The 230,686-nt window shown below is 30.7% G+C and carries 213 protein-coding genes, 3 pseudogenes and 3 other annotated features (2 of these 219 only partly in view); of the genes and pseudogenes, 141 read left to right on the top strand and 75 right to left on the bottom strand.

Features of this window, described 5'->3' with window-relative positions; translation table 11 throughout:
* The 6 genes in view from G9F72_RS07595 to G9F72_RS07620 are tightly spaced (at most 38 nt apart) and all read left to right on the top strand, a layout consistent with a single transcriptional unit that may run on beyond the window.
* Window positions 1–653, top strand: the 3' portion of a protein-coding gene (locus tag G9F72_RS07595; protein WP_164956711.1) for an endospore germination permease. The gene continues 442 nt to the left of window position 1, outside the view; only the last 653 of its 1,095 coding nucleotides appear in the window; its start codon lies off the left edge, out of view; its stop codon occupies window positions 651–653.
* Window positions 650–1,762: a Ger(x)C family spore germination protein gene (locus G9F72_RS07600; protein ID WP_164956712.1), complete on the top strand. Its 1,113-nt coding sequence runs from the start codon at window positions 650–652 to the stop codon at window positions 1,760–1,762. Before G9F72_RS07595 ends, G9F72_RS07600 begins: the two co-directional genes overlap by 4 nt.
* 2 nt (window positions 1,763–1,764) lie before the next feature.
* On the top strand, window positions 1,765–2,853 hold the full coding sequence (locus tag G9F72_RS07605) for an endospore germination permease (RefSeq protein ID WP_164956713.1): 1,089 nt from the start codon (window positions 1,765–1,767) through the stop codon (window positions 2,851–2,853).
* On the top strand, window positions 2,850–3,971 hold the full coding sequence (locus G9F72_RS07610) for a Ger(x)C family spore germination protein (RefSeq protein ID WP_164956714.1): 1,122 nt from the start codon (window positions 2,850–2,852) through the stop codon (window positions 3,969–3,971). Before G9F72_RS07605 ends, G9F72_RS07610 begins: the two co-directional genes overlap by 4 nt.
* 38 nt (window positions 3,972–4,009) lie before the next feature.
* Complete coding sequence (locus G9F72_RS07615; RefSeq protein ID WP_164956715.1) at window positions 4,010–5,158, top strand: Ger(x)C family spore germination protein; 1,149 nt, start codon at window positions 4,010–4,012, stop codon at window positions 5,156–5,158.
* A gap of 22 nt (window positions 5,159–5,180) precedes the next feature.
* Complete coding sequence (locus G9F72_RS07620) at window positions 5,181–6,278, top strand: endospore germination permease (RefSeq protein WP_164956716.1); 1,098 nt, start codon at window positions 5,181–5,183, stop codon at window positions 6,276–6,278.
* A 41-nt stretch (window positions 6,279–6,319) separates the two neighbouring features.
* On the opposite strand, the gene G9F72_RS07625 is transcribed toward G9F72_RS07620, so the two are convergent.
* Complete coding sequence (locus G9F72_RS07625) at window positions 6,320–6,484, bottom strand: hypothetical protein (protein ID WP_164956717.1); 165 nt, start codon at window positions 6,482–6,484, stop codon at window positions 6,320–6,322.
* A 287-nt stretch (window positions 6,485–6,771) separates the two neighbouring features.
* On the opposite strand from G9F72_RS07625, the gene G9F72_RS07630 reads away from it, so the two are divergent.
* From G9F72_RS07630 to G9F72_RS07640, 3 genes are all read left to right on the top strand, one after another.
* Window positions 6,772–7,497 (top strand): hypothetical protein, encoded by a 726-nt coding sequence (locus G9F72_RS07630; RefSeq protein WP_164956718.1) that lies wholly within the window; start codon window positions 6,772–6,774, stop codon window positions 7,495–7,497.
* 161 nt (window positions 7,498–7,658) lie between these two features.
* Window positions 7,659–8,084: an acyl-CoA thioesterase gene (locus G9F72_RS07635; protein WP_164956719.1), complete on the top strand. Its 426-nt coding sequence runs from the start codon at window positions 7,659–7,661 to the stop codon at window positions 8,082–8,084.
* Window positions 8,085–8,489: 405 nt separating this feature from the next.
* On the top strand, window positions 8,490–9,041 hold the full coding sequence (locus tag G9F72_RS07640; protein ID WP_164956720.1) for a nucleotidyltransferase family protein: 552 nt from the start codon (window positions 8,490–8,492) through the stop codon (window positions 9,039–9,041).
* 235 nt (window positions 9,042–9,276) lie between these two features.
* Here G9F72_RS07640 and G9F72_RS07645 read toward each other — a convergent pair whose 3' ends face one another.
* Together G9F72_RS07645 and G9F72_RS07650 are read right to left on the bottom strand one after the other, a co-directional pair.
* Window positions 9,277–9,885 carry a 3'-5' exonuclease gene (locus tag G9F72_RS07645; RefSeq protein WP_164956721.1) on the bottom strand — a complete coding sequence of 203 codons (609 nt, stop codon included), beginning with the start codon at window positions 9,883–9,885 and terminating at the stop codon, window positions 9,277–9,279.
* A gap of 99 nt (window positions 9,886–9,984) precedes the next feature.
* Window positions 9,985–10,338, bottom strand: a complete 354-nt coding sequence (locus G9F72_RS07650; protein WP_164956722.1) for an MmcQ/YjbR family DNA-binding protein — start codon at window positions 10,336–10,338, stop codon at window positions 9,985–9,987.
* Between the two features lie 190 nt (window positions 10,339–10,528).
* On the opposite strand from G9F72_RS07650, the gene G9F72_RS07655 reads away from it, so the two are divergent.
* From G9F72_RS07655 to G9F72_RS07665, 3 genes are all read left to right on the top strand, one after another.
* On the top strand, window positions 10,529–12,202 hold the full coding sequence (locus G9F72_RS07655; protein ID WP_164956723.1) for a LytS/YhcK type 5TM receptor domain-containing protein: 1,674 nt from the start codon (window positions 10,529–10,531) through the stop codon (window positions 12,200–12,202).
* A gap of 4 nt (window positions 12,203–12,206) precedes the next feature.
* Window positions 12,207–12,908: a LytR/AlgR family response regulator transcription factor gene (locus tag G9F72_RS07660; RefSeq protein ID WP_164956724.1), complete on the top strand. Its 702-nt coding sequence runs from the start codon at window positions 12,207–12,209 to the stop codon at window positions 12,906–12,908.
* A gap of 244 nt (window positions 12,909–13,152) precedes the next feature.
* On the top strand, window positions 13,153–14,604 hold the full coding sequence (locus G9F72_RS07665; RefSeq protein ID WP_164956725.1) for a carbon starvation protein A: 1,452 nt from the start codon (window positions 13,153–13,155) through the stop codon (window positions 14,602–14,604).
* Window positions 14,605–14,670: 66 nt separating this feature from the next.
* Here the strand turns inward: G9F72_RS07665 and G9F72_RS07670 are convergent, their stop codons facing one another.
* Window positions 14,671–15,831 carry an amidohydrolase gene (locus tag G9F72_RS07670; protein ID WP_164956726.1) on the bottom strand — a complete coding sequence of 387 codons (1,161 nt, stop codon included), beginning with the start codon at window positions 15,829–15,831 and terminating at the stop codon, window positions 14,671–14,673.
* Between the two features lie 221 nt (window positions 15,832–16,052).
* Here G9F72_RS07670 and G9F72_RS07675 point away from each other — a divergent pair.
* Window positions 16,053–16,187: pseudogene (locus tag G9F72_RS07675) on the top strand (dicarboxylate/amino acid:cation symporter); the annotation flags it as partial.
* 81 nt (window positions 16,188–16,268) lie between these two features.
* Here G9F72_RS07675 and G9F72_RS07680 read toward each other — a convergent pair.
* The 3 genes from G9F72_RS07680 to G9F72_RS07690 all read right to left on the bottom strand — a co-directional run bounded on the left by G9F72_RS07680 (window position 16,269) and on the right by G9F72_RS07690 (window position 18,210).
* On the bottom strand, window positions 16,269–16,448 hold the full coding sequence (locus tag G9F72_RS07680; RefSeq protein WP_164956727.1) for an asparagine synthase: 180 nt from the start codon (window positions 16,446–16,448) through the stop codon (window positions 16,269–16,271).
* A gap of 102 nt (window positions 16,449–16,550) precedes the next feature.
* Window positions 16,551–17,468 carry a hypothetical protein gene (locus G9F72_RS07685; RefSeq protein WP_164956728.1) on the bottom strand — a complete coding sequence of 306 codons (918 nt, stop codon included), beginning with the start codon at window positions 17,466–17,468 and terminating at the stop codon, window positions 16,551–16,553.
* A complete protein-coding gene (locus tag G9F72_RS07690) occupies window positions 17,461–18,210 on the bottom strand; it encodes a sigma factor (protein WP_164956729.1) in 750 nt (249 codons plus the stop codon). Before G9F72_RS07690 ends, G9F72_RS07685 begins: the two co-directional genes overlap by 8 nt.
* A 198-nt stretch (window positions 18,211–18,408) precedes the next feature.
* On the opposite strand from G9F72_RS07690, the gene G9F72_RS07695 reads away from it, so the two are divergent.
* Complete coding sequence (locus G9F72_RS07695) at window positions 18,409–19,368, top strand: DUF5667 domain-containing protein (RefSeq protein ID WP_164956730.1); 960 nt, start codon at window positions 18,409–18,411, stop codon at window positions 19,366–19,368.
* Between the two features lie 116 nt (window positions 19,369–19,484).
* Entirely contained in the window at window positions 19,485–19,643 is a 159-nt protein-coding gene (locus tag G9F72_RS07700) for a hypothetical protein (protein WP_164956731.1), read from the top strand.
* Between the two features lie 34 nt (window positions 19,644–19,677).
* Here the strand turns inward: G9F72_RS07700 and G9F72_RS07705 are convergent, their stop codons facing one another.
* A complete protein-coding gene (locus G9F72_RS07705; RefSeq protein WP_164956732.1) occupies window positions 19,678–19,923 on the bottom strand; it encodes a hypothetical protein in 246 nt (81 codons plus the stop codon).
* A 488-nt stretch (window positions 19,924–20,411) separates the two neighbouring features.
* Here G9F72_RS07705 and G9F72_RS07710 point away from each other — a divergent pair, with 488 nt between their 5' ends.
* Window positions 20,412–21,683, top strand: a complete 1,272-nt coding sequence (locus G9F72_RS07710) for a L,D-transpeptidase family protein (RefSeq protein WP_164956733.1) — start codon at window positions 20,412–20,414, stop codon at window positions 21,681–21,683.
* 137 nt (window positions 21,684–21,820) lie between these two features.
* Here the strand turns inward: G9F72_RS07710 and G9F72_RS07715 are convergent, their stop codons facing one another.
* From G9F72_RS07715 to sufC, 10 genes are all read right to left on the bottom strand, one after another.
* On the bottom strand, window positions 21,821–22,234 hold the full coding sequence (locus G9F72_RS07715; protein WP_164956734.1) for a hypothetical protein: 414 nt from the start codon (window positions 22,232–22,234) through the stop codon (window positions 21,821–21,823).
* 164 nt (window positions 22,235–22,398) lie between these two features.
* Window positions 22,399–22,953, bottom strand: coding sequence for a hemerythrin domain-containing protein (locus G9F72_RS07720; RefSeq protein WP_164956735.1), 555 nt, complete (start codon window positions 22,951–22,953; stop codon window positions 22,399–22,401).
* A gap of 44 nt (window positions 22,954–22,997) precedes the next feature.
* The gene (locus G9F72_RS07725) at window positions 22,998–23,159 is read right to left on the bottom strand and encodes a hypothetical protein (protein WP_224676024.1); all 162 of its coding nucleotides are present in this window, start codon (window positions 23,157–23,159) and stop codon (window positions 22,998–23,000) included.
* Window positions 23,156–23,377, bottom strand: coding sequence for an HNH endonuclease (locus tag G9F72_RS07730; RefSeq protein ID WP_164956737.1), 222 nt, complete (start codon window positions 23,375–23,377; stop codon window positions 23,156–23,158). The genes G9F72_RS07725 and G9F72_RS07730 overlap by 4 nt, the downstream gene beginning before the upstream one ends.
* A 31-nt stretch (window positions 23,378–23,408) precedes the next feature.
* A complete protein-coding gene (locus G9F72_RS07735; protein ID WP_318010974.1) occupies window positions 23,409–23,534 on the bottom strand; it encodes an Rrf2 family transcriptional regulator in 126 nt (41 codons plus the stop codon).
* A gap of 93 nt (window positions 23,535–23,627) precedes the next feature.
* Window positions 23,628–24,050 carry a Fe-S cluster assembly sulfur transfer protein SufU gene (gene sufU / locus G9F72_RS07740; RefSeq protein ID WP_164956739.1) on the bottom strand — a complete coding sequence of 141 codons (423 nt, stop codon included), beginning with the start codon at window positions 24,048–24,050 and terminating at the stop codon, window positions 23,628–23,630.
* Window positions 24,040–25,278: a cysteine desulfurase gene (locus G9F72_RS07745; protein ID WP_164956740.1), complete on the bottom strand. Its 1,239-nt coding sequence runs from the start codon at window positions 25,276–25,278 to the stop codon at window positions 24,040–24,042. The genes sufU and G9F72_RS07745 overlap by 11 nt, the downstream gene beginning before the upstream one ends.
* On the bottom strand, window positions 25,271–26,377 hold the full coding sequence (sufD, locus tag G9F72_RS07750; RefSeq protein ID WP_164956741.1) for a Fe-S cluster assembly protein SufD: 1,107 nt from the start codon (window positions 26,375–26,377) through the stop codon (window positions 25,271–25,273). The genes G9F72_RS07745 and sufD overlap by 8 nt, the downstream gene beginning before the upstream one ends.
* A 13-nt stretch (window positions 26,378–26,390) precedes the next feature.
* Window positions 26,391–27,800: a Fe-S cluster assembly protein SufB gene (sufB, locus tag G9F72_RS07755; protein WP_164956742.1), complete on the bottom strand. Its 1,410-nt coding sequence runs from the start codon at window positions 27,798–27,800 to the stop codon at window positions 26,391–26,393.
* 17 nt (window positions 27,801–27,817) lie between these two features.
* Window positions 27,818–28,567 (bottom strand): Fe-S cluster assembly ATPase SufC, encoded by a 750-nt coding sequence (gene sufC, locus G9F72_RS07760; RefSeq protein WP_164956743.1) that lies wholly within the window; start codon window positions 28,565–28,567, stop codon window positions 27,818–27,820.
* A 662-nt stretch (window positions 28,568–29,229) separates the two neighbouring features.
* On the opposite strand from sufC, the gene G9F72_RS07765 reads away from it, so the two are divergent.
* The 8 genes from G9F72_RS07765 to G9F72_RS07800 all read left to right on the top strand — a co-directional run bounded on the left by G9F72_RS07765 (window position 29,230) and on the right by G9F72_RS07800 (window position 38,528).
* Window positions 29,230–29,958: a glycerophosphodiester phosphodiesterase gene (locus G9F72_RS07765; protein ID WP_164956744.1), complete on the top strand. Its 729-nt coding sequence runs from the start codon at window positions 29,230–29,232 to the stop codon at window positions 29,956–29,958.
* A gap of 82 nt (window positions 29,959–30,040) precedes the next feature.
* Window positions 30,041–31,234, top strand: coding sequence for an SLC45 family MFS transporter (locus tag G9F72_RS07770; RefSeq protein WP_164956745.1), 1,194 nt, complete (start codon window positions 30,041–30,043; stop codon window positions 31,232–31,234).
* Between the two features lie 207 nt (window positions 31,235–31,441).
* Window positions 31,442–32,203, top strand: a complete 762-nt coding sequence (locus G9F72_RS07775; RefSeq protein WP_164956746.1) for a YdcF family protein — start codon at window positions 31,442–31,444, stop codon at window positions 32,201–32,203.
* 916 nt (window positions 32,204–33,119) lie between these two features.
* Window positions 33,120–34,262, top strand: a complete 1,143-nt coding sequence (gene hgcA, locus G9F72_RS07780) for a mercury methylation corrinoid protein HgcA (protein WP_318010944.1) — start codon at window positions 33,120–33,122, stop codon at window positions 34,260–34,262.
* 16 nt (window positions 34,263–34,278) lie between these two features.
* Window positions 34,279–34,494 carry a 4Fe-4S binding protein gene (locus G9F72_RS07785; RefSeq protein ID WP_187356049.1) on the top strand — a complete coding sequence of 72 codons (216 nt, stop codon included), beginning with the start codon at window positions 34,279–34,281 and terminating at the stop codon, window positions 34,492–34,494.
* 352 nt (window positions 34,495–34,846) lie between these two features.
* Window positions 34,847–35,656: a CsxC family protein gene (locus tag G9F72_RS07790; RefSeq protein WP_224676026.1), complete on the top strand. Its 810-nt coding sequence runs from the start codon at window positions 34,847–34,849 to the stop codon at window positions 35,654–35,656.
* 167 nt (window positions 35,657–35,823) lie between these two features.
* On the top strand, window positions 35,824–37,584 hold the full coding sequence (locus G9F72_RS07795) for a CsxC family protein (protein WP_164956748.1): 1,761 nt from the start codon (window positions 35,824–35,826) through the stop codon (window positions 37,582–37,584).
* A gap of 125 nt (window positions 37,585–37,709) precedes the next feature.
* Complete coding sequence (locus G9F72_RS07800) at window positions 37,710–38,528, top strand: CsxC family protein (protein WP_164956749.1); 819 nt, start codon at window positions 37,710–37,712, stop codon at window positions 38,526–38,528.
* 158 nt (window positions 38,529–38,686) lie between these two features.
* Here the strand turns inward: G9F72_RS07800 and G9F72_RS07805 are convergent, their stop codons facing one another.
* Entirely contained in the window at window positions 38,687–39,253 is a 567-nt protein-coding gene (locus tag G9F72_RS07805) for a hypothetical protein (RefSeq protein ID WP_164956750.1), read from the bottom strand.
* A gap of 384 nt (window positions 39,254–39,637) precedes the next feature.
* Between G9F72_RS07805 and G9F72_RS07810 the strand changes: the two genes are divergently transcribed.
* Together G9F72_RS07810 and clpA are read left to right on the top strand one after the other, a co-directional pair.
* Window positions 39,638–39,955, top strand: coding sequence for an ATP-dependent Clp protease adaptor ClpS (locus tag G9F72_RS07810; protein ID WP_164956751.1), 318 nt, complete (start codon window positions 39,638–39,640; stop codon window positions 39,953–39,955).
* Between the two features lie 2 nt (window positions 39,956–39,957).
* Complete coding sequence (gene clpA / locus G9F72_RS07815) at window positions 39,958–42,255, top strand: ATP-dependent Clp protease ATP-binding subunit ClpA (protein WP_164956752.1); 2,298 nt, start codon at window positions 39,958–39,960, stop codon at window positions 42,253–42,255.
* 32 nt (window positions 42,256–42,287) lie between these two features.
* Here the strand turns inward: clpA and G9F72_RS07820 are convergent, their stop codons facing one another.
* From G9F72_RS07820 to G9F72_RS07830, 3 genes are all read right to left on the bottom strand, one after another.
* Entirely contained in the window at window positions 42,288–43,037 is a 750-nt protein-coding gene (locus tag G9F72_RS07820) for a flagellar motor protein MotB (protein ID WP_263486804.1), read from the bottom strand.
* 2 nt (window positions 43,038–43,039) lie between these two features.
* Window positions 43,040–43,825 carry a flagellar motor protein gene (locus G9F72_RS07825; RefSeq protein WP_164956753.1) on the bottom strand — a complete coding sequence of 262 codons (786 nt, stop codon included), beginning with the start codon at window positions 43,823–43,825 and terminating at the stop codon, window positions 43,040–43,042.
* Window positions 43,826–44,005: 180 nt separating this feature from the next.
* The gene (locus G9F72_RS07830; protein WP_164956754.1) at window positions 44,006–44,374 is read right to left on the bottom strand and encodes a VOC family protein; all 369 of its coding nucleotides are present in this window, start codon (window positions 44,372–44,374) and stop codon (window positions 44,006–44,008) included.
* A 130-nt stretch (window positions 44,375–44,504) separates the two neighbouring features.
* On the opposite strand from G9F72_RS07830, the gene G9F72_RS07835 reads away from it, so the two are divergent.
* The 6 genes from G9F72_RS07835 (at window position 44,505) to G9F72_RS07860 (ending at window position 50,522) form a co-directional block, all read left to right on the top strand.
* Window positions 44,505–45,242 (top strand): MBL fold metallo-hydrolase, encoded by a 738-nt coding sequence (locus G9F72_RS07835; RefSeq protein WP_164956755.1) that lies wholly within the window; start codon window positions 44,505–44,507, stop codon window positions 45,240–45,242.
* 274 nt (window positions 45,243–45,516) lie between these two features.
* Complete coding sequence (locus G9F72_RS07840) at window positions 45,517–46,380, top strand: YitT family protein (protein WP_164956756.1); 864 nt, start codon at window positions 45,517–45,519, stop codon at window positions 46,378–46,380.
* A 94-nt stretch (window positions 46,381–46,474) separates the two neighbouring features.
* Window positions 46,475–46,714 (top strand): hypothetical protein, encoded by a 240-nt coding sequence (locus G9F72_RS07845; protein WP_164956757.1) that lies wholly within the window; start codon window positions 46,475–46,477, stop codon window positions 46,712–46,714.
* A 234-nt stretch (window positions 46,715–46,948) separates the two neighbouring features.
* Window positions 46,949–47,704 carry an acyl-CoA dehydratase activase gene (locus tag G9F72_RS07850; RefSeq protein WP_164956758.1) on the top strand — a complete coding sequence of 252 codons (756 nt, stop codon included), beginning with the start codon at window positions 46,949–46,951 and terminating at the stop codon, window positions 47,702–47,704.
* A 92-nt stretch (window positions 47,705–47,796) separates the two neighbouring features.
* Window positions 47,797–48,049, top strand: a binding site (T-box leader).
* 66 nt (window positions 48,050–48,115) lie between these two features.
* A complete protein-coding gene (gene asnS / locus G9F72_RS07855) occupies window positions 48,116–49,507 on the top strand; it encodes an asparagine--tRNA ligase (protein WP_164956759.1) in 1,392 nt (463 codons plus the stop codon).
* 163 nt (window positions 49,508–49,670) lie between these two features.
* Window positions 49,671–50,522 carry a YitT family protein gene (locus G9F72_RS07860; RefSeq protein WP_164956760.1) on the top strand — a complete coding sequence of 284 codons (852 nt, stop codon included), beginning with the start codon at window positions 49,671–49,673 and terminating at the stop codon, window positions 50,520–50,522.
* Window positions 50,523–50,602: 80 nt separating this feature from the next.
* On the opposite strand, the gene G9F72_RS07865 is transcribed toward G9F72_RS07860, so the two are convergent.
* Window positions 50,603–50,773: a 4Fe-4S binding protein gene (locus G9F72_RS07865; protein ID WP_164956761.1), complete on the bottom strand. Its 171-nt coding sequence runs from the start codon at window positions 50,771–50,773 to the stop codon at window positions 50,603–50,605.
* A 588-nt stretch (window positions 50,774–51,361) separates the two neighbouring features.
* Between G9F72_RS07865 and G9F72_RS07870 the strand changes: the two genes are divergently transcribed.
* Window positions 51,362–51,865, top strand: a complete 504-nt coding sequence (locus G9F72_RS07870; protein ID WP_164956762.1) for a hypothetical protein — start codon at window positions 51,362–51,364, stop codon at window positions 51,863–51,865.
* A 21-nt stretch (window positions 51,866–51,886) separates the two neighbouring features.
* On the top strand, window positions 51,887–53,518 hold the full coding sequence (locus G9F72_RS07875; protein WP_164956763.1) for a carbon starvation protein A: 1,632 nt from the start codon (window positions 51,887–51,889) through the stop codon (window positions 53,516–53,518).
* 85 nt (window positions 53,519–53,603) lie between these two features.
* Here G9F72_RS07875 and tkt read toward each other — a convergent pair whose 3' ends face one another.
* Window positions 53,604–55,595, bottom strand: a complete 1,992-nt coding sequence (gene tkt, locus G9F72_RS07880; protein WP_164956764.1) for a transketolase — start codon at window positions 55,593–55,595, stop codon at window positions 53,604–53,606.
* A gap of 394 nt (window positions 55,596–55,989) precedes the next feature.
* A complete protein-coding gene (locus G9F72_RS07885; RefSeq protein WP_164956765.1) occupies window positions 55,990–56,706 on the bottom strand; it encodes a YesL family protein in 717 nt (238 codons plus the stop codon).
* Window positions 56,707–57,035: 329 nt separating this feature from the next.
* On the opposite strand from G9F72_RS07885, the gene ymfI reads away from it, so the two are divergent.
* The 15 genes from ymfI to G9F72_RS07955 all read left to right on the top strand — a co-directional run bounded on the left by ymfI (window position 57,036) and on the right by G9F72_RS07955 (window position 70,298).
* Complete coding sequence (ymfI, locus tag G9F72_RS07890; protein WP_164956766.1) at window positions 57,036–57,776, top strand: elongation factor P 5-aminopentanone reductase; 741 nt, start codon at window positions 57,036–57,038, stop codon at window positions 57,774–57,776.
* Between the two features lie 75 nt (window positions 57,777–57,851).
* Window positions 57,852–59,336, top strand: a complete 1,485-nt coding sequence (locus G9F72_RS07895) for a methyl-accepting chemotaxis protein (protein ID WP_164956767.1) — start codon at window positions 57,852–57,854, stop codon at window positions 59,334–59,336.
* A gap of 124 nt (window positions 59,337–59,460) precedes the next feature.
* Window positions 59,461–59,790, top strand: a complete 330-nt coding sequence (locus G9F72_RS07900) for a hypothetical protein (RefSeq protein ID WP_164956768.1) — start codon at window positions 59,461–59,463, stop codon at window positions 59,788–59,790.
* A gap of 174 nt (window positions 59,791–59,964) precedes the next feature.
* A complete protein-coding gene (locus tag G9F72_RS07905) occupies window positions 59,965–60,651 on the top strand; it encodes a response regulator transcription factor (protein WP_164956769.1) in 687 nt (228 codons plus the stop codon).
* A 1-nt stretch (window position 60,652) separates the two neighbouring features.
* Entirely contained in the window at window positions 60,653–62,035 is a 1,383-nt protein-coding gene (locus tag G9F72_RS07910; protein ID WP_224676027.1) for a sensor histidine kinase, read from the top strand.
* Window positions 62,036–62,073: 38 nt separating this feature from the next.
* A complete protein-coding gene (locus G9F72_RS07915; protein WP_164956770.1) occupies window positions 62,074–63,594 on the top strand; it encodes a hypothetical protein in 1,521 nt (506 codons plus the stop codon).
* 82 nt (window positions 63,595–63,676) lie between these two features.
* On the top strand, window positions 63,677–64,537 hold the full coding sequence (locus G9F72_RS07920) for a phosphatase PAP2 family protein (RefSeq protein WP_164956771.1): 861 nt from the start codon (window positions 63,677–63,679) through the stop codon (window positions 64,535–64,537).
* Window positions 64,538–64,668: 131 nt separating this feature from the next.
* Window positions 64,669–65,865 (top strand): transglutaminase domain-containing protein, encoded by a 1,197-nt coding sequence (locus G9F72_RS07925; protein ID WP_164956772.1) that lies wholly within the window; start codon window positions 64,669–64,671, stop codon window positions 65,863–65,865.
* Window positions 65,866–65,939: 74 nt separating this feature from the next.
* Window positions 65,940–66,266 (top strand): DUF1904 family protein, encoded by a 327-nt coding sequence (locus G9F72_RS07930; RefSeq protein ID WP_164956773.1) that lies wholly within the window; start codon window positions 65,940–65,942, stop codon window positions 66,264–66,266.
* Window positions 66,267–66,480: 214 nt separating this feature from the next.
* Window positions 66,481–66,612, top strand: coding sequence for a hypothetical protein (locus G9F72_RS26955; RefSeq protein ID WP_263486805.1), 132 nt, complete (start codon window positions 66,481–66,483; stop codon window positions 66,610–66,612).
* 363 nt (window positions 66,613–66,975) lie between these two features.
* Window positions 66,976–68,382 (top strand): cysteine--tRNA ligase, encoded by a 1,407-nt coding sequence (gene cysS, locus G9F72_RS07935; protein ID WP_164956774.1) that lies wholly within the window; start codon window positions 66,976–66,978, stop codon window positions 68,380–68,382.
* A gap of 337 nt (window positions 68,383–68,719) precedes the next feature.
* A complete protein-coding gene (locus G9F72_RS27565) occupies window positions 68,720–68,920 on the top strand; it encodes a methyl-accepting chemotaxis protein (protein ID WP_411955951.1) in 201 nt (66 codons plus the stop codon).
* Window positions 68,880–69,209, top strand: a complete 330-nt coding sequence (locus tag G9F72_RS07945; RefSeq protein WP_224676028.1) for a hypothetical protein — start codon at window positions 68,880–68,882, stop codon at window positions 69,207–69,209. Before G9F72_RS27565 ends, G9F72_RS07945 begins: the two co-directional genes overlap by 41 nt.
* A 43-nt stretch (window positions 69,210–69,252) precedes the next feature.
* On the top strand, window positions 69,253–69,903 hold the full coding sequence (locus G9F72_RS07950; RefSeq protein ID WP_224676276.1) for a lysoplasmalogenase: 651 nt from the start codon (window positions 69,253–69,255) through the stop codon (window positions 69,901–69,903).
* A 104-nt stretch (window positions 69,904–70,007) separates the two neighbouring features.
* On the top strand, window positions 70,008–70,298 hold the full coding sequence (locus G9F72_RS07955; RefSeq protein ID WP_164956777.1) for a hypothetical protein: 291 nt from the start codon (window positions 70,008–70,010) through the stop codon (window positions 70,296–70,298).
* A gap of 132 nt (window positions 70,299–70,430) precedes the next feature.
* Here the strand turns inward: G9F72_RS07955 and aspS are convergent, their stop codons facing one another.
* Window positions 70,431–71,720, bottom strand: a complete 1,290-nt coding sequence (aspS, locus tag G9F72_RS07960; protein ID WP_164956778.1) for an aspartate--tRNA(Asn) ligase — start codon at window positions 71,718–71,720, stop codon at window positions 70,431–70,433.
* Between the two features lie 86 nt (window positions 71,721–71,806).
* Window positions 71,807–73,042, bottom strand: a complete 1,236-nt coding sequence (iscB, locus tag G9F72_RS07965) for an RNA-guided endonuclease IscB (protein ID WP_164956779.1) — start codon at window positions 73,040–73,042, stop codon at window positions 71,807–71,809.
* Between the two features lie 486 nt (window positions 73,043–73,528).
* Window positions 73,529–73,758, bottom strand: a binding site (T-box leader).
* A gap of 211 nt (window positions 73,759–73,969) precedes the next feature.
* Between iscB and G9F72_RS07970 the strand changes: the two genes are divergently transcribed.
* The gene (locus G9F72_RS07970) at window positions 73,970–75,343 is read left to right on the top strand and encodes an ISNCY family transposase (protein ID WP_224676029.1); all 1,374 of its coding nucleotides are present in this window, start codon (window positions 73,970–73,972) and stop codon (window positions 75,341–75,343) included.
* A gap of 184 nt (window positions 75,344–75,527) precedes the next feature.
* Here G9F72_RS07970 and G9F72_RS07975 read toward each other — a convergent pair whose 3' ends face one another.
* Complete coding sequence (locus tag G9F72_RS07975; protein WP_164957806.1) at window positions 75,528–75,671, bottom strand: hypothetical protein; 144 nt, start codon at window positions 75,669–75,671, stop codon at window positions 75,528–75,530.
* Between the two features lie 243 nt (window positions 75,672–75,914).
* Between G9F72_RS07975 and G9F72_RS07980 the strand changes: the two genes are divergently transcribed.
* From G9F72_RS07980 to G9F72_RS07990, 3 genes are all read left to right on the top strand, one after another.
* On the top strand, window positions 75,915–76,409 hold the full coding sequence (locus G9F72_RS07980; protein ID WP_164957807.1) for a hypothetical protein: 495 nt from the start codon (window positions 75,915–75,917) through the stop codon (window positions 76,407–76,409).
* 20 nt (window positions 76,410–76,429) lie between these two features.
* Complete coding sequence (locus G9F72_RS07985; RefSeq protein WP_164957808.1) at window positions 76,430–77,260, top strand: type I phosphomannose isomerase catalytic subunit; 831 nt, start codon at window positions 76,430–76,432, stop codon at window positions 77,258–77,260.
* Between the two features lie 248 nt (window positions 77,261–77,508).
* Window positions 77,509–78,036, top strand: coding sequence for a peptidylprolyl isomerase (locus G9F72_RS07990; RefSeq protein WP_411955952.1), 528 nt, complete (start codon window positions 77,509–77,511; stop codon window positions 78,034–78,036).
* A 295-nt stretch (window positions 78,037–78,331) separates the two neighbouring features.
* On the opposite strand, the gene G9F72_RS07995 is transcribed toward G9F72_RS07990, so the two are convergent.
* On the bottom strand, window positions 78,332–78,751 hold the full coding sequence (locus tag G9F72_RS07995; RefSeq protein WP_224676030.1) for a hypothetical protein: 420 nt from the start codon (window positions 78,749–78,751) through the stop codon (window positions 78,332–78,334).
* 66 nt (window positions 78,752–78,817) lie between these two features.
* On the bottom strand, window positions 78,818–79,261 hold the full coding sequence (locus G9F72_RS08000) for a cell wall hydrolase (protein WP_164957976.1): 444 nt from the start codon (window positions 79,259–79,261) through the stop codon (window positions 78,818–78,820).
* A gap of 397 nt (window positions 79,262–79,658) precedes the next feature.
* On the opposite strand from G9F72_RS08000, the gene G9F72_RS08005 reads away from it, so the two are divergent.
* Together G9F72_RS08005 and G9F72_RS08010 are read left to right on the top strand one after the other, a co-directional pair.
* Window positions 79,659–80,564 (top strand): serine/threonine-protein kinase, encoded by a 906-nt coding sequence (locus G9F72_RS08005; protein WP_224676031.1) that lies wholly within the window; start codon window positions 79,659–79,661, stop codon window positions 80,562–80,564.
* A 476-nt stretch (window positions 80,565–81,040) separates the two neighbouring features.
* Complete coding sequence (locus tag G9F72_RS08010; RefSeq protein WP_164957811.1) at window positions 81,041–83,125, top strand: methyl-accepting chemotaxis protein; 2,085 nt, start codon at window positions 81,041–81,043, stop codon at window positions 83,123–83,125.
* Window positions 83,126–83,217: 92 nt separating this feature from the next.
* On the opposite strand, the gene G9F72_RS08015 is transcribed toward G9F72_RS08010, so the two are convergent.
* The gene (locus tag G9F72_RS08015; RefSeq protein WP_164957812.1) at window positions 83,218–83,433 is read right to left on the bottom strand and encodes a hypothetical protein; all 216 of its coding nucleotides are present in this window, start codon (window positions 83,431–83,433) and stop codon (window positions 83,218–83,220) included.
* Between the two features lie 180 nt (window positions 83,434–83,613).
* On the opposite strand from G9F72_RS08015, the gene G9F72_RS08020 reads away from it, so the two are divergent.
* A complete protein-coding gene (locus tag G9F72_RS08020; protein ID WP_164957813.1) occupies window positions 83,614–84,861 on the top strand; it encodes a C40 family peptidase in 1,248 nt (415 codons plus the stop codon).
* A gap of 132 nt (window positions 84,862–84,993) precedes the next feature.
* Here the strand turns inward: G9F72_RS08020 and G9F72_RS08025 are convergent, their stop codons facing one another.
* Complete coding sequence (locus G9F72_RS08025; RefSeq protein ID WP_164957814.1) at window positions 84,994–86,088, bottom strand: DUF3810 domain-containing protein; 1,095 nt, start codon at window positions 86,086–86,088, stop codon at window positions 84,994–84,996.
* A 71-nt stretch (window positions 86,089–86,159) separates the two neighbouring features.
* Complete coding sequence (gene mscL / locus G9F72_RS08030; RefSeq protein ID WP_164957815.1) at window positions 86,160–86,549, bottom strand: large-conductance mechanosensitive channel protein MscL; 390 nt, start codon at window positions 86,547–86,549, stop codon at window positions 86,160–86,162.
* Window positions 86,550–86,802: 253 nt separating this feature from the next.
* On the opposite strand from mscL, the gene G9F72_RS08035 reads away from it, so the two are divergent.
* On the top strand, window positions 86,803–87,195 hold the full coding sequence (locus tag G9F72_RS08035) for a rhodanese-like domain-containing protein (RefSeq protein WP_164957816.1): 393 nt from the start codon (window positions 86,803–86,805) through the stop codon (window positions 87,193–87,195).
* A 59-nt stretch (window positions 87,196–87,254) separates the two neighbouring features.
* Here the strand turns inward: G9F72_RS08035 and G9F72_RS08040 are convergent, their stop codons facing one another.
* From G9F72_RS08040 to G9F72_RS08060, 5 genes are all read right to left on the bottom strand, one after another.
* Window positions 87,255–87,611, bottom strand: coding sequence for a NifB/NifX family molybdenum-iron cluster-binding protein (locus G9F72_RS08040; protein WP_164957817.1), 357 nt, complete (start codon window positions 87,609–87,611; stop codon window positions 87,255–87,257).
* Between the two features lie 39 nt (window positions 87,612–87,650).
* Entirely contained in the window at window positions 87,651–88,478 is an 828-nt protein-coding gene (locus G9F72_RS08045; protein WP_164957818.1) for an Mrp/NBP35 family ATP-binding protein, read from the bottom strand.
* Window positions 88,479–88,591: 113 nt separating this feature from the next.
* Window positions 88,592–89,044, bottom strand: coding sequence for a DUF134 domain-containing protein (locus G9F72_RS08050; RefSeq protein ID WP_164957819.1), 453 nt, complete (start codon window positions 89,042–89,044; stop codon window positions 88,592–88,594).
* A 219-nt stretch (window positions 89,045–89,263) separates the two neighbouring features.
* A complete protein-coding gene (locus tag G9F72_RS08055) occupies window positions 89,264–91,741 on the bottom strand; it encodes a CoA-disulfide reductase (RefSeq protein ID WP_164957820.1) in 2,478 nt (825 codons plus the stop codon).
* Between the two features lie 34 nt (window positions 91,742–91,775).
* Window positions 91,776–92,060 (bottom strand): ArsR/SmtB family transcription factor, encoded by a 285-nt coding sequence (locus tag G9F72_RS08060; RefSeq protein ID WP_164957821.1) that lies wholly within the window; start codon window positions 92,058–92,060, stop codon window positions 91,776–91,778.
* A gap of 576 nt (window positions 92,061–92,636) precedes the next feature.
* On the opposite strand from G9F72_RS08060, the gene G9F72_RS08065 reads away from it, so the two are divergent.
* Complete coding sequence (locus G9F72_RS08065) at window positions 92,637–92,801, top strand: zinc-ribbon domain-containing protein (RefSeq protein WP_125002068.1); 165 nt, start codon at window positions 92,637–92,639, stop codon at window positions 92,799–92,801.
* 115 nt (window positions 92,802–92,916) lie between these two features.
* On the opposite strand, the gene G9F72_RS08070 is transcribed toward G9F72_RS08065, so the two are convergent.
* Window positions 92,917–95,448 (bottom strand): cation-translocating P-type ATPase, encoded by a 2,532-nt coding sequence (locus tag G9F72_RS08070; protein ID WP_164957822.1) that lies wholly within the window; start codon window positions 95,446–95,448, stop codon window positions 92,917–92,919.
* Between the two features lie 283 nt (window positions 95,449–95,731).
* On the opposite strand from G9F72_RS08070, the gene G9F72_RS08075 reads away from it, so the two are divergent.
* The 4 genes from G9F72_RS08075 to G9F72_RS08090 are packed head-to-tail and all read left to right on the top strand — an operon-like array spanning window position 95,732 to window position 99,049.
* Complete coding sequence (locus tag G9F72_RS08075) at window positions 95,732–96,343, top strand: TetR/AcrR family transcriptional regulator (RefSeq protein WP_164957823.1); 612 nt, start codon at window positions 95,732–95,734, stop codon at window positions 96,341–96,343.
* A gap of 32 nt (window positions 96,344–96,375) precedes the next feature.
* On the top strand, window positions 96,376–97,128 hold the full coding sequence (locus G9F72_RS08080) for an HlyD family secretion protein (RefSeq protein ID WP_164957824.1): 753 nt from the start codon (window positions 96,376–96,378) through the stop codon (window positions 97,126–97,128).
* A 1-nt stretch (window position 97,129) separates the two neighbouring features.
* Window positions 97,130–97,912, top strand: a complete 783-nt coding sequence (locus G9F72_RS08085) for an ABC transporter ATP-binding protein (RefSeq protein ID WP_164957825.1) — start codon at window positions 97,130–97,132, stop codon at window positions 97,910–97,912.
* A gap of 6 nt (window positions 97,913–97,918) precedes the next feature.
* Window positions 97,919–99,049: an ABC transporter permease gene (locus G9F72_RS08090; RefSeq protein WP_164957826.1), complete on the top strand. Its 1,131-nt coding sequence runs from the start codon at window positions 97,919–97,921 to the stop codon at window positions 99,047–99,049.
* Window positions 99,050–99,123: 74 nt separating this feature from the next.
* Here G9F72_RS08090 and G9F72_RS08095 read toward each other — a convergent pair whose 3' ends face one another.
* Window positions 99,124–100,002 carry a DMT family transporter gene (locus G9F72_RS08095; RefSeq protein ID WP_164957827.1) on the bottom strand — a complete coding sequence of 293 codons (879 nt, stop codon included), beginning with the start codon at window positions 100,000–100,002 and terminating at the stop codon, window positions 99,124–99,126.
* A gap of 290 nt (window positions 100,003–100,292) precedes the next feature.
* Between G9F72_RS08095 and nagZ the strand changes: the two genes are divergently transcribed.
* A complete protein-coding gene (gene nagZ / locus G9F72_RS08100; RefSeq protein ID WP_224676032.1) occupies window positions 100,293–101,564 on the top strand; it encodes a beta-N-acetylhexosaminidase in 1,272 nt (423 codons plus the stop codon).
* 46 nt (window positions 101,565–101,610) lie between these two features.
* Here the strand turns inward: nagZ and G9F72_RS08105 are convergent, their stop codons facing one another.
* On the bottom strand, window positions 101,611–102,834 hold the full coding sequence (locus G9F72_RS08105) for an amidase domain-containing protein (RefSeq protein ID WP_224676033.1): 1,224 nt from the start codon (window positions 102,832–102,834) through the stop codon (window positions 101,611–101,613).
* Window positions 102,835–103,017: 183 nt separating this feature from the next.
* Here G9F72_RS08105 and G9F72_RS08110 point away from each other — a divergent pair, with 183 nt between their 5' ends.
* Complete coding sequence (locus G9F72_RS08110) at window positions 103,018–104,376, top strand: MATE family efflux transporter (RefSeq protein WP_164957828.1); 1,359 nt, start codon at window positions 103,018–103,020, stop codon at window positions 104,374–104,376.
* Here G9F72_RS08110 and G9F72_RS08115 read toward each other — a convergent pair.
* Entirely contained in the window at window positions 104,373–105,236 is an 864-nt protein-coding gene (locus tag G9F72_RS08115) for a polysaccharide deacetylase family protein (protein WP_164957829.1), read from the bottom strand. The genes G9F72_RS08110 and G9F72_RS08115 overlap by 4 nt on opposite strands.
* Window positions 105,237–105,499: 263 nt before the next feature.
* On the opposite strand from G9F72_RS08115, the gene G9F72_RS08120 reads away from it, so the two are divergent.
* The gene (locus G9F72_RS08120; protein WP_164957830.1) at window positions 105,500–106,234 is read left to right on the top strand and encodes a polysaccharide deacetylase family protein; all 735 of its coding nucleotides are present in this window, start codon (window positions 105,500–105,502) and stop codon (window positions 106,232–106,234) included.
* Window positions 106,235–106,306: 72 nt separating this feature from the next.
* Here G9F72_RS08120 and G9F72_RS08125 read toward each other — a convergent pair whose 3' ends face one another.
* The gene (locus G9F72_RS08125) at window positions 106,307–106,771 is read right to left on the bottom strand and encodes a YdbL family protein (RefSeq protein WP_164957831.1); all 465 of its coding nucleotides are present in this window, start codon (window positions 106,769–106,771) and stop codon (window positions 106,307–106,309) included.
* A 98-nt stretch (window positions 106,772–106,869) separates the two neighbouring features.
* Window positions 106,870–107,904: a homoserine dehydrogenase gene (locus tag G9F72_RS08130; RefSeq protein ID WP_164957832.1), complete on the bottom strand. Its 1,035-nt coding sequence runs from the start codon at window positions 107,902–107,904 to the stop codon at window positions 106,870–106,872.
* 398 nt (window positions 107,905–108,302) lie between these two features.
* On the opposite strand from G9F72_RS08130, the gene G9F72_RS08135 reads away from it, so the two are divergent.
* The 6 genes from G9F72_RS08135 (at window position 108,303) to G9F72_RS08160 (ending at window position 115,119) form a co-directional block, all read left to right on the top strand.
* Window positions 108,303–109,067 carry an ABC transporter ATP-binding protein gene (locus G9F72_RS08135; protein WP_164957833.1) on the top strand — a complete coding sequence of 255 codons (765 nt, stop codon included), beginning with the start codon at window positions 108,303–108,305 and terminating at the stop codon, window positions 109,065–109,067.
* On the top strand, window positions 109,057–110,994 hold the full coding sequence (locus G9F72_RS08140; RefSeq protein WP_164957834.1) for an FtsX-like permease family protein: 1,938 nt from the start codon (window positions 109,057–109,059) through the stop codon (window positions 110,992–110,994). Before G9F72_RS08135 ends, G9F72_RS08140 begins: the two co-directional genes overlap by 11 nt.
* A gap of 209 nt (window positions 110,995–111,203) precedes the next feature.
* Window positions 111,204–112,208, top strand: a complete 1,005-nt coding sequence (locus G9F72_RS08145) for an ATP-binding cassette domain-containing protein (protein ID WP_164957835.1) — start codon at window positions 111,204–111,206, stop codon at window positions 112,206–112,208.
* Window positions 112,192–112,989, top strand: coding sequence for an ABC transporter permease (locus tag G9F72_RS08150; protein WP_164957836.1), 798 nt, complete (start codon window positions 112,192–112,194; stop codon window positions 112,987–112,989). Before G9F72_RS08145 ends, G9F72_RS08150 begins: the two co-directional genes overlap by 17 nt.
* Window positions 112,979–113,770 carry an ABC transporter permease gene (locus G9F72_RS08155; protein WP_224676034.1) on the top strand — a complete coding sequence of 264 codons (792 nt, stop codon included), beginning with the start codon at window positions 112,979–112,981 and terminating at the stop codon, window positions 113,768–113,770. Before G9F72_RS08150 ends, G9F72_RS08155 begins: the two co-directional genes overlap by 11 nt.
* 86 nt (window positions 113,771–113,856) lie before the next feature.
* Entirely contained in the window at window positions 113,857–115,119 is a 1,263-nt protein-coding gene (locus G9F72_RS08160; RefSeq protein ID WP_164957838.1) for an alkaline phosphatase family protein, read from the top strand.
* 218 nt (window positions 115,120–115,337) lie between these two features.
* Here G9F72_RS08160 and G9F72_RS08165 read toward each other — a convergent pair whose 3' ends face one another.
* Both G9F72_RS08165 and G9F72_RS08170 read right to left on the bottom strand, forming a co-directional pair.
* Window positions 115,338–115,724, bottom strand: a complete 387-nt coding sequence (locus G9F72_RS08165; RefSeq protein WP_164957839.1) for a hypothetical protein — start codon at window positions 115,722–115,724, stop codon at window positions 115,338–115,340.
* Window positions 115,725–116,163: 439 nt separating this feature from the next.
* Window positions 116,164–117,084, bottom strand: coding sequence for an AraC family transcriptional regulator (locus G9F72_RS08170; protein WP_164957840.1), 921 nt, complete (start codon window positions 117,082–117,084; stop codon window positions 116,164–116,166).
* A 196-nt stretch (window positions 117,085–117,280) separates the two neighbouring features.
* On the opposite strand from G9F72_RS08170, the gene G9F72_RS08175 reads away from it, so the two are divergent.
* On the top strand, window positions 117,281–118,504 hold the full coding sequence (locus tag G9F72_RS08175) for a MerR family transcriptional regulator (RefSeq protein ID WP_164957841.1): 1,224 nt from the start codon (window positions 117,281–117,283) through the stop codon (window positions 118,502–118,504).
* 127 nt (window positions 118,505–118,631) lie between these two features.
* Window positions 118,632–119,861: an MFS transporter gene (locus G9F72_RS08180; RefSeq protein WP_164957842.1), complete on the top strand. Its 1,230-nt coding sequence runs from the start codon at window positions 118,632–118,634 to the stop codon at window positions 119,859–119,861.
* A gap of 514 nt (window positions 119,862–120,375) precedes the next feature.
* On the opposite strand, the gene G9F72_RS08185 is transcribed toward G9F72_RS08180, so the two are convergent.
* From G9F72_RS08185 to tyrP, 4 genes are all read right to left on the bottom strand, one after another.
* Window positions 120,376–120,885, bottom strand: a complete 510-nt coding sequence (locus tag G9F72_RS08185) for a hypothetical protein (protein WP_164957843.1) — start codon at window positions 120,883–120,885, stop codon at window positions 120,376–120,378.
* A 152-nt stretch (window positions 120,886–121,037) separates the two neighbouring features.
* Window positions 121,038–122,993, bottom strand: coding sequence for an insertion element protein (locus G9F72_RS08190; protein WP_224676035.1), 1,956 nt, complete (start codon window positions 122,991–122,993; stop codon window positions 121,038–121,040).
* 142 nt (window positions 122,994–123,135) lie between these two features.
* On the bottom strand, window positions 123,136–124,989 hold the full coding sequence (tdc, locus tag G9F72_RS08195) for a tyrosine decarboxylase (protein ID WP_164957845.1): 1,854 nt from the start codon (window positions 124,987–124,989) through the stop codon (window positions 123,136–123,138).
* 59 nt (window positions 124,990–125,048) lie between these two features.
* Window positions 125,049–126,449 (bottom strand): tyrosine-tyramine antiporter, encoded by a 1,401-nt coding sequence (gene tyrP, locus G9F72_RS08200; protein WP_164957846.1) that lies wholly within the window; start codon window positions 126,447–126,449, stop codon window positions 125,049–125,051.
* A 536-nt stretch (window positions 126,450–126,985) separates the two neighbouring features.
* Here tyrP and G9F72_RS08205 point away from each other — a divergent pair.
* Together G9F72_RS08205 and G9F72_RS08210 are read left to right on the top strand one after the other, a co-directional pair.
* Window positions 126,986–127,987, top strand: a complete 1,002-nt coding sequence (locus G9F72_RS08205) for a LacI family DNA-binding transcriptional regulator (RefSeq protein WP_164957847.1) — start codon at window positions 126,986–126,988, stop codon at window positions 127,985–127,987.
* A gap of 81 nt (window positions 127,988–128,068) precedes the next feature.
* Complete coding sequence (locus tag G9F72_RS08210) at window positions 128,069–128,884, top strand: purine-nucleoside phosphorylase (RefSeq protein ID WP_164957979.1); 816 nt, start codon at window positions 128,069–128,071, stop codon at window positions 128,882–128,884.
* A gap of 130 nt (window positions 128,885–129,014) precedes the next feature.
* Here the strand turns inward: G9F72_RS08210 and G9F72_RS08215 are convergent, their stop codons facing one another.
* Entirely contained in the window at window positions 129,015–129,551 is a 537-nt protein-coding gene (locus G9F72_RS08215) for a peroxiredoxin (RefSeq protein WP_164957848.1), read from the bottom strand.
* 312 nt (window positions 129,552–129,863) lie between these two features.
* On the opposite strand from G9F72_RS08215, the pseudogene G9F72_RS08220 reads away from it, so the two are divergent.
* From G9F72_RS08220 to G9F72_RS08235, 4 genes and pseudogenes are all read left to right on the top strand, one after another.
* A pseudogene (locus G9F72_RS08220) lies at window positions 129,864–130,193 on the top strand (EcsC family protein); the annotation flags it as partial.
* A gap of 419 nt (window positions 130,194–130,612) precedes the next feature.
* Window positions 130,613–131,461, top strand: a complete 849-nt coding sequence (locus tag G9F72_RS08225) for a class I SAM-dependent methyltransferase (protein ID WP_224676036.1) — start codon at window positions 130,613–130,615, stop codon at window positions 131,459–131,461.
* 94 nt (window positions 131,462–131,555) lie between these two features.
* On the top strand, window positions 131,556–132,107 hold the full coding sequence (locus G9F72_RS08230; RefSeq protein ID WP_164957851.1) for a GNAT family N-acetyltransferase: 552 nt from the start codon (window positions 131,556–131,558) through the stop codon (window positions 132,105–132,107).
* A gap of 46 nt (window positions 132,108–132,153) precedes the next feature.
* Window positions 132,154–132,378: a hypothetical protein gene (locus tag G9F72_RS08235; protein WP_164957852.1), complete on the top strand. Its 225-nt coding sequence runs from the start codon at window positions 132,154–132,156 to the stop codon at window positions 132,376–132,378.
* Here the strand turns inward: G9F72_RS08235 and eis are convergent.
* Window positions 132,340–133,578: an enhanced intracellular survival protein Eis gene (gene eis, locus G9F72_RS08240; RefSeq protein ID WP_164957853.1), complete on the bottom strand. Its 1,239-nt coding sequence runs from the start codon at window positions 133,576–133,578 to the stop codon at window positions 132,340–132,342. The genes G9F72_RS08235 and eis overlap by 39 nt on opposite strands.
* A gap of 176 nt (window positions 133,579–133,754) precedes the next feature.
* Here eis and G9F72_RS08245 point away from each other — a divergent pair, with 176 nt between their 5' ends.
* From G9F72_RS08245 to G9F72_RS08270, 7 genes are all read left to right on the top strand, one after another.
* A complete protein-coding gene (locus tag G9F72_RS08245) occupies window positions 133,755–134,954 on the top strand; it encodes a MerR family transcriptional regulator (RefSeq protein WP_164957854.1) in 1,200 nt (399 codons plus the stop codon).
* A gap of 26 nt (window positions 134,955–134,980) precedes the next feature.
* Entirely contained in the window at window positions 134,981–135,784 is an 804-nt protein-coding gene (locus G9F72_RS08250) for a class I SAM-dependent methyltransferase (protein WP_164957855.1), read from the top strand.
* A gap of 65 nt (window positions 135,785–135,849) precedes the next feature.
* Window positions 135,850–136,611 carry a class I SAM-dependent methyltransferase gene (locus G9F72_RS08255; RefSeq protein ID WP_164957856.1) on the top strand — a complete coding sequence of 254 codons (762 nt, stop codon included), beginning with the start codon at window positions 135,850–135,852 and terminating at the stop codon, window positions 136,609–136,611.
* Between the two features lie 26 nt (window positions 136,612–136,637).
* The gene (locus G9F72_RS08260) at window positions 136,638–137,138 is read left to right on the top strand and encodes an NAD(+) diphosphatase (RefSeq protein WP_164957857.1); all 501 of its coding nucleotides are present in this window, start codon (window positions 136,638–136,640) and stop codon (window positions 137,136–137,138) included.
* A 115-nt stretch (window positions 137,139–137,253) separates the two neighbouring features.
* Complete coding sequence (locus G9F72_RS26965) at window positions 137,254–137,562, top strand: class I SAM-dependent methyltransferase (RefSeq protein ID WP_263486813.1); 309 nt, start codon at window positions 137,254–137,256, stop codon at window positions 137,560–137,562.
* The gene (locus G9F72_RS26970; RefSeq protein WP_263486814.1) at window positions 137,559–137,879 is read left to right on the top strand and encodes a class I SAM-dependent methyltransferase; all 321 of its coding nucleotides are present in this window, start codon (window positions 137,559–137,561) and stop codon (window positions 137,877–137,879) included. The genes G9F72_RS26965 and G9F72_RS26970 overlap by 4 nt, the downstream gene beginning before the upstream one ends.
* A 35-nt stretch (window positions 137,880–137,914) precedes the next feature.
* The gene (locus G9F72_RS08270; RefSeq protein WP_164957858.1) at window positions 137,915–138,451 is read left to right on the top strand and encodes a GNAT family N-acetyltransferase; all 537 of its coding nucleotides are present in this window, start codon (window positions 137,915–137,917) and stop codon (window positions 138,449–138,451) included.
* Between the two features lie 47 nt (window positions 138,452–138,498).
* Here the strand turns inward: G9F72_RS08270 and G9F72_RS08275 are convergent, their stop codons facing one another.
* Window positions 138,499–139,398: a chemotaxis protein gene (locus G9F72_RS08275; RefSeq protein ID WP_164957859.1), complete on the bottom strand. Its 900-nt coding sequence runs from the start codon at window positions 139,396–139,398 to the stop codon at window positions 138,499–138,501.
* A 273-nt stretch (window positions 139,399–139,671) separates the two neighbouring features.
* Here G9F72_RS08275 and G9F72_RS08280 point away from each other — a divergent pair, with 273 nt between their 5' ends.
* From G9F72_RS08280 to G9F72_RS08295, 4 genes are all read left to right on the top strand, one after another.
* Window positions 139,672–142,701: a DEAD/DEAH box helicase gene (locus G9F72_RS08280; protein WP_164957860.1), complete on the top strand. Its 3,030-nt coding sequence runs from the start codon at window positions 139,672–139,674 to the stop codon at window positions 142,699–142,701.
* An 84-nt stretch (window positions 142,702–142,785) separates the two neighbouring features.
* Window positions 142,786–143,598 (top strand): SWIM zinc finger family protein, encoded by an 813-nt coding sequence (locus G9F72_RS27370; RefSeq protein ID WP_164957861.1) that lies wholly within the window; start codon window positions 142,786–142,788, stop codon window positions 143,596–143,598.
* 584 nt (window positions 143,599–144,182) lie between these two features.
* The gene (locus G9F72_RS08290) at window positions 144,183–145,985 is read left to right on the top strand and encodes an ABC transporter ATP-binding protein (protein WP_164957862.1); all 1,803 of its coding nucleotides are present in this window, start codon (window positions 144,183–144,185) and stop codon (window positions 145,983–145,985) included.
* Window positions 145,986–146,030: 45 nt separating this feature from the next.
* On the top strand, window positions 146,031–147,863 hold the full coding sequence (locus G9F72_RS08295) for an ABC transporter ATP-binding protein (protein ID WP_187356071.1): 1,833 nt from the start codon (window positions 146,031–146,033) through the stop codon (window positions 147,861–147,863).
* Window positions 147,864–148,080: 217 nt separating this feature from the next.
* Here G9F72_RS08295 and G9F72_RS08300 read toward each other — a convergent pair whose 3' ends face one another.
* Window positions 148,081–149,754, bottom strand: a complete 1,674-nt coding sequence (locus G9F72_RS08300; RefSeq protein WP_164957863.1) for an MFS transporter — start codon at window positions 149,752–149,754, stop codon at window positions 148,081–148,083.
* Window positions 149,755–150,209: 455 nt separating this feature from the next.
* On the opposite strand from G9F72_RS08300, the gene G9F72_RS08305 reads away from it, so the two are divergent.
* A complete protein-coding gene (locus G9F72_RS08305) occupies window positions 150,210–151,943 on the top strand; it encodes a methyl-accepting chemotaxis protein (RefSeq protein WP_164957864.1) in 1,734 nt (577 codons plus the stop codon).
* Window positions 151,944–151,950: 7 nt separating this feature from the next.
* Here G9F72_RS08305 and G9F72_RS27570 read toward each other — a convergent pair whose 3' ends face one another.
* Window positions 151,951–152,172 (bottom strand): leucine-rich repeat domain-containing protein, encoded by a 222-nt coding sequence (locus G9F72_RS27570; RefSeq protein WP_224676037.1) that lies wholly within the window; start codon window positions 152,170–152,172, stop codon window positions 151,951–151,953.
* Between the two features lie 330 nt (window positions 152,173–152,502).
* Between G9F72_RS27570 and G9F72_RS08315 the strand changes: the two genes are divergently transcribed.
* A complete protein-coding gene (locus G9F72_RS08315; protein ID WP_164957866.1) occupies window positions 152,503–154,263 on the top strand; it encodes a methyl-accepting chemotaxis protein in 1,761 nt (586 codons plus the stop codon).
* A gap of 192 nt (window positions 154,264–154,455) precedes the next feature.
* Here the strand turns inward: G9F72_RS08315 and G9F72_RS08320 are convergent, their stop codons facing one another.
* On the bottom strand, window positions 154,456–157,065 hold the full coding sequence (locus G9F72_RS08320; protein ID WP_164957867.1) for a cation-translocating P-type ATPase: 2,610 nt from the start codon (window positions 157,063–157,065) through the stop codon (window positions 154,456–154,458).
* Window positions 157,066–157,326: 261 nt separating this feature from the next.
* The gene (gene gltX, locus G9F72_RS08325; RefSeq protein WP_164957868.1) at window positions 157,327–158,982 is read right to left on the bottom strand and encodes a glutamate--tRNA ligase; all 1,656 of its coding nucleotides are present in this window, start codon (window positions 158,980–158,982) and stop codon (window positions 157,327–157,329) included.
* Between the two features lie 59 nt (window positions 158,983–159,041).
* Window positions 159,042–159,292, bottom strand: a binding site (T-box leader).
* Between the two features lie 400 nt (window positions 159,293–159,692).
* Here gltX and G9F72_RS08330 point away from each other — a divergent pair.
* From G9F72_RS08330 to G9F72_RS08350, 5 genes are all read left to right on the top strand, one after another.
* Entirely contained in the window at window positions 159,693–160,196 is a 504-nt protein-coding gene (locus G9F72_RS08330) for a GNAT family N-acetyltransferase (protein WP_164957869.1), read from the top strand.
* A gap of 18 nt (window positions 160,197–160,214) precedes the next feature.
* Window positions 160,215–160,400, top strand: coding sequence for a hypothetical protein (locus G9F72_RS08335; protein WP_164957870.1), 186 nt, complete (start codon window positions 160,215–160,217; stop codon window positions 160,398–160,400).
* Window positions 160,401–160,449: 49 nt separating this feature from the next.
* Complete coding sequence (locus G9F72_RS08340; RefSeq protein WP_164957871.1) at window positions 160,450–160,641, top strand: hypothetical protein; 192 nt, start codon at window positions 160,450–160,452, stop codon at window positions 160,639–160,641.
* A gap of 63 nt (window positions 160,642–160,704) precedes the next feature.
* Window positions 160,705–161,235, top strand: coding sequence for a GNAT family N-acetyltransferase (locus tag G9F72_RS08345; protein ID WP_164957872.1), 531 nt, complete (start codon window positions 160,705–160,707; stop codon window positions 161,233–161,235).
* A gap of 84 nt (window positions 161,236–161,319) precedes the next feature.
* Window positions 161,320–161,994: a Type 1 glutamine amidotransferase-like domain-containing protein gene (locus G9F72_RS08350; RefSeq protein ID WP_164957873.1), complete on the top strand. Its 675-nt coding sequence runs from the start codon at window positions 161,320–161,322 to the stop codon at window positions 161,992–161,994.
* Between the two features lie 114 nt (window positions 161,995–162,108).
* Here the strand turns inward: G9F72_RS08350 and G9F72_RS08355 are convergent, their stop codons facing one another.
* The 3 genes from G9F72_RS08355 to G9F72_RS08365 form a co-directional block, all read right to left on the bottom strand.
* Window positions 162,109–163,536 carry an MATE family efflux transporter gene (locus G9F72_RS08355; protein ID WP_224676038.1) on the bottom strand — a complete coding sequence of 476 codons (1,428 nt, stop codon included), beginning with the start codon at window positions 163,534–163,536 and terminating at the stop codon, window positions 162,109–162,111.
* Window positions 163,537–163,683: 147 nt separating this feature from the next.
* Window positions 163,684–165,771 (bottom strand): helix-turn-helix domain-containing protein, encoded by a 2,088-nt coding sequence (locus G9F72_RS08360; protein WP_164957874.1) that lies wholly within the window; start codon window positions 165,769–165,771, stop codon window positions 163,684–163,686.
* 99 nt (window positions 165,772–165,870) lie between these two features.
* Complete coding sequence (locus tag G9F72_RS08365) at window positions 165,871–166,578, bottom strand: HAD family hydrolase (protein ID WP_164957875.1); 708 nt, start codon at window positions 166,576–166,578, stop codon at window positions 165,871–165,873.
* Window positions 166,579–166,880: 302 nt separating this feature from the next.
* Here G9F72_RS08365 and G9F72_RS08370 point away from each other — a divergent pair, with 302 nt between their 5' ends.
* The 8 genes from G9F72_RS08370 (at window position 166,881) to G9F72_RS08405 (ending at window position 175,024) form a co-directional block, all read left to right on the top strand.
* Complete coding sequence (locus tag G9F72_RS08370) at window positions 166,881–168,044, top strand: iron-containing alcohol dehydrogenase (RefSeq protein WP_164957876.1); 1,164 nt, start codon at window positions 166,881–166,883, stop codon at window positions 168,042–168,044.
* A gap of 292 nt (window positions 168,045–168,336) precedes the next feature.
* On the top strand, window positions 168,337–169,602 hold the full coding sequence (locus G9F72_RS08375; RefSeq protein WP_164957877.1) for an MFS transporter: 1,266 nt from the start codon (window positions 168,337–168,339) through the stop codon (window positions 169,600–169,602).
* Window positions 169,603–169,752: 150 nt separating this feature from the next.
* Entirely contained in the window at window positions 169,753–170,349 is a 597-nt protein-coding gene (locus tag G9F72_RS08380; RefSeq protein ID WP_164957878.1) for a winged helix-turn-helix domain-containing protein, read from the top strand.
* 291 nt (window positions 170,350–170,640) lie between these two features.
* Window positions 170,641–171,174 carry a histidine phosphatase family protein gene (locus tag G9F72_RS08385; protein ID WP_164957879.1) on the top strand — a complete coding sequence of 178 codons (534 nt, stop codon included), beginning with the start codon at window positions 170,641–170,643 and terminating at the stop codon, window positions 171,172–171,174.
* A gap of 40 nt (window positions 171,175–171,214) precedes the next feature.
* Window positions 171,215–171,868: a hypothetical protein gene (locus G9F72_RS08390; RefSeq protein WP_164957880.1), complete on the top strand. Its 654-nt coding sequence runs from the start codon at window positions 171,215–171,217 to the stop codon at window positions 171,866–171,868.
* A gap of 101 nt (window positions 171,869–171,969) precedes the next feature.
* Window positions 171,970–173,157: a glucosaminidase domain-containing protein gene (locus G9F72_RS08395; protein WP_164957881.1), complete on the top strand. Its 1,188-nt coding sequence runs from the start codon at window positions 171,970–171,972 to the stop codon at window positions 173,155–173,157.
* 83 nt (window positions 173,158–173,240) lie between these two features.
* Window positions 173,241–174,143, top strand: coding sequence for a GNAT family N-acetyltransferase (locus G9F72_RS08400; RefSeq protein WP_164957882.1), 903 nt, complete (start codon window positions 173,241–173,243; stop codon window positions 174,141–174,143).
* A gap of 206 nt (window positions 174,144–174,349) precedes the next feature.
* The gene (locus G9F72_RS08405) at window positions 174,350–175,024 is read left to right on the top strand and encodes a hypothetical protein (protein WP_164957883.1); all 675 of its coding nucleotides are present in this window, start codon (window positions 174,350–174,352) and stop codon (window positions 175,022–175,024) included.
* Window positions 175,025–175,090: 66 nt separating this feature from the next.
* Here the strand turns inward: G9F72_RS08405 and G9F72_RS08410 are convergent, their stop codons facing one another.
* The gene (locus G9F72_RS08410) at window positions 175,091–175,282 is read right to left on the bottom strand and encodes a hypothetical protein (protein WP_164957884.1); all 192 of its coding nucleotides are present in this window, start codon (window positions 175,280–175,282) and stop codon (window positions 175,091–175,093) included.
* A 171-nt stretch (window positions 175,283–175,453) separates the two neighbouring features.
* Between G9F72_RS08410 and G9F72_RS08415 the strand changes: the two genes are divergently transcribed.
* From G9F72_RS08415 to G9F72_RS08440, 6 genes are all read left to right on the top strand, one after another.
* Window positions 175,454–176,032: a 5' nucleotidase, NT5C type gene (locus tag G9F72_RS08415; RefSeq protein WP_164957885.1), complete on the top strand. Its 579-nt coding sequence runs from the start codon at window positions 175,454–175,456 to the stop codon at window positions 176,030–176,032.
* A 130-nt stretch (window positions 176,033–176,162) separates the two neighbouring features.
* Window positions 176,163–176,867, top strand: coding sequence for a hypothetical protein (locus G9F72_RS08420; RefSeq protein WP_164957886.1), 705 nt, complete (start codon window positions 176,163–176,165; stop codon window positions 176,865–176,867).
* Window positions 176,868–176,952: 85 nt separating this feature from the next.
* Window positions 176,953–177,573 carry a histidine phosphatase family protein gene (locus tag G9F72_RS08425; protein ID WP_164957887.1) on the top strand — a complete coding sequence of 207 codons (621 nt, stop codon included), beginning with the start codon at window positions 176,953–176,955 and terminating at the stop codon, window positions 177,571–177,573.
* A gap of 79 nt (window positions 177,574–177,652) precedes the next feature.
* Entirely contained in the window at window positions 177,653–178,114 is a 462-nt protein-coding gene (locus tag G9F72_RS08430) for a SpoIIIAH-like family protein (protein ID WP_164957888.1), read from the top strand.
* Window positions 178,111–178,821, top strand: coding sequence for an HAD-IA family hydrolase (locus tag G9F72_RS08435; protein WP_164957889.1), 711 nt, complete (start codon window positions 178,111–178,113; stop codon window positions 178,819–178,821). The genes G9F72_RS08430 and G9F72_RS08435 overlap by 4 nt, the downstream gene beginning before the upstream one ends.
* Window positions 178,822–178,990: 169 nt before the next feature.
* The gene (locus G9F72_RS08440; protein ID WP_164957890.1) at window positions 178,991–179,314 is read left to right on the top strand and encodes a thioredoxin family protein; all 324 of its coding nucleotides are present in this window, start codon (window positions 178,991–178,993) and stop codon (window positions 179,312–179,314) included.
* A gap of 58 nt (window positions 179,315–179,372) precedes the next feature.
* Here the strand turns inward: G9F72_RS08440 and queC are convergent, their stop codons facing one another.
* Genes queC through queD form a run of 4 tightly spaced genes read right to left on the bottom strand, consistent with a single transcriptional unit; the run spans window position 179,373 to window position 181,755 of the window.
* Window positions 179,373–180,029: a 7-cyano-7-deazaguanine synthase QueC gene (gene queC / locus G9F72_RS08445; protein WP_164957891.1), complete on the bottom strand. Its 657-nt coding sequence runs from the start codon at window positions 180,027–180,029 to the stop codon at window positions 179,373–179,375.
* A 17-nt stretch (window positions 180,030–180,046) separates the two neighbouring features.
* A complete protein-coding gene (gene folE, locus G9F72_RS08450) occupies window positions 180,047–180,652 on the bottom strand; it encodes a GTP cyclohydrolase I (RefSeq protein WP_164957892.1) in 606 nt (201 codons plus the stop codon).
* A gap of 4 nt (window positions 180,653–180,656) precedes the next feature.
* The gene (queE, locus tag G9F72_RS08455; protein WP_164957893.1) at window positions 180,657–181,322 is read right to left on the bottom strand and encodes a putative 7-carboxy-7-deazaguanine synthase QueE; all 666 of its coding nucleotides are present in this window, start codon (window positions 181,320–181,322) and stop codon (window positions 180,657–180,659) included.
* Window position 181,323: 1 nt separating this feature from the next.
* The gene (gene queD / locus G9F72_RS08460; protein ID WP_164957894.1) at window positions 181,324–181,755 is read right to left on the bottom strand and encodes a 6-carboxytetrahydropterin synthase QueD; all 432 of its coding nucleotides are present in this window, start codon (window positions 181,753–181,755) and stop codon (window positions 181,324–181,326) included.
* Between the two features lie 395 nt (window positions 181,756–182,150).
* Between queD and G9F72_RS08465 the strand changes: the two genes are divergently transcribed.
* The 4 genes from G9F72_RS08465 to G9F72_RS08480 all read left to right on the top strand — a co-directional run bounded on the left by G9F72_RS08465 (window position 182,151) and on the right by G9F72_RS08480 (window position 187,555).
* The gene (locus G9F72_RS08465; RefSeq protein WP_164957895.1) at window positions 182,151–183,656 is read left to right on the top strand and encodes a DUF1846 domain-containing protein; all 1,506 of its coding nucleotides are present in this window, start codon (window positions 182,151–182,153) and stop codon (window positions 183,654–183,656) included.
* Between the two features lie 323 nt (window positions 183,657–183,979).
* A complete protein-coding gene (locus tag G9F72_RS08470) occupies window positions 183,980–185,266 on the top strand; it encodes an ATP-binding protein (protein WP_164957896.1) in 1,287 nt (428 codons plus the stop codon).
* A gap of 122 nt (window positions 185,267–185,388) precedes the next feature.
* The gene (locus G9F72_RS27375) at window positions 185,389–186,108 is read left to right on the top strand and encodes a response regulator (protein WP_224676277.1); all 720 of its coding nucleotides are present in this window, start codon (window positions 185,389–185,391) and stop codon (window positions 186,106–186,108) included.
* A 415-nt stretch (window positions 186,109–186,523) separates the two neighbouring features.
* Window positions 186,524–187,555: a PTS sugar transporter subunit IIC gene (locus G9F72_RS08480; protein WP_164957897.1), complete on the top strand. Its 1,032-nt coding sequence runs from the start codon at window positions 186,524–186,526 to the stop codon at window positions 187,553–187,555.
* 96 nt (window positions 187,556–187,651) lie between these two features.
* On the opposite strand, the gene G9F72_RS08485 is transcribed toward G9F72_RS08480, so the two are convergent.
* Window positions 187,652–188,410, bottom strand: a complete 759-nt coding sequence (locus G9F72_RS08485) for an acyl-CoA dehydratase activase (RefSeq protein ID WP_164957898.1) — start codon at window positions 188,408–188,410, stop codon at window positions 187,652–187,654.
* Window positions 188,398–189,408 (bottom strand): 2-hydroxyacyl-CoA dehydratase family protein, encoded by a 1,011-nt coding sequence (locus G9F72_RS08490; protein WP_164957899.1) that lies wholly within the window; start codon window positions 189,406–189,408, stop codon window positions 188,398–188,400. Before G9F72_RS08490 ends, G9F72_RS08485 begins: the two co-directional genes overlap by 13 nt.
* A gap of 407 nt (window positions 189,409–189,815) precedes the next feature.
* On the opposite strand from G9F72_RS08490, the gene G9F72_RS08495 reads away from it, so the two are divergent.
* The 4 genes from G9F72_RS08495 to G9F72_RS08505 all read left to right on the top strand — a co-directional run bounded on the left by G9F72_RS08495 (window position 189,816) and on the right by G9F72_RS08505 (window position 194,687).
* The gene (locus tag G9F72_RS08495) at window positions 189,816–192,299 is read left to right on the top strand and encodes an ABC transporter substrate-binding protein (protein WP_164957900.1); all 2,484 of its coding nucleotides are present in this window, start codon (window positions 189,816–189,818) and stop codon (window positions 192,297–192,299) included.
* Window positions 192,286–193,062 carry a Na-translocating system protein MpsC family protein gene (locus G9F72_RS08500; protein ID WP_224676278.1) on the top strand — a complete coding sequence of 259 codons (777 nt, stop codon included), beginning with the start codon at window positions 192,286–192,288 and terminating at the stop codon, window positions 193,060–193,062. Before G9F72_RS08495 ends, G9F72_RS08500 begins: the two co-directional genes overlap by 14 nt.
* Window position 193,063: 1 nt before the next feature.
* On the top strand, window positions 193,064–193,189 hold the full coding sequence (locus tag G9F72_RS26990; protein ID WP_263486822.1) for a hypothetical protein: 126 nt from the start codon (window positions 193,064–193,066) through the stop codon (window positions 193,187–193,189).
* A gap of 148 nt (window positions 193,190–193,337) precedes the next feature.
* Entirely contained in the window at window positions 193,338–194,687 is a 1,350-nt protein-coding gene (locus G9F72_RS08505) for a nucleobase:cation symporter-2 family protein (protein WP_164957901.1), read from the top strand.
* A gap of 67 nt (window positions 194,688–194,754) precedes the next feature.
* Here the strand turns inward: G9F72_RS08505 and G9F72_RS08510 are convergent, their stop codons facing one another.
* Both G9F72_RS08510 and G9F72_RS08515 read right to left on the bottom strand, forming a co-directional pair.
* Window positions 194,755–196,023, bottom strand: coding sequence for an ABC transporter permease (locus G9F72_RS08510; protein ID WP_164957902.1), 1,269 nt, complete (start codon window positions 196,021–196,023; stop codon window positions 194,755–194,757).
* Window positions 196,023–196,916 carry an ABC transporter ATP-binding protein gene (locus tag G9F72_RS08515; protein ID WP_164957903.1) on the bottom strand — a complete coding sequence of 298 codons (894 nt, stop codon included), beginning with the start codon at window positions 196,914–196,916 and terminating at the stop codon, window positions 196,023–196,025. Before G9F72_RS08515 ends, G9F72_RS08510 begins: the two co-directional genes overlap by 1 nt.
* A gap of 250 nt (window positions 196,917–197,166) precedes the next feature.
* On the opposite strand from G9F72_RS08515, the gene G9F72_RS08520 reads away from it, so the two are divergent.
* Window positions 197,167–198,654 (top strand): MBOAT family O-acyltransferase, encoded by a 1,488-nt coding sequence (locus G9F72_RS08520; RefSeq protein ID WP_164957904.1) that lies wholly within the window; start codon window positions 197,167–197,169, stop codon window positions 198,652–198,654.
* Window positions 198,655–198,712: 58 nt separating this feature from the next.
* Window positions 198,713–199,744, top strand: coding sequence for a hypothetical protein (locus G9F72_RS08525; protein WP_164957905.1), 1,032 nt, complete (start codon window positions 198,713–198,715; stop codon window positions 199,742–199,744).
* Window positions 199,745–199,882: 138 nt separating this feature from the next.
* On the opposite strand, the gene G9F72_RS08530 is transcribed toward G9F72_RS08525, so the two are convergent.
* Complete coding sequence (locus G9F72_RS08530) at window positions 199,883–200,806, bottom strand: G5 domain-containing protein (protein ID WP_164957906.1); 924 nt, start codon at window positions 200,804–200,806, stop codon at window positions 199,883–199,885.
* A 543-nt stretch (window positions 200,807–201,349) separates the two neighbouring features.
* Between G9F72_RS08530 and G9F72_RS08535 the strand changes: the two genes are divergently transcribed.
* From G9F72_RS08535 to larA, 6 genes are all read left to right on the top strand, one after another.
* Window positions 201,350–202,048, top strand: coding sequence for a FadR/GntR family transcriptional regulator (locus tag G9F72_RS08535; protein ID WP_164957907.1), 699 nt, complete (start codon window positions 201,350–201,352; stop codon window positions 202,046–202,048).
* Between the two features lie 218 nt (window positions 202,049–202,266).
* The gene (locus G9F72_RS08540; RefSeq protein WP_164957908.1) at window positions 202,267–203,055 is read left to right on the top strand and encodes an electron transfer flavoprotein subunit beta/FixA family protein; all 789 of its coding nucleotides are present in this window, start codon (window positions 202,267–202,269) and stop codon (window positions 203,053–203,055) included.
* A 17-nt stretch (window positions 203,056–203,072) separates the two neighbouring features.
* The gene (locus G9F72_RS08545; protein WP_164957909.1) at window positions 203,073–204,281 is read left to right on the top strand and encodes an electron transfer flavoprotein subunit alpha; all 1,209 of its coding nucleotides are present in this window, start codon (window positions 203,073–203,075) and stop codon (window positions 204,279–204,281) included.
* A gap of 83 nt (window positions 204,282–204,364) precedes the next feature.
* Window positions 204,365–205,762 (top strand): FAD-binding oxidoreductase, encoded by a 1,398-nt coding sequence (locus tag G9F72_RS08550; protein WP_164957910.1) that lies wholly within the window; start codon window positions 204,365–204,367, stop codon window positions 205,760–205,762.
* A gap of 113 nt (window positions 205,763–205,875) precedes the next feature.
* Complete coding sequence (locus tag G9F72_RS08555) at window positions 205,876–207,399, top strand: L-lactate permease (protein WP_164957911.1); 1,524 nt, start codon at window positions 205,876–205,878, stop codon at window positions 207,397–207,399.
* Between the two features lie 15 nt (window positions 207,400–207,414).
* A complete protein-coding gene (larA, locus tag G9F72_RS08560; protein WP_164957912.1) occupies window positions 207,415–208,689 on the top strand; it encodes a nickel-dependent lactate racemase in 1,275 nt (424 codons plus the stop codon).
* 107 nt (window positions 208,690–208,796) lie between these two features.
* On the opposite strand, the gene G9F72_RS08565 is transcribed toward larA, so the two are convergent.
* A complete protein-coding gene (locus G9F72_RS08565; protein WP_224676039.1) occupies window positions 208,797–209,828 on the bottom strand; it encodes a 3D domain-containing protein in 1,032 nt (343 codons plus the stop codon).
* A gap of 373 nt (window positions 209,829–210,201) precedes the next feature.
* On the opposite strand from G9F72_RS08565, the gene G9F72_RS08570 reads away from it, so the two are divergent.
* From G9F72_RS08570 to G9F72_RS08590, 5 genes are all read left to right on the top strand, one after another.
* Window positions 210,202–213,192: a DEAD/DEAH box helicase gene (locus G9F72_RS08570; RefSeq protein WP_164957914.1), complete on the top strand. Its 2,991-nt coding sequence runs from the start codon at window positions 210,202–210,204 to the stop codon at window positions 213,190–213,192.
* A gap of 135 nt (window positions 213,193–213,327) precedes the next feature.
* Window positions 213,328–214,188 (top strand): transposase, encoded by an 861-nt coding sequence (locus G9F72_RS08575; RefSeq protein ID WP_164957983.1) that lies wholly within the window; start codon window positions 213,328–213,330, stop codon window positions 214,186–214,188.
* Window positions 214,189–214,246: 58 nt separating this feature from the next.
* Window positions 214,247–214,660 carry a hypothetical protein gene (locus G9F72_RS08580; protein ID WP_164957915.1) on the top strand — a complete coding sequence of 138 codons (414 nt, stop codon included), beginning with the start codon at window positions 214,247–214,249 and terminating at the stop codon, window positions 214,658–214,660.
* A gap of 127 nt (window positions 214,661–214,787) precedes the next feature.
* Window positions 214,788–215,411 (top strand): non-canonical purine NTP pyrophosphatase, encoded by a 624-nt coding sequence (locus tag G9F72_RS08585; RefSeq protein WP_164957916.1) that lies wholly within the window; start codon window positions 214,788–214,790, stop codon window positions 215,409–215,411.
* Window positions 215,412–215,609: 198 nt separating this feature from the next.
* Complete coding sequence (locus G9F72_RS08590) at window positions 215,610–216,317, top strand: glycosyltransferase family 2 protein (protein WP_164957917.1); 708 nt, start codon at window positions 215,610–215,612, stop codon at window positions 216,315–216,317.
* A gap of 213 nt (window positions 216,318–216,530) precedes the next feature.
* Here G9F72_RS08590 and G9F72_RS08595 read toward each other — a convergent pair whose 3' ends face one another.
* Complete coding sequence (locus tag G9F72_RS08595; RefSeq protein WP_164957918.1) at window positions 216,531–217,538, bottom strand: glycosyltransferase; 1,008 nt, start codon at window positions 217,536–217,538, stop codon at window positions 216,531–216,533.
* 1,022 nt (window positions 217,539–218,560) lie between these two features.
* Here G9F72_RS08595 and G9F72_RS08600 point away from each other — a divergent pair.
* Window positions 218,561–219,706 carry an aminotransferase class V-fold PLP-dependent enzyme gene (locus G9F72_RS08600; RefSeq protein ID WP_164957919.1) on the top strand — a complete coding sequence of 382 codons (1,146 nt, stop codon included), beginning with the start codon at window positions 218,561–218,563 and terminating at the stop codon, window positions 219,704–219,706.
* 124 nt (window positions 219,707–219,830) lie between these two features.
* Window positions 219,831–220,069 (top strand): annotated as a pseudogene (gene tnpA / locus G9F72_RS08605) (IS200/IS605 family transposase).
* A 5-nt stretch (window positions 220,070–220,074) separates the two neighbouring features.
* Here the strand turns inward: tnpA and G9F72_RS08610 are convergent.
* The gene (locus G9F72_RS08610) at window positions 220,075–220,884 is read right to left on the bottom strand and encodes a beta-1,6-N-acetylglucosaminyltransferase (RefSeq protein ID WP_164957921.1); all 810 of its coding nucleotides are present in this window, start codon (window positions 220,882–220,884) and stop codon (window positions 220,075–220,077) included.
* A 281-nt stretch (window positions 220,885–221,165) separates the two neighbouring features.
* On the opposite strand from G9F72_RS08610, the gene G9F72_RS08615 reads away from it, so the two are divergent.
* Window positions 221,166–221,426: a DUF3343 domain-containing protein gene (locus tag G9F72_RS08615; RefSeq protein WP_164957922.1), complete on the top strand. Its 261-nt coding sequence runs from the start codon at window positions 221,166–221,168 to the stop codon at window positions 221,424–221,426.
* A gap of 85 nt (window positions 221,427–221,511) precedes the next feature.
* On the opposite strand, the gene G9F72_RS08620 is transcribed toward G9F72_RS08615, so the two are convergent.
* Window positions 221,512–222,270 (bottom strand): glycosyltransferase, encoded by a 759-nt coding sequence (locus G9F72_RS08620; protein ID WP_164957923.1) that lies wholly within the window; start codon window positions 222,268–222,270, stop codon window positions 221,512–221,514.
* Window positions 222,271–222,514: 244 nt separating this feature from the next.
* On the opposite strand from G9F72_RS08620, the gene G9F72_RS08625 reads away from it, so the two are divergent.
* Window positions 222,515–223,384 (top strand): glycosyltransferase, encoded by an 870-nt coding sequence (locus G9F72_RS08625; protein WP_224676279.1) that lies wholly within the window; start codon window positions 222,515–222,517, stop codon window positions 223,382–223,384.
* A gap of 57 nt (window positions 223,385–223,441) precedes the next feature.
* Here the strand turns inward: G9F72_RS08625 and G9F72_RS08630 are convergent, their stop codons facing one another.
* A complete protein-coding gene (locus G9F72_RS08630; RefSeq protein WP_164957924.1) occupies window positions 223,442–224,221 on the bottom strand; it encodes a hypothetical protein in 780 nt (259 codons plus the stop codon).
* 172 nt (window positions 224,222–224,393) lie between these two features.
* On the opposite strand from G9F72_RS08630, the gene G9F72_RS08635 reads away from it, so the two are divergent.
* From G9F72_RS08635 to rfbG, 5 genes are all read left to right on the top strand, one after another.
* A complete protein-coding gene (locus G9F72_RS08635) occupies window positions 224,394–225,989 on the top strand; it encodes a hypothetical protein (protein ID WP_164957925.1) in 1,596 nt (531 codons plus the stop codon).
* Between the two features lie 214 nt (window positions 225,990–226,203).
* Entirely contained in the window at window positions 226,204–227,700 is a 1,497-nt protein-coding gene (locus tag G9F72_RS08640) for a glycosyltransferase family 2 protein (RefSeq protein WP_164957926.1), read from the top strand.
* 96 nt (window positions 227,701–227,796) lie between these two features.
* Entirely contained in the window at window positions 227,797–228,897 is a 1,101-nt protein-coding gene (locus G9F72_RS08645; protein ID WP_164957927.1) for a glycosyltransferase, read from the top strand.
* A 298-nt stretch (window positions 228,898–229,195) separates the two neighbouring features.
* A complete protein-coding gene (gene rfbF, locus G9F72_RS08650; protein WP_164957928.1) occupies window positions 229,196–229,972 on the top strand; it encodes a glucose-1-phosphate cytidylyltransferase in 777 nt (258 codons plus the stop codon).
* Window positions 229,973–230,686 carry the 5' portion of a CDP-glucose 4,6-dehydratase gene (rfbG, locus tag G9F72_RS08655; RefSeq protein WP_164957929.1) on the top strand. It continues 354 nt past the right edge of the window, so the window shows 714 of its 1,068 coding nt (coding positions 1–714); its start codon is at window positions 229,973–229,975; its stop codon lies beyond the right edge, outside the window.

A 230,686-nucleotide genomic window follows, 5' to 3' on the forward strand; every position in this document is an offset into this window, starting at 1 on the left:
GAATTAGTGAAATTTCCTTTTATGTTAAAATAATTCTCCTTTTATCACCTATATTAGCTTTGCGAGAGCCTAATATTAGAAATATTTATCCTGTATTTGGTTCTGGGTTTAGTTCAATAGCAAAGGGAACTGTGAAATCAATTTTTTCTTATACAGGAGCAGAAATAATTTTACTCATTTACCCTTTTCTGAAAGAGAAAAATAAGATGCTGGTCTCTTCACTTATAAGTATAACACTGGTTATAGTTGTGTATGTTTGGTGTGTCTTTATAACCACCTATTATTTAGGTCCGGATATTGTGAGCAAACACGATTGGTCCTTTTTGTTAGTGCTAGGAAGTGTAACCATAACAGTAATCAATAATTATAGATATATTTTTATGACCTTGTGGAGTTTTATTGCATTTAAAAGCATGAGCATCAACGGTTATGCAAGTTTATATATTTTCAAAGATTTTGCACATAAAATAGAGATGAAAAAGATTTGCTTTTTTATGTATCCACTGCTTGTATATTTAGCTGTTAAGTATGGCAATGAAATAAGTAGACAAAGCATTAGCAATAATGTTCTGCCGTACTATGTAATATTTAATTTATTATATATGACGATTATTGCTATATTTGTATTTTTTAAGGAAGGAGTTAAATCTTGAACAACAAAAAATACTTGATCATAATCATTGGTGTCTTTATTTATGTATTTATATCGCTTGGACAAGAACGGGTTCCGGTTGAAGAGTTAGAGACTATTAATAGCATTGGATATGATATAGAGAGAAAAGGTGAAGATACCATTGAATATAGTATACCAATTAGTACAAACATTTACAAACCCAGTGGCGTGCAAGTTAACTTGTTATTTAAAGAGCAAGGGCAAAATGTAGGAGAAGTAATTCAGAAAAGGCAAGAAAAGATGAGTAAAAAGTTTATACAAGGGCAAGAAAGGGTAGTTTTGATTAGCGAGGATTATGCAAGGTATGGTTTAAAAACTTTAATAGAGGATAGATTCAGAAATTCAGAAACAAACGATATGGCTTATATGGCAGTATGTAAAGGGAAAACAGAGGATTACTTGAAATATACGGTAAAGGGGTATAGTAACTCTTCAGAGTATATAGGGGGGCTCGTAGAAGGGTCTGTTAATTACAGTTTCTTTTCTGACAACTACAAGGCAATAGATGTATATGTGAGGATTGGAGCAGAGGGTAGAAGTCTAGTGCTTCCATATATAGAAATAACAGAAGAAGGAATAGAAATCACTGGTATGGCTATTTTTAAAGAGGATAAAATGGTAGAGTTAGCAGATGCCAAAAATAGTAAAATACTTAATTTGTTAAAAAACAATAATGTGAAAGGGGTAATATCTTTACAAAAGAGTCCTAAAGTGTATATTGATTTTGAAGGAAAAACAGGTAGAAGAAAAGTCAGATGCTATAAACAAGGAGATAAATATAGTTTCAATATTGATTTAACCTTAACAGGTACAATTATTAACAATGAAATGTATGCTGATATTATGAATGAAATAAATATAAAAAAAGAATTTGAAAAAGATATGGCAAAAAGTATGGAGCGTGAATGTTATGATTTTATAAAGATAATGCAAAATGTCTATAAGGTAGATTGTATTGGACTAGGCAAAGAAGCCGCTGCAGTGTATGGAAGGCAGAAAGGTATTGATTGGAATCAAGTAGTTTCCAATGCAGATATTAAAGTAAATGTAGTGGTTAATGTGGATTTACAGGGTAGAGGAGATTATTAGGAATGCAGATAGAAAAGAAAAATCTACTAACTCCAAATGAAGTTACTTTTATACTAATAGGAATTATGTTTGATGTAACAGCGTCCAATTTACCTAACGTGGTAATTGCTAATGCAAAACAGGATGGATGGATTTCTGTTATTATAGGAGCCATATATCCACTATATGTAGCTCTCTTAGCTATATATGTTAGCGGGAGATTTCCTAAGGAAAATATTTTAGTGCTTAGTAGAAGGTACCTTGGAAAGACCTTTGGAACCATATCAAATTTTCTTTTTTTACTAAGCTTTTTTAGTTATTTTCCACCCTTAATTTCAACACTTGGGATAATTATAAGAACAGATGCAGTACCTATATTAACTCCTTTAAAAATTTATGTAGTTTTATTTTTTGCAGGCGTATACGCTACCAGTAAAGGGATTAAAGTGCTGGGAAGGATAGGTTCTATCACCTTTTGGATGGGGATAGCAATCATTATCCCTACCATTTCTATTTTAAAACAAGGAAGCTTTTTAAATATAAGTCCTATATTTGGAACAGGGATTGTAAATATTTTAAAAGGAAGTCTGGATTGTGTTTATGATTATTCATTAATGGAACTTATATTTTTAATTTATCCCTTTATAAATGATAGTAGCAAGATAAAGGCATCCACTTTAAAGGCAGTAGGATTTACTGCTATTATATATACCTGGATTACTTTTATAAGCATATATTATATGGGAAAAGATATCATTCCTAAAACAATATGGAGTTTTTTTAATGTGGCAGAAGCAGTAAAGGTTGAAATAATAAATAATTTCAGATATGTTTTTGTATTTTTCTGGATAATTATAGCGATTAAATCTTTAACCATTTTTAATTATGTGTGTATTTTTATTTTAGATGATATTAAAAAGATAAAAAGTAAAAAAATAGTATATGTAGTTATGGCTACGGTGGTTATTATGCTTGCAAAGACCTATTATGGAGATTTGTTAGCAATGAATGAAATCACAAAATATACTTCCCCAATAAGCACTATATATAATTTATTATATTTAACCCTCATCACGAGCTTAATATGGATAAAAAAAGGAGAGGCAAAATGAAAAAATATATGAACATAATATTTGTTGTTTTTTTATGCATTACTTTCTTACTCGTGATTTTTGGCGGTGAAAAAATAAAATTAAGCAGTGTGGAGGATATTGATATTTATGTGGGAGTAGGACTAGGGATAAATAGAAATGGTGAAGGGGGTTTAAACTATAGGGTTTCCACCACTGCTAATGAATATAAACAAGATGAGACAACTGAAAATGTATTAAGTATTGGAGTAAGCGAAACTATTGGAAAAACAAGAGAAAATAGACAAAAAAAAACAGGTAAAAAATTTTTTTTAGGGCTTTCGAAAATTTATATAATAGATGAAGAATATGCTAGATATGGAATAAGAAGTTTCATTGACATTAATTTTAAGAATCCTGTGATTAATACTAATTCAATTTTGGTGGTATGCAAAAATAGGAATGAAGATTATTTCAATTATACGACCCCAGGCTATGATAATTCAGCAGAGTATATAAGCGATATGATTAAAAATTCAGTAAACTACAATTTTTTTAGCGAAGACTACTTGTTTAAAGATGCAGTATTATCAATAGATGCAGAGGGCAAAAATATGGTTAGTCCCTATATTGAAATAATGGAAGATGGAATTAAAACAACAGGAATAGTAGTTTTTAAAAAGGATAAGCTAGCTGTTATTTTGGATATAAAGGATACAAGAATAATGAATATGCTAAGAGAGAACAAGGTAAACGGAATATTAACCATACAGAAAGATTCGAAAAAATATATAAATTATCAAGCGGAATCTAAAAGAAAAATCACATGTAGAAAAATAGGGGATAAATATACTTTTATTATTGACTTAAATTTGAAAGGAGAAATTATTAACAATGAATTATATGAAAATATGTCAGAAAAGATAGAGGTAACCAAAAAGTTTGAAGATGACATGGCAAAACAAGTGAAAAAAATGTGTACTGGACTTTTGGATAAGATGAAGAATGAATATAAAGTAGACTTACTGCAGCTAGGATGGTTGGCTGCAGCAAAATATGGAAGAGACACAGGTGTAGATTGGGATAAGGTTGTTTCTAACTCTGACATTGTAGTAAATGTAAAGGTACATGTTGATAAAATAGGAAGAGGACAGTATTAAATATAGGATAAGTAAGGAAAAATAGAAGGTGGCGCCTTGTGAAAAAGAAAAAAAAAATAATTGTGTTTTTAGTGGCCCTTATAGTTTCCGTTTATGCAGAAAAATTGAAAGTAACTCCTATGGAGGAGTTTAATATACCTATAGCCCTTGGGAATGATATTAATAAAGAGTTAAATGGTAATGTGCAATATAGCATTCCATTAAGTATATATGATTTTAAAAAGAAGGGAAAAGGTGGTGTAGGGATCACTACTAAAAAGGAAACTATTATCGAAGAAGTTAGAAGTAATATTTTAAAAGGAAAATCAAGCAGTATTGGGGAAACAAGAGAAGAAAGACAATTAAAGTCCAGTAAACCTTTTCTACTTGGAGTTGAAAAAATAGTTTTAATAAGCGAAGAACATGCAACCTATGGGATATTAAATATAATAAATTTATTTTTTGCCAATGCAAAAATTAATGATAGAGGTATTTTTGCAGTATGTAAAGGGAAGGCAGAAGATATATTAACGTTTAAGGTAGAAGGGTATCCTAGTTCTGCAGATTATATTGAAGGCATGATTAAGCATGCCACAAGCTATAATTTTATATCTGATCGGTATACTTTATTGGATATATATGTAACACTAGATTCAGAAGGAAAAAATTTAGTCCTTCCTTACCTAGAAATAAAGGATAAAAATATTACTTTTGCAGGTATGGCCTTATTTAAAGGAAATAAAATGGCTTATGTATTACCTATGGAGGAAAGCAAAATTATGAATATGCTTAGGGAGAAAAAAGGGGAAGGAACATTAAGTTTGCAGGAAGGCCCAGATAAGTATATAAATTATGAGGCAATGGTTAAAAGGAAGGTAAAATGTACTAAGAGAGAAGGAAAATATGAATTCAACATTGAGTTAGATTTTCAGGGAGACATCATAGAGAACACATTATATAAAGAGTTGGGAAAAGAAAAAGAAAGTGAATTTGAAGAACTCATGGGGAAAAAAATAGAGAAAATGTGCAATGATTTTTTGGATAAAATGAAAAATGTTTATAAAATAGATTGCTTAAATCTGGGAATGTATGCTGCGGCCAAATATGGCAGAGAAACCGGGGTTGATTGGAACAAAGAGGTAAGTAATGCAGATATCAAAGTAAGTATAAAAGTAAAAATAGATAAGAGTGGAAGAGGGCAGTACTAAAATACGCATGGAGAATAAAAATATGGAGAAAATAAAAAATAACTTGTTAGAAGATAGCGAATGCATAGCAATGGTAGTGGGGTTTGTAACCAGCATAGGTCTTTTAGCATTACCCAATGCAGTAGTACAGGATGCTAAACAGGATGGATGGATATCGGTGGTTGTAGGTGGAGTATATCCTCTATTTCTGGCTTTCTTATCTATTTATTATGTGAAAAAACATCCAAATGAGGATATATTGGTTTTAAGTAAAAAATATTTAGGGGTCATTCTTGGCACCATATGTAACATTTTATTTATGGCTCAGTTTGGTATATATTTGATAGGGGTTGCATCTGGAATGAGTAATGTTTATATATGCCATGCAACAACTTTTTTAACACCAATAAAGATTTTTATTCCTGCTATATTAGTAGCTACTTATTTAGCTCTTAAAGAGATAAAAGTATTGGCAAGAATAAATATGATTGGTCTTTATGCTGTGGTGATATTGATATTAACCTTACTACCAGCCTTGCAACGTGGTAATTACCTAAATTTATTTCCGGTTTTTGGATCTGGGTATAAAAATATTTTAAAGGCAAGCCTTGAATCCGCTTATGCTTATGGTGGACTAGAGGGAATATTTTTAATTTATCCTTTTATGAGAAACAAAGATAAAATTAAAGCAGTAGTGTTCAAATCTTGTTTTTTAATTATGTCACTTTATATTTGGACAACTTTTATATGTATCTATTTTTTTGGATATAAGGTTACTTCTAAAGCATTATGGCCAGTTTTACTAGTAACAGAAGGAGTAAATTTACCGGTGCTAAATAGCTTTCGTTTCATATTTTTATTTTTATGGAGCTTGGCTATATTTAGGACGTTAGCAAATTTTCAGTATTTGATTACATATATTGTAAGTTATATACTAAAAGTGAAAGATAAAAAGAAGATTTATTGGTTTACGGTTCCTATTGCAATCTACTTGTGCTTAAAGGTTGGAAATGAAGTGCAAAGAAGGGCAATTCTTGGCTATATTATTCCGACGGTAACATTGTTTAATATCGCATATGTATCTGTTATTGCTATATTGATATTTATAAAAGACAAAGGTCAAAAGCAAACTACAACCTAAAAAACTCCAGAAACTTTCTGGAGTTTTTTAACATAAAGATATTATTTATTATGAGATAATTTAGAACGCTTAGTGAATTTGTCATTATTTGCATCTATTCTCTCACCATTTTCAATTCCTATATCACCACCACTTTGAGGGAACATTTTTCTCAGTTCAGCATTAGTTTTTTTATCAGTTTTCATGTGACTTTTATTATTGTCCATAAATACTCCTCCTTATATGTTGCTAAATAAGGCTTCTTCAAAAACAAGCAGTCACTATCATAGTTTATTTTTTCAGAAGTCTAATATTAATATAACCCTAACAGCATAAAAATATTTGTGTAAAATAAATTACTATAATGATAAAAATATTTTTTTCTTTTTAAATAATCAAATAAAATAATAATTCATAAAATTTGTATTTATGAATTTTAAATAGATGTGTATAATACTAATATGGAGTATTTTATTTATGGAATTAAAAATAGCTTATGAGGAAGTGACTTAACATGCCATTTAATGTATATAATAGAAATAAAAAATATTTAGGATTTATTCAGTCTGCATATCCCCAATATACAAATGTATTTATGGTTGCTAGTACAGATGTAAAGCTTACAGATGAGGATTTTGATATAAATAAGATGAAATCTGAATTAGCCGGGTATTTGGGTTGTAAAAATATTTTAGGTAAAGTTAATGAACCAAGATTAAGTAAAAGCATTGATAATATAATAGTTAAAGAATTTGGTAAATTTAAAGATAATACTTATGATGAATTATTGAAATTAGTATATCTTAGAATATTACGGTATGAAGAAAATTTTAATTATAAAAGTATTGAAAATGAAAAAATCAATGCATATTTTTTGATTGATATTAATAATGTTGTAATTGAAAATAATTCAATAATTATAGATGAGGAAATAGATTATATTAACAATGAAAAACTAGAAAATCATATTCCTATGATTGCAAAAATTATTGACTATCCAAGAATTCAAATTGATAGCATGTCCTCAGGGCAGGGATTGTTATTAGGTGCGGACCTTGCTGATTTATCGGGAAGAAATCATATTCACAAGACAAAACTAAAAATAAAATCAGGTAATTTTGCTTATGAACTTAATTTGCCTGTAGAATTATACTTGAAAAAAGGTGACACAATTCAAATTTATGTAGATAATAGGGTCATTAAAAGAGTATTTTGCAATGGTATAATATATGATTTCTAATACTTTTATGTATTAAGCGTTTTTTTTAGATTATAATTTTGTTAGCATAATCTAAGAAAAAAATCTAAGTTCCACAAGGATTATTATATTGAGGCAAACATGATTTAATCTATTTAGGAGAGTTGTCCTAATATTTATGAAGATAGATAGGAGAAATAAACATGTATACTAATGAAACAAAATTAAAAGTAAGGTATGTAGAGACAGATCAAATGGGAATAGTGCATCATTCAAATTATTATGCTTGGTTTGAGGTAGGTAGAACAGAATATATAACAGAAATAGGGATGACATATAAAGAAATGGAAGAAAATAATATTATGTTACCAGTGGTAGAAAGTTCTTGTAAGTACATAGAAGGGGCAAAATATGAGGACATAATTACAATTCAAACATATATGCATGAGCTAAATGGGGCTAAGGTAATATTTAATTATAATGTTCTTAGAAAAAAAGATAGAAAAATTTTAGCTAAGGGCAGTACAACTCATGCTTTTGTCAATGAAAAATTTAGAGTCGTAAATCTTAAGAAAGCTAATGGAGAGATGTGGAATAGGTTTCAAAAACTCTTTGAAAAGATAGAATAACGTCTTATTATAAGTTAAGCGTCTTTTCTTAGAGAATGCTATAACGAAAAGTATATATTGCTAGAAATGCGTTCACTTAGCCAAGTAATTCTAAAATTTATTTTATTTACAGTTGCTAAAAAATACAAACTCGCTGACGCTCAAACATGTATTTTTTTTCACGCAACTGCAAATAAAATAAATTGTGAATTACTAAGGCACGCTCAACGCATTTTACGCAATATATACTTTTGTTAGCATTCTCTAAGAAAAAATATCTAATTTTAAAAGAGGCTACTATTTTTATATCATTCACTGAAAAAGGATATTTGTCCTTTTTTTAATATTGTAATTAATTTATACTAACAATACATTTCTATTAAGTATAATGAAAGAATATTTCAATTAACGAGGTGGGGGTGAAAAATGATTTTTGAAGTTTTAAGTTATATTGGTGAAAAACTAAATGATAATGGAGTTACATGGGCTGTTGGGGCATCTATCTTATTGAGTCATTATGGGCTTATAGAAAATCCTAATGATATTGATATTTTAGTAGATTTAAATGATATAGAAAAAGTAGATAAGATTCTAAAAAGTATTGGAGAAAAGAAAGTTAGAGATAAATCAGATACATATTCAACAAAATACTTTTATGAATATGTTGTCCATGGATTTGATATCGATGTTATGGCGGGTCTTAGCATTAATTATAACAGTGGAACATTTGAGTACATTTTTGATCATATTTCCATTTCAGAATTTAAAAAAATTAACGGAGTAAATATACCATTGAGTTCTTTAGAAGACTGGTATGTACTATATCAATTAATTCCTAGTAGGGAGATAAAAGTAAAGATGATAGAAAATTATTTATTATCAAATGTGATAAAGAGGCCTGATTTATTAGAAAGAGCATTAAGTGGTGACTTAGCAGAGGAAGTTAGAGATAAAATACAAGAAATGTTAAAGTTCTGATTCCTATATTTTCATAATGTTTCAACGCTTAGAAGTAAAATTTGTTTTTTTCTAATATTCCGCTAACAAAAGGATATATTGCGTAAAATGCATTTGAACAAGGTAAGTAATTCTAAAATAAATTTTAGAATTACTTACCGACATAAATGCATTTTTAGCGATATATCCTTTTCGGTATAGCAGAATATTAGAAAAAACTCTTAATTTAAAATAGCACATTATACAACCTTATAAATTACTTAGCAAGCTGTGAAAAATAATGTTTGGGGATAAAGCCTTTCTTTATCCCTTCCGTAACTAGCAAATATGTTGCAGTAGTGTCAAACCTAGCATCATGAAAATTTGCAGTATCTCCAAAATATTCATTACTCTTCAAATTTATTTCATTTTCATTTAACTTTAAGAACTTTATGGCTTCTGATAATTTTGGATTTTTATAGCCTCCACGTACAGAGTAAAGTTTGCATATATCCTTATAATATTTCATTGTGCAAAATATATGGTTAGGGATTAGAGCATGTCCACAATTATTGAGTTCATGAGTTAAAAATTTAATATCAAAATTAACATTGTGTCCTATAAGAATATCTGCATTTATAAAATCATCGATAAAATCTTCATAAGAATCCTCAAAAGTTTTGCCATCGCTTAGATCAAATAGTGCATCCACACTAAACCCATGCACATCTTCAGCGGATGGTTCTACGTAGTCTACAGTAAAGAATGTATTTTTACCTATTGTTTTTATAGGCTTATAACTAGTATCAACAAGTATGTAACTTAACTGACATATGTTTCCTGGTCTTATACCAGTAGTTTCTGTATCAAAAAAAATCATTTTCATTAAAGGACCCTCCTGTCGTTCTTTGGTGCACAAAATAATTATTAATTGTTTTGCCTCCTGTCATTCTCTGGGACACAGAACAATTCTCAATTGCTCTGCCTACACTATTTCTTCTTTTTCACTTTTCTTTAATCCATTATATACAAGCTCGAAAGATAAATCCACTAGAAAGAGGATTTTATCATCAGAAATGGAACCATCAAAAATTATGGTGTTCCAATGTTTTTTATTCATATGGTACCCTGGTTTAATTGCATCAAAGTCTCTACGTAAATCCTGCGACATAAAAGGTTCACATTTTAAGTTAACTTCCAGTGTTGGTTTATTGATATTTGTTAAGGCAAACATTTTTGAGCCTACCTTGAAAACTAATGTCTCATCATCAAAGGGGAAACACTCTGTAACACCCTTTTTACTTAGGCAATAATTTTTGAAAGTTTCTAAAGATAACATAATAAATCACCCTTTATCTTTTTTATTCACTAAAAATAATGATACATTAATTATAACATAGATTTTATATCTTTATATATTAGAGAATATTGTATATAATATTTATAAAACCTTCTTTATGGGCATGCAAATAAATCAGAATGCTGAATTGGTATTTCTTTGTGCTTTTAGGTGAAATGGAGTTACATCAATGATTGAACTTTTAAGGAGTCTTACTAATAATTTAGGGTATGTAATTCTTATTGCTTTTTTTGTTTCTAGGATAGGAAGCTTTAAGAATATTGTTCAAAAAGATAAATTTAAAAATATAGATTTAATTATGCTTTCAATAATTTTTGGATCATTTGGAATTTTAGGAACTTACACTGGAACAGAAGTTAATGGAGCTATTGCCAACACTAGAATTATTGGTGTTATGGCAGGCGGAATACTTTGTGGTCCTTTTGTAGGAGTCATGGCAGGAGTAATTGCTGGAATGCACAGGTTACTAGTAGATTTAGGTGGAATTACATCAATACCCTGTACAATAACCACTATAATTTCAGGAATAATCGCAGGTAGAATATATAAGATATCAAATGAAAATAAGAAGTGGGTATATGGCTTAATTGGCGGACTCCTAATGGAAATTTTAGAAATGCTTTTAATACTTACAATGGCACACCCTTTTAGCAAGGCCTTAACTATTGTAAAAAGTATATATTTTCCTATGAGTTTTACTAATGCTATAGGTATTGCAATCTTAATAGTAATAATTCAAAAAATCAATGAAGAAAAGGAAGAGATTGCAGCAAAGCAAGCGCAAATAGCCCTAGAGATAGCTAATAAAACCTTGCCATATTTTAGAGAAATGGATGAAAATTCACTAGAAAAGATATGCGGTATAATAAGAGAGTCAATTGATGCAGATGCAGTATCTATAACAAATACAGAGTATATATTAGCTCATGTAGGTGTAGGTGCTGATCATCATATAAAAGGCCATAGGATTGTAACTCAAGTTACAAAAAAAGTGATTAAGGAGGGGAATTTGCTTTCCTTAACTAATGCAAATCAGATAGATTGTCCTGATTCGAATTGCAAACTAAAATCCGCAATTATTGCTCCATTAAAGGAAGGAGACAAAATGATAGGTACCTTAAAAATATATTATTGCGTCGATGATGTGATTTCATTTACAAATATAAATTTAGCCTTAGGATTATCTCAAATTATTTCTACTCAACTAGAAATAAGTAAACTTGCAGAGTTAAAGCATATGGCAAATAAAGCTGAAATAAAGGCACTACAAGCTCAAATAAATCCTCATTTTTTATTTAATGCACTAAATACTATAATTTCCTTTATTAGACTTAATCCAAATCGCGCAAGAGAATTAATTATAAATTTGTCCACATACTTAAGGTATAATTTAGAAGCAGGAGAAAAACCTGTGGACATTTATAGAGAACTAGAGCAGGTGAAGGCTTACATAGAGATAGAAAAAGCAAGGTTTGGGGAAAAGCTTAATATAATTTATAATATTGAAGATAACCTAGATGTTAAAATTCCAAGCCTTATAATTCAACCAATAGTAGAAAATGCAATAAAGCACGGTATTTTAGAGGGGAGTGGATATGGAACAGTGACAATTGAAATAAAAAAAACTGTGGACGACAACATAATGATAACAATTGAAGATGATGGAGTGGGTATTTCAAATGATATTATAGAAAAAGTCTATGAAAGTAAAATGGAAGAAAATAGAATAGGAATGTCAAATGTTCATAATAGGTTAAAATATATTTATGGTGAGGGATTAAAAATAGAAAGACTTGTGAATGGTACTAGAATCCATTTCAATGTTAGAAAAATAAGGGAGTGACGATATGAACTGCATTATTGTTGATGATGAATTTCCTTCAAGAGAAGAACTAAAGTATTTCATAAACAATTTTAGTAATATTAAAATAATGGAGGAATTTGATGATTCGATTAAAGCACTAGAATACATTGAACTAAATAAGCCGGATATTATTTTTTTGGATATAAATATGCCCAAACTAGATGGGATGTCACTCGGTAAAATTATTAGCCACTTCCCAAAACAATCCCTTATTATTTTTATTACGGCTCATAAAGATTTTGCTGTAGATGCTTTTGAAATTCAAGCTTATGACTATATATTAAAGCCCTATTCAGAAGAGCGAATAGTTAGTACATTAAAAAAAATCGAGAAAAGTTCAGATAAAAAAATTACAAATAATAAAATAACCATTTGGAAAGATAATAAAATGATAGTAAAGAGCATAACTCAAATTTCTTACTGTGAAGCAAAAGAACGAGAAACATTAATTTATATTAAAGGGGAGCAATACAATGTAAGTTGTAGTATATCAGAATTTTATAAAAAGCTTCCAAAAGAATTCTTTTTTAGAAGCCATAGATCATATATAATAAATATTGATAAAATAATAGAAATAGTTCCTTGGTTTAACAATACTTATATGTTAAAGATACAAGGTGAGAACGTAGATATACCAGTAAGTAGAAATAATATAATTGAGTTTAAAGAGATAATGGGCATTTGAAAGATAAGCTAGTAACGTTAAAATGTAAAATTTGTTTTATGGCGTATAATATAAAAGGGTTGTTAACATAAGATTATGTTAACAACCCTTTTTTGAAAATCATAAATCATATATTACAAATTTTGATATAATAATCATCAATAAAGTTAATCCATGTGCTTTTTTTGTCGTTTCATGCATGAAATCGTATTCCATGTTTAATATACCTTATAATTTAGTTATTAAATATTTAGGAGGAGTTCAAATGATTTCATTTATTATATCGATTATTGCACTTATTGTAGGTTATTTTATTTATGGTACAATTGTAGAAAAAGCTTTTGGAGCAGATGAGAAAATCCAAACTCCAGCCGTGAGACTCGCGGATGGTGTAGATTTTGTAGAGATGCCTCAATGGAAGATTTTTTTAATTCAATTTCTTAACATAGCAGGACTCGGTCCTATATTTGGAGCAATTTCAGGTGCAATGTGGGGTCCAGTAGCATTTTTATGGATTGTCTTTGGATGTATCTTTGCAGGCGGAGTTCACGATTATTTTTCAGGTATGTTATCAGTTAGGCATGATGGAGCAAGTATACCTGAAGTTGTGGGGAAATATCTTGGTAAGGGCTTTAAAAACTTTATGAGAGTGTTTTCAGTTATAGTTTTAATACTTGTAGGAGTAGTTTTCGTAACAGGACCTGCAGGTATCTTAAGAGATCTAACAGGAATGAATTTACAATTATTAATTTATATAATATTTGCATATTATATACTGGCAACAATGCTTCCAATAGATAAGCTTATAGGAAAGATATATCCTATTTTTGGAATTTGTTTATTAATTATGGCAGTTGGTATTGCTGGTGCCTTGATTTTTGGAGGATTCCCTATTCCAGAAGTAACAATATCTAATTTAGTTAATATGCATTCAGCACCAGGTAAGAACCCAGTATTCCCTATGTTATTCATCACTATTGCTTGTGGAGCGATTTCAGGGTTCCATTCCACTCAATCACCTTTAATGGCAAGGTGTATATCTAGTGAAAAACAAGGTAGAAAAATATTTTATGGTTCAATGATAGTAGAAGGAATAGTTGCATTAATTTGGGCAGCTGCAGCAATGAGTTTCTTTGGAGGAGTTGAACAGTTAAATGCTACTATGGCTTTGCCAGGTCATACAGCAGCTTGGGTAGTAAATCAATCTTCAATAAGTTTACTTGGAAAAGTTGGCGGAGTATTAGCTATACTTGGAGTTGTAGCTTGTCCTATAACTTCTGGAGATACAGCATTTAGAAGTGCAAGATTAACTATAGCTGATGCATTAAAATTTAATCAAGGTCCTATTAAAAATAGATTTATGATTAGTATTCCACTATTTGTAGTAGGTTTCATATTAACTAAGATGAATTTTGAAATAATATGGAGATACTTTGGATGGTCTAACCAGGCACTAGCTACTATAGTATTATGGACAGCAGGTATGTACATGGTTCATATAGGTAAAAAACATTGGATGGCAACGGTGCCAGCTGCATTTATGACAACAGTATGTACTTCCTACATTTTAATTGCACCAGAGGGCTTTCAGCTTTCTAAAGGCATTTCATACACAGTAGGGATTGTAGCAGGAATTGCAGCTATGGCAATTTTCTTAACTGCAGCAAAAAAGGTAGAAGAAAAAAAAGTAGAAGAAAAAAAAGCCGTTAATATGTAAAATTCTTTTCAAGTCACTGAAAAATATAAAGGCTGTTAACATAAATATTATGTTAACAGCCTTTATTTATATATTTTTTATAATTTCACCATTCACCATTACAAATTCTACTTTACTTCTTAAATCAAAAGGATGTCCACTATATATAACAATATCTGCATCTTTTCCAATTTCTAAGCTTCCAACTTTGCCTTCGATACCAAGTATTTCAGCAGCATTTATAGTAATTGCTTTAAGAGCCTCTTCTTCATCCATGCCTTCTCTCGCAGCAATGCCTGCGCATACTGGAAGGTATTGAAGGGGAATAACGGGATGATCTGTCATTATAGCTACCTTTATACCAGCTTTAGAAAGAATGACCGGGGTTTCAAAGGTTAGATTTTGAAGTTCTACTTTTGATCTATTAGATAATGTTGGTCCTAAGATTATACCCTTTTGAATTCCTTCTTTCAAATAATTTACAATTAAGTGGCCTTCTGTGCAATGATCAAGGGTTATATCTATGTCAAATTCCTTTGCAATTCGAAGCGCTGTAAGGATATCATCAGCTCTATGAGCATGAGCTTTTAGAGGGATTTGTTTTTTTATAACCTTTGCTAGTGCTTCCATTTTCATGTCGAATTCAGGTATTTTATCGGGATTTTCTGTGGCTTTATTTTGTTTTTCTATATACATCTTCGCTTTAAAAAGATTTTCTCGAAGTATAGCAGCAGTAGCCATTCTTGTGCTTGGAGACTTTTTTAGGGCATGGTATACTCTTTTAGGATTTTCACCAAAAGCTACCTTCATAGCAATGCACTCATTTACAATCATATCATCAATTCTATCTCCATAGGTTTTAATAACTGCAAACTGACCACCAATTACATTAGCACTACCTGGACCAGTTGCAACAGTTGTTATACCAGCTTCTACTGCATCTTTAAAGCATATATCTCTAGGGTTAATAGCATCAATTGCTCTTAAATGAGGGGTGACAGGGTCAACAGCCTCATTACCATCAGCACCTTCAAAGCCCATTCCATCTTCCCACATTCCAAGGTGGCAGTGAGCATCAATCATCCCTGGCATAACAAATTTACCTTTAGCATCAATTATTTCTGCATTGCCCGGTGGCCTTACGTCATTTCCAATAGCAATAATTTTATCATGATCAACTAAGATCATTCCATTTTCAAAATTTTCCACAGCCATTGTATGTATATTGGCATTTTTAATTAAAATCATATAAAAACCTCCTCAATTATTAAAACTTAAATGTTACTTAAGCAAAACAAGGTGAAACTATTTATTTCGCTTTCCTAATAGTTTTATATTCAAAACATTATATTATCAATATTATAACATATTTTTCTAAATAATATTAAAGATTAATTGTTGAATAGACATAACCATTTTTCAAAAAAACATCATGGTGAAATAAGGAAAAAACGAATCATAGCGTCAAGCTAATGTTTACGCCAGCTCAACAAGGCCTTATGATAGCCATTCACTTTGCTCAAGACAGCTTTGGAATAGCAACGAATATAACATGTTATTGTGCTATTGCAATAGTAGTAGACAAAATTTCAAAAGATAAGTAAGAAAAACTGATTAGAAAGTAGACTTTCTAATCAGTTTTTCTTACTTAATTTAAGCCTAAACAAATTCTATTAAAACTTTAGTTATCTTCTGTGCTCTACAAGGTCAATGGCTCCTAACACTATATGAGCCAGGCCAAATCCAATAACACCTGCTTCAATCATAGGAAGCACATTTTTCTTTCTCATATTATTTCTTGAAAGTGTTGCACCCGCAGCAGTTACAACAGTACCTAACATAGTTGGAATTAAGCCTTCGCGCATATTAAAAACCTCCCTTTTTTATTTTATGTTATTATCTTTTACAAATGTGAGATTTTTAATACTGCAAAATATATAGAATATATGCTTTATATTTCTAACGAATTAATCATTATCAGTCATTTTAACATATTTTACACTCTTATTTTTAGCATCCTTCATGTTGTTTTTGATTTCATTTGAAGAAACAAATTTTTTAATGGCAGATGAACTACTATTAGGATTTTTGTTTTCAGATTTATCATTTTTGTTAATTTTATTTTCTTTATTTTTAATTGTTTTATTTTTAATTTCGGAGGATTTCTCTTTTATTTTATTAGTATTATTCTCTACTGAAGGTTTTTTAAGGGAATCTTTTACAGCATCTTCATTTTTAATAGTGGAACCTTTTTTTATACTATTATTATTTAAATTAGCAGTATCTATTTTTTTATTATTAATTGTAATATCAATTCGTTTATTATTGCTTGAAGAAGCATTAATTATAATTTTTAGATTATTATTATCTATAATATTTTTAAAGTTAGAAATATCTATAGAGTTATCACTATTAACTTTAATATCAACACTAATAATTTTTTTATAATTTACATATTCAGTGTTTATAAAATTTTCAGCTTTAGATTCTTTAATTAAAAGCTCAAGGCCCGTATCTATAGATTTATTTTTTAGTTTAACATTACGAAGTATTAGGGAACCATCTGAATTTAATGCTTTGAAACTAATAATTTTATTCCATCTGTTAGCTTTAAGAGAAACAGATGGGTTAATACTGAGAACTATAGTTGTAACTGGAGCATAGTAAGCATATGCAAAAGAGCTAGAAATAAGTATAAACATTAGTGAAGCGGCAATTATGGCATACTTGTAGTTAAATAAGTTTTTCTTATATAATTCTCCTCTATGGATTGAGCCTATCTTAGGCAATACTTTGCCAATCCTTATATATACGAATTCTCCACGGTCGGTCATAATGCCAGCCTTCTTATTAATAATAGATATTACAATACCTGTTTTAATCATTTAATTCACCCTCTTTAATATTTAGATAAGATTTTAAATACACATATTCTGGATTTATAAGTATCAATATTAAAGAAATTATATATATTCGCCATTTTTCAATTAATTTTCTATTTGAGGCAGTTAATATCATTATTTCCTTAGTTGGAAGCCTTCTTTTGGTCTTTAAATGATTAAGTATTGATTCTTCTCTAGCGCATAAAAAGGCAATATTCAATAAATTGTCTCTAGTATCCTTGTGAGAAGGAGATAAATTAATAAGAGAATCAAAATTGATTTTATATTTTAATAACTCTTCTGAAAATAAATTTATTTCATCAGCTCTAAATTCATTCTCAATTTTAATTTCAAAATCGTTAATAGAATTTTTCCCATCTATATAATCCACATTGCCCATACTGTTATCAAAGATTAAAATTGGAGAAGTTTTATTTTTTCTGAAAAAATCTATAAGTGCGTTTTTAATAATAACTTTACCAAAACCATAAAAATTACCTTTAGTTTTATCATATTTATCACAGGCCATGTTAAAAGCCATAAGAGAGATACTAAGCTCTTCATCATTTTCCCAAATTAAATGCCTTTTGCAGATTTTACTTGTAGTTGAGTAAATAAAACCTTTGTTCGCCTCAATAAAATTGTCGCGATTTTCGGAAATTAAAGCATCTATATTAAAACTTTGTTCTTCATCTAAAACCACGACTGTTTTTTTATTTTTATGAAAAAGAAGTTTTAAGTTCATTTGTCCACCCCTTATATTCTGTATACGTAAATACTATCAATTTTAAGAGGGAAAAGAAACATAAATATATTTTTAAAGGAAATATAAAATACCCCCTAATAAATATTAAGATGTTTCGTATATATAAGCGAAAAGAAAAATATGGGATAATAATTAATAATTGCTGTCTACATAAGAACAATACGAGGAGGAATTAAAATGAAAAAAGTAGCTATTTTAGTTGCAGCCATAGCATTTACAGTAAGCATAAATACAAAGGTGTTTGCAACAGGTGTTCAAAATCCAGTTACTACAAGTACTAATACAAACATAAGCGAGGGTGTTAATAAGGATACAGGAATTATGCCAGATAGTATGTTTTATTTCATTGATAAGGCATTTGATAATCTTAAAGTATTTTTAACCTTTGATGATGCAAAGAAGGCAGAAATAATTTCACAAATAGCAAATGAAAGAATAGCTGAGTATGACAGTATGACAGAAAAACAGAAATATGATTTGGCACAAAATATAATTAAAGAATTAGATAAGTTAAGTGGAAAATTAGATGTGTTACAAGAAGATAATAATAATAATAATAATGAAGTTAATATAGAACATAAGGCAGCAGTAGCTAATATGGTAGAAAAAAGACATCTATTAAATACAGCAAGACAAGAATATCAATCAGTAATGGTTGATTTAAAACAAGCTAAAAAATCTGGTGATGAAGTGGCTATAAAAGATGCGCAGGAACTACTAAAAGTAAAAGAAGATTTGTATAAAAAGGCTAAAGAAGCATCCACTACAGCTTTTGAGGAAATGAAAGCAGTTAAAAATGATACTGTGAAAAGTGATGAAAAGATAGAAAATAAGAAAGAACAAGTAAAGAAAGTAACAAAAGATAAGATTGAAGTTGAAAAAGTACAAGTAGCCAAAGAAGCCAAAGAAGCCAAAGAAGCTAAAGAAGTAGAAGAAGCTAAAGATGTAAAAGAAGTAAAAGAAGTAAAAGAAGTTAAAAGTGATGTTAAAGAGAAATTAGCAAATATAGAAATTAGAAATGAGAATAAAAGAGAAGAAATAAAAGAAAAATTAGCAAATATACAAATTAAAAATGAAAATAAAAAAGAAGAAATAAAAGAGAAAACAAATGAAATTAAAGAAAATAAAAAGAACTAAATAGAAGATTAGTTATTAGTTATTTAGAATAAAAGTTATCATCTAGGTAAAAATAAGATATTGTAATAGATTATTACAATATCTTATTTTAAGTTAGAGGAGGAAAATAAAAGTTTATGAGAAAAACAAAATTACCAAAAGGACAGCATGAAGAACAAGTTGAAAATGTAAAAAATATGTTACAAAGAGGCATGGGGCTTATTGAAGTTTTAGGCTTAACAAGTTTAAATGAAGAGGAAGTAATAGGAATTAATGATGAACTTAGAGGTGAATAGTACAAATTAAAATGACGGGGAGTTCCCCCGTCATTTATTTATTATTAATCCCTGCAACAAAATTTAATTCCCGAGCAGCGGCTAAAACTTGTTCCTTATCCACAGTACAAGCAGCAGTGGAAAGACCATGTTTTTCAAGAATTCTAGTTATCTCCTCATGAGTAATGGCAGTAGAAGGAGATTCGCCTTGTATTCGTAAATCTAAGTCATTATTATCACGTTTAAAAGATACAAAATATTCACCTGCATCATTTTTGTCTATTATAAAACCTTTAGCCATAATTATGCCCCCTTTTTTTACACAAATAGTACAATTATAGTATAATGCACAGCTAACTAATTTTCAAAGCATTTTATTTGCTAAATAAAATGTATTAAACAAAATATTATGTAAAAGATAATAAAGGTAATAAGTAAGTAAAGAAAATTCAGGAGGGAAAATTATGCCGAAAAAAGGAATGAGTAGACCACAAGTTCAGCCTAAAGGGGATAATAATAAGAAAATGAAAGATCAGGACGCAAAAAGAGTTCCTGAAGTAGGGAAATAAAAAACATGAAAAAACTGCTTATTTTATAGGCAGTTTTTTTATTATGTTTTAGAATACTTGCTATTTATGAAACCTTTGTTTTCATAGGACGGGCTTTCATACATAGAGTTTAAAACCTTAGACTATTTTAGTTTTTATTTAACAAAAATACATTCATTTAGCATTATTACATTGATTTTACATTAAAAAGTAAGTATAATGCGTGGTGGAGGTGTACAACATGAAAACACATAAAATTACAAAAGAACTTCTATTTTTTGTCATGATTTTAATATTCTTAATACCTATTAAAGCTTTTGGTGCTGAAGAAAAAAAAATGCAAGAAGTTAACAAGGACAAGATATGGAGTATAAACTTTAATGACTCTGTTTTATTAGATGAAATATCCAAAGAAAGTATATACATATTAGATGATATGGAGAAAAAGGTTGATATTACTTTAGAATTAAGTAATGATGGAAAAACTATTTTAGTAAAACCACCCAAGCAAGGTTATGAACCAGGGAAAAACTATGTATTACAAATAAACAATCAAATACATAATGCTGCTGGTGAAACTATAATAGGACCAATTAGTTTTAAATTTACAATAGAAAGGCCCGTGTACATAGTAAAAGTAAACAATATAAATTTATCTGTAAAACAAGGACAAGCATTTACTCTTCAGGAAAAAGTAACAGTAGATCTAAGCAATGGTGGAAGAGTGGATAAAGGTGTTTTATGGAATACTACAAATGTAGATACAACTAAAGCTGGCACATATACATTTGAGGGAAATGTAGAAGGATATGATGATAAGGTAAGCTTAACTTTAAATATAATAATAGACTATAACTATCTTGTAAAACCATCAATTGTGGTTGCAGAATTAACATGGGATTCGTATTTTTATAATGATATGTCTTTATATTCTCAAAGATTAGGTATAGCTAAAAAAGGAAGTAAAGTTGAAATTATAGTGGATAAATCCTTTGAATGGTATTATATAAGAACTAAAGAGGGCAAATATGGATGGCTCAAGAGAAATACATTAATAATACCTAAAGATCCAGAAACGAATACAAAAAAACTAACTAAAATGGAGTTAGAGGGATATGTGAATTTAATGAAATTTAATAGCTCTACTGTATATTTTATTTGGGTAGACATTAGTCATCAAAATGTTAATGTATTTCAAGGAACCAAGGGCAACTATAAACTCCTAAAAACTATGAGTTGCGCAACAGGAAAAAATATATCACCTACAATTAGAGGTTCTTTTACTATTCAAGATAGGGGGCCATGGTTCTATACAGGTAAGAGTGGAGCTAGGTATTGGGTACGTTTTAGTGGAGCTTATCTATTTCATTCCATAGCTATGGATGCAAATAAAAATGTTAAAGATTATACATTAGGAAAAAGAGCATCTGAAGGATGTGTTAGACTTTCGATTATTGATAGTAAGTGGGTGTATGATAATATGCCTTATGGTACAAATGTATGGGTTAATTAACCCATTGTAAGGTAAATAAGTGTAAACTAATATTTTTTTAAATTGGCTTAAAGCAAATTAAACACCAGGCTCTAAAATTATCTGAACCTGGTGTTTAACTATCATTAAGGCTTTAATTGCAGCTTTAAAATTAAATGTTATTCATATAACCCAAATCCAGTAATAACAAGTGTATCCCAATCAGTTTCTTCATTTTTAATCCAATTGTATTCAATGCAAAGTTGCTTTAACCATGCATTAAGGCCACTACTTTTTTTACTGGCATTTGGAGCTTGTCTACCGAAACTTTCTTTTATGGTTTCAAGTAATTCTATTTGGTCGTCTTTTTCCATCTCTTTATCTAACATTTCTTCTATAACATCACAACATTCTTCATAACATTTTTTGTCCTCAGCATACAATTCATCTGCGAGTAACTGACGTTTATTATTTAGTGTATCTCGGACAGTATTAATTTCTTCTAAATTTGATAAGTATTTTTTAGCTATGTTCATAGCGGCAATATCATTATCTATTCTAATTATTGCTCTTTCTAATTTTGCATTTCTCATTTTAATCTTCTCACTTTACATTTTTTATTTAGTCATTGATTAAGGCATCTTGAAAAAATAACTAGAAAAATGCTTGTTATTTTCTTCAAGATGCCTAATGACAATAAATCAATTATATCATAAATTCACTATGATACAAAACACTCTCTTTATATTCTTATAAATTAAACTAATTTGGATTCTAATTCACTTAATAATTTAACATATTTATCTTGAAGTCTATTTTTCGTAGCCTCATTTTCTACATCGAAGCATTGAGCATCTATTTCTTCTAACTGCTCTTTACTTAATCTTTTTTGAGCGAAAGTATAAATAGCGGTATCTTCCTTTTCGATATGCCTATGAAGTAAGTCAGTGTAAGCTATAGCATTGGCAATTATATCAACTCTTGAGTCAATATCTCCATCTTTAAATTTACCTAAGGCTACTTCTAGATTTCCCATAAAAAGCCTACCTAAATCATGTTCAACTAGCATTCCCATAATAGGACCCTTTTCTATTCGTTCCCCTAAAACTTCACTCATTTTTTTAAAAAGAATAACCTCTTCCTTATTATGATGGTGTTTATCCGCATAATTTCTTACAAAGTCAATAACACTATTAAAGTCATTATAATCAACGGCTTCATTGTTAAGTACTTTAATAGAAAATTTTCTAACTACAACCAACATTCTTTTTATAATTTTATGTTCTTCCATCATTAGATCTATAGCATTCATATATATCCTGGTTTCTTAAACCTAAACATATCTTAAATTTAAGTTTAAAAACCAGTATTCACCTCACTTTCTATTTTTTCAAGTTCCACTTGCAGATATTTTTTACCTTGCATAACATGCATTGGATGTGTAAGACATAGACTCTTACTTTTAATTTTGGTTAAATATCCATCCATCATCTGCAACTCTTTGCCAAAAGTTTTCATGTGCATTTTTCGCATAGAGTTACACCATTATAAATACTATCTGCTCCACCACTATTTTTGGGTTTAGCGTGGTGCATTTGAAGTTTGATGTTAGAATTACAGTCTACGCATTTAAAGCCATCTCTCATAAATACAGCTAATCTGATATTATTATCAAGTCTATTTGACTTTTGATACTGCCAGTTTGGTAGCTCCTCGTATAATAATTCTAGATGCATAAATTGATAATTATTATCAATTATAAATATATCATATAAAATTATCTAGTAAGGTGATATCTTCTATAGATTTTAAAAGATATGCCCCTCCACCTCCAGGATTTACATTAACGAGTCCAGCCTTCTTTAGCATTCCAATTACTCTCCGAATAAATATTTCATTACATTAGCTATCAATATTTAAAACTCCATATAATTGTTCTTTGTATTTTAATATACAAAGAACAAAATAGCATGCTATATTTCTCTTCTATTCTATGCATCCTTTTAAAGTATGCCATGCAAGCACCGCACATTTTACTCTGGCAGGCATATTAGATATATTCTTTAATGCAATAGCATCCTCTAGCTTTTCTAATTCTTTATCATCTGTTACTTCTCTTTTTATCATTCCAATAAAAGTATTTACAAGTTCTAGTGCTTCAGCCTTGCTCTTTCGTTTAATTAAATCTATCATCATAGAAGTTGATGCCTGGGATATTGCGCAGCCAGTTCCACTAAATGCTGCCTCCTCTATAATATCACCATTAAATTTTAACTCTAAAGTGATTTCATCTCCACAGCTTGGATTATGCCCTACCTCAGAACAATCTGCATGTTCTAAATATCTTCTATTATGACCACTTTGATTATGCTCCATTATAAGCTCTGAATAAATTGAATTAAGATCCATATCCTAACCACTTCCTCACATTTTTAATACTTTCAACAAATACATCAATCTCCTCTTTTGTATTGTAGAAATAAAAGCTTATTCTAGAGGATGAATTTAAGTTTAAATACCGCATAAGAGGCTGTGCACAGTGGTGACCTGCTCTAAGAGCCACTCCATAGGTATCCACAATACTTGCCACATCATGTGGATGAACTCCTTCTAATGTAAAAGAAATTACTCCACATCTCTTTTCCACATCCTTGCTACCTAATACCGTTATATATGGTAGCTCTCTTAGTTTCTCTAAAGCATATTCCATTAACTCTTTTTCTCTATACTGAATAAAATCCATGCCTATTTCATTTATATAATCAATAGCTGCTGCAAGACCTACTGCTCCTTCTACATTTTGCGTACCTGCCTCAAACTTGTATGGTAGCTCTGCAAAAGTGGCTTTATCTTCCCAAACATATTCAATCATATCTCCACCTCTTAAAAATGGAGGCATTGTTTTTAATAATTCTTCTTTTCCATATAATACTCCTATTCCCATTGGTGCAAGCATCTTATGACCTGAAAACACAATAAAATCTGCATCTAATTCTTGTACATCCACCTTCATATGTGGTACGCTTTGAGCGCCGTCCACAATTACTACTGCACCTTTTTCATGGGCATAAGCTGTAATCTCCTTTATTGGATTTATAGTACCTAGCACATTAGAAACTTGCGCAACACCTACCAGCTTTGTTTTATTTGTTATTTTCCTTTTTATTTCCTCAAAAGGAATTTCTCCATTTTGATCTACATACATATACTTTAAAATGGCACCCTTAGAAGCAGCCACATGCTGCCAAGGAAGTATATTACTGTGGTGTTCACTAATAGAAAGAACTATTTCATCACCCTCTTCAATAAAGGTCATTCCATAGGAATAAGCCAATAAATTTAATGCCTCGGTAGTGTTTTTAGTAAATATCACTTCCTTTGAACTTCTTGCATTAATAAAGCTTGTTACCTTTTCTCTGGCATTCTCATAAGCTTCCGTAGCTGCAACACTTAAATGATGAGCTCCTCTATGAGGGTTAGCATTTATTTCTTTGTAATATTCTCTTATAGCCTTTATTACTCTTTGGGGTTTATGTGTGGTTGCTCCATTATCTAAATAAACTAAGTTTTTACCGTTAACCTTTTGTGATAATATGGGAAAATCACTTCTTATTTTTTCTATACTTATATTATTCATAAACTAATCTCTCCTGCATTACCGCTTCTATTCTTACCTTCAATTCCTCCACAGGGATTAAATCTATAATAGGTCTGAAGGAAGCTTCTACTATAATCTTCTTTGCCTCTTTTTCACTGAAACCTCTACTCATAAGATAAAATAGCTTGTTTTCATCAATTTTACCAGCACTAGCTGCATGCTTACCTTCTACATCATCTTCTCCACAAATTAGCAGTGGAATAGCATCAGATTTAACATTTTTGTTTAATAGTATCGCATACTCCTCTTCTGATCCTTTTGCCCTTGATGCACCCTTTTTAAAATCAATAGTACCTCTGAACACTTTTTTAGCTTCGTCCTTTAAAGCTCCTCTGCATTCTATATTACTTACACTTCTTCGTCCAAAATGATTCATTATATAACTGATATCTACATAACTTTTCTTATCTGCTAAGTAGATAGATTTAACATTGGCTTCACTACTTGTTTCTTCTAGGTTTGTTACATAATTTGTTACAGTCTTTTCTCCCCCTAATTCTATTGAAATGTAATTCACCTTCGCTCCATGGCCAACATAAGCTACATTAGAATCAAAATGCTGAGAAAATTTATTCATCCTTTGAACCTTTATAACATTTACAACTGCTCCATCTTTTGCATATATCTTCGTTAACCCATTATGAAAAACCAAGGTTTCATCCTCTGTTAAATATTCCATAACCACAGTTATTTCACTGTTTTCCTCAGCAATAATTAGGTTATTATCTATTATTACCTCATTTTCTTTATCTCCATAAAACTCTATTTGTATAGGTTTTAATAATCTTTCTCCTTGAGGAGCATGTATTAGCACTCCTGTATTATTTGAGTTTCTTGCTAATAGCACTAATTCTTCTGATACTCCATATTTTTCTTTATTAAAATATGACTCAATAAAATCATAATTAACCTTTTTTATATTTGTTTCTTGTACTAAAACACCTGCAAAATCATCCTGTTTAATAACAGCTTTATTGTATTTAGGAACATTAGGCATATGAAAGTCCTTTAATTTATATTCATTTACACCTAACCATCTCCAGGTTGTTACCGGCAATTTATTTAATGCTAAATCCATGTTTCACCCTCCTTTATCCAATTGTTCCTTGTAGCTCCAGCCTAATTAAATTATTCATTTCAACAGCATATTCCAATGGAAGCTCCTTAGCGATAGGCTCTACAAACCCTCTTACAATCATGGCCTTTGCCTCTTCCTCACTAATTCCTCTACTCATTAAATAGAATATTGTCTCATCACTAATTCTTCCAATCTTAGCTTCATGACCTAGATCAACTTCGTCGTTCAATATATCTATTACTGGAATAGTATCTGATTTTGATTTATTATCAAGCATAAGTGACTCACAAGAAACTGTGGATTTGCTGTGATGAGCATTTGATGCTACCTTTACTACCCCTCTATAAAGCGCTACTCCTCCATCCTTTGAAATTGATTTAGAATTTATATTTGAAGAAGTATATGGCGCAGCATGAAGAACCTTAGCCCCTGTATCAAGGTGTTGACCCTTTCCTGCAAAAGTAATACCAGTGAACTCCACCCTTGCACCTTCTCCTTTTAAAATACTCATAGGATATAGCATAGATACCTTTGAACCAAAGGAACCTGACACCCATTCTATAGTTCCATTTTTCTCAACAATAGCTCTTTTTGTATTTAAGTTATACATGTTCTTTGACCAATTTTCTATAGTGCTATATCTAAGAGTTGCATCTTCCTTCACATAAAGCTCTACACAGCCAGCATGAAGGTTAGCTACCGAATACTTTGGTGCTGAACACCCTTCTATAAAATGAAGCTTTGCTCCCTTTTCAACGATTATTAATGTGTGTTCAAATTGACCTGCACCAGGTGCATTTAAACGAAAGTAAGATTGAAGAGGCATATCCACCTGAACTCCCTCTGGCACATAAACAAAGGAGCCTCCTGACCACACAGCGCCGTGAAGAGCTGCAAATTTATGGTCACTCGGAGGTACACATTTCATAAAATACTCTTTTATTATTGGTTCATACTCCCTAATTGCCGTTTCCATATCTGTATATACAACACCTTGTTTGGTTAATTCTTCTTTAATACTGTGATATACCACCTCTGAATCATATTGAGCACCTACACCTGCTAAAGATTTTCTCTCTGCTTCAGGAATTCCCAATCTCTCGAAGGTATTCTTAATATCCTCTGGCACCTCACTCCACTTATTCTTCATTGATGTATTTGGCTTTACATAAGTTACTATATTGTCTATATTTAGCTCGCTTATATCCGGTCCCCAGCTTGGTAGCTCCATTTGATTATATATCTCTAGAGATTTTAATCTAAAATCCGTCATCCACTTAGGCTCTTTCTTTTCTCTTGATATATCCTTTATTATGTCTGAGGTTAATCCATTATTGGTTTTATAACTATAACGAACTTCATTTTTTATATCATAAATACCTCTATCTAATTCCTCTACATATGTTCTTTTTCTTTCTTCCATTTTTCTCACATCCTTTATTAAGAATTTTTTTCCTTAAGAAACTCATATCCTTTGATCTCTATCTCTTTCGCTAAAGAGAAATCGCCGGTTCTAACTATTTTCCCATCTATAAGCACATGTACATAATCTGGTTTTAAATAATCTAATATCTTATTATGATGTGTAATAATTAGAAAAGCATTTTCTTCATTAGCCAGCATACTTACACCCTTTGATACTACCTTTATTGCATCTACATCTAGTCCTGAATCTGCTTCATCTAAAATAGTTAACTTAGGCTCTAGTATAGCCATTTGGAGAATTTCATTCTTTTTCTTTTCTCCCCCGGAAAAGCCTACATTTAAATATCTGCTAGCATACTCTTCCTTCATATCTAAAAGCTCCATCTTTTCTTTTAGCTTTTTCTTAAATTCCATTAACCTAATAGGTTTACCTTCCAAGGAATTTTTAGCTGTTCTTAAAAAGTTTTCTACAGTAACTCCTGTTAGCTCTTCTGGATACTGAAATGATAAAAATATACCTTTTTTAGCTCTTTCATTAGGCTTTAATTCATTAATGTTTTCACCTTGGAAAATCATTTCCCCATTTGCAATGCTGTATTTTGGATGACCCATAATAGTATTAGCTAAGGTAGATTTACCTGCTCCATTTGGTCCCATAATTACATGTATTTCGCCCTTATTTATTTCTAAATTTAATCCCTTTAATATCTCTTTTTGTTCAACCTTTGTATGTAAAGCTTTTATTTCTAATAGCTTATCTGTCATAACCACACTCTCCTCACCAATTATTTATAACATTATATATTTAAATTCATACTGTTTTACTCTGATTTATACTTATATAATACTATTTTACTCTGAATTAATCAAAAACCATATTTTCTACTCTTACCCTAAAAAAATAGATTTCCACGGTATTTACTCGAATTCTCTTAATATTACTAATAATTTTCGTTATTTACCTAAGTTTCATACAAACAAAAAAAATAGATGTCCCATTTTTTTATGGGACATCCTCATTTATCATAATAGTTATGCTAAATTTAGTACTATTGCTTTTAATATTTTAATTATACCAATTGCTATGATTGTATTTAAAGAAAAGGTATCAGTAAAAGAGCTTGAAAGTCACTCGGTCAAAATTCCATACATAACTATATATAATACTCATACATGGGCCACCTCAACGTTAATTATAAGCACACTAAAAAACAGGAATAACACCTCTTTTTAGTGTGTTTTTTATGTTAGACATTGGTCTAATGGATTTTAGTACTGAAAAATTAAATTCAATAATTTAACAATAAATAACATAAAATAAGGAATATTGATGATATAATTTAATTATACTTTATTAATAGTAAAATAGCACTTTAGCTAACAGTTGAGTGCTTTATAAGTAAATTCACGAAAAGGAGGTCGGTATTATGACAATTAATTACGCACACAGAGGTGCAAGTGAATATTACCCGGAAAATACAATGCTTTCCTTTGAAAAAGCACTAGAAATGGGAGCTACAGGCATAGAAACAGACGTACAGGTAACAAAGGATGGTGTATTAGTACTTATTCATGACGAAATGGTAAATAGGACAACTAATGGAGAGGGATTTGTAAAGGACTATACCTATAAGGAACTAAACAAATTAGATGCTGGATCTTGGATGGGCGAAGAATTTGCAGGGGCTAAAATTCCTACAGTTGAGCAGTTAATTTACCTAACTTTGGATAAAAATATTATTATTAATTTTGAAATTAAAAATGGAATAGTAATATATGAAGATATTGAACAAAAACTTATTGATTTAATTTATAAGCATAAAATAAATCGTAAAGTTATTTTGTCTAGTTTTAATCACTACTCTATAGCTAAGTGTAATAAAATATCCAAGGGAATTAATACAGGAGTATTGTATATGGAAGGGATTTATAAGCCATATAATTATGCAAGCACTGTTGGGGCAAATGCTATTCATCCGTATTTTCTTGCCATAAATGAGGAAGTAATAAAAGAAACCAAAAAGCACAAAACTCAAATAAATGTGTTCACAGTGGATGATGAAGAGAAAATGAAGTTTTTCTTAGATATGAAGGTTGAGGGTATTATAACTAATTGTCCTGATAAGCTCCATAAAATAATGGCAGACAACTATTAGCAATTGATATCTGCCAAAGAGTAGATTAATGTACAAAATAATTAGTATTTGTTTTGTACTCTAGATCATCAAAAGGAGGATTATGAAAAAACTGGATTATAAGAAAGTTTTTTTGCTAGGAATAGGCTTTTTTGCAATTAGTGTTACTTGGTCCATATATAACGCTTTTGTTCCTAAAATATTAAGTAATTTTATAAGTAGTACCACAATAATAGGATTTATTATGACTATAGATAATTATTTTGCCTTGTTTTTGCAGCCGGCAGTTGGGATATTAAGTGATAAGGTTGATACAAAGCATGGAAAGAGAATGCCTTTCATAATGGTAGGTATGCCACTATCCGTAGTATTTATAATACTTGTGGCAAATTATAAAAATTTGCCTATGCTAATAACATTCATAGTACTTATGAACCTTTCTATGAGTATTTTCAGAGCGCCAGTTGTAGCCCTAATGCCTGATATAACTGCAAAGGAAAATAGAAGCAAGGCAAATAGCATAATAAATTTAATGGGTGGAATAGGGTCAGTTATAGCATATATTGTAGGGTCTAAGCTGTGGGATATAAACGAAAAATACCCCTTCTACCTTGCTGCTATATTAATGTGTTTTTCTTTTATTCTACTTTTTAATTCTATAAAAGAGAGACGGGATGTAGCACATTATGAAAAAGATGAAGCAGCAAATAAAGGATTTGTACAAAGTATAAAGGAAGCTGTTAAAAATAAGAGTGTACTATTTTTACTATTGGCTATATGTAGTTGGTTTATAGGTTTTGCAGGGATAGAGACATTATTTACACTGTATGGTGAGAAATATTTAGGTATAAAGACAAGTGCAGCTGCATTTTCATTTACTTTCATTTCAATTGCATTCTTGATATCTGCAATTCCAGCAGGAATCTTGGGAACTAAGTATGGAAAGAAAAAAACAATTACGGCTGGTATAGTTGGTATTGTTGTGAGCTTTTTAATTATAGCTTTTATGAGAAATATTCTATATATAAGAGGGATGTTTTTAATATGTGGATTTTTCTGGGCTCTAATTAATATAAATTCCTATCCATTTGTTACTGATATGGCGCCCAAAGGTAAAATAGGCACATTTACTGGACTTTATTATCTTACCGCCTCTGTAGCAGCTATAGTATCACCGCCACTTTTAGGTTTTATGATCGATTTATTAGGTTATAAATATATGTTCTTTTATGGAGCTATATTTTTCCTTATAGCTATAATATTTATTAATAAGGTCAAAATTGAAAGTGTGGACTAGATAAAATATTTTTATTAATTGATATTGTAAAAGAATGTAGGGTGCAAACATAGTTGTGCAGTACATTCTTTTTTATTTACTAGAAAATTGTAAAATTTAAAAAACATGTTAATTAAAATTGTTATTAATATGACACCGTTTATATAAAAAATCATGATATTATATAGATAAAATTGATATCTAAAACAGGAAAGGCTAGGGGGAATTATGAAAAATAAGGGCAATATTTATTTAGCTTTAGGTCTATTATGTGAAATTTACTTTATAGGAACAATAATATTTGGCGGGAGAGTAACTTTTGCTGAGTTTTATCTTGGGCTGGGAGTATTATTAATAACAATAGGATTAATTAAACGGAAAAGTAAAAAAGAATATATTTTAATAAGACCAGGAAAGACTCGAACGGCAATAAAAATTTGTTTTATTATTGGACTAGCTTCTTTTGTAGTTATTGAGGGATGTATAATTCAATCAGCTATATCAAAGCATAGAGACAGAAGTGATTACCTAGTGATTTTAGGGGCTGGACTTAGAGGAGAAGTTCCGTCAACTGCACTTTATCAAAGACTTTATGCAAGTCTGGAATATATTGAAATCAATCCTAAGGTTAAGATAGTAGTTTCAGGGGGGAAGGGTTCTGGCGAAAGTATTACTGAAGCAGAGGCTATGAAAAGATTTTTAATAAAACATGGAGTAGCGGAGGAACAAATAATAAAGGAAGAAAAGTCCACCAGTACTTTAGAGAATATGAAATTCACAGCGGCGGTCTTAAGTGGATTAGATAAAAGTGGGAATATAGAAGTAACTATTGTAACAAATAATTTTCATATGTTTAGAGCTAAATTTTTAGCACAAAGACAGGGCTTAAAGGTATATGGGTATCCTGCGCCACTTCATCCAATGCTAGTACCTACTTGCTTTGTTCGGGAGTATTTAGCAGTGATAAATTCATTTATATTTGATAAATAACTTCGGACTGAAAATTTTTTCTTATATTATGGTATTATGAAAAGTATAATATAAGAAAAAATTAGTTATTTAATTGTAATTTCAGTTATTGATTATATTATCGTAAACTAAGGTATCTATTGCATAAGCTATCATAATTTTAATTTTAATTGTAGAAAATATGCAAATATATGAATAGTTATTCATTAAGATTTATTCAGAAATTAATTTTAATTCAATTACAAGAAAATATCATTGGATTAAATGGCTCAATTACATGATTTTAGAACTTACAAAATTGTTATTATTTTAAAAATATTAAAACAGGCTATTGGCTTATGAATTAAAATGTAACACGATGTATAAAAGCTAATGATTTATTTGATAATATATTACTTGTAGATAATTTGATTACTAGTGAGGAAGCTAAAAATATTACTTATTATAAAGAAATTACTAAAATGAAATTACAATGATGTTACCTTCCTTATATCGGTTAAATATGAGATTTCCTATTATCTTAATTCATTCCAAATACATATTCTATTTTTATACATTTTTTCATATAGAGTTAATAAATATGACTTTATAGTAGAGAAGATAATATAATAAGGCTCAAAAAAATAAAAACCCCAATTTACCTTGGGGTTTTTACTATTTGAAAGAGCTTTTAGAGAATATGATTTAGTATAACTGAGTGAGTTGGAAAATGAAGTTTATTTGTTAGGAGAATAAAATAAAATCCACTTAACATTTAATAGTTTCGCCATATTATTTTTATTTAAACATGCGTGAATAATTATTATACAAAAAAATAATTAATATCTATTTCACCTATAACTCTTATTATAAAAATACATTTATTAAAATTAAAAGTTATACTATAATAAGTTTATATGTATCTGAGTTTTTATACAATTATTAGGAGGGAATAGCTATGAATTTAGATGGAATAGAAAACAAGGCTTGTTGAGATCCGGATACCAAAAATTCCAGGGTGGGATTGAAAAAAGCCATTAGTACAGAAGTAAAATATATAAATATAGAATATTTAGTAGAAGAGGAATTGCAATTATCATTAGGAAAGATAAAAAAGATAAGTACCAGCCTAACTAAAAAAGATATACTAGGTGGTTTGGGAATAAGATTAAACATTAACAGAAATAATTATGCTATAGAGCCAGGACTATATGCGATAGGGAGTCCTGATGAAAATTCACCAGTGCTTGTAAGTGCTAATTATAAATTCACCTTTGATAAGTTAAGGAAGGAACTCGTGAGTTTAAATTTATGGCTTCTTATTATTGATACAAAGGGCATAAATGTTTGGTGTGCTGCAGGGAAAGGAACTTTTTCAGAACAGATAATTTTAAAAGCAATGAGAGCAACTAAGCTGGATAAAGTAGTAAAGAATAAGACGCTAATATTACCACAGCTTGCAGCACCTGGAGTTTCAGCTCATACAATAACTAAATATACGGGTTTTAAGGTTATTTATGGACCGGTAGCGGCAGTTGACATCCCAGAATTTTTGCTAAAGGGATATGAGACTACACCTAATATGAGAAAAGTTAAATTTAATATAGTAGATAGGGCTGTTTTAACGCCAGTGGAAACTATTCAAAGTATAAAATATTTTCCCATAGTAATATTATTATTTTTAATTACAAACACTATATCCAGCAATAATCTAAGCTTTTTAGAGATATTTAAATTAAGTATGATAAATAGTACTCCATATCTAATAGCTATTTTACTGGGCACAGTGATGATACCTATATTTTTGCCTATAATTCCATTTAAATCCTTTGCGCTAAAAGGAGCTATTGTTGGACTGATTTTGTCTATATTAACAATATATTTTAGTAGTACATTTTTATTTATTGACTCGTTAATGGTGATGGTATCTAACACATTATTATTAACTTCTATAACTACCTATTTAGGCTTGAACTTCACGGGGTCAAGCACATACACATCCTTTTCAGGGGTATTAAAGGAAACAATTTGGGCAATGCCTATAGTGATTGTGTCTTCAGTTATAGGAGTAATACTTATGATTGTTTCAAGCATAATATAATTGAAAAGGGGGTAGAATAAAAATGAAATATCTAAAGAATGTAGCTTCTATAGTGTTTTATGAGGAGAAATGCATTGCTTGCGGAATGTGCATAAAAGTTTGCCCTCATGAAGTATTTATATTTGAAATTAATAAAATAAAATTAGATAAAAGGGACCTTTGCATGGAGTGTGGAGCTTGTAGTAAAAATTGTCCGGTGTATGCCATTGAAGTAAAACAAGGCGTTGGATGAGCTTATGCTATCCTAAAAGGAATGCTCACTGGTAGTGAGCCTAGATGTTAACATATAAAAAATAGGAATATAAGAGTAAATCTTATGTTCCTGTTTTTTTATATTTAAGATCATTTAATCATTACTAAAAAAATGCAGAATCTTTATTTTTTAAACCTTTTTCTGTAACACAATAACATAAATAGTAATAGTATATACTATAAATTACACTATAAATATTACGTTTTACAGAGCGTATCACCGCATCTTTAGCATTAAGAGTAGAGTCGGAATGTAGTGGATTTAGTGTAATCGATATATAAAAGATTCACAAATTATATTTTGTTAAATTAAAAGGAGGATAATATTATTTATGAATATTAATTATAAATATAAAGATAGTAGTGAAGTAAGCAATTGTAATGATTCTCAAACTGCAGTTTGTTCTTTAGAAAGAAATGCTTGTGCAACCGTTACTACTCAAGCTGAATCAATAACTGAACAAATGGATGTAACACCTGCTGTTATTGCTGCAGGACATGTAGTAGTTAAAGTCCCTGTTGTAATAGCAGAGACAAATATAACAATCCCTGTAGAAGCTACTATCACATTAGACCAAACAGTAATGGAAATTAAACGTATTAAAAAGAATGTATTTTTAACTCAATCTCGTCTTATTCCTTTTTCTCAAGACGGTCGTAATTGTACTGGGATATTATTTATAGCAGGGTTTATTAGAAAGAATATTGAGTATGCAACACAAACTTGTCCATCAGGTACAAATGTAAATATATGTGGAGATATAAGGCACTGTACAGTTCAAGTTCCTTTTAATTTCACTACTAGAGTTACTTTCCTTAGACCACCTATTTTTACTGAAAACACTACTGTAAGTGAACTAGAATTCTTTACAGATAAACTTGAAGGCTGCGATGTTTGTGCAGATCCAGTGCTTGGACGTAATCCTTGCGATCAAAATTTCTCATTCACAGAATTCTTTAATGAAAAACCTTTTGTTGAATTAGTAAGGGCAGATATTACTGAAATTGATATTCACACAAATCCAACTTCAGACTGCCATACTCCTACAGAGCAAAGGTTCACGGAACTCACCGAAAAAATAGTAGTTAATTTAACATTAAAAGTTTTACAAAACCAACAGATAAGAATTACAGCAGTATAATCATTAGTTAGTTTAGATACTAATTAATTTATATGCTCTAGACCCAAAGCTTACTAAGAGTGGTTTTGGGTCTGTTTCTTAGGAAGATGAAAATATTGTCACATACGAAAGAAATAATACCTTTAAAGTGTTTTAAATTTTAGCATTTTTAATAAGGAGGAGAAGTTGTGTCCAGAATAAACCATTCATTGGAATATGATGATATCCGACATAAGAGAAAATGTGATGAAGAACAACATAAAAAGGAGCACAATGATGATCAGCATAAGAGGAAAAAAGATGAAAAACAACATAAAAAGGAGCATAATGATGATCGGCATAAGAGGAAAAAAGATGAAGAACAACATAAAAAGGAACATAATGATGATCGGCATAAGAGGAAAAAAGATGAAGAACATCATAAAAAGGAGCATAATAATGATCTGCATAAAAGAAAACATCTCGAAAAAGATCATGACGAAGTAGATCAAAAAAAGAATCATGATAAAAATTATTTTATAGAAAGAGATCTATTTAATTTTTTTAAAACGTTTATTGCAGAAAATAATAACTATGTTCCCTTAGATAATAATTTAAAAGACAAAAACCGTAATTTATCCAAGGAGGATGACTTAGAAAATAATGTAGAAGACGAAAACTGTAATTTAACTAAGCAGGATGGCTTAGAAAACAATGTGGAAGATAAAAACTGTAATTTATCCAAGGAGGATGACTTAGAAAATAATGTAGAAGACGAAAACTGTAATTTAAGTAAGCAGGATGGCTTAGAAAACAATGTAGAAGATAAAAACTGTAACTTATCCAAGGAGGATGACTTAGAAAATAATGTAGAAGATGAAAACTGTAATTTAACTAAGCAGGATGGCTTAGAAAACAATGTAGAAGATAAAAACTGTAACTTATCCAAGGAGGATGACTTCGAAAATAATATAGAAGATGAAAATTGCAATTTAGCTAAGCAGGATGGCTTAGAAAACAATATAGAAGATAAAAACTGTAATTTATTCAAGGAGGATGACTTAGAAAATAATATAGAAGATGAAAATTGCAATTTATCCAAGGAGGACGGTCTAGAAAATGACAATTATACTTGTTTTGAAGATCTATATAATGAAGAGTTCCTAGAAGAAAAGTATAATACCATTGCAAAAGAAGAGTTATCTAAAGAAACCTATAAAAATCAAGTGGATGAGGTTAGAATTATGAATTGTAAAACAACGGTTATTTCTGAAACTCTTCCCCTTTGTGAAAATATTACTCATACTTCTGAAGTCACTGTAGAGCCTGTAACAGTAAAAATTCCAGTAGTGTTAACAGAATGTACTGTAACTATTACTATTGAGTCTTCTCTTAAGCTAGAGGATGTTGTATTAGAAATTAAACACATTAGAAAAAATGTATATTTAAATCAGTGCGAACTTATTCCTAACTCTGAAGATGGCAAACCCAATACGGGAATACTATTTATAGATGGATTTATTAGTAAGAATATAGAATACACCACTAAAGACCATAATGATAATGGAGTATCATGCGGAATGGTTAAACATGCTACAGTTAAGGTTCCTTTTAAATGCACTACTAGAGTTACGTTCAAGACCCACCCTAAGTTTAAACATAATACTCATCAAGATGAAATGAAAATACTACAAACTAGCATTAAAATTTTCGATACCTGTGAAGAAGATATAATTGGAGGAGATATTCGAGAACAAAGTTTTAAAATCATGGAATATTTCAATGAAAAAGTTTTCTGCGAATTAATTAGTGCTGAAATTGTTGAATCTGACATTCTTGAAAATCCAATAAAGGGGGAGGGTAAAATACCTTTAGAACAAGGATTTCATGACATTACTGAAAAGGTAGTGCTATCTCTAACAATAAAATTATTACAAAATCAACATGTAGATATTGCAAAAAAAGATTAGCAGGGTCTGTAACGCAAAAACATAAATTGCAATAGTATATACTATAAATCTTTTATTTTACCAGTAGTTCACGAACTCTTCAACCATACGTACACTTTCGTTAATTCAAAGGAGGGTAATTTATTATGAATATTAATTCTAAATCAAATCAAGATAATCAAATTAACACAGGTAATGATTCTTACATTGCAGATATTGCAGATTGTTCTTTAAAAAGCAATCAATGTGCTACGGTTACTACTCAAGCTGAAACAATAACTGAAGAAATTGATGTAACTCCTACTGTTATTTGTGCTGGAAATGTAGTTGTTAAGCTACCAGTTGTACTAGCAGAGACAAAAATAGTAATTCCTGTTGAAGCTACTATAACATTTGACCAGGAAGTTATAGAGATTAAACGTACTAAAAAGAATGTATTTTTAACTCAATCTCGTTTAATTCCATTTTCTCAAGACAGCCGTACTGGCACTGGGATATTATTTATAGCTGGTTTTGTTAGAAAGAATATTGAGTATGCAACTCAAACTTGCCCGTCAGATACAAATATAAATGTATGTGGAGATATAAGGCACTGTACAGTTCAAGTTCCTTTTAACTTCACTACTAGAGTTACTTTCCTTAGGCAACCTGTTTTTAATGAAAACACTACTCCAAGTGAAATAGAATTTTTTACAGATAAACTTGCAGGCTGCGATGCTTGTGAAGATCCAGTACTTGGACGTAATCCATGCGATCAGAGTTTCTTTATTACAGAATTCTATAATGAGAAACCTTATGTTGAATTAGTAAGGGCAGATGTTACTGAAGTTGATATTCACACAAATCCAAGGTCAAGGTGCGAAACTTCTACAAAGCAAAGTTTTACACAGCTCACTGAAAAAGTAGTGGTAAATTTAACACTTAAAGTATTACAAAATCAACAGGTAAGGATTTCTGCAGTCTAATACATGTCTACCATAACTACATGATATTGGTAGAATACAAAAAAAACAGTAAACATAAGAGTAAATCTTATGTTCCTGTTTTTTTTGAAGAGCCTGTAAAAATTCTTTCTGTAATTCATGGATACACCTTATTTTTGTACAATGTTAATAAAGATTTATTAATAATACATAGGGAGTACCTTACTATTAGTTAAATATATGGACTTTTTCATGTTTTTTACATCTAATGTAGCATTTATTAATTTTAATGTTGATTCGATAGGAATGTCTATATTTATTTTTGATATTATGATGGGAAGTGTTGATATGAAGTTTTCAGTAGGAGTAGTATTTATGCTTTCAGAATCATAAGTATTATCGCAAGGAGTATTAGTATTAGTATTATTATTATTATTATTATTAGTATTATTATTATTATTATTATTATTATTATTATTATTATTATTAATTTCATCTTTAATACATTTTGTATCATCTTCTATATTTTCTTCTTGAATAGGGGATATGCATTCTATGCATTCTACATTTATTCTATCTTTTGCACTATCTTTTGATTTTTTTTTGACACTTGGATTATTTAGGTTTACATTACTTGTATGCTTATTATTTGGTGAGTTTTTTTTAGAAATCATATTATTATCATTATAATATGATTGCCGTAAAATATTTATAATAATAATTAGTTTTAACATATTTAATTTATTACAGTTATTGTATGGTATCATAGAAAAATACTCCTTTCTTATAGAAATTATTCTTTAAATTTGTTATGTATTTAACTATAATTAAAAATCTACTAAGGACGCTTAATTAAAGACTTCAAAAGTCCCAATAATTACTATAAGGGCGAGAGTAGTTTTGTTTATTTTCCAAATGTAATTTCTCTTTTTATTTAGGCATTAAGGCCTACTTTATAATATGTGGAAAATAAAAAAAGAGTTACTTTAAATATGGAAACATTCTAAACTTCAAATAAGGAAGATAAAAGTATAGAATAGTTGAAATAATATAGGTAAATGCAGTAATATATAAACAAGTAGTATATAATAGTCTTGTAGTAATTCGCAGAAAATAAAATAAACTTGATTAAAACAGTGGAGTTGGTAATTATGTCAGAGCAAAATATTTTTGATGAAAAAGTTAATATTAAAGAAAAGGTAGAAATTAACATTAAGGAACCTAATAAGTACAACGTAATCATTCATAATGATGATTATACAAGCATGGAGTTTGTTGTGCAGGTTTTAGTTGGAGTTTTTAAAAAACAGGTTGTGGAAGCCACAAAAATTATGTTTGATGTTCATAAAAAAGGTAGAGGCATTGCAGGAATATATAGCTATGATGTAGGCGTAACAAAAATCATCCAAGCTATGGAGATGTGCGAAGAGAGTGGTTTCCCATTAAAATTAACCCTAGAAGAGGAGTAATTATGCAATTAGATAATATAGTAAATGAGATTATTACTGCAGCTTATAATGAAGCTCAAATGTCCAATCATGAATATTTTACACCAGAACATATTCTTTATGCCTCTTTATTTTTTGAAGAGGGAATTGATATAGTTGAGAATAGTGGTGGCAATGTTAAAAGACTAAAAAAACAGATAATTAAATTTTTAAAGGAAAACATAGATGTTGTAGAAGATGCAGAGCCAATACAAACAATTGGAATCCAAACAATTTTATCCTCAGCGGAAGATCACGTTATGCTTTCAGGCAAAGAGCTAGTTAAAATAGGTGATGTGATTGTAGCTATGTATGATGATGAGGAAAGCTTTGCTTCATATTTCTTGAGAAAACAGCAAATGAAGAGACGGGATCTTCTCAATTACATAGCTCATGGTATATCTGTAGTAGATACTTTTGACTTTTCAGGCATAACAAATCATGAGGAAGAAGAACCAGCTGAATTTGAGGAAGAGGAAGAAAATGCAGAACACACATATGACGAGGAAATAAACAATCCGAAGGGGGAAGAAAATTTTTTAAGGAATTTTACTGTGGAGTTAACAGAAAAAGCAAGTAGAGGGGAAATGGATCCTCTTATTGGGAGGCAAGACATTCTGCAAAGAACGCTACAAGTACTATGTAGGAGACTTAAAAATAATCCAGTGCATGTAGGAGAACCAGGGGTAGGCAAAACAGCTATCACAGAGGGACTTGCGCAATTAATTGTAGAAAACAAAGTACCTAAGATATTACAAGGGAGTAAGATATATTATTTGGATATGGGATCTCTCTTGGCAGGAACAAAGTATAGAGGAGATTTTGAAGAACGTATAAAAAGAATATTAAGGGAAATCAGTAAAGAAGAAAAGCCCATAGTATATATTGATGAGATTCATACCATAGTAGGAGCTGGGGCGGTTTCTGGCGGGTCTATGGATGCTTCTAATATTTTAAAACCCTTTCTTGCAGATGGTAAGGTAAGATTTATTGGCTCAACTACTTATGATGAATATAAGAAGCATTTTGAAAAAGATAGTGCACTAGCTAGAAGATTCCAAAAAATTGAAGTGCCGGAGCCATCGACTGAAGATACTTTCGACATTCTTATGGGACTAAGGGATAGATATGAAGCTTACCATAAGGTTACGTACATTGAAGAAGCTTTAAAAACAGCAGTAGAATTATCTAGTAAGTATATTAAAGATAGATATCTTCCAGATAAAGCTATAGATATTATGGATGAAGCAGGCGCTTATGCAAGGCTTAATGCTCAGGATAGTGAAGAGAATATTATTATAACTGTGAGCGCAGTGGAAAAAATAGTTGCTTCTATCGCGAAAATTCCAGAGCAAAGTGTATCAAATAATGAGACTTTAACATTGAAAAATCTAGATCACAATTTAAAGAAACAGGTTTTCGGGCAAAGCGCCGCTATAGAAACTCTAGTAAGAGCTATAAAGAGATCTAGGGCAGGGTTTAATGAAGAAGAAAAGCCCATAGCATCTCTCCTTTTTGTAGGTCCTACTGGAGTCGGAAAGACAGAAGTAAGTAAGCAATTATCAAAGAGCCTCGCTATTCCACTTATCAGATTTGATATGAGTGAATACCAAGAGAAGCATACTGTGGCTAGACTTATTGGTTCGCCACCAGGATATGTAGGTTATGAAGAGGGCGGACTATTAATTGAAGCCATTAAAAAAAACCCTCATTGTGTGCTACTCCTTGATGAAATTGAAAAAGCCCACCCGGATGTATATAATGTACTATTGCAGGTTATGGACTATGCAACACTTACAGATAATACTGGTAAAAAGGCGGATTTCAGAAATGTGATTTTAATAATGACATCTAACGCAGGAGCAAGAGAAGCTAGCAAAAATATAATTGGATTTGGCGATAGAATAGAATCAGGGGGAGCAGTTACTAAAGAAGTGGAACGAGTGTTTTCTCCAGAATTTAGAAATAGATTGGATAATATAATTGTATTTAATAAAATTGACGAAGCCATGGCTCTTCAAATAGCTAAGAAAGCTATGAAACAGTTTGAAGAAAAGCTTTTAACTAAAAATATAAAATTAGTGGTAACAGATGATTTATATGCTTGGTTAAGTAAAAAAGGTTTTTCAGAGGCTTACGGTGCTAGAGAAATCAATAGAGTAGTTCAACAAGAGATAAAGACCTATTTTGTTGATGAAGTTCTATTTGGTGATCTTTCCACAGGGGGTAGTGCAATAGTAGACATTGTGGATGGTAATCTTAAAATTATTAAAGAAAATTAAAAAAAAGATGTTGCTATTAATGCAACATCTTTTTATTTAATATTCTCTGTTTTTGAAAATTTACTACTTAATATAATAATATCTACAGTTCTATTCTTGGCTTTTCCTATTTCAGTTGTATTATCTGCCACTGGCCTATTTTCCCCATAGGCTACTGCTGATATTCGCTTAGGATAAATTCCTGCTTGTGAAATAAGCACCTCTGTAACATTAGTTGCCCTAATAGCAGAAAGCTGCCAATTTGAGCTAAATTCATAATTGTTAATTGGAGTACTATCTGTGTGTCCTTCTATTCTTACATAATTATCAACTTTATTTAGTATTTTCCCTATACTAATTAGTTTTTTTATTGATTCCGCTTTAACCTCTGCTTTACCAATGTCAAAGAGCAATGTGCTTTTAAGACTTACTTGAAGCCCTCTTTCATCAATTTTAGTGGATACGTCAGCACTTAATCCATTTTGGTTTAAATACTTGTCCACATTTTTTTTAATAGCTTCCATTTGATTTTCTTCTGCTGTTTTACTTTCTACGGTTGGCGTATCAATTACTTTAGTACTTGGGTCTGAGATACTTATAGCTGAGTCATTTCCGATGATAGTTTTACCGCCACCACTATCAAAAGCTGCACTGAGTGATTGTGATAGTTTTTTATATTTATCGGTGCTTACATTGCTTGAAGCATACATAACAACAAAAAATATCATAAGCAAAGTTATTAAATCAGAGTAAGTTAAAAGCCATCGCTCATGATTGGGTTCTTTTTCTTCCCTTCTTTTCATTATTACGCTCCTCCATTATTCATTTCATTAAATCTTTTTATTTGCTTCTTATCAAGGAATCCTTTTAATTTTTCTGCTAAGATATTAGGATTTGCACCTTCTTGCATAAGAAGTACAGCTTCAATAATTAGTTGTTTCTCTTTGATTTCTTCATTATTTAAGTCCTTTAATCTTCCAGCCATAGGAAGCCATAATAAGTTGGCAGAGCCAACACCATAGAGAGTAGCAATAAATGCAACAGCGATTTTTTCTCCAAGTACAGCTGGGTCAGAAAGGTTACTTAAAACTTGCACCAAACCCATAACAGTACCTATAATACCCATGGTTGGTGCAAATCCACCCGCTGCGTCAAAGATTGCAGCACCCTCTTTATGCCTATCATAGGTTGATTCAAGTTCAAACTCTAATATAGTTTTTACCATTTGAGGTTCTACGCCATCCACCACTAGTTGCAAGCCTTTTTTTATAAAAGGGTCTAATGCATCAGTTATTTCTCCTTCAATGCTAAGTAAACCTTCTTTTCTAGTTTTAAAAGATAAGTTTTTAAAATAGCTGACAATTTCAACTAAATCTTTATCTTTTGCTGTAAATATAAGTTTAAGCATTGCTGGGATGTTCTTTAATTTTTTAGCAGAAAATCCAAGCCCTACGGATCCGATGGTACCTCCAAATACAATTATAGCAGCACTAGTAGCTGCCAGCATACCAGGGCTTCCACCTTCTAAAAGGAATGCACCTATCAACGAACCAAAACTTATTAATACAAATATAATTGAAAAAATATTCATAAATTCCCCCTATTCTTGTAGTTACATAATTTTCATTTAATGTAACAACATGTAAAACTCTTTAGTATTTTCGATAAATAAAATAATATCATACAATAATCTTCGGAGAAACTTATTTTTTATTTAGACTTAAAAATAAATATTCATAAGAATTTTATTTTGTATTGAAGTTTATTAGGACTATTTTCTAGGAATAATCTCTATCCAGTAGCCATCTGGATCCATAATAAAATATATTCCCATAGGCTTATTTTCAAAACAGATGCATCTCATTTTTTTATGATGCGCATAGGCTTCATCAAAATCATCCGTAACTACAGCAAGATGAAACTCATTTTCGCCTAGATTGTATGGTGTGGTTCTATCCTTTAGATAAGTGAGTTCTAACTTATGATCAGTAGTTTCATCACCTAAAAATATAAGGGTAAAACTATCGTCGGGGGCATTGAATCGCCTAGTTTCTGCAAAGCCCAGTGCCTCCTTATAAAATTTCGCGCTTTTTTCTAAGTCCAATACATTTATATTATTATGATCAAAAGAAAACTTCATTTAATATAACCACCTTTTCAAAAAATTTAATATATATCATATACTATATCATCATTATATATTTGTGGTAAAATAAGGGCAACAGATTTATTATTTACTTGAAATATTTTAAATATAAGGAGACATAATTATGGAAAAAATAAAAGCGAAAATATACTATATATATCATAGCGGCTTTGCAATTAAAACTGAAAATCATTTTTTAATATTTGATTATTATAAAGAGCCAATAGAAAATGATGTGACTCATAAACCGTTAGCGGTACTGGCCCCGGAAAATATTAAACAGATGAAAAATGTGTATGTGTTTGCATCTCATAGTCATGAAGATCATTTTAACTCTAGTATTTTGGAGTGGGAGAATTATAACAGTAATATAAAATATATATTTAGTAGCGACATAACAATAAATAAAAATAGACCCAGCTATACATTTATAGAGGAAGGTCAAGAAAGAACATTTGATGACCTTTATGTAAAAGCTTATGGTTCAACAGATATTGGTATATCTTTCTTAGTAAAGGTGGATGGATTAACTATTTTTCATGCTGGAGATCTTAACTGGTGGCGTTGGAAAGAGGATAGCTTAGAGGAACAGTCCTTAGCGGAGTCTTTATTCAAAGCTCAAATAGATATGTTAAGCGTAGAAAAACCTATAGATATAGCTTTTTTTCCTGTAGATCCAAGGCTACAAGAATATTACTATATAGGCGGAGAATATTTTGCAAAAAAAATTCAACCTAAATTACTTATACCTATGCATTTCGGAGAGTTGGTAAGTATTACTAGGGAATTTGCAGAAAAAATGATAAAACAGAGCATAAATGCAGTTCAAATAAATTATTCAGGACAAGAGATAATATATTAAAAATTATTTTTATTATAGTTGAATAAATATAGTGATTTATGTCAATGATTTAAGTAAACCAAATAAAAAAGCACTTGATGCAGTATTTTTTTTAGTCCCCCTAAATTAATATTGCATGAGGTGCTTTTTATATGGGCATAAATAATATCATATTTATAATATACTAAAAACAAGGTATAGTGTTTTTTTTATTTACACAATTTAATAAATGTGATACTTTATTAAGTGGAAATTAGAATATAATAAGTAAAAAAAAGAAAGCAGGAAATATGAAATGAGACGAGAAACTAAAAATGAAAATATTTTAAATTATATCTATATTATCATTGGAACTACAATCCTAGCAGCAGGGGTAAATATGTTTTTGGCAAAAATAAAATTAGTAACAGGTGGGTTATCAGGGCTTGCCATTATTATTCAGTATATTACAGAAAAGAATTATGGAAGAGGAATACCGTTATGGTTTACTAATATTGTTGTTAATATACCATTGATTGTCATTGCTATAAAACTTAAAGGAAGAGAATTTGTGGGTAAATCCATATTTGCTGCAGCATATTTATCTTTTGCCTTGTTCTATACAAGCTTTATACCAGCACCAGAGGTGGATTTTTTGCTTTCAAGTATATTTGGTGGCATATTTGTTGGTACAGGCTTAGGCTTTGTATTAAGAGCATCTGCTAGTACTGGTGGCACGGATTTGGCTGCAAATATTATAAAGGTTTATTTGAAAAATGTGCCAATAGCTAGGATTATGTTGGTAATTGATTCGACTATAGTAATAATAGGGGCTTTTGTATTTGGTATTGAAAAAGCTATGTATGCGCTAATATCCATATATATAGTTTCAAAGGTTGTGGATAGTATACTTGAAGGAATAAATTTTTCAAAAGCGGTATTTATTATTTCGGATAATTCTAAGGAAATAGCGGAAATATTAATGAAAGATTTAAAAAGAGGTGTTACAGGAATAAATGGTACAGGAATGTATACAAAGGGAGAAAAACAGGTACTATTTGTAGTAGTTGGCAAAAATCAAATAGTGCCGCTTCAAAAAATGGTTAAAGCAATAGACAAAAATGCTTTTATCACTATTGCTGATGTGAGAGAAGTATTAGGAGAAGGATTTACGGAATAATCGGTAATATGGAGATCAAAATTAGGCAACATTTTCAAAGTATATTTGGAACTCTTCCTGCACAAACTAGATTTAGAAAGGAAGTGAGTATAACATGAATGATAGATTAAATGATAAGCCTGTTACATTTGACCACCCAGAAAAACTTACACAGGGAGTATCTGTAGAAAAAGGCGATGTTGTAGCAAAAACATTTATTAATGAAGTAGATGGAGTTGTAAAAAGTAACATAGTTATTGAAAATAAGGTTACTGGGGAAACATCGAAGAGAGATGCAGTTATTGGTGAGATAGTTGAAGATGAAGATGAGGATGAAGAGGAAGACTTTGATTAAATAGATATATTTTTTAGTAAAGGCTTATAATTTGCGTATTATGAAGAGATATTTAAGAACAACTGTTAGATTATTAACAGTTGTTCTTAAATTTTAATATAGAATATAGAACATTTTTATAAATTTATTTTTCTTTTTTTACTATTAATTAGGCGAATAATTTGAGAACATCAGTATAAGTGTATTATAATTATATATAGAGTAAAAATACATATAGTATAAGGAGAAATAATTATGTTTTACATAGGAATAGATATAGGTTCAACAGCAGCTAAAGTAGCAATATTTAGCGGAGACAAGCTAGAAAAATACTTTGTAATGCCTACAGGATGGAGCAGTGTTGAAACAGCAAATACTATTAAAGAAAAACTGAATTTATTAGGAATAAATGAAGAAAATTCAAAGGTTGTAGCAACGGGTTATGGAAGGGTGTCTGTGCCCTATGCAGATAAAACTATAACTGAGATAACTTGTCATGGTAAGGGAGCGAATTATTTATTAAATACAGATTGTACTGTAATTGATATTGGTGGACAAGATACTAAGGTTATTACTGTGGAGAATGGAATGATAACAAACTTTATTATGAATGATAAATGTTCCGCCGGTACAGGTAGGTTTTTAGAGATTATGGGGAATACATTAGGAATGGATATAGATTCACTTTGTGATTTAGCAGCACAAGGCAGTGGAATTAACATAAGTTCAATGTGTACAGTTTTTGCTGAATCTGAGGTTATTAGTCTTATAGGTAGGGGAGAGAAAAAAGAAGATATAGCTTACGCTGTTGTGGACTCCATAGTTAGTAAAGTTAGTTCCTTATGTGGTAAACATTCAGAAGGATTTAATTATTTTCTTACAGGAGGATTATCTAGCATTGCATATATTTTAAGTAGTCTTTCGGAAAAATTAGGAAAAGAAGTTAGAACAAATGAATTAGGGCGATATGCAGGGGCTATAGGGGCTGCATTAATGGCTAGTAAGTTATAAAAAATATTTGACATTTTTTATTAAAAATATTATAATTATTATTAGCATATAAAAATAATTAGTGTATATACTAATTATTATAATTTTTAAATATAAAGACTGTGAAGAGAAGAGTAAATATAAAAGGTAGTAATAGCGAGTTGGTGGTGGTGAAAGACCAATACGAGATTTATATGGAAGAACGTCTCAGAGTCTCTAACCGAAATCCGTAAGGTAGTAGGCTTAGACGGGTCCAATCCGTTAACTGTTGGGCAGTATCGAATATATTATTCTGTGCTGAATTGAGTGGTCATATTTTATGACAAATTGGGTGGTATCGCGAAATTTTAGCCTTTCGTCCCTTTATTATTAAGGGGTGGAGGGCTTTTTTTATTATTTGTAAAAGTATAAAAATATAAGGAGGGCAATTTTATGGAAAAATTGTTAGTAAAACAGATTTACAGAGAAAAAGAAAAATACGAAGGCTGCGATGTATCTATCTCTGGATGGATAAGAACTTTAAGATCTTCTAAAGCGTTTGGATTTATAGAAGTTAATGATGGAAGTTTCTTTAAAAACATTCAAGTGATTTTTGAGGAAGGCTTAGAAAATTTTGCGGAGATAGCTAAATTACCTATAAGCTCTTCTTTGACTATAGAAGGAACATTAGTGTTAACACCTGAAGCTAAACAACCTTTTGAGATTAAAGCTACTAAAATAGTTCTAGAAGGTATGTCGGATATTGATTATCCACTGCAAAAGAAAAGACACTCTTTTGAGTTTTTAAGAACTATTGCACACCTTAGACCAAGAAGTAACGCTTTCTCAGCAGTGTTTAGAGTACGTTCACTAACTGCTTTTGCTATTCATGAGTTTTTTCAAAAGAGAAATTTTGTATATACTCATACTCCAATAATTACTGGTAGTGATTGCGAAGGTGCAGGTGAAATGTTTAGAATATCTACACTTGATTTTAGCGACATGCCTATGGATGAAAATAAAAAAGTTGATTTCACAAAAGACTTTTTTGGCAAAGAAACTAGTTTAACTGTAAGTGGACAGCTTGCAGCAGAGGCTTATGCACTAGCTTTTAGAAGTGTTTATACTTTCGGACCAACATTTAGAGCTGAAAATTCTAACACAGCAAGACATGCAGCAGAATTCTGGATGATAGAGCCTGAAATAGCTTTTGCAGATCTGAAGGATGATATGAAATTGGCAGAAGATATGATGAAATACATTATAAAATATGTTATGGAAAATGCTCCAGAAGAGATGGAGTTTTTCAATAGCTTTGTAGATAAGGGGTTAATAGAAAGATTAAATAATGTTGTAAATGCAGATTTTGGTCAAGTGACATACACTGAAGCCGTAGATATTTTACAAAAATCAGGAAAAGAATTCCAGTATCCAGTAACATGGGGCTGCGATCTTCAAACTGAGCATGAAAGGTATTTAACAGAAGAAGTGTACAATAAACCATTATTTGTAACTGACTATCCAAAGGAAATAAAATCCTTCTATATGAGAATTAATGATGATAACAAGACAGTTGCGGCCATGGACTTACTAGTACCAGGAGTTGGAGAGATTATTGGTGGAAGCCAAAGAGAAGAAAGACAAGATGTCTTAGAAGCTAGAATGGAAGAGTGCGGTCTTAACAAAGAAGATTATTGGTGGTATTTAGAGCTAAGAAAATACGGCGGAACTAAGCATGCTGGATTTGGTCTAGGCTTTGAAAGAGCTATTATGTATATTACAGGCATGAGCAATATAAGAGATGTTATTCCATTCCCAAGAACCACTGGTACTGCTGAGTTTTAATTTATATTACAATTTAAAAGAGCCGGTAGATAGTTACTGGTGATGATTATCCCCTTAGCCAATGGTTAAGGGTTTTTTTTAGATGAAGGAGTTATGAAATATTTTTAAATTGGTATTTAGTTTTGTATTCTATGGAGAGGATATAAATGAGGAGGAAATAAATATGAAAAAGATTATTAAAGAATATATATTGATAACTGTTGGTTTAGCATTAGTAGCCGTAGGATTTTACTTTTTCTTAGTACCTAATGATTTAGCAGTAGGAGGAGTTAGTGGTCTTGCTATGATTATAAATTGGTATGTGCCAGCGCTTTCAATTGGAGCCATAATGCTTGTATTAAATGTAATCCTATTCATTATAGGATTTATATTTATAGGATCTAGTTTTGGAGTTAAGACAATTTATTCTAGCTTGGGATTATCCGGTATGATATGGGCATTAGAGAAGGCATTCCCGATGAGTGGTAGTATAACAAACGATTTATTTCTGGAACTAATCTTTGGAATATTAATCGGAGCAGTAGGCATGGGAATGGTGTTTAACCAAAATGCTTCCACAGGAGGAACTGATATCATAGCCAAAATACTTTATAAGTATTTTCACTTAGACATAGGCAAGGCGTTACTTTTAGCTGATTTTTTCGTAACTATTTTCGCAGGTATTGCATTCGGACCTAAAATTGGAATGTATGCATTGCTAGGAGTTATTATCAATGGATTTACTATAGATGCAGTTATTGCTGGAATGAATATTTGTAAAAAGATTGAAATTGTTAGCTCGAGAGGCGCGGATATAAAAAAATTTATTATTGAAGGATTAGGTAGAGGCGCCACTTTATATGCGGCTAAAGGAGCTTATACTAATGAGAAAAAAGAAATTATAACTACTGTTTTAGGTAAAAAGGAATTTATAAAATTAAAAATTTATATAAAAGAAATTGATAAAAGTGCATTTATAATCGCATATAACGTACATGAAATTCTTGGAGAGGGATTTAAGGACATAAACGAATAAAAAAATATAAGCTACTGACAGTGTCAGTAGCTTATATTTTTTTATGTGAAATATGTTTTAATTAAGAACTTAGTTCTTAATTAAGCTTCAACAGGAGCGCCTACAGGACAAACACCAGCACAAGCTCCACAATCGATACAAGTATCAGCATCTATAACGTATATAGAATCTCCTTGGCTTATAGCGTTAACTGGACATTCTGGCTCACAAGCTCCACAACTTACACATGCATCAGTAATTTTATATGACATAATAACCAACCTCCTTTATTTACTAATTTACCTGTACATAATATCATAACTAAACTAATAAATAAAGAGTTTTTTAGAAATAGTAAACTATTAGTATTTATATAAATACCAAAGAGGATGTAATATGAACATAAAAAGGCATGCACATATGTAGATTATATTAATATAACTATTTTTAAAAAAAATTAAAAATAATTATAAAAGTAAAAACCATAGACTATAAATCTATGGGAAATTTAGAGGCGTTTATAAGTATTATAAAGGTAGAGTATTAAGTTAACTGATTAAATATAGTTACAGCTAAAGACTATATTTAAAACAGTTAACTTAATACTTAGGTAGTTAGTAACTTTTAGCTGTATCTATATATTAAAGATGAGCTCATCTACTTAGCTATGAGTTAATAACTATCGGTAGTATTATATGTAGGGAATTCATAAACTATTCAATGTAAATTTTAAATTATATTTTTATATTTAGTACTTGATAAATAAAAAAACAAGAGTTATTATGTAAGTAATGATCCGTTTTGATAATAATGCATTATATGTATATATTTACTAAAATAAATAATGGGTGGTGTTTTTCATGGTAGCAAACATTTACATGGAAAATTTATTAGCAAAATACAATAAAAATTTCAATATAAGCAAAAACATAGATTTATGTGATAAAAGAATAAATCTCTTTGCTGAATACAAAGGGATAGGAGCACGAACTTTTATAACACAGAAGGACGTTATTGATAAATTTGAATTTAACGAGTACTGCGTTGTAAACGCTTACGATAAAATTAATATGGAAGATGTTGTAGAATATACGGAGTATTTAAAGACCTTGATAAACACTTTAGTAAAGCCACATAGAGAACACAAGAGTTCAACTTTTACAGGGGTAATTATATGTAATGCATCTATAGATAAAAATACGGAAAATTTCATAAAAAAATTCAAATTTACAAAACCTTATAAATTGTATTTTCATGGGTGGAGTGATATACGGTTACTATTAGTTGATTTAAGTAATAACTTAGTTATTTCAAATAAGCAGGGTAACAGTGTAAAAAAGGTGTATATTCCTACATCTTTATAATAAATACGAGGGGGTATATTAATGAATTCAATAGTACTACTATTTCTAGGAATCATTATTTTCTTAACGGCTTACGTCACATACGGTGGATATCTAGCTAAAAAATGGGGCATTGACACTAAAAAAGAAACCCCAGCTCACACAAAATTTGACAATGTAGACTACTGTCCTGCAGACGCAAGAATTCTTTTAGGACATCATTTTTCGTCCATAGCTGGTGCTGGTCCTATAGCAGGTCCAATTCAAGCTGCTGTTTTTGGATGGATTCCAGTTTTCTTATGGATTGTTATTGGTAGTGTTTTTATAGGTGGTGCACATGATTTTGGTTCACTATTTGCATCTATTAGACATGATGGGAAATCTATAGGTGAAATTATTCGTATTAACATTGGAGAAAAGGGCAAAATGATATTTAATATTTTCGCTTGGGTTACATTAATCCTTGTAGTTGCGGCTTTTACAGATATATGTGCTTCAACTTTTGCATATGATGTTGCGAGTCCTACACTTCTTACTGGTGCTCAGGCAGGAACAGCTTCTGTATTATTTATTTTTCTTGCCATGGCCTTTGGATTTGCTGTTTATAGAAAAAATGCAAGTATTGGAATATCTACAATTGTAGGTGTTAGTTTATTATTCTTTTGTGTATGGATTGGTTATGCTTTTCCATTTATTAAGCTTACAAAATTCCAATGGGATATCCTTCTTTTAATATACATTACTTTGGCATCGATACTTCCTGTTTGGATGTTACTACAACCAAGAGATTATTTATGTTCTTTCTTACTTTATGCAATGCTAGCTGGTGCAGTACTCGGAATATTCTTAACCCATCCTACTATGGAGTTAGCCGGATTCACATCATTTACAGTTAAAAATCAAACACTATTCCCATTCTTATTTGTTACTGTTGCTTGTGGAGCAGTTTCAGGTTTCCACTCTTTGGTAGCTTCAGGTACTACTTCAAAACAAATTACTAAAGAAGGTGACGCAAAACTTATAGGATATGGTGCAATGCTCATAGAAGGTTTAGTTGCAATAGTTGCTCTTATTGCCGTTAGTTATGTTGCAACATCACAAGGTACTCCAGCTCAAGTTTTTGCCAGTGGCGTTGCGGTCTTTATGAATAGTTTTGGAATACCATTGCAATTTGGAAAAGTTTTTGTTATTCTTGCCTTCTCCGCATTTGCTTTAACAAGCCTCGACACTGCTACAAGAATTGGTAGATATATTTTCCAGGAATTTTTCACAAATGCATCTGAAAAAACTAAGAAAACATATGCAAACATTTATACCTCTACTTTTGTAACTGTACTTGCATCAGCTTCATTATTAGCATACGGTTACCAAAAAATTTGGCCAATATTTGGTTCAGCAAACCAATTATTATCAGCTTTAGCTTTACTTGCAGTAACTTCATGGCTTGCGAAAACTGGAAAGAAAACTGCTATGACTTTAATCCCTATGATATTTATGTTTGCAGTTTCACTATCAGCACTATTCCTACTTATTAAACAATATCTATTCAGCGTAGAAAAAAATATGATTCTTGGTACTTTTGCAGTTCTTTTATTTGGTCTTGCAATAGTACTAATAATAGAAGCCTACAAATCCTTAAGTGGTAAACCAAAAAGTAAAAACGTAAGCGTTTAGGGAAAAAATTGTAACAAAATAAAGAGCATCTATTCAGTTTGAATAGATGCTCTTTATTTAATAAAAAAGCTATAATTTACTTAAGTTACTTACTAAGCAATTTAAGTGCTCTACTAACAACATTTTCTGTTGTAAATCCAAATTCTTTAAATAGTGCGTCTGCTGGTGCTGAAGCTCCGAATCTATCAATAGAAATTATATCTCCATCCAATCCAACGTATTTATGCCATCCAAAGGAAGAACCCGCCTCAACTGCTAATCTAACTCTTAGAGCTGATGGTAATATTGATTCCTTATACTCTTTTGATTGTGTTTCAAATAAATCTAAACAAGGCATGCTCACTACTCTAGCCTTAATACCTTTTTCATTTAATGCTTTAGCGCCTTCATAAATAAATTCTACTTCAGAACCAGAAGCCATTAAAATGATATCAGGGTTTTTACCTTCATCTTCATATGTTTTTAATACATAAGCACCCTTAAAAGCTTCCATTGAGGTTTCGGTGTATAGTGGAAGATTTTGTCTTGTAAGTATTAGTGCCGTAGGGGTTGTTTTTGAATTCATTGCAACGTACCAACCAGCAGCTGTTTCTTTAGAATCAGCTGGTCTAAACACATTAAAGTTTGGTAGAGCTCGCAGTGCTGCAAGATGTTCAATGGGTTCATGAGTAGGTCCATCTTCACCAACTGCTATACTATCATGAGTTAAAACATAAGTTACTGGAAGACCCATAAGGGCAGATAATCTCATAGCACCCTTCATGTAATCACTAAATACAAAGAAAGTTGAAACAAAAGGTTTAAGACCACCATGTACATAGATACCGTTTGCAATAGCTGCCATGGCATGCTCTCTTACTCCAAAATGAAGATTAGATCCATTTCTATCTTCCCTTGAAAAATCACCCATGTCCTTCATGTATGATTTATTAGAAGGAGCAAGATCTGCTGAACCACCTATAAGGTTTGGTACATATTTTGCTAATATATTTATTATTGCTCCAGAAGAGTTTCTCGTTGCGGCACTTCCTTCGAACTTCCACAATTCCTGGACCTTAAGTAAATCTACAGGAAGGTCTCCGCTTTGCCATGCTTCATACTCTTTAGAAAGATCTGGATTTATTTTGCTATACTGAGCATAAAGTACATTCCAATCTTCTTCTTTTTTAGCAAGCTCTGTTTTTAGATTTTCCATATGCTTAGTTACTTCACTTGGAACTGTAAATGGTTCTTCACTCCAGCCCATGCATTTTTTCATATCAGTTATATTATCTTCACCAAGTGGTTCTCCGTGTGCGGATGCTAAGCCTTGCTTTTTAGCACAACCAAACCCAATAATAGTTTTAATTTTAATAAAAGAAGGTTTATTTAACTCAAGTTTTGCAGTTTTAATGGCACTACCTATTGCCTGCATGTCATTGCCGTCTTCTACATATAAAACCTGCCAACCATAAGCATCAAATCTTTTACTTACATCTTCTGTAAAGGCAATATCTGTAGATCCTTCTATAGATATACTATTTGAGTCATACATTACAATAAGTTTAGATAGTCCTAAGGTACCTGCAAGGGACGCTGCTTCACCAGAGATTCCTTCCATATTGTCCCCATCACCACATATAGCATAGGTATAATGATTTACAATAGCATGCTCACTTGTATTGAATTTTGCCGCAAGATGGCTTTCAGCTATTGCCATACCTACTGCATTAGCAATGCCCTGACCTAAAGGACCTGTGGTAACTTCAACGCCATTTGTATGACCGTACTCAGGATGACCAGGTGTTAAACTTCCAAGTTGTCTGAAATTCTTTAAATCTTCAATAGTTAGACCATATCCAAAAAGATGGAGTAGTGAATATTCAAGCATTGATCCATGCCCTGCGGATAATACAAATCTATCTCTATCCTGCCATTTTGAATTTTTAGGATTATGTTTCATATGATTTGCCCATAAGGTGTATGCCATGGGTGCTACACCTAAGGGAAGCCCTGGATGACCTGATTTTGCTTTTTCTACTGCCTCAGCAGATAAAACTCTTATAGTATCTACGGTTAGTTGTTCAATTTTACTCAATTTAGTTTCCTCCTTATTTATATATATTAATTTTTAGAATGTTAAAAGTTACTCGTAATAGATATATGTCTTATAATAAATATAAGAGATTATCCTATATATTGCAAGAACTTATAATTTCCATTAAAATATTTAGCTTAATATACCAATTACCTCCAAAACCAGCTTTAATCTAAAACTATGTTTAAAGCATTTAATTTAATTACCTTATATGATATATTTTATCACATATAGATATATATATAAAGTAAACCAAGCTATATAGTAAACTTTAAAACTGTTATATATGGTACTTTTAATTCTAAATTAAAGGGATAGCCCTTCACTATTTGAATTTTGTTAAATAGTGATAGACTGTCCCATATATTTATATTTTATCTTTATCTATAATACTTTATCCCTGAATATTCTCAGTATTTTTTTTAAGCTTGTCTTCAATTTCTAAAAGTATTTTTTGTTGATAGAACATTAGTAAATAACAGATAGCACTAGCCATAAATAATAATACAAAGTTAGAAACTTTAAACAATATGAAGCCTACAATTAAAAAGCTAGCAAAATTCAATATTGTAATATGAAATTTTCTAATGGTGTAGTATGCTGCAGTTTTAAGTATGTCTTTCCAACTTAAATAAAATCTTGAGATTATTGGGAATACATAAAGACTCACTAAAAAAATAAAAGCAATAATGATAAAAATAAGAGTATTTATAATTCCTGGGTAATTATTTGAAATAAAGAATCTAGTATCAATAAATAATATACCTATTATAAGCACCTCTAGGGTCCAAAAGAATAATGATTGAAAAAAATTAGCTTTATAAGCTTTAAAAAAGTCTTTTGTGATATTTATATCTTTTTCCCTTATAAGTTTTCCCATTATGCTAAGTAGCGCCGTGGCCGCAGGTCCTATAGGGATACAGGATAAAATAATAATAGAAATAAACCAGGGTGGAATTGGAACTCCACCATTAGATAAAACCACAATTAATACAAAAATCAGCGGAATATTGAGAAGACAAAAGTAAAAATTGCCCAAGAAGAACCAAAATATGTAGTTAGTTATGGTGTGAATAGGTCCTTCGCCGAATTCTCTTTTAGATTTAGCCATTTTCCCCTCCAATTGCATTTATCAAATGCTGCTATTTAAATAGAATGAGTTTAGTTTATATAAATAAATCTATAAAATTATGTAAAATTTTTAAACTACTTAAAATGTAACATAAATTGTGTTAAATGCAAATAGGTAGAAGATATAAAAAACATTATAGGATTTTGTAACATTCACCTACTATTTGCTATTCCGTCTAAATGGGATGGATTTACTCAGTTTTTTATTAAATGCATAATAATACAATTTTAATTTATTGTTGCAAAATACATTCATTAGAATGATAATAACATTGAGGTTAAGATACTATTAAGTTAGGAGTGATATTTATGGATTTAAAAGGTAAAGTAGCTATAGTTACAGGTGGATCTAGAGGAATTGGAAAAGGTATCTCTCTAGAACTAGCTAAGGCTGGTGCTTGTGTGGTAATAAATTATAAAAATAATGACGAGGCAGCTGAAAAAACCCTACAGGAAATTAGAGAAGTAGGAGCTTATGCCTTGAAAATTAAGGGCGATGTAAGTGATTACAAATTCTCAAATGAGCTTATAAAAACTACTGTTGAAAAATTAGGGAAAATAGATATATTAATAAATAATGCAGGAATATCAAAGGTAGGGTTATTTATGGATGAGTCGCCAGACCAATGGGACAATATTTTAAATGTAAATCTTAAGGGTGCAATTAATTGTTCACATAGTGTAATAAAAGAAATGATAAAACAAAAAAGTGGAGTAATAATAAATATATCCTCAATGTGGGGGAATGTAGGTGCTTCTTGTGAAGTAATTTACTCAGCATCTAAAGGAGCGATAAACTCTTTTACAAAGGCATTAGCAAAGGAGCTTGCACCATCTAATATTAGGGTTAATGCCATAGCGCCAGGGGTTATAGATACAGAAATGAATAGTTGGCTTAGTCGTGAAGAACGCCAATCACTAGCTTCTGAAATACCTATGATGAAATTTGGAGAAGTGCAGGATGTTGGCATGCTTGTAACCTTTTTAGCCAGTGAAAATTCAAAATATATTACAGGGCAAGTGATAACAATAGATGGTGGGATGCAATAGTAGAACGCAAAAAATTTTAAGCTATAGGGATATATAGCAAGATACATAAAATCAGTTTATAAGGGGGATAAAAACATGTATGGGGGAAAAGAAATTACCACTAGAAGCAAAAAAACTTTAAAATTTAATATAATAGCAATATGGATATCCACTATTGTATTATCATTGCAAACTGGAATTGCACAAGGAATAAAACCAGGTGTTGAAGTTTTAATTGTCACTGGTTTATCTTCTATAATTGCAAGTGTATTTTATATTTTAAAAATTAATTTAAGAATTAAGGGACTACTTATAAATTCATCAATACTGTTTGGGTGTTTATATTTAGCTCATTTACAAGGGGGACTAGAGTCTGGATTTTTAATATACATTGCTTGTCTATTATTAGTAACACTATACAGCGATATTATTTTACTAAGTATTTATGGAGCTATTTTGGATTTGTCATTAATTTTAATGTATATTGTTTCACCAACCTCAATGCTAGGTAATAACATGAAATTTACTGGATTTATAAGTAGCATAGCTATAATAAATATCAGCATACTTTTATTATGTTTACTTACAAAATGGAGTTCAGAGTTAATAAGTGAAAGTTTAGAAAAAGAGAAAAAAACTCTGGAGTTATTAAGTAAATTAGAAGATACAATGGGTGGTATAGATAAAGGTACGAGTGTGTTGCATAATAGTATAGAAAAATGCAATGTAAATATAAATATGGTAATGGAAATAAGTGATGATGTGGCTTCAGCAGTTCATGAGATTACAAGTGGCATTTCTATGCAAGCTGATAATGTTAACAACATAAGTCAAACCATAATTGATACTTCAAATACTGTGGAGCATAGTAAGGAAATTTCACAAAAAATAGTGAGTGTTTCACAAGTGGTAACAAATGATGTTAATGAAGGCGCAAAACAAATTAAAGAGATGGACAAGCAAATGAATATAATCAAAAATGCTGTCAAATCTTCATTAGATACAGTAATTGCACTTCAAAAACAGATGAGTGATATAGATGGATTTTTAGCAGCAATAAAAAATATAGCGGAGCAGACAAATTTACTAGCTCTAAATGCTTCAATAGAAGCTTCAAGGGCAGGAGAAGCTGGTAGGGGATTTTCAGTTGTAGCTAAGGAAGTTGCTAAATTGGCAGAGGAAAGTAACATTACTGTTGGAAATATTTATAAGATTATTAAAAATACAAACGCAACAACCATTTTAGCTTTAGGCGAGGTACAAAAGGGTAATGAAGCGGTAAATACAGGGGGTAAAATTGCTCAAAAGGTTTACGGTACATTTGAAAATTTAATTACAGTATTTGAAGAGTTAAATTTACTCATTTCAAAGCAAAGTCATGTTATAAGCGGTGTTAAAGATACATTTACTGTAGTTGATACAGAGGTGCAAAATATTGCTGCAGTATCTGAGGAGTATGCGGCTACTACAGAAGAAATTTTATCAGTTATACAGCAGCAGAACAATAAAATTTCTGAAATCGTGTTGGAAATTCAGGCCATTAACAATATAAGCAATGAACTAAGCAATATGATAAAATAAATTATTTAATAAATTATTAATACTTTCTTAATGTACAATTAATATTATAAGGTATTTATATGATATAATTAGATTATAATTTAAGAAAATAAATCGTAAAAAATGAAAGAAGGATAATATTATCATGGAATATATAAAAGGCAAAAACATAATTTCAAAGTTAATGAAATCAGCAATATCTATTGGTACTCTTATTGTTTTATTAGTAGCAATACCTTATATAGCTATCTTTGTTATTAAAGCCTTGTTTTTTATTGCAGTTTTTGGAGTTTTAGTATGGTCTAGCTTAAAGATTGTAAAGACCATTAAAAATTTCATCTACAAGCTAAGTACAAAGAAAAATGCTAACATACAAGCTGATATGTCTAGTAGTGACAAGAATACAACAGACTCCATTGATATTAATTATGAGGATAGTATTATTATCGATGTAGATTATGAAAAGGTAGAATAAACCATATTCTAATGTGGTTAATGTAAGTTATAAATGATGTTTTAAAACCAGTCTATATCTTAGATTGGTTTTTTATTTTCTTTATTTTATAAAACCTTTATTAATTTAGAAAACCCTTATAAATTGTAGTAATATTTGTTATAATTTTAGTAATAGGTAAATTGGGGGGCAAAAATGAGTAGAATATTAATAGTGGAAGATGAAGAGTCTATCAGAAAGTTTATTAAAATTAGTTTAAAGAGAGAAAAATTCCAGGTTTTTGAGGCTGCCTCTGCAGAGGAAGGCATGCAAAAAATACTACAGGAAACCCCAGATGTGCTTATATTAGATGTTATGCTTCCGGGTATGAATGGATTTGAGCTTTGTAAAAAATTAAAAAAACAAAATGAGAATATTGGGATAATTATTTTAACAGCTAGAGGACAAGATATGGATAAAATTATGGGGCTAGAATTTGGTGCAGATGATTATATGGTAAAGCCTTTTAACCCATTAGAGCTTATTGCAAGGATAAATTCCCTTTTAAGGCGAATGAAGTACAAAAATAAAGAACAATCAAATTTTATTAATTCTAGAGAATTTAGAATTGATCTATACTCAAAGAAAATTTTTAAAAGTGATATAGAATTAGATTTAACGCCAAAAGAATTTTTACTAATGAAGATGTTTATTCAAAATCCTAGTAAGGCATTGAGTCGCGATGAGCTTTTAAATTCAATTTGGGGATATGAGTTCATTGGAGATACTAAAATAGTTGATGTAAATATTAGAAGACTTAGAAGTAAAGTCGAAAAAGATCCATCAGATCCTAAGTATATAGAAACGGTTTGGGGAACAGGCTACAGATGGGGGGATTCTTAAATTGAGCTCCATAAGGACAAAGCTAACGAGTAGTTATCTAGTGGTAATACTAATTACTGTTATAATTGTAGAGGGATTTTTAATGGCAGCTACTAAAAAATACTATTACAAAAATTTAGAATCAAATCTATCAAATCAGTTAAAGTTATCTACTAGCTTTTATAATACATACTTAGCATCAGCAGGTGTGAAGGAAAATGTGGCTAATAATGTAGACGTGTTTTATGAAAATATTAGTGCTGAAGTTCAAGTTATAGACTTAAATGGATTTGTTATTATGGATTCCCTGGGCTCAATTCCAGCAGAAAAATTGGAGGGAAAGGATTTTAAAGTAGCCTTAGATGGAAAGCTTGGTAGCATAATTGATAGACAAAAATATGAAAATGAGGGGGTTATGACAGTAGCATATCCCTTGTTTTATAATGGGAAAATAAATGGGGTATTAAGGTTTATAACCTCCCTTAAGAAAATTGATGAGGATATTTATGCGCTGTCTAGGTTTTTCCTCATTACTGGTGGAATGGTTATTATACTATCAGGAATTGTAAGCCTCTTTATTTCAAATATAATAACTAAACCTATAAAAAAAATCATGGTAGGTGCGCAAAAAATGGCCAGTGGAAATTTCAATGAGAAAATCAATATAAATTCAGATGATGAATTAGGACAACTAGCAAAAACCTTAAACTATATGACAGAAGAAATATTAAAAAGTGAAAGGCTGAAGAATGAATTTATTGCCTCTGTATCACATGAACTGAGAACGCCACTTACATCTATTAAAGGATGGTCTATTGTATTAAATTCTAGCGAGTTACAAGATGAAGAAGAACTTAAAGAGGGGCTTGAAATTATAGAACAAGAATCTGATAGATTAACTTTTTTAGTTGAGGATTTGTTGGATTTCTCTAAATTATCTTCAGCAAAAGTGTCTATAAAGAAGGACTTTATTGATTTAAAAGATATTTTAATGAATATAAAAATGCAGACTTTGCCTAGAGTTTTAAAGGAAAACATTCAGCTTAATCTAGAAATAGAAGAAAGTTTACCGAAAATATTTGTGGATAAAAATAGGATAAAACAAGTACTAATAAATATTCTAGATAATTCTTTTAAATTCACACCAAATGGAGGAACTATAAGCATAAGGGCGCATTTAGAAGTTGAAAATATTGTTATAAAAATAATAGATACAGGATGCGGTATACCGAAAGATGAATTACCAAGAGTAAAAGAAAAGTTTTTCAAAGGTAAAAATGCTAATTCTAAAAACGGTATAGGACTTTCAATATGTGATGAAATTATAAAGCTTCACGATGGTAAACTCCAAATTAATAGTGTGATTGACAAGGGTACAGAGGTATGCATAATTATTCCAATATAACCTCAGAATAATTATATTGTGCAAGGGAGCAAAAAGTTATGAAAAAAATATTATCTTTATTTATTTTAGTAATAATATTGTTAAATTTAACGGCCTGCAATGATGTTGATTTATCAACAACAAGCAGAGTAACGCCACCTAAAGTAGCAATTCCAGTAGAGGGCATTTGGAAGGTAGAGAGCTATGCTTTTTCATCTATGTCTAAAATGGATGAAGAGGAAGCAAAGCAGTGGATTGGAAAAAAGGCATTTTTTAATGAGCAAAAAGTTGTTCTTCCAGATGATAATTGTGAAAAACCTGAATTTAAGATCAAGAGCGTGGATACAAAAACATATTTATATAGTAATTACAAATCTTCCATGGAACATCTTAATATAAATCAAAGTGAAATTAAGATCATCACTATTACTTCTAATCAAAATTATTTTAGAGATATTATCAAAATCGATGATAATAGGATAATTATAATAAAGGAAGGGGTATTTTTCACACTGCTCAAGGTGAATAATGAAAATAAAATAAGCATAGATGACATGAAAAATAAAAATAAATTATCTTATAGTAAGTTTGACACCTATACAAAGAAAGAGCAATCTGGCCTTTTGTTAGGACTAAAATATTATAAACCTGTTGATTATAAGTTGCCTTATATTAATGAAAACAAAAGCATATTGGAACCGGTATACAGAACATTATGGATAAGCTATGATGGGACGATAGATCCAATATCGGAACTGCCATTTTTATTTGTGCCCAGAAGGACTGGGTTTTGGAAGCTCCAGGTTAATAGAGAAATTACAAATAATTATGGGATGGATTCCTTTGTAGCAGCTCCCATAGGCAAAGAAATGAAAAAAGAAATCATAAAAGTTAAAAATGCAGGCTTTTATGACCTGAAAAGTATTAATTTTGTGGGAAACGATTATGTCTGTTATGAGAGAGACGTTGAAATTGGAGTAAAAGGTGATAGACAACCAAATGCGGCTCATTCATTAGAAGTGGTTCCCTTGGACACTATATATACTGGGTCAGAAGTTCCAATTGTTGCACCAAAGGTGTTAGGTGAAAAGGGATTAGAGGGTCTGAATTCTGGAGCAAAATCATATTTAAGAACTATTCCAGAAAAAGATAAAAAACTATTAAAGGATACTCCGTTACCTACAAGTTTTGGTATTTTCAGAAAAAATGGGAAATGGTTGTTACGCGGAAGATTAAATTATTCTAGTCCATCTGTAAAAAATGAATATGCAGACTTTAATGTTCCCATAGAAGCACCTGATAACCTGGTAAACTATGATTCACTATTTCCTTCTTGGGAGGTTATAAAGCAAAAGGTTCCTAGTGCATTAGATGCATATACCTCTCCTAATAAGGATATTGTAGTAGTGTTAACAAATTCAAATTTATTAGTTTATGCTATTAAAGATAATATTTTAGGGGAGGCTCCCTTAAGCGAGTTACAACTTAAAAATTCAGAAGTGTCTGTTATGGCGCAGTGGGCAACAGATGATTATGTTAAAATTTGGTCTGAAGAGGTAAAGAAGCTTCAAAGCAAATAATATAGTTGAGCTTCATAGAGTGCTCACACATACATGTGTGCTCACACATATATTAACTTTATGAGGTAGATAAGGAGGAAATATGCAGATTGAAATCATTAAATTTATACAATCCATGAAGTCTCCATTTTTGGATGTCTTCTTTCAAATAGTTACAATGACTGGAGAAGAGTATTTTTACATTATTGCAGCTGCTATAATATTTTGGTGCGTAAATAAAAAATTTGGGTATAAACTAGGCTTTGCACTCTTGACAAGTACAATTGTAAATACCGTATTGAAGGATTTAGTAAATTCAGCAAGACCGATAGGGGTATCGGGTATAAGATCTTTGAGAATACAAACGGCTACAGGACAATCTTTTCCAAGTGGACATACTCAAGGAGCTTCCACTTTTTGGGTTTCATGGATTGTTCAAGTTAGGAAAAGGTGGATTTATATAGTCGGAATCACAGTAATCCTTTTAGTGGCATATTCTAGAATGTATCTGGGAGTGCATTACCCAATAGATGTAATTGGTGGAGCGGCAATTGGCTTTATATGGGTTTTCATCTCCAATTATATTTTTGACTATGCTGAAACAACTAGAAAAAAATGGATACTAATGGTGATGGTTGTGCCTATGCTTATTGGAATGATATTTTTTAAAGAAAAAACTTATTATACAATATCAGGAACAGTATTAGGTTTCTATATTGGATACTTAATTGAGTCAAAGTATGTTCAGTATGAGGTTAGAAATACCTTTGCAGCGCAACTAATTAAAGTGGTGTTTGGATTAACTATTCTTATAATATTAAAAAGTGCATTAAAGGTGATTTTACCTATAAGCGTGGGTGCTGATTTTTTAAGATATTTTTTAATTGGATTGTGGATTACAGTTGGAGCGCCCTACTTATTTAAAAGATTTATGGGAGAGGTTAAGCAAAGAGGATTACTATAATAGCTATTTTGCATATTTTTTAATTTAATTAATATTATAATTCAAATCACCGTAGACAGGCTATGGCATATAGTGCTAAAATTATTATAAGAACACAGGTTATAGTGTATTTTATAAGAAGAGGTGCTAATGTGAAATATCATAAGAGTATATTAAAAAAATTATGTATCTTATTATTAGTTTTAATATTAGAAACAGTGAATTTACCATTAATGTCAGTAGAGGCATCGGCACTACAGCTAAATGGCAGTTCGGTTGTAGCATATAATGCTTCAGTTGTGGAAAAAATAGCATATTCAGCACAGGATTTAAATAGTATTTTAAAAGAGCAGTTAGGGCAAAGAGAGACAAGCTTTAACATAAGGTATAAGTCAGACACAACGGATTTAAAAGCTATAATAGAAACTGGCATTGATGGAATTTTAAAAGCTGATGATTATTTAGAAAGTTGCTTAATATCATATAAATGTAGCTATAGTGGATATGAAAATGATGTTACAATAAACTTTACTTTTAAATTTTATACTACAAAAATACAAGAGGATTATGTGGACTCACAAGTAACTGCAATCCTCAAAGATATAATAAAAATTAGTATGAATGATGATCAAAAGGAAAAAGTAATTCACGATTATATTGTAGCTCATGTAGCTTATGATACTACACTTACTAAATTTAGTGCTTATGAAGCATTAAAAAATGGCACAACTGTGTGCAGTGGGTATGCACAATTAGCTTACAAAATGTTAAATGAGGTAGGTATTAAAACAAAAATAGTTGTAGGAACAGGTAATGGTGAGGATCATGCTTGGAATTTAGTAAATATCAATAATATCTGGTACCATCTTGATTGTACTTGGGATGATCCGCTGCCAGATAAAAAAGGTAGAGTGCTTTATAATTATTTTAATTTAAATGATATAAAAATTTCAGAGGATCATATATTCGTAAAATTGGATTATCCTTTAGCAAACCAGGTTTATAAAGCTAAATTACCAATATTTAATGAAAGTGAATTTGTGCAATTGAGTAAAAACCTAAGTAATACTGTGGTTATGAAAAGTAAAGAATGGAATATTAACTTTAATAGTGGAATCAATGAGTTAAGTTTAAAGGATAAGATATTCATATACAAGGAGGGAACAAACTCTTATTTCCCTATAATTCTTCAGGTATCTGATGATAAAAAAGCTGTTAAAATTATGCATAGCACACCTTTTGAAGTGGGTGGAAGTTATACCTTATATATAAGCAAAGACATTATTGGTATGGATGGAAGTGTAAAATTAAAGACTTCTGTGAAAATGGGTTTTACAATTTCAAATTAGAGAAATTAATCCGTAAAATTAATAAATAAAAGATGTAAATAGAAAATGAGATAGTTTAGAAGGAGTTGATAGATATGCCACAGTTAAAATTGCAGGGTGTGGAAGTAAATGATATATGTAAAATAAGTATAGATATGATACAAGAAATGCAAGAACTTCTTGAATGCCCCAAAAATTATTTTACATTAGAATGTACTAGTTCAACGTATATCATGGAAGGTGAAATAATAAAAACATACCCTATAGTAGAGGTTGCATGGTTTGATAGAGGTCAAAAAGTTCAGGATGCCATGGCTAAAATAATTACAAAATATATTCATTCAGCAGGATATAAAGATGTAGACGTTATTTTCAGTATTTTAGAAGAAAATCGATACTATGAAAATGGGAAGCATTTTTAAAACTAGACAAATAATAAATGAAATAGAATATATTTTTTGAAAAATCGCCACGCACCCTCGAGGCTTTAGTCAAGAGTTAGTGGCGAGGTATTAATACTGTATATTTTTGTTGATTTAGGTAAAACTATTAGTACTTAGATGCCTTTGACTTTAGTCATGGGAGGTTCACATTGTAAAACATATAAGTATAAGTATAGATAAGGGAGATGTTTTTATGCCTAAAGATAGTCAACCGGATAATAAATTCTCTAGACTAGTAAAGAGTAAGTATGATACCCCAATAACAAGAGAAACTGGAAAAAATCAAAATGCTACAACAAAAAAACAATCTGCTGATAGAAAATAGAAGCAATAAAGCATATAAACTTTTGTTTATATGCTTTTATTATATAGAAAATTGGTAAATTAAAGATATAATGTTTAACCTTACAGTTATTTAAAATTATAATTTCCTGAGAAATAAAAAATATTGTTATAATTTATTGCATTATCACAATATTATGTTAGAATTTATATATATTATTATTTTAATTATAATAATTTCTTAGTTTGTAATAGTTAATCCCAGTTAAAAGTCTGTGGTTGTTTATATTTTGAAGCTACGGGATGCCTGTGGCTTTTTATATTTTTAAATGCAAGGATTAAATTATTAATAAGATTTTTCTGAGACATTGGATACTATGGTACTATTAAAGAAGGAGTGAATATATTGAGTTTTTATGTTTATAATACACTGACTAGAAATAAAGATGAGTTTATACCTTATAAAGAAGGTAAGGTGGGAATGTACACATGTGGGCCTACAGTTTACAACTATGCACATATAGGTAATTTAAGGACATATATTTTCGAGGATGTACTTAAGAAATCCTTAGAGTATGTAAATTATAAAGTTAAGCATGTAATGAATGTAACGGATGTAGGTCACCTTCAATCAGATGGAGATGAAGGCGAAGATAAGATGGCCCTGGGAGCAAGTCGTGAGCATAAAACTGTATGGGAAATAGCTAAGTTTTATGAAGACTCTTTTTTTGAGGATTGCACCAAACTTAATATAAAAAGACCAACTATTGTATGTAGAGCAACAGATCATATACAGGACATGATAGATCTTATAAAGAAACTTGAAGAAAAAGGCTACACTTATGTCTCTAATGGAAATGTATATTTTGAAATTGATAAATTTCCAGATTACACGAAGCTTGCAAATATTAGTATAGATGAGCTTAAAGCAGGAAGTAGAATAGAAATAGATCCTAATAAAAAAAATCCACTTGATTTTGTATTATGGTTTACAAATTCTAAGTTTTCTAATCAAATTATGCAGTGGGAGTCACCATGGGGTAGAGGATTTCCAGGCTGGCATTTAGAATGTTCCGCAATGTCTATTAAATATATTGGTGAATATTTAGATATTCATTGTGGAGGAATAGATCATATTGCTATACATCACACTAATGAAGTAGCTCAATCTGAAGGGGCACTAGGACATAAATGGGTAAAATACTGGATGCATGCGGAGTTTCTAGTAGTAGATAGTGGTAAGATGTCAAAATCTACTGGGGAGTTTTTAACGGTTTCAAAGCTTGAAGAAGAAGGCTATAGCCCTCTTGATTATAGATATTTCTGTCTTCAATCTAAATATAGAAAACAGTTAGTGTTTAGTTTTGAGAGTTTAACTGATGCTAAGAAGGGACTTAAAAAGCTTAAAGAGAGAATAGCTGCTGTTTTATCTTCTATAGATGAAAATGATGTAGTAAGTGATGAGAAAACTTCCATATACAAAGAAAACTTCACATCATGTATCAGTGACGATTTAAATATAGCAAATGCTTTCACTGTACTTTTCGACGTTTTAAAAGATGATGAACTAAGCAATAAGGAAAAAGCTGTACTTATAGAAGATTTCGATAAGGTATTGTCCTTAGATCTTATGACAGTAGAAAATGGAGCTTCAAATGTAGATGAGCAGCTTATAAATAAGCTTATAATTGAGAGGGCTGACGCAAGAGCCAGTAAAAATTGGGCAAGAGCAGATGAAATAAGAAATGAATTTATAGCTATGAATATTGAACTTCTTGATACTAAGGAAGGAACAACTTGGAAAACTAAATAAGTATGAATTAATAAAGTACCTATGAATAATCGTGGGTACTTTATTTTAGTTCTAGTTTTTTTAGTTATAAGGGTATTAAGTATAATTAAGGAAATATTAAGAAAACATGTAAAAAAAGATTGAATTAAATTCAGTTGCACTTTATAATAATTAAGAGAAAGATTGTAAATTGAAATTAAATATTTTAGAAGGCAACTCAAAATACTAGAATTGTATTTTAAGGCTTAAGGCTCAGACTAGTGAATTAATTAACATAAGTGCATTAGTTAATAATTTTGGTGCTGACCTTGATAAAGCAGTAGTTTCTATTGAAGAAATAAATTCTACAGCTAATTTAATTAGCGTTACAGCTAGAGCGGGAGAGGCTGGAAGAGGTTTTTCTGTGGTAGCAGAAGAAATAAGAAAACTTGCAGAACAGTCTAAGCATTCTTCAGGAAATATAAATAGTTTATTACAAGGCATTTCAACGGAAAGTGAAGCTGTAGCTCTGAGTTCTCATGGTGCACAATATTCTACAAAATCAAGTTGGAGTTATTAAAACTTCTATAAGTTCATTTAAAGAAATTGTGGATAATATTGAAAGTATTATACCATTGATTAATGAAGTAAATAATAACATAGTGAAAATTGACAATAATAAAGGAGTTATTATTAATAAAATTAATGAAACTTCTAGGGGATCAGAAGAAATTTCTGCTTTTTCTGAAGAAATATCTTCAGCTACTGAGGAGATGAGTGGATCTTCCACTGAAGTTGCAAATTCATCTGGAGATTTAAATGAATTAACTTTAGAATTAATAAAAGCAGTTGAACTATTTAAAATTTAACGACATAGGATATTTATTATGGTTAAAAGGAGATGTTTAATTGGTGACTAAATTAATAATTGGGGGATTATTTTGTATAGTATTTGTTATGCATATTGTTTTCAGTAAAATTGATTATAAAAAAGGGTGCTACTATACTAAGCCACTATTAATGCCACTACTCGGAATTTATTATATCTTAAGTGTAGCGGAAGTTAATAAATTAATTGTAATAGCATTAGTCTTTGGTTTCATGGGTGATGTATTTTTAATGTGGCCACAAGGAAAAAATAATTTTATGATTGGACTGGGAGCGTTTCTACTAGGTCACCTTTGTTATGTTTTACTTTTTTTACAAGGGATTTCTTTTGTAAAAGATGTACCAGTCTGGTTTTACTTTATTATAATAATATATGCTAGTATAGGTATTACTGTGATGAAAAAATTGACAGTGTATTTAGGAGATATGAAAGTACCCACTTATATATATATGGCAACTATTTTATTAATGAGTTTTTCTAGTTTAGCACGTATTTTGGTTATGGATATGAGTATAGCATTCACACTTCCTTTTATCGGGTCATTATTATTTTTATGTTCAGATGCTATGTTAGGATTTTACACTTTTAAAGGTAAGTTTAAAAATGGAGAAATATATATTATGCTAACTTATGTACTAGCTCAAGCCTTTATTGTTGGTGGATATTTATACTAGATAATATTAACAAAAATACAGCTAAATGCAAATTAGATATAGTTACTAAAATTTTACATTAATTATTTTAAATATTTATATGGTATAAAAGGGGAGATGATATATTGACAAGATTTATATTGATAGTGGTAGCTGTAAGTATTGTAGTAATTGGTATAACTTATTTAATTCATAGATTAGTGGGTAAAAAGAAATATGCTAAATATATCCCTGCAGTTATTTTTCTCCTTATGGGAATATATAATGTGTACATGATTAGGACTAATCCTGGTGAAGGCTTCGGGGATATAGTAAAAGCACTGTATATATTTGTATGTGCTACTTGTTTTATAAGCGGAGTAGGCACAGGGGTATTTATTGATTTTATTTTACCAAGGATATCTTCAAAAAAATAGAAATGTGAATAAAATGAGTTTTAACCTTAAATGAGTAATAAGGTGAATATATTATGGAAGGGAGGTAGATTTGGATAGACAAATCTACCTCCCTTCTCTTTTGCATATCTAATAATATATGAACTTTGTGATTTAAGGGGCTATTCTATCTCTATCTCTTGGGAATAGCGTAACTTCGCGTACATTTCTAAGACCTAAAAGTTGAGCGGTTAATCGCTCTAGTCCTATGGCGAGTCCACCATGAGGTGGTATTCCATATTTGAATACTTGAAGATATCCACTAAAGCTTTCAAGGTTTAATCCTTTAGATGAGATGCTTTCTTTTAACTGCTGATAGTTATGAATTCTTTGTCCACCAGTAGTTATTTCAACACCTCTAAATAATAAGTCGAAGCTATGTGTACTCTCGGTGCCTTCTGGCATGGTGTACATAGGCCTTTTACTACGAGGATAATGAGTTAGGAATATGAAATCAGAATTATATTTTTCCTTCACATATTCACATATTAATTTCTCACCTTCAGGGTCTAAATCGTTAATTAGATCAGTTTTGCCATATTTATTTTTTAGTATTTCAATAGCTTCACTAAGTTTCATGGAAGGTATTTGATCACCAATTTTAGGAAATTCAACTAGGAGTAAAGTTAGCTCTTTTGGACACTTATTAGTAACATATTGAAAAATATATTTTAGAAGTCTTGTCTCAAGGTGCATAATTTCTTTTTCATCTTCGATAAATCCCATTTCAAGGTCCATACTTACATATTCATTTAAATGCCTTATTGTATTGTGTTCCTCTGCACGATATACATGTCCTATTTCAAAGACTCTTTCATAGCCTGCGCCCACAAGCATCTGCTTATAAAATTGAGGACTTTGAGCTAAATATGCTTTTTTTTCAAAGTATTTAAGCTCAAATAAACCAGTTCCACCTTCAGTACCTTCAGCTACAATTTTTGGGCTATATACCTGAGTAAAGTCTTCATCCTTTAAAAATTCAGCAAAGCCTTGAGCTAAGGCTGCCTGTATTTTAAAGATTGCATTGGTTTTTAAATGTCTTAAGGTTAATACCCTATTGTTTAGAAGAGTATCTATATTTACATCTAACTCCTCTTTATTAATTTCCACAGGTAAGTCCTCATTAACTTGCGAAATAACATTTAATGTGTCAACTAATATTTCACATTCACTAGTTTCAGCATTTCTTTCTTTAACATGGCCTATGACTTCAACTACGGATTCTAGTTTTAATCCTTTAATATCTATAGTTTTTGTATCTAGCACACATTGAACTATTCCTGATCTATCTCTTATTATTAAAAAAGCTATTTTACCCATTTTTCTTATTCTGTGTATCCACCCTTTTATTTTTACATTTTCTCCTATGTGGCTGTAAAGATTTTTTGTTAATAGACGTTCCATAAATATGTCCTGGTTTCTTAAATCTAAACATATCTGAACATTTGAATTTAAAAACCAGTATTCACCTCACTTTCTATTTCTAAAATTTATGAAAACCGTATACTATTCGGTCTTGAAATAAGATTAAGACTTTTTAACCCATATCTTTTTAGTATAATATTATCTTTAGTTGTCATATTAAATTGTTTTCTATCTGGATATAATGCTGTTATATATCCAATATAACATACGCCATTTCGTTTGGTATATTTAACGTAATCTCTTAATTTAAACCCATCAACAATGGTTTCTACATCACCTTTTGATTTTTTGCGTAAAGGTTTTATATGCCAGTCTTTAATGTTGATGTCAGTAGATTTAATTTTAGTGCCACAAATAACTAAAGCGTCATTAGAATGACTTTTTTCTATATTCCAGTCTATTCTATGATTTGCAGTATCGGCTCCTGTAGTCAAAGATAGTGGCGCTATTTTTCCAAGTTCCCCCTGTAGATACTTTTTGCCCTGCATAACATGCATTGGATGTCTAAGGCACAAATTCTTACCTTTAATTTTGGTTAAATATTTATCCATCATTTGCAATTCTTTGCCAAAAGTTTTTATATGGCACTTTTCGCATAAAGTTACACCGTTATAAATACTATCAGCTCCACCACTGTTTTTGGGTTTAGCATGGTGCATTTGAAGTTTAATTTTAGAGCTACAGTCTACACATTCAAAGTTATCTCTCATAAATACAGCTAATCTTATGTTGTTATCAAGTCTATTTGACTTTTGATACTGCCATTTATATAGCTCTTTACCTTCAATCATAGCCCTTATGTCTATAAGAACATCTTCAAGATATACAGCATCTATCTTAGTCCATTTTAACAGTTTGCTTACAACCCTTAATATAGACTGTTTCTTTTGCAGTATACTTGGAGCAAGTCTATTCTTGCGTTTAGATGCGCGTCTGTTGTCAAATCTCTTTTCACGATATCTTTTATGGTACCTATGATACTTTCTATATCCCTTTCTTACAGTCATTTTTGTAGAAACATCTTGCCTTAATTCTATAGTTCCCTTAAAAATCGTTTTAATTTTTGTGTTACATTGTTGAATTATTCCGAGTCCTACATTTTTACTTCCATCATCGATACCAAGATAATTTTTAACATCATCATTATCGTCGTCATTAATTATTTTTTGTAGCTGTATTACCATTGGAAATTTATTAAGCATTTTAGCTTTATTTTTCCGAATAAGATAATATGCTTTATTTTTGTTGCAGGGACTTAATCTGTTGCCAGATAAGTCCACTACAAAAGAATATTCGACCATCTCTAGTCATCCTCCTAGTGGGTATTTTCCTTCTTGCCAATGTCAAATGGTGGTGTATTGAGTTTTGATGTGTCTAACCATAGCAATGCCTTAGGTTAGTTTCTTTCTAACTATCGTAGAGCTTCAGACTGAAGTACATCTAAAGGTACGTCTTTAACCAATCATCTAACGTAGTTCATCGTGCTATTTCCTTTTCAAGAAACTACACTCACTAAGGCTTGAAAGCAACATTAACTTCTTACAATTTGTATAGTTTTGTTCAATATTGTTTAATCTTTTGTAAGCAGATTGGTAGCTCCTTTTAAATAGTTTTTAATATAAATTTTTAACGACTAATGAAATGTCGTTAAAAAATCCCTGAGCAAAAAATATTGACCAGGTACGGAAAATTCCGTGGTACCACCCTCATTAATCATTAAATATAATTAGAGATAGAATGTGACAACAATTGTGGAATAATAAAAACGTCAAAAAACTCTCACTCCATATAGGAGTGAGAGTATAAATCCCACGGTACCATCCTTGTTAATCATAGTTAATTGATTCACTTTATTCCTTTTAACGGAGGAAACCGATACACTCTAATAACTCAACAGTGAGATTTCAAATGTACAACTCCGAGATGTCTTTCAGTATAATGATTCTTATTAGGATTGCACCATCCCTAACTCTCTTAGAAGATTTCATCAACTTACTATTCTCATCATAGTTTTTACAATAATTACTATAAATTTATATAACTATAACATTACTATTTTTTATTGTCAAGTAAATTTATTCGATTTTACTTCCATCTATGATTCGTTTATTATAATGTCTTAGTATACCGTTTTTGATTATGTCCCAAACAGACAAAAATATAGTGTAGAATATACCTCATAAGAATGTATAGATGAGGTGTTCATAATTAGAAAGGTAGATTTAAATATGAAAGAAGATTTTAAATATCAAATTATCAAAAAATTAGTAGAAGTTAGTGGAAATAAAAAAGCTGCCGCCCTTCGTATTGGGTGCACTATTAGACATCTAAATCGTTTGATTAAGGGATATCGTTCTAATGGTAAAGAATTCTTTATCCATGGGAATAAAGGTATCAAACCTACTCATACCATTTCAGAAGATATTAGGCGTATGATTATAGATCTATATAAAACTAAATATCATGAAGCAAACTTTACCCATTATGCTGAACTTCTCGATACTCATGAGGGCATTTCCGTCTCTCCTAGTACCGTTAACACAATTCTTATGGCTGAAAACATCTTATCTCCTAAAGCCTGTCGTGTTACAAAAAAAAGGGTGAAAAAAGAATTGTTAGAGCAGCTCAAAACTTTGTCTCTATCAAATTATAAAAAAGAATATATTGAAAAAAGTATTATAGCAATTGAAGATGCTCATCCAAGAAGGTCCCGTTGTGCTTATTTCGGCGAAATGATTCAGATGGGTGCCTCACTACATCTATGGTTTGGAGATACAAAATCCCAACTACACATAGCTATTGATGATTCAACCGGAGCTATTGTCGGCGGCTACTTTGATCAACAAGAAACTTTAAAAGGATACTATAATATATTTCATCAGATTCTTTTAGAATATGGTATTCCATATATGTTTTTTACAGATAGACGAACTGTATTTGAGTATAAACAAAAAAAAGCTCCAACCACAGAGGAGGATACCTTCACACAATTTGGCTACGCCTGTAAACAGTTAGGTGTTGAAATTAGAAGTAGTAGTGTTCCTCAAGCAAAAGGTCGTGTAGAGCGTCTTTTTCAGACATTACAATCACGCCTGCCCCTAGAACTTAGAATAGCAGGCGTAACAACCATAGAGCAAGCAAATGTATTCTTAAACCACTACGTAAAAAAATTCAATGCTAAGTTTGCTCTTGACATCAATAATACCAAATCTGTATTTGAAACACAACCTACGGTTGAAAAAATTAATTTAACTCTTGCTGTTTTAGCCGACCGAAAGGTCGATTGTGGACATTGTGTACGCTTTGAATCCAAATACTATAAGCCTGTTGATACCGATAGTAATCCTACTTATTTTATCAAAGGTACAGCAGCTTTGGTTATCAAAGCTTTTGATGGTAAATTTTATGTTAGTATAAAGAATAAAGTATATGGTTTAGAAGAAATACCAAATCATAAACCTACTTCAAAGAATTTTGATTTTCCAAAAGATAATCCAGAAAAATGCAAACGTTACTTGCCACCAATGAGTCATCCTTGGAAAGAAGCCTCATTTCAAGCATATTTGGACAAGCAAACACATAGGGCAAGCAAGACTTGTTAATATTAAATCAATTTAAATATATTAATAAAATCTAACGCATGTATCTTTTCAAAAAAGTATAGAATGCAGTAGGTCTATTAATTTTACCCAAAAACATGATTTTGAAAAAGCAAAGCACCAACAATTAGTTGGTGCTAATGTTTAACTTATTTCGGGACATTTTCAAAAATGCTTGACAGTAAATTTATTCGATTTTACTTCCATCTGAAGCAGCCTGAATCTTTTCACGGCTACCAAGTGATTTTGGTAATCTAGCATCATCGTTTTTCTTTATCATAATTTGTTCCTGCGTAGTATAGTTGTAATTTTTAGAATCTTTTCTTGCCATAGATATTGCCACCTTTCTAAATTTTAATAAAATATTATTTATATTAGTTTCTCCAGCATTGATAGTATAATACCCTTTTGATAAAAATCAAACTTATGATTTTTAAAATGAAAACTTCACAATTAGCCCGTTACTTTACTTTTTTAATGCACTATATGACAATTTAGTTTATAATATTATGTATAGTTGAAAGTAGGAAGAGAAACATTGTTTAAAGGAATAATTTATATTGAGGTGAGGAATATGGAGAGAGGATCTTTAAAGGCTTCATTAGTAATTGGAGTTATTGGCGTGATTATAATATCCATTATATATTTTAGACCGGTGAGCATAAAAAGAAACTACGGTGGATATTTATTTGCTGACAATAGTGAATTTGAAAAATCTACAGAAATTGTGCTTGTGGGAGAACTAAAAAAGAAATTATTTTTAAATTATGTATTTACTGGAAGTATAGAAGTGGATGGTATTAAAGAGAAGGTTATTCTAAAAAGAATATGGTCGAAAAATAATATTTTTAAAAGTTTGGGATATAATGCTTTTATTGAAACTAAAAATAGTAAAACAGGGCAATATGAAGTGACTGGAACACTGGATACATCAAAGGATTTCAATGAAATACTTATAAGACTCGGTAAAATAGACAGTAAATATAATGGGAAATATAATATTTGTGGTCCAAGTAGTACTAGAGAAGAGGCCAAAGGTGTTATGAATATAATAGAGAAAAACAATTAAGAGTTATTGGAGGGATTGTAATGTCTAAAGAATTAATTTTAAAATTGAAGCCTTACTTAAGTGAAAAAATATGGGGGTGGGAGAAATGGGTACTTTCATGTCATGAAGATGGAAAATGTACAATACAAGAAGGTATTTATGAGGGGCAAGAATTGTCCGAGCTTCTAGGATGTGGCAATGATTTTCCTATATTAAATAAAATTATTAAAGCAGAAGATAAACTATCAGTGCAAGTACATCCAGATGATGATTATGCTAGAAGGGTTGAAAATGCAAATGGAAAAACAGAGTGTTGGTATATATTAGAAGCAAAAGAAGGCGCGACTTTAGTATCAGGAATAAAAAAGGGCTTAAATAAAGAAAAGCTTAGAGAGATTATAAAAGAAGATAAATTAGAAGATTATTTAGAGCGAATCAATATAAAAAGAGGAGATTTCATCTATATACCAGCAGGTACTGTACACGCAATAGAAGCTGGGGTAAAGCTTATTGAAGTACAGCAAAATAGTAATATCACGTATAGACTTCATGATTGGGGACGTGGCAGAGAAGTGCATATTGAAAAATCCTTAGACGTCATAGATTATGAAGGCAAAAATAGTGGTGGCAAAATTGATAAATTTGATAAATTAGAGACACCTTATTTTAAAGTTGAAAAAATTATTGTACATAGCAATTATGTAGACAAGGTTAATGAAAGTTTTCATAGCTATATTGTAATAAGTGGTGAGGGCGTAATAAAAGCTAACAATGTGGAAATTAAATTAAAAGAAGAAGAGACAATATATATATCCAAAGGAGTAAAGTATATACTTGAAGGAAATATGGAATTAATTAAATCAAGTGTATAGAATTGTTACAAAGCAGTAGTTTCACTTATTTTAATTATACAACTAAAAAACATAAAGGCGGTTTTAATATGAAAATGAAGAAGTTTTTAAAGAAAAGTATGGTATTGGTTACATTGATTTCTATGATTTTAGTTGTGGGATGTAGTAATAAGGAGCCCGCTAAAGTTGAAAGTACACCAAAAGTAACTGAAAAAGTAGAGCCTTCTAAGGAAGTTAAAACAGAAAAAGGAGCAAATGACAAAAACCCCATGGTTACTATCCAAATGGAAGATGGCTCAGTTATAAAGATAGAATTATATCCTGAGATTGCACCTAATACTGTTAGAAATTTTGTTTCACTAGTTCAGAAGGGGTATTATAATGGATTGATTTTTCATAGAGTAATACCAGGTTTTATGATACAAGGCGGAGATACTGAAGGAACAGGTGGAGGTGGACCGGGGTATGCAATAGCCGGTGAATTTAGTAGTAATGGTTTTAATAATGCACTAAAGCATGAAAGAGGAGTAATTTCCATGGCTAGAAGTGGTGAGCCCAATTCAGCTGGATCACAATTCTTTATAATGGTTAATATTGCTAGTCAACTAGATGGTGATTATGCTGCTTTTGGTAAGGTTACAGAGGGTATGGAAACCGTGGATAAAATAGTTTCTGTAGAGACTGTAATTTCTGAAGCGTCTGGGAAAAAAGAAAAACCTAAAAAAGATCAAAAAATGAAAAAAGTTACTGTAGACACATTTGGAGTAAAATATGATGCAGTAGAAAAAATCAAATAGGGTATAGGCAATGCCTCTAGTGTGTTAAAATCACTAGAGGCATCTTTTTTATAATAATTATTATTATTATTATTATTATTATTATTATTATTATTATTATTATTATTATTATTATTAATCATTGTGCGGAATATGAGATAGTAAAGTATTCAATAATTATTCTAATAAAACTTAACAATAAAGAAAACTCTTATGTTTATTAACATAAGAGCTTTTGTGTATCCCAGTTTTAAAATTATATGTTTTTTGTGATCTTCAATTACCATAGATATGAAGACTTTGTCTTTTTATTATCTTAAGATTGACATTTAAGGTCTTGATTGCTGTAAACTGTTACAAATTTAATAGAGTATATATCACACATTATTAAATCATTTGTAGAAGTTTCTTTAAGGACAATAAAACTAATTCCAACTTCTTGTAAAATGCCTGTTCTATCTTGATAGAGATTTGTTCCAAGTAAAAAAGCTACTTTTACATATTTACCTATTTGTTTTGTTAACCAACCTTGATTATAGAGTGGATTATTTATTATTGGGGAGACAGGTGGAATCTGAAAGTCCTGGTTACTAGGAGGGGGTTGGGGTATAGGGTTTTGCCTTGTATCATCAAGCATATCAAAATCTGACATAGGCATCATTGGAGGTTCCGAAAACATAGGATAAGGATTCCACATTGGAGTTCCATTAAAATTGTTAGGTGGTACTATAAACATAAAATATCCTCCTTAAAAAATTATATTACATCATAATCTAAAGCTGTTGTTGGTAATGCTTTTTAATTAAGTTTTAAAATAGAGTGCTGTGGGATTGTAAAAACAATGTTGAACTATACTAACTTGGTAGGTGCCACTACCATTATAAGGAAATAGATATGGACAACCTGGTGCAAAGGGATTAAAGTACCACAAGGATTCACCTGTTGTATATAATCTATTGCCAGCTAAAGCCCAATCTGCGATGTCATAATGTATCTGGTCTGGTGGACTGGACCAAATGGTTTGTGGGTTAGCTACGCCACCAAGTACAGAAGTTGCACAATCAAATTGTCCTGGTTGGAATATAACCTTTCTTAGATCACCTTGATTTAGCCTAAGATATTCACCGGCGGCTACATTAACTCTGTTCATAACTACAGAGGCCACACCTTTCATTCCGGTTTCTCCTTCTCCACCAGCTTCACACTTTATTAATCTAGCTAATAACTCTCTAGCACTGTAAGCCATCAATAGTCATCTCCTTAATTTACTTTACAGTATTATTATATTCATGAAGTTAAAAATGGTACTTGAAAAATAAAAGAAATTAAGGAACTCAAGGTGGTGATTTATTATAAGCAACTAGTAAATCTATTGAAAGTTTGATATAATTAAGTTGCATTTGCGTTCTCGTTTGGTGAGATATTATTATTTGTGATAAATAAATAATAGTAAATATGGATTTTGTTTATAAAGGCTTGCATATAAAAAATATCAATACAAATATTTGTATATTTATATATATACTTATGTTGGACAAGATATGACTATAAAGAGAATACTCCCCTTAAAATTTGGTGGTTATACGTATACTATTAAATAGGAAAGTTATGAAACATTTATATAAGAGGTGAATTTGTTAATTATGCTAAATAGTGGAGATATATTAGATCAAAAATATGAGGTAATTAAAACTTTAGGCAAGGGTGGTATGGGCACGGTTTATTTATGTAAAAATAAAAGGCTTGGAAACCTGTGGGCTATAAAAGAAGTGGTACAAGATATAAAAAATACAGGCATTTTAACAGAAGCTAATATTTTAAAAAATCTAAATCATGTAGGTATTCGTAGAATAGTAGATATATTTTATGGGAATAATAATCTTTACATGGTTCAAGACTATGTAGAAGGACAAACACTAAAAGAGTATGTTAAAGTAAATGGTAAAATGAATACAGAAAAAATATGCAGGATTACATCGGATTTGTGCGACATTTTAGGCTATTTGCACAATCAAAAACCAGCTATTATATATAGGGATATAAAACCATCTAATATAATGATAACGCCCGGTGGGAAAATTGTGTTAATTGATTTTGGTATTTCAAAGGTTTATAAGAGTGATACAGAGCAAGATACAGTGAGTGCTGGTTCTAATGGATTTGCAGCTCCAGAGCAATATGGCGTTGGAAAATGTTGCGTGCAAACAGACATATATGGCATTGGAATGTTAATATATTTTATGGTTAAAGGTAATATTCCAACTACAGGCATAGAACCTCTTTTGGATGAAAACTATGAAGCTGATATTAATGATAATTTAAGAATAATAATACAGAAATGCGTTAAAATCGATATTGTGGATAGATATATTTCAGCTGAAATATTAAAAAAAGAAATTGTAAAAGTGTTTAAAATGGATAAATATGAAAAAATGGAAAATTTAAGTGATTATAATAGTATTAGCAAAGTGCTTATTAAAAAAGATGAAAAAAAATTGTGGACAAGGGTAAACTTAAAAAAACTATTAGTGGATTTTTTATTTTTATAATTGCAATTTTATCAAGTATTTATATGTTGTATGGCACTAAAAAAGATAGTATAGATAGAAAAACTGCGGATACACCACAGTTATTGGGCCCCATAGTAGGTTTCACAAGTATAGAACTAGAGGCTATTAAAAAATTACTTTAGTCCCTGTGAAGGATACTACGATAGTACCAAAGGAAAATATTACGGGGATCGCACAAGGTAGAAATACAAAAACAACCATTAAAACTTAAATTTTAGTGGTTGTTTTTATTTGTTTTAGTAAGAATGGGCGCTTATGATTTTAAAAATCACTTTGCTTTATTAATGAATGTAATAATGTGGGAATTTTCTCCTAAAATATCGTTAAATTAATGTTAAATTTTTGAATAAGTCGAATTATATTAAATATTTAATAAAATTAATATAAAGATAACATAAATTTAATCGATAATATAAATATAAATGATAGTATAAGACAACATAAGGAGTGAAGACATGGCGAAATTTACAATGAAAAAAAATATGAATTTTACAAAGGTTAAAACCATTAAGGCCGTAATACTTATTTCCATTTTACCAATTGTTTTAGTATCCTTAGCAATAATGGGAATTTTTACAAACTATACTTCTAAAAAACTCATAACTACAGAAATAGAAAATAGGATGAAACATCAGTTACAAGAAACTATTAATCTAATAAATAAAGATATGGAAAAGCATGCTCAAATAGCAGTTGATTTAGGGAAATTTACTGGAGCTAGTAGTTTGGTATTAACAAAGGCAGCAATTACAAAAACGCAGGAAGAAGTACTTTCTACGAATAAAGACACATTAGGAGTGGGAGTTTGGTTTGAGCCATATAAATATAAGAAAAATATAAAATTCTTTGGACCTTATGCATACAAAGAAGCCGGTGTTTCAAAGGTTACTGATGATTATGCTACTGAAAAATATAATTATCCAGAACAACCATGGTATACTATAGGTAAAAATATTGAAAAAAATATTGCTTGGCAGGAACCTTACTATGATGATACTTTAAAAATGGCTATGTTAACAGCTACTGCGCCGATATATGATGATAGTAAAAATTTTTTAGGTGTAGCAACTGCTGACATGAGTTTAAAGACTATACAAGAAAATATTAAAAATATTAAAGTGGGGCAGACAGGAAAAGCAATTCTACTCGGAAGAGACGGAACATATTTGGCAGGTGTTTCTGAAGAATTAATTATGAAAATTAAGGCCACAGAAGATAAAAATACAAGCATAGCAAAACTAGGACAAGATGTTTTACAAAATAAAGAGGGAATATCTTATTTTGAAGATGAAAATGGTAAAAATATTTCATATTACAAACAGATACCAGAATTGGGCTGGAATGTAGTGCTATCAATACCAGAAAAGGAACTTTATGCTCCAATTAATAAGCTATTGGTTAATATAGTTATACTAAGTCTTATTACTTGTGTATTGGTGACATTGGCAGTTATTATATTCAGTGGATATATTACTAAAAATATTAAAGAAGTAAATGACCTTTCACATGCAATTGCAGAGGGGGATTTGACTCAGATAATAAATGTTAGAAGTGAGAATGAGCTAGGATCAATGGGAAACAATTTAAACAGAATGACTAATAATTTAAGAGAATTAGTCAAAAAGGTTACTGGAAGTTTAGAACAAGTAGTAGCAACATCAGAGGAACTTACCGCAAGCTCTGATCAAACACAACAATCCGCAGAACAGGTTTCTCTAGCTATTCAACAGGTAGCCTTTGGTAGCGTCGAGCAGGTTGCTATAACTAATGATACAACAAGGATTGCAGAAGAGATATTTACAGGTATGGAACAGATATCAAATAATATACAAGTAGTAACAAATACTTCTTTAGAAGCATCAAAGAGGGCGGAAAAAGGAAATGATGTAGTATCTTCTGCTATAGGACAAATGAATAATATTCAGGGCAAAGTAGCGATGTCTTCGCATGCTGTGTCAATACTTGGAGATAAATCAAAAGAAATCGGAAGTATAGTATCATTAATAACTTCTATTGCTGGTCAAACAAATTTATTAGCACTAAATGCAGCTATTGAAGCTGCAAGAGCTGGTGAACAGGGAAGAGGGTTTGCGGTGGTAGCTGATGAGGTTAGAAAATTGGCAGAACAATCTGCATCAGCAGCTGGGAATATATCAAGCTTAATAAATGAAATTCAAAAAGAAATAGTAAATGCCGTTAATGCTATGGATAATGGCACCATTGCAGTTAAAGATGGTATAAGCATGGTGAATGAGGCAGGTAAATCTTTTGGAGAGATATTAGAGGATATAAATTATATAGCTTCTCAAATGCAGGATGTGTCCGCAGTGACAGAAGAAATAGGTGCAGGGACACACAATATGCTAGGGGCCATTGAAAATGTGGCTAAGATTTCTACAGAGTCTTCAGGAAATGCTGAAAATGTAGTAGCAGCCTCGCAGGAGCAGACAGCACTAATGAAAGAAGTGGCTAATGCTGCTGAAAATTTGACACAAATGGCTGTGGAACTACAAAGTTTAATGAGTAATTTTAGATTATAGCAATAGATAAACAATGATAGACTTTATCCTTTAGCTAATTAAGGAAGTATATATTATGCAAGACCTTTTTGCATAATATATGCTTCCTTTTTTTATCCAATAAAGAAATCTGTAGTTTCTATAATTATTACAGGAAATCCATTAAGTTTATGTGGAATAGTTTTTTCTATTTCAGCATTTATTGAACTTACAAAAACAAGGATGCAGTCAGTTCCATTCTCAATACTTGAAGCAATATCAATTACATAAGGAATTTGGAGCCATTCCTTTCTAATCTGGAATATTAGTTTATCAAGGGACTTACTCATATATATACTTACTCCTTAAATTAAATTAAACTATTAATACAATATATGCGTTTTATATGGTATTAATGTGAATTATAAGCAATAAGTATTAGGATTTGACCTAATATAGTGCTATAATGTTGTTAATTTAAAAAATAGAAGTCATAATCATTTTATAACTTTTAATATAGGGGGATAATGATGAGAAGAATGATGAGAAGAATGATGAGAAGAATATTATCTTTACTCATAGCTAGTGGACTAGCTATGTCGGTAAGTGTGCCAATTTTAGCAGCACCACTAAATGAGCAGTTAAATAGTCAAAAACAGCAACTTCTTGAGCAGCAAGCTTCATATACTAAGCTAGAGAAGGATTTTGAAAAATTAGAGATATCTATTGAGATGTTAGACTTTGATATTGAGAGTATATACACAGGAATTGATAAAGCAAAAGGTGAGATAAAGGATACTGAAAACAAAATAGATCAGACAACAAAAGATATTGCAATTGCAAAAAGCAACATAAAAGGCGAGGAAGATTTATTTAATGAAAGAATGAGAGCAATGTATATGAATGGTGCAGATACATACTTAGAGATTTTGCTAGAGTCTGAAGGATTAGAGGATTTTATATCAAGAGCAGAAAATGTTAAAAAGATTGTAGAATATGATAACCAAATTATTAGTGAACTGAATGTGAAAAAACAAGATATTGAACAAAAGAAAAAATCCCTTAATGACAATAGAACAAAAATATTAACATTACAAACAGAAAATGAAAATAAATTGGACAAGCTTAATGTAAAGAAACAAGAGCAAGGCAAATTAATAGTAGAAGCTGAAAAACAGCGTAAATTACATAAGAATGAAATAGCAGAAACTCAGGCATTATTAGGTAGTACTGCGAATCAAATAAAAGAGGCATCAAATCAATCGCGTAAATACGAGATAGCAATGGCTACTAAAAAAGCTGAAGAAATTTCTCTATCAAGAGGTATGGTGAGCAATGTAGTAAAAAATGAAACAAAGACCCAGCCAAAAGATGAACCGAGAAATGAAGTAGTACAAGAGGTTAGTGAATCCCCCAAAGATTCATCAGTTAGTTCAAATGAAGTGATAGCTTATGCGCAAACATTCTTGGGAACACCTTATGAGTGGGCAGCAACAGGTCCAAATACCTTTGATTGTTCAGGTTTTACTCAATATGTGTATGCACATTTTGGAGTTAGCACAGGTAGGTCTACCTATGATCAGATAACTGCAGGAGAATTTGTTTCACGAGAAAACTTACAACCAGGAGATTTAGTGTTCTTTGGGTCAGGAACACCTCACCACGTTGGTATTTATGTAGGAAATAACTCCTACATACATGCACCAAGTACAGGTGATGTAGTTAAAATATCAGCACTAACAAGAAGCGATTATTTATCTGCAAGAAGAGTTAGATAATAAAATAATTTGAATCAAATAAAAATACAGGCATACTTGTGTAAAAACAACTGCCTGTATTTTTTTGAATTTTAGATAGTAATTATGAAAATAATTCTATTAATTAATAATAGTAGCCTCATATTTAGAAAGTTATTTTTTCCTGTACTCCGCAAGAAGTAAATCTACCATTGCGCCGTAACTTTTTGTTCCAGAACCTTGGTTTTGAGATTTAAGATAAGTGTCATTAATTTTGTCATTAATTTTTTCTACAGGACCAGAGTATTGCGCCCAAAAATTTTGATTGTACTTGAAGTCGTTAAGTACACCGATGCTACAGGTCAAAATCAATTCACTATATTTTTGACTATCACTTTTTTGTAATGCATTAAATGAATAAGATAATGCAGTGAGTGCCCCGGAATATTGAAAGTTAATATCAGGATGATTTATACAGGCTATATATGCAATATAGTTTGCTTCATCTTCCTTGGCAAATCCTCTTTGATGAGCCATTTCATGAGCAGTAGTAAAGGGCAGAAAGGAATCAGGTTCTGCCATATTAATGTTTGCTTCGTTGGTAAAAGGGAAATAAATGCCTGTAATTCCTGTATAGCACATTGGAATTGAAAGTAATATGCCCTTAGGTGTTCCATAGTTACCTTTTAATTTAGGATATTTTATAGAAGCATTATCATATCCTAAATAAGCAGTTTTCAGGATAACCTTTTGATTATAGGGAAGTTCCATTATTCCATACTGATTTTCCTTTATTTTTGTTCTTAGAGTATTTGAATTATTTATAAGGATTTCACAAAGCTCTCCAAGTTCTTTTGAGGATGACTTACGTATTTCTAATTGGAATACTTTTTCTAGGGGAAGTCTTTGATAATTAAATCCCCACAATAGCTGAAATGAAAAATATATTACCCCCAATGTAGCAAGTACATTTAAAACAAAGTTTTTTAATATACTCAATTTTTTGTTTTTACTCCTGTATAAGATAAAAATTGTTTTTGAAATATACCATACTACGAAAGTAAAAAAAGATACAACTATAAGTTCTGCAAGAGAAAAGGGTAAAAATCCTGTAATTGCACTTAAAATACTAGCAATTATCTTATAAAAAAACGAGGAATAGAAGTTTTCTATAAAGTTTGGAAACATTCTAGACATTTGTAAAAGGATAATACCTAAGGGTAAAAGTAAGATTAAAAATAATCGCTTATCAGATGAAAATCTCTTCAAAAAAACACCCCCCCTATATAATTAATCATACGAAAAGCTCCAAGCGAAATTATACTTGGAGTATTTTTGCATTAGTTTTTTTCTTTTAGTAGGTCTCTAATTTCAGTTAATAGTAATTCCTCATTTGAGGGTTTAATAACAATAACCTCTTCAGCTTTTTTCTTTTTAACAGCGGTTATAGCTTTTATAAATATAAAAAGTGAAAATGCGATTATTAAAAAGTCTATGATTGCTTGAATAAATAATCCGAAGTTAATTGATACCGCTACCCTACCGTATAAAGATATTGGCAATGCCAAACTACTAAAATCAATTCCGCCCATTAATAAACCAAGTAAAGGCATTATAATGTCTTTTACTAAAGAAGCAACTATTTTAGAAAATGCACCACCTATGATAACGGCTATTGCTAAATCCAAAACATTTCCTTTAAGAGCAAATTGTTTAAATTCTTTCAACATATAAGAAACACTTCCTTTCAAATTCTATTTTACCAATTTACAGGTACATAATCAAAGGTATTTTCCGTGAACATTTATAATTTATATCTTATAATTTTCAAATTCTATATTGTATTTATTGAATATTAATGATACTATATACCTATAGGGGGTATGTGAAAAATAGTTAACTTTAAAAGATTGTGAGAAAGCAAGAAAAACATATATAGTTACAAAAAAATATTAAAAAATAAAATTTAAAGGGGAAAAAAATATGAATAATTTATTTGCAATCGTAGCCATTCTTATACTAGCATATATGTTTTATCCTAAAATAATGATTAAGATTAATAAAAATGTAAAGAATGTTTCTGGTGGGGAGGCTGCTTCGGTCATCAAAGATACTAAAGATCTTGTTATTTTAGATGTTAGAACTAAAGGTGAATATCAATCTGGTCATATAAATGGATCTAAATTAATGCCTGTTAATGAAATTGCCTCAAGAATCAGCGAACTTGAGAAATTTCGTGGCAAACCAATTTTAGTTCACTGTGCATCAGGGGGTAGAAGTCCTAAAGCAGTTAGCGTATTATTAAAAAATAATTTTGGCCCAATATATCATATGAACCATGGATTATCAGGTTTTAGTGGAAATTTAAAAAAATAACTCATTATTTTAATTGTAGAGATAAAAGAAGAAAGGAGCACGGTTATGCTCCTTTCTATTTACTGGTGATGGTGTTCGCCATGATGATTACAAGTTACATCTTTATCTTCCAAGGTACCATTAATATATTCCTCAATTACTTTTTTATATTCACCGGATGCGCCCTTTATTACTTTAAGACCATTCTGCTGTAAGCCGCTAATTGCGCCTCCACCAATTCCGCCAGTAATAACAACTGTTGCCCCATGGGATGCAAGTAAGTTTGCTAAGCCTTGATGTTGATGTGCAAGTTCTACTGAAGATATTTCTTCAATGCACACAATTTTTTTATCTTCTATAGTTGCAATTATAAAGCTTTCACTTTTCCCAAAATGTTGATTTACCATATTGCCCTTATTAGGTAGTGCTATTTTCATATTTTTTACCTCCATTTTTATGTTAACTATGTCTATTTTTTATTTTTTTATATTATTAATAATTTTACTTATAATATTTTCAGCTATAGTTGTTAATTCAGGATTTAGTTTATATATGCCTTTGTTAGAAATATTAACAATTTCTCTACACATTGGAATTTCGCCAAGCAAGTCCAAATCATTTTTATTTAAAAATTCCTCTATATTATCTGACTCAAATATTCTTATTTTCTCACTGCAATCTGGACAAATAATATAGCTCATATTCTCTATTAAACCTATTATGTCTATATTAAGCTTTCGAGCCATATTCACTGCTTTACCAACGATCATTGACACTAAATCCTGTGGGGTTGAAACCATAACAATTCCCGTGATTGGTATTGATTGCATTACGGTTAGTGCCACATCTCCTGTGCCAGGAGGCATATCTATAATTAAGTAATCAAGCTCTCCCCAAATAACGTCAGTCCAAAACTGCTTAACAACTCCAGAAACTGCTGGTCCTCTCCAAATAACTGGATCTTCTTCATTTTCCACAAGAAAATTCATTGAAATAACATCAATACCCTCAGTTGTTCTGACAGGCACGATACCGAATTCATTCATTAATGGTTTAACATCTTTAACACCTAGTAGCCTTGGTATACTTGGGCCTGTAATATCAGAATCCATAAGACCAACCTTATACCCTTTCTTATTAAGTTCGTTTGCAATAAGAACAGATATAGTTGATTTACCTACGCCACCTTTACCACTCATGACAGCGATAATATTTTTAACTTTATTTAATGGATTATTTTCTATGCTACAGGTGTCTTTACTATCACACTTAGCATTTGATGGACAACTTTCACAATTAGCCATAAACTATCACCTCGTATTTTTATTTGTCATATGCCATCTATATTATAATGCTAGAATTTATTATTGTCAAATGCCAATAAATAAACGTTCATTTGGAGCGGAAACACATGAAATTATTTTTCATCTATTATCTGCTTATTACATTGCCTACGACAAAAGTTACTTGTTTTATTACAAGTAACTCCTTCAGAACCACAGGAGGGACAAATCTTTCTATCTTCTTCATATTTTATTTCATAAGTGTTTTCACAGGAAATACACTTAAATTGACATACATTTCTTGTATAGTTTCCACCACTTATATTTATTGCTTTTCCTTCTATTAAAGCTATAGCAATCTTTTTTCGTGCACTATCAATTATGTTTTGAAAAGTTTGTCTTGAAACCTGCATTCTTTCAGCACATTGTTCCTGATTTAAGTCTTCAATATCCTTAAGCCTCATGGCTTCAAACTCTTCAACCTTTATAAGTATTTCTTCAATTTCACATTTTCTTCTACCTGCGGGTACAAAGTATGTATATTCCGGTAAGTTTTCTACTCTTCTATTTTTTACTGGTCTTGACATTAATATTCTCCTCAGCTTTCATATGTTTTTTAAATGAGAAATATTCCTTATTGGTGGCATACGCTAATAAAATATTACAACTTATTAACAGTAATGTCAAATTAGAAAAAGCGGTAAAGAATTTATAAAAGTAAACAATATTTCTTTACAATCAAATAAGCTTAAATCTACTAGAAGAAAAAAGAAGCATGGAAACAATATTCCATACTTCTTAAAATATTAAATAAATAGATTTACATTTGAGTCTTCTGCTTGACCTAGGTAATAACCAACTCCACCAATTTTTACTCCATCAATGAGTTCCTCTTGGGTTATTCCCATAACATCCATGGACATTGAACAAGCAACTACCTCTACGCCGCTATCCATGGCAGATTTTATTAAGTCCTCAAGAGAACTTATATTCTTATTTTTCATTACGGAACGAATCATTTTAGCCCCAATTCCCATCATGTTCATTTGGGAAAGTTTAAGCTTTTTACTTCCTCTTGGCATCATAAATCCAAACATGGAATCAACTAATCCTTTTTTTACAGATACTTTTTCAGGTTTTCTTAAGATGTTAAGACCCCAGAAGGTAAATAATATAGTAACTTTACTACCCATTGCAACTGCTCCATTTGCAATAATGAAGGCAGCAATGGCTTTATCTAAATCACCACTAAAAACTACCATGGTTTTATTATTTTTTTCTACAGTATCTGAGTCAATGAATTTATTTACTTTGCTTAAATTATTGTTTTTTTTTATAAAGGCATAAACCATACCTTTTTCTTTTCTTAAATCTAACAGTTCATTATTTGTTTTAGTACACCAAGATTTAATGTCTTCATAAAAGCCGGGATCTGAAGCTGTTACTTTTAATATTTGACCATCATTTAATTCGTCAATACTAGCTTTTACTTGAATTAGTGGTCCTGGGCAGCATAAGCCACAAGCATCTAGGCTTTTATCAAAATTATCAATGCCTTTATCTACTTGGTTCTTTATAACTTGGGTATCAGGATCTAAAATCTGTCTTTTTGATGTTTCACTGTTTTCAACTTTTTTTGGGCTGAAATTTGAAATTGAAACTGATTTATATCCTCCAGTTAAGTTTTTAACCTTAAATCCATTTTGCTGCAAAATTCTTGCAGCTACATATCCCCTTAGACCTACCTGACAATATTCAAGAATTTCCTTGCTTTTATCAAGTTCACCAATTCTTTCTCTTAAACTATCTACAGGGATGTTTATAGCACCTTCTATATGTCCATTGCTAAATTCCATATCAGTACGAACATCAAGTACTATAGCATTTTCTTTATCATAGGCCATAAACTCATCTGTGGTTAATACGTCCATTCTTCCAGCTATTACATTTTCAGCCACAAAACCCGCCATATTTATTGGATCCTTAGCAGAAGAGAAAGGTGGTGCATAAGAAAGTTCTAGCTGCGTTAAATCTGTTACTGTTCCTCCCAGGCGTATAACTGTAGCAAGTACATCTATTCTCTTGTCTACTCCATCATAACCCACGCCTTGAGCTCCTAGTATTTTCCCTTCATCATTAAAAATAAGTTTTAATGTCATAGAAAGAGCACCAGGGTAATAAGATGCATGAGATACAGGATGAACAAATATAACTTTATGAGGAATGTTAAGTCTAGTTAGTGTTCTTTCATTATTACCTGTGCTTGCAGCTGTTAAGCCAAACACCTTAATAATTGAAGTTCCTTGGGTTCCTTTGTAAGTAGTGGCGAGTCCAGCTATATTATCAGCCGCTATTCTACCTTGTTTATTTGCAGGACCAGCTAGTGGTATTGCAGTATTTGTTTTGTTTATAAAATCTACAACTTCAATTGCATCGCCTACTGCATATATACCCTCTGCACTAGTTTCCATTTTATCATTGACTAAGATATGACCTCTAGCACCTGTTTTAATACCAGCTTCTTTTGCAAATCCAGTATCTGGAATTACACCTATAGCCAATATAACCATATCAGAACTTAATTTTTTACCACTATTTAAAACTATTTCCACACTGTCTTCATTATCTTTAAAAGCTTTTACTCCATCATTTAAAATTATTTCCACACCATTATCTGAAACTTCCTTTTCAACGGTTATTACCATATCTGTATCAAAAGGAGCCAATAAGTGAGGAGCTGCTTCTACAATAGTAACACTCAGACCTCTTTCTTTTAAGTTTTCAGCCATTTCCACGCCGACAAAACCTCCACCAATAACTACAGCAGTATTAATACCTTTTTTATCCACATATGCTTTAATGTTATCTGTATCTGGTATATTTCTTAGTGTAAATATTCTTTTACTATTAATACCTTCTATATTAGGCTTGATTGCTTTTGCGCCAGGTGATAAAACTAAATGATCATAGCTTTCTTCATAAGTGCCGCGAGCCTTACTATTAACAGTTACAGTTTTTCTCACAGTGTCAATTCCTACTACATCACTGTTATTTCTTACATCTATATTAAATCTAGCCTTCATACTCTCAGGTGTTTGCACTAAGAGTTTATCTCTATCTTTTATTACTTCGCCAATATAATAAGGTAATCCACAATTTGCAAAAGAAATGTATTCATCTCTTTCAAACATAATTATTTCTGCATTTTCATCTAGTCGTCTAAGTCTTGCTGCGGTTGATGCTCCACCAGCTACTCCACCTACAATTAATACTTTTTTCATCACAATTATTCCCCCTTGTATTCTTTTAATCTATTTATTAACTCAATATTAAAATTGAATTTATTAACTTTATTATTCTTTCATCTCTAATTTTATAGTTAACTTCAAGGCCCTGCCTCTTGCCCTCTATTACACCAGCATATCTTAACTTCTGTAGATGCTGAGATACAGTAGATTGAGGAATCGATAAGCATGTCTGCATATGGCCTACATTGCACTCTCCTTGATCTAATATACTTTTTACTATGCATAACCTAATAGGGTGTGCCAATACTTTTAGAATTTCTGCAATTTCACTATATTTCGCATAATCTGTATCCATAGCTATTCCTCTTTCCTGAATTTTCATCTGAATATTATTTAGCTACATTAGTTTATTATTATATTGTTATATTACGATATAACAATATAATAACACATATAAAATAAAAAGCAATAGAAATACGAAATTTTTTTAAATATTTCTATATGCCATAATATGTTATAATTAATCATGATATCTTTATTGATATTATGATTAATTATAGCAAGGAAGGTAATATATAATGAAAAAATATAAAGTAATATTTCATATAGATGAAATTGGGAAATCAACTTTTGTACTTGGAAACATAAATAATTTAATTGTGGTCTAACTAATTGTTCTAAATTACAATAAGTTGTTAACCGTTTCTTGCAATTTATCTTTGGTTTTTAATAAAATATTTGAGAAATTTTGTTAAAAAACAATAAAAAATATATTGCATTTCACTTTTATATATGTTAATATAAAGCCATACTAACTGTTTAGTAGCAGTTGGTGCTGAGATTAACTAGATAACAACATATCCTCTTTTTAGAATATAATTGTTAATCGGTTGTTAGATCTTAATATTTGGAAAAAGGAGGAATGTTTAAAATGGCAGATAAAACTTTAGTATGTAAAGACTGTTCAAAAGACTTCGTATTCACTGAAGGCGAGCAAGAATTTTACAAAGAAAAAGGATTCGATAATGAACCTCAAAGATGTGTTGATTGCAGAAGAGCAAGAAAACAACAAAACGACAGAGGATTCAGAAGATAGTAAAAAGATTATTATAACCCTATAGGATTAAACCTATAGGGTTTATTTTTTTATAGAAAACCATGAAGATTAAAAAACACGGATAATATTTGAAAGAATATTATCCGTGTTTTTTTTAATCTTTAACTATCTGAATAATAGAATTTTTTCTTATGTTATTGCGTTTTGAATTATTAAAAAACTTAACGATTTCCCACCAGCCAGTAGAAGCAGCACCAAGGATGCAGGCTAATATAGCGGTCTTAAAATTTAGTGCCACAGTTTTAAAAATAGGGTGGGCGGCTGGAATATACACTATGGAAAATAACATTACTAAGGCTAAGCTATTAATGTAAAATCTAGCCTTACTACCTTTTTCCTTGAAAATACTAATTAGATACTTAGTGTTAGATCTATTAACTAAGACTAAAACTACATTTCCAACTATTAGTACCATTAGCGAAAAGGTTCTTGCATAGTCTGCACTGAAACCTGAATCAACCATATAGTGAAAAGGTAAAAATGCTGCTAAAAACATTGTTGCACCCTGCAATATAACTTTTTTTGTTAAACCTCTTGTAAGCAGTGGTTCATCTGGCGAACGTGGGGGCTGATCCATTATATAATCTTCTGCGGGTTCACCTTCAAAAACTATAGAGCAGGTTGGATCCAAAATCAGCTCCAAAAGAACAATATGAACGGGTAGTAATATTTGTGGTAAGTTAAAAATAGGTGAAAATAATGCGAGGGCCATAATAGGAATATGAATTATCATTATATATACCATAGCTTTACGAATGTTATCAAAAACCCTTCTACCATCCTCTATGGAGTGAACTATAGTTGTAAAATTATCGTCCATTAGAATCATATCCGCTGCTTCTTTCGCAACCTCTGTTCCTCTTTTTCCCATTGCAATACCTATATTAGCATTTTTTAGTGCTGGAGCATCATTTACTCCATCTCCAGTCATTGCAACAATTTCGCCATTCTTTTTAAGTGCCTTAACTATCTTCATTTTATGTTCTGGAATTACTCTTGAGAAAATATCACAATGGCTAACGGCTACGCAAAGTTCCTCATCCGTCATAATATCAATTTCATCTCCAGTAATAGCACAATTATTAAAATTAAGACCTATTTCAGTTCCTATGGCCATAGCTGTTTTAGAATAATCTCCTGTTATCATCATTACTCTTACGCCAGCTTTTTTACATACGGCTATTGCATCCTGTACACCATCTTTTGGTGGGTCCTGAAGTCCAATTAATCCCCTAAAACATAAACTATATTGATCTAAATTATCATTAAGGGTATTAGTTATTAAATCTGCCAGTGCAAGAACTCTTAATCCCTTGTTAGCCATAGTATCTATAGTATCTAAAATTTTAATTTCTTCATTTTGGGCTAAATTACATAAGGGTAGTATAGTTTCTGGGGAACCTTTAGCGGCTATATAGTAGGCAGCGTTTTCTTTATAAATATTTGCCATTCTTTTAGTTTTAGAATCAAAAGCAAATTTTTTAGCTAGCTCAAGCTTGTAAAGATCAGTTAAGTCTATTTTATCTTTGCCAGTGTCTACTATAGCTTTTTCCATGGGGTCATAGGGATCTTTTTCACAAGCTAAAACTAAAAGCTTAGCTAAATCTTTATCCTGCATTTTATCAGGGTCTATAAATCCATTGCTATATATAGTTTTTGCCCTCATTATGTTTTGTGTAATTGTTCCTGTTTTATCTACGCAAAGCACTGTGGTAGAACCTAAAGTTTCCACAGCAGGGATTTTTCGAATTAAGGTATTCTTTTTAGCTAGCCTAAAAGCGCCTAGTGATAAGAATATTGTAAGTACCACGGGGAATTCCTCTGGGATAATTGCCATAGCCAAGGTTACACCTGCAAGGATACTCTTGATAAATTCACCAGTATATATATAGGAAAAACCTATTACTATAATACATAGGATAAAACCGGCAATAGCTAGAGTTTTTACTAATTGAGATACCTTTTTTTGAAGAGGAGAAGGTTCTTCCTTTGTTTCACTTATTGCTTTCCCTATTTTCCCATACTCAGTTTCAAAGCCTATTGTCTTTACTCTAGCGGTACATTTTCCAAAATTAGAAAGTGTACCTGCATATAAATAATCCTGTTTCCAATAGTCTTTTGAGGAGTCTACAGTTCCTATTGCTACCTTGTATACAGGCTCACTCTCACCAGTAAGGGAAGATTCATCAACTGAGAAGTTTGATTCCTCAATAACTTCACAATCTGCAGGAATACGGTTTCCCTCGGATAAAAAAATTATATCACAAGGTACAAGCTCTGAGCTTTTGATTACATGTTTTTTGCCATTCCTCATTGCGGTAACATGGGGCGCGGTCAAATCTTTTAGCGCATCCATGGTCTTTTCGGTTTTCCATTCCTGAACGAAGGTTATGGTGGCAACAAAAAGAACAAAGATAAGCATTATACTACCTTCGCGAGGTTCACCTAGTATAAAGTATAAGGTTGCGGCTCCTGCTAATAATAAAAACATAGGCTCTTTGAATACACTTAAAAATTTTAGTATAGGATTAGACTTTTTAATTTTAATAAGTTCATTAAAACCATATTTCTCTCTAAGGACTTTTACCTCTTCATTATTCAAACCTACTAATGATTTATTTTCCATTTATTACACCTCATTATCAATTAATAATTAGTACATTAATTATTATATGCTACAAACGTAGAAATGTTAAGCGATTTTTAAAAATAATTGCAAGAATAAGCATTATCAATTGAGAAATGATTATAGATATTAATGGGAATTAATTGTAAATAATATGCATTAATATATGATAATAATTATTAAATAAATGGAAGATCGAAAAATACTTTACAAAACATGGTTAAAGAAATATAATAAAGTGAGTAATCACTCATTTTATACTATGGTGAAGGGAAGAAGATAAATGGCTAAAGAAAATAAAGAAGAAAAGATATTAGAATCCGCAATAGCGCTGTTTTCAAAAAAAGGATTTAGTGCAACAACTACTAGTGAGATCGCAAAAGATGCAGGGGTAGCTGAGGGGACGGTTTTTAGGTATTATAAAACAAAAAAACATCTTTTAATTAAAGTTATGAGTAAACTTATTGAGGTTATGAGTGAGGAGCTTATAGCAAATCCTGTGGGGAAAATTTTAAAAGATAATACCACTAAAGATGATGCAGATATATTAAAAATGCTACTCATGGACAGACTAGATGTGTTCAATAGATACTGGGATATTATACAGGTTATTATTACTGAAATTCAGTTTCATGAGGATATTAGAGAAAGTTTTTTAAAAAATGTTGTATTTAAAGTTAAGGATGTATTAGGAGAATTTATTGAAAGTGGCATTGCAAAAGGTCGATTTAAAGATTTTGATTCAATATTAGTTAGCAGAGCACTACTCGGAACTTTTATGGCATATATTATTCAAAAGAAAATTATGGGCGAAAATAAACAAGTTGGAAGTAAGCAAGAAGTAGATAAAATAATTGACTTATTCTTAAACGGACTTGCGGTAAATAAAATTTAATAGTAAAAATATAATGCAAAAGGAGAAGTATAATGAAAAAGATAAGTTTGACATTTATGAGTTTATTCCTAGTTTTTATGTTCACGGGATGTAGTACATCTAAAGCAGGAGAGGATAACAGGTATACTGCAACTGTTGAGAGTGATAGCTATAATATTTCTACAGAAGTAGGTGGTGTGATTAGTTCCATAAGTTTAGTGCAAGGACAAGAGCTAAAGCAGGGCGAAAAGACTGCACAGCTTGATACAAAACTATATGAGCTTCAAAAGAAGCAAGCAACTATAGCTTTAAATTCTGCAGTGCTTAAAAAAGACTCCTTGCCGAGCACGGCTACAGATAATATGATAAAACAAGCTGATAATGGAATTGAAGCATCACAAAATGCTGTGGACCTAGCTCAGCTTCAATTAGATAAAACTAATATAAAGAGTGGATTTAACGGCATAGTTACGGAGGTTTTTGTAAACAAAGGCGAAATGGTTGCACCAGGAATGAATATTGCCAAGGTAATAAATAATAGTGAAAAATTTGCTCAAATATATGTTGAAGAGTCCAAAAGACATGAAATTAAATTAGGCGAAGTCTTAGGTATTTATTTTAATGAGAAGGAAATAGGCAGTGGAAAGATAACATTTATTTCACCTGTGTCAGAGTTTACGCCTAAAAATACTGAAACAAAAGCAGGAAAAGAAAAGACTGTGTTTCAAGTTAAGCTTTCAATGACAGATAATAAAAATATTGTGCCAGGAATGATGGTAGACGTAATGCTGAAAGCTGGTGAATAATATGGATATGGCAATAGAGGTAAATAATCTTACAAAAAAATTCGGGAACTTTGCTGCAGTTAATGATATTAGCTTTGAGGTACCGAAGGGGAAAATATTTGGTTTTTTAGGACCAAATGGTTCGGGAAAATCCACTACTATTAGAATGCTCTGTGGGGTTCTAACTCCTAGCTCGGGCAGTGCTAAGGTTCTGGGCTATGATGTTTTTAAAGAGGGAGAAAAAATAAAACAGAATATTGGTTATATGTCTCAAAAATTCAGCTTATATGAAGAATTAACTGTAAATGAAAATCTGGATTTTTACGCAGGAATATATGGTCTAAGTAAAAAAGAAAGAGATGAGAGAAAGAAAGGAATAATAAAAATGGCAGGCCTTGTAGGGCGGGAAAAAACTATGACTAAAAATCTATCAGGTGGATGGAAACAGCGTCTGGCTTTAGGTTGCGCACTAATCCATAAACCAAAGCTATTAGTATTAGATGAGCCTACAGCTGGAGTGGACCCAGTTTCAAGAAGGGTATTTTGGCAAATAATTTATTCCCTTGCAAACCGTGGAATAACAGTGCTGGTTACAACACATTATATGGATGAGGCAGCTAGTTGTGATATGGTAAGCTTTATTTTTAACGGTAAAATTATTGCAAGTGGAACTCCAAAGGAGCTAATTGAAAAAGAAGGGGTAAATAATTTAGAAGATGTTTTTATAAAATATGTTGAAAAAGAGAGCAATGAGAAAATTGAAAGCTCTTTTGAAGATATTAAATTTGCTCTGGGAGAGGAGTAATAGATTATGAATATGCAGAGATTTATTTCAATAATTAAAAAGGAATTTATTCAAATTAAAAGAGATAAGGCTAGTTTTGGAATAGCAATTATGATGCCTATTATGATGATGGTGCTTTTCGGATATGCTGTCACTACAGAGCTGGATAATATATCTACAGCAGTAATAGATCAAAACCATACTAAAGAGAGTAGAGAATTTATAAAGAGTTTTGAAAATACAGGATATTTTAAAATAACTAGTGAAGAAAATAACATAGAAAGTGTTCAGAGCGCCATAGATAGCGGACTGGTTCATGCAGCAATAATAATTCCTCCAGATTATAGCAGTAAAATACTAAAAGGGGAAAAGCCCGCAGTACAATTTCTAATTGATGGCTCAGACCCAACTACAGCTAGAACAGTTTTTAGTAGTGGGGTTTTAACAGGAGAAAGATATGGTGTTAAATTCTGGAGTAAGTCCATGGAGAAGTATCCGAGTAAAGCATCAATAGGAGGAGTAGAGGTTAATACTAGAGTACTCTATAATCCTAGTCTGCGAAATCAAAACTTTGTAATTCCAGGCCTTGTAGGACTAATAATGCAGAATATAACTATATTATTAACAGCCTTTGCCTTAGTTAGAGAGAGGGAGAGAGGAACTATTGAGCAGTTAATGGTTTCGCCAGTGACAGCTCCAGAATTAATACTCGGAAAACTTGTACCATACGTTGTCATTGGGTATTTAGATTTTATTTTTGCACTGTCCTTAGGCGTAGGATGGTTCTCAGTACCTGTTATGGGGAGTTTGCCCCTGTTATTATTTTTAGGCTTAGGATTTGTTATTTGTGCACTAGCTATAGGAATTCTAATATCTACTGCCGCAAAAACACAACTTCAAGCAATGCAGCTTAGTTTCCTAGTTCTACTTCCAAGCATTCTTTTGTCTGGTTTTATTTTCCCAAGAGAATCAATGCCAAAAATAATTCAGTTTTTAGGTAGTATTATACCACTTACTTATTTCTTGAATATTTTAAGAGGCATTATACTCAAGGGAGTAGGAATGGAAGTGATGTATAAGGATGTGTTTATTCTATTTTCTATAGGATTAATTTTATTAACATTAAGCATAGTTCAATTTAGAAAAACATTAGATTAAGAGAAAAATTATAAATCATAAATGAAAGTGCTAATTCACAGAGTTAGCACTTATTCTTTATTATAATAAGAACGCTAATTTTTTTGGCATATATACACTCCTGTAATTATAAGAAGGGCAGTAAAAACCTTTACCGCTGATATACTTTCTTTTAATATAGTTACTGAAAGTATAATAGAAAAAATAGGTACTAAATTAATGAAGATTGAAGTTTTGCTTGGACCTATTTGTTTAATGGAGATTTGCTGAACTAAATATCCTATAACAGATGCAAATATACTCATATATACCACGGCTAAAAATGAGTAGTAGGGAACTTGATTTATAAAGGTCCAAGGCCTTTCATATATAACAAAAGGAATTAAAAAAATGGTACAAAATAAAAAACTATAGAAGGTTAGTATTAGGGGAGAAAATTTATGCAAAACCACCTTACTAAAAACAGAATAGGCAGCCCACAAACAAACAGCTATAAACATTAATAAATCACCTTTGTTTAAGGATAGGGTTTGCATTGTGGATAGGTTTGCATTCGTTATAGTTAAAAAAACACCTGTAAATGATAAAATTATTCCAATAGCTCTTTTAAAGGTTATTTTATCCTTCAAAAATATAATACATAAAATTGCTGTTATTATGGGATTTGTGGCTCCTATTAGTGAAGAATTTATTGCAGTTGTATATTTTAAGGCAGTAAAAAAGAAAACATGATACCCAAACATTCCAACTATACCTGTAAATAAAAATATAGGGATATCTTTTTTAGTTAATTGATAATTGCTTTTGTCTTTAGATTTTAATACAAAATAAAGAATAGTGGTGGCAATAAAGAACCTTAAAAAAGTCAAAGTGAAGGTTGGAATAAAAGGTACGGAAAGTTTTCCAGCAATAAATGCCCCTGACCAAAAGAACGCAGATAAAACCATTAATAAATAAATCTTTCTGTTTGACATAAAACAACTCCTTATTATGAGGATATATGCGACTACTATTTTAAGTAAAACATATGTGCTTAAAAAAAATAAACATTAAATATTTTATAAATTATACTGTTAATGTTACTACTTTTTAACCTATTTTGACAGATAATTATAAAAAGAATGGATGCATGTTGAAAAGTAGAAAGGCAATGCACATATATTATGTTAAATATTTGAAACCTAGAATAATATTCAGTATAATTGAAGGAGGACACAGAATAGTGTTTGAAAGCGATGTTTTATAAAGATAGGGGGTCTTGTAATTGTTTAAAAAATCTACTCTAATTCTAGTGTTAATATTGCTTATGCCGATTATGTCTGGTTGTAATATAATTAAGAAGGTTAACAATCAAAATGTAAATAATACTGTAGTACAGGATGAGGCAACAAAAGATAATGATTCACAAGATTTAGAAGTGATACCAGAGCCTCAAAAAATAGATCCAATCATAGAGCAAATAAGTAAAATGACTATAGATGAGAAGATAGGACAAATGCTTGTAGTTGGAATTGAGGGCTATGACTTAAATGTGAATACTAAAAGTCTCCTAGAAAAGTCTAAGGTAGGTGGAGTTATATTATTTTCAAATAATGTTCAAGATACAAGTCAGCTTCTTAGTCTACTGAATTCATTAAAAAGTGAAAATCTACAAAATAAAATACCACTATTTTTGTCTATTGATGAAGAGGGTGGTAGAGTAACAAGAATGCCTATGGAGTTTAAAAAATTTCCAACCAATAAAGCAATAGGAAAAATAAATGATGAGACACTATCGTATAAGATAGGTGCTACAATAGCCTATGAGATAGGCTCCTTTGGCTTTAATATGAACTTTGCACCGATTCTTGATGTTAACAGTAATCCAAAGAATCCAGTCATAGGGGACAGGTCTTTTGGATCAAATGTAAATATAGTAAGCAGCTTAGGGATTCAAACTATGAAGGGAATTCAATCGCAAAATATTATACCTGTAGTGAAACATTTTCCTGGACATGGAGATACCTCTGTAGATTCTCATATGGGATTACCATCTGTAAATAATGATTTAAAAAGGTTAAAGAGTTTTGAGCTAATACCTTTTGCAGAAGCAATAAAAAATAATGCGGATGCAGTAATGATTGCACATATACTTTTACCTAAGATAGATAGTGAAAATCCATCTTCATTGTCAAAAATAATTATTACTGATATCTTAAGAACTGACCTTAAGTTTAATGGTGTTATAATCACTGATGATATGACTATGGGTGCTATAATAAAAAACTATAATATTGGCCAAGCTGCTGTTAAATCAGTAAAGGCAGGAACTGATATAGTGCTTGTGTGTCATGGCTATGATAATGAAGTAGCGGTAATTAATGCGATGAAAAGCGCAGTATCAAAGGGAGAAATATCTAAGCAAAGCATAGATCAAAGTGTTTATAGAATACTTAGTCTAAAGAAAAAATATAAATTGAAAGATGAAATAATAAAATCTGTAGATGTTGATGGTATAAATAATAAAATATATGAGGTGCTAAAAAATAATTTTTAAAATCTTATAAGAAAATATCAAAAATAAGGGTACCAATTTGGTACCCTTATTTTAAATGTATTAAGTAAAAATTAATATTTTTATCTCCCCAGCCTAAGTCCCAAGGTACATGATATCTATCGATGGTGTGTGTGTTAACAAGAGGGTAACCATGAGAATCAAAACCTGTTACTATAGCAAAATGATCTATATCTCTACCTTTGGCATAACAAATGAGATCTCCTATATCCAATTTTTGTACTGCACCACATGGGTACCCAGGAATGGGCGAAATTAACTCTTTAAATGTCCCTTTTCCTAGTAATTTTCCTCTACCACTATAAAGCAAATAGTTCTTAAAGGCATCGGCATTAACCCAGGCTGAGCTTCCGTCAGCTCCACCGTATTTTTTGTAAGTACAGTGCCAAGCACCATCAAATCGTAGACCACCACCTTCACTATCTCCTATTGATTGAGATACGTAATTAGTACAATTTCCACCAATGCCTGTATAATTTGTGTACTTTTTATTATATTTTGTTAAACTTTCGCTAGCCCAGGGTATTCCACAGTATTTATCTGCATATTTAACAGCATTTATTTTGTTATAATGACCTTTGGGAATAGCCTTTACTTCAGATGGTATTTTAGTACAATTACCTAGGGTATAAATAGGTTCTTTGTCAACATCAAGCTTCATGTCTTTTAATTCTCCCAAATAAGACTTCAGAGCATCTTCAAAACAATCTAAATACCAATCAGAATAAATTATCCATTTATCACCATTTTTTATCAATTCCATTGAGTGTGTTAATCCTACTCCAAAAACATTTGTAGTAGGGGTTACATCATTTTTATAAGTATACTGGAATTTATAATATTCATCCACTAATAAGCGAAGACCTCTTTGGGTTGTAGTTATTTTTCTCACGTTAGGTGTAGATTCAACTTTTATAAAATTCATACCTCTTTGACTTGACCAATCATTAAAATATTTGAATCTTTTAATTTCATGCTCTAAACTCCACTTTCCAAGTTTTTGAGATGCATCATAATAACTAGGAAGATTAGTAAGGTCTTTAGTAATAAACATGGAACAACGATCATTATAAATATTTTCTAGCACTTTTGTAATTTCAGTTTTATCAGGAGGTATTAAAGCCATTGTAGGAATAGCTATATTTTTATTAGTGTAGAAATTATCCGATTTATAGTAAAACAAACATAATAATAATAAAGTAAAAGATAAAATAATAATAGGCATACATTTTTTGTGAATAATAATTCTCATAGATTTATGCACCTCCAAGTTATGTAAATAATAAAATAAGCACTAATTTAGTATTCCACATTAATAAGATTTCTTGCAAAAATAATTTATGATTTACTTTGAAATCTTGGAAAGTTATTCATCAAAATAAATTTTATTAATATACTTAATAATGAAAATTAATTTTTGTGAGGTAACTTATGTATGGTGAATAGAAATACAACAAATGAAGTTCTCAATACTTCGTTACCTGTAGTTGCGGAGATAACAATATATACTTTAATGTCTATTTTCGATTTAATGATGATAGGAAAATATGGTGGGAATATAGCAGTAAGCGCTGTTGGTATAAGTAATAGTTTAACAAATGCATTTATAGGGATATTTATTTCAGGGGGAGTTTGTATAAGTATTGTTTCACTAGTTTCAAGACTCGTGGGCGCAAGACAGTATAAATTTGCGGAGAAATTCGCTGTCATTGGATATATTTTAGGTGCTAGCATTTGTTTAATTATCACAATTTTATTTTATTATTTTGGAAAGCAATTTCTATACATACTTGGAGCTAGGAATGAAGTTTTAAAAATAGGATATTCCTTTATAAAAATTAACTCTATAGCTTTATTCTTTTGTATGAATATGAGGCTTTTAAATTCTATTTTAATAGGATATGGAAACACTTTTATACCATTCATATGTTCTTTAATTGTATTTTCTATCAAAATAACTTTTAATTATTCATTGATTTTTGGTATTGTTTTTAAGTCTAGGGGAATAGAAGGATCTGCAATAGCCTCTACAATTGCTTATTTATGTGGTTTTATTTTTTCTTTTTACTATACTGCTTCTAAGGCGAAAATTACGCTTAAACACTTTTTTACCTTCAGCATTTCTTTTAAGGATATTAAAAAAGTAATAAAATTAGCTATTCCATGTTCAATGGAAGAAGCCGCCTTCAACATTAGTAAATTAATATGTGTAGCTATTATAATTAAATCTGGCAGTGCCTCCTTTGCAGCTGATGAAATTGCTAATATGATAGAAGGAATTTCAGTCATGCCAGGTATCGGATTTGGCATTGCAGTTATTACATTAGTAGGGCTTAATACTGGGAAAAAAGATTATAAAAAAGCAAAAGGAGTTGCTATTAACTGTGCTTTTTATGCAGTATTTATAATGTCTATATTTGCAATAATATTCTTATTTATGCCGGACCTTCTGGTGAATTTTTTTGTGGGTGAAAATGAAAAGAAAGTTGCTTATTTAGCGGGTAGGTGCCTTGCCATCGGAGCAGTAGAGCAACCATTTATAGGTATATCGCTTGTATTTGCTGGTGCATTAAAGGGGTTAGGAGATGTTAAGACTCCCTTTTTTATTTCTTGCTTTACAAGCTGGATTATAAGATTGCCATTAACATATTATTTTATACATCTTTTAAAGTACCCAGTTACAGCGGTATGGTGGATTACAGCGCTACAATGGGCGATAGATGCGTTGCTTATGGTTATCTTTTTTTATTTCAAATATAATGAATTTTCAAAAATTCAACAAGGTATTAGTTAATGGCTGTTTAATCTTGCTTTTAAAACATCAATGCTATCACTAGGGATTACACAAATTCTGTGCAAAGTATAAATACCATCATTTTTTCTTGCGACCCTGCCACCAAGTATAAACCCCATAACATATCCAGCATCCTTTGCCGCTTTAATTGTATTATCATTGTACTTTGCATATGGATAAGCTATATAATTTACCTTTTTATCTAAAATGTTCTCCAAAATTTTTTTTGATTCTTTTAAAGTATCTAGTTGCCTTTCATAAGAAAGAGTTGTTAATTCCTCATGATCTAATGTATGGCTTTGAATGTCTATTCCATTAGATTGAAGTTCTTTAAGCTGATTTGAAGTCATATAGCCCTTTCTTTTATCTATGGTTTTGGGAATAACGAATACTGTAGCCTTAAGATTAAATGCTTTAAGAATAGGGTATGCATATTGATAATTGTCTACATAACCATCGTCAAAAGTAATGACTACAGATTTTTCAGGTATGGGTTTATTTTCTATTATGAATTTAGATAGCTGCTCAAGGGTAATAGTAGTATAACCATAATCTTTTATATATTTCATATGTTGCTTAAACTGCTGCGCTGGGACCTTTAATCCATTGTTTTTCTCATAACCAATACAGTGATATGTAAGTATGCATATGCCTCTATCATTATATTTTAAAGGTACCCCTTTAAAGGATAATACATCATTTGTAGTTTCATAATTTTCTAATACAGATGACGGTTCTTTTAATACTAATTGCTGATTTTTGATTTCTTTTCCGAGGGCTGTTTTAGTATAAAAAATTGAATTACATGCTAATAATTCCACAATAAGTATTGAAATTAGATATTTTTTAAAATTATCCATAATTTCTCCTTTACATTATTTACAAATTTAAATTTGCAAATGTGTTTTTATTATAGTTAATATAAAAAAATACTACAGATGCAATTTAGAACATAATAAATAGTATTCCAAATCTATGACTTATTATTTATTGAATAAGGCATATAATTTTTTCAAGCAAATTGCAATTAATTTCCACTTATTATATAGGTTATTTTAGATAATAATAAATAATAAATTTGACTTAAAAATATATGTTCAATTGAACTTAAAAAGGAGAAAATATGAGAAAGAAAAGTTTAACTAGGATTATTGCTTTATCACTTGTGGTATTTTCTATATTCACTAATTATAGTTTTCTAGGCAGCCCAAATGCCTTAGCAGTTGACCTACCAAGTAAAGAGACGGAAAAAATAATATATTTAACCTTTGATGATGGACCTAGTGTACTGACCAATAAAGTTTTAGATATACTTAAAGAAAATAATGTAAAGGCTACTTTTTTCATTATAGGAAACCAAATTAAAGGTCAAGAAGCTGTGGTAAAAAGAATGTATAATGAAGGACATAGTATAGGATTACATACTTATACCCATAAATATAAGAACATATATCCTAGTAGAAGAGGATTCATAAATGAAATGTTAAAAACTCAAAATGAAATTAATACTCTCATAGGAATTAAACCAACAATAATAAGATTTCCTTTTGGTAGTAGAAAACATTTAACTGTGGATTTTTTAGAACAACTTCATAGTTATAATTTTAAAGTATACGATTGGAACGCTAATATGTCTGATGGAATTAAAGCAAGAACTCCTATAGATCAGTTGTATAGAGAAGCTACAAAAACTACCATTACAGAGCACCCAATAATACTTCTTATGCATTGTGACTATATGCATAAAAATACCTGTGTGGCTCTTCCTAGAGTAATAAAATTCTATAAGGATAATGGATATGAATTTAAGATTATTAATGATGGAACGCCTGAGAATTACTATCCTATTAAAAAATAATAAATGAAATTATAGTATCAAACAAAAAAGACTAATTGCAGAATCTACAATTAGCCTTATTTATTTTAGTTGTTATTTATATCGCTCCAAATCATCAACTAGCTTAGTTTTAGTTTTAATCATACTAGATAATATTATATATGTTTTTGAACTTGTATCATTGGAGTTTTTAACCAATCTTCCTTGTATGTCAAGAAACAGAGCTAGTATTTCCTTTTCAAAATAGAGGGAAAAACTTAGAAATTCTTTAGGGGTTGTAGCGTCTGTAGTATATACTCTTGAATTAAATTGGCTTATTAAAAAAGAAATCTTATCATATATTGAAAAATCAATTTTTTTAACTTCATCATCATTTACTTCTTGTTTTAGTTTTTCATAATAAACAAATGTTTTGTCTACATTGTCAGAAAAAACCTTAGATATTATCCTTACAGAAGGCGGAATATTGTTCTGCTTACTAATTTCTGCGTAAAGGTCCTTTCGCTTATTTGCAATAGCTGTAGCCTTATCTATAATGTCTATGATACTGTATCCCAAAACAAATTCATCTCCTTTTGTGACTCTGTGGTAGATAACAATTATATTCCTAAAAGTTATAAAACTCAAACAATACATAATAGAGTATTAATGAATATTTATCTACAAAATTTATAACCGTTGATAATATTGATTAAATCTCTAAGAATAGATGCAGCGGCAGGGGTTACGCCCGAAGCGCCTCCTAGAACTGTTAAATCACCAAGGGTATCAGAAGTAAATCTCACTGCTTTATTCTTTCCCTCTACCTTATATAAAGCATGACTAGGTTCAAGTTTTTCAAGATTAACTGTCATAATTAGTCCGTTATTGATTTTGCACGTTCGCCCCATAAGTTTATATTTTTTATTTTCGATTTTAGCATTGTTTATGTCTTGAGGTGTAATATTAGTAATTCCATCTACTGTAATATCATTTAATGTCTTACTTTCATGCATTAGCACATTAGTAAGGATAAGTAGTTTAGAAGCTGTATCAAAGCCTTCCACATCTAATGTAGGGTCAGTTTCTGCAATACCTAATTCCTGTGCTTTTTTAAGAGCTTCAATGTAGGTTAGAGCATTATCTTCCATTTCTTTTAGGATGAAATTTGTTGTGCCATTTAAAATACCTTCAATAGATAGAATTTCTGAACCAGCCAAATCAAACATACCAGCGTTTATAGCGGGAAGTGCACCACCTGTAGTGCAGCCTATGGCTAATTGCACATTATTCTTCACAGCTATTCCACGTAATTCATTATAGGCCAATAGAATGGGGCCCTTATTTGCCGTTATTACATGAATACCCGTTTCCAAAGCTTTTCTAATATGAAGCATTCCAGCTCCACCAGTTTCCTTATTAGTTGGAGTAAGCTCTATTAGAACATCGACGTCATTATTCTCAAGTAATTTATTGAAGTTAAGTTCACAACTGCCTCCTTTAGGGTAATTGATTATATTTTTTCCCATCTTAGAAAAGCCTAAGAGGTCTTCATAATTTATTCCTTCTGGATCATAAATTCCACCACTAGAATTTAAAATATAATTTACTTGAAAATTATAGCCATCCCTATGTAATTCATCTTTTTTATTTTCTATTAAAGATATAAAGGCTTTTCCAAGTCCCCCATATCCTATTACTGCAATTCTCATAAAATTTACTCTCCCTATAATTTTTTAGACAATCAAAGTTTGATAGTTATATTAAACCATAGCAGTAATGAATCATCAAGAAAGTTCTAATAAAGAATTGTAGATAATATTTTTGGTAAAATGGAGTTTCAGACAAGGAATTTAAAGGGCGTCTTCCTTATTTTCAGTATAAACGTTAGCAAGTTTATAGAACTCATTTTTTCTTTCCATAATTAAGTTTAGAAATGCTTCTTTGTCTCCATTTAAATGAATTATGTTATAATTCCTAATATTTAATATTTATGTTATAATTAGTATGAAAATTTGCTATAATTACTACATAATTGTAGATTATTGTGCTTCAATATACATTTTCATATTATAAGGACGTAAAATAATGGATTTAGGGAGGCATAGAGATGCCAGTTTTAAATGCAAGTCATGTGGTTAAAATTTACAAAGGAATGGGTAAGTCAAATTCTACAACGGCTCTTAATGGTATTAGTCTTACTATTGACAACGGTGAATTTGTTGCCATAATGGGACCTTCAGGGAGTGGAAAAACTACACTTTTAAATATCCTAAGTGGGATAGATAAACTTACCTCTGGTGATATTGAAATCTCGGGGCAAGGCATAAACGTAATGACAAAAAATGAATTAGCACTTTTCAGACGTCAGCATTTAGGTTTTGTTTTCCAAGAATTTAATCTATTAGATAGTCTTACACTAAAGGAGAATGTCATGCTCCCAATGATACTTGACAACAAAAATCCTGAAGATATTCAAAGTAAGACAAATGAAGTTATGACGATGTTTAATATAGCAGACATTATGGACAAGTATCCCTACACCGTTTCTGGAGGTCAACAACAGAGAGCAGCTATAAGCAGAGCTATAATAAATAATCCAGATATGATATTTGCTGATGAGCCCACAGGAAATCTAGATTCTAAGTCTTCAAAGAATGTAATGAGCTGCTTTGAGAAACTAAATACCATAAATAAAAATACAATATTAATCGTAACACACGATTCTTTTGCTGCAAGCTATTGTAACCGTGTAATTTTCATAAAAGATGGTCTTGTTAATATGGAGATTAGGAAAGAAGGCACCAGAAAGGATTTCTTTGATAGTATTTTAGGTTGCCTTGCAGTAATGGGAGGTGACAAAGATGACCTTTAACCAGATAGCTTTGAAGATTTTCAAAGCTAATTTGCGAAGGTATTTGCTGTTTTTTTTATGCAACAGCTTTTCCATAATGGTTTTCTTTACTTACTCCACAATCTATACAAACAAAGAGTTTATGAATCCTTCTAATATAAATTATGCTATTACAGGTAATATGGTTGCTCCTGGAGTAATGGTTATTCTTTTTTCAATCTTCTTTATATTTTATGCCCAGGGTTCTTTTATTAAATTTAGGAAAAGGGAATTCGGACTTTTTATGGTCTTGGGCATGACAAATCAGAACATACAGAGAATAATGCTTCTTGAGAATGGCCTAATAGCAATTTTTTCTTTACTTACAGGATTAGTGTCAGGAACAATATTTTCAAAGTTATTTTATCAACTGATTATTAAAATAATTGATGTGAATGGAATACCTTTTTCTATCTCAATTGAAAGTTATCTATACACTACGATCTTCTTCACAGTACTTTATTGTCTTGTAATAATGAAAGGATTTATAGATTCATTTAGGTATGAAATAATAAATCTTTTAAAAGCTACTCGAAAAAAAGACAATAACTTTCTAAATAGTCCAATCTGGAGTGTAATTGGAATTATACTAATAGTAATAGCTTGTTTTGATATGATAATTAATAACAGTGTGGAAAATTCATCAGTAGCATTACGAAGTTTGTTAGAATGCTTTTTAGGGATTTACCTTTTTATTTCTAACATGTTTTTGCTTTTTCCAATGATAACTAATTATTTTCACTATAAGAGTTATAAAAACCTTCTATTCATAGCTAATATGAAACATACTTTGGGTCAATCAAAGAAGATCCTTTTTATAATAACTTTATTTGTTAGCATGACAATATTTATGAGTACCATATCAGTAGTATTAATATCAGATTCTAAGAGAGTAGCTACTGCGTACAATCCTTATGACATAGCATATGCAGAAATATTTGGCAAAAACCAAATTACAGTTCCTGAACTTTATGATATTTTGAATAAGTCTAAGACTGCCCTAACTTCTTTAAAAAAAATAGATTTTATATCAAAACCATACATAACAATTTTATCTGATAAAAATCTGAATGCGAATTTGGGAACACAGTTAAAAGTTGAAAAAGGATGCTTTATATCACTATTTCAAATAGTAAAAGATGATGGCTATGAGCATGACACTACTACAATTAGTAGTCTAGTCATACCAATAAATGGTATTGATAATACATATAAACCTAAAGGGAAAATTACGAAAGTACTATTTAACAACATTCCAATACTGAGTAATGGACATTATGTTATTCTTAACAATAATGACTACCAAAATATAAGAACTACTTCTAATCAAGGTGAAATTGGAAGTATTAAGCTTTTGAAATTTAGGGATTGGTATAAAACTGAAGATGTTTTAAATGAGCTACAAAGCAAACTTGCCACTTATAACAGAGAAAATACAAGAAAATTTTTCGATAATATAAATGACGATATTAAATGGTTTAAACCAGCATCAAGAATAAGAGATTATTTGGATAATAAGCAATCAGGGTCATATTCGTTATTTTTGTGTAGCTTTGTAGGAATACTTTTTTTCCTATCTTCTGCGGTAATATTGCATTTCAAACTTTTAACAGAGTATGATAATGAAAAAATAAAATATAAAAAACTATATAAAATAGGAATTACTGATAATGAAGTAGCTACACTCATTTCAAAAGAGTTAAAAGTATTATTTTTTGTGCCCTACATATTATCAACTTTTGTATCAGCTTTTTATAGCTATAACTTGCCTGTTAAACAAGGAGGAGAGATGGTTACTGTAACGTATTCACTTATAATTAGTCTCATATATTTCTGCTTCCAGATAGTATTTTACTTGGTTTATAAAAAGATATATATAAGAAAATTAATTCAAGATTTAGAAGAATAAAAGATTGAAGAAAATACTTGAAAAATATAGAAATTATGCTATAATTTATTTTAACGTGAGAGTGTATCTAGGGTTCCGGTTTTAAAAATGTCTGGTCCGAGCGATACAGGATGAAATCTACACTTTTAGGAGAAAAGCCTGAAGGACGAGTCTCAATCTAGAGATTTGTTTTGGGGCTTTATTTTTTTTGAAAAAGGGGGATGTTTATAATGAGCATAATAAAAGTTGATAATCTTTGCAAAACTTTTAATGTTAAAACAAAGGAAGAAGGACTACGGGGGAGTGTTAAGTCGATTTTTTCACCGAGCTATCGGGAGATTAAGGCTGTGAATAATATTTCTTTTGAAGTAGAAAAAGGGGAGATACTAGCATTCATAGGTCCAAATGGAGCAGGAAAATCAACTACTATAAAAATGATGACAGGTATATTATATCCATCCTCAGGAAATATTGAAGTCTTAGGTATGGATCCATCCACTGAAAGAAAAGAATTGTCTTATAAAATAGGTACAGTTTTCGGACAGAAATCACAGCTTTGGTTTCACTTACCACCACTCGATAGTTTTCATTTACTGGGAAATATTTATGAAATGGATAAAGTAAAGCTCCAAAAGAGAATAGAGCTATTAAAGGAGATTTTTGAAATAGGTGACTTAATGGATATTCCTGTTAGAAAGCTTTCTTTAGGTCAAAGAATACGCTGCGAGATTGCAGCATCTATTTTACATGAGCCTGAGATTATATTTTTGGATGAGCCTACCATAGGACTCGACGTAGTTGTAAAACAGAAGATTCGAGAACTTATATTGCAGCTTAACAAGGAAGAAAAAACTACTATATTCTTAACCTCCCATGATTCCGGTGATATAGAACAATTATGCAAAAGGGCAATCATAATAAATCATGGCGAGGTAGTATTAAACGAAACAATTAAGAGTCTTAAGCATGATTATTTAAACAAGAAGATAATACAAATTAAGTATAATGAAATAGTGAATCTAGACAATTGCGATCTAAATATTATTAAAAATAAAGGGAATGCCATAAAGGTTCAGGTTGACACATCAAAACAAGATATAGAAAAGGTACTAACTGACCTAATAAAATGCGGAAAGGTGAATGACATAACTATATCAGAGCCACCACTCGAGGAAATAATATCACATATTTATAAGCTGAATAAGGAAGGTGATAAGTATGAAGGTGCTTCGTAAGTATGGACAAATCTCTAAAATAACCATGTCAAATAGCTTGGTGTATTTTTGGAATTTTCTTAGTAAAAACGTATTTTTTGTATTTATAATGTTTATATATTTGATGCTTTGGAAAAATATATATGCACAAAAGGGTAGTACAATTGCTGGGCTTAGCTTAAATGCAATGATCTGGTACTTGATAGTTACAGAACTGGTTACTCTTTCAAGAACAGACATACATGTACAAGTAAATGAAGATGTGAAGAGTGGTAATATAGCCTATTTATTGAACAAGCCTTATAACTATGTTATATATTGCTTCTCCTACTTTGTAGGTGAAATTGGCATAAAACTTTTAACCAATGGTATAATTGGGCTTTCTATAGGCTTCATATATGCTGGAACGCTTAAAAATTTTAATTTGCTGCACCTTCCTTTTATATTTCTATCATTAATTGTAGGCTGCTGTATTAACTTTTTTATCTATATAACATTAGCATTAACTTCCTTTTGGTTTGAGGACAATACTGCTTTCTTTTGGATTTATTCAAAACTGATATTTACCTTAGGGGGTATGCTTATGCCTATAGAACTTTTTCCTAACTGGCTAGCGAAGATATCAAAGTACTTACCTTTTGCTTATGTGACTTATGTGCCAGCGAGGCTTGCAGTAGATTTTTCGCTTTCGAATTTTTATAAACAGTTTTCAATTCAACTATTATATTTAGGAATATTTTTTACTTTAGCTATGACGTTATATAAGAAGGGGGCAAAGAATCTAAATGTTAATGGAGGTTAAGAAGAGCTTAAAGCTAATGGGTTATTACTTTAAATTTAATATATCTTCAGTTATGGAATACAGGATGAGCTTTCTTGTACAATGTTTTGGTATGATACTAAATAATTCAGCATTTATATTCTTTTGGTGGATATTGTTTAAGAATGTAAACACCATTGGTGGATATGGTTTTAAGGATGAAATGATGCTGTGGTCTTTAATGTCCACCAGTTTTGGTCTTTGTTTTGTAACCTTTGGTAATGTAAATCAAATTACAAGAATGATAATAAATGGTGAATTAGATACCTACTTGTTACAGCCTAAAGACCCTCTTATTAATATACTATGCTCTAAAACCATAGTATCCGCATGGGGTGATACCTTATATGGAGTAATTTTATTTTTTATAATCAAAGGTTTTGACATTAGAAGTTTCTTATTATTTTTATTATTTTGTATTACAGGTGCTTTAATATTATCTTCGGTACTCGTGACATTTCATGCCTTAAGTTTTTATTCAGGTAACACAGAAGGGTTAGCACAACTTGCTACAGAATTTTTCATAAGCTTTAGTATTTATCCAGAAGGTATATTTAATAATGCTGTAAAATATATACTTTATACTGTTATACCCGTAGCATTTGTTGTGTATATACCTGCAAAGGTGATAAATCAATTTTCTCTTGTTATGCTCCTAGAGGTTTTAGGAGTAACATTAATATGGATAGTAATAGCTTATACTATGTTCTATAGAGGCCTTAAAAAATATGAATCCGGGAATTTAATAACAAATAAATTATAATGGTGCCACCCACGTGGCAAGTGGCAAGTGTAAAATCTGAACTTAACATACAATTATAGATTATATAAATTCAATGAGGTGATGAGATGATAAATACAAAATCAATTGAAGCAGTTGATAGAAGTAAATACAAGGAGTTTACTATTCCATTATATGATAGTTACTGTTTTTCTAATATTTTTGGAAGTGTAAAACACTTATTTAATATTCCTTCAGATAAAAAATTACCTAAGGATACTCTAGAAAATTCACAGGATTCTCCTAATAAGATAGTTTTCTTTCTTGTGGATGCTTTTGGGTGGTGTTTTTATGATAAATACAAGGAGTCATCCAGTTTCTTACGCGAAATAGAAGAAGGTGGGATTGTTTCAAAGTTAACTTCGCAGTTTCCCTCAACCACAACAGCTCATGTAACCACAGCTTTAAGTGGAGAACCAGTATATGAACACGGCCTATATGAATGGTTCTATTATGAGCCAGAAGTGGATGATATCATAACAGCTTTCTTATTTAAAGAAGCAAGAAAAAAGGGCATAGAAACTTTAAAGAATAAAAATATAGAGCCTGAAAGCTTCTTACCTGAGAAAAACTTTTTTAAGGACTTATTAGAATATGGAGTTAAAAGTACTGTTTATCAATCAAGCTTTATAAATGATAGTACCTATTCTACTACAATGTGTAAAGATGCAACGGTGAAAGGGTATGATGAATACGAAGATTTATTTGAAGCGTTATCAAAGGATTTAATAAAGAATAATGAGAAAGAATATTTTTATGTTTATTTACCAGACATTGATCATGTTGCTCATGAAAAAGGAAATTGTTCAGAAGAATTTAAAGAAGCTATGGAGAAATTATTAAAACACATGGATAAATTTTATGAAAAGGGCAAAGAAAGCTTTAAAAATACAGCAATTATGATTTCAGCGGATCATGGGCAAGTAGACACTGATTTAAGTACAAAGTATTATTTGAATGACATAATACCCGATATAGATAAATACTTAAAGCAGAATAAAAACAATGATTTAATTTCACCAGCAGGTTATTGTAGAGATTTATTTCTCCATGTTAAGGAAGAACACTTATTTACAGTTAAGAAAATGATAGAAAAGCAGTTAAAGGATATAGTTTACGTATATACTTTCGAGGAATTGAAGGAAAAAGGCTTTTTCGGAAATCCAAGTAAAAGAATGCTAGAAAGATGCGGAAATCTTATTTTATTACCTAAGGATAATAACCATATTTGGTTGTATGAAAAGGATGTTTTTGAACTTACACTTATAGGACTTCATGGTGGAGCAAGTAAAAATGAGATGGAGATACCACTTTTGTTTTATAGATTTTAGACTAAAAAGTTTATGGATATTGTTTCATATAAAAAATATATTATATACGGTATATAACCGTTGATGATAGGAAGTCTCATAACAAAGGCATATTCAAGAAAAATTCTTAAATATGCCTATTTATGTGCATTGCCTCACTTAGAAATTAAAATGTTTTTATGTTCAAGAGATTACATAATAATTAGCCTATGAAATAACATGTATTTTAGCAAAGAATATTACGAAGACTCAATCTTTTTAGTAAAGTATTGTTTCGTTGGCAAGGCGATTAATAGTCCTAAAACAGATGGTATAAGGCCTTGAGCATAATATGATTGTCCATTTTGTTTTAACAAAAGAATAATAGGTAATACTAAAAAAAATATATCGTAAGTTATCATTAGCCAAAAACCCCATCTTTTGAGCCTCAAAAATCCATAAGATATTATTAAGAGAATTATAACCATTAATACTCTAATTATACCATCTGAAAAAGTAAGTGTCGGTATAGAATAAATTCCAAAACGTTCAGTAAATTTTGGAAACAATGATACTATCAATAAAAAGGCATTAAGAAAATTTAAATCTCTAACATATGTTATTAGTACAGGTCTTTTTTCACTCATACGTACTCACTTCCTATAAATTTATATTATTTTACTATTGTGTCCTTATTTTATTATATAGAATATTAATACAAATTTCAAATATTTGACATAGAAATATAAATTGTTTCTCTAATTTTAAAATCCTATAATTTTGTATTAAAATGAGTCCTTGCATGGTCTTATTGTCCCCAATATTGAGAAAATATCAATTTTAAACATTAATCTTAAACACAGACTAAACTTTATAAGCCAAACTTTTAATTCCTTCTAAATCTTCATCGGCTACATCATAATTAATGTGATTCACAGCCCTTTTGAACCTATTGTATGGTAACTTTTAAAGGTATTATAGAACTTCATCAAAAGTTAGTTCTCGTTTAGCCATAACTACAGCCCCATTCGATATAATTTAGTGAAATATTATATTTTTATGTTTTTATAAATAAGATATATTTCTTTATTCTTTTATGGGAATATAAACATCAACTTCAAATCCATCATTCTTAAATCTCTCGTCATAAAGTTCAAAGTTTGCGGCAGCAGCTTCATTATAAGGACTATTTGCACTAGGAGGACATAACCCGGGTTGGCTATAACATGAATTAGGAAGCCAGCTTTCGAAAAAATAATGCCAAATTTCTCCTAGTTTCCTACCAAGCTCTGATTTATCTATGCCTCTTGCAGTAAATATAGCATACTTGGAACTTGGTACAACTTTGCCAACCATTCCTTCAGGAATATTCTCTAGACTACTTACTTCCTTACATACTATATAAGAAAAACTACCTTCACCATCATAATCTGTGTCCATTCCTAAAATAGAATTAGAACTTATTTTGTTAGGAATAGCATCTTCTATTCTATCTCGGAAATATCTATCCCATAAGCTGTGAATCAGTTCTGGAAAATGAATATCCTCAAATGAAGTTTTAACTTCAATACCTATTACTTTAAATTCATCTTTTTCTATAATTATAGGTTCGATTATAAAATCTCCTCCAATATTTTTATATTTTATTTCGTTTAAATCTCTCTTTTTAAAAAATATTTTATGCTCACTATTTTTTCGGTATTTACTTGGGATTAGCCCGTACATTTTACTGAAAGCCCTTGTAAAGGATTCAGGGGTTTCATATCCATATTTAAGAGCTATATCAAGTATTTTATTTTGTGTAGAGATTAATTCATAAGCTGATTCTGCTAGTCTTCTTTTTCGTACATACTCTTTTAATGAATATCCAACAAGGGCATGAAAAAGCTGATGAAAGTAGGATAACGAACAGTAGGCTTCGTTTGCAATTTCAGTAAGTGAAATATCTGTAGTTAAATTTTCTTCTATGAAATCCATGGATTTTTCAATTCTTTGGTATAGATTCATTAACATTGCCTCCATATTTTTACTATTGGCGCCTGTAATAATAATATCATAGTTTAAAACGTTAAATCTTGATATTTTCTACTATTTTGAAAATGTACTTTATAGTACTGTAGTTGTTCAAATATGTAGAATATAACCTTTATTATGGTATAATAAGAACTAAATAAAAATATTTAGTGAGGTTCAGGGTGATAAGATGAGGATAGGTAAATTTGCTGAAACTAATAAATTAAGTATTGATACAATAAGGCATTATATGGATTTGGAGTTAATAATACCTGAAAAACATAATGGACAGTATTATTTTGATTCAAGATGTCAGAAAGATTTAGATGATATATTGAATTTTAAAAGTATGGGTTTTAGTCTAAATGATATTAAAACAATATTTTTTTATAAAGGTTTTGGTATGTTTGCAGCCTACCAAGAGGATGTGTATTATAAAGCACTTTTCATGGACAAATATAAAAAGCTAGAGAATGATATTGATAAATTAATTAAAATTAAAGATAAATTACAAATTAAAATAGAAAATCTAAACCTTGTAGATAGTACATTTAAGGAGATTGATCCACTTGGCATAGATTTAAGAAATTTAAGCTTTTTTAAATGCAATAAATGCAGCGGTAATTTAATTCTTATGGATGGAGTTATAAATAATAATCAAGTTATTGAGGGTAAGTTAAAATGTAGTTGTGGAGAAGAATATTATATTGAGGATGGTATATTAAAAGTTGGGGAAGTCTGCACTAAATCAAAGGTTAACTTTAATCACGATTTTGTTATGGAATATGTAAATGTAACAGATACCTCCTACCTAGATAATTTACGAAAGGGATTTGAGTGGATGTTTAGAAAAATATCTGATTGCAATTTGAATAATAAGGTATTGCTTGAGCTAGGAACAGGTGTGGGATTTTTTCTTAGAAACATTTATAATGAAATTCCAGATAACTGTTTATATATAGCCGTTGATCATGATTTTGATAGGCAGAAATTTTTAAAAAGCTTATTTGAAAGAATTGATTGTAAAAAAAATATAATTTTCATATGCTCTGATTTTTTAGAAGTTCCTATTAAAGAAAAATCAGTGGATATAGTTTTAGATATTTCTGGGACGAGCAATTATAGTTTTGAACATGAAGATTTTCTATTGAATTTAGTAGATTCATATATTAAAGATGATGGGTACTTATTTGGATTATATATTTTATTTGAAAATTTTAGTACTAACAGTTTAATAGAAAACAATTATAGGAAAAATTTTATTTTAAAAAATGTAAAAGAAAGTATAGGTACTTTAAAATACAAATCCTCTGATGAAAAGACCTGGGAGTTCGTGGAAAAAGGTGGAAAATATGATGATTACTTTGTAGAAGGAGAAAAAATATATACTTATTCCTTCTATGGGAAAAGGTAGGGTTAACCCTATCTTTAATTGTTTTTTTAATAAACACATGTCAATTAGCTTATTGACATCGTGTTAGGCCTAGCACTTAAAATTAAATTGAAGCTCCGCAGGAGATGATTTAAAAGGAGGCAACAAAATGGATCTGATAAAAAAAATATACTCGCCTTACCAAGGTTTACCTAAAGAAATTTACATCATTTTTATATCTAGAATTATAAATACTATGGGGTGTTTTGTTCAACCATTACTAGTGCTTATATTAACTCAGAAAATAGGACTTCAAAAGGATGTCGCGGGAATATATATTACAGTTGTATGCTTAATTAGTGCTCCTTGTTTGATTTTAGGAGGAAAATTGGTTGATACAATCGGTAGAAAAAAGGTGATTTTAATTTCTCAGGGATTCGGTGCAATTACACTTATTTGCTGTGGATTCATAAAGCCAAATATTATGATGATATATATTCTTATGTTATCTTCTGTACTATATTCATTGTCCACACCAGCATATGATGCTTTGCTTGCGGATTTGACAACGCCTGAAAATAGAAAAACTAGTTATTCATTAGTTTATATGGGATGGAATCTAGGGTTTGTCATAGGTCCATTAATTGGTGGGATGTTGTTTAAAAACTATTTATCTTTAGTTTTTATAGGTGATGGTATAACAACTGTTTTATCCTTAGCACTGGTTATGATTTATGTTAAAGAGACTATAGTAGAAGAAATGGATTTAACACAAGAAAATAGACAACAAGAAAAAAGGGTAGAGGGGTCTGTCTTCTCAGTTCTTCTTAGTAGGCCAATCCTCTTGTTCTTCTCTCTAATATTGTGTTGTTACTCTTTCGAATATTCTCAATGGGGATTTACTTTACCATTGCAGCTTGGAGAAATTTACAAAAATTTAGGAGCTTTCAATTATGGGATTCTTGCTGCGGTTAATGGAGCTATTGTGATACTTATAACTCCATTAATTTTAAAAATTACTTTTTCAGTTAAACCAATTAGGGCTATATCGATAGGAGGATTATTCTATGCAATTGCCTTTGGAATGTTTGCTGTAACAAAAATTTTCTCTCTGTTTTTATTTTTCACCATAATAATGACATTGGGAGAAATTATGATAAACATAAATGCCTCCACATTTATTGCAAATCATACGCCTTCATCCCATAGAGGAAGAATAAGTGCAATACTTCCTATAATTTCAGGCGCAGGGTATGCGTTTGGTCCAATTACTATGGGTAAAATTATAACAAAGTATAGTATTTCTTCTGGGTGGATTATTATTGGAATCCTTGGACTTATTTCAGCATTTATGATGTTTTTGATTGAAAGAATGGATAAAGACATAGTAAGTGATTGAACACTTTTAGTTCCTGAAATAATAGCTTCTAATTATTTAGGCATAAATGTGCTTGGAATATATTGCATTACAAATATGGCTGTTGCTCAGCATTTGTACAATATATTCCTTTGTTCTGGTTATTAGTAAATGTCATACAGAATACATTTTCGGCTACAATACAGTATCTGCAAGCATTTACAACATATCGAAAAATATCAAGAGAAGTAAATCATTAGATGATATACTATATTCAAAGGTTGGTGATGGATTATGTCTGACTATTTTATTGAACTCCAAAAGCTTTTAATTTTTTTCTCTATAAAATATAAAGAAGTATCTTAAGTAACCAACAGGTTCACTTTAGAGGTGCAAATTTAATTTTATCATAGTAAATCACACAAATATTATCAACTTAATTCGAGCGAAAATTAAAGCAAAAAATACCCCCATCATTGAAAGTGATGGGGGTATTTTATTTAATTATATAAAAAATTCAACTTATAAGACACATCCTTGTTTACAGATTAATTCGTTATTTTCGTGGAAATTTGTCACTCCATACCACTTTATAACTTCCTTCTGCATTTACAGGCTTTAATTTAAGGATGTATTTACCAGATATACTTGGAATAAATTGAAGGTTAAAAACATTTAGTATTTTATAACCTTCCTTATCTACCAAACTCGGTACTTCTTCTTTGCTATTTAAATTTCCATTTCCATTCATATAATTTAATGGAAAAGTTAATTCCCTATATGCCTTTCCATTCTCATAAAGCACATAACCTTTAAAAACAGTTTCATCTTTAGGATTAGTGATTTCCCAATCAACTTTACCAGATGTCAATTCAAAATCAAGTGAAGCAGGAAAACCTTCTTTATGTCTTATAAAATAGTCGACTGTGATAGTATCAGAATTTGATTTGGAGAATTTCCCTTCATTTGTACTAACCTTTATCGGACTATTAGAACAAGCAGTCAAGATGAAAATTAAAGTTAATGCAGAAATTAATATCGTAAATTTTTTATTATTCAAATTCATATCCCCCCCCCCCCCCCCCCCCCCCGTTAATTTTTATTTCTTATTTTCTACTATTGTGTCTTTATTGAATTATATACAATATTAATAATAATTACAAATATTTATCATAATTATATTTATATTGATTTACTAATAGCCAAATACCATTTGGATTAAACAAAATAAATTATATCCTCAATTTTAAATTTCTTATTTGTTAACCCAAGTCTTTGAGCGGGAGTTACATTTTCGCCTTTGTATTTATATGTCTCACAAAAATTTAGAAAGGTTCTTAAAATTGTCAAAGAATATTGAGCATACATTGGATTAAAATTAGCATATATATAACTTTTGCCTTCTCCACGACTTGATACTAAAGGTCTTTCGAGGATTGATAGCCTTCTTCTAATTTGATTAAAAAATGTATTTATAGACCTGCTATTCACGTTATATAATAAATCAGCAAGTTCATCATTGGATAAATAGGATAAGTCGGTAACACAATCTACATACCTCGCTCCTTCGTCTTTAAATGGGTATGGATGTTCAATAGGATTATTAGCATGAATCGGATAACTTTTTCCATTAAAATCAACATACTTATATAGACTGTGATAACTTAAATCCTCTGCAAGTTTCTTAATTGCTGTTTCCTTTAAGTTTCCTTCAAAGTAATGAGTATCTTTCCATTCTTGCAATTCATTTTTTGCCATATTAAATGAAACATATGCTTCTTTTTTAGACATCTTCTTATCTACTTGGCATAAAAAACAATCCATAGTATTATTTTTTATTTCATCCTTATAAACTCGCATTAAAGCGGTCATTAATGATGAATCTTTATCAGATACATAGTAGAGCCTTTGAACATTTATATTTTGCTTTATAGCCCAATAGTGAGCAATGGCAGTATATGTAGCGTTGACATGAAACCCATTCAAATAATCTTTACGATTAAGTAGTTTAGTTATATCAATTTTGTCATCTTCTACTGTATCCACAGTCGGTTCTTTTTTTGAAATGTCATAGAAAGAGTATCTATACTTTGCATTTCTTTGAGCAAAATTGTATAAATGATTTTCTTTAAGTATTTCAATATCTCTTTCAATATCTTTGACCGTTACTTGCCAGTCAAAGGCTACATCAACTCTGAAAATATATCTTGTAAACATATCACTTGTAGCAAGAACCCCAGTTGGGAATACGAGTTTTTCAGTATGCCCATATTCCTTACCCCCACAGCCTTTTCTCCGTACATTATTTAGATGATAGACCAATTTATCTGTGTTTAACCACAAAGTTTTGAACTTTTTTTCCTTTAATGCCTTATCTTCATACCTTTCTAAAAATTCAAGACATTTTCTATAAAGCCACTCTAATTTATTATAATATGTTTGTGGACTTATTTCCAATATTTCGCAAGTTCTCCTTATTGGAGTTCTATTTAATAGTAATCTTGCAAAGAGTGGGAGTATATCATTTTTATTTTGATTGTATGTAAAACATTCTCTTTGATTAGGTAATACATTAGTTATTTTTTTGCATATCTTACATTGATATTTTTGAGAATTACTACTGCTTTTCCCACGAGCATAGAAATTATCTCTATTATCAAAAGGATTTAATTTTGTGTTTAAGCAATTATCTTTATGGAAAATATATTCTGGTTCAATGGCAATCACTGTATTAATATCTATTAATCTTTTTATTTCTTCTGCAATAGACCAATTACTTAAAAGTGAAGTGGTAGAGTTAAGAATTATACCATTTTCATTATCGCCATAAACTCCATTACATACTAAGTATTTATTATAATCCATACCACCCTGTAATTTATATCTTGAAGGTTTGTTTTTAATACTATTGTGTTTTACTTGTTGCTTCCCAAAATTTTTACAAAAGGGATTGTCACAAAAATTCATTTGAACTTCATAAGTGTTATCTTTATATTCGATATTTAGTGTTTTGAATAAACCATCTCTATACTTTTTAGCAAATGCAACTATGTCAAGTTTGATATAATCCTCTTGCCTTTGAAGGATTTCGTCATTAGAAACAGGGCAGATTACATTAACCTTGCTATCATTCTTTGATGTTAGTTTCTTTAGTTTCCCCAATTGTTTCTTCACACTCCATTTTAGTAACCAATTTGCAGTCTGAAAGTCAGAATTAAGAGAAAAAATGAGAGTAGATATAGATATGGAATTAAGGGGTTATAGCCCAAGAACCGTAAAAGGCTATTTACACGATTTTATATAAAATTTAACTTAATTATTTTAATATTCTTTCTAACTTTGTCGTTACAGCATTATGCATTTTTTCCATATATTCTTCAAAAGTATTTTTATTATTCATGAATGGTGATAGTACACACGCTCTTAATATAGTAACTTTTTTTTCTTTTAACCATTCTTTTTCATCTGGTCCACAGTTCTTAACAAAATTTAATGGACTATGTCCATAATCCTCAATTGTAAAATCTGTATGAGAAGTTATGAAATCATTTGTATATAACCCATTTTGAACATATGAAGCTTCTTCATAGAATTTATGATTTAATTCATTCATTACTGCTAAGTCTGTATTTCCTTCATAATTAAATGCAAAGTCAACCATGTTAAAATCTGGTCTACCAAGTGGATGTACTACAACTACTTTATCTCCTATTATATATGTTTCATGATCTTTTAAATTAGTGAATAAATTAAATGAGCCTTCAATACTAGCTCCAATTAACTTACCATAACCAGATATATTTAAAGGTAATACTCTATGTGCTGTCCATACTGAAGCAGCGGTAGCACCAGCTTTTGATCCTTCTAATATAAATGCTCCAAGTAATGCAGGAATATCCATTTTTTTCTCAAATACATATGTTGCAAAGTAAGAAATAAATTCTCTCATTCTATTATCTCTTATAACAATACCACCTGCTGAATATGGAATATATCCCATTTTATGAGGATCTATTGTTATAGTATCAGCTTGGCTCATAGCTTTAAATGCTTCATAAACATCTGTTGATGGCCATTGAGTTTCAGCATCTTGAAATACTCCATACTCTAAATATTTATCATGTAATTCATCTTGAGGTATGAAATTGTATTCTTCATCTAAGAATATTGATCTTGCATATCCACCATAAGCAGCGTCCACATGAAAATAGAAGTTTATTCCTTTAGAAGAATATTCTTTTTTTACTTCAATTATTTTGTGTATGTTATCTACAGCGCCTTCTTCTGTTGATCCAACAACACCAACAACACCAAGTATTGGTATTTTTTGTTCAGTAAGCTCATCTATTGTTTTTCTTAAAGAATCCATACTCATTCTATAGTTTTCGTCAATTTCTACTGCTACAACATTGTCTAATCCAAGTCCTATTATATCAGCAGCTTTTAACCATGAATAATGCTTAGTTTGAGGAACTAACCACTTTCCTAATTTTACTATTCTAGAAGCACCGGCTCTAGCTGATTTACTCTTTAATTCGTCTAACTTTTGTGGAATCTTATCTGTTAAGTCTAATATTTCATCAACTGACATATTTAAAAGTTCCCATTCAGTTTTTCCTTCTACTAACGCTGGAGATACCTCCCTTATTGCGAATGGTAATGAAGCTATATTTCTAGCATACCAAAGACCTTCTAAGTTTGCTATTGAACCATCTGCACATATATGTCCCCATGATTCCCCTTTTTTATAACTCATTAATTCACAAAAATCTGCTCCTACTTCTTCTTCCATTTCTGAAGTTGCTGGTGAAGACTCATACGCAACGTTGTTTCCATTATATAACATTGCTGCGAAATATCCTAATGTTGCAGGAACTAAAGTTTCTGAATTCATATGTCCTAAGAATCTTGGTGAATGCCATGGCACTGATCCAGCTCTTAATTTTGATGAAAGTTGAATAAGAACTTCTTCCATTTTATCTTTAGTAGACTTAAAGCTTTCTTTTTCTTTATCTTTTTCTTTTATTATAGTATCATCCCCAGGATGGTAGTTTTTTCTCCATTGGCTATGATCCTCAAATAGCATTTCAAGATTATTTTCAAATATTTCTTTGTTTTCTGATTTAGGTCCTAAAAATAATGCTTTCAAATCAATGTTTTTTTCACTCATACTGTTCCTCCTTATTTATTTAAATAATTATTAGTTTTTTTATTAATCAGTTTTCTCTTTTAAAATTTCTTCTGATTCACTTTTTTCCATGAAGGTTTTCTTAATTTAAATATAATTATTGGTGATATCACACATACTGCTGTTCCAATAACTTGGACAGCTATATATATTCCAGATTTTGTGTTGGCTGGGGGTATTAAACTAACTATAATTGTTATTGCAATACCTATTAAAGATAATGATACTGCTATCCACATTCCTAATTTTCCACCTGAAATTGTAAATGCTCTAACAACATCAGGACGCTTATATTTTAATACAATTGCTGATAATACTATGAATAAGTAAACTATACAATATAATATATTTGTTAATATTAATATCATAAAGAAACTACTATTTACATTTGGTATAACAACATATAATATTGCTACAAAAGAAACTACTATAGCTTGTATTAATACAAAAGTTATTGGTACTCCATGCTTAGTTCTCTTTTGGAATACTGGAGGTAAGTTACCCTCTTCAGCAACTTTTATCATAGCTTTTGATGGTCCTAATACCCATACACTAAGTTGTGCAAGAACTCCAATGCATATCATAGCTGAGATGACATTTGTTAACCATGGTAATCCTAATTCATTGAAATATATTGCAAATGGTTGAGTTATATTTGATAATTGTATTTTATCTGTTGGTATTGTATTTGCTTCTGTTAAACCTGCTATAAGATTAAATACTATAAGAAGCCCCATTGATAAGAAAACTGATATTGGATAGTTTTTCTTAGGATTTTCTATGTTATTAGCATTTACAGATGCTATTTCTAATCCAGTGAATATAAATATTATTCCTGAAAATATTGAAAATTTATCTATTGAACCTAAACTAGGTATAGCACTTTTCCAAGTTAAAGGCCCAAGATTTACAATTCCGTGTTTAAAAGTCCACCATAAACCTAAAGCTACAAGTGCTACAAATGGAATGTAAATTCCAACAACTGAACCAATAGTACCAATTATCTTATCCATATCAAACTTTAAGTTTAATAATGTCACTGTCCAATAAGAAAGTATTATAAATGAGAATACAAAGATATTGTTTTGGGATAGATCTGGTCTCCCTATTACATATGCTAATAAAATACCAACTGTTGAACTAACCATTACCATTCCGAAGAACATTTGAACCCATAGTAACCAAGATGTTATAAATGCACATTTTTCTCCTAAAGCTTCCTTAACCCAAACCTCAGGCCCACCTTCTTCTGTCCATCCTGTTGCAAGCTCTGCACATATCAATGATATTGGAATTGCAAATAAGATTGCTGCTCCAATCATAAAGAAAATTTGTTGCCACCCAACAACTGCTAATGTCGGAACACTTCTAACACTTCCATAGAATGCTATACTGATTCCGATCAATTGGAACAATGAAAGTTTTTTCTTTTTGTTTTCCATACGTATGATTTCCTCCCTGCTACTATGTATGAATTTTTGAATTGCTTTTATTAAATTATAAAGATTTTCTTGGGACAATTTGTATTATTTTGTAACTATATTCAATATTTTCAACCATACCGTTGTACAATATTATATGGTTATCGCATTATATATTCCTAGTGCAAACTTATATTCATATTGTATACAAAATAAAACTAATTATGCGAGTAATTAATGTAAATGCTGTCGAACCATTTACCTTTTTTTGTTTTTTTCTCAAAGAGTAAAATAATAATAATATGAATGAAAAAACATTATAAGTTCGTATTAAATCAACAAAAAGTTCGTATATTATTCCATGTGGTCATGAAAGTAAGTCATATAGCCTGGGGAGTGGTTGAAGAAGGTTTTGTAAATTTATAAAGGAAAGACATCTGATTCTATAAGCGGGTGGCCCCTATTATAACAAAAGTCTTTACTATTAAAATTAAAAGATATACAATTATATTGGAAACCGGTTTCAAGTATATTTAGAATTTATGGAGATTAAGTTTATGGATATGAAAGATATTGCCAAACTGGCAAGAGTTTCAAAGGCAACAGTGTCAAGAGTAATTAATAATTCACAAAATGTAAGCCCAGAATTAAGGGCAAGGGTAGAGAAAATTTTAAAAGAAACAGGGTATACCCCTAATTTATTAGCACAGGAGTTAGTAACTAAGAAAACAAAATTAATAGGAGTTATATTACCTAGAATTGGTATTGATACATTTTCGCATATAACGGAAGGTATTACCGATAAGTTGAATGAAGAAGGATATAATATTTTGCTAGGTACTTCTAGGGAAAGTAAAAATGATGAATTTAAATATTTTGATATTTTTCAAAAGAAGCATTTGGATGGAATTATTTTTTTCCACACTGAGATTACAGAGAAACACATAAAGTTAATTAATGAAATTAGTATTCCAGTTGTAATAATGGGTCAACAAAATAGTGAAATAGATGTTCCCTATGTAACATATGATGATTTTAATGCAGCTAAGGCAATGGTATCACATTTGATTAGTCAAGGGCATGAAAAAATTGCATATATTGGCTTATCAGAAACTAAAGTGGCAATAGGAAGCTTTAGAAAAGAAGGTTATATGGCTGCATTAAAAGAGAGTAACATTGATGTACCGGATGAATATTTATCAATAGGAGATTTTGAAATATCATCAGGATATAATGAAATGAAAGGTATAATTAATAATTCCAAAATAATTCCTACTGCAGTATTTGCAGCGATAGATCGTTTAGCCTTTGGAGCAATACAGTATTTAAAAGAAAAAGGATACAGGGTTCCAGAGGATATATCAGTGGTTGGCATAGATGATATGGATATTTCATCCATATTTGAACCAACTTTAACAACAATGCATTTTGATTATTATGAATCTGGAATTAAGGCAGCAAAACTAATATTAGAAAAATTACAGAATGAAAAGATAGAAAATAAAAACATTGTTATGGGATATGAATTAAAGATTAGAAACAGTACAAAAAATATATAAAAAGTAGTAGCATTATTTTTTTACATAATTAGAAACTGGTTAATTGTAATAAATTTTTAGGAGGATAAGAATATGAAGAACATGTATGATAAAGTTAGCGAATCAGCAAAGTATATAGAGTGCAAAATGAACTTAAAGCCTAAAGTAGCAGTTATTCTAGGCTCAGGACTGGGGGATTTGGCTGATGCCATAGAAAATAAAGAATATATTTACTATAAGGATATACCAAATTTTCCACAGTCAACAGTGGTCGGACATGAAGGAAGATTAGTTTTAGGGAAAATAAAAGGCGTAGCTGTACTTGCAATGCAGGGCAGATTTCATTATTTCGAAGGTTATACAATGAAAGAAGTTGCATACCCTGTGTTTGTGATGAAGCTTTTGGGCATTGAAAAGCTTATAGTAACTAATGCTTGTGGAGGTATAAACACAAGCTTTAGTCCTGGAACATTAATGGTTATTACTGATTTTATTAATTTAGTTTCTGATAATCCATTGATTGGAATTAATGATGAAAGATTTGGACCAAGATTCCCAGATATGTCAGAACCCTATAAACTTGAACTAATAGATAAAGCAAAGAAAATTGCAGATGAAATAGGTGTTGAATATAAAGAAGGTGTTTATGCTGGATTTATGGGTCCTTATTACGAAACAGCAGCGGAGATAAGAGCAATTGGAGGGCAAGGTGCAGATGCTGTTGGAATGTCTACGGTTCCTGAAACCATAGCTGCAAATTATTTAGGCATAGATGTGCTTGGAATATCTTGCATTACAAATATGGCTACAGGTATACAAAAGCAAAAACACTCTCATGCAAGAGTGATAGAAATAGCTAAAAAAGCATCAGTGGATTTCTGTAGATGGGTAGCTAAAATAGTAGAGGATATTGGTTAATTTTAAAAGCTACAGACATAAAGTTTATGTCTGTAGCTCATGTGCCTAAGTGTATTAAATATATAGTAATACAGATCAAATCTGAATATACTCTAATATTTAATTGTTTTATACACTATATTTGGGTGAGTTATAGAGTACTATCTCCTTCTTGCCAGTCTATAGCACACAATCCCCCTGTTTTTAACGCTTTAAGTACACGCAATGTTTCATCAACACTTCTTCCTACATTTAAATCGTGAATAACAGAATATTTAACGATCCCATTAGGATCTATTATAAATAATCCTCTCAAAGAAATTCCCTCTTCTTCAATTAATATACCATAATTTTTTGAAATTTCTTTTGTTAAATCAGAAGCCATAGGGAAAGCGATTTTTCCCAAACCACCATCATTTGAGTTTTGATTTATCCAAGTTTTATGTGCATGTTGACTATCACAACTTACCGATAATAATTCTGTACCCTCCTTCTTAAATTCATCATATTTCTTACTAAAAGCAGTTATCTCTGTAGGGCATACAAATGTAAAATCTAAAGGATAAAAGAACATAACAAGCCACTTTCCTTTATAATCCTCCAATTTTACTTCTACAAAATCGCTTCCATCACCTTTTACAGCGTTCATTTTAAAATAAGGAGCTGATTTTCCAACTAATCTTTCCATATTGATACCTCCTAAATTAATAATATTTATAAGTTTCTATTAAATAAATGAAATAATTTTAATCTAAAATATTGTTTAACATCAATGATTATAATTTCCTATAGACTCATAAATTATTTCCTATCAAAACCAGTAATTAGCAAAGCAATTTCCTTCTGCTTTTTACTTATAAATAATATGAGCTTTACGTAATTCAATCATGACATGATATTCAATATCATTTAATAATAAATATCTTTTAATAGATTGTACTACCTAAACAATATCATGTCAATACCATACACTAATTATAATTCTGTAAATCAATACATTGCTGCAATTTATGGATTTGACGTTAATGATTATAAAGAAAGAATTTATATATTATATGTATTTCAACTTGCTTTTTCTAGTAAGAGTAATGTAAATGAAGTATTTGATAGGATGGAAAATTTTGAAGAGTATTATAGTACATTGCCCAAAGATATTAATTCTTTTGATTGGAGAGCATTTCAGCAAGAGTATAGAGATTACATTGATTTAGCAAAACTATTACAGATGGTTCCTGGAATAGGGGCGTTTGTAGGAGCTTATGTTAATACTAAATTTATTGATAAACTTAGCGAAACTGCTGTTCAAGCCTATCGTATGAGGATATTATAATGAGTGAAGATAATCTTTGAAATTAATGATAAACTCTGTATATTCATTAAATATATATTAATGTAGTAAGGGGTTGAATAAATTATTCAGCTCCTTATTTTGGTCTATATTAGAGCAAAACATCATGAAAGAGATTGAAATATTTTTTTGAGCATTTTTACGGATTTGCAAAGTTTATATTTAATATAAACAAATATTGACAAATTTATAAAGGTAGCTATAATAAGGGTTAGATGGGTTTTAGGATATATATTCTAGTTTATTTTACATTTAATGAAAAATGATAAGCTGTAAATTACAGCTATCTATAATTTTTATTAGAATTTAAAATTCATTGGAGGAAAATATGAAGGGAGAACTAAAAGAAGCATTAAAGACTTTAAAAATAATAGATAAGTGATGGCTTTTATAATAAATAGATGAAAGGAAATTATATGATGAATAAAGAAAAACAAAAGCTTATGAATGTATGGGACAAAGTAGCACCTACATTTAGTAAAATTGGACCTGATTATTGGCAGAGATTTGGCAGCAGATTAGTTGAACTTTCAAGAATTAACAAAGGTGCAAAAATAATAGATATTGGAGTGGGTAGGGGAGCTTCATTATTTTCTGCAGTAAATAAAATAGGAAGAGAAGGATATGCTGTAGGTATTGATACTTCAGAAGTTATGGTAAGTGAAACACATAAGGATATTGTGAAGCAAAAAATAGATAATGCCAAGGTAATAAAGATGAATGCACAAACCTTAGAATTTGATGATAATTCTTTTGACAATGTTATTTGTGGATTTGTAATTGGCTATATTTTGTATAGCGATAGTAAATTAACGGAAATACTAAGAGTGCTTAAAAAAGGTGGACAAGTAGGATTTAGTATATGGTCGCTACAAGAAGATCAAAAGTGGCTAACAGAAATAGTTAATAAATACTTACATGCAGATCCCTCTAATAAAAATAACAATAAAAAACCAGAGATTCCTAAATTTGATACAGTAACTGATGCGAGAAAAATATTAGAAGGTGTAGGTTTAAGAAATGTTCAGATTTATGAAGAAGATGCAGATGTGGTTTATATAAGCAAAGAAGAGTGGTGGAAAGAAATGTGGTCTAATGCAGTAAGAGTAGTTTTTGAAGGAATAGAAGAGCTGGGTGATGATAAATTTAAAGAGTTTAAAGTAGAGGTATTTAATGGACTTGAAATGTATAAAAATGTAGATGGGTTGCACTTTAATATGCCAGTGATATATGCATTTGGAGAAAAATAAAATGCAACTTAAAGTAGAGAATATTACCATTATTTTTAAATATCTATGATAATAAGTGCAATAGATAAATTCAGTGGGGGGGGATTATAAAAGTATGAGTAGTGAATTATTTAGTTCATTTCCTAAAATAATCACCGAAAGGTTAGTTTTAAGGGGAATAACACAACGGGATTCAGAAAGCATATATAAACTTTTGAGTAATCCAGAAGTGGTAAAGTATGATACCTTTGAACTCTTTACAGATATAAAGCAAGCAAAGGACTTGATTGAATGTTTTAGTGAGGAATTTAGGAGGAAAAGAGCTATATTCTGGGGGATTTCTTTAAAAAATCAGTCTGAAATTATTGGGTTTTGCAAGTGTGAAATAGAAATTCCTAAAATAAGAGCAGATTTTGGATATGATTTAAGACCCGAATATTGGAACATGGGAATTATGACTGAAGCACTTGGTGCAGTAATGGATTTTACGTTTAATAAAATTCATATTAATAGAATAGAGGCTTCAGTATCTAATGAAAATAATGCATCAATTAGAGTACTTGAAAAATCAGGGTTTGTAAAAGAGGGAGTTTTGAGAAAGAGAAACTATTGGGGTGGCAATTACCATGATATGGTAATATTTTCTATATTAAGGAACGAGTATTGATATATAGTTACTTTCATACGGGTAAAAAAATACGGGGGGTAATTGAGTGATAGAAATAAAAAAAGTAGTAAATGAAGAAATAAAATTCAAATTACATAAAGAGTACATTAATACAGTAGCAGAACCAATAGATGGGTTTTGGGAAAATGTAATGATTTGTAGAAGTCTTATATCCTCACTTAATGATAAAAGGTGCGATAATTTATATGAGTTCGCACCTTTTTTTATGTATTTAAAAATCAGTCATACACAATGGCTTTTCATCAGATGAAAAAAGCACATTTAAAATATTTAAATAGCCTTCATCAGATAACTGAACACGCCCATATTTATATAAAGATTTCAAGTCAGCGGCACAAGTAATCAATGAAGAAAAATCAGCAATGCCCATAGTCAACTCCACATCGAAATCATCATTTTCCACTAATAAGGAATTACCATTATTAAAGTGGATTAAATAACTACCGCCGTTCTCAGGAATAAAGCTATCTAGTATAGAAAGCTTTAACTTACAGCTTATATTATTAAAGTTATGATCTTTTAAATCTTCAAAAAGCTTTGGAATATTAATAACTCTATACATTATACCAGTTCCCTGGGTACTACATTCGTGATGCACAGACACCAAAATCCTATCAGAATTATTCCTTGGATCATTTAAAGCAAATCTAAAGTTTTCATCGTGGGTGTTTATTATTACATATCTTATTTGGTCACTTTGTGTATTTAGGAAAGTCATAAGCTCTAGGAAAACTTCAGAATTCTTAAATAGCATTTGAGATACAAAAATATCATTTACAAGGAAGGAACCAGTTTCTCCCTTTTGAAAATAAAAAACCAAATAGCCTAAAATTGTATTATCTACTTTGTAGCCTACAATTTTGGTGGATTCAAGGTTAAAAAGGCTTTCAAATTCTTTTGGGCACTTTTCAATAAGACCATTAGTTATATTTACAATGCTGTTATAAAATCTGCACATTTCTTCAGCATCTTCTTTACTTAAGAACTTGATGTTTTTCTTAGAATTTCCTTTTGGAAGATCACAAGGCTTAATCTTAAATTGATTAATACTTGTACCAAATCCAAACCCCATTTTTTTATAAAAGTCAGGTCTAAAAGGATACAATAAAGCCATGGATGCTCCTCTTTCTTTATAATGATAAATAAAGAATTTAATAATCTCTAAAGCAACCTTCTCTTTTTTGTGAAGTAAATCTACAGCGATGGAACCAACTCCACAAGCAAAGATTTTCTGATTAAGTAAATTCATTTCAAAATCATGTAATCTCATTCCACCTATAAGATTTTCTTCACTAAATAAACCATAGAAATTCATAAAGTCATATTCGTTTTGAATATTCATTATTTCAGCATGTTTTTCAAGTGGAAGTGGAATTGCAGGGTAGGCATTAGCGCGTATTCTAGCTAAGTCAGTTATTTGGGCATTGTTTAGTTTCTTTATGGAATACATTTTGACACCTCCTTAATTTGTAAAATATAATCTTATTATGTATGAAGTATAACCAAAAGTAAATATATATGAAGTATGTAGTTTTTTTCTAAAATATTAATAATATTCTTTAATGAAGAAAAAAAGTCTTGACCGTGACGTAAGGTTACTGTTTATAATAAAGTTGGGTGATGAAAATGAATTCTAAAAAAGGTGAATTTTATACTGCAGGTAAATTTGCTGGAAAAGCAGGGGTTACACTTAGAACCATACGATATTATGATAAAAAGGATTTACTTAAGCCTACAGAATATAGTGAATCAGGCTATAGGCTTTATAGTGATCAGGATTTTGCAGTGCTTCAGAAAATCTTAACTCTTAAATTTATGGGATTTTCATTAGAAGAAATAAAGATGGTAATGAAAGAGGATTCAGATAAGATTGACTTTAAGCATTCTCTCCATATACAGAAGCATGCCATAGAAAGAAAAATGGAGAATATGGCTCAGATTTTAAAAGCAATTAATGAAACGGAACAAATGCTGGATAGTGAAGATACATTGGATTGGAATAAATTTATTTTCATTATTAAAGCTATCAACTTAGAAAAAATATCTGTACAACAGTTTAAGAATGCAGCGAATTTAAAAAATCGTATTAATCTTCATGACAAATACAGCACAAATAAACAGGGATGGCACAGGTGGTTGTTTGAGAGAATTCCATTTTTTAAAGGTGCAAAAATTCTTGAACTAGGCTGCGGTGATGGAAGCTTCTGGCTCAAAAATAAGGACAGACTTCCGAAGCAATGTGAAATTACCCTTACAGATATTTCAGAAGGTATGATTGAGGACGCAAAAAATAACTTAGTAGATATGGAAAAAAGTTTTACATTTAAAGTTATGGATGCACAAAATATCACCTTTCAGGATTCTCAATTTGATATTGTCATTGCAAATCAAGTAATTTATTATATACAAAATAGAGAAAAGGTTTTTTTAGAAATTAATAGAGTTTTAAAACCTAAGGGTGTTTTTTATACTGCCACCAATGGCAAAAATCATATGGATGAGCTTTTTAGTATGGTAGAAAGATTTAGAGATAAAATCATTTTTCCAACCATTAAGAAGATAAATGAATTCAGGCTGGAGGATGGTGAAACGCAATTAGAACAATGGTTTTATCCTGTGCAGATTTATCGCTATAAAGATTCATTGAAAGTAACAGAAGTGGAACCCTTGATGGATTATGTTCTTTCTTCACCAAGTAATTTAAATGAAATTTTGAATGAAAAAGATTTTGAAGAGTTAAAAGAATTATTTAAGAATAACATAGAAAAGCATGGATATATGTTCATTACTAAGGATACAGGAGTAATTGAAGCTAAAAAAAGATAATACAAAAAAATATTTGGGGGGCAATTATGAAAAATAATAAAATAAAAAATCAGCTTATAAAAGATCAATATAAAGATGATAAAAATTTAAATTCAAGGTTGAATTTACACAGTTATAATATTAATAAGATAGATTGGAATGATTGGTGCTTTAATCAAATGGATTTTCCAAACAAAGCGAGAATATTAGAGCTGGGTTGTGGACCAGGAGGTTTGTGGGAAAGAAATAAATATAAATTAAATAAAGACTGGAATATTACTTTATCTGATTTTTCTAAGGGCATGCTTGAATGTGCTAAAAACACGTTGGAGCAAGTAGATTATGACTTCAAATATAAAGAGATCGATATACAAGATATTCCCTATGAAGATGGCAGTTTTGATGTGGTAATTGCAAGACATATGCTTTATCATGTTCCAGATATAGAAAAAGCTTTATCTGAAATAAAAAGAGTTCTTGCTACCGGTGGAACCTTTTATGCAACTACTAATGGACGTGGAGCAATGGCTGAACTTTATGAACTTATAGAAAAATTTGACCCTGAAATAGGTTTGAATAACTTAGGAATGGGTGAGAGGTTTGAATTTGAAAATGGTAAGCTTTTACTGGAGAAATGCTTTAGCGAAGTTAAAATGCAGGTTTTTGAAGGAAAAATTGTGGTACCTTTGGCTGAACCTATAGTTTCATATGTAGCTTCAACGATGAGGGGTAGTGCTATACTTGTAGGACAAAAAAAGCAAGAATTCACAAAGTATGTGGAGGATTATATTAAAGAAAAAGGGAGTATGGCAATAACTACGAAATCTTGTATATTTAAAGTGAAAAAATAAGTTTTAAGAAGAGTTTTCAATAATTACATTACTATGTCGTATATATATATAATTGGAGGAACATAATGAATAATGATTTTACAGCATATTTAGAAAATATGAAAAAACCTTGGAGCGTAATGTATTATAGATTGGTTTGGGAACAACTATCTCAAATAAATAATTCTAAAATTCTTGACTTCGGAAGTGGATTGGGAATTACAGCAAATTATTTAGCAAAGAACAATGATGTGGTTGCGATAGAACCAAATACTGACATGACAGAAATGAGAATGTGTGAAAATAGTTATCAGCAGATTATTGGGAATATAGAACAATTAAAACAACAAGAAGATAATTTCTTCGATGTTGTAGTATGCCACAATGTTTTGGAATATACAAAAGAGCGAAAAGAAATATTTAGAGAATTTTGCCGAGTTCTTAAACCCAATGGAATAATATCTATCGTAAAACATAATCATGTAGGAAGAATAATGCAAAAGGCCGTTTTTGAAAACAATGTAGATGAAGCAATCTCTCTTCTTGATGGTGAAACAGCTAACGTAATGAATTTTGGCCAGGTAAATTATTATGATACAAATGATGTTATAGAGTGGATAGGTGAAATAGATGTTAATATTGAAAAGGTGCTTGGAATTAGAACGTTTTTTGCTTTGCACCCAAATAATGAAATTAGGTATGACCCAATTTGGCAAGAAAAGATGTTTGAACTTGAGATGAATGTTTCTGATATAGACGATTATATAAATATATCTTTTTACAATCACATTTTGTTAAAAAAAGGCATTTCTGGCAGTACAATTCACTCGAAGCCAGGACTATATTAAGAATTATTTTGGGAGGCAAATATATTATGAAATTTAATTATTGTCCTATATGTGCTGAGGAACTTAGCGAGAGAAGCATTGGTGATGAAGGGTTAGTAAAATATTGCCTTACCTGCGATAGACCGTATTTTGATAGCCCTGCCAGTTGTGTTGAAGTTTTGGTTATCAATGAGCATAACCAGATATTGCTATTAAAACAAAATTACATTTCTAAAACTCATTGGGGAGTAGTGTCTGGCTATGTTAATAATGGTGAGACATTAGAGGAAACAGTAATAAGAGAAGTTTTGGAAGAAACAGGTCAACAGGTTGAAAAAATGCAGTATGTGGAAAGTTATTATTTTAAACCAAAAGGATTAATAATGGCTGGTTTTATTTCTTTTGTTAAGGCAAAGCCCTTTGTTGATTCTAATGAAGTTGATGATATTATGTGGTGTGAAATTGAGGAAGTTAATAGATACATTGCAAGAGTGGACAATATGTCAGGTATCCATTTTGACAATTCAATGCGAATATTAGATTTATAAAGTTTATATAAAATAAGTAATTCAGGTTATGATACATTTATTGTGATTCAAGAAATATATGATTTTATAAGGATGAGATATAAAAATTCAAAAATAAAGTTAGAAGGGGTACAACATGAGTTTTGATGATTACGCTAAAACGTGGGATACTGATGAAAGAATTGATAGAGCAAAAATAGTAGCAAATGAAATAAGCAAATCAATTGATATTAATAAGAATTATTCTGCTATGGAGTTTGGATGTGGAACTGGTCTTGTAAGCTTTAATCTTTATGATAAATTTAAAAATATTACGCTTGTTGATTCTTCAAAAGGAATGATAGACATACTGGGATCTAAGATTGATAAATACAAAGTAAGTAATATGGTCCCTTATCATTTAGATATATCTAATGGAAATTCAATGGAAATTCAATGGAAATGAAATTTGATGTTGTTTACAATTCTATGGTATTGCACCATATTCAGGATACAGAGGCTATGATAAAGACTTTTTATGAATTACTTAATAAAGATGGTTATTTATGTGTAGTAGATTTGGATAAAGAAGATGGTAGCTTTCATAAGAAATATCAAGATTTTGATGGACATAATGGTTTTATTCAAGATGATTTGAAAAATATTTTAATTGGTGCTGGTTTTAAAGATATAGAAGCGAATACCGTTTTTTATGGTGAAAAAATTATAGAAGACCAAAAGATTAATTATTCATTGTTCTTGATGAAAGCAAGAAAATATTAATAACAACAAACATAATAAATTTAAGGAGAACTACAATGAAAATTAATACAGTCTTAGCTAATAATGAAACTTCAAATATTATTAAAAATATATATCCATTATATTTGCACGATTTATCAGAACATTACGAGGACCTACCTAATGAATATGGAATATACGATGAGAAGACTATCAAAACATTAGCGCAGCAATATGAAGTCCAAAATGTATGGTTTGAGAAGCCTAATGTACTGTTTCCCTATATTATTATGGTAGATGATAAACCAGCAGGATTTATTCTTATAGCTACCACACCATATGTTCCTAAAACAACTGATTATTATGTTAATGAATTCTTTTTATTAAGACCATATAGAGGTAAGAATATAGGAGAGATTGGTGCAAAACTAGTGTTTGATAAATTTCTGGGGAGATGGGAACTATATACGAACCACTTACCAAAGAATTTAAAAGGTCAGAAGTTCTGGAGAAAAACTGTAAGGAGTTATACAAATAATAATTATGATGAATCTACAGGACAAACTGTTCATGGAGAAAAATTAATATTTAGATTTAATAATAGCAAAGGGTAGAAAAATTATTCATAGGGAAAATCTAGTGCCACGTGGGTGGCACCTATTTATTTAATGTTTGTGAATCCATCAATGCAAGTTACCAGTTCTCCTATCTCGGGCTTGCTCAGCTGTGCGTCTGCTCCAACAGAGTTTCCCTTATGTTTTAAATCACTTGTAATTAATGAAGAGAATAGTATAACTGGCAATTTTTTAAGAATGATATGTTCTTTAATTTTTCTTGTTAGTGTATGACCATCCATTTGTGGCATTTCAATATCAGTTATAAGTACGTGAACATCTTCCATGAATTTTTCTTTTTTTAGATCAACTAAATCTAGCAAATAATCCAAAGCTTGTTTTCCATCATCAAAGATCTTTAAGTTATTAAAGCCAGCCTTAATAAGAGTATCCTTTAATAATCTTCTAATTAGAGGAGAATCATCAGCAAGTACAAGTTTAATATTAGATCTGTCCTTATAAGCTATGTCAACAATCTTATCTTCACTAATTCCTGTTGAAGGGCTGACATCAGTAACTATTTTTTCGAAATCTAGAAGTAGTATTATTTTATTGTTTAAAACTATATTTCCTATGACTAGTGAATTAACAGATATGTCATCGGGCTTGGTTATTTTTTCCCATTTAATACGATGAACACCTACGATATTGTCAATACTAAAAGCAACCTCGATTTTATTGAATTCACAAAGAATAATTTTTGCCTCAATTTCATTTTTATGTTGTTTTTCTAAAACATATTTTAAGTCTATTAAGGTTATTATTTTATCTCTATATAATGTAAGTCCTGCTATGGCAGGGTGTGAATCAGGTAGTTTCGTTAAGTTGGTGGCATTTATTACCTCTTTAACTTTTATAATGTTAATAGCATAATGCTTATCATTTATCACAAATTCTAATATCTCAAGTTCACCAGTTCCGGATTCTAATAGTATATTATTATTCATATGTTACCTCACTTTCAAATGGTTATAAACCTAGTTTTCATAGAAACTAATTATAATTAAATTAATTCAGAATTATTAAAAAAATTGTACATGTTTTATATCTCGAACAAAATCTCCACAACTTTACTTTTAAGTGTGAAAATGATGATTTTTGGGTTAAGTGAAATTTAAAAATAATAAAACGAGATATAAAAGTGAAATTTTTGTGTTAAATATGGTAAACTATATAGTATGCAATAAAAGATTAACGGCATTATTAGAGGGTGAAGTTAAATGATATTAAATGGCGGATGGATAGAAACTACTGAAGGCGTGCACCGGTTTATATTGTGGGGCCAGGGTGGAGAAACTAAGTGTACAAGAAAAGGCAGAACACCTAAAAATGCACTTCCACTATATGAAGAAATGGCTTCAGTGGTCGAATTGCGCAGTAAAATTAATAATACAGCACTTGAGATAAGATGTGGAAAATATAAATATGATGCAGTAAAAAAGCAGCTTCACAAGAGAGAGATTAGAGGTATTTCTTTTAGTAATTTGGATTCATTCCATAGGATTTTAAATATAGATAGAGAACGCCTCGATGGAATAGAGCTGTCACAGGAATTAAAATTTTGGATTACAGTGGCAAAATTCACAGCTGAGCTAATTATAAAACATAAATATTTGCCTTCCTTAACCATCGATAGAGCACGTAAAAAAGTTGATTCTAGGTGGAGATGGCACACCAGCGACTCTGAGTATATTGATAAAAAAAAGGCGTTATGTAGTAATATGCCCACAGATTGTAAGTCATATTTTCTTTTAGAGAATGAGGAATTTAAATACACAAATACGACTAAACTTGTAAGTGATTTTATAGATTCTATGATTGATAGTATGGTGAGATGGAGCTGCACTGAAATAAACAAAGATAATGACTACTTCGGAGAAGGTTTTAGTAGCCTAGGAGGTACTTGGTTACATTCTCTTTTTTCAGAATTGCCTGAAATACCTATTGATACTAGTGATCAAATTAAAATGCTAAATGAGTATAAGAAATGGATAGAGCCAATAAAAATCAAAAACAATAATTTTAAGTTTCGTACTTGTTTTAAAGTTGTTCCACCAAGCCGAGGCGAGGAGTGGACAATTGAATATTTGCTTCAAGCAAAGGATGATCTCAGTCTTATGTTACCAGCAAAAATGATTTTTGAAGAATCCTTGGATACTATAACCTATTTAAATAAAAAATTCAATAATCCTCAAGAACGGCTTCTAGAGGATTTAGCAGTTGCATCAAAAGTATTTATTCCAATTGAAAGGAGTCTTTATGATGCAGTACCTGTAGAGTGCAAGCTATCAATGGAGGAAGCCTATTCATTTTTAAGGGAATCAGCTTACTTTTTAAAGGAAAAAGGCTTTGGCATTATTGCACCAGCATGGTGGAAAAAGCCTTCAAAACTTTCAGTTAAATTAAAAGATAAAAACCATACTACAAATACTAATTTAGCAACAAAGAGTACATTTAATATGGATACTATTCTTGAATATGATTGGAAGGTAGCCTTGGATGGAAATGAGATAAGTGAGAAAGAATTTGATAGGATTTCAGATTTAAAGGTGCCATTTATTCAATTAAGAGGTCAGTGGGTACAGGTCGATATACATCAAATCAAATCACTTTCCAAAATAAAAATGAATAAAGGCTTAAATGGAAAAATCCCTATGGGAGAATTATTAAGACTAAATTTAAGTGATGAAGAAATAATTCCTGGAATTAGTGTTGATAATATAGACAATCGGGAAGCTGTGGGTCACTTTTTTGAAAAATTATTCAATCTTAATAGTATAGAGGAAGTTGATATTCCGCAAGGATTCAGTGGTACCTTAAGAGAATATCAAAAAAGAGGCTTTTACTGGTTAACTTTTTTAAGGGATCATGGTATAGGGGCTTGTCTTGCTGATGATATGGGGCTAGGAAAAACGGTGCAAAGCATTTGCCTTTTACTTTACGAGCGGGAAAATAAGTTAACAGATAAACCTACCTTGATAATATGCCCTACTTCCGTTGTTGGAAATTGGGAAAAGGAAATTGAAAAGTTCGCACCTGGCCTTAAAATTGCAATTCACCACGGAAATAGTAGGTGGAGTTACGAAACCTTTAGCGATGAAATACATAAAAATGAAGTTATTATTACAACCTATGCGCTAATAGTAAGGGATAAGAGTTTATTTCAAAAGGAACAATGGGCGGGGATTATATTAGATGAAGCTCAAAATATTAAAAATAGCGCATCTAAACAAACTCAGCATATAAAAGCATTAAAGGCAGAATATAAAGTGGCATTAACAGGAACGCCAGTTGAAAATAGACTTTCGGATTTATGGTCTATTATGGACTTTTTAAATAGTGGATATCTATACAATTGGTCAACCTTTAGGCGTGAATTTGCAGTCCCTATAGAAAGAGAGGGAAATCCTGAAATAAGTAAAAAACTAAGGAAAATAATTTCCCCCTTTGTACTACGTAGACTTAAAACTGATGCAAATATTATCAAAGATTTACCAGAAAAAATCGAAACTAAGGAATATGCACCACTAACAAAGGAACAGGCTACACTATATCAAGCGGTAGTAAATGATTGTTTGAATAAAATTGATAGTTCTGAAGGTATACAGAGAAGAGGCTTAATTATTTCATCTTTAACAAAGTTTAAGCAAATTTGTAATCATCCAGTGCAGTTTTTAAAGGACAATGGTGAAATCGAAGGTCGTTCTGGAAAACTTGAAAGGATTTTAGAAATGCTAGAAGTTGTTATAGAAGAAGGGGATAGGTCACTAGTATTTACGCAGTTCGCAGAAATGGGGCACATTCTGCAATCAGAAATCGAGAAAAAACTAGGTGTGAAAACATTGTTTTTACATGGAGGTACCAGTAGAAAGAAAAGAGAAGAATTGATTAATATTTTTCAAAATGACACGAATGAGCCTATGGTGTTTGTATTATCACTAAAGGCTGGAGGCCTTGGGCTAAACCTTACAAAAGCAAATCACGTTTTTCATTTTGATAGATGGTGGAACCCTGCTGTAGAAAATCAAGCAACAGATAGAGCCTTTAGAATAGGGCAAATTAAGAATGTTCATGTGCATAAATTCATATGTATGGGAACCCTAGAAGAAAAAATTGATGAAATGCTAGAACGGAAACAGGCACTTGCTGAAAGTATAGTTTCAACAAATGAGAACTGGATCTCAGAAATGAGTAATGATGAACTCAGAGAGTTATTTATATTAGAGCATGACAACATAATTGATGGTTAATAGTTAATAGATAACAGATTGCAGATGACAGCTAAAGTGTATTATTAAGGCACATATAGATAGCAATAAGGAGATGTAACCTTTGTGACTGGAAAAATAAGAAATGAATTCGGTATTAATTGGTGGTCTAAAAAATGGAATAATGCAATTTCAAGCTTTACTATAAGTTCTAGAATAGATAAAGGACGTGAATATGCAAGAGCTGGCAATGTACTTAGTATGGAAATTTTAAAGGGAGAAATCATTGCAGAAGTTCAGGGTGGAAGATTATCCCCCTATAAAGTAAATATGGAGATTGATATTTTTTCAAAGCAGCAATGGGAAAACATTATGAATATCATGGCGCAAAAGGCTATATTTTGTGCCATGATTTTAAATGGAGAAATGCCTGAAAATATAGAGGAAGCTTTTAAAGAGGCTGGAGTTTCTCTTTTTCCTAAAAAACAAATACACCTAATAACTCAGTGCTCATGCCCCGATACTGCAAATCCATGTAAACATATCGCTGCAGTTCATTATCTGCTAGGACTTGAATTTGATAAAGATCCCTTTGTGATTTTAAAACTTAGAGGCATGGACAAAGAAGAATTTTTAAAAGCCTTGAGAGTTTTAAGAAGTGGCACTGAAAGCGATGTAATTAAAAGAAAAGTAAAAAAACAGCTTAAGTCAAAAAAAACTATTTTGGATTTGAAAAGAGAATTTGAGAATTCAAATAGAAAAGATGAAGAGGTATTAAACATGTCTTTTTCTTATGTATCACCTGAAATTGTGCATGGTGTTATAAAAACATTGGGCACTCCAGACTTTTGCACTAGTGAAGATGAATTTGGATATAAAATGAAGAAAGCTTATGGTAACGCTGAAGAGGCGGCTAGAAAATTTGTAGAGGGAAAATAAAAAACTTAGATATAAATAAGTTTTCAGATATATCTGAATTTTTTTGAAATTCACATTGTAATATATGGAATTGTAGTATATAATTATTTTGTTGGCAACAACTAATATTAAAGAGGAGGTCGTGACCATGCTTACAAATAGAAGATTTTCATTAGATTTTGTGAACACTATGGTAAAATTTACTGAATTATATAAACATGATCTTGGTACGAATTTTTAATATTAATAAACTTTGTTATTTATATTAATTATCTAAGCCGGGGGAGTGTACCTACGGCTTTTTTATTAGTATTATGGAGCTTCTATGTAAAAATACAAGTACTCATAACAGCTAATAATATGTTAAAAAGCCGTAGAATATTTATTCTTCGGCTTTTTAATTTTTATAATGTATATTTTTCTATTCTATTAAAAAGAAGGAGTGGTTTGAAAGTGATTAAAAAACATGATTACAGAAAATTTAGGGGCTGGAATTTTAATTTTTACACTTGAGTTTTCCAAAATTGTACTAAGACCATATTAAAAGCTGGAAAATACGCAAGTGGTAATATCAACTTTGTCCGGTCACAAGGGGGAGGATTTATATGAAGAAACTTTTAAGGTTAACTAAGGGAAATAGATTATTATATACTGCAGCAATACTTTCTATAGCAGCAGCTACATTTATAGCAATGCTAGAGCCTATGATTATAAAAGTAACAATAGATTCAGTAATAGGGAACAAACCATTGAATGTTCCGGTGCCTATAGAAAGGCTAGTAATGATGGTGGGTGGAACAACTGTACTTTTTAGAAATTTATGGATATGTTCTTTGAGTCTTGTAATATTAACCTGTATAAGAGGAGTTTTTTTATTCTTAAGAGGAAAACTTTCTGCGCAGGCAGCTGAAAACATTGCAAGAAATATGAGAGTGAAGCTTTATGATCATATTCAGAATTTACCCTACGAATATCATGTAAAAGCAGAATCAGGGGACCTTATTCAAAGATGTACTTCAGATGTGGACACCGTTAGAAAATTCTTTGCAGCGCAAATGGTGGAAATCGGAAGAGCATTTTTTATAGTGACCTTTGCAATAATAATGATGTTGTCACTTAATAAAAAGATGACAGTTATTGCAATGGTGATAGTACCAATTATATTTATATTTTCATATGTGTTTTTTTATAAAATTAAAAATACTTTTGAAAAGGCTGATTCACAGGAGGGAGTTCTAACATCAGTGCTTCAAGAAAACTTAAGTGGAGTTAGAGTAGTAAAAGCTTTTGGAAGACAGAACTTTGAAATTGATAAATATGAAAAAGAAAACATGAAATATAGGGATTTGAATTTCAATTTAGTAAAGCTACTTTCAACTTATTGGTCTACCTCAGATATTCTTTGTATGACTCAAATTGGTCTGGTTTTAGTATCAGGCATATATTTTGCAGTTAACGGAGAAATAAGTTTAGGTACTTTGGTAGTATTCAACACTTATGAAGGAATGTTATTATGGCCAGTAAGACAACTGGGTAGAATACTTTCCGATATGGGAAAAATGTCAGTATCTCTTCAAAGAATAACAAATATTATTGATGTGCCAGTGGAACAAGAATATGGGCAGGCACTAAAGCCAGAGATTAAAGGAGAAATAAGCTTTGAAAATGTAAACTTTGAATATGAAAGTGATAATGAAATTCTGAGTGATATAAGTTTTAAAGTAAAAAAAGGCGAAACAGTGGCTATTGTTGGACCAACAGGTTCAGGTAAATCCTCATTAGTTCATCTTTTATTAAGACTTTATGATTATGATAGTGGTTCTATAAAAGTTGATGGAATAGAGCTTAAGGATATTGAAAGAAAGCATATGAGAAATAATGTAGGAATAGTGCTTCAAGAGCCCTTTCTCTATTCACGAACAATAAAGGAAAACATCAAAATGGCAAAGATAGACTCAAAGGATATAGAAATCCATAATGCAGCAACAGTAGCAGCTGTGCATAATGTTATAACTTCCTTTGAAAAGGGGTATGACACCGTCGTTGGAGAAAAGGGTGTTACCTTATCAGGAGGACAAAGACAAAGAGTTGCCATAGCAAGAACGCTTATAAAGGATATGCCCATATTGATATTCGATGATTCATTAAGTGCAGTGGACGCTGAAACGGATAGAGTTATAAGGGGAGAACTTAAAAAGAAAAGTAAAGGAAACACTACTTTTATAATCTCTCATAGAATTTCAACAGTTATGGGAGCAGATAAAATTATAGTATTAAACCATGGAAAGATTGAGAGCATTGGAACCCATAAAACTCTTATTAAAAGTGATGGAATCTATAAAAGAATATGGGAAATACAGACATCATTGGATGCCTTAGATGATGAAAAGCAGGTATGTAATGAGTAAATCAGTCCAGGCTAGGTACACTAAATATTCAAGGGAAGTGATATTGTGTCCAGAATAGATGAAAACAAATTAAACGATAAAATAGATGTAGGTATTTGGAGAAGGCTCTTTAAATACCTTACAGAATTTAAAAAGGGACTCGCGTTTTTGGCGTTCCTTATGGTGGGAGTGGCAGGTATAGATGTAGTAATGCCACTGCTCACAAGATATGCCATTGATAATTTTATAGTAAAGAAAACAACGCAGGGGCTTACCACCTTTGCAGTAATTTACTTTTGTATAATTGTTTTTCAAGCATTAAATGTAAGACTATTTATAATAAATGCAGGTAAGATTGAAACACACCTGGCCTATCATATAAGAAAGCTTGGTTTTAAAAGGCTTCAACAGTTGTCCTTTTCATATTATGATAACTCATCTGTTGGATGGCTTATGGCAAGAATGACCTCGGATGTAGCAAGGCTTAGTGAAATAATATCATGGGGATTAATTGACATGGTATGGGCACTAGTTATGATGACTGGATTTATAGGAGTAATGCTTTATAATAATGTAAAACTAACTCTTATATGTATGAGTGTTGTACCACCACTATTTTTAATAGGAATGTTTTTTCAAAAGAAAATCTTAAAATCCTATAGAAAGGTGAGAAAATTAAATTCCAGGTTAACTGCAGATTTTAGTGAAGAGGTATCTGGAGCTAAAACTACAAAAACTCTAGTTCGCGAAGAAGAAAACCTAAGTGAATTTAAACAAGATGCAGGCAATATGAGGAAATCCTCAGTAAAGGCAGCTATGTTTTCTGCTTTGTTTCTTCCAATTGTTATATCCATGGGAAGTTTAGGCGCAGGTTTTGTTCTTTGGATAGGAGGAAAAAGCGTTATATCACAATCACTATCCTATGGTACTTTTGTAATGTTTATTGCTTATACAGTACAGTTTTTTGATCCTGTAAGTCAGTTAGCTGGAACCATTGCAGAACTTCAAAATGCCCAGGCATCTGCAGAAAGAATCATAACATTAATAGAAACTGAGCCAGATATATGGGATAGAAAGGATGTAATTGAGAAGTACGGAGATTTATTTAATCCAAAAGTAGAAAATTTTGAACCAATACATGGTGATATTGAGTTTAAAGATGTATGCTTTTCCTATAAAAATGGAGAAAAGGTATTTCAAAACTTTAACCTAAAAGTGAAAAAAGGTGACACAATAGCACTAGTTGGAGAAACTGGTTCTGGTAAAAGCACCTTAGTAAACTTGCTTTGTAGATTTTATGAGCCAAGTAGCGGAGAAATATTAATTGACGGAAGTGATTATAGAGAAAGATCACTATTATGGCTTCAATCAAATATAGGCTATGTGCTTCAAAGCCCACACCTATTTAGTGGGAATATTAGAGAAAATATTATGTATGGAAAGCTTGATGCAACGCAGGATGAAATTGAAAATGCAGCAAAGCTTGTAAATGCTCATAGTTTTATAAGTAAACTAGAAAAAGGCTACGACTCAGAGGTTGGTGAAGGTGGTGGTAATTTATCCACCGGAGAGAAACAACTTATATCCTTTGCGAGAGCCATTGTAGCAAATCCAGCACTATTCGTTCTTGATGAAGCTACCTCCTCTATAGATACAGAGACAGAAAGAATGATACAAGATGCCATAGAAAAAGTTCTCTCAGATAGAACTAGCTTTGTGGTTGCCCATAGACTTTCTACCATCGTCTCTGCAGATAAAATTCTTGTTATAAGACATGGAAAGATAACAGAATCAGGAACTCACAGAGAACTGTTAATGAGAAAAGGTTACTACTATACCCTATATACAAACCAATTGCTTGAAGAGAAGGAACTGGAAAGCAAAGCAGTGATTTCCTAGGGATGGTGCCACCCACGTGGCAAGTGGCATGTTGAGTGGTATATTACTTGCCACTTGGCATGTTGAAAATGGAAAATACAGGGACGTTTAATATAAGTTATTAAACGTCCATATAAAGTTTAACTTTTAGTTATTTCCACTTATTGTGGGACAATATATTATTTAAAGTGAAAGATAGAGAAAGACTCGGGTTAGCTACCCGAGTCTTTCATTTTAACTACGTAATTTTAGTTAGCTTTTTATCTTTTATAAATAGTGTTAATAATAATCCCACAGCAGCTATAACGGCAGCTCCAATGAATACATTTGAAAATCCAGCATTCATTGTGCTTTGGTAAGTATTTTCAATAGTAGCTCTTGAGCTGTCTACAGAAGACAGATATCCAGTTTTAATAGCGTTAAAGTTTACATGAGGATTTGAAGCTAAAGTGCTCTTAAGTCCATCTATCATTGAACCCACAAATTCTCTAACAGTATTAAATATTGTGGTTACATCAGAATTTTGGAATTTAGTTATGGTCTCAGCAGACATTTTTCCACTGAAGGCTCCATTACCAGGAACGCCATTTACTTTAGGTAATACTGCTTGGATTGCTCCAGGCACCTTACTGCCAGCAGTAGCTATAAAGTTTACTAATAGGTTTGGAGAAATAGCAATACCAATAGAACGTATAAGTGAAACTGTTGATTGACCAGCAGAAGCTTCTTCTTCTGGTACTAAGCTCATCATTAAGTAGTTAATTGGCGTACCCATGGTTAAGCCCATACCTAAGCCCATGAATATTAGGCCAATAAATAGGTTGAAAAAACTAGGGTGATTAGCAGTTACCAACGCTTGATACAATGCACCTATAAATGAAAAACCGAAGCCAGCTAATAGTACCTTTTTTACCCCCATTTTATCTATGAATTTCCCACCTAAAGGAGCTGATATACCAGTAAATACAGCAAATAATGTAACTATATAGCCACCAGTACCCATCTTTATTTTAAGAATATTTTCGCCAAACTGTGGAAGGAAAATAGTACCCATGAGTCCAGTGCCTACAACAAAGCTTAGTGCTAAAGTAATGGCAATTTGCTTATTAGTAAAGTAGTGTAAATTCAAAACAGGATCCTCTGCCTTTTTCTCAATAAGGATGAATATAGGCAGTGATATTAAGAAGATTAATAAAAATGGCAATACATCTTTAGAGGAAATTGAATTAGCTAAGTCATGAAATTTTAAGTTTGTTGCAGAGTACATTAGAGATAAAATTACTATTGTTAATGCTCCACAGCCCTTCAAATCCATTTTTTTTATAGGTTTTTCATTTTTGTTTTCCTTAAGATTAAGTGCTAAAGTAAGTATTACTAAGCTTATTGGTAGGTTAATGAAGAATAAAAATCCCCAATTAGCATCGCCTGCTATGGAAAGAACAAAGGAACCTATTGTTGGACCTAGAATAGTAGAAATACCAAATATTGCACCTACTAAACCTAGGGCAGTACCCCTTTTTTCAAGAGGGAATGAGGAACCAATATATGCTATGGCAATAGGCATAATTCCACCGCCACCAAGAGCTTGGATTACTCTAGAAAAAAGTAAGAAGTTGTAGCTATTTATAAAGTTTGATAATCCACATAGTAAAGAACCAAAAGCAAATAATGATATAGAAATCATATAAACTTTCTTTCTTCCATGACGGTCTGATAGTTTTGCTGTTATAGGCATTGATACAGCATAAGCTAAAGTATAAATGGTTATAACCCAAACGCTGCTGGAGCCACTTATTCCAAAGAAATTAGAAATTATTGTTCTTGCAGGGGATACAATACCGGAATCAATAGCACCCATAAAAATTCCAAGTAAAAATATAATCATAGCAATAGTTGAAGTTTTACTTTTCATATCAAATTTTCACTCCTTTAAATAATAGATTTGCATTATGAACCATGTTCATTAGAGGTTAAAAAAATATAAAGTATAAGTTAGCTTTTGTAAATAATTTTATTAGAGAAAAACTTAGTAAAAAATAATAGATTTATACAAGTAATACAATATGAACTATGTTCACATTGTATTACTTTAAAAAAAATAATGCAATAGATTTTAGAAAATAAATATAGTTAATTGATATTAATTCATTAGTTTGATTTATTTTACACGTTACACACATAGAATGGCAATTGGAAATAATATGTTGTTTAATCGACACGTTATGCATTTTTGTAACTGTTTTGTAACAATGCTGACATTAATTTGAGATATATTGGTAGGAAATGTAGAATATTATAAGTATTATTAGAACAGATTATTACGATGTTAGTAGAATATAATCACATAAGTAACGAGGGGGACATAAAATGTATTGGTTAAAAAATATGAGAATTAAAACAGAATTAACAGCTAGCTTTATTTTTGTGGCATTACTAATCGGAATAGTTGGATTTATCGGGTCTAAAGATATTAAAAAAGTGGATATTAATAGCCAATTAATTGTAACAAACAATCTAGTACCACTTCAACAAATGACCACTGTCAGGCACAACATTATGCAAATAAAATATAATATGTCACTTATCCTTGATGGGGAGAATAAAAATGAGGTTGATGCGTTAAGTAAATCTATAAAAGATTTAGTTGATAAAGACAATAAACTTATAAGTGAATATGATGCTATTCCAGTTTCACAAATAAAAGCTGAATCTGTTATTCTTGAAAATAAAACTTACGAAGAATTAAAAAAAAATCTTGTAAACTATAGAGGGCAAAGGGACAAGGTAGTTGATATAGTTAAAAGTGGGAAATATGAAGAGGCTAAAGTGGAAGCTAAAGAGTATTTGGCCTTGCAGGATAAGGTTTTAGATGAACTAGGAACAATCGTTGAATGCAATATGAAAGAAGCAGGAGAAATGCAAAGTTTAAATAAAGGGGTTACGAGTAAATCACTTAAAGAAATGCAATCTCTCTTTATAGTAGGTATTTTAATTGCACTTATTCTCGGTTATTTGATATCATCAATGATTTCAAGGCAATTAAAGAAAGTAACTAGCTTTGCAAAGGCCTTTGGAGAAGGAGATTTAACTGAAATAATTGATATCACTAAGAGGGATGAAATAGGTATACTTGCATCTGAACTAAATAAGGCAGGGGGAAATGTTAAAAGCTTAATATCTGAAATAATATCAAGTGTCGCAGAACTAAGCGCAACAAGTGAAGAAGTTTCTGCTACTGCTTTGGACATAACTGAAAAGATGGAACTCATAAATGAATCAACTAGACAGATTACACAGGGTACTGAAGAATTAAGTGCAATAACAGAAGAGGTAAACGCCTCAACAGTGGATATAACTTCTTTTGCACAAGATTTAGCGGAAAAGGCGGCCTTTGGAAATATCTCCTCAACGGAAATTCAAAAAAGAGCACTAAATGTAAAAGAAACGGGGTTAAATTCAAGCAATAATACCCAGAAAATTTATAAGAGCAGACAAGAAGAGATTAACGATGCAATTGAAAAAGGCAAGATAGTTGAGAAAATTAAAATCATAGCTGATACAATAGGCTCAATATCATCGCAGACTAATCTTTTAGCATTAAATGCTGCTATTGAAGCTGCTAGGGCCGGTGAACATGGAAAAGGCTTTTCTGTTGTAGCAGATGAGGTAAGAAAACTTGCAGTGGAATCATCCAACAGTGTATCAGAAATTCAAGAGGTTATTACTAAGGTTCAGGAGGCATTTAAGAACATAACTTATAATGCAGAAGGTGTCCTTAATTTTATTGCCGAACATGTAACACCAAATTATAGCTTTTTTATAGAATCCGGAGAGAAGTATGAGAAGGATGCAGAGTTTTTCAGTAGTATGTCTGATGAAATAGCTAAGAAAGCAAAACTGGTACTTCAATCAATTGAGACCGTTGGTAGTGCAATTGAGAATGTATCAGCAACATCCCAGCAATCAGCTGCTAATAGCGAAGAAATCATGAATGGAATAAATGAAACTACACTTGCTGTTGAGGATATATCTAAGTCAGCTCAAAGCCAAGCGGAAATGGCTGAAAAGCTTAATAATCTAGTTCATAAATTTAAAATTTAATTAAAGATTATAGTAATTCTTTCCTGATTTCTACGGATTTTAAATTATCCAGAGGGCTCAAATCGTCTATCGGATTTCTTTCTAGTTGTAGTACTTTTAAGTTGGTCATATTACTTAAGGGTCTTACATCTTTGATTTTATTTGCACCTAATTGTAAATTTCTTAAACTGGATAATTTATTTAAGCTACTTATTTCTTCAATATCATTAATTGATAATCTCAATGTCATTATATTAGGAAGAGTAGGATATGGTGAGGTATTTACTTTGAATTCACTTTACCCCCCCAAGACTCTATCTACATTTGATTTTATTTGCTTCCATGAAATAATAAAGATTTGAAGCTCCGCCGAGGATTTATATACCTAGAAGATTATGATTTTAAAATACTATTTGTAGACTATGAAAAGCGAAATTTAGAAAGAGACATTGAGTGAGGGTCTAAGAAGGCATTAAAAAAGATTCAAAAGGAAATGAGGAATAGCCGGAACTAAAGTAAGGCTCATAACATGCCGATAATATAATAAAGGAAACTATTATTATATAGGGGGATACGATTAATGAAAAAAGCACCAAAGAAAACAGGCGGATTGAATATTAGGAAAAAACTTATCATGGTGACAGGGTTACTCTTACTTATACCTGTATTTACATTAGGTATAATAAGCTATGAGGTTGCTAAAAAAGAACTTCAAGAAGGTGGGAAGGTATTATTAAAAAACAGCGTGGAAATGACGTTACAGGTAATTGATGAAAATCAAAAGCTTGTAGCTGGAGGCAAGTTAACCCTGGATGAAGCACAAGAGAGAGTTAGGGAGTATATGTTAGGTAAAAGGAATTCAGACGGAACAAGGCCTATTAACAAAAATTTGAGCCTTGGGAAAAGCGGATATTTGTTGGCATACACTCAAGAGGGTGTTGAGGCAGTGCATCCTACACTAGAAGGTAAGAGCGTAATAGATGTTAAAGATAAAAAAGATGGCAGTTATTTTGTTAAGAATCAAATTAAAATAGGAAATAATGGTGGAGGGTATTTGACTTATTGGTGGACTCTTCCTAATTCAGAGAAGATTTCAAACAAAATAACCTACCAAAAGACAGATCCTAATTGGGGCTGGGTTGTTAGTGCAGGAACTTATATGAATGATTTTAATGTGGGGTCAAATAAGATTCTTAATAGTACGCTTATTGTACTTTTAGCAGTAATCGTTTTAGGCTCAGCAGTAATTATACTATTTGCAGAGCACATTTCCCGTCCAATTAAAAAAATTGGTAAAGCTGTAGATATTGTAGCCTCAGGTAATTTAAATATTCCAGATTTGAATATAAAAAATAGAGATGAAATTGGAAAGTTAAATGAATCATTTAATAGGATGGTTAAGAGCGTAAATGAATTAATAGGCTCAGTAAAAAATTCGGCTACTGTTGTATTTAACTCTTCACAGGTGCTAGACAGAATTGTTGATGAAAACACAGCCGCTATTAATGAGGTAGCAGCTTCAGTTGAAGAGATTGCAAGAGGATCAAGCGAGCAAGCTAAGGAAACTGAAAATGGAGTTAATAGGGTTATGAGTTTATCAGGTAAAATAGAACTTGTTACAGAACTGACTATAAAAACTAATGAGGCTGCAGCATCCACTGCTGATATAGGGGGTAAGGGACTTCAGGCAATTGAATCGCTTTTAGTAAAATCAGAAGAAAACAGCAAGGCTGTTGAAAAGGCTAGTAATATAATATTGGAGGTTGATAGAACCTCTGTAGAAATTGGAGCAATAACTGAAGCCATTAGCCAGATATCAGAGCAGACCAATTTATTGGCTCTAAATGCGGCTATAGAAGCAGCTAGAGCGGGTGAGCAGGGAAAAGGATTCGCTGTAGTTGCTGAAGAAGTAAGAAAGCTGGCTTCACAGTCTGCTATATCTGCCGGAAAAGTCAGAGAATTAATCAACGGAATACAGGAAAAATCAAAAGATGCAGTTAAAGCTATGCAAGAAGGAAAGACCATAGCAAAAGAACAAAGTAAGTCTGTAATAGATGCTAAAAGTATATTTGTTGATATATTAAAGTCTATAGATAAGATTTCAAAAGACATGACAAGCATTAAGGGCTATAGTCTTGAAATGGAAACAGAAAAAAATGATTTAATCGAAATTTTAGAGACCCTCTCAGCTTCAACGGAACAAAATTCAGCTGCAACTCAGCAGGTTTCTGCTACAACTGAGCAGCAATTGGCAAGTGTAGAACAAATTTTATCACACACTCAAGACTTAAAGAGTCTTGCAGAAAAGCTTAGAGATGCAGTAAATGCATTTGAGGTTTAATTAAAGATGCCATCCATGTGGCAAGTTTTCAAGCCCTAGGATGACAATATTATGTATAAAGTAGAAGGGTGGCAACCACATGATAAGTGGTTGTCACCCTGTTTTATTATAACAAGACGTTTCATTAAGTTTCTTAATTATCATAGGAAAACCACTAATATGGTATAAATGAAATTCTAGACTGTAGTTAAATTACTTATTAGCTTTTACAAATAATAGTTTATATACTTGAATCAGAATTAGAGGCATAAATGAAAGTCCATATACTATAGCATGCTGATTTAAAGTTAATGCAGCTACTTCAAAAACTCCCATAAGTGGCTTAAATCTTAAAACTAATTCTAAAAGTAAAGAACCTAATATGGTGGCAATCCATAAGTAGCTATTTGAGAAAACTCCTATTTTAAATATGGATTGTTTTGACCTAGAATTAAATCCATGGAGCAGTCTTGAGAAACACAGTGTTGCAAATGCCATGGTGCTTGCAACCACAGTATCGCCGGTTGATAATCCTATATGGAAGGCTAGCATTGTACCTATGGCAATAAGCAATCCTTCAATTAGTACTTCTAGTGCAAAGGATTTATTTAGTATAGGTGAGTTTATGTTTCTAGGCTTATCACTCATTATATCCTTATTATGAGGCTCAAGTCCTATTGCAATAGCTGGAAGACTATCTGTAACTAGGTTGATAAATAGAAGGTGAACTGGTGCAAAAGGTATTGGAAGTGCTATAAGTGAAGCATAAAGTACTGATAATATACCTGCAGTATTTCCTGATAATAAGAATTTAATGGAGTTTTTTATATTTGAATATATACTTCTGCCATTGGAAATTGACTTTACTATGGTTGAAAAATTATCATCCATAAGCACTATTGAAGCAGCATCTTTAGCAACCTCGGTACCAGTTATTCCCATAGCTATACCAATGTCTGCTTGCTTTAATGCAGGTGCATCATTTACACCATCCCCGGTCATTGCAACTACATTGCCTCTTTTCTGCCATGCTCTTATTATTCTTATCTTGTGTTCAGGGGATACTCTAGCGTATACAGAAATATTCTCTACCACGATTTTAAGATCTTCATCACTTAATGAGTCAAGCTCGTATCCTTCCATAGCTTCAGATTCATTATTTAGTATACCTATTTGTTTGGCAATGGCAGAAGCGGTTATCTTGTGATCGCCAGTTATCATTACTGGTTTAATACCAGCCTTAATACAGTCTGATACTGCTTTAGCAGATTCTATTCTTGGTGGATCCATCATGGAAATGAGCCCCACAAATATTAAGTCATTTTCATCCTCAGTAGCTATTGATTTTCCTTCTTCTATTTCTTTATAAGCAAAGGCTAAAACTCTTAGACCACTTTCAGAAAACTCCTTGTTTACTCTTTCAATCTCCTTTTTATCATTTTCAGTCAAGATTTTAACTCCGCTTGATGTAGCTATTTTTATCGCTTTTAATAAAAGTACATCAAGTGCACCCTTGGTTATCATAGTAGTTTTGTCTTTGAATTTATTCGCCGTACTCATTAGCTTTCTATCAGAATTAAAGGGTACTTCAGAAGTTCTTGGATAGACCTTTCTGATGTCAAGTTCATCCAAATCATATATTTCACCTAGGTTTACAAGTGCAACCTCAGTTGGATCTCCAATCTCTTTGTTTTCAATAGTTACAGCATCATTACACAATAGCGCCATTAGTACAAGATTCTTTTCTAAAAGCTTGTCATGGTCAAGTCCATCATGGGAGTGTATTTTTTTATCAACATATATCTTTTGTACAGTCATTTTATTCTGAGTCAGCGTTCCCGTTTTATCAGAGCATAGTACTGAAATACTTCCTAGACTTTCAACAGCATGAAGCTTTCTTACTATAGCATTTTCACGAGACATCTTTTGGGTTCCGAGGGCAAGAACTATTGTTACTATAGAACTCAATGCCTCAGGTATTGCTGCAACAGCAAGGGATATAGCAAACATAAAGGATTCAATAATTGCATTTCCCCTATAAACATTAAGGGCGAAAATAAGTGCAGATATTACGAGGATAACAAAGGCTAGTTTTTTACCGAAGTTGTCCAAATTGACTTGTAAGGGAGTCTTCTTTTCTTTTGCAGTTTCTAAGAGGTTAGCTATTTTACCGAGTTCTGTTTTCATTCCAATAGCCGTAACTAGAATTAGAGCCCTTCCATAGGTTGCAAGGCTTCCAGAAAACACCATGTTTTTTCTATCACCAATTGCTACATTGACCTCTTTTATTATATTTGTTGTTTTTAGTACACTTTCTGATTCACCTGTGAGTGAACTTTCATTTATCTGAAGACTGTAGTTTTCAATTATTCTTCCATCAGCACTTACATAGTCTCCTGCATCTAAATATAAGATATCTCCAACTAACAATTCCCTTGAAGGAATTTCTAGCTTGTTACCATTCCTTAAAACCTTGGCTGTAGGTGAGGAAAGAGCTTTAAGGCTTTTCAAAGATTGTTCCGCTTTAATGTGCTGAACAGTTCCAAGGACCGCATTTATAACAACAACTACAATTATAACAAGTGTACTCTCAAACTTTCCAAGGAAGGCTGATATAATTGCTGCAGCTATAAGTATTAGTACTAAAAAATCCTTAAATTGTTCTAAAAATATCTGTAGGTGGCTTTTTTTAGCACCTTCAGTTAATTCATTAAAGCCCTGCTCTTCTCTCTTATTATTTATTTCAAGATCAGTTAGTCCTTTTTCTGTAACCCTCAGAGTTTTCATCACTCCTTCAGATGTTTGAGTATAAAATATGTTCATTATTATTCCCCCTTGTTTAGTTGATTCTAAATATAGGATAAAAACAAAAAGACTCTACAACTGGCATTTATACCAGTTGTAGAGTCTCACAAAACTTTAGAAGTTATCAAAGCCGGGATTTAATCCGTGGTGACGACTTTGATTCTGTTTTAAAAACAGGAAGTTACTCCCTCTACATATATAATTTTAAAACTACATAATCACTATATTATTATGTTAATGTATTTAGGTATAATTGTCAACAACTATACTTTTCATTTCCTAAGCAAAATCTTGACTTAATCTTCCAATAACACGTTTTTCGCCCATAACCTGCATTACTTCATATAAATCCTGAGTTTGTGTTCTATTAGTTAAGGCCACTCTGATAACTGCTGCAACATCAGAAACTAACCCTTTATATAATTCGGGATTCTTTTTATAAACTCTTCCGTTTTTTGCATATCCAAGTTTTTCAGAAAGCTCTTTAACACGTGAAAACCAAGTATCTGCATCATCACTATGATTATAAATAGCTATATAGTCTGCAAGAATTATTTTCACATCTTCATTTGGTATATGCTCAGGGAAATTAGTGCCAGCACTAATACTATTTTTATAAAAATCATCAAAGAAATATTCAATATGTTCTTTTACATCTAGCCATTTTACGAAATCTTTTCTTGGTTTTTCATTTTCTCTTTCAATATTAAATATTTGCTTTGTATAATCCTCATTCTTGGTAAGTATATCAGCAATTGCAGTATCATTTTCTTTAGCCCAAGCAAGGTATAAATCATAGACTGTGCCTGCACTCATAGCGGCTATAATATCTTTACTCATATCGTTAAGTTTTAAAATATCAAATAATGCACCACTTTTGCTCATATTTTCAAGGATAATAGTAAAGTTTGTACAAGGCTCATCAACGTTTGCGGATCTCCATTCTTGAAAATTAGAGTTAACCAAATTTACAAGATACTCAGTTACAGATATAAGAGGATACCCCTCAGATTTATAATAATCTACGCGGATTTCTGGGTCTTTTCTTTTACTAAGTTTACGTTTTGATGTTCCATCCATTTTCATTATTGTAGGTATATGAGCATAGTTTGGAGCTTTGCAGCCTAACATTTCAAATAATTGTAAATGTATAGGAAGAGAAGAAAACCACTCTTCACCACGTATTACATGGGTTGTTCTCATTAAATAGTCATCTACAGCATGAGCAAAATGGTAGGTTGGAAGACCATTCGTTTTAAGTATTACAATATCTTGATCATTTTCTGGCATACTTATATTGCCTTTAATTAAATCATTACAAATTACTCTTTTATCTGGATCGCCAGGAGATTTAAGTCTTATAACAAAAGGTTTGCCTTTTGATAGCTCCTCATTAATTACATCAAAAGTAGCATTTCTGTGAATAGCCCATTTTCCATGATACCCTGTATTGATTTTTTGCTCTTGTTGAATCTCCCTTGTGCTATTTAATTCTTCTTCAGTGCAAAAGCAGGGATAAGCTAAGCCTTTTTTTATCAAATCCTTTACGAAGGTATGATATATTTCCATTCTATCGCTTTGCTTATAAGGCCCATAAGCACCTTTTTCACTATTAGAATCCACAACCCCTTCATCAAAATAGATTCCGAAATCTCGTAAGGTGTTAGTACTATCTTCAATGGCACCAACTACCTCTCTTTTTTTATCTGTGTCTTCTACCCTAAAATAGAATATTCCTTCACTTTGATGAGCCACTCTCTCAGATATAAGTGCCGCGAATACCCCTCCAAGATGCTGAAAACCAGTTGGACTAGGTGCATATCTTGTAACCATAGCACCTTCTTTAAGGTTTCTTTCAGGGTAGAGATTAGTATAATATTCTGGAGTTTTGTCTATGCTTGGAAGTAGTAAATCTGCTAGTTTTAAATAATCCATTTTAATCATCCTTTCTTGTTAATATTATTAATCGCAAAAAAAACCTCTCATCCTATACTATATAGGACGAAAGGTAAACTTCCGCGGTACCACCTAAATTGATGTAAAGGCATCTTGCAATACCTAAATCCACTCATTAACAGTATAAATCATACTGTACTTTTTTAACGGAAAGCTACCGGTAGGCTTACTCAAATATTTCAGCCCACTGCTCCAGAGCTTCTTTCTGTAGTTTCAAATACCAAATTTCCACCATCATTGGTTCTCTTTAAATTGAAATATACTTACTTTTCTCTTTCATTGCATTTATGTTTAAATTATATTATTTCACTATTTAGTTCTAATTATACATGCATTATTTAGAATGTCAACAAAACAGTATTTCATCATTTAAACAAATCTAGTAAGTAATTTAAATTATTTACATATTTTATTGTTTTATATTGACAATTTATTGACAATGCCATAAAATATAACATATACAGTGAGTGTACCTAACAAATTGTTAGCGGTACAGGGAACCATCCTACACGTAGATAACTCTACGGAGTCGCTTCCAAAGTGATTTCGTAGAGCTTTTTTTGTTTGAAATTAATAAATGGGGGCGGTAGATATTAATTAATAATCGATATCTACTCCAGTTTAAGTTCAGGGGGATAGCAGTTATTAATTGCTATCTCCAAAGAGAAAATATAAGAGGGGGTCTAGGCATGGATTTTATAATAAGACCAGTAAAAATTGAAGACGCAGTATTTATAAATGAAATAAGACGTCAAGATGGAGTTAGAGAAAATATAATGGGGATTACTAGTGAAAGGGTTACGGGAACTGAGGGATTCATAAGTGGACTTACACTCAATGACCATATGCTGGTAGCAGAAGTGGAAGAATATGGAGTTAAAAGAGTAGTTGGAGTTGCATCTCTATCAGTTAACAAATCAAACAGAGTAAGACATTCTGGCAGCATTGGATTAATGGTAAACAGAGACTACCACAGAATGGGAATAGGAAGAGCACTAATGAAAAGTCTAATTGATATAGCAGATAATTGGTTGATGCTTATTAGAATTGAATTAGGAGCTTTTACGGATAATGAAAAAGCAATAAACCTATATAAATCTCTGGGTTTTGTAATAGAAGGGACTAAAAAATATGCAATTATTAGAAATGGTAAATATGATAATGAGTATTTAATGGCAAGGTACAACATATAAATTGAAGGGGACTATAAAATGAAAAATATATTAGAATATTACGAAAACTATGATGAGGAAGTAAGACTTATTAAGGATAATGCACATAAAATAGAGTTTATTACAACTATGTATTGTCTAGATAAGGTTGTTAAACCAGGTTCTAAAATTTTAGAAGTTGGGCAGGAACAGGAAGATATTCATTTAGTCTTGCCGATATGGTAATGAAATAGACTGTTTTTATTTTTCTAAATATGAGGATATAGAAAAATTAATGAATAGCTTTAATGTAACAAAAATTGATCATGTTGCAACTGACGGAGTGGCAGGTCTAGTTAGTGCTAAAATAAACGAATTTAACGAAGAGGAATTTCAAAAGTGGATGGATTATCATTTAATGACATGTAGTGATAGCAGCTTAATTGGGTATAGTCTACATGGATTATATATATGTAAAAAAATATAAAATTAAGAGGCGTAACAATTAATAATTGTTATGTACTCTTAAGGAATTCGAGGGGGAATAATAATGTATACTGGCGAAAAAATTAGATTGAGAGAATATAAAAAAGAAGATGTGATATTAGCCCAAGGTTTTATAAATGATCCTGAGATAAAGAAACTTCTGCACCCAGGGATTCCTTATCTATACACCTTTGAAGATGAACAAAAATGGTTTGAAGGAATGTCAGCAACAAAGGAAAAATATAGTTTTGCCATAGAAACAATAGAAGGCAATAAATATATAGGTGGCTGCGGAATAAATGATATAGATTGGAAAAATAGCGTGATAGTTGTGGGTATATTCATCGGAGATAAAGATTATTGGAGTAAGGGATATGGCACTGATGCAATGAAGGTTTTAATTAAGTTTATTTTCGAGCAAATGAATATACACAAAATTAAATTGAATGTATATTCTTTTAATGAACGTGCAATTAGATGCTATGAAAAATGTGGATTTAAGCAAGAGGGAAGACTCAGAAAAGAAATTTTCAGAGATGGAAAGTATTATGATGAAATTGTTATGGGAATGTTAAGCGAAGAATATTTCGCATAAAAGTGCATTCTTGTTTTGAAGATAAATCAGCATAATAGGCATCAGCAGCAAGACTAGGGAATAATGAGAAAGTGAGATGATAATATGGGAGCCTTGATTCTGCTCAGTGATTTTACTGAAAATGATAACGTGAATTTAAAAAGAAAAGTGCAAGAAATGTTTTTAGATAAAAAATATACTGTAAGCTATATACCTTCAATGTCGGATAGAAAACTAAAATATTTTGAAAAAGCAAAAATGGAGTTAGGTAAATATGGGAATTTCCATTTTAAATATTTTGATATTGATGATTTTTGTAACGTTGCTAAAATAGAAAAAATATTTAAATCAGATATAATATATCTATCAGGTGGAAATACCTATTACTTTTTAAATAACCTAAAGAAAAGATATTTAATAACTAGACTGAGAAAGTATGTTGAAAATGGAGGGCATATTATAGGATTAAGCGCAGGAGCAATACTTATGTCAAAAGACATATCCTCTGCAAAATTTGGCGATAAGGATATAGTTGGATTATCGGATTTGTCCTCTTTGGCTTTAGTTGATTTTGATTTTATGCCACATTGGAATAAGGACAGTATTTATTTGGATGATTTAAAAGATTATTCTAAAAGTACGGGTAATACAGTTTACGCATGTAATGATGGCGATGGGATCATTGTAATGGAGAATAAAGTGCACTTTTATGGCGATGTAAAAATGATAAAACAGGGTGAAATGATGCAAAATAAAGAAAAAGACCATATAATTATATAATTAAGGTATCTAAAAAAATAACTAGTCTACTGACTAGTTATTTTTTGGATGCCTTTAGTGCCATCCACGTGGTAAGTTGAACGAGCAATTTATTAATTTTATAAATATACCTTTTTATATAGTTACACCTTCAAGTCTAGCTTTAATAAATTTAGCCTTATTTATCTTATAAATTTGGTGCATCTCTAGTATTTCTAGTGAAATATAGGTATATTTAATGAATATAGCAGCTGTAATGAAGGCTATAACATCCGATATTGGATAAGCAAGCCATGCTCCTAGTACTCCCATGTCTAAACCCATAACAAGTGTATACACTAGTGGGATAAATACTATTATTTGTCTATAAATAGATAACTTGAAAGAAGTTTTAACTCTATTTATAGCTTGGCAATAAGAGATCGATAAATAATATATTCCAAGGCAAGGGAATACAGCTATAACTATTCTAAAAGCCTTTGCCGTTGATTCTACAATTGCACTATCATTTATAAATATGGATATAAGTCCTTCTGCGAAAATCATAAATATTGCCCATAATATAGTTGAGCTTACGGATACTGCTATTATGGATGTTTTAACAACTTCTTTTAACCTGGTATAATTTCCTGCGCCATAGTTATAGGCAGCTATTGGTTGCATAGCTGAACTTATGCCCATTACTGTCATGAATAAAAACATCGAAACTCTTGTAGTTAAGCCAACTGTTACAATGGCTAAATCTCCCCCATAGGAGGATAGTAAATTGTTTAATATAGCAGCTACCACGGCATCCGATATCTCTATTATAAAGGTTGAAAAGCCAACATATATTATTCCCATTGATACTGATTTATTAAGTGTAAATTTTATAGAAAATTTTAAGTCACTTTTTATTTTCATAAATATAGTTAGTACATATAAAAATGCTATTATCTGAGATATTACTGTTGCAATAGCAGCTCCTTTTACTCCATAGGAAAAAACATTTATTAGAAAATAATCTATTATTACATTACAAATTGCTCCAATACAGGTGCTAAATAAAACTATTTTAGTATTTCCAAAAGCAGTTATAATATAAGACGCAATTATTGTAAAGGATTGAAATAGTACACCTAGTAATATTATACTTACATAATCTTTTGCAAGCGGGAATATATGTTCAGAAGCACCTAAGCTAATTAGAATTTTATCTTGAAAAATAAAAATACTAGCACTAATTACGGATACGATTATAAGCATTAGAACTATAGCATTAGGTATTATAGTTCTTAAATTTTCGAAATCCTTATCTCCACAGCTTCTTGCCACAGAGGTAGAAGCACCAATAGCTATAAGCATTGATATTGCTAAAAATAATCTTTGAATTGGAAAGGCTATGGTTAAAGCACCAATAGCATTAGCCCCTATTGCTTGCCCTAAAAACATAGAATCCACCATGTTGTACATCTCTGCGACCATTAGTGAAATTATTGCTGGTATAGAAAATTTTAATAATAGTTTTCCGATTTTTTCCTCGCCAAAAGTTTTGTTACTTTCTGCGACGTTACCCATTGTCATGAAATCCACTTCTCCTTAAATTTTTTTGTTTCCACCATATTATTCTACGCTATTATAAATATTTTAACATTCACAGGGTTGCTAGATAAAAAGTACAAAATTGCTAACATGCATTTATCTATTTTCCACAAATAACAAAAAAACACCTTAAAATAGGTGTTTTTGTACTTTTTGAAGAACTATTAGTGTTGAACCATAGCCTTCTATCTTTATTATGTTATTATAAACTGCTGTTTTTTTAGCATAAGATAGTGAAACATTAGGAGTGGAAATCTTAGTTAGAATTTTCCATTCGTCATAACTAAGCCTTTTGGGCTTTCCCATGCGAAGCCAGATATCATAAGCTGAGCCAATCTTTTCTCCAATTTCATATTTAATAACTTTATAATCATGAACTAAATTCTTAATGGATAAGGATATCTTTCTTTCAGTAATATTTTTACTACCCTTACCTTTAGATAAATCCGCTAGCTTAATTAGGATATTAAGTTCATCACTGTAACTGTAGAGTAAGACCTGGATATCTTCATCTTGCCTTGTTATAATGTATCCATCACCCTGGTCTAGAACTTCATTTCCTAATTTAGACAATAAATAATAAGCATAGTAGGAAACTTTCTTTATTCCGTTTAAAGTAAGTAGGCCCGGTGAACCAAAAAATAATTCATTATTTAAAATTGAGTTTTCCTCTACAGTATCAAAAGCCTTTAGAGTAAGTAAGCTATTATCATTGTTGATAAAATTATGAATAATATATGGAAGCATATAGGAAGAATCATAAATAGTATTTATAGTTTCTGGAACATTAAAGGGATCTTCTATTAAATTTTGCAATTCATATTTTTCAAAAATTTCACGCGTAATGTCTATATAATCCACAGATAAATCCTTGGAGGCTTGAAATCTCCACAGCCTAACTACTTCAATTCCATATATATCAGCAAAATATAGGATAAAGCTTTCTAAAAGTTTTATAAAAGAACTTTTATCTTTAAAAGTTTGGTTCAAAATTATTAAGGGCACAAGCGATATATCCATTAAGAATTCTAAGAGTTTATCAACTTCATTCCAATTTAAAAACTCCACATTTTCATTGAAATATATTTTCATTTCTTTACCAAATAAATTTTGAATTATGCCATTTTTAAAGCCTATAGCCTCTTGAATAGATCTCAAATAACCCTGTTCCCCTGCTTTGATAAGCTCCTTTGCTTGACCTAAATTTATTTTTTCATTCCATCTATGTTGCAATTCTGTACCTGGGAGTAGTGAATCTGTTTGGAGCTTTATAATTTTATTGGTATAATTGAACCTATCATAGTCTTCTAAATAATATGATATATACTGCAGTGTTTCAGATAAATCATATATACGCATTCTTATAAAGCTATCAAACATATCTTCTGGTATACAATATTTTTTCCTAAATTGTAGTGGAGTACACTTATAGTGATCCTTAAAACTCCTATTGTAATACCTGGCATGTGAAAAACCAACATCTAGAGAAATATCTGATATAGTTTTATCTGTATCTAGTAGTAATTTAATAGATTCATCTACTCGTACAATATTTACGAGCTCACTAAAATTTGTTCCAGCCATATCTTTTATTTGATGAGATAGATAATAAGGACTTAAATATTCAAGACTAGCTATATCCTGTAAACTAATTTTATTCATGTAGTTATTATAGATGTACTTTCTGATTCTATGATACCTTTGAAATTGTATTACATTTTCTTTTGAATCTTTCTCATGATAATTAAGATAGTGAAAATTGTTTATTAAATGAAATAATAACTTTACTAAAACAGCCTCTATTTGATCATCAAAATTCTCACTCTTTTGTATTACTTCGCAAGCTAGAATAGATAAGTAGTTCCTAAGAATATCATACTTTTCTTCCTTTTGAGCTCCTTCTTCACTAGAGTTTGTATAAAAATATATATTTTTCATATCATCATAATACTTTTCAAAAAATGTAGGGTCTAAGTGAAAAATCAGAACTTTGTTTTTTTCCTTAGAATAAATTCTATGAGCCTCGTCACAATTTACAATCTCAATTTCTCTCTCGTATACTTCATAATTTCCTGACTCTATAAGCACATTAACGCTGCCCTCAAGCACAAAAATTATTTCTATAGAATTATGCCAATGTATTGGATAGTCTTTTACACACTGAAGGGAGATGCTTATAGGTAAATCATTTATATAACTTATATATTCTTTTCTCATTTAAAATCTCCTTTAGCCTAGTGCCACCCACGTGGCAAGTGGCAAGTTGGACGAGCAATATATTAAAAAGTTGTTAACTCCCTAACTTTTTATAACCTTTTATAGAGCGGGCAATTCTTTTACATATTCATAAAAATCCTCGTATTCCCCTGAATAGTCAGTTATTATTTCCTCATCAGTCCTATGTAGAAGATTATTTGTTATTAAATATGTTTTTAATCCAAGTTTTTTAGCTATTAAATCTTCTTGAACATCATTTCCTACCATTAAACAGTCTTGTGGTTTCTTATCTATATCTTTTAGTATCTCTTCATAATATTTTAATTGAGGTTTACAATAATGATTTTTTTCAAAGGTTGAAACATATGAAAAATCCTCTGGTTCAAAGCCTGCCCAGCGTATTCTATGGTGAATAGCTTTTTCAGGAAACAAGGGATTTGTGGCAAGTGCAACAGTATAGCCCTTTGATTTTAATATTTTAACACTTTCTTTTATACACTTAATATCTAATGCATATTCTTTTATTTTTAAAAAACTTGTATCATAGAAATCATCAAAACGTTTTTGAAGGGTAGGAAGTTTCATATTCATTCTAGTAGTAAAGTCAGCCATGAATATTTCTTCATTAGTTTTGTATTCTGTGTTTTCTACCATGACTTTAGTAGAACTCCATATATTCTTAGCTAGTTCACTAGGTGATATTATGTCAGCAAAATTCTTTGAAAGCTCTTTAAAATATAGTTTTTCAAAAAGAATCATGTCTATAGGAAGTAAGGTACCATCAAGATCAAATAATATTGTATTCATTTATTCACACCCCTTAGTTTTAAATAGTCGATTGTGTTTTATATTATAGGTAATAATAAAATACTATGTGTAAATTCAAATTTTGTCAATGATAGCATTAGTATCTTTGTGGTAACTATATGTTAAAAAAGTGTGTACTTGTATTAAGTGATTATAGTAGTACACTTGTACTTGTACAATAAAAATAGATTTTAATTTAAATCCTAATACCACTCGGCAAATGACAAAAGAAGATATAAATGGCTGTGAAATTGATTGGCCTATCCAATATGAAAGAAATAAAAAATAAAAGGAGATTAATAATGAAAAATTTTAATTATTCAATTCCAACTAAAATATTTTTTGGTAAAGATCAAATAAATGTACTTGGTAGTCAAATAAAAAAATACGGATCTAGAGTACTGCTTGTTTATGGAGGAGGTAGCATAAAGAAAAGTGGGTTACATGATAAAATCACTGGAATATTAAAAACTAATGATATTAGTTTTTGGGAACTTCCAGGGGTAGAACCAAATCCAAGAGTTACCAGCGTTAGAAAAGGTGTTCAGTTATGCCGTGACAATGAAATAGACCTTATACTTGCAGTAGGCGGTGGAAGTTCCATTGACTGTGCAAAGGTTATAGCAGCAGCTTATCACTATGAAGGAGATGCATGGGATATAGTGCTGGATCCAAGTAAAATTAAAAAGGTACTTCCACTTGCAACTATATTAACACTAGCTGCAACTGGTTCTGAAATGAATGCAGGAGCTGTAATTACAAATTTTGATACAAAGGAGAAATTAGGAACAGGGCACCCAGATATGGCACCTAAGTTCTCTATATTAGATCCTACTTATACATTTACGTTACCTGAAAAACAAACAGCAGCAGGTACTGCAGATATAACTAGTCATATTTTCGAGGTATACTTTAGTAGTACAAAGGAAGCATTCCTGCAAAATAGGATGGCTGAGGCAATGCTTAAAACTTGTATAAATTATGGGCCAATAGCTCTAAAAGATCCGGAGAATTATGAAGCAAGATCTAATTTAATGTGGACTTCAAGCCTAGCAATAAATGGTCTTATAAGCTATGGGAAAGAAACAGAGTGGAGTGTTCATGCAATGGAACATGAATTAAGTGCATACTATGATATTACTCATGGAGTTGGTCTTGCAATTTTAACGCCACACTGGATGAAATACATTTTAAATGATTCGACCTTAGATAAATTTGTTGAATATGGAGTAAATGTTTGGGGTATTGATGAAAATGAGGATAAATATGCAATAGCCAATAAGGCAATTGAAAAAACAAGAGAATATTATAATTCTCTAGGAATTCCTTCTTCATTAAGTCAAGTTGGCATCAATGAAGAGAAATTAGGGGAAATGGCAAAGCAATCTACAAGAAGAGGTAAACTAGGAAACTTCAGAGTTTTAGAAGCAGAAGATGTACTTAGTATATTTAAAGCAGCACTATAATATAAGGCATATGAAAAAATAGACTAGTATACTTACAGTAATTTTTGGGAAATACTTAAAGCATAAAAAGCTCCAAAATCTTAGAAATATTAAGATTTTGGAGCTTTTTATGCTTTAAGCCATAACGATTTATAAAACCATATAGGGACCTCAACCTTATGGTTTTTTGTTTTGAAATATAAATCAAAAATATTACATTATATGTTTACTTTTCCACAATGTAGTGTTAAAATTAATTTAACGTTAAAATTATTTTAACGTTAAATTAATTTTGATTAGGGGGTTTTTATAAATGGAAACTGTAGTAGCAAATAAAAAAAATGGAATTAAAGAATTACTTCCTCATAAAAGTTACGTAACTTTAGTCTTTGCAAATATTATATCTCGTTTTGGTGATTCATTGGATTCTATTGCTTTTGGATGGATGGTTTATATTTTAACAGGCTCTAAACTTTTGTTAGGTACGCTTTTAGCTGTAAATGCAATCCCAAATATTTTATTTAGTGCTTTTGCAGGAGTTTTAGTAGATAGATTAAAGAAAAAAACTGTATTAATAGTAGGATATACAGGAAGAGGCATCATGGTATCTATAATAGCCTTTCTATTTATGACAAAATTATTAAGGCCATGGCATTTATTTGTACTCACATTTATAAACTCAACTTTTGAGAGTTTTACATCGCCGGCACAAAGTGCTATATTACCATTACTTTTACCTAAAGAACTTTTTTTAGCGGCCAGCGCTATATCAACATCAGCATACAAATTTGCTGAGCTTATTGGACTCGGAGCGGCAGGTATTATTATTGCCATTTTTGGAATTTCTGGTGCATTCTTTATTGATGGAGCAACTTTCTTTATAGCTGCTATTCTCATTCTTTTTATTAAAGTGAAAAGTGATATAAGCAGTGCTTCTAAATTAACTTTAAACTCTTATTTTGATGAATTTAAAGAAGGGTTTTCATTTATCAAAAACAATAAATTACTTCGTACTACTATAATATTATTTGCATTAATAAATTTATTTCTTTCACCTGTAGGTGTTATGTTACCGGCATTTGTTAAAGAAAATTTAAAAAGTGGTACAGAGATGTTAAGTACTCTAGGAATTTCATTAACAATAGGAATGATACTAGGAGGATTTTTAGTAGCACAATTTGGTTCGCGTTTTAAAATATCAACTCTTATTATATTAGGTTTCTTTTCCCTTGGTATAAATTATGCTTTACTTTGTATACCAGGGAATGTTATTACCAATACTACTATATCTTGCATTTTAGCAAGTGTATTATTTGGGTTAATCGGATTATCAGTACCTGTCATTTCAAGCCCCGTATCCACCTACTTCTTAAATGTAACTCCAAGAGAAATATTAGGTCGTGTATCTGCTGTAGTAGGTATGGTATCGATGTGTGCTCTTCCATTGGGAAGTGCTGCTTCTGGAGCTGTAAGTGAATATGTTTCAATATCAGTCTTATTTGGAGCAATGGGAATAATAATAATTTTAATATCTTTATCCCTTGTATTTAATAAAAAATTCCGTCAAGCAACGGAGTAAAATAATAAGGGTATATATTGCTAAGGGATGCTCTCCTCCCTAAGGTATTTTCAAAAAACTCGTCAGTATGAGATTTTTGAAGATATTTAATTATTTTTTTATATATGAATCATCTAAAAATAAGTTATAATAGGCTTTGAGGTGTATACAATGGAAGAGTCAAAAGTATTATCAACCATAGAACAGGTAAAGGCCATATCTGACCCTTATAAATTTAGAATTCTAAAAACTTTTCAAACTATAAATGAACCTGCTACTGTAAAACAGGTATCAGACTATTTAAATGAGGTTCCGGCAAAAGTATATTATCACGTGAAAAAAATGGAGAAGTTAGGCATACTACAACTTATATATACTAAAGAGATAAATGGTATAATTGCTAAATATTACGAGCCCACAGCGTCACATTTTGAAGTGAAATGTGATGATAATATAGATGATGCCTATAAAGCTGTAATGCTAGGTGAGACACAAATAATGATTGCTGAAATTTACAATAGTAGCAAGAATGTTTTTTTAGAAGACATAAGTCTTAATGAAAAAAATGATAAAAAACCCGAAAGTAAATTAACTATGGCAGATTTATATCTTACAGAGCAGCAGTCAAAAGAGTTTTCTAAATACATAGAAGATTTTATCTTAGAACATGGGCTTAAAGACAAAAATGATACTGATGAAAATAAATATCATTTTTTTATGAGTTTTATAAAACTAAGTGATGACAATAAGACTAAACCTAAATTTTAATAATATCTTAGAAGGAAAGTTCTTCACTTTTATAAGTAGAGGACTTTTCTTTTAATTATTGATAATTCAAAATTCGAAATAATAATAAAAATTTAGAATGTGGGATAAATTATGATTACAATAGGTGTATTAGCTAAAGGTGTAAAAAATCAAGTTCAATTATATACGGAGCAGAAATAGAAAACTAGAATTATAATGCATTCTTACTGGCTGTGGTAAAAGTATATTATATTTACAAACAATATGGTAAAATATAGATTATAGTTTCGATAGAGTGAAGGTGGAAAATATATGAGAATAGGGTTAATAAGACATTTCAAAGTGGATTTAAAAAAGAGTCAGTTTATGACATCAAAGCAATTTAATGAATATATGGAAAAATACGACGTGTCAGATGTAATACCAAATGAGGTGGTTATCGATGATGAATGGGATAAATGCTATTGTAGTAGTATAAGCAGGGCTATCACCACTGCAAAAACTATATATCATGGTGAAACTATTATAACAGATAAATTAGTGGAGATTTCTTCTACTGCTTTTATGAATATAAAAATTCCAATATCCTACTACCTTTGGGCAATACTCGGTAGATTTGCTTGGATTAGAAATCATAGATCTCAACCAGAAGGAAGAAAAACAACATTAAAAAGAATAAACGAAATTCTAGATACGATATTAGATGATGAGAATGAAAATATACTTATTGTAAGTCATGCAGGAACGTTATATGAAATTAGAAAGATACTTAGCAAAAGAGGATTTAAGGGAGAAAAATTTTTAAAAGCTAGAAATGGTAAAATATACATTTATAAAAATAAATAAAATTTTAAATAATAACTAGGTGGTTGCTAGGAGTAGAAAAATGGAAAAGTATGTGTATGTGATTATTTCAAGAACACCTACATCTATGGGAAAGATAATTAGAAAATTTTTAAAAGGAAAGTATAATCATGCTTCAATCAGTTTAGATGAAAATTTGAACCAAATGTATTCCTTTTGTAGACTATCAGTTAGCAATCCTCTAGTAGGTGGTATTATCAGAGAAAGCGTGTTTACGCTTACCATAGGACTTAAGGATGATGTTCCTATTAATGTATATCGCATACCTGTAACCTCAGAGCAAAATGAACTAATAAGTAAATTTATATTTGATATATATAATGATGAAGAGGTTTATTACTACAATTTCATTCAAGCTCTGGGGCTTATTTCTAAAAAAAAGCATGCTATTTACAAGACATACATATGCTCTGAATTTGTCATGGAAACTCTAAAACAAGCAGGGCTCAAACTTACTTCATTAGAATCCTACAAGATAACACCAACAGATATTAGTGAAATTATGGGGAGATTTATTTATTATTCTGGAAACTTGAAGGGTTATCCATTTATACAGAATACAAAAACAAAAGATGATGAACGTTTCTTTTGCAGAACAAGCCTTCTTTATGAAGTGGTTAATACTCTTAGGCACTTCTGGAAGGTTATGTATAGAGATAGGAATAGTAAAAGGTAGAATTTGAACTTCAGCAATACGATGAATAATAATCTATGGGATTAATTGGAATATTATTATAATCCGTTTAAAATATAATTTATTGGGGTAGGTTTAAAGTTATGAAGAATGTGATTGATGAATTAAAAGCTTCCTTTGTTTTAAAAAGTAAAGAAATAGAAAGGATAAAATTATATGTTGTTAAAAAGTATCCTAATAACTCTTCTAAAGAAAATGCCTCCATATTATCAAAGACTATGTATGAAATTATTGATAAGAATTTAGAAGGAATAAATACAAAGCAGAAGCAGAATATTAAAAGAAACATTATGAAAAGCACAATTTTAAAAGACAAGGAAAATATATTAAAATGGGATGTTTTTAACGCCTATATTATTGAATCAGAAGAGAATCCGCAGCTTAAAATCTCACTTATTGAATGGATAAATAAGAATCAAAAAAATACTGTATCCCAGAAAAATTTTGAAGAATATCTGGATTCATTGCATAACTCAAGTGATATAAAAAAATCATCTTATATAGAAATTAAATCACCAGCTAAACATCAAGGGGTATCAGCTTTCAAACATAATTTTAGAAGTGCATTACTCAAATATAAAAAACAATTAGCATTAAAAATTAATAGTATTTCAAAAGAAGTAGAGGCTGTTTTAAATAAAATTTATTCCACCAAAATAGCACTTTCTGTATTAGCTTTATTGATACTGTTTTTATATTTATTAAATAATCCCATTAATAGCGGTGAATTTCTAGGAGATAAAAATGAAAGGCCACAGGTTTATGCATCAAATATTGAAAAATATGATTTATATGTTACAGACGCAATGAGTTATCATCCTTATCTACCAGATTATTTTAATTACAAAACCATTGATAAAGACAAATTATTGAATTTTTTAAAGACGAGAAATTCAATGCTTGCCGAGGAACCCTACTTCTCTGCTATAATTAGAGCTTCTAGGGAGTTTAATTTAAATCCACATGTATTATTTGCTATTACTGGTCAGGAACAGTCTTTCGTTCCAAAGAGCGATGAAAACGCGCAAAAGATTGCAAATAATCCCTTTAATGTATTCCATAGCTGGAAAGAATATAATACTAGTATTTACGATTCTAGCAGAATAGCTGCTAGAACTGTTATTAACCTGGCTAAGGACAAGCCTGTTGATATTGATATTTTTGATTGGATAAATAATAAATATGCGAATGATAAAAACTGGGGAAGCGGAGTTAGGAAAATTTTTGAGATGCTTGATGAATTATTATATGACTTTCATGTTAAGAAATAAGTATAATTATTTTTTATATAGAGTATTAGTAAAATGTAGGTTATATTTTAAGTAGAGATTTTATGAAATAGGGGGAAAAAATAATGGAAAATCAAAAACATACTATTACCATGAGTATGAAGTTAGAATTCGATAAAAAGGAATATAATGCTATTAAAAGTCTAGAAGCTATTTGCTATGAAAAACAAAAAACTAATTTAAAATTAGAGCTTGATTTTAAGATGTACCAAAGAAAGAATTCCATTAAAAATAAAATTATGGCGGAGTTCTTCTACTACGACAATGAAATTCTGGTGGGTTATTTAGGTTTATGTAATTTTCATGGAACCTCAGTAGAAGTCAGTGGTATGGTACACCCTGAGTTTCGCGGAAAAGGTATTTTTAAAAAGCTATATTTGCTTGCTCAGGAAGAATGGCAAAAATTATGCCCGGCAGAGGTGTTAGTGCTATGTGACCATTCATCGAGTTCTGGGTTAGCTTTTATAAATAGGATTGGGGCTGAATATGGATCTTCTGAGTACAAGATGTGTTTAAATAAAAAAGTTCTTCAGGCTAACTCTAACAAAGGTATTAAACTCAGAGTGGCAACTAATAAAGATACCATTGAAATTGAAAGGCAAAGTTCTATTTATTTTGGATCTCCGGAAAAAGAAGCTGATAATGAAGAGGATATAGAAAATACTTCAATTCAGATTGACGATAATTTTATTAGTTACATAGCTGAACTTGAGGGGAAAACTATAGGAAAGATTCATATCAGTACTACTGATAATGAAGGTTTTATTTATGGATTTGGAGTACTTCCAGAGTATAGAGGAAAGGGCTATGGACGAGAAATTTTATGCTTAGCACTGGATATATTGAAGAAAAAACAGGTGGATAATATTTTTCTTGATGTTGCTACCGAAAATAAAAAGGCACTTGGACTTTATGAGTCCTGTGGCTTTGAAGAGATTTCTGTAATGGATTATTATATAGTATCTTAGAATACTCGGGACTGACATCAGCTGGATTGATGAAGGTCCTTTTTTTAATGATTTGAAATTTATCTAAGGTAGTGTAATATTTTGTGTTTTGGGAAATAATTAAATTAAGAATTATAATATAATTAATCATTCTTTATTTAAACAATTATGATTATGTATATCAAGTTTAATTGATTTATATTTAGTTGGTTGCGAGGAGAGGTAAAATGGAAAAGTATATTTATGTTGTGATTTCGAAAACACCAACTTTTACAGGAAAGATGGTTAGAAAGTTTTTAAATGCAAAATATAATCATGCTTCAATCAGTTTGGATGAAAATTTAAGCCAAATGTATTCCTTTTGTAGATTCTCAATTAGCAACCCTCTTGTAGGTGGAATTGTCAGAGAAAGTGCATTTACTCTTACATTAGAACTTGATGAGGATGTTCCAATTAAAGTATATCGTATACCTTTAACCATTGAAAAATACAAATTAATAAGTAAATTTATAGATGATACATATAATGATGTTGAGGTATATTACTATAATTTCCTTCAGGCCATTGGGATTATGTCTAATAAAAAGCATACTGTTTATAAGACATATATATGCTCTGAATTTGTCATAGAAGCATTAATGCGAGGAGGAATCAACCTTACTTCATTAAAACCATATCAGATAACACCAACAGATATTTGTGGTATTATGAGGCAATTTATTTATTATTCAGGAAATCTCTACGACTATCCATTTAGGCAGAAGATAAAAACAAAAGATGATGAGTTTTTCTTTTGCAAAACAGGTATTCTCTATGAAGGGGTAAATACTCTTAGACACTTTTGGAGGGTAATGTCTAGAGATAGGAACAGTAAAAGGGAGAATAGCAGGAGTAGGATTTAAATTATTGAATTTAATGTGAGATGCCAGGTGTCACGTGGGTGGCACTGGCTATCTCACATTTTTTTATTACCAGGTATGTCCTTCAGTGCATTTGTGATTACCAGAATGTCCTTCACTTAATTCACATTTTCTTACTCCACACTTAGGGCAGGAATGACTGCAATGAGCTGTAGTTTCATCATTATTAGAAGAATTAATTAGTTGGCCTTTTACTAATAGTTCCTTTTGCATAAAACCATCATAGGGTAAACCTGCCATCTTACAACATCTCCTTGTAGTTTATTCTTATAGTTATTATTTGATTATTAATGATATATATTCGTAGTTTATATTGCTAAAATTCTCAATATTTAAACAAATCATAATACAAGTTTAACCTGTTCTTAACCTTTCAGGCATATAATGAAAACATAAGGAGATGAAGATAATATGAAAAATTTAAATATATGTATTGATATTGATGGAACAATTACGGATGCTTATTATTGGCTTAATATTACCAATAAATATTTTAACAAAAATATTACTGAGGAGCAGATAACTAAATATTATATCCATGAGGTAATGGGCATTAAACAGAGCGAATATGAGGAATTTTATGATAAAAATAAAATTCAAATTCATTCAGAGCAAAAGCTTCGCGAAGATGTGCAAATTGTTATAAAAAGATTAAGTTTGATGCATAATATATATTTCGTTACAGCAAGAGAAAAATCACTCACTATGTTAACTCATTCATACTTAAGGAAAAATAGAATTTTATATGATGATTTGTTTGTTTTAGGTAGTCATTATAAAGTGGATAAAGCAAGAGAATTAGAATGCAATGTGTTTATTGAAGATAATTATGATAATGCAGTTCAGCTATCAGATGCAGGATTTAAGGTTCTTTTGTTAGATGCTAATTATAATCGAAAGCCACTAAATGAAAATATAGTTAGGGTTTATAGTTGGAAAGAAATATACTCAACAATTAATAAACTGATATTACAAAGCAAGGCAATGTAATATCAGTTTATTTTATTTTGGGGAAATATAAAATCTAAAACTGTTTACTGTAGCAGGATATAATGATACTATTTAACCATAATATAACATTAGTGACAGATAATATTTATTTATATGGCGGAGGGGTAAAATGTATAAAAAAATAATTACATTATGGGTTATCTTGCTTGCAGTGGCAATGATAGGCAGTGGATGTTCTAACTCATTAAAAGAAGAAAATGTGAAACTAACCAAAGTAATTAGTACTATGAAAGAGCAAAATAGTAAGCTTGAAAATTCAATTGTGGAATTAACGGTAGAATCTAAAAATTCAAAAGCTAAACTGAAGGATTTAGAAGCAAGCAATGCTTTCATAAGTGAGCAAATATCTAAACAAAAAAATAGTGTTTATCCAATATATTCAGCTGATGTAAATAGCTATGCTAAGAAGATACATTTTGGTACTTATATAGCCGAGAATTTATCATTAAAAAATAAATTGGATGCCCTTGCTAAAGCACTGTCAGAGGTTAATTTTAATAATTTACCTATTGAGGTTTCTGAAATTACAGAAATTGACGGGAAAAAAATTGCGGTAATAAATTTAAAAGAGACTGAAGAGAATCAGAAAATAAAGGAGCAAGCACAACTTAAGGGATATTCATGGGCAAGAACTTATTTCCAAGGCTCCGCTGGAGGCACAATTACATCTGTATCTTTAATTGAAACATTTTTGCAGAAGGATCATGAAGGACAATGGGTTGATGGTGTGAAGTTCTTATATACTAATAATAATTTGAAGATTGAAAGTTTTGACCATATAGAAAGCTTGAAGCAAATAAGTTATAGAAAATAGTAGGGGATTTTAGTGGGGAAAATAATTTGAACAAACAATTGCCACATTACGTGGGAAAAATTGTTTGTGAATTAAGGGAGAGAGCATGTATATTTATTTAATAAGGCACGGAGACAAATATGAGCAATACGGAAATAGGGACTCACTTGAGCTTACTGAGAAAGGATATAAACAAGCTGAATTACTAGGAAAAAGACTTATAAAATATAATATAGAAAAGATATACTCAAGCAAAATGGTAAGAGCGGTACAAACTTCTGAAACCATTAATAAGCATCTAGATGTAGATATTGTAATAAGACCTGATTTAAGAGAAATAGATATGGGAGAATGTGAAGTTAAAGGATGGGAATATGTGAAAGATAATTACCCTTATTTCATGGAAGAGTTTTTAAAGCATAAAATAGACATTCCATATCCAAAGGGTGAATGTGGCAAGGATGTTTGGGAACGCTCAATAAAAGTGATAAAGGAAATTACAAGTAGTGATTTGAATAATGTGGTAGTTGTTACACACGCCGGGGTAATAAGAGCCTTAATAAGTGGCTTTTTAGGTCTTGCGCAAGAACGAAGATTTTATATAGGGTTTCCTCCAGAAAACTGTAGTATAAGTGTTATAAAGTATGATAAAAGCACTAGAGAATTCTATGTTCATTGCGTTAATGATTACGCTCATTTGGAAGAATTAGAGGATAAGAGAGCATAGAAAATGAAAATTTTAAAGCATGAATATCCTTTAATGCTCATAAATAATATAGTGTATAAATTATTTAGGAGTATTGATTATGGAAAGCAATTTGAAGTTGAATAAATATTTTACAATTATGTTGGGGATAATTTTTGTCCTAGGTGTATTTGTTATTTATCAAGCGAGTATCATTAACAAACTAAAAAATAAACAAACATCAGAATTTTTCTTGGAAACTAAACTCAAGAGAGATCAATCCTCTGCAAAAACTCTTCAATCTTTAAAAGAATTAATGGATAATGGAAATATTTCTAAAGAAGTTAGAGCTATTGCAGCATCCAAGTATATAAATATTGTAGTAGCAGCCAATAATGAATCTCAAATTGAATTACTTTTAAAAAACAAAGGCTATGATGAGGTAGTTGCAATTATAACTGATGATAGGGTAAGATTAATTATAAAACATGATAATAAATTGAGTAAAAGTGAATTAAATGAAATTCGGGATACTGTAATGAGTGTGACGAAAATTGGAGATATTGAGGTGGAAATAAAATGATAGATCCTAAAATTATAAAAGCAATATTATTTGATTCTGGGCGCGTACTTAATAGACCTAGAACAGGGCAGTGGTTTATGCCACCAAACTTTTTCAAATACGTTGATAAGAATAAATTTGAAACTTTAAATATAGATCTCATAGAAAATGCATTTCATAAAGGAGATAAGTACTTTCATGATCATCCACTAATTTTAACTGAAAAAGAAGAATTAAAACATTTTATAGAATTTTATAATATATTTTCAAAGGAGTTACCTGAGCTTAAAATAAGTGCGGATTATATCTCAGAAATAGCCAAAGATACAGTTTATAATGATGACAAATTTGAATTTTTTGAAGATGTATTTCAAGTTATACCAAGGTTAAGTCAGAATTTTAAGCTAGGTGTAGTATCTGATACTTGGCCTTCACTAGAGCGTGTATTTAAAAACGCTGGTCTAAGAGAATACTTTTCTACCTTTGTTATGTCGTCAACGCTTGGGGTATTGAAACCAGATGAGCTAATGTTCAATACAGCTCTTTCTCAGTTAAACATAGAAGCAGAAGCAGCAATATTTATTGACGATAATATTGTGAACGTTAAAGCTGCTATAAAGCTCGGTATGCAGGGAATTGTGATATTGAGGGGTGATGAATTAAAAGAGTGTACAGATATTATGTGTGTGGATGATTTAAGTGAACTTGAAGAGCTATTAGCAAAGTAGACTTTCCTTTTAAATGTATCTAAAGTTGCGTATTGACATGGTATAAATTAAAGATTAGTATATAGGGGGTGGGGGTATATAAAGATTGATTGTTTAGTAGTTTTACTAAATAATAATATCTAAAGATGCCACTTGCCACGTGGGTGGCACCATACTAGGAGGAATAAAAATGATACAGTTAAATACTTTAGAGGAAATGGATGAGTTCATAAAAAATAATACTATAGCAATGCTTTACTTTACTTCAGAAGGCTGCAACGTATGTGGTGGACTGCTTCCTAAAATTGAGGAAATGCTAATTAAATTCCCGAAAATTAATATAAGTAAAATTAAAGTCGATAAATTTACCCAAGCAGCAGGTCAGTACTCAATATTTACACTGCCAGGAATTTTGGTTTACATTGAGGGTAAAGAAATTATTCGAGAGGCAAGATTTATTAGCGTTGAAATGTTAGAAGAAACTATAGAGAGATATTATAATATGCTATTTTAAATGAATAAAAAAGAACGCTTAGTAAACATATTAAATTTACTAAGCGTTCTTTTGTTTATTATAAGTATTTTTCTTTAAATTCTAAATACCCTTTTTTTCTTAATTTACAAGAAGGGCAGTCTCCACAACCATTACCTTTTATTCCATTATAACAAGTTAAAGTGTCCTCTTTAACTACATCAAGTACACCTAAATCATAAGCCATTTTCCAAGTTTCCGCCTTGTTAATCCACATTAGTGGGGTTTCAATTACGAAATCATAACCCATAGCTAAGTTTAAGGTAACATTTAAGGATTTTATAAACACATCTCTACAATCTGGGTATCCACTAAAGTCACTTTGAGATACACCAGTTACAATATTATTTATCCCTCTTTGCTTTGCAAATACTGCTACAAAGGTTAAGAATAATAAGTTTCTTCCATCTACAAAGGAATTAGGTACACCATCTGTGGGAGCGTCCTTATCTACTTCCATATCTTTTCTTGTTAAGGAATTTGGTACTAGCTGATTTAAAAGGTTTAAATCTAAAGAATGGTATTCTACACCATGCTTTTTACATATATCCTTTGCACATGCAAGTTCTAATATATGTTTTTGACTATAATCAAAAGATACCGCTATTACCTCTTTATATTTTTTTAACGCCCAAAATAAACACGTGGTGCTATCTTGTCCGCCACTGAATACTACTACCGCTTTTTCTCTATTCATAATTAATTCGCCCCTCTTTATTTATTATAAAGCATCATCAATTTATTATTTAAAATTACATCAGTATTAAATCTTCCTCTAAAGGTAGTCGACATTGTTTTAGTGCCTGGTTTTTTTATTCCTCTTGTAGTCATGCAGCCATGTTCACCTTCTATAATAATAGCTACATCCAGGGAGTCAGTTACCTTTTGCATAATTTCAGCTATATCTGTTCCTATTCTTTCTTGAAGCTGCAATCTACGTCCTACCATATCAGCTATTCTTGCAATTTTACTTAGTCCAATAATCTTTTTAGTAGGGACATATGCAACTGAAACACTCATATTATACATCAGTGCTAAATGGTGTTCACAATGGCTAAAAATTTGGATATCCTTCATTATGACTATATCCCGGGAGTCTTCTTTAACTATTAAATCATCTTCAAAGGTTGTATTAAACATTTCAGCAATTTCATCATTGCTGTAACACATGCCAGCAAATACTTCTTCATACATTTTAGCTACACGTGCAGGCGTATCTTTAAGCCCTTCGCGAGATGGGTCGTCACCTAAAGCTATTAAAATTCCTCTTATATGTTCTTCAATTGCGTTGGTATCAATTATTTTTAAATCAATTGCCATAATTTTATACACCTCTCTTATTTGGATCCCAAATGATTTTATGAAGTTGAACTTGAAGATTAACACCATTCATTTTATTGTCCTTCATAAAGTCTACAATCTGCTCTAGGTCAATTTGTCCAAATACTGGACTAATATACACATTGGTTTTATTTGAAAGCTCATATTTATCTATTATGAATTTAGACTTTTGTAAATCTTTTATGGTACCACACACAAATTTAACTGTATCTCTATAACTTAAATACACAAAGTTATTCAAATTCATTTTATCTTCCATATTGCTAGAAGGTAATTTATAATCCATATTAAAGCTGGGTGGATTTTCTATATGGTCAAACTCATTTAAAGGAACACTACCATTAGTTTCAATTTCAACATGAAGCATCCTATCTTTAGAAAGCATTTCTAATAGTTCTATAATTCCTTCTTGTAATAGTGGTTCACCACCAGTTAAGGTTACATTTCTAATTTCAGTAGATTTAATATATTTATATATGTCTGTTGCTGTCATGAAGTCATAACACACATCATCCATATTAGCCCATGTGGTATCGCAATAGCTACAATTTAAATTACAGCCTGCAAATCTTATGAATACTACAAGCTGACCTGATAGAGGACCTTCTCCATTAACGCTTGTGAACTTTTCAACTACCTTAAATTTCACTTTAACGTACCTCGCTTTCTTCATATGTTGCACTATTAGTAGGTGTTTCATAAACTGTAGTTCTCTTTACATTATACCCTTTATTCTTCATTAGTTTAAAGAAAAAAACTGCGAAGTTTTCTGCTGTTGGCCTAAAATCAACCACAATAACATTAAAACCATCTTGATTTATACAATTTAAGGTTTCGACACGCATGCTACCTTGTTGTATAATCAAGGCGTGGTCATAAGAATCTACCATAGCTTTAACATCTTTTTTTAAATCACCAAAATCTATTACCATTCCGTCAAGTTGACCACCTTTAACCAATGTTTCTGATTGTACTTCAACTTCAATCTTCCATCTATGTCCGTGAATATTTGAACATTTCCCATCATAGCCAGAAAGAAAATGAGCACTGTCAAAACTATGTTCTGCCTTTAAAATATACATGTGGTGCACCCTCCTACAATTTATGTTAATTTAATTAATATTTCACTAAATTTGCCGTATTTTTTATATTTTTTTGTAAATAAAAAAGGGCATACTCCACCCTTATACAAAAAAAGCTACCTAAAACGGTAGTTACGTCCTAGTTTTGTTTATAGACAGGATGGTTTAGAACTGTCTTATTTTGTTTTATAATTATTAACTTTACTATAAATTATGAGTTATGTCAAATTTCAATGTCAAAGTTCAATCATAATATCAGTTTACTTTAAGCTGAAATTGTGCGATAATATTAAGTTGTAAAAGCAAATTTTATTGTATTATTTATAGGAAAATATTGCTTATAAAATATTTGTTATAAAATATCTAAAAAATAATATTGTAAGTGAGGAGTAAAAATGAAAATAGGATTTGATCAGAAAAAATACTTAGAAGAACAATCAAAGTTTATTTTAGAAAGAGTTAATGATTATGATAAGTTATATTTAGAATTTGGTGGGAAACTTTTTAATGATCTTCATGCAAAAAGAGTTTTACCGGGTTTTGATGAAAATGCAAAAATTAAGTTACTACATAAATTAAAAGAAAAAGTTGAGGTCATTATTTGTGTATATGCAGGAGATATCGAAAGAAACAAAATAAGAGGGGACTATGGTATCACTTATGATGTGGATGTCTTAAGATTAATTGATGATTTACGCGCTTATGAGCTTGATGTAAATAGCGTTGTTATCACTAGATATGATGAGCAACCAGCAACTAAGATTTTTATAAATAAGCTTGAACGCAGAGGCATAAAAGTATATAAACACAGGGCAACTAAAGGATATCCTTCAGATGTAGATGCAATTGTAAGTGATGAGGGATATGGTAAAAATCCATTTATTGAAACAACAAAATCTATTGTGGTTGTAACTGCACCAGGACCAGGAAGTGGTAAGCTAGGTACTTGCCTTAGTCAACTTTATCATGAACATAAGCAAGGTAGAGCAGCAGGTTATTCAAAATTTGAAACCTTCCCAGTATGGAATGTTCCACTGAAGCATCCACTAAATATAGCTTATGAAGCTGCAACAGCAGATCTTAACGATATAAATATGCTAGATTCCTTCCATTTTGATGCTTATAATAAGATATCTGTAAACTATAATCGTGATATTGAAACCTTCCCTGTACTTAGGCGAATTATAGAAAGAATAACAGGGGAAGAAGCTGTTTATAAATCCCCAACAGATATGGGAGTTAATAGAGTAGGCTTTGGAATTATTGACGATGAGGTTATAAAAGAAGCATCTAAGCAAGAGATAATAAGTAGGTATTTTAAAACAGGCTGTGAATATAAAAAAGGGTATATAGATAAAGAAACCTTCGAGAGAGTAAAGCTTCTTATGGAAGAACTTAACTTAAAACAGCAAGATAGAAAAGTTGTTATGCCTGCAAGAGAGCGATCAGCTAATTTAAAGCAATGTTCTAATAAAAATGAAGCTTGCCCAGCCCTTGCAATAGAGCTTAATGATGGAACAATATTAACTAGTAAAAGTTCAGATATAATGGATGCAACAGCTGCTATAATCTTAAATGCTGTGAAATATTTTGCAAATATAGATGACGAAATTCATCTTATTTCTCCAGTTATACTTGAGCCAATTATAAATCTAAAATCAAAAATCTTAGGCAGTAAGAAACCAGCTTTAGATTGCGAAAATGTGTTAATTGCACTTAGTATATGTGCTGCTACGAATCCAACAGCAAAGTTTGCTATGGATAAGTTAGTAATGCTAAAAGGATGTCAAGCTCACTCAACTACAATTATAAGTACAAATGATGAGCAAACTTTCAGAAAGCTTGGTATAGATATAACCTCGGATGCGGAGTACGCAACGGAAAGTCTTTACTATATATAGTGCCACCCACGTGGCAAGTGGCATGTTGAAAGTTGCATAAATAAATAATAGGGACAGTTAATAACTTTAATAAATTATTAACTGTCCCTATTATTTTGTTTTATTATTTGTTTGAAATTATCCTGTAGATAGTAGTAATAATAAAAGCAGTGTCCCCTTGAAAATTCTATTATTGCATATTTTATAAATACTACAAGAAACAACAAAATAACAAATAGAATTGTAACATTTATATTAAAATGGTACTATTAAACCGTAAATCTTTAAATTCTATAAAGGATTTCATTATTATATTTTGAATTTTGTTGCGGGGATAAATAAATATGGCGATTATAAAGACTACCAAATTAAAAAGAATGATTGCAATATCTATAATTATTGCAATCACTTCACAAATAAATATGAATTTGCTTATATCTGATTTTAGAGTTTCTGTGGCAATAATATTATTTCCTGTATTTTTATACTTTTTTGATGAACTAGATACCATAAAAACAGGGGTTATGTGTGCTCTTTCTGTTTATCTTTTAAGAGTAGGTATCCATTTTATTGAAAATGGCAGTTTTATTGAAATTTTATTAGCTTACTTTCCAGAAATATTTTTTTATGCTTTTTATAGTATATTTTTTAAAATTTTCAGTAAAACAATAACCACAATTAATTTAAAAAGATTATTAATAACATTGATATTAAGTGATTTCCTAGGAAATTTTATAGAAATATTAATAAGAAATCTTGAGAATTTTACTATGCTAAATTTAAATGTAGTTACTACACTATTTTATGTTGCTATTATACGTTCTATTATAAGTCTAATAATCTTAAATAGTCTAAAGTTTTATAAGTTACTTCTTCTAAAAGAGGAACATGAAAAAAGATATAAAAAACTTCTACTATTAACCTCTGATTTAAAAACAGAAATGTATTGGATGAGAAAAAATATGAGCAGTATAGAAAAAGTTATGGGTAACGCCTATGAATTATTTGAAAAAATATCTGTAAAAGAAGATTCAGACACCTGGGCTCAGCAGTCTTTAAATATTGCTAAAGATGTTCACGAAATAAAGAAAGAATATGGTCTTGTTGTAAGAGGTATTGAAGAAATAACAGAAGATAAGGCTAAGGACAAAGGTATGTATTTTAAAGATATTATTAATATATTAGAAGATAGCATGAAAAATGAAGTGAAATTTAGAGAACTTAGTGTAGATTTGATTTTTAATATAAATAAAAATTTCTATACAACTAAGCATTATTATCTTATGTCTATTTTTAGAAATTTAATCATGAATTCACTAGATGCAATAAGCACTACAACGCATAATGTTCGTATTTCCTTTATAGAAAAGTCAATAGATGAAAAATTTATTTTCATAATAAGTGATACGGGGTCTGGAATAAAAGAATGTGATCTAAGTTACATATTCTCACCGGGATTCTCAACTAAAATCAACTATAAGACTGGTGAAATAAATCGTGGTCTTGGATTGAGTATTGTTAAAAATATTGTTGAAGAAAATTTAAAAGGTACTATTAAAGTAAACTCTACAGAAAACTTTGGAACTATTTTTTACATAACTATTAATAAATCAGAACTGGAGGACTCATAATGAATATATTTATAATTGAAGATGATATTAATATTGTTAAGATTTTAGAAAAGATAATATGTGATAGAGATTTGGGTACAGTTATAGGTTATTCCCTTGAAGGCTGAAAAGGTTTAGAAGAGATTCAGTGTCTGAATCCAGATATAGTTTTAGTGGATCTTTTCATCCCTGGCGTTGATGGATTATCCATAGTTAAGAATGTAAAACCTACGCGTCCTGAAATGCAATTTATAATGATTTCTCAGGTATCAGCTAAAAATATGATTGAAAAAGCTTATAAAAATGGAATAGAATTTTATATACAAAAACCAATAAATGCAGTTGAGATTGAAACTATTATAAAAAAAGTATCTGAAAATTTAGAAACCAACCGAACTTTAAATAAAATTCAAAAACTTTTTAATAAAGATACCAGCATCATTCTAGATAGTAATTGTTTAAAATCAGAAGATGAAATACAAACGATAAAAAATATAATGCTTAGAATAGGAATAATAGGTGAAGTGGGCAGTAAAGACTTAATTGATATTACTGTATTTTTAATGAAAAATAATCAATACATGGACAACTATACATTAAAAGAATTATGTATAAAATTTACCGATAATCCTAAATCAATGGAACAAAGAATTAGAAGAACTATTTCCACAGGTATGAGCAATATTGCGAGTTTAGGAATAGAAGATTATATGAATGATGTTTTTGTAGAATACTCAACTGGACTTTTTAATTTTGAACAAGTAAAAAAAGAAATGGATTATATTAGAAAAAAGAGCTCTGATAGAGGTAAAGTAACCATAAAAAAATTTATTGATGGACTTATTTCCTACTGCGAAAAATAATTTTTTCAATTTTCCAATTTGCATTTGAGTTCTTATGAAAGTAGGTGCTTCTTCTTGAAATATGCGTGGGGTTGCTGCTGTAATACTAGTTGGTTTAAATATGGGATTAAACCCTCTATATTAGAAGGAAAAAAAGTAAAACAGTTGTAGCAGAGGCTGCTGACTATGTGGCAAGTAAGTAAGAGATAGGGACAATTAATAATTTTTAAAATTATTAATTGTCCCTATCTCTTGTTTTGTTATTTATTGATAGAATGTTTTCTACAGTGAAAAATATTTTTTTTATTATATTTTGAAGTCTTGCGAAGTTTTTTGAAACTTTGCAATTATAATAATTGTATGATAAATCACAATATTGAAAATTCATTATAAAGAAAATTAATTGCAGTTATTTTAAAATACAAAGGAGGAAAATATGTTTATATTAATTAAAGGTATTGGATTATTACTTTTCACATTATTCTTGTTTTCACTTTTTAGTTTAAAAATGCCTAAAGGTCAAAAGGCTATGTCTGGCCTTGCAAATGCTGCTGTAGCAACATTTTTAGTTGAAGCTATACATAAATACATAAGCGGAAATTTATTACATATTAAATTTTTAGGTGAAGTAGGGGCTGCTTCTGGAAACATGGGCGGTGTTGCTGCTGTAATACTAGTTAGTTTAAATATGGGATTAAATCCTGTATATGCAGTAACAGCTGGTGCTGCAGTATTGGGATATGGTATTCTTCCAGGATTTGTAGCTGGATATATAATTTCATTTATCGGACCTATTTTAGAAAAAAAACTTCCTAAAGGATTAGATATAATAGTTGGTGCTCTTTTGATTGCACCGCTTGCAAGAGGAATTGCTTTCGGCGTAGATCCAGTAGTAAATTCAACATTACTTAGTATTGGAGGTATGATTGCAGTTGCTGCAGTGCAATCTCCTTATATAATGGGTTTCTTATTAGGCGGAATTATGAAAATGATATGTACATCTCCTTTAAGTTCTATGGCACTAACAGCAATGCTTGGATTACAAGGTCTTGCAATGGGTATAGCATCTATCGCCTGTGTTGGTGGATCTTTTACAAACGGTATAATGTTCAAAAGGCTTAAACTTGGTGATAGAAGTAATGTAGTAGCTGTGATGCTTGAACCACTAACGCAAGCTGATATAGTAACTGCAAACGCACTTCCTATATATTGCTCAAACTTTATAGGTGGTGGACTAGCTGGGTTAAGTGCTGCTTATTTTAAAATAATAAATAATGCGCCTGGTACAGCATCACCTATTCCAGGATTATTAGCACCATTTGGTTTCAATGAACCTAAATCAGTTATTTTTGCTATATTATTTGCTATATGTGGTGGAATTATTGGTGGACTTGTTGGTTCTACTATAACTCTTTATCTTAGAAAGAAAAAGAATAAAATGGTTGAAGAAGAAGCAATTGCAGCATAATGTGCCATCCACATGGCAAGTTGAATAAGCAATGAATAAAATCCCACTGATATCAAAGGATACAGTGGGATTTTTATAATAAACAAATGGCGAGTACTATAAAAATTTACTTCCATAATAGCAGCACCCAATGGCTCCGTTAAATTGTGGTTGCTCAATAGATACTATCTCTTCATAATCTTCATTTAAATATCTTTTTATTGCAGTGTTATTAGCAACACCGCCAGTTAAAACTAATTTTTTACCTTTGAATTTACTCAAAAGAGGTTTAAGTCTTTTGTATAGAGAGTAGTTAACACTAGAGCATAAGCAATCTATGCTTACACCTTCAGCTATTTTGCCAATTAGCTCAGATTCGGAAAATACAGCACAGGTTGAATTTAGTTCCACAGGATTTTCATAATGTATGCTCATGTCATCAAGGGATACTTCAAGTACATTTGCCATATTCTCTAAATATCTACCACAGGATGCAGCACATTTTTCATTAAGTTCTAGGTCTGTAATAAGTCCTTTTTCCACTTTTACAACCTTAACATCTTGGCCACCTACATCTAAGAGTATAAAATCCTTTAGGCCAGTTTGATAGAAGCCTCCATACACATGGGCTTTTAGCTCATTTATAGGGGTGAATAGTTTCAAATCAGTATTGTTTTTTCCATAACCTGTAGACACTGCCTTATCAATTCGCCTCATATCAAGTTTTTCTAAATTAACAATAATCTTACCATCAAAGTCGCAGTAATTTCTGTAAAAGTTCATGGTGCTTACTTTTATCTTTTGTATTATTTTATTATCTTCCATTAAAACAATCTTAACCGCACGACTTCCAAGATCTATACCTAACACTCGCATTTTTTACCCCCCTTTAAATCTACTAGCATATCAAGAAAGGCTTCTAATCTAAGTTTTGTTCTTGCATCTAAGACATTTAACTTGTCGCCTTCGATATTTAACATGGGTATATCTAATTTTTCTTTTAAAACAATATGTTCTACAGCCCTATAGCAAAAGGCTTGAGTGTAGTGAATTATACCATCTAATTTTCGCTGTTCAATTTGCTTTTGTAATTCTTTAATCCTAAATTCACTATCATAAGGATAAGTGTAGTCGTAATATTGATGAAATATATCTAATGCACTATCTGCTCTTGGAAAAGCAAATTCTCTTTGGACTTCATTGTATACAAAATTAGCATCAAATTGTTCAACAAATTCATATATATCGGCGGTCATAGGAGGAACACCTATGTATCCAAGTCGAAGTTTTCTAGATACTTGTTTTCTGTTTTTCATATTATGAATAACTTTTTTTAGGTCAGCCTCAAATGCATTTATATCTCCATTAAAATCACTTGTGCACACTTGAAATAGGTGATTTTCAAAGCCCGTGGCTTTATTATGAATATAGGTTAACTCATCAATTTCTTTAGCTAATGATCTAATTTGATTTAGTCTTTTTCTAACCACTTCAACTTCTTCTATTGTTACATTAAAGGTATTCATAAATTCCTTTATTTCGCGCTTTACATCATCTGTTTTGTGACTATGTGGAAAGGAAAAGGGATAAACTTTAATTCCTTTTAACTGAAGTACGTCAATTAGGGCTTTTGTATTAGAACAATCGCCCTCCACAACTCCGACTATCTCTGTGATGTGATTTTGTATACAGGCTCCATAAATTCCCTTTGTCCAAGTACACAAGCTTTTAGGAAACCCATCTCTTTCTGCAATGTCTATATATTTTAAATAATCCTTAGAGGTTATAAAAATATTATTTAAATCTATAGGGGTATAACCTGCTGCAATGAGAACCTCTACTGGTACGGTAGTTGTTAATCCTATTTTTTTCATTATGAATCCTCCTGTGTGTTATAGATAATATTTAACAGATGGAAGTTAATATAACCTGTTAATTTTTTATATTTTTAAAAATCGTGCAAATAAAAAAGGGCGCAAACCGCCCTTAAACAAAAAAGACTACCTAAAACGGTAGTTACGTCCTAGTTTTGTTTATAGACAGGATGGTTTAGAACTGTCTTATTTAAGTTTTATAATTATTGAGTTTACTATAGGTTACTCAGGATGTCAAATGGAGATTATTTAAATATAGTGGAGATTATTTAAATATAGTGGATGTGTAACAGAAGAATTATTACTTTTTATTTTTGATTGTTTTGTGATATATTATTCATATAGTAATTTATACTAAATATGATATTATTTTGTATCAAAAGGCATTAAAGTGATTAAGGGGGAAAATGAAGAAGAAATTTTTAATAAAGACCTTATTATTATTAACCGCATTTGTGTTTTTAAAAATTAATTGCATTGCTTATGCACAAAACAATAAAAAAGTGGTTCTACAACTAAGATGGAACCATCAATATCAGTTTGCAGGGTACTATGTTGCAAAATGGATGGGGTTTTACGATGCAGAAGGGTTAGATGTAGAAATAAAGTCTGCCTTTACCTCAAACAACAGTATATTAGTTGCAACTAAGGAGGTTCTTGAGGGTAGAGCAGATTTTGGCATTGGATCAGATGATGTATTAATGGAAGAAAATAAAGGGGCAAATCTTTGTATTGTTGCTTCACTATTTCAACGTAGTGCAGTTGAATATTATATGAAGTCTGATACGCCCTATAGAGGTATAGTTGATTTAACAAAACTCAACATTGCCAGGAGAAAAAATGATTTATTAGATATTGAACTTCAAGCTATGCTGGAAAATGAGGGTATTAAATCTGATAATACTGAAATGTTACCCTATTCTACTGAATTTTCAGCAGCGGATTTAGCAACAGGTAAATACGATGTGATTCCAGGATATCTGGGAACGATTACCTATCTAGCACAACAATCAAAGTTATCATTAAGAATAATAAAACCCATTGACTATGGAATAGACTTTTATGGAGATTCTTTATTTACGAAAAGAGATTTAGCCTTAACAAACCCAGATTTGGTTGAAAAATTTAAAAAAGCAAGTATTAAAGGATGGGAATATGCTTTAGAACATCCTGTGGAGACAGCAAAACGAATTTCCACAGAGTTTAAGATTGAAGGGCAGTCAGTGAAGGAGTTAGAAGCCTATAACCTTTTTCAAGAAAAGAAAGTAGCGGAATTAACTCTTTATCCCGTGGTTGAAATCGGGAATATTAATCCCAACAGATGGATGAAAATGCAAGAGACTTTATTAAAACTTGGAATTGTAAATGGAACACCTGATTTTAACTCATTTATATTTAATTATGATAAGATTATTAATGATAGAAATAAAAGGTTAGAAATGATATTTATTGTTTTAATGATAGGGAGTTTCTGCATATTTTTAATATATTTTATAGTTCGGTTAACTACTAATAATGTCATACTAAAAAAAGAAAACAATGAGAGAAAAAAAGCTGAGGAGAAAATTATTAGAAGTACACAAAGATATGAGACTATGTTTAGTAGTGCACTTCTTGGGATAACAATTACAACAATAAAAGGCATTATATTACAAGCTAATAAACGATGGTTGGATATGACAGGCTATAATGAAGAGGATGTCATTGGAAGAAGTATTTTTGAATTAATTATCCCTGAAGATGACAATGTTTTAAAATTAAAGGATAGATTTTTAAAGGAGGAAATTGAAAGCTATGAAATAGAGCAACAATACATTAGAAAAGATGGCCGTTTGATTTGCGGCAAGCTTTTTATGACTTCAATTTTCGATCAAGACAGTGATAATAAAGTTAATATGGGTATGGTTTTAGATATAACAAATACAAAAACTGAGGAAGAGACTGTTAGGAGAAGTGAAAGCAGGTTTAGACGAATAATTAATGAAATTGCCTCGGGCATGCCTGAAGTGGAGCCAAATGATTCAATATCAGAATATAAAACCTCAGAGGGCGTATATTCTTTATCTACTGAAAAAAGCCAATTATCCTTAAAATTAGAAAAGATTAATCTTGAACTTGAAAGAATGTTCAAAAATGAAATGGATGAGAATAAGAAAAAAGAGGCCTTACTCATATATCAAGCTAGATTTGCTGCAATGGGTGAAATGATAGGAAACATAGCACATCAATGGAGGCAACCCTTAAATAATTTAGGGCTTATTATTTCAAACCTAGAAGATGCTTCCATATATGATGAACTTGAGCCTGAGGTAGTTAACAATGTAGTTGGAAAATGCAGAAAATTAATCAGTAGAATGTCAGATACTATAGACGATTTCAGGTATTTTTTAAAGCCTCAAAATGGAAAAACAAATTTTTCAATATGTGAAAATATAAATGTTGTATTGGAATTGCTTGATGAAAACTTAAAATTTAATAAAGTTAATGTAACAATGGATACAAAAAACGATGTGGTAGCCTTTGGATATGCTAACCAATATTCTCAAGCAATATTTAATATTATAAGTAATTCTATTGATGCCCTAGCGGAACAGTTCCATTCAAATAAAGAAATTGGTATTAAAGTTTATAAAGAGGCAGATATGATTTCAGTTGAAATAAGTGATAATGGTGGCGGAATAAAGGAAGAGAATATTGATAAAATATTTGATGTTTATTTTTCTACAAAGGGTGACAAAAATGGAACTGGACTGGGATTATATATGACAAAGTTAATTATCGAAAATAACATGAGTGGTAGAGTTGAACTTCTTGAACATGGAACAGGTGTTACTATTAAAGTTACAATACCAGAAAATGGGGGGAGTAAAATTGAAGGTGCTAGAAAATAGTAATTTGCTAAATAACCTTAAGGTATTATATATTGAGGATGAAGATTTTGCTAGAAACGAATTGGCAATATTTTTAAAAAGAAGGGTTGGAGTTTTATTAACTGCAAAGAATGGAGAAGAAGGATTAAAGGCATTTAATGAAAATAAACCTGATTTAGTTTTAACAGATCTCATTATGCCTGTTATGGGTGGAATTCAGCTAATAGAAGAGATTAGAAAAACAGGGTCGACCTGTCCCGTGATAGTTATTTCTGCTTTATCAGACAGTCAGACAATAATAAAGACTATTGACCAAGGCATTGTTAAATATATTATAAAGCCATTAAATACAAATGAATTGATTAAACATATGGAAGGTCTTGCAATTGACATACTAAGAGATATTACGGGTAATACTGTAATCGGTGGATTATCATTGCTTAATAAAGAAAGTAAGCAAGAATTAGAGAAAAAATTAAAAAGTGAAATTGCATTTTTCTTAAAGAGTTTTACAGGTAAAGGCCCTAGGGATATTCATCTATTTATAAAGGGCAATAGAATAGAAGTAAAAGCACTAGGGATTCTTACACTATTAGAAGCTAATTTGGTAGTTAATAAAAAAAATTATAGCTTGGTGGATTTTAATCGCAAGATTTTTTACGAGGAAAATATTAATATTCTTCAGCTAAAATTAGGAGAGGTGGTAGGCTCAGTTGTAAAACTACTGGAAGTTATTCCAGATTCATGGAGTAATAGCGATGAGATGATTTTTACGATTTTTTAGGTTGACAATAGAAATGCAACATGATACACTTAATATTATGAATTATCTGAAAACAATAATAATAACAGCTGGCTTGGAAATAATGCCGAACCAGAATAAAGGTAAATATATAACTGACAAGGATTAAAGAAAACATAAAATGTTAGGCTTTAATAAGTCAGTACAAAAACAGTGATGTTATTTGTACTGACTTTTTTGCGTTTTCAATTATGTGAATGAGATATGTTAGAGGTAAAACCTTTATATATAAATCTAAATGTTCAGGAGGAATTATTATGAATACTAACCAAACTGACCTAACTGACCTAACCAATGAAAAGTTACCTATTAAAACATTATTACCATTAGGGCTTCAACATGTACTTGCAATGTATGCTGGAGCAATAGCAGTTCCTGTTATAGTAGGAGCGGCTATTGGTTTAACTCCTCAGCAAATAGCTTACCTAGTAGCAGCAGATCTGTTTACTTGTGGTATTGCCACTTTAATTCAAGCCTTTGGATTTGGAAAATACATTGGTGTTAAGCTACCAGTAATTATGGGGTGTTCCTTTGTATCTGTTGCTCCTATGATTACTATTGGAAAAGCAAGTGGATTACCTGTTATTTATGGTTCAGTTATTTGTGCAGGTATTTTTGTTCTATTGATTTCATCTTTTTTTGGTAAACTTCTTAAGTTTTTCCCTTCTCTTGTTACTGGTACAGTAATTATGATTGTTGGTTTATCACTTATACCTGTTGCTTTAAATGATGCTGCAGGCGGTTATGGTCCAACCCATGGCAATCCTAAAAATCTTATTCTTGCAGGTATAGTAATAATATTTATTTGTATTCTTAATAGATATTTTAAAGGATTTATGCAAGCAGCCTCAGTTCTATTAGGTTTAGTTTTTGGTACAATCGTAGCTTCATTTATGGGGATGGTAAATCTAAGCGCTGTTTCAAGTGCTGGATGGTTTAGAGTTGTTACTCCCTTTTATTTTGGACTTCCTAAATTTGAACTTGGACCAATATTCACAATGTGTCTTATATCACTAATACTTATGATTGAAGCTGTTGGAGTTTTTATCGGTGTTTCAAATATTTGTGGTAAAAAAGTAGAAAATAGCGAAATAGTAAGTGGTCTTAGAGGAGAGGGACTAGCTCAGATCTTAGGTGGAGTTTTCAATTCATTCCCTTACACTACTTTTTCTCAAAATGTTGGACTTGTTGCACTATCAGGTATTAAGAGTCGTTATGTTACAGTGTGTTCAGGTTTAATTCTAATATGTCTTGGAATTATTCCAAAGGTCGCTGCACTTGCAACAATTATCCCACACGCTGTACTTGGTGGAGCTACCTTGGCTATGTTCGGCATGGTATCAGTATCAGGTATTAGAATATTATCAAGTGTAGACTTTTCAAAGACAGGTAATATGTTAACTATTGCTTTAGCTGTAGGAATCGGTCTTAGCTCTAAAGTTTCACCTGGACTCTTTGATCAACTTCCTTATGCCCTTAAATTCGTACTTGAAGATGGAATTGTTGCCGGAAGTTTAGTTGCAATATTTGGTAATATATTTTTTAATTATAAAGAAATTATGGCATCAGAAAATAATGTATCGATTCCTAACAATCATACTCTTTAGTTTTTTATAAATAAATAATAGGGGACAGTTAATAATTCATAAAAATTATTAACTGTCCCCTATTATTTTATTGTTTATTATCGATTGACATCTTTATTAAATCCTTAAGTTTTAAACGCTTGCCGTAATGAAGTATAGCAGAAGAATATATTTTTATGGATATCCAAGCTATAAAAACAATTGTTATTACCAAAGAGAATAGGGAAGCTACAATTTGCCAAACAGGAACTTCTGTAGCTAAAATTCTAGGAGGCATGGAAAAAGGTGCGGAAAATGGAATTATAGATGAGAGGATTGCTACATTTCCATCAGGCACCGCCAGTGAAAAATATCCCATATAGAAAGCCACCATAGATATCATAGTAATAGGCATAATAGATGAATTAACATCTTCTGCCTTACTAACAGTAGCTCCAGCTACAGCATTCATCATAGCATATAGAGAATAACCAAATATAAAGTATAAAACAATCATTATAAGGCTAAAAGGGGTGAAGCTCGAAAAGTTAAGCGCTTGACCTGCTATTGCAAAATTCTCAGGAAAAGTTAATTTATAGGTTAGTGCACCAGTAAATACTACCATGGCTAACTGAATTAGACCGAGGATACCCATAGCAGCACTTTTACCGAGAATTATTTTTGATGGTTTTGTTGAAGTTACAAGAAGCTCCATTACTCTTGAAGTCTTTTCAGAAGCTACAGACATAGCTACTCCATAGCCATAAAAATAAATCGAAAAGAATAGTAGCATACTTACAACAATACTTGATATATAGCTGTTCATCTTGCCATTTCCTAGTTCGCTTACATTAAAGGAAACTTCACTTTGTACCATTGCAGATACGTTATCAGGTACATTAGAAGCCGTAAGTAAATTGCTTACAAAAATACTTTTAACAACTCGACTAATTTCAGAGGGGCCAAGGCCACTGCCAGATTGTTTAACTATATAATCAAAAGTAGGTACACCATTTTTCTCATCTAGAACTAGAAGCGCATTATTCTCTTCATTTTTAACTTTATTTTTAAGTGTATCAATATTATTAGCAGGTTCAGATTTAAATTCATAGTTTGAAAAAGCTTTACCAAGTTTATTTAAATCTCCCTTTAGAATAATTTTTGAATCGACGACAAACACAACTCCTTTTTTAGTTTCGATTGTGGTTGTACCTTGCTCTGTATTGTTTTTACCGCTTTTATCAAAATTCTTTATTATTGCTGGTAAACTGACTATTACAATTGTTAAAATAAGTGTAATTATAGTTGAAATAATAAATGATTTTTTTCTTGAGTTTTCCTTAAAGGTATAGCCTAAAACAGTAAAGAATTCTTTCATTATTGTTCACCAACCTTTTCAATAAATATTTCATGAAGAGAGGGTTCACGAATTTCAAATTTATGGAGTCTTATTTTTGATGCTATGATTTTTTCAAGAAGGCCGTAGGCCTGTTCATCAGATTTAATTTTAAACTCGTAACCTGTAGCGGTTTTTGATATAAGATTTATGTCTTGCTCTTTTATAAGAGTATCAATTTCCTCTTGGCAGTTAACAGTGAGATTCGTCCTTCCATAACCAGCCTTTATTTGCTTTAGGTTGCCGCGAAGAACAGTTTTTCCATCTTTTAATATCATAAGGTCCTCACAATATTCTTCCACGGATTGCATTTGATGGCTAGACATTACTATATATTTCCCCTTTTCAACTAATTCAAAAATTACACTTTTGAACAAATCAGCATTAATTGGATCAAGACCACTTAGAGGTTCGTCTAGAATAATTAATTCAGGATCATGTAGAAGTGCTGTTATAAATTGAATTTTTTGCTGATTGCCTTTGGATAGTTGTTCAGCTGTAGATTTTGAGTATTCAGATACCTTAAGTCTATCAAACCAATAGCTTATTGCTTTTTTTACTGACTTTCCATCCATGCCACGAAGTTTTCCGAAATATGAGAGCTGATCTACTATCTTAGCTTTAGGATATAAGCCTCTTTCCTCTGGTAGATATCCAAACTTTACGGTTTCTCTTGTAACAGGGCTTCCATTCCATTGAATAATTCCACTATCCTTTTCAAGAATCCCCAAAATCATTCTTATGGTAGTGGTTTTTCCTGCGCCATTTGTGCCAAGTAAACCAAATACACCTGGCTTTTCAATTTTAAAAGAAAGGTTTTCGACAGCAGTTTTTTCTCCGAATTTTTTTACTAGGTCTAAAACATCTAATGCCATAATTTTGCCCCCTTTTATTCCTTATGTGTACATAACTGTTATTAACAGTTATGTACGTTATTTTTAATATATCCATATTATAACATACTGCATTTCAAATCGGTATTTTTATAGATCCTCACATTGATTACATTGGCTATGTGGATAACACTAGTTTTAACGTTGACATATAATTGACACGTTAATACGGTATGATAAGATAAATTATATTAAAAAAATATATATAAAGGCGTATAAAAGAGGTGTTAATTTGTTATTTAATTCTGCTAGTTTCTTTATATTTTTCCCCATTGTTACAATTCTATATTTTTTAATGCCACACAAGGTCAGATGGTTATGGCTATTAATAATTAGTTATTTTTTTTATATGTGTTTTAATCCTAAATATGCAATATTACTTGCCATATCAACTATAATTACATATGTAAGTGGATTATTAATAGAAAAGGTGAATATAGATAAAAATGTACGAAGAGCTATTCGATTAAAAAAAATTGTTGTTTTTGCAAGTTTTGCTAGTAATTTAGGTATTTTATTCACATTTAAATATTTAAATTTATTTACTTCCAGATTAACAGAAGTATTATTAAAATTTCATATTTTGATAACAGTACCAACCTTTGATTTTTTGTTACCAATTGGTATTTCTTTTTACACATTTAAGGCGTTAAGTTATACTATGGATGTTTACAGAGGAGATATTAAAGCAACAAAACATTTAGGAAAGTATGCGTTGTTTGTATCTTTTTTTCCACAACTATTAGCAGGACCTATAGATAAATCAAAGGATTTATTATGTCAGTTTGATGAAGAACATTATTTTGATTATGATAGAGTTAAAAAAGGGTTACTATTAATGCTATGGGGTTTTGTTCAAAAGGTTATAATTGCGGATAGGTTAGCGCTATTAGTTAATACTGTATATGATAACCCAAAGAACTATCATGGATTTCAAATTGTAATTGCTACTATTTTCTTTGCTTTTCAAATATATTGTGATTTTTCATCTTATTCTGATATAGCAAGGGGAGTTGGCACAGTTATGGGCTTTAGGCTAACCAAAAATTTTGAAAGCCCTTACTTTTCAAGATCTATAAAAGAATTTTGGAGACGTTGGCATATTAGTTTAAGTGGATGGTTTAAAGACTATTTATATTTCCCTTTAGGGGGAAACAGATGTAGTAAGCTAAGATTTTATTTTAATATAATGGTTGTATTTATAGCAAGTGGATTGTGGCATGGAGCTGCAATAAATTTTGTTATTTGGGGAGCATTACATGGCATATATCAAATAGTAGGAGATTTATTTAAACCAGCAAAAGTGAAATTAATAAGCACATTTAAGATTAAAACTGAAGCTTGGGTATATAAATTTTTCCAAGTAGTAATAACATTTATACTTGTTGATTTTGCATGGATATTTTTTAGGGCAGCTTCATTTACCGCTGCAAAAACAATAATTAAAAATATGATGACGTTTAACCCTTGGGTTCTTACTGATGGCTCTATTTTTAAGTTAGGCTTAGATCCAAAAGATTTTTTAATATCAGTATTAGGCATATTCATTATTTTAGCTATAAATGCTATGCAGTCATGTAAAAACTTAGGATTTGAATTAGCCAAACAAAACATAATACTTAGATGGAGTTTGTATCTAATCGCTATAACGTCGGTATTGGTATTTGGAATGTATGGTCCCGCATTTGATGTTCAGAAATTTATATATTCTCAGTTTTAATTAGGCACTTTATGTTCCATTTTAAAGGGTTATGCTTGTACCTATAGGAGGCGCTCCATTGAATAAAAAAAGAATTTTAAAAGGAAGTATTTTTACTGTTATTTTAATATCTATTCTCTTATCTTTAAATTGGTTATTCATATTCAAAACTGGTTACCGTAATAATTTGTATCAAGGATTATATGCAAATACAGGGGATAAATATGATGTTGTATTTTTAGGATCGAGTCATATGCATGCAGCAATGAGTCCAAATTTACTATGGAAAGATTATGGAATAACTAGTTTTAATTATGCAACAGCTGGTGAACCTATTGATGTTACATATTATCTGTTAAAGGAAATATTAAAAAAACAGGAAAAACCTGTGGTTGTAGTTGATTTATATTATTTAGGCTTAACTGAAAAATATGGAGAAGAGGGCTACATTAGTTATGTGCTTGATAACATGAAAATGTCTAAAAACAAGGTTGATGCAATTTTAGCCACTACCCCTAAAGATGAAAGACAAAATTATTTTGTTCCATTTATAAGGTATCACAACAGATGGAAAGAATTATCAAAAGATGATATTCAATTTAATAATTTAGATAATTATTTTGAGAAAGGCTTTAGTGTTGGAGATGAAAAGTATGGTAAAGAAAATAAATCTAAGGTTCTTACAGAGGGTGTAGGAGAACTTCCTCCTAAATCAGAGGAATATCTATATAAAATGATTAATTTATCTAAGCAGCAGGGATTTAAACTTATATTTACTAATGTACCATACGATGATACAAGCACAACGGGTATGAAAAATTGGACTCAAACTCCAGAAAAAATGTTCAATAAAGTTGAACAAATATGTAAAGAAAACAATATTGAGTTTATTAATTATAACAAGAAGTATAAAGAAATCGGATTTGATTTTAAGTCTGATATGTTTAATATTGGTCATTTAAATATTTGGGGCTCTAATAAAGTTACAAATTATTTAGGTGAATTACTGAAGACAAAGTATGAATTAAAGGATCATAGAAATGATAAAAGCTATGAAAAATGGAATACGGATTACTTGCTATATTTGAAAAACCATCCAATTGCTAAGTAGCTAAATGTTGAACTTATTCTAGCTTTTGTGGTTAATGTAGAAAAAAACAATGATTAAAATGAGAAAAACCCTATCTTTAAAAGATGGGGTTTTTAATTTTATCCAAAAAGTTTCACCATTTGCTTTGTGTTATATAATTTAATCTAGTATTTGTACTTTTATGTATCTAACACCAAAATCAAGGGCTTCTTTAAGTGTATTGAAATATAAATCTATAAATTTTCCTTTCACTCCAGAACCTTTATCTGCAGCTATGGCATATCCGTAGCCTTCAACATATAATTTTGTTCCCATGGGAATGACATTAGGGTCTGTAGCTATTGTACTAATTCCATTTGGATCTCGAACAGCCTTTTTTCCAGAGGCAGTATAAGTATTAGTTGCTCCTTTAATTGGGCAATAAGCAGTGGCCTTTACGTTAATAATCTTTTCAGAGCCTCCTCTTGAGAAGGTTATGTTAGGCAAAGTACCTTGAACTATAATTTTATTTTGTGGTGCTTTAATTACTGTTTCTTTAATAACATTGCTTGCTACTTGTTTTCCATCCTCATAAGTCACATTTGAAGTAACACTTTTTTCGCCTTGCTTTCCCACTTGTGAAACCTTACTTTGAGATTTGAGTGTATTAGCATCATTTTTGATAACTGTTTTAAAAGGAATAGGTATTGATTTTTTTAGTGTTGCTATTTTAACCCTTGTTACGGTAACTTCCATACCGCTTGATAACTCAGTTACTAATGATGGGGACACCTTATCAGTAGCACTTAAAGCTATTTTTTCTGCTTTTAACATTAGAGCAATGTTTTTTTCAGTAGATTTTATATTAAGCTCTTTATTATCTACTAAGACTTTAAGATCCACAGTTATAACATCATTACTAGCTATTAAAGATTTATCAATGTTATCATTTTCGTCTGCATTTATTTCAGCACTAGCTAAAGTGCTATTATAAGTTTTTTGGAAAGTTATTGGTTCAATTTGTTTACCATCTACAACTACCGTACTATCTTCATTTATGAAGCACATAAAAATAGTTAAAGCTGAAATTATTGTCACCAGCATAAAATTAATTACGATGTTTCCTCGTTTATATTTTATAAATTTAACGATAATAATCATCTCCTATTATAAATTTGGGTATAATTATTTATGTGGTCAGGCTAAAGTGTAGCAGTTTTTAATATATGACGTTAAAGAATAATCTGAAAAGATGCATGAGAGGTTGGTGTTTCATGTAAGTCTATACCAATATATTTATGGTAATTTATTGTAATAGTAGTATAGCATAGTTGGAAGTACATGGGAAATATTATTTTTTTTTTAGTTAAATTAAACAGAGTTATAAAAACTCAGTAACTAAGCTATTCTAAGTAGAAATATTATGCTATCTTAAAAAAAGTATGGTACAATTTAGGAAGAGGTATTAAATAATGCACTTACAAAAATTTATTAACCGACTATTATTTTAATGATGAAAAGATGCCACTTGCCACGTGGGCGGCGCCAAGTTATCATTGTGTTTTATTTAACACGACTTTAGACTGTAAATATTATGGTATAGTGTATATAATATATAGATTTTGAATATTAGAACGGAGGAACAACATGTTTAGTCCTATAAAGAATACAAAAGTTTACGAACAGGTAATAATTCAAATAAAAGATATGATTGATAAAGGTACGCTTAAAAAGGGAGATAAGCTTCCTTCTGAGAGGAAGTTAGTTGAACAATTAGAGGTAAGTAGGGCTTCCATTCGGGAGGCACTTAGAGCATTAGAAGTCATTGGACTTATAGAGTGCAGACAAGGGGAAGGCAATTACATAAAAACAAGTTTTCAAGATAATTTATTTGAACCACTATCAATTATGTTTATGTTAGAGGGAAGCGACCCAGAAGCAATCTGGGAGCTTAGAAAAATTATGGAGGTGGAGGCTGCAGGTCTTGCTTCTAAGAGGATAACTACTGAACAACTAAAGGAATTAAAAGATATAACTCAAGAATTTATGAATTGTGGGGATGAAACTATTAATGCTGAAATTGACAAACAGTTTCATTATAAGATTGCAGAATGCTCAGGCAATGTTTTAATATTTAACATTCTAAAAACAGTATCAACCCTTGTGGATCATTTTATTGTAGATGCAAGAAAATTGATATTAGAGCAGCCGGGAAATAAAGAAATACTTTTCTCACAACACAATGAGGTATATTTAGCTATGGAAAAACATAGTTCTGCAGCTGCTCGAAAAGCAATGCGAGAACATTTAGATTTTGCAAATGCGTATATGAAAAAAGAAAAGTAACTTAGAAATATATAGTTTTGTGCAAAACAAAAAGTGAGGGCAATAACAAATATTGCTCTCATTTTTTTATTTTTTTGAATAAAATAAATCTTATCGTTAACTATTTAACTATTGTAGAAATATTTAAAATAGTATGTTATTATGATATAAAGGTGGTCAGACCATACTACCAAAAATGAAATTTTGCATTTTCTATAAGAATGATTGGAGGAAAATATATGGAAATTTTAGTTTGTATAAAGCAAGTTCCAGGAACTTCAAAAGTTGAAGTAGATCCAGTTACAGGTGTTTTAAAAAGAGATGGTGTAGATTCAAAAATGAACCCTTATGATTTATTTGCATTAGAAACTGCGCTTAAAATTAAGGAGCAGCAAGGTGGATTAATCAAGGTTATAACTATGGGACCACCACAAGCAAAGGATGTAATTCGAGAGGCATATATGATGGGCGCAGATGAAGGCGCATTAATATCTGATAGAAAGTTTGCAGGAGCGGATGTTCTTGCTACATCTTATACAATATCACAAGGAGTAAAAAAAATGGGTACCTTTGATCTTATACTATGTGGAAAGCAAACTACAGACGGTGATACTGCTCAAGTTGGACCAGAAATGGCTGAATATCTTGGTATTCCCCACATTGCAAACGTTTTAAAAATAATAGAAATAAAAGATAAATCAGTTATTGTTGAAATGGATATGGCAAATACTGTTGAGGTAGCAGAAGTTCAATTTCCATGCCTTTTAACTGTAGATAAAGATATATATCAGCCAAGACTGCCATCTTACAGGAAAAAACTAGCTACAAAAGATAGAGAAATAAAAATGATAACATTAAATGATTTTGAAGATAAGAATGAAAAGAAATATGGACTTAGTGGTTCACCAACGCAGGTTGAAAGAATATTTCCTCCATCTGTAAATAATGATAGAGAAACATGGACAGGCAGTGGTGCACAGCTTAGCCTTAAAATAGCAGCAAAACTTAAAGAATTAAAATTTGTATAAAGAAGGGTGGAATTTTCATGAGTAAGTTAATTTGTAATCAGGAGAAAGTAAATGAGTCAAATGTTGAAGAATTAATAAAGGTTTGCCCTTTTGGTGCAATTGAATACAACCAGGGAAAAATCGAAATTAATGCAGGTTGTAAAATGTGTAAAATTTGCGTTAAAAAAGGTCCGACTGGAGTAATGGAATTTGTTGAAACAGAAGAAGAGAAAATTGACAAGAGCCTATGGAAGGGTATAGGAGTATATGTGGACCATGTAGAGGGCGATATACATCCTGTAACAATGGAGCTAATCGGAAAAGCTAGAGAACTTGCTGCAGTGGTTAATTTTCCAGTATATTGTGTATTTATTGGTTCTAATATAAAGGAAAAAGCAAAAGAATTACTTTATTATGGAGTGGATGAAGTATTTGTATACGATTTCGAAGAGCTGAAGGATTTTAGGATAGAACCTTATACCGCGGCCTTTGAAGATTTTGTTAATAAGGTAAAGCCATCATCTTTACTGGTTGGTGCTACAACTATTGGAAGATCTCTTGCTCCACGGGTAGCGGCAAGGTTTAGAACAGGACTGACAGCTGATTGTACAATGCTTGAAATGAAAGAAAATACTGACCTTGTGCAGATAAGACCCGCTTTTGGTGGTAACATAATGGCACAGATTTTATGTCCTAATACTAGGCCTCAGATGTCAACAGTAAGATATAAGGTTATGAATGCACCTGAAAGATTATGCGCCCCAAAAGGTAAAATTACAATTTGTGATATAGATAGTGAAAAATTAGCTTCAAAGATTGAAGTGTTAAAGGTTACAAAAAAAGAAGCAGAAGAAAACATTTCAGATGCAGAGGTAATTGTTGCAGTTGGTAGAGCATTAAAGTCAGAAAAGGACATGGCTATGATCCAGGAACTGGCAGATCTTCTCCATGCTCAAATAGCTGGGACAAGACCAACAATTGAAGCTGGCTTTATTAATGCTAAAAAACAAATTGGTCTTTCTGGTAGAACAGTTAAACCAAAGCTAATAATAGCTCTTGGAATTTCAGGTGCGGTTCAGTTTACAGCTGGAATGAATAGCTCAGAACGTATATTTGCAGTAAATAGTGATGAAAATGCTTCTATATTCAATGTAGCTCATTATGGAATAGTAGGAGATATATATGAAATAGTTCCTCAATTAATCGAAAATATCAAGAACTCAGGGGCGGAGTATTGTGTACGTTAATATTACAGTTGCATAGATGATGATTTAAAGTGAATAAGTAAGTTAGTGTTAACACTATCATATGAACCGAGGAGGTAACTTTTATGGATTATAAAAAACTTGATACTAAGGATATAGAGTTTTTAGTTTCAATATTAGATAAAGATAGAGTATTTATAGGTGACGCAATAAATGATGATTTCAGCCATGATGAAATGGGTGGAATAAGCAAAATGCCAGACGTATTAGTTGAAGTTCTTTGTACGCAGGAAGTGTCAAAGATTATGAAATATGCATATGAAAACATGATTCCAGTTGTAGCAAGAGGCTCAGGAACAGGACTTGTTGGCGCATCAGTTCCGATTTACGGTGGAATTATGATAAATATGTCTAAAATGAACAAGATACTTGAAATTGACGAAGAAAACTTAACTTTAACCCTTGAACCAGGTGTGCTTTTAATGGAGATAAGTAAATATGTTGAGGAGTTTGATTTATTTTATCCACCAGATCCAGGAGAAAAATCAGCTACTATTGCTGGCAACATAAATACCAATGCAGGCGGAATGAGGGCTGTTAAGTACGGGGTTACTAGAGATTACATAAGAGGGCTTGAAGTAGTGCTTCCAAATGGAGAAATACTTAATATTGGAGGAAAAGTGGTTAAGAATTCCTCGGGTTACAGCATAAAAGATTTAATCTGTGGATCTGAAGGAACCCTAGGAATAGTTACAAAAGCTATATTAAAACTTATACCACTTCCTAAGAAAGCTATATCACTGCTAATACCTTTTCCAAATCTTGATTTAGCAATAGGTACAGTTCCAAAGATAGTTAAATCAAAATCTGCACCAACTGCTATTGAATTTATGCAAAGAGAGGTTATTCTTGCTGCTGAAGAATTTCTAGGAAAAAAATTCCCTGATAATTCCTCAGATGCATACCTTTTATTAACTTTTGATGGCAATAGCATAGAAGAAATAGAAAAAGCTTATGAAAGCGTAGCTAATATTTGCCTTGAGGAAGGTGCTCTTGACGTATTTATAACTGATACAGATGAGCGAAAAGAAGCTGTTTGGTCTGCAAGAGGAGCTTTTCTTGAAGCAGTTAAGGCCACAACCACTGATATGGATGAATGTGACGTTGTTGTTCCAAGAAACAAAGTTGCTGAGTTTATTAGGTACACTAATGAGCTTCAAAAGGAGTTTGATGTAAGGATAAGAAGCTTTGGCCATGCAGGTGATGGTAATTTACATGTGTATGTATTAAAGGATGAGCTATCAGATAAAGCATGGGAAAAGAAGATTGAAGTAGTATTTGAAGCAATGTACAGTAAGTCCAGGGAACTCAAGGGATTAGTATCCGGCGAACATGGAATTGGTTTTGCTAAGAAATCATATATGCTTGAACAATATGGTCCTGTATATGTAGCGCTTATGAAAAATATAAAATTAGCTTTTGATCCTAAAAATATATTAAATCCAGGGAAAGTTTGTCAATAGAAGCAAATTATATCGCCAATATCTTTTAAAGAGGTTGGCGATATAATAATAATCTTATGTAATCCATTTCAATATGGATACTATATATTTTTAAATGTAGGAGGGAATAAAAGATGAACAATTATTTATTATTTTTCATAGCACTTATCCCCATTATATGGCTTATGGTTTCTCTAGGCGTATTAAAAATGCCTGGGCATAAAACCTGTACAATTACACTTGTAATTACAATACTACTTGCAATTTTGGTATGGAAGATGCCAATTAGCCAAGCTCTTACAGCAACACTTGAGGGAGCAGCTATGGCAATATGGCCAATAATTGTTGTAATAATAGCAGCAGTGTTTACCTACAACCTTTCTATTCATACTAAAAGTATGGACGTAATAAAGGATATGATGACAGGAATTACAACAGATAGGAGAATATTAGTTTTAATTGTTGCGTGGGGTTTTGGTGGCTTTCTTGAAGCAATTGCAGGCTTTGGTACAGCGGTAGCTATACCTGCAAGCATTTTAGCTGCACTTGGTTTTGATCCTATTTTTGCAGCTATAATATGCCTTATTGCAAATACAACGCCAACAGCTTTTGGAGCAATAGGACTTCCTGTAACAACTCTAGCAAAGGTTGCATCAATTGATCCAACAACTTTAAGCTATGCAGTTGGACTTCAATTATTTATATTAATCGTAATTGTACCACTAATTTTAGTTATGCTAACAGGTAAAAGTGTAAAGGCCATAAAAGGAGTTGTGCTTATTTCTCTTGCCTCAGGATTAGCTTTTGCAATACCAGAACTTTTAATTGCAAAATATGTTGGAGCAGAACTTCCAGCACTAATTGGTTCAATGATATGTATTATTGTCACAGTTACAATAGCTAAAATATTCTATAAAAAAACAGCAGCTAAAGATAAAGTTAATATATCTGCAAAACAGGGAATAATTGCCTGGGTGCCATTTATCTTGATTTTGACTTTTATATTAATCACAAGTTCTCTAGTTCCGTGGATTAATAAACCATTATCAGCTATAAAAACTTCACTTCAAATATATAATGGTCCCCATGCAAAACTTAGTACTTTCACATGGATTGCTAATCCAGGGACACTTATAATACTTGCTACCTTTATTGGCGGGCTTGTTCAAGGGGCTAAGGTTAGGGAGATAGCAAAAGTATTAATTGATACTTGCAAGCAAATGAGCAAAACTGCAATTACAATACTTGCTATAGTCGCTCTTGCTAAGGTAATGAGTTACAGCGGAATGATAACATCTATTGCGGTAGTTTTAGTTGCAGCAACAGGAAGTTTTTATCCATTAATTGCTCCAATTATAGGTGCTCTAGGTACATTTGTAACTGGTAGTGATACCTCTGCTAATGTATTGTTTGGACCTCTGCAAGTTGAGGTTGCAAAAAATTTACACATGAGTCCTTATTGGTTAGCAGCTGCTAATACTGGCGGTGCTACTGCAGGTAAAATGATATCTCCTCAAAGTATTGCAGTCGCCACAGCAGCCACTGGACTTGTAGGAGCTGAAGGTAAGATATTGAAGGCAACTTTAAAATTCTGCCTTGCATATGTAACAATATTAGGATTAATTACGTACTTTGGAGCAAAATTCTTTACAATGTAGGGAGGAAGATTATATATGACTAAAATAAAGATACCATATTCAAAACAGTTCTTGGAAATTGAAATACCCGATAAAAATTTGGTAGCAATATTAGAATCAAAAGCTCATGCGTACAAGGTAGAATGCACTCAGCAGGAAATTGTAAATAAGGCACTGGATAATCCTATTGGAAGTGCAAAATTAGAAGATCTAGTTAAAAGTGTGAAAAACTTAGTATTAATAACTAGTGATCACACAAGGCCTGTACCAAGTAAAGTAACATTGCCAATACTACTGTCAAGAATCAGAAATGCAAACCCTAAAATTAAAATAACGATATTAATTGCCACTGGTTTTCATAGACCAACTACAAGGGAAGAAATGATAGATAAGTTTGGACAAGAAATTGTAGATAATGAAGTTATAATAAATCATGTATCAGAGGATTATGGCAGTATGGTACGCGTAGGAACCCTTCCATCAGGTGGAGAACTATTGCTTAATAAGATAGCAATGGATGCAGAACTTTTAGTCTCAGAAGGATTTATAGAGCCACACTTCTTTGCAGGATTCTCTGGAGGACGAAAGAGTGTGCTTCCTGGAGTGGCTTCAGCAAAGACAGTTATGGCAAACCATTGCTCTGAATTTATAGCAAGTGAATATGCTAGGTCTGGAGTTATTGTAAATAACCCAATTCATAAGGATATGCTTTATGCAGCAAAAGCGGCAAAGCTGGCCTTCATATTAAATGTTGTTATTGACAGCAATAAGAAGGTTATAAATGCATTTGCAGGAGATAGCGAGCTTGCACACGTTGAAGGATGTAAATTTGTAATGGAACTTGCAGCTGTGAAAGCCGTTAAAGCAGATATTGTTATATCTACTAATGGAGGATATCCTCTTGATCAGAACATATACCAATCTGTAAAAGGTATGACTGCTGCAGAAGCAACTTGCAAGGATGGCGGAGTTATAATCATGGTGTCTGCTTGTAATGATGGACATGGTGGACAGTCATTCTATGACAATATAGCAAATGCAAATAGCCCACGGGTCGTCCTTGATAAGGTGCTTAAAATAGGAAGAAATGATACGGCGCCAGATCAATGGGAATTTCAAATTCTTGCCCGCATATTGGACAATCATACGGTGATCCTTGTTACAGATATGTGTGACCCTGAAATGATAGTAAAAATGCATATGAAGCATGCAGCTACCTTTGAAAAAGCACTACAAATGGCTTTTGAGATAAAAGGAAAAAATGCAAAAATAACAGTAATACCAGATGGAGTTTCAGTTGTTGTAAATTAGAAAAAGGTGCCACCCACGTGGCAAGTGGCAAGTTGTAAGGTACAAGTAAAATGGGCTGTCTCAAAATAGAAATTAATTTCTATTTTGAGACAGCCCATTTTGAAAATTTAATCTAAAATTGTTACTTTTAGATATTTAACACCCCAATTAGAAGCCTCTTCAAGTGTATTGAAAAATACGTCTATAAATTTCCCTTTAACTCCAGACCCTTTATCGGCAGCTATAGCATTGCCGTAACCTTCAACATATAATCTTGTTCCCAGTGGAATTACATTAGGATCTACAGCTATGGTACTATACCCACTTGGATTTCGAACAGCCTTTCTTCCAGAGGAAGTATATGTATCATTTCCATCAACTGCACAGTAAGCAGTAGCCTTTACATTAATAGTCTTTGAGGTTGATGTAGCACGTACATTGAGAGTTTTTGCAGATGCTCCTCTTGAAATGCTTATGGCGGGCTTTGTACCCTGAGCTATAATTTTATGCTGGGGTTCTTTAACTACAATTTCTTTAATAACTTCTCTATTTACTTCTTTCCCATTCTCATAAGTAACATTTAAAGTAATGTTTTTTTCACCTCTTATTCCATTTTGTAAAACTGAACTTTGAGATTTTAATGTATCCTTGTCATCTTTAATAACCGTTTTAAAGTCAATAGGCTTTTTCTCTTGGACTGTTTCTGTTTTAACCCTAGTTATGATAACATTCATGCCTTTAGATAATTTATTTTCTATTAAGGGGTAAACTTTATCATTAGGACTTAAGCCTATTTTTTCTGCATTTAACATTAATGCAATATCTTTTTCCGCAGAGGCTATATTAAGCTCCTTATTGTCTACAAAGACTTTAAGATTTATAGCGTGATTAATAGTTATAACATCATTGTTAACTAGTTTTGAATTTAAGTCTTTATCAATCTTATCTTTTACTGCTATATTTATATTAGCTTTTTTTAAAGCAGTCTCAACAGTTTTTTGGTAAGTTACTAATTTAATTTGCTTACCATCTACCACCACTGAAATATTTTTTCTTGTTATGGACATGAAAGCAGTTGTGGTTGCAATTATGGCCATTAGAACAAACCCCATTACAATTTTCTTTTGTTTACCTTTTATAAATTTAACAATAATAATCATCTCCTATTATTAATTTAATATAATAATTATGCAGGATTCCTAAATAGATTATATTAAAATATATAATATTTAAGAACAATCTCAAAAAATGTGTGAGATTTAAGGAATGTATATGTCTAAAGCAAAATATGCATGGTAATTTATTGTAACAGTAGTATATCACATTTTTCAGTTACAGGGTGAATTGATAGTTATTATCACTTGTAAAAGTTGAGTTCATATGGTTCAATTATTTTAGCAGTTATATTATTTTTACTTGCTCTCTTAATAATGGCAACAAAAACAAGATGATTAAATGGGTTTAATAACTTAGGAATTTGAAGGAGTAGTTATTTTTTCAACACTACCAAACACTAATTATGGAGGTGATTTTTTGAAGTTAAAAGAGTTAGAGAATATAGTTTTTAAGTCATCTTCTATTTTAATGAGAAGTGAGGGCGAAAAGTCTTTTAATAGTGGATTAGTTGCTAAGATTAAAGGAAAAAAAATTGATAATATATATCACATTTATGGATGCGTTAGAAACCCTACTAAGACTGATGAATTTAACACCCATATAAAAATAGACTTATTAAAGAAAAAATTAGAGGGTGTAAAATGCAGTTGTGAGGATTTCAAAGAGAGTTCCACTACGGGCTACTTATTTATGTGTAGCCATTTAACTGCTACAGCCTATAGTTTTTTTAGAAGGGCCACAATAAAAAATTCGGAGAAAAGTAGAAGTAACGGGATAAACCCAAAAACAGAAGAAAATCAAAAGGTAGAAACAAATAAAAAACAAGAAAAACACAAAGAAAATAACAAAGGCTTGAATAGTTTTATAAAATTAATTCGTAAAGTCTCAAAAGGTCCTACTTACTATGAAGCCCAACATGCAATAGGTAAGGAAAAAACAAAAATTGAACCTGGGGACTTAAGAACTTTTTTATCAGGGGTCAAGGGTGAAAAAATCAAGTTCAACTATGATAGCTTTGAGTTTGAGTCACCAATAATGCAGGTGGATTTACCATTAACATTTACATTAAAGATTAGAAAGGAACATTTTGTTGTAACAACCCATAAGCAGTTTCCAGTGTCTTTAAATGATAAGAATGATGTGTATTTATTTAATTGGAAGCTTTATCTACCATCAAGAAATCAAGTGGGGAAATATATGCTTCTATGTGACAAGCTAAAAAGAAATGGTGAGATTCTATACCGAAAGGACATAGATAACTATAACAAACTTACAGTCTTCCTAATGAGTATTACTAGTGATATTAATATTAGTGAAGAGGTAAAAGCCTATGCAGCAAATTTTATAAAGCCAGAGTTTCACTTATATGACATGGACAATGATATTTATTGTGATATAAAAATTATTTATGGTAACGAGAGAATCAACATATTAAAGGAAGATAAAAGTGTTGATATAATTACACGTGACTATAAAAAAGAGGGTAAAATCCTTATGGAACTCGAGAAGTATAGGTTTATAAAAAGAAATGAGAGGCTACTCTTTATAGGTGGAGATGAGGAATTATTTGATATCTTAAATAAAAGTGAAGATAATCTACATTGCCTAGGAAATGTTACCTTTGGGAAAGGGCTTAAACACAGAAGGATATTCAATTCAAGCTTTATTGAAGCTAAAATAGAAGAAACGGAAGGCTCCTATGATTTTTCCTATGGTATTCATGACATCGAAAATAGGGAATTAAATAGCGTTCTCACATCATTTAAGCAAAAGAACAGATTTTACAAAACTGTAAATAATAATTTTCTGGATTTTCAAGATGCAGGAGTTAGGGATTTTTGTGATTTAATAATAGCATTAAATACAAAGGAAACCATAAAAGATGGGTTAATAGAAATAGAAAAAAATAAGGCGCTATATTTAAATGAAAAGATAAAAAGCAAGAACCTTCAATTTATTAAAGGCATTGAAGTGTTAAAGAATATAGAAAATGCATTATCAAATATAAATAATATGAATATTAGTATACCGGTGAACTTGAAGGCTACACTTAGAGAATATCAAATTGAAGGTTTTAAATGGATTAAAAGGTTAGGTGCATTAGGTTTTGGAGGGATATTAGCAGATGAAATGGGCCTTGGTAAAACTATTCAAACCATAGCTTTCCTTTTATCCCAGGAAAATAAAAAATCTATTATTATTAGCCCAACCTCCCTTATTTATAATTGGAAGGCGGAACTAGAAAAATTTGCGCCTAGTTTAAAGGTGGGCATTGTACATGGAGAAAAAAGTGAAAGACATAAATTAATTCATGATTTGCAGAATTATGATGTAATATTAACAACTTATGGAACTTTAAGAAGTGATATACAGCAATATGAGGATATTATTTTTGATTGTTGTATTATAGATGAGGCACAAAATATAAAAAATTATTTAACACAAAACACAAAGGTTATCAAAGAAGTAAAAGCTAAGATTAGATTTGCGTTAACAGGCACTCCTATGGAAAATAATTTAGCCGAACTCTGGTCTATATTTGACTTTATAATGCCGGATTATTTGTATTCAAAAGAAATTTTTGAATCAAAATTTACCATAGGACGTAAAGGCGATTTAGAAGAACTTAAATTATTAATTAAGCCTTTTCTTTTAAGGAGAACTAAAAGTGAAGTAATGAAAGAATTGCCAGATAAAATAGAAAAGAAATTTATCGTTGAGATGACAACAGCTCAAAAGGGTGTATATAAAGCTTATATTAAAGCTGTTAGGGAAAAAATGAAAAGTAGCAGTGAGGGTAAAATAGAGGTTTTTTCTTATTTAACTAGGCTAAGACAAATTTGCTTAGATCCTTCTCTTGTAATAGATGAATACAAAGGTGGAAGTGGTAAGCTAAAAGTTGCAACGGAACTTATTGAAAAACATATAGAATCACAGGGTAAAGTGCTATTATTTTCTCAATTCACTTCAGCACTTAAAAATATAGGAGAGAATTTAAAGAGAAAAGGAATTCCCTATCTTTATTTAGATGGAAAAACAAAACCTAAAGATAGAATTAAATTGGTAGATGAATTTAATAGCAGTTGTGAAACATTAGTATTTTTAATATCACTAAAGGCAGGAGGAACAGGCCTAAACCTGGCCTCAGCAAATCTAGTTATTCATTTTGACCCTTGGTGGAATCCTGCAGTAGAGGATCAAGCAACGGATAGAGCTCATAGAATTGGTCAAAGAAATGTAGTAGAAGTAATTAAATTAGTTGCCAAAGGAACTATAGAAGAAAAAATAATTCTACTTCAAGAAAATAAAAAGGACTTAATAGACAGTGTAATTACAGGGGAACTTACAAATAGTCATGTGCTTGGGAAGCTTACTAAGGAAGAGTTGTTGGAGCTTTTTAGATTTTAGCGAGCCGGCTACCAGCCGCCGCCCGGCTGGTGCCACCCACGTGGCAAGTGGCAAGTTGCATTACTTAAGCTCCATGTATATTTTTTTATTTAGATGTTAATATTCTAAATAAAAAGTATAGAGGAGTGAGCTACAATGTCAAGAAAAGACACTGCGAAATATGAGGGAGCAGTATATCATATTTATCAAAGAGGTAATAATAAGGAGTTTATATTTCAAGATGATAATATAAAAACCTTCATTTTAAAATATTTAAATGAGTATAATAAGAAATTCGATTATGAGCTTCTAGCATACGTAATTATGGATAACCATTATCACCTTCTAATAAAGACTAATAAAGTAGATATAAGCACCATAATGTTTTATATTAATAATTTGCTAGGTAAATACGTAAATGGACAATTAGATAGGACAGGGCATGCATTTGATAGTAGATATAGATGTAAATTAGTTGAAACGGATGCTAATCTAATCTGGATTTTAAGATATATACATAGAAATCCTGTAAAAGCACATATTTGTAATGATATTAATGATTACAGATGGAGTAGTCACTATTTTTATAATAATTATGTAAAATCTCATATTAATATAGATTTAATTCTATGCATGCTTGGAAACTCTAAAGATGCTGCTATTAAAAAGTATTTAAAATTGATTAATTCAATTGGACATGAAAATGATAATGACAAAGATTATGACATAATAAAGCAAGAATTTAACCTCAATGAAACAGCCTGGGTAAGGGCTAGTAATGATTTCGCAAAACCAAATCGCACTACTTTAGATGAAATAATTATCAATCACAAAATTAAGGAAAGTGATTTATTCCATATTAGAAATGGAAATAGGAAGACTTGCCTAACCCCTTTAAAGCTTAGAATTATTAAAAGCGCCTTAGAACAATGCTATTCCTTAAAAGAAATAGCAAACTATCTTAATGCAGCACCTTCAACTATAAGTAAATTGATTTCTAGAAATAAAACAGTATAATATAATAAGATGCCACTTGCCACGTGGGTGGCACTAAAAGCAATAGGAGGAATGAAAAATGTACGTAGAATTTAACAGTGAAATAGTAGGTAGTGAGGATATAAAAAATATAATTGAGAAAAACACAGAGTTTAAAGTGCTTAAAGACATGAGCAAAGGTACCAAAAGAGAGGATACATTAGCTTTTAATTTAAGTGTAGGGATAGATACTTTAAATGACTTAATGGAAGAAGAATGTGATTTAAATGAATTGACAGAAGATGAGTTATTTGAAGAATACCTTTCACTGGCAGAAGAAATTGCAATGGACATTGAAGAATATGTTCCAGAGGGCGCTATTATGGATATTAAATCTTATAAATGGGATAAATCAGATAATGCAATAAAATTAATTATAATTATAGCTCCTGAAGATCTTTATGAAGTTAAATTAAGGGATGTTATGAAGAAACTTATAACGCAAGTGGAGTAATATTAGGGACTATAACAAGAGGTAGGTAGATTCAAATCTTGTTATAGTCCTTTACAATATGATAGCTTGTCACTTTTGCCACTTGCCACGTGGGTGGCACCAGCCTGGAAACCTTGGAGGGATTAATTTGAAAATACTGTATGGAACAGCGAATCCTGCTAAAATTCAACATATGAGAGAAATGCTCAAGGGATTAGATGTTGAAATTATTGGACTTAATGATATTAAATTGGAAATTGGAAAGATTGATGAGAGCGGGAATAATCCATTAGAAAATGCTAAAATTAAGGCTAATGCATATTATAAAGCCTATAAGATGCCATTGTTCTCTTGTGATTCAGGCTTGTACATAGAAAAAATAGAAAACTTAGAAAATCAAAAGCAACCTGGCGTTCATGTTAGAAGAGTTAATGGCAAAGAGCTAAGTGATGAAGAAATGATAGAGTATTATACTAGTGTAGCTATAAAATTAGGTGGTAGCGCAAGAGCAAGATATAAAAATGCTATTTGCCTAATACTTAATAAAGAGTGTATCTTTGAATATGACGGGGATGACATAGGATCAGAAATTTTTATTATTTCATCAAAGCCACATGAAAAAAGAGAAAATGGTTTTCCATTGGATTCCATTTCTGTAGATATAAAAAGTGGTAAGTATTATATGGATTTGAGAGATTGTGTAGATGAGAAAAATGATGCCTGCCCAGGAAGAGGTTTTAGAAAGTTTTTTAGTGGGGTTTTAAATGGATAATATGAACGTTACTACTCAGGCTGACTTTAATTGACACTAACAATCCACCTTTTATAACGTACTATCTGAAGCATTGGTTACTAGGCTAGTAACATTTTCTTTAAACATTAATATAATAATACTAGCACTTAGTCTATTCATAATTTTTACTTTAAATATTATTTATTGTGAAACTTATGAATTAAGGAGGAAACTACTATGTACCAGATTCATAACCCAAAGGTTAGTGTGATAATTACATGCTATAACTATGGGGAATTCCTTAATGCTGCTATTTATTCTTGTTTAAGTTCAACTTTTGATGACATTGAAATTATTGTTGTAAATGACGGGTCAACTGATCCTTATACCTTAGAAGTATTTGATAAACTTAACTATAAAAATTTACGTGTTATTCATCAAAAAAATAAAGGTTTACCTGCTGCAAGAAATACAGGTATACAAAGTGCACTTGGAAAATATATACTTCCTGTAGATGCTGATGACTTAATTAATCCTATTTTAATTGAAAAAGAATATAAAATTCTTGAAGAAAGACCGGACATTGGTTTTGTAACTCACTGGACTCAGGCATTTGGTACTGAGGATTATATTTGGTCTGTTCCTCCTTTTAATGTAAAAACCTTATTAGAGAGAAATATTGTTTGTGTTACTTCTTTATTTAGAAAAAGAGCGTGGGCAGATGCAGGCGGATATAATGAACAAATGAATGAGGGATTTGAAGATTGGGATTTTTGGGTTTCACTAGCTCAGCAGGGATGGTTAGGATATACTCTTGAAGAAATTCTTTTTTATTATAGACGTCATGGTGATACTATGTTAACTGGGGCCTTAAGGAAATATCAATATCTTCATAATAGAATTAGAAATAATCACCTAGAATTATATGAAAAGTATGGGTTATAATTAACTATTAAGAGATAACAATAAAAAAGGGCTGTCTCAAATTCCAGTTTGTGTGATTTTATAGGTTATCAATTGCATTTCAAATGAAAAAGGCTATGAAATATAGGTTAAACATCTTAATTTCATAGCTTTTATTTGTTTATATTATTTACATGCACCTAAATTCAATTAACTAGGATTTTGAATAATAAAATCCCCAAAAATACTTTCAAACTAGTTTTTATTTTTTAAACAATATTTAAAAAATTCTTTGAAATATACAACTCTTATAGACCAATCCCATTGTTTTATTTGCATTAAATTTTCTTCGGAAAGTTCAATGAATATTTTAGATTCTGATACAATCTTTTTTATTGCTTCCTTTAAACACTGAATCGACCTTTCTTTTAATATAAATTGTTTTTGTTTATCACCAAACACTTCTGGAACTATTCCGACATCGGTAGATATAATTGGTATGCCACATGCAATTGCCTCTAAAATAGGGTTAGGTGTTCCTTCTATCTTAGATGTACAAATATATAGGTCAATATTAGAATAATAGTTTACCATTTCATTATGGGGAATCATTTTTTCATTTTTATCTGCAAAGTACATTTTAATTGGATATCCTTCATATACCAGTTGTTCAATAGCAGGTTTTAGAATTGTCTCTACTCCTTTAAAATCTTCTAATCCACTTGCCCATTTACTATTTCCACACCAACCAATTACCATTTCACGATTAGATACATTTTTAAATCTTTCAATATTAATAGGCTTAAATAAATTTAAATCCACTCCATCTTCTACAATAACTTTTGGTTTATTACAAAATGGTAAATTACTATATATATTATATAATTTTTCGGATGATACATAATAATTGGGTGATATTTTGAATATTTTTTTATTTATACTTAAAGAATCGACATCTAAAAACAAATGGTCATATACTGCTGTACTTATATTTAAATTATTTTTTACATATCTTTCATCAAATATCATAACTTGAGGTCTCCAAAAAAAATGAATTAACTCGCAATCTTTTGTTAATTCTATGAGCATATTTAAGTGGTGTATATCAGCCATTGCTATAATTTTAAATTCAAAATATTCACTTAAATATTTTTCTAATTGTTTTGCAATATTTGCAAATGCCCAATCATGAATATCTATAATTAGTGCAATTTTGGGCCTTTTAGCAATATCATTTAATTTTAAATCTTGAAAAATTTCCATGGTATATCCCTTCCTTAATATATTTAAAATATAATACTTTTATATCTATACTCATTAAGTCTTTATTTAACATAATTCATTATAATTTTGTGATTTTTAAGTTTTATTATTTACATTGATTTTTATAAAAATCTACTGTTTCTTTTAGACCCTTTTAAATTTCATAGTCAGGTTTCCAACCTATTTTTGTAAAGATTTTTTTATAAGTCATGAGATTATCTTTTATATCACCATCTCTTAACCACATAATCCTGATCTCTGTAGTATCACATATTATCTATATACAATTATTAAATTCCAATCACCTATTTATATTGAAAGTTCTACATACATTATCAGTAAAACTTACACTTTAAAAGATTATATATTTTTCTATCTATAAAATATTGGATTTTACATTAAGAGAAAAATATTTGGTCATGGGTATTAAACACCAATGATATAACTTCACTTTATACACTATAATATATTTATTTTTGAACAAATATGTTACCTTTATTTTTTAAACTCACATGCGCCAAGATTTAATAGTATGGCATTTTTGCCAATTGCCACATGGATCGTATAAATCAAGATAAAAATAATTATGACCGTGACAGATGGGTGGCACTATTTTTCAAATGACACATGTTTGACACATTAATAGGTTACGATATGATAAATTATATTATATAACAATTGTAAACATAAAAATGGGATAACCGCCGGAACTGATTTATCAAAGGTGATAGATTCTGCACCTCATGGAAGAGATGTACTTGCAAATCTAACTGTTGTGGGAAAAATAAAATAATTGGGAAAACACATCACTGTGAAGAAACACCCAATAATTCATTTGGATACCTTTTTAATAGATACCAAATAAATTATTGGGTGTTTTTAATTAAATCAAATAGCAAGACTGACGAATATAATATATTTAGCATATTATATATAATATAAAAATATTTATATTATATATAATATAAAAATATTTATATTATATAAAGAATAAAATGCTATATGCAAAATAGGAGGATTTTATGATATATCTTGATAATGCTGCCACTAGTTTTCCAAAACCAGTGGAAGTCTATTCCGAAGTATTAAGATGCATGGAAAATTATGCTGCAAATCCTGGCAGAAGTTCTCATGATATGGCAGTTGAAGCTTCATCTAAAATTATGGATACGAGAAAAGAGCTAAGTGAAATTTTTAACATTCCTAATATGTTTAATATTATTTTTACATGTAATGCTACTGAAGCGCTGAATATGGGCATAAAAGGAATATTAAAGCCGGGAGATCATGTTATTAGCACAGTAATTGAACACAACTCAGTTCTTAGACCATTAAATTATCTAAATGAAAAAGGAATAACATTTACTCTTCTTGGTGTAGATGAAAATGGATATTTGAATATTAATAATCTGAAAAAGAAGATACGTAGAAATACTAAAGCAATAATAATAAACCATACTTCCAATGTATTAGGAACGGTTCAAGATATAAGAACTATAGGGGAGATTGCAAAACAATCAGGAATAATCTTCATGGTTGACGCATCTCAGAGTGCTGGAGTTATACCAATAGATGTAGCACTCGACAATATTGACTTATTAGCGTTTCCTGGTCATAAAGGATTATATGGTCCCCAGGGAACCGGAGGCTTATATATAAGAGAAGGATTAGAACTTGACTCATTTAAACAAGGGGGAACTGGAAGTGAATCCTTTTCTATGAAGCAACCTGATTTTTTACCTGACAGATTTGAAAGTGGAACCTTAAATACACCAGGAATAGCAGGATTGTGTGAGGGTATAAGATTTATAAGAAAAGTAGGAATAGAGAATATAAGAAAACATGAAATTATGTTAGTAGAATATTTAGTAAAAGAATTAAGTGAATTATCTTATATTAAAATTTATGGAGGAACTGATTATAGAAACAGAGGAGCAGTAGTTTCTTTAAATATAGACAATATAGATGCTTCTGAAGTAGGAGAGTTTCTAAATAAAAAAGGAATAGCAGTGAGAACAGGTTTTCACTGTGCACCTTTAATTCATCATATAATTGGTACAAATTTCAGAGGCACAGTTAGAATAAGTCCAGGATATTTTAATAGTTTAGAAGATATTGAAAAACTTATTAATGCTTTAAAAGATATACATGAAAAAAAGTCTCTTTAAAAGAGGCTTTTTTTATTTATTTTCCATTTGCGGGGGTTAAAATCACCGTCTTTAGACGGTATACGCTTCTAGCCTTTTAAGAAACTAAAAAGTTGCCATACTAATTAATAAGAAGGTGATTAGTGTGGGAGAATATAACAAAGGAAGTCATACAGTATATGATATAAAATATCATATAATATGGATAACAAAATATAGATATAAAGTGCTAAATAAAAATATAGCAGTAAGATTAGACAATTAATAAGACAAGGCTGTGATGTAAGAGGAATAACGATAGTACAAGGAATCATAGGAAAAGACCATGTACATTTGTTAATATCATCTTCGACAAGTATATCACCAACCTGCTTTAGCAGGTGAGTAGTTTAATTTTTCAATAGATTTTTATCTATCATATCTAGTATTTCATAATCATATTCAATATCAAATTTCCTTGCAAATAAACTAGTTGAATTACTTAATGTAGAAAAATATTTTTTACATAAGGTAGCTGGACTAGGTACACTATCCCAGTCCATATATTTCAATCCATCATTTATTACATTTGATTTTATACCTAAATTCATTACTATAGTGTGGAAAAATATTTCATCTGGCGCAAATAAATGCTTACAGTACTCAATATAACCTGGATTTTTAATTATAAAATAATATATATAGTATATACACTCTCTAGTCAAACACCACCATGCTGATCCACCCCATAATGATATATTCGAAGGTAGTTTATATTCAGATTCAGGGGGAATGCTATTATGGAAGCCATCAAGGAACCCATTATGCCATCCCGCACGCGGAATAGGGAAATTATTAATAAAGCATTTTCCATTATTTGTTGTAAAAAACTCTTTGATGCGCTTGTTTGACTTTACAGGATAATCTTGTCCACTTAAAAGAACTATATAATCTATATTAATATTACTGATAATAATTGTTTTAATACCCTCTATTGTAGCCTCAACAATTCCAAAATCTCCCCAAGCACATCTACACCTATCTATAAAAAATACATTTTTATATGTCTTAAAAGTGTTATTAATCTCATAAAAAAATTCATCTGAAGAATTTTTATTTATATGAATAAAAAAATATACATCCTCACAATTAAGTGTATTTATAAGACGAGTCAATTGAATAGAGGATTTATGTGCTAAAATTAAATATGCTATCTTCACCTAGAACCCCTCCGAATTATTTGTTTTTTAAAATTACAATCAAATTAATATGTTTTATTATATTAGTTTATGTTCTTTGCTAAAGAACTGTTATTTAAAGAATGTGTGGCATTTATTTTATAATCGTTAGAGGTGTTTTTGGGAAAATATAAAAACCTTTTATCAATACATGAATATAATGATAGTAGGATGAGGTATTTCAATGAATGAATAATTTTAAAATTTATTGAAATTATAAATGGAATTTTTTTCTTATTTATAGCAAAGAGGGGTTGAAACTCATGAAATTTAAATATCTTGTAGTTTTAGTTTCAAATAGTCATTTAACATTATTATATAATAATCTGCTCCATAAGGGTTGTAAAATTGAATTAATATCAGCCCCAAGTGATATTTCAAGAGGCTGTACTAAAGCTATTAGATTTGACGAAAGTGATACGGATATTGTAATACAGGAAATAAAGAATAGTAAATTAATTGTTAAAGGTTTCTACAAAATAGTAAATGAGAGCAATAGAACTAGTTATGTACTAATTTCATAGATTTTATAAACTTAAAGGGTTTAGAAATGTTCCCTTTAAGTTTGTATTAATTTTAAGTGCTAAAACCATTCAACACTGATTTTTATTATACCGATACAATAGATGTAAAATCAGGTACTACTGAAACTATATTAACATATTTAATAAAATCTTCAGAGTGTATTTTCCAAGTATGTTCCTCTAAATTTTTATGCCTCATTAGAGCATAGTTGTATTTATCATTAGAAAAAATTTTAAATCCTGATTCATGACAATCTTCAAGGAATAGTTTATCTTCTCCAAAAGTTATATTTCGAAATTTAACGCTATCAAAAACTTCCTTTTTAGCTGTAATAGTGCCACCAGCCAATGCGAATACATATTTGTACTCCATATTTTTGCACATAATACCTAAAGTATTCTTATCCTCAAAATATACAAAGTAAGTTAATTTGCCTGTTATTTTGGCATCAGTATATTTAAATACATTCATAGTATCCTCTAAATAGTTAGAGCCATAATAATCATCATCATCCATTTTAGATATATAATCATATTTTGCTTGTTCAACTCCATAATTTAAACATTCACCAAGGGTACAAGCTTCATCTAATTGATATACTTTAACATAATTAAAATTTGCAGCTTTAAGCTTACATTCATCTAAACTAATTTTATTATTATTAATAATTAGAAGTAACTCTTTTACTGGATAATTAGACCTCTCATAGTTTATAAAAATATTATCAATATAATTAGGTTTATTAGTACAAGCAACTAAAGATACACCAGGCATAGGATTTTGTTTTAATTTATCTCTAAACTTCGTAATTAATATCTTTTCTCTATTGAATCCTTCAATCATAATTAACCTCCACAATTAGATATTAAGTAGAAACTTAACGGCATAGTATATATTATTCAGATATACAATTATTGTTAACTATTTGTGTATCTGTTTATACAAATATAAAGTAGGTACATTATTTCAATTCATAAATATAATAAATATTAGGTATATCAATTATAAGAGGGGTTGAATTTTCATAGAAAGTATTAATGAATTATATGAAATTGAAGATGCAAGCAACGTAGATGTTTCAATAATTATTCCCTGTAAAAATGAGATTAATAATATAAAGTGGACAATAGATTCAATACTGGAGTCTAAAAATCATCTTAAATGTGAAATTATAGTAGTGGATGATGCTTCAACAGATGGAAGTACAGAGTTTTTGAAGTCTTATATAAGTGAAGATAAATATAGAGATATTATTTTAATTAAGACTAATAATATAGGGTTATCAGCAACAAAAAATTTGGGTGCAAAAGCTGCTAAGGGAAAATATTTATTTTTCTTTGATGCCCATATAAAAGTACCTGATATGTGGGCAGATGATTTAATTAATACTTTAGAAAAGGGTAAGGCTTCTTTAGTGGCTCCATGTATTTCAGATATTTCAAATATCTCATCAGCAGGTTACGGTCAGACATGGAATGATAAATTTAAAATTACTTGGCTCTCAAAGAAACCAAAAGAAGGAGATGAGATTCCACTGGCGGGTGGTGCAGCTCTAGGAATAACTAGAGAGGCGTTTGATAGAATAGGTGGGTTTGATCATCTTTTTCAAGTATGGGGTAAAGAGGATGAAGAGATATGCCTTAAAGCATGGCTTTATGGATATAGAATAGTTATTAATCCTGATGTAATAGTACAACATTTATTTAGAAAAAAATTTCCATATAAAGTAGATGTTGCAAATGTTACTTATAATACTATATGTCTTGCCTGCTCACATTTTGAAATAGACAGACTTAAGAAGGTTATGGATATAGCTAGAAGAGATTATTATTTTTTTACTGCAGCACGTGAGATAAATAAAAATTCAGGTTTAATTTTAAGTCAAAGAAATAAATACATGAAAGAACGTATATATGATGATGAGTATTTCTTTAAAAAATTTAATGTTTTGTTTTAATTTTACCACTTAAATAAAGATATCCTCACATTTGTGAGGATATCTTTATTTATAATTTTAGCTGCAACAGCTTGGAGTACAAGTTGGTGTTGGAGGACATGCTGTTGGACAAACTACTGTTGGACATGGTGTGTTTAGGCAAGAAGGTGTAGGACATACTTCTGGTACTTCAAAGGTACCACTGAATTTTACAACAGTACTATCACAAGGACCAGTTCCGCCAGAACAAGATTCTTTAGAGGCAGCTACAGTAACGATAAGACTACTAGTAGGTATAGATTTAGGTTGTGCTTCGCTTAATGTTGGTGGACATTGTTGATAACTTACAATATTATTTACAGATTGTGAGCCTTCACAGCATATAGCACCATTAAGAGTTCCTGCGCAAAGGCCACCAGCACATGCATCACCTACAGCATTACCTGTAAATGCTCTAAAATCAATACAACCAATTACCCTTCTAGGATATAAAGTTATGCAAAAAGATGGACAGCCTGCTCCAGGTGTAACGGTAACAGGACAAGGACAAGGGTCAGTAAAGCAGAACAAGTTACTGGTATACTGTATAGTAGTAAGAGCAGGGTTTATAGTTACAGTAAAACCAGCATCAATGGTTGTTTTACAGCAGAAATTTATTGTGTTTACGCAGTCTCCACAGTCAGGAGTACATGTAGGATCAGCTTCTCTGAATCCAGCATTAATAGCATTGAATCCATTTGATTCCATAAGTTCTTTAAGGGTTTCTTCAGTTAATGTAGTTGCTATCTGTTTTTCCGATAGACTTTCCATTTCTAGCATTATGTCTCTGATTTCTTTCTTTGTATTAAATTCCTTCACAATACGTACCTCCCCTATAAACGAATATAAGTATTATATATTTATATTTCCATACTAACATGATATGAATTAGTTCAAAATGTGTGCTAATTGCTAAAAAAATAAAAGTTATAATTTGCAATATGTTTAGCATATTTTATATTAAGAATAATTAAAAAGAAGGGATAAAGTAATGTTTTTGCCTGAAAAGGTTTTTTATGTTATAAAGCAATCAGACTATACTACGTGGAATTTTACATATGATAAAAACAGGGGAGTTTTGTATAGAATTTTAAAAGAGGAAAAAGAATCTAATTATAAGGAGTTAGAAAAAGAGAGTAGTGGAAATTTTTCTGTGTTATTACTTCCTAATGATGATATATATTTCTTATATGAAGATTTAAAGGAAAATATAAAGTTGCGAATTTTAAATGAAAATAAATGGAGTGAGGATATAGTTATTTTAAAAAAAGCTACTGAAATATATGACATCTCTTTTAAGGCTATATTAAATAAAAATCAAATTTATTTATTTTATAATGTACTAAATAAAGAAACTAAAATCAGAACACTTTTTAATCAAGTAGTAGATGAAAACTTTAATCTAGCATCTCCTAGAATAATAGCTAAAAGCAGCGATGAAAACAATTGTTCTTTCAACATTGTTGCAGATGACAACAATAAGCTATTAATTATGTATCAAAAATCACAAAACAACTATAAGCTTGGATATAAAATTTTAAATACTGAATTTGATACCTGGTCTGATTTTCATATAATAGATGAAAGTAGTAAGCCATTTATAGATTATTCTTTTTTGTCAATTAATGATGCTATACATTCATTATATATAAAAAAGGAAAAGAATAAGGATGTCTTAATTTATTCACAGAGTGAAGCCATTAAAGAAGGAAATAACAGATTATTTGAGGGTACGGATATAAAATCCTGTTCTTTTTTTGCCATAGAAGGTCATTTATATTGTTCATGGATAAACAATAATGAAATATATAACTGTTTCACAAAGGATAAAGGAAAAACCTTTAGTGCGCCTTCATCTATTGAATTATTAACTTCATTGAATGTTATAAAATCAATATATAAGTCTAATTTAACTAGAACCATAAGGGATTTAATAATTAATGAAATGTATGTAATGGATGATGATGAGGTTGAAGTTTTAATAATTCCAAATGAATATAATACTTTAGATAGTAGTATAATTAATAAAATTAAATCTCATAAAGAATGTGACCAATGTTTAATAGAAGCTAAATCCTATTTGAATGTTGCTTATAATAAAATGCTTATTTACGAAAAACAACTGAGACAGAAAGAAGATTTAATTACTTTACTCAAGAATAGCATTCAAGAATATGTTATTAGAATTCAAATTTATGAAAATAAATTGAAGGATATAAATACAGAGTATATAAAATTTCAAGAGGATAAGAATTTATTAAATGGAAACATAAATTATCTTCAAGAGAGTTTAAAAAGCAAAGAAAGGAAAATCAATGAATTGGAAAATGCTAGCATAGAGCAAGGAAAGGAAATATTAATTTTTAAAGAACAGTTTGACGAAAAACAAAAACAAATTATGATATTGCAAGGGAAAACTTCTGAGCAAGAGAAGGTTAACATGGAAAAGGAAAGTAAAATTTTATCCTTTAATGAAGAAGTTGAGATTTTAAGAAATCAATTGGAGGACTTAAACTTAAACTTAGCCATAACTAGCCCTAAAATCAAGGAATCCTTTTTAAAGCGAATATTTAATAATAGATACTAGATATAATATGTATATACGAATAATTTTAAACACTTATTTGAGATTATTACATTAAATTAATGTAATAATCTTTTTATTTATGTATCAAAAGTAGGTAGTAGATTAATATAATATACTGAACTTTAAAACTATGTATTAATGGACAATTAGTTTATATAGTTATAGATTTAATTACAAAATTTCCTGTAAAGAGACATGTTAGGGGGAGGAAATTATGAGTTTAGTTATTAATGAAGAAAGCTATAAGGAAATAGAAAAAGAGTTACGCAAAGTTAATTATTTTATAGATAGTGAACTAAAACAAAAAGTTAATTTAAGTGAATATTATGGAAAAGAGGGTTATAAAGACGTAAAAAAATTTGCGAATAATATTAAATTGATAGATAAAATTTCTAGTAGTTTTGAATGTAAATATATAATCGATGTAGGATGTACGAATTTACCATACTTATTAGAACTTAAAGATAAATATACGATAATTGGAATAGATCTGAATATTGTAGAAAGGTTAATAGATTATGAGGGCGTATGGTATATTAAATGCGATCTAGATTTTCTTAATAAAATAAATTTACCTGCGAAATTACTCCAGGCATCAATGATTTTATGCAGTAATGCTTTAGAAAAAGTAAAAAATAAAGGATGTCTATTAAGTAACATTAAAGATTTTATGGAGAATTCAAAAATTGGGTTAATAAGTACTTTGGATAGATCAATTAGTAATTCTGATGAAGCCATATGGACAATAGATGAATTAAAAAAAACTTTAAAGTATTATGATTTCAATTTGCATTTTATTGGACTTAGTAATAAGAATAAAGAGGAATTAAGAGAAAATATATTATGTATTATTGGTAAAAATAATGACAATATAATAGATGAAAATATAAAAAAATTTAGGGTAGTGGCAATTATGTCAGTTATTAATGAAGAAGATATAATATATGATTCAGTTTCTAAATTAAAAGAAAATGGAATTGATGTCTATATTATGGACAACTGGTCGACGGATTCAACTTTTGCAATAATACAAAATTTGTATAAAGAAAATAAAATTATTGGTTTTGAGAGGTTTCCTAAAGAAGGACCTACAAAATATTATGAATGGATGGAAATATTAAAAAGGAAGGAGCAATTATCTAAAGAGCTTGATGCGGATTGGTTTATGCATACTGACGCAGATGAAATTAAAAAGGGTCCCTGGGAAGGTTTGAATTTAAAAGAATCTATATACTTGGTAGATAAAATGGGGTTTAATGCAATTGACTGTAATATTATTGATTTTTGTCCAGTCGATAATGGATTTGCTAGAGGAGATTTTGAAAAATACTTTAAATATACTACAATTGTTCAAAAACTCACAAGGATAGACACCTGGAAGAAAGTAAATGTTGCATTTGATCTTGCAAATTCAGGTGGGCATGAAATAATATTCTATGGTCGGAAAATATTTCCTTTTAAATTTTTGCTAAAGCATTATTCTTATAGGTCACAAGCACATGGTTTAAAAAAAGTATTGATGGAAAGGAAAGCAAGATATAGTCCCAAAGAATTAGCGAGGGGGTGGCATGTTCACAATAATTATATGAATTCTAAAACGAATTTTTTAATGAATCCTGAAGAATGTATTCTATATGTTGAGAAAAGTTTTATGGAGTATTTCTTACTTGCAAGGCTATTTAGATGCGAAGTATTTGATGATAGGGATTGAATTGGTTATTTAGACTTTCCTAAATATAAAGAGGTTGCCTATGATTTTTTCAGGTAATACATCCATTAAGAATAATATTTAGGTTGGAGGAATAGTATGATTACAAGTATAGTAATTTTAACACATAATAAACTTAAATATACAAAACTTTGTATTGAGAGCATAAGAGAATATACCGATAAAAATAATTATGAAATTATTGTAGTAGATAACCATTCTACTGATGGGACCGTTAATTGGTTAAATAATCAGCGAGACATAAAATCAATATTTAATGAAGAAGGTCTTGGTTTTCCCAAAGGCTGTAATCAGGGAATAAATATTGCAGAGGGAGATAATATTCTACTTTTAAATAATGATGTGGTGGTTACTCCAAATTGGCTTATGAATTTAAATAAGTGCTTATATAGTTCTGAAGATATAGGAGCAGTTGGAGCAGTTGCTAATAGGTGCCCTTATTATCAACAAATAAGTATAAAATATAATAATGTGGAAGAAATGGTGTATTTTGCAGAAAAATATAATATTTCTGATAAAAATAAATGGGTGGAACGGTTAAAGTTAATTGGCTTTTGTATATCTATCAAAAGAGAAGTGATAGAAAAAGTTGGGCTGTTGGATGAAAGATTTACTCCAGGAAATTTTGAGGATGATGATTATTCTTTAAGAATAAGAAAAGCTGGATATAGATTAATGCTTTGCAAAGATACCTTTATACATCATTATGGTAGCGTTACCTTTGGTGAAAATCCCTATGAGTATTCTAAAATTTTAAAAATCAATCAAAAGAAGTTTGAAGAAAAGTGGGGATTTAATTGGGAAAATTATATAAGTTATGAAATAATTAAATTAATTGATAAACCTAAGTCACAAGAGTTTAACGTATTAGAAATTGGCTGTGGCTGTGGTGCTAACCTACTTGAAATAAAAAATATTTTTAAAAATGCTAATGTATATGGTATAGAATCAAATAAAAATGCTGGGGAAATAGCGAGAGACTTTGCAAAAGTTATAATTGGAAATATTGTAAATTGTGAATTAAGTTATCAAGACAAATTTTTTGATTATATGATTTTTTCAAGTGCAGATATGAATTTAAACGACTCTCCAGAAATTTTAAAATTTGTAAGAAGTCATCTGAAAGGGGGTGGCCAAATATTAATAAATAATTTTAATACTAAGCTTACCCGATTATAGAATTTAATCATTATTACTTATGATTATAAGAAAAAATTATTACGATTAATATATTTTAAAAAGACCTCTATAAAGGGGTCTTTTATTATACAAAAAATACCTGTAGGATCAACACTTTTGTTGATGTCCTAGGCTATAGGTACAAGTTTAACTATTCATGCATATAATAAAGAAAGTATGATTGAATGTGCTATATAAGTTGTATAAAACAAGATATGAACCTAGAATAAGCAGTTCTTAACGCAGATAATGCATCAACAGATATAATTTAATTTAAATCAAAATTGGAGGAGTAACATTGAAAGTTGTAATTTTAGCAGGTGGTTTTGGCACTAGAATAAGTGAAGAGAGTCATTTGATACCAAAGCCAATGATAGAAATCGGCGAAAAACCAATTCTTTGGCATATAATGAAATACTATGCATCCTTTGGTTATAACGACTTTATTATATGCTGTGGGTACAAGCAGTATATAATCAAAGAGTTTTTTGCGGGTTACTATCTGCATATGTCAGATGTTACATTTGACTTTGCAGCAGAAAACAAGTTGACTATACACAATAATAATACAGAACCGTGGAAGGTTACATTAGTTGATACAGGTTTAAATACAATGACAGGTGGACGTATAAAGAGAGTTAAAGAGTATATCGGAAACGAGACATTTATGCTTACGTATGGTGACGGTGTTGCCGATGTAAATATTAAAGAGCTTGTTGATTTTCATAGATCACACGGCAAGATAGCTACAATTACAGCCATACAGCCTGGAGGACGTTTCGGAATGCTTGATATTGACGACAATGAAGGAATTAACAGTTTCAAGGAAAAATCTAAAGAGGATGGTGGCTGGATTAATGCTGGATATATGGTGTTAAATCCGGAGATCATTGACTATATCGATGGGGATTCTGTTATTTTTGAAAAAGAACCGTTAGAAACAATTGCTTTAGAAGGGCAACTTAAGGCTTTCTTCCATCATGGTTTCTGGCAGTGTATGGACACAATGAGAGATAAGGAATTACTCGAAAAACTATGGGACAATAAACAGGCATCGTGGAAGGTGTGGGAATAAATGATGATGGATTTTTTTAAAGATAAAAAAATATTTATAACCGGCCATACAGGATTTAAGGGTGCATGGCTTTGCAAAATGCTTATTAATGCTGGAGCTAAGGTGACAGGGTATTCACTTAATCCACCTACAACTCCCAGTTTATTTGAGATAAGCAAAATTGAAAAACAGATGCACTCGGTCATTGGTGATATTAGGGACTTGGAGAATTTGGAGAAGGCTTTTAATGCTGCTCAGCCTGAGATAGTATTGCATCTGGCAGCACAAACTCTAGTTAGAGATTCATATACTGATCCTCACTACACATTTGAAACAAATGTGATGGGTACAGTAAATATTTTAGAATGTGTTCGTAATAACAACTATGTTAAGTCTATGATTAATATTACAACAGATAAAGTCTATCAAAATAATGAGTGGGTTTGGGGTTACAGAGAAAGTGACCCACTGGACGGCTATGACCCATATTCAAACAGCAAGTCTTGTTCTGAGATTGTAACACATAGTTATAAAAAATCGTTTTTCTTAGGTGGAAACGTTGCAGTTTCAACTGCAAGAGCAGGAAATGTTCTCGGTGGTGGTGACTTTGCGAGAGACAGAATTATACCTGATTGTATTAGAGCCGTTGAGAATGAAGATGACATAATCGTTCGTAACCCTCACTCCACAAGACCATACCAGCACGTGTTGGAACCTCTCTATGTATATTTAATG

Origin of the sequence: Clostridium estertheticum (assembly GCF_011065935.2) — a bacterium.
In the GTDB taxonomy this organism is placed as follows: domain Bacteria; phylum Bacillota; class Clostridia; order Clostridiales; family Clostridiaceae; genus Clostridium_AD; species Clostridium_AD estertheticum_A.

Coding starts and splice junctions, on each gene's coding strand:
- sufD (WP_164956741.1), bottom strand. CDS start 26,377: ATGGATTTAGCATTAAATAAATTGCCGGTAACAACCTGGAGATGGTTA.
- G9F72_RS08435 (WP_164957889.1), top strand. CDS start 178,111: ATGATAGATCCTAAAATTATAAAAGCAATATTATTTGATTCTGGGCGC.
- iscB (WP_164956779.1), bottom strand. CDS start 73,042: ATGGTCGAATATTCTTTTGTAGTGGACTTATCTGGCAACAGATTAAGT.
- G9F72_RS08415 (WP_164957885.1), top strand. CDS start 175,454: ATGAAAAATTTAAATATATGTATTGATATTGATGGAACAATTACGGAT.
- G9F72_RS08545 (WP_164957909.1), top strand. CDS start 203,073: ATGAGTAAGTTAATTTGTAATCAGGAGAAAGTAAATGAGTCAAATGTT.
- G9F72_RS08345 (WP_164957872.1), top strand. CDS start 160,705: ATGTATACTGGCGAAAAAATTAGATTGAGAGAATATAAAAAAGAAGAT.
- G9F72_RS08185 (WP_164957843.1), bottom strand. CDS start 120,885: ATGAATTTGAATAATAAAAAATTTACGATATTAATTTCTGCATTAACT.
- G9F72_RS08065 (WP_125002068.1), top strand. CDS start 92,637: ATGGCAGATAAAACTTTAGTATGTAAAGACTGTTCAAAAGACTTCGTA.
- G9F72_RS08530 (WP_164957906.1), bottom strand. CDS start 200,806: ATGCTGGTGACAATAATTTCAGCTTTAACTATTTTTATGTGCTTCATA.
- G9F72_RS07690 (WP_164956729.1), bottom strand. CDS start 18,210: ATGAACTTAAAACTTCTTTTTCATAAAAATAAAAAAACAGTCGTGGTT.
- G9F72_RS08600 (WP_164957919.1), top strand. CDS start 218,561: ATGATATATCTTGATAATGCTGCCACTAGTTTTCCAAAACCAGTGGAA.
- G9F72_RS08340 (WP_164957871.1), top strand. CDS start 160,450: ATGAATAGCTTTAATGTAACAAAAATTGATCATGTTGCAACTGACGGA.
- G9F72_RS08410 (WP_164957884.1), bottom strand. CDS start 175,282: ATGGCAGGTTTACCCTATGATGGTTTTATGCAAAAGGAACTATTAGTA.
- G9F72_RS07845 (WP_164956757.1), top strand. CDS start 46,475: ATGAATGATAGATTAAATGATAAGCCTGTTACATTTGACCACCCAGAA.
- G9F72_RS08225 (WP_224676036.1), top strand. CDS start 130,613: ATGAAAGGAAATTATATGATGAATAAAGAAAAACAAAAGCTTATGAAT.
- G9F72_RS08535 (WP_164957907.1), top strand. CDS start 201,350: ATGTTTAGTCCTATAAAGAATACAAAAGTTTACGAACAGGTAATAATT.
- G9F72_RS07900 (WP_164956768.1), top strand. CDS start 59,461: ATGGAATATATAAAAGGCAAAAACATAATTTCAAAGTTAATGAAATCA.
- G9F72_RS08010 (WP_164957811.1), top strand. CDS start 81,041: ATGGCGAAATTTACAATGAAAAAAAATATGAATTTTACAAAGGTTAAA.
- G9F72_RS07970 (WP_224676029.1), top strand. CDS start 73,970: ATGAAAGAAGATTTTAAATATCAAATTATCAAAAAATTAGTAGAAGTT.
- G9F72_RS07945 (WP_224676028.1), top strand. CDS start 68,880: ATGGTGCACAATATTCTACAAAATCAAGTTGGAGTTATTAAAACTTCT.
- sufB (WP_164956742.1), bottom strand. CDS start 27,800: ATGGAAGAAAGAAAAAGAACATATGTAGAGGAATTAGATAGAGGTATT.
- G9F72_RS07700 (WP_164956731.1), top strand. CDS start 19,485: ATGAGAAAAACAAAATTACCAAAAGGACAGCATGAAGAACAAGTTGAA.
- G9F72_RS08130 (WP_164957832.1), bottom strand. CDS start 107,904: ATGAGAATTGCAGTAATAGGATATGGGGGACTTGGAAAAGCCTTTATA.
- G9F72_RS08550 (WP_164957910.1), top strand. CDS start 204,365: ATGGATTATAAAAAACTTGATACTAAGGATATAGAGTTTTTAGTTTCA.
- G9F72_RS08005 (WP_224676031.1), top strand. CDS start 79,659: ATGCTAAATAGTGGAGATATATTAGATCAAAAATATGAGGTAATTAAA.
- G9F72_RS08035 (WP_164957816.1), top strand. CDS start 86,803: ATGAATAATTTATTTGCAATCGTAGCCATTCTTATACTAGCATATATG.
- G9F72_RS07710 (WP_164956733.1), top strand. CDS start 20,412: ATGAAAACACATAAAATTACAAAAGAACTTCTATTTTTTGTCATGATT.
- G9F72_RS07730 (WP_164956737.1), bottom strand. CDS start 23,377: ATGCATCTAGAATTATTATACGAGGAGCTACCAAACTGGCAGTATCAA.
- tdc (WP_164957845.1), bottom strand. CDS start 124,989: ATGAGTGAAAAAAACATTGATTTGAAAGCATTATTTTTAGGACCTAAA.
- G9F72_RS07660 (WP_164956724.1), top strand. CDS start 12,207: ATGAACTGCATTATTGTTGATGATGAATTTCCTTCAAGAGAAGAACTA.
- G9F72_RS07770 (WP_164956745.1), top strand. CDS start 30,041: ATGAAAAAACTGGATTATAAGAAAGTTTTTTTGCTAGGAATAGGCTTT.
- queD (WP_164957894.1), bottom strand. CDS start 181,755: ATGTATATTTTAAAGGCAGAACATAGTTTTGACAGTGCTCATTTTCTT.
- G9F72_RS08105 (WP_224676033.1), bottom strand. CDS start 102,834: ATGAGAATTATTATTCACAAAAAATGTATGCCTATTATTATTTTATCT.
- G9F72_RS07875 (WP_164956763.1), top strand. CDS start 51,887: ATGAATTCAATAGTACTACTATTTCTAGGAATCATTATTTTCTTAACG.
- G9F72_RS08355 (WP_224676038.1), bottom strand. CDS start 163,536: ATGACAATGGGTAACGTCGCAGAAAGTAACAAAACTTTTGGCGAGGAA.
- G9F72_RS07995 (WP_224676030.1), bottom strand. CDS start 78,751: ATGTTTATAGTACCACCTAACAATTTTAATGGAACTCCAATGTGGAAT.
- G9F72_RS07885 (WP_164956765.1), bottom strand. CDS start 56,706: ATGGCTAAATCTAAAAGAGAATTCGGCGAAGGACCTATTCACACCATA.
- G9F72_RS07930 (WP_164956773.1), top strand. CDS start 65,940: ATGCCACAGTTAAAATTGCAGGGTGTGGAAGTAAATGATATATGTAAA.
- clpA (WP_164956752.1), top strand. CDS start 39,958: ATGCAATTAGATAATATAGTAAATGAGATTATTACTGCAGCTTATAAT.
- G9F72_RS07665 (WP_164956725.1), top strand. CDS start 13,153: ATGATTTCATTTATTATATCGATTATTGCACTTATTGTAGGTTATTTT.
- G9F72_RS08635 (WP_164957925.1), top strand. CDS start 224,394: ATGTTTTTGCCTGAAAAGGTTTTTTATGTTATAAAGCAATCAGACTAT.
- G9F72_RS07980 (WP_164957807.1), top strand. CDS start 75,915: ATGGAGAGAGGATCTTTAAAGGCTTCATTAGTAATTGGAGTTATTGGC.
- G9F72_RS08135 (WP_164957833.1), top strand. CDS start 108,303: ATGCCAGTTTTAAATGCAAGTCATGTGGTTAAAATTTACAAAGGAATG.
- G9F72_RS08155 (WP_224676034.1), top strand. CDS start 112,979: ATGGAGGTTAAGAAGAGCTTAAAGCTAATGGGTTATTACTTTAAATTT.
- G9F72_RS07655 (WP_164956723.1), top strand. CDS start 10,529: ATGATTGAACTTTTAAGGAGTCTTACTAATAATTTAGGGTATGTAATT.
- G9F72_RS08015 (WP_164957812.1), bottom strand. CDS start 83,433: ATGAGTAAGTCCCTTGATAAACTAATATTCCAGATTAGAAAGGAATGG.
- G9F72_RS08430 (WP_164957888.1), top strand. CDS start 177,653: ATGGAAAGCAATTTGAAGTTGAATAAATATTTTACAATTATGTTGGGG.
- G9F72_RS08360 (WP_164957874.1), bottom strand. CDS start 165,771: ATGAGAAAAGAATATATAAGTTATATAAATGATTTACCTATAAGCATC.
- G9F72_RS07625 (WP_164956717.1), bottom strand. CDS start 6,484: ATGGACAATAATAAAAGTCACATGAAAACTGATAAAAAAACTAATGCT.
- G9F72_RS07685 (WP_164956728.1), bottom strand. CDS start 17,468: ATGATTAAAACAGGTATTGTAATATCTATTATTAATAAGAAGGCTGGC.
- G9F72_RS08305 (WP_164957864.1), top strand. CDS start 150,210: ATGTATTGGTTAAAAAATATGAGAATTAAAACAGAATTAACAGCTAGC.
- G9F72_RS08515 (WP_164957903.1), bottom strand. CDS start 196,916: ATGGCATTAGATGTTTTAGACCTAGTAAAAAAATTCGGAGAAAAAACT.
- gltX (WP_164957868.1), bottom strand. CDS start 158,982: ATGGATTATTTAAAACTAGCAGATTTACTACTTCCAAGCATAGACAAA.
- G9F72_RS07850 (WP_164956758.1), top strand. CDS start 46,949: ATGTTTTACATAGGAATAGATATAGGTTCAACAGCAGCTAAAGTAGCA.
- G9F72_RS08210 (WP_164957979.1), top strand. CDS start 128,069: ATGTATGATAAAGTTAGCGAATCAGCAAAGTATATAGAGTGCAAAATG.
- G9F72_RS08480 (WP_164957897.1), top strand. CDS start 186,524: ATGTTTATATTAATTAAAGGTATTGGATTATTACTTTTCACATTATTC.
- G9F72_RS08145 (WP_164957835.1), top strand. CDS start 111,204: ATGAGCATAATAAAAGTTGATAATCTTTGCAAAACTTTTAATGTTAAA.
- G9F72_RS07990 (WP_411955952.1), top strand. CDS start 77,509: ATGGTTACTATCCAAATGGAAGATGGCTCAGTTATAAAGATAGAATTA.
- G9F72_RS26965 (WP_263486813.1), top strand. CDS start 137,254: ATGAGTTTTGATGATTACGCTAAAACGTGGGATACTGATGAAAGAATT.
- G9F72_RS08595 (WP_164957918.1), bottom strand. CDS start 217,538: ATGGAAATTTTTCAAGATTTAAAATTAAATGATATTGCTAAAAGGCCC.
- G9F72_RS07765 (WP_164956744.1), top strand. CDS start 29,230: ATGACAATTAATTACGCACACAGAGGTGCAAGTGAATATTACCCGGAA.
- G9F72_RS08290 (WP_164957862.1), top strand. CDS start 144,183: ATGAAGAAACTTTTAAGGTTAACTAAGGGAAATAGATTATTATATACT.
- G9F72_RS08470 (WP_164957896.1), top strand. CDS start 183,980: ATGGCGATTATAAAGACTACCAAATTAAAAAGAATGATTGCAATATCT.
- G9F72_RS07895 (WP_164956767.1), top strand. CDS start 57,852: ATGTATGGGGGAAAAGAAATTACCACTAGAAGCAAAAAAACTTTAAAA.
- G9F72_RS07670 (WP_164956726.1), bottom strand. CDS start 15,831: ATGATTTTAATTAAAAATGCCAATATACATACAATGGCTGTGGAAAAT.
- G9F72_RS07620 (WP_164956716.1), top strand. CDS start 5,181: ATGGAGAAAATAAAAAATAACTTGTTAGAAGATAGCGAATGCATAGCA.
- G9F72_RS07650 (WP_164956722.1), bottom strand. CDS start 10,338: ATGTTATCTTTAGAAACTTTCAAAAATTATTGCCTAAGTAAAAAGGGT.
- G9F72_RS08040 (WP_164957817.1), bottom strand. CDS start 87,611: ATGAAAATAGCACTACCTAATAAGGGCAATATGGTAAATCAACATTTT.
- G9F72_RS07835 (WP_164956755.1), top strand. CDS start 44,505: ATGGAAAAAATAAAAGCGAAAATATACTATATATATCATAGCGGCTTT.
- G9F72_RS07810 (WP_164956751.1), top strand. CDS start 39,638: ATGTCAGAGCAAAATATTTTTGATGAAAAAGTTAATATTAAAGAAAAG.
- G9F72_RS08620 (WP_164957923.1), bottom strand. CDS start 222,270: ATGATTGAAGGATTCAATAGAGAAAAGATATTAATTACGAAGTTTAGA.
- G9F72_RS08020 (WP_164957813.1), top strand. CDS start 83,614: ATGAGAAGAATGATGAGAAGAATGATGAGAAGAATATTATCTTTACTC.
- G9F72_RS08160 (WP_164957838.1), top strand. CDS start 113,857: ATGATAAATACAAAATCAATTGAAGCAGTTGATAGAAGTAAATACAAG.
- G9F72_RS08050 (WP_164957819.1), bottom strand. CDS start 89,044: ATGTCAAGACCAGTAAAAAATAGAAGAGTAGAAAACTTACCGGAATAT.
- eis (WP_164957853.1), bottom strand. CDS start 133,578: ATGTATTCCATAAAGAAACTAAACAATGCCCAAATAACTGACTTAGCT.
- G9F72_RS08640 (WP_164957926.1), top strand. CDS start 226,204: ATGAGTTTAGTTATTAATGAAGAAAGCTATAAGGAAATAGAAAAAGAG.
- G9F72_RS08140 (WP_164957834.1), top strand. CDS start 109,057: ATGACCTTTAACCAGATAGCTTTGAAGATTTTCAAAGCTAATTTGCGA.
- G9F72_RS08180 (WP_164957842.1), top strand. CDS start 118,632: ATGGATCTGATAAAAAAAATATACTCGCCTTACCAAGGTTTACCTAAA.
- G9F72_RS08510 (WP_164957902.1), bottom strand. CDS start 196,023: ATGAAAGAATTCTTTACTGTTTTAGGCTATACCTTTAAGGAAAACTCA.
- G9F72_RS07830 (WP_164956754.1), bottom strand. CDS start 44,374: ATGAAGTTTTCTTTTGATCATAATAATATAAATGTATTGGACTTAGAA.
- G9F72_RS07865 (WP_164956761.1), bottom strand. CDS start 50,773: ATGTCATATAAAATTACTGATGCATGTGTAAGTTGTGGAGCTTGTGAG.
- G9F72_RS08440 (WP_164957890.1), top strand. CDS start 178,991: ATGATACAGTTAAATACTTTAGAGGAAATGGATGAGTTCATAAAAAAT.
- G9F72_RS07820 (WP_263486804.1), bottom strand. CDS start 43,037: ATGAAAAGAAGGGAAGAAAAAGAACCCAATCATGAGCGATGGCTTTTA.
- G9F72_RS07630 (WP_164956718.1), top strand. CDS start 6,772: ATGCCATTTAATGTATATAATAGAAATAAAAAATATTTAGGATTTATT.
- G9F72_RS08300 (WP_164957863.1), bottom strand. CDS start 149,754: ATGAAAAGTAAAACTTCAACTATTGCTATGATTATATTTTTACTTGGA.
- G9F72_RS08275 (WP_164957859.1), bottom strand. CDS start 139,398: ATGAATAATAATATACTATTAGAATCCGGAACTGGTGAACTTGAGATA.
- G9F72_RS08150 (WP_164957836.1), top strand. CDS start 112,192: ATGAAGGTGCTTCGTAAGTATGGACAAATCTCTAAAATAACCATGTCA.
- G9F72_RS07715 (WP_164956734.1), bottom strand. CDS start 22,234: ATGAGAAATGCAAAATTAGAAAGAGCAATAATTAGAATAGATAATGAT.
- folE (WP_164957892.1), bottom strand. CDS start 180,652: ATGGCAATTGATTTAAAAATAATTGATACCAACGCAATTGAAGAACAT.
- G9F72_RS08540 (WP_164957908.1), top strand. CDS start 202,267: ATGGAAATTTTAGTTTGTATAAAGCAAGTTCCAGGAACTTCAAAAGTT.
- G9F72_RS08260 (WP_164957857.1), top strand. CDS start 136,638: ATGAAATTTAATTATTGTCCTATATGTGCTGAGGAACTTAGCGAGAGA.
- G9F72_RS07705 (WP_164956732.1), bottom strand. CDS start 19,923: ATGGCTAAAGGTTTTATAATAGACAAAAATGATGCAGGTGAATATTTT.
- G9F72_RS08365 (WP_164957875.1), bottom strand. CDS start 166,578: ATGAATACAATATTATTTGATCTTGATGGTACCTTACTTCCTATAGAC.
- G9F72_RS08250 (WP_164957855.1), top strand. CDS start 134,981: ATGAAAAATAATAAAATAAAAAATCAGCTTATAAAAGATCAATATAAA.
- G9F72_RS08390 (WP_164957880.1), top strand. CDS start 171,215: ATGGAAAAGTATGTGTATGTGATTATTTCAAGAACACCTACATCTATG.
- mscL (WP_164957815.1), bottom strand. CDS start 86,549: ATGTTGAAAGAATTTAAACAATTTGCTCTTAAAGGAAATGTTTTGGAT.
- G9F72_RS08400 (WP_164957882.1), top strand. CDS start 173,241: ATGGAAAATCAAAAACATACTATTACCATGAGTATGAAGTTAGAATTC.
- G9F72_RS07975 (WP_164957806.1), bottom strand. CDS start 75,671: ATGGCAAGAAAAGATTCTAAAAATTACAACTATACTACGCAGGAACAA.
- G9F72_RS27570 (WP_224676037.1), bottom strand. CDS start 152,172: ATGACATTGAGATTATCAATTAATGATATTGAAGAAATAAGTAGCTTA.
- G9F72_RS08375 (WP_164957877.1), top strand. CDS start 168,337: ATGGAAACTGTAGTAGCAAATAAAAAAAATGGAATTAAAGAATTACTT.
- G9F72_RS08095 (WP_164957827.1), bottom strand. CDS start 100,002: ATGTCAAACAGAAAGATTTATTTATTAATGGTTTTATCTGCGTTCTTT.
- G9F72_RS07720 (WP_164956735.1), bottom strand. CDS start 22,953: ATGAATGCTATAGATCTAATGATGGAAGAACATAAAATTATAAAAAGA.
- G9F72_RS07825 (WP_164956753.1), bottom strand. CDS start 43,825: ATGAATATTTTTTCAATTATATTTGTATTAATAAGTTTTGGTTCGTTG.
- G9F72_RS08580 (WP_164957915.1), top strand. CDS start 214,247: ATGTACGTAGAATTTAACAGTGAAATAGTAGGTAGTGAGGATATAAAA.
- G9F72_RS08490 (WP_164957899.1), bottom strand. CDS start 189,408: ATGAAAAAAATAGGATTAACAACTACCGTACCAGTAGAGGTTCTCATT.
- sufC (WP_164956743.1), bottom strand. CDS start 28,567: ATGACAGATAAGCTATTAGAAATAAAAGCTTTACATACAAAGGTTGAA.
- G9F72_RS08280 (WP_164957860.1), top strand. CDS start 139,672: ATGATATTAAATGGCGGATGGATAGAAACTACTGAAGGCGTGCACCGG.
- G9F72_RS08645 (WP_164957927.1), top strand. CDS start 227,797: ATGATTACAAGTATAGTAATTTTAACACATAATAAACTTAAATATACA.
- G9F72_RS26955 (WP_263486805.1), top strand. CDS start 66,481: ATGCCTAAAGATAGTCAACCGGATAATAAATTCTCTAGACTAGTAAAG.
- G9F72_RS08335 (WP_164957870.1), top strand. CDS start 160,215: ATGAAAAATATATTAGAATATTACGAAAACTATGATGAGGAAGTAAGA.
- G9F72_RS08330 (WP_164957869.1), top strand. CDS start 159,693: ATGGATTTTATAATAAGACCAGTAAAAATTGAAGACGCAGTATTTATA.
- G9F72_RS08230 (WP_164957851.1), top strand. CDS start 131,556: ATGAGTAGTGAATTATTTAGTTCATTTCCTAAAATAATCACCGAAAGG.
- G9F72_RS08255 (WP_164957856.1), top strand. CDS start 135,850: ATGAATAATGATTTTACAGCATATTTAGAAAATATGAAAAAACCTTGG.
- G9F72_RS07870 (WP_164956762.1), top strand. CDS start 51,362: ATGGTAGCAAACATTTACATGGAAAATTTATTAGCAAAATACAATAAA.
- G9F72_RS07915 (WP_164956770.1), top strand. CDS start 62,074: ATGAAAAAAATATTATCTTTATTTATTTTAGTAATAATATTGTTAAAT.
- G9F72_RS07635 (WP_164956719.1), top strand. CDS start 7,659: ATGTATACTAATGAAACAAAATTAAAAGTAAGGTATGTAGAGACAGAT.
- G9F72_RS08165 (WP_164957839.1), bottom strand. CDS start 115,724: ATGAGTGAAAAAAGACCTGTACTAATAACATATGTTAGAGATTTAAAT.
- larA (WP_164957912.1), top strand. CDS start 207,415: ATGACTAAAATAAAGATACCATATTCAAAACAGTTCTTGGAAATTGAA.
- G9F72_RS26970 (WP_263486814.1), top strand. CDS start 137,559: ATGAAATTTGATGTTGTTTACAATTCTATGGTATTGCACCATATTCAG.
- G9F72_RS08385 (WP_164957879.1), top strand. CDS start 170,641: ATGAGAATAGGGTTAATAAGACATTTCAAAGTGGATTTAAAAAAGAGT.
- G9F72_RS07905 (WP_164956769.1), top strand. CDS start 59,965: ATGAGTAGAATATTAATAGTGGAAGATGAAGAGTCTATCAGAAAGTTT.
- aspS (WP_164956778.1), bottom strand. CDS start 71,720: ATGGAACGTCTATTAACAAAAAATCTTTACAGCCACATAGGAGAAAAT.
- G9F72_RS07645 (WP_164956721.1), bottom strand. CDS start 9,885: ATGAAAATGATTTTTTTTGATACAGAAACTACTGGTATAAGACCAGGA.
- G9F72_RS08070 (WP_164957822.1), bottom strand. CDS start 95,448: ATGGAAAATAAATCATTAGTAGGTTTGAATAATGAAGAGGTAAAAGTC.
- G9F72_RS08110 (WP_164957828.1), top strand. CDS start 103,018: ATGGTGAATAGAAATACAACAAATGAAGTTCTCAATACTTCGTTACCT.
- G9F72_RS07610 (WP_164956714.1), top strand. CDS start 2,850: ATGAAAAAATATATGAACATAATATTTGTTGTTTTTTTATGCATTACT.
- G9F72_RS07920 (WP_164956771.1), top strand. CDS start 63,677: ATGCAGATTGAAATCATTAAATTTATACAATCCATGAAGTCTCCATTT.
- G9F72_RS08205 (WP_164957847.1), top strand. CDS start 126,986: ATGGATATGAAAGATATTGCCAAACTGGCAAGAGTTTCAAAGGCAACA.
- G9F72_RS08320 (WP_164957867.1), bottom strand. CDS start 157,065: ATGAACATATTTTATACTCAAACATCTGAAGGAGTGATGAAAACTCTG.
- G9F72_RS08405 (WP_164957883.1), top strand. CDS start 174,350: ATGGAAAAGTATATTTATGTTGTGATTTCGAAAACACCAACTTTTACA.
- G9F72_RS08060 (WP_164957821.1), bottom strand. CDS start 92,060: ATGGATACAGATTATGCGAAATATAGTGAAATTGCAGAAATTCTAAAA.
- G9F72_RS08115 (WP_164957829.1), bottom strand. CDS start 105,236: ATGGATAATTTTAAAAAATATCTAATTTCAATACTTATTGTGGAATTA.
- G9F72_RS08175 (WP_164957841.1), top strand. CDS start 117,281: ATGAGGATAGGTAAATTTGCTGAAACTAATAAATTAAGTATTGATACA.
- G9F72_RS07725 (WP_224676024.1), bottom strand. CDS start 23,159: ATGAAAACTTTTGGCAAAGAGTTGCAGATGATGGATGGATATTTAACC.
- G9F72_RS08395 (WP_164957881.1), top strand. CDS start 171,970: ATGAAGAATGTGATTGATGAATTAAAAGCTTCCTTTGTTTTAAAAAGT.
- G9F72_RS07775 (WP_164956746.1), top strand. CDS start 31,442: ATGAAAAATAAGGGCAATATTTATTTAGCTTTAGGTCTATTATGTGAA.
- G9F72_RS07680 (WP_164956727.1), bottom strand. CDS start 16,448: ATGCGCGAAGGCTTAATTCCAACTATGTTAGGTACTGTTGTAACTGCT.
- G9F72_RS08565 (WP_224676039.1), bottom strand. CDS start 209,828: ATGATTATTATTGTTAAATTTATAAAAGGTAAACAAAAGAAAATTGTA.
- G9F72_RS07840 (WP_164956756.1), top strand. CDS start 45,517: ATGAGACGAGAAACTAAAAATGAAAATATTTTAAATTATATCTATATT.
- G9F72_RS08215 (WP_164957848.1), bottom strand. CDS start 129,551: ATGGAAAGATTAGTTGGAAAATCAGCTCCTTATTTTAAAATGAACGCT.
- G9F72_RS07985 (WP_164957808.1), top strand. CDS start 76,430: ATGTCTAAAGAATTAATTTTAAAATTGAAGCCTTACTTAAGTGAAAAA.
- G9F72_RS08315 (WP_164957866.1), top strand. CDS start 152,503: ATGAAAAAAGCACCAAAGAAAACAGGCGGATTGAATATTAGGAAAAAA.
- ymfI (WP_164956766.1), top strand. CDS start 57,036: ATGGATTTAAAAGGTAAAGTAGCTATAGTTACAGGTGGATCTAGAGGA.
- G9F72_RS08120 (WP_164957830.1), top strand. CDS start 105,500: ATGAGAAAGAAAAGTTTAACTAGGATTATTGCTTTATCACTTGTGGTA.
- G9F72_RS08465 (WP_164957895.1), top strand. CDS start 182,151: ATGAAAATAGGATTTGATCAGAAAAAATACTTAGAAGAACAATCAAAG.
- G9F72_RS07745 (WP_164956740.1), bottom strand. CDS start 25,278: ATGAATAATATAAGTATAGAAAAAATAAGAAGTGATTTTCCCATATTA.
- G9F72_RS08485 (WP_164957898.1), bottom strand. CDS start 188,410: ATGCGAGTGTTAGGTATAGATCTTGGAAGTCGTGCGGTTAAGATTGTT.
- G9F72_RS08575 (WP_164957983.1), top strand. CDS start 213,328: ATGTCAAGAAAAGACACTGCGAAATATGAGGGAGCAGTATATCATATT.
- G9F72_RS08505 (WP_164957901.1), top strand. CDS start 193,338: ATGAATACTAACCAAACTGACCTAACTGACCTAACCAATGAAAAGTTA.
- G9F72_RS08075 (WP_164957823.1), top strand. CDS start 95,732: ATGGCTAAAGAAAATAAAGAAGAAAAGATATTAGAATCCGCAATAGCG.
- G9F72_RS08170 (WP_164957840.1), bottom strand. CDS start 117,084: ATGAATCTATACCAAAGAATTGAAAAATCCATGGATTTCATAGAAGAA.
- G9F72_RS08350 (WP_164957873.1), top strand. CDS start 161,320: ATGGGAGCCTTGATTCTGCTCAGTGATTTTACTGAAAATGATAACGTG.
- G9F72_RS07605 (WP_164956713.1), top strand. CDS start 1,765: ATGCAGATAGAAAAGAAAAATCTACTAACTCCAAATGAAGTTACTTTT.
- G9F72_RS07695 (WP_164956730.1), top strand. CDS start 18,409: ATGAAAAAAGTAGCTATTTTAGTTGCAGCCATAGCATTTACAGTAAGC.
- G9F72_RS07805 (WP_164956750.1), bottom strand. CDS start 39,253: ATGATACCATACAATAACTGTAATAAATTAAATATGTTAAAACTAATT.
- G9F72_RS08245 (WP_164957854.1), top strand. CDS start 133,755: ATGAATTCTAAAAAAGGTGAATTTTATACTGCAGGTAAATTTGCTGGA.
- G9F72_RS08085 (WP_164957825.1), top strand. CDS start 97,130: ATGGATATGGCAATAGAGGTAAATAATCTTACAAAAAAATTCGGGAAC.
- G9F72_RS07800 (WP_164956749.1), top strand. CDS start 37,710: ATGAATATTAATTCTAAATCAAATCAAGATAATCAAATTAACACAGGT.
- G9F72_RS08495 (WP_164957900.1), top strand. CDS start 189,816: ATGAAGAAGAAATTTTTAATAAAGACCTTATTATTATTAACCGCATTT.
- G9F72_RS08045 (WP_164957818.1), bottom strand. CDS start 88,478: ATGGCTAATTGTGAAAGTTGTCCATCAAATGCTAAGTGTGATAGTAAA.
- G9F72_RS07860 (WP_164956760.1), top strand. CDS start 49,671: ATGAAAAAGATTATTAAAGAATATATATTGATAACTGTTGGTTTAGCA.
- G9F72_RS08000 (WP_164957976.1), bottom strand. CDS start 79,261: ATGGCTTACAGTGCTAGAGAGTTATTAGCTAGATTAATAAAGTGTGAA.
- G9F72_RS08080 (WP_164957824.1), top strand. CDS start 96,376: ATGAAAAAGATAAGTTTGACATTTATGAGTTTATTCCTAGTTTTTATG.
- G9F72_RS08380 (WP_164957878.1), top strand. CDS start 169,753: ATGGAAGAGTCAAAAGTATTATCAACCATAGAACAGGTAAAGGCCATA.
- G9F72_RS07790 (WP_224676026.1), top strand. CDS start 34,847: ATGAATATTAATTATAAATATAAAGATAGTAGTGAAGTAAGCAATTGT.
- G9F72_RS08425 (WP_164957887.1), top strand. CDS start 176,953: ATGTATATTTATTTAATAAGGCACGGAGACAAATATGAGCAATACGGA.
- G9F72_RS08555 (WP_164957911.1), top strand. CDS start 205,876: ATGAACAATTATTTATTATTTTTCATAGCACTTATCCCCATTATATGG.
- tyrP (WP_164957846.1), bottom strand. CDS start 126,449: ATGGAAAACAAAAAGAAAAAACTTTCATTGTTCCAATTGATCGGAATC.
- G9F72_RS08270 (WP_164957858.1), top strand. CDS start 137,915: ATGAAAATTAATACAGTCTTAGCTAATAATGAAACTTCAAATATTATT.
- G9F72_RS08420 (WP_164957886.1), top strand. CDS start 176,163: ATGTATAAAAAAATAATTACATTATGGGTTATCTTGCTTGCAGTGGCA.
- G9F72_RS08370 (WP_164957876.1), top strand. CDS start 166,881: ATGAAAAATTTTAATTATTCAATTCCAACTAAAATATTTTTTGGTAAA.
- G9F72_RS08590 (WP_164957917.1), top strand. CDS start 215,610: ATGTACCAGATTCATAACCCAAAGGTTAGTGTGATAATTACATGCTAT.
- sufU (WP_164956739.1), bottom strand. CDS start 24,050: ATGGATCTTAATTCAATTTATTCAGAGCTTATAATGGAGCATAATCAA.
- G9F72_RS08090 (WP_164957826.1), top strand. CDS start 97,919: ATGAATATGCAGAGATTTATTTCAATAATTAAAAAGGAATTTATTCAA.
- G9F72_RS07640 (WP_164956720.1), top strand. CDS start 8,490: ATGATTTTTGAAGTTTTAAGTTATATTGGTGAAAAACTAAATGATAAT.
- G9F72_RS08615 (WP_164957922.1), top strand. CDS start 221,166: ATGAAATTTAAATATCTTGTAGTTTTAGTTTCAAATAGTCATTTAACA.
- queC (WP_164957891.1), bottom strand. CDS start 180,029: ATGAATAGAGAAAAAGCGGTAGTAGTATTCAGTGGCGGACAAGATAGC.
- asnS (WP_164956759.1), top strand. CDS start 48,116: ATGGAAAAATTGTTAGTAAAACAGATTTACAGAGAAAAAGAAAAATAC.